The sequence below is a fragment of the Streptomyces sp. NPDC053673 genome (assembly GCF_055585225.1).
The window spans coordinates 1-229,224 of sequence record NZ_JBVJKN010000006.1; the positions used below are offsets into that span (position 1 = coordinate 1).

The 229,224-nt window shown below is 70.8% G+C and carries 189 protein-coding genes, 5 pseudogenes and 2 riboswitches; of the genes and pseudogenes, 102 read left to right on the forward strand and 92 right to left on the reverse strand.

The features are described from left to right. Positions 1 to 91: 91 nt before the first annotated feature. The 5 genes from ACZ6ZQ_RS11255 to ACZ6ZQ_RS11275 form a co-directional block, all read right to left on the reverse strand. Entirely contained in the window at positions 92 to 583 is a 492-nt protein-coding gene (locus ACZ6ZQ_RS11255) for a VOC family protein (protein WP_469768283.1), read from the reverse strand. 71 nt (positions 584 to 654) lie between these two features. Then, entirely contained in the window at positions 655 to 1,089 is a 435-nt protein-coding gene (locus tag ACZ6ZQ_RS11260) for a VOC family protein (protein WP_469768284.1), read from the reverse strand. 32 nt (positions 1,090 to 1,121) lie between these two features. Beyond that, on the reverse strand, positions 1,122 to 1,640 hold the full coding sequence (locus ACZ6ZQ_RS11265) for a pyridoxamine 5'-phosphate oxidase family protein (protein WP_469768285.1): 519 nt from the start codon (positions 1,638 to 1,640) through the stop codon (positions 1,122 to 1,124). Between the two features lie 82 nt (positions 1,641 to 1,722). After that, positions 1,723 to 1,869 carry a hypothetical protein gene (locus tag ACZ6ZQ_RS11270; RefSeq protein WP_469768286.1) on the reverse strand — a complete coding sequence of 49 codons (147 nt, stop codon included), beginning with the start codon at positions 1,867 to 1,869 and terminating at the stop codon, positions 1,723 to 1,725. Continuing rightward, the gene (locus tag ACZ6ZQ_RS11275) at positions 1,866 to 2,339 is read right to left on the reverse strand and encodes a hypothetical protein (protein ID WP_469768287.1); all 474 of its coding nucleotides are present in this window, start codon (positions 2,337 to 2,339) and stop codon (positions 1,866 to 1,868) included. Before ACZ6ZQ_RS11275 ends, ACZ6ZQ_RS11270 begins: the two co-directional genes overlap by 4 nt. Positions 2,340 to 2,575: 236 nt before the next feature. On the opposite strand from ACZ6ZQ_RS11275, the gene ACZ6ZQ_RS11280 reads away from it, so the two are divergent. Beyond that, complete coding sequence (locus tag ACZ6ZQ_RS11280; RefSeq protein WP_469768288.1) at positions 2,576 to 5,593, forward strand: bifunctional [glutamine synthetase] adenylyltransferase/[glutamine synthetase]-adenylyl-L-tyrosine phosphorylase; 3,018 nt, start codon at positions 2,576 to 2,578, stop codon at positions 5,591 to 5,593. 8 nt (positions 5,594 to 5,601) lie between these two features. After that, a pseudogene (locus ACZ6ZQ_RS11285) lies at positions 5,602 to 6,021 on the forward strand (amidohydrolase family protein); the annotation flags it as partial. Positions 6,022 to 6,080: 59 nt separating this feature from the next. Here the strand turns inward: ACZ6ZQ_RS11285 and ACZ6ZQ_RS11290 are convergent. The 3 genes from ACZ6ZQ_RS11290 to ACZ6ZQ_RS11300 form a co-directional block, all read right to left on the reverse strand. Next, on the reverse strand, positions 6,081 to 7,010 hold the full coding sequence (locus tag ACZ6ZQ_RS11290) for a phosphatase PAP2 family protein (protein ID WP_469768289.1): 930 nt from the start codon (positions 7,008 to 7,010) through the stop codon (positions 6,081 to 6,083). A gap of 165 nt (positions 7,011 to 7,175) precedes the next feature. After that, positions 7,176 to 8,204: a LacI family DNA-binding transcriptional regulator gene (locus ACZ6ZQ_RS11295; RefSeq protein ID WP_469768290.1), complete on the reverse strand. Its 1,029-nt coding sequence runs from the start codon at positions 8,202 to 8,204 to the stop codon at positions 7,176 to 7,178. Between the two features lie 25 nt (positions 8,205 to 8,229). Next, positions 8,230 to 9,849, reverse strand: a complete 1,620-nt coding sequence (locus ACZ6ZQ_RS11300) for a glycoside hydrolase family 13 protein (protein WP_469768291.1) — start codon at positions 9,847 to 9,849, stop codon at positions 8,230 to 8,232. Positions 9,850 to 10,160: 311 nt separating this feature from the next. Here ACZ6ZQ_RS11300 and ACZ6ZQ_RS11305 point away from each other — a divergent pair, with 311 nt between their 5' ends. The 7 genes and pseudogenes from ACZ6ZQ_RS11305 to pulA all read left to right on the forward strand — a co-directional run bounded on the left by ACZ6ZQ_RS11305 (position 10,161) and on the right by pulA (position 23,407). Then, positions 10,161 to 11,432 carry an extracellular solute-binding protein gene (locus ACZ6ZQ_RS11305; RefSeq protein ID WP_469768292.1) on the forward strand — a complete coding sequence of 424 codons (1,272 nt, stop codon included), beginning with the start codon at positions 10,161 to 10,163 and terminating at the stop codon, positions 11,430 to 11,432. Positions 11,433 to 11,448: 16 nt separating this feature from the next. Then, positions 11,449 to 12,462 (forward strand): carbohydrate ABC transporter permease, encoded by a 1,014-nt coding sequence (locus tag ACZ6ZQ_RS11310; protein WP_469768293.1) that lies wholly within the window; start codon positions 11,449 to 11,451, stop codon positions 12,460 to 12,462. After that, positions 12,459 to 13,319, forward strand: coding sequence for a sugar ABC transporter permease (locus ACZ6ZQ_RS11315; protein WP_469768294.1), 861 nt, complete (start codon positions 12,459 to 12,461; stop codon positions 13,317 to 13,319). Before ACZ6ZQ_RS11310 ends, ACZ6ZQ_RS11315 begins: the two co-directional genes overlap by 4 nt. Positions 13,320 to 13,385: 66 nt before the next feature. After that, on the forward strand, positions 13,386 to 15,080 hold the full coding sequence (locus tag ACZ6ZQ_RS11320; protein ID WP_469768295.1) for a glycoside hydrolase family 13 protein: 1,695 nt from the start codon (positions 13,386 to 13,388) through the stop codon (positions 15,078 to 15,080). 155 nt (positions 15,081 to 15,235) lie between these two features. After that, entirely contained in the window at positions 15,236 to 16,273 is a 1,038-nt protein-coding gene (locus ACZ6ZQ_RS11325; RefSeq protein ID WP_469768517.1) for a LacI family DNA-binding transcriptional regulator, read from the forward strand. A gap of 281 nt (positions 16,274 to 16,554) precedes the next feature. Then, positions 16,555 to 17,943 (forward strand): annotated as a pseudogene (locus ACZ6ZQ_RS11330) (alpha-amylase); the annotation flags it as partial. A gap of 208 nt (positions 17,944 to 18,151) precedes the next feature. Beyond that, positions 18,152 to 23,407 (forward strand): pullulanase-type alpha-1,6-glucosidase, encoded by a 5,256-nt coding sequence (gene pulA, locus ACZ6ZQ_RS11335; protein WP_469768518.1) that lies wholly within the window; start codon positions 18,152 to 18,154, stop codon positions 23,405 to 23,407. A gap of 46 nt (positions 23,408 to 23,453) precedes the next feature. On the opposite strand, the gene ACZ6ZQ_RS11340 is transcribed toward pulA, so the two are convergent. Further along, complete coding sequence (locus ACZ6ZQ_RS11340) at positions 23,454 to 24,209, reverse strand: TetR/AcrR family transcriptional regulator (RefSeq protein ID WP_469768296.1); 756 nt, start codon at positions 24,207 to 24,209, stop codon at positions 23,454 to 23,456. On the opposite strand from ACZ6ZQ_RS11340, the gene ACZ6ZQ_RS11345 reads away from it, so the two are divergent. Beyond that, positions 24,159 to 24,575: a hypothetical protein gene (locus ACZ6ZQ_RS11345; protein WP_469768519.1), complete on the forward strand. Its 417-nt coding sequence runs from the start codon at positions 24,159 to 24,161 to the stop codon at positions 24,573 to 24,575. The genes ACZ6ZQ_RS11340 and ACZ6ZQ_RS11345 overlap by 51 nt on opposite strands. Before the next feature lie 29 nt (positions 24,576 to 24,604). Here ACZ6ZQ_RS11345 and ACZ6ZQ_RS11350 read toward each other — a convergent pair whose 3' ends face one another. From ACZ6ZQ_RS11350 to ACZ6ZQ_RS11375, 6 genes are all read right to left on the reverse strand, one after another. Continuing rightward, entirely contained in the window at positions 24,605 to 25,645 is a 1,041-nt protein-coding gene (locus ACZ6ZQ_RS11350) for a PDR/VanB family oxidoreductase (protein WP_469768297.1), read from the reverse strand. A gap of 1 nt (position 25,646) precedes the next feature. Next, complete coding sequence (locus tag ACZ6ZQ_RS11355; protein ID WP_469768298.1) at positions 25,647 to 26,531, reverse strand: metal-dependent hydrolase; 885 nt, start codon at positions 26,529 to 26,531, stop codon at positions 25,647 to 25,649. A 164-nt stretch (positions 26,532 to 26,695) separates the two neighbouring features. Continuing rightward, complete coding sequence (locus ACZ6ZQ_RS11360) at positions 26,696 to 28,666, reverse strand: hypothetical protein (protein ID WP_469768520.1); 1,971 nt, start codon at positions 28,664 to 28,666, stop codon at positions 26,696 to 26,698. Positions 28,667 to 28,743: 77 nt separating this feature from the next. Further along, the gene (locus tag ACZ6ZQ_RS11365) at positions 28,744 to 29,544 is read right to left on the reverse strand and encodes a tyrosine-protein phosphatase (protein ID WP_469768299.1); all 801 of its coding nucleotides are present in this window, start codon (positions 29,542 to 29,544) and stop codon (positions 28,744 to 28,746) included. Positions 29,545 to 29,709: 165 nt separating this feature from the next. Then, complete coding sequence (locus ACZ6ZQ_RS11370) at positions 29,710 to 30,900, reverse strand: low temperature requirement protein A (protein WP_469768300.1); 1,191 nt, start codon at positions 30,898 to 30,900, stop codon at positions 29,710 to 29,712. 133 nt (positions 30,901 to 31,033) lie between these two features. Beyond that, positions 31,034 to 34,141 (reverse strand): alpha-N-acetylglucosaminidase, encoded by a 3,108-nt coding sequence (locus tag ACZ6ZQ_RS11375; RefSeq protein ID WP_469768301.1) that lies wholly within the window; start codon positions 34,139 to 34,141, stop codon positions 31,034 to 31,036. A gap of 107 nt (positions 34,142 to 34,248) precedes the next feature. On the opposite strand from ACZ6ZQ_RS11375, the gene ACZ6ZQ_RS11380 reads away from it, so the two are divergent. Further along, positions 34,249 to 34,722: a hypothetical protein gene (locus tag ACZ6ZQ_RS11380; protein ID WP_469768302.1), complete on the forward strand. Its 474-nt coding sequence runs from the start codon at positions 34,249 to 34,251 to the stop codon at positions 34,720 to 34,722. A gap of 86 nt (positions 34,723 to 34,808) precedes the next feature. On the opposite strand, the gene ACZ6ZQ_RS11385 is transcribed toward ACZ6ZQ_RS11380, so the two are convergent. Beyond that, entirely contained in the window at positions 34,809 to 36,359 is a 1,551-nt protein-coding gene (locus ACZ6ZQ_RS11385; protein WP_469768303.1) for a DUF1996 domain-containing protein, read from the reverse strand. A gap of 238 nt (positions 36,360 to 36,597) precedes the next feature. Then, positions 36,598 to 37,590 carry an NAD-dependent epimerase/dehydratase family protein gene (locus ACZ6ZQ_RS11390; protein ID WP_469768304.1) on the reverse strand — a complete coding sequence of 331 codons (993 nt, stop codon included), beginning with the start codon at positions 37,588 to 37,590 and terminating at the stop codon, positions 36,598 to 36,600. A 190-nt stretch (positions 37,591 to 37,780) separates the two neighbouring features. Between ACZ6ZQ_RS11390 and ACZ6ZQ_RS11395 the strand changes: the two genes are divergently transcribed. Both ACZ6ZQ_RS11395 and ACZ6ZQ_RS11400 read left to right on the forward strand, forming a co-directional pair. Continuing rightward, the gene (locus tag ACZ6ZQ_RS11395; RefSeq protein WP_469768305.1) at positions 37,781 to 38,482 is read left to right on the forward strand and encodes a hypothetical protein; all 702 of its coding nucleotides are present in this window, start codon (positions 37,781 to 37,783) and stop codon (positions 38,480 to 38,482) included. 48 nt (positions 38,483 to 38,530) lie between these two features. Continuing rightward, complete coding sequence (locus ACZ6ZQ_RS11400) at positions 38,531 to 39,946, forward strand: PepSY-associated TM helix domain-containing protein (RefSeq protein ID WP_469768306.1); 1,416 nt, start codon at positions 38,531 to 38,533, stop codon at positions 39,944 to 39,946. Between the two features lie 47 nt (positions 39,947 to 39,993). On the opposite strand, the gene ACZ6ZQ_RS11405 is transcribed toward ACZ6ZQ_RS11400, so the two are convergent. The 5 genes from ACZ6ZQ_RS11405 to ACZ6ZQ_RS11425 all read right to left on the reverse strand — a co-directional run bounded on the left by ACZ6ZQ_RS11405 (position 39,994) and on the right by ACZ6ZQ_RS11425 (position 45,638). Beyond that, a complete protein-coding gene (locus ACZ6ZQ_RS11405; RefSeq protein ID WP_469768307.1) occupies positions 39,994 to 40,608 on the reverse strand; it encodes a winged helix-turn-helix domain-containing protein in 615 nt (204 codons plus the stop codon). 329 nt (positions 40,609 to 40,937) lie between these two features. Then, positions 40,938 to 41,852 carry a DUF6891 domain-containing protein gene (locus tag ACZ6ZQ_RS11410; protein ID WP_469768308.1) on the reverse strand — a complete coding sequence of 305 codons (915 nt, stop codon included), beginning with the start codon at positions 41,850 to 41,852 and terminating at the stop codon, positions 40,938 to 40,940. 85 nt (positions 41,853 to 41,937) lie between these two features. Continuing rightward, a complete protein-coding gene (glnII, locus tag ACZ6ZQ_RS11415; protein WP_469768309.1) occupies positions 41,938 to 42,969 on the reverse strand; it encodes a glutamine synthetase in 1,032 nt (343 codons plus the stop codon). Positions 42,970 to 43,062: 93 nt separating this feature from the next. Continuing rightward, positions 43,063 to 44,226, reverse strand: coding sequence for an ARPP-2 domain-containing protein (locus ACZ6ZQ_RS11420; protein ID WP_469768310.1), 1,164 nt, complete (start codon positions 44,224 to 44,226; stop codon positions 43,063 to 43,065). Beyond that, entirely contained in the window at positions 44,223 to 45,638 is a 1,416-nt protein-coding gene (locus tag ACZ6ZQ_RS11425) for a hypothetical protein (RefSeq protein WP_469768311.1), read from the reverse strand. The genes ACZ6ZQ_RS11420 and ACZ6ZQ_RS11425 overlap by 4 nt, the downstream gene beginning before the upstream one ends. Before the next feature lie 262 nt (positions 45,639 to 45,900). Between ACZ6ZQ_RS11425 and ACZ6ZQ_RS11430 the strand changes: the two genes are divergently transcribed. Then, a complete protein-coding gene (locus ACZ6ZQ_RS11430; protein WP_469768312.1) occupies positions 45,901 to 46,821 on the forward strand; it encodes a Gfo/Idh/MocA family protein in 921 nt (306 codons plus the stop codon). Positions 46,822 to 46,895: 74 nt separating this feature from the next. Here ACZ6ZQ_RS11430 and ACZ6ZQ_RS11435 read toward each other — a convergent pair whose 3' ends face one another. Together ACZ6ZQ_RS11435 and ACZ6ZQ_RS11440 are read right to left on the reverse strand one after the other, a co-directional pair. Beyond that, positions 46,896 to 47,480, reverse strand: coding sequence for an RlpA-like double-psi beta-barrel domain-containing protein (locus ACZ6ZQ_RS11435; RefSeq protein WP_469768521.1), 585 nt, complete (start codon positions 47,478 to 47,480; stop codon positions 46,896 to 46,898). A gap of 591 nt (positions 47,481 to 48,071) precedes the next feature. Further along, positions 48,072 to 48,431 carry an arsenate reductase family protein gene (locus ACZ6ZQ_RS11440; protein ID WP_469768313.1) on the reverse strand — a complete coding sequence of 120 codons (360 nt, stop codon included), beginning with the start codon at positions 48,429 to 48,431 and terminating at the stop codon, positions 48,072 to 48,074. Positions 48,432 to 48,560: 129 nt separating this feature from the next. Between ACZ6ZQ_RS11440 and ACZ6ZQ_RS11445 the strand changes: the two genes are divergently transcribed. Beyond that, positions 48,561 to 48,884, forward strand: a complete 324-nt coding sequence (locus tag ACZ6ZQ_RS11445) for a hypothetical protein (protein ID WP_469768314.1) — start codon at positions 48,561 to 48,563, stop codon at positions 48,882 to 48,884. 143 nt (positions 48,885 to 49,027) lie between these two features. Here ACZ6ZQ_RS11445 and ACZ6ZQ_RS11450 read toward each other — a convergent pair whose 3' ends face one another. Both ACZ6ZQ_RS11450 and ACZ6ZQ_RS11455 read right to left on the reverse strand, forming a co-directional pair. Then, the gene (locus ACZ6ZQ_RS11450) at positions 49,028 to 50,404 is read right to left on the reverse strand and encodes a DUF1254 domain-containing protein (protein WP_469768315.1); all 1,377 of its coding nucleotides are present in this window, start codon (positions 50,402 to 50,404) and stop codon (positions 49,028 to 49,030) included. 165 nt (positions 50,405 to 50,569) lie between these two features. Further along, positions 50,570 to 52,120 (reverse strand): glycosyltransferase 87 family protein, encoded by a 1,551-nt coding sequence (locus ACZ6ZQ_RS11455; RefSeq protein WP_469768316.1) that lies wholly within the window; start codon positions 52,118 to 52,120, stop codon positions 50,570 to 50,572. A gap of 246 nt (positions 52,121 to 52,366) precedes the next feature. On the opposite strand from ACZ6ZQ_RS11455, the gene ACZ6ZQ_RS11460 reads away from it, so the two are divergent. The 4 genes from ACZ6ZQ_RS11460 (at position 52,367) to ACZ6ZQ_RS11475 (ending at position 57,529) form a co-directional block, all read left to right on the forward strand. After that, on the forward strand, positions 52,367 to 53,533 hold the full coding sequence (locus ACZ6ZQ_RS11460; RefSeq protein ID WP_469768317.1) for a S1 family peptidase: 1,167 nt from the start codon (positions 52,367 to 52,369) through the stop codon (positions 53,531 to 53,533). A gap of 316 nt (positions 53,534 to 53,849) precedes the next feature. Further along, positions 53,850 to 54,719, forward strand: a complete 870-nt coding sequence (locus ACZ6ZQ_RS11465) for a HalD/BesD family halogenase (RefSeq protein ID WP_469768318.1) — start codon at positions 53,850 to 53,852, stop codon at positions 54,717 to 54,719. A 135-nt stretch (positions 54,720 to 54,854) separates the two neighbouring features. Beyond that, positions 54,855 to 55,700 (forward strand): class I SAM-dependent methyltransferase, encoded by an 846-nt coding sequence (locus tag ACZ6ZQ_RS11470; RefSeq protein ID WP_469768319.1) that lies wholly within the window; start codon positions 54,855 to 54,857, stop codon positions 55,698 to 55,700. Further along, on the forward strand, positions 55,697 to 57,529 hold the full coding sequence (locus tag ACZ6ZQ_RS11475) for a choline/carnitine O-acyltransferase (protein WP_469768320.1): 1,833 nt from the start codon (positions 55,697 to 55,699) through the stop codon (positions 57,527 to 57,529). The genes ACZ6ZQ_RS11470 and ACZ6ZQ_RS11475 overlap by 4 nt, the downstream gene beginning before the upstream one ends. A gap of 215 nt (positions 57,530 to 57,744) precedes the next feature. Here the strand turns inward: ACZ6ZQ_RS11475 and ACZ6ZQ_RS11480 are convergent. Together ACZ6ZQ_RS11480 and glnA are read right to left on the reverse strand one after the other, a co-directional pair. After that, a pseudogene (locus ACZ6ZQ_RS11480) lies at positions 57,745 to 58,086 on the reverse strand (response regulator transcription factor); the annotation flags it as partial. 139 nt (positions 58,087 to 58,225) lie between these two features. Next, positions 58,226 to 59,635: a type I glutamate--ammonia ligase gene (gene glnA, locus ACZ6ZQ_RS11485; RefSeq protein WP_469768321.1), complete on the reverse strand. Its 1,410-nt coding sequence runs from the start codon at positions 59,633 to 59,635 to the stop codon at positions 58,226 to 58,228. 221 nt (positions 59,636 to 59,856) lie between these two features. Between glnA and ACZ6ZQ_RS11490 the strand changes: the two genes are divergently transcribed. Next, the gene (locus ACZ6ZQ_RS11490) at positions 59,857 to 60,324 is read left to right on the forward strand and encodes an RDD family protein (RefSeq protein WP_469768322.1); all 468 of its coding nucleotides are present in this window, start codon (positions 59,857 to 59,859) and stop codon (positions 60,322 to 60,324) included. A gap of 238 nt (positions 60,325 to 60,562) precedes the next feature. Here ACZ6ZQ_RS11490 and ACZ6ZQ_RS11495 read toward each other — a convergent pair whose 3' ends face one another. The 4 genes from ACZ6ZQ_RS11495 to lipB all read right to left on the reverse strand — a co-directional run bounded on the left by ACZ6ZQ_RS11495 (position 60,563) and on the right by lipB (position 63,605). Continuing rightward, complete coding sequence (locus ACZ6ZQ_RS11495; RefSeq protein WP_469768323.1) at positions 60,563 to 61,264, reverse strand: DUF4191 domain-containing protein; 702 nt, start codon at positions 61,262 to 61,264, stop codon at positions 60,563 to 60,565. 18 nt (positions 61,265 to 61,282) lie between these two features. Continuing rightward, positions 61,283 to 61,486, reverse strand: coding sequence for an SCO2195 family GlnR-regulated protein (locus ACZ6ZQ_RS11500; protein WP_453662873.1), 204 nt, complete (start codon positions 61,484 to 61,486; stop codon positions 61,283 to 61,285). A 231-nt stretch (positions 61,487 to 61,717) separates the two neighbouring features. Next, positions 61,718 to 62,683, reverse strand: coding sequence for a lipoyl synthase (gene lipA, locus ACZ6ZQ_RS11505; RefSeq protein ID WP_469768324.1), 966 nt, complete (start codon positions 62,681 to 62,683; stop codon positions 61,718 to 61,720). A gap of 103 nt (positions 62,684 to 62,786) precedes the next feature. Then, positions 62,787 to 63,605 carry a lipoyl(octanoyl) transferase LipB gene (gene lipB / locus ACZ6ZQ_RS11510; RefSeq protein ID WP_469768325.1) on the reverse strand — a complete coding sequence of 273 codons (819 nt, stop codon included), beginning with the start codon at positions 63,603 to 63,605 and terminating at the stop codon, positions 62,787 to 62,789. 279 nt (positions 63,606 to 63,884) lie between these two features. On the opposite strand from lipB, the gene ACZ6ZQ_RS11515 reads away from it, so the two are divergent. Next, a complete protein-coding gene (locus ACZ6ZQ_RS11515) occupies positions 63,885 to 65,333 on the forward strand; it encodes a regulator (protein ID WP_469768326.1) in 1,449 nt (482 codons plus the stop codon). 188 nt (positions 65,334 to 65,521) lie between these two features. On the opposite strand, the gene ACZ6ZQ_RS11520 is transcribed toward ACZ6ZQ_RS11515, so the two are convergent. The 3 genes from ACZ6ZQ_RS11520 to ACZ6ZQ_RS11530 all read right to left on the reverse strand — a co-directional run bounded on the left by ACZ6ZQ_RS11520 (position 65,522) and on the right by ACZ6ZQ_RS11530 (position 68,509). Continuing rightward, positions 65,522 to 65,731 (reverse strand): hypothetical protein, encoded by a 210-nt coding sequence (locus ACZ6ZQ_RS11520; protein WP_469768327.1) that lies wholly within the window; start codon positions 65,729 to 65,731, stop codon positions 65,522 to 65,524. Between the two features lie 293 nt (positions 65,732 to 66,024). Further along, on the reverse strand, positions 66,025 to 67,341 hold the full coding sequence (locus ACZ6ZQ_RS11525; RefSeq protein WP_469768328.1) for an NAD(P)/FAD-dependent oxidoreductase: 1,317 nt from the start codon (positions 67,339 to 67,341) through the stop codon (positions 66,025 to 66,027). 265 nt (positions 67,342 to 67,606) lie between these two features. Continuing rightward, entirely contained in the window at positions 67,607 to 68,509 is a 903-nt protein-coding gene (locus ACZ6ZQ_RS11530) for a TIGR01777 family oxidoreductase (protein WP_469768329.1), read from the reverse strand. 26 nt (positions 68,510 to 68,535) lie between these two features. On the opposite strand from ACZ6ZQ_RS11530, the gene ACZ6ZQ_RS11535 reads away from it, so the two are divergent. Continuing rightward, on the forward strand, positions 68,536 to 69,045 hold the full coding sequence (locus tag ACZ6ZQ_RS11535; protein WP_469768330.1) for a GNAT family N-acetyltransferase: 510 nt from the start codon (positions 68,536 to 68,538) through the stop codon (positions 69,043 to 69,045). On the opposite strand, the gene ACZ6ZQ_RS11540 is transcribed toward ACZ6ZQ_RS11535, so the two are convergent. Continuing rightward, entirely contained in the window at positions 69,035 to 69,691 is a 657-nt protein-coding gene (locus tag ACZ6ZQ_RS11540) for a TetR family transcriptional regulator (protein ID WP_469768331.1), read from the reverse strand. The genes ACZ6ZQ_RS11535 and ACZ6ZQ_RS11540 overlap by 11 nt on opposite strands. 112 nt (positions 69,692 to 69,803) lie before the next feature. Here ACZ6ZQ_RS11540 and ACZ6ZQ_RS11545 point away from each other — a divergent pair, with 112 nt between their 5' ends. Further along, positions 69,804 to 70,574, forward strand: coding sequence for an SDR family NAD(P)-dependent oxidoreductase (locus tag ACZ6ZQ_RS11545; RefSeq protein ID WP_469768332.1), 771 nt, complete (start codon positions 69,804 to 69,806; stop codon positions 70,572 to 70,574). 48 nt (positions 70,575 to 70,622) lie between these two features. Here ACZ6ZQ_RS11545 and ACZ6ZQ_RS11550 read toward each other — a convergent pair whose 3' ends face one another. Then, positions 70,623 to 71,141, reverse strand: a complete 519-nt coding sequence (locus ACZ6ZQ_RS11550) for a DUF4240 domain-containing protein (RefSeq protein ID WP_469768522.1) — start codon at positions 71,139 to 71,141, stop codon at positions 70,623 to 70,625. Positions 71,142 to 71,251: 110 nt separating this feature from the next. On the opposite strand from ACZ6ZQ_RS11550, the gene ACZ6ZQ_RS11555 reads away from it, so the two are divergent. Further along, entirely contained in the window at positions 71,252 to 72,172 is a 921-nt protein-coding gene (locus ACZ6ZQ_RS11555; protein WP_469768333.1) for an SDR family oxidoreductase, read from the forward strand. Here ACZ6ZQ_RS11555 and ACZ6ZQ_RS11560 read toward each other — a convergent pair. From ACZ6ZQ_RS11560 to ACZ6ZQ_RS11585, 6 genes are all read right to left on the reverse strand, one after another. After that, positions 72,163 to 73,131, reverse strand: a complete 969-nt coding sequence (locus ACZ6ZQ_RS11560; protein ID WP_469768334.1) for a helix-turn-helix transcriptional regulator — start codon at positions 73,129 to 73,131, stop codon at positions 72,163 to 72,165. The two genes, ACZ6ZQ_RS11555 and ACZ6ZQ_RS11560, sit on opposite strands and share 10 nt — an antisense overlap. 253 nt (positions 73,132 to 73,384) lie before the next feature. Continuing rightward, positions 73,385 to 76,081, reverse strand: a complete 2,697-nt coding sequence (gene aceE / locus ACZ6ZQ_RS11565; protein WP_469768335.1) for a pyruvate dehydrogenase (acetyl-transferring), homodimeric type — start codon at positions 76,079 to 76,081, stop codon at positions 73,385 to 73,387. Positions 76,082 to 76,461: 380 nt separating this feature from the next. Beyond that, the gene (locus ACZ6ZQ_RS11570; protein ID WP_385412902.1) at positions 76,462 to 77,085 is read right to left on the reverse strand and encodes a GntR family transcriptional regulator; all 624 of its coding nucleotides are present in this window, start codon (positions 77,083 to 77,085) and stop codon (positions 76,462 to 76,464) included. A gap of 109 nt (positions 77,086 to 77,194) precedes the next feature. Continuing rightward, on the reverse strand, positions 77,195 to 78,952 hold the full coding sequence (sucB, locus tag ACZ6ZQ_RS11575; RefSeq protein WP_469768336.1) for a 2-oxoglutarate dehydrogenase, E2 component, dihydrolipoamide succinyltransferase: 1,758 nt from the start codon (positions 78,950 to 78,952) through the stop codon (positions 77,195 to 77,197). 88 nt (positions 78,953 to 79,040) lie between these two features. Beyond that, positions 79,041 to 80,429, reverse strand: coding sequence for a dihydrolipoyl dehydrogenase (gene lpdA / locus ACZ6ZQ_RS11580; RefSeq protein WP_469768337.1), 1,389 nt, complete (start codon positions 80,427 to 80,429; stop codon positions 79,041 to 79,043). Positions 80,430 to 80,742: 313 nt separating this feature from the next. After that, positions 80,743 to 82,287 carry a leucyl aminopeptidase gene (locus ACZ6ZQ_RS11585; RefSeq protein WP_469768338.1) on the reverse strand — a complete coding sequence of 515 codons (1,545 nt, stop codon included), beginning with the start codon at positions 82,285 to 82,287 and terminating at the stop codon, positions 80,743 to 80,745. 303 nt (positions 82,288 to 82,590) lie between these two features. Between ACZ6ZQ_RS11585 and ACZ6ZQ_RS11590 the strand changes: the two genes are divergently transcribed. The 4 genes from ACZ6ZQ_RS11590 (at position 82,591) to ACZ6ZQ_RS11605 (ending at position 88,773) form a co-directional block, all read left to right on the forward strand. Continuing rightward, positions 82,591 to 84,681 carry a hypothetical protein gene (locus tag ACZ6ZQ_RS11590; protein WP_469768339.1) on the forward strand — a complete coding sequence of 697 codons (2,091 nt, stop codon included), beginning with the start codon at positions 82,591 to 82,593 and terminating at the stop codon, positions 84,679 to 84,681. A 132-nt stretch (positions 84,682 to 84,813) separates the two neighbouring features. Beyond that, on the forward strand, positions 84,814 to 86,340 hold the full coding sequence (gene pelF / locus ACZ6ZQ_RS11595; protein WP_469768340.1) for a GT4 family glycosyltransferase PelF: 1,527 nt from the start codon (positions 84,814 to 84,816) through the stop codon (positions 86,338 to 86,340). Continuing rightward, entirely contained in the window at positions 86,337 to 87,779 is a 1,443-nt protein-coding gene (locus tag ACZ6ZQ_RS11600; RefSeq protein WP_469768341.1) for a hypothetical protein, read from the forward strand. The genes pelF and ACZ6ZQ_RS11600 overlap by 4 nt, the downstream gene beginning before the upstream one ends. 214 nt (positions 87,780 to 87,993) lie before the next feature. Next, a complete protein-coding gene (locus ACZ6ZQ_RS11605; RefSeq protein ID WP_469768342.1) occupies positions 87,994 to 88,773 on the forward strand; it encodes an endo alpha-1,4 polygalactosaminidase in 780 nt (259 codons plus the stop codon). 104 nt (positions 88,774 to 88,877) lie between these two features. Here ACZ6ZQ_RS11605 and ACZ6ZQ_RS11610 read toward each other — a convergent pair whose 3' ends face one another. Then, entirely contained in the window at positions 88,878 to 89,666 is a 789-nt protein-coding gene (locus ACZ6ZQ_RS11610; RefSeq protein WP_469768343.1) for an adenosylcobinamide-GDP ribazoletransferase, read from the reverse strand. A 68-nt stretch (positions 89,667 to 89,734) separates the two neighbouring features. Here ACZ6ZQ_RS11610 and ACZ6ZQ_RS11615 point away from each other — a divergent pair, with 68 nt between their 5' ends. After that, positions 89,735 to 90,502 carry a hypothetical protein gene (locus tag ACZ6ZQ_RS11615; protein ID WP_469768344.1) on the forward strand — a complete coding sequence of 256 codons (768 nt, stop codon included), beginning with the start codon at positions 89,735 to 89,737 and terminating at the stop codon, positions 90,500 to 90,502. On the opposite strand, the gene ACZ6ZQ_RS11620 is transcribed toward ACZ6ZQ_RS11615, so the two are convergent. From ACZ6ZQ_RS11620 to ACZ6ZQ_RS11635, 4 genes and pseudogenes are all read right to left on the reverse strand, one after another. Beyond that, complete coding sequence (locus ACZ6ZQ_RS11620; RefSeq protein ID WP_469768345.1) at positions 90,442 to 91,182, reverse strand: hypothetical protein; 741 nt, start codon at positions 91,180 to 91,182, stop codon at positions 90,442 to 90,444. The two genes, ACZ6ZQ_RS11615 and ACZ6ZQ_RS11620, sit on opposite strands and share 61 nt — an antisense overlap. After that, positions 91,137 to 91,796, reverse strand: a pseudogene (locus ACZ6ZQ_RS11625) (phosphatidylglycerol lysyltransferase domain-containing protein); the annotation flags it as partial. The gene ACZ6ZQ_RS11620 and the pseudogene ACZ6ZQ_RS11625, both read right to left, overlap by 46 nt. A 159-nt stretch (positions 91,797 to 91,955) precedes the next feature. After that, on the reverse strand, positions 91,956 to 93,014 hold the full coding sequence (gene cobT, locus ACZ6ZQ_RS11630) for a nicotinate-nucleotide--dimethylbenzimidazole phosphoribosyltransferase (protein WP_469768523.1): 1,059 nt from the start codon (positions 93,012 to 93,014) through the stop codon (positions 91,956 to 91,958). 320 nt (positions 93,015 to 93,334) lie between these two features. Then, positions 93,335 to 94,534 (reverse strand): bifunctional adenosylcobinamide kinase/adenosylcobinamide-phosphate guanylyltransferase, encoded by a 1,200-nt coding sequence (locus ACZ6ZQ_RS11635; protein ID WP_469768346.1) that lies wholly within the window; start codon positions 94,532 to 94,534, stop codon positions 93,335 to 93,337. A gap of 140 nt (positions 94,535 to 94,674) precedes the next feature. Here ACZ6ZQ_RS11635 and ACZ6ZQ_RS11640 point away from each other — a divergent pair, with 140 nt between their 5' ends. Next, a complete protein-coding gene (locus tag ACZ6ZQ_RS11640; protein WP_469768347.1) occupies positions 94,675 to 94,881 on the forward strand; it encodes a hypothetical protein in 207 nt (68 codons plus the stop codon). A 188-nt stretch (positions 94,882 to 95,069) separates the two neighbouring features. Here ACZ6ZQ_RS11640 and ACZ6ZQ_RS11645 read toward each other — a convergent pair whose 3' ends face one another. From ACZ6ZQ_RS11645 to ACZ6ZQ_RS11655, 3 genes are all read right to left on the reverse strand, one after another. Next, positions 95,070 to 96,158, reverse strand: a complete 1,089-nt coding sequence (locus tag ACZ6ZQ_RS11645; RefSeq protein WP_469768348.1) for a S1C family serine protease — start codon at positions 96,156 to 96,158, stop codon at positions 95,070 to 95,072. Positions 96,159 to 96,322: 164 nt separating this feature from the next. Then, positions 96,323 to 97,114: a class I SAM-dependent methyltransferase gene (locus ACZ6ZQ_RS11650; protein ID WP_469768349.1), complete on the reverse strand. Its 792-nt coding sequence runs from the start codon at positions 97,112 to 97,114 to the stop codon at positions 96,323 to 96,325. A gap of 50 nt (positions 97,115 to 97,164) precedes the next feature. Beyond that, the gene (locus ACZ6ZQ_RS11655; RefSeq protein WP_469768350.1) at positions 97,165 to 97,761 is read right to left on the reverse strand and encodes a DUF3043 domain-containing protein; all 597 of its coding nucleotides are present in this window, start codon (positions 97,759 to 97,761) and stop codon (positions 97,165 to 97,167) included. A 346-nt stretch (positions 97,762 to 98,107) separates the two neighbouring features. Between ACZ6ZQ_RS11655 and ACZ6ZQ_RS11660 the strand changes: the two genes are divergently transcribed. The 5 genes and pseudogenes from ACZ6ZQ_RS11660 (at position 98,108) to ACZ6ZQ_RS11680 (ending at position 104,679) form a co-directional block, all read left to right on the forward strand. Next, positions 98,108 to 98,884, forward strand: a complete 777-nt coding sequence (locus tag ACZ6ZQ_RS11660) for a PspA/IM30 family protein (RefSeq protein ID WP_453666088.1) — start codon at positions 98,108 to 98,110, stop codon at positions 98,882 to 98,884. Between the two features lie 12 nt (positions 98,885 to 98,896). After that, positions 98,897 to 99,175, forward strand: coding sequence for a PspA-associated protein PspAA (pspAA, locus tag ACZ6ZQ_RS11665; protein WP_469768351.1), 279 nt, complete (start codon positions 98,897 to 98,899; stop codon positions 99,173 to 99,175). A 261-nt stretch (positions 99,176 to 99,436) separates the two neighbouring features. Beyond that, positions 99,437 to 100,681: a sensor histidine kinase gene (locus ACZ6ZQ_RS11670; RefSeq protein ID WP_469768352.1), complete on the forward strand. Its 1,245-nt coding sequence runs from the start codon at positions 99,437 to 99,439 to the stop codon at positions 100,679 to 100,681. Next, positions 100,678 to 101,364 (forward strand): response regulator, encoded by a 687-nt coding sequence (locus ACZ6ZQ_RS11675; RefSeq protein ID WP_469768353.1) that lies wholly within the window; start codon positions 100,678 to 100,680, stop codon positions 101,362 to 101,364. The genes ACZ6ZQ_RS11670 and ACZ6ZQ_RS11675 overlap by 4 nt, the downstream gene beginning before the upstream one ends. A 148-nt stretch (positions 101,365 to 101,512) precedes the next feature. After that, positions 101,513 to 104,679 (forward strand): annotated as a pseudogene (locus ACZ6ZQ_RS11680) (efflux RND transporter permease subunit). Positions 104,680 to 104,811: 132 nt separating this feature from the next. Here ACZ6ZQ_RS11680 and nadA read toward each other — a convergent pair. Beyond that, a complete protein-coding gene (gene nadA / locus ACZ6ZQ_RS11685; protein WP_469768354.1) occupies positions 104,812 to 105,990 on the reverse strand; it encodes a quinolinate synthase NadA in 1,179 nt (392 codons plus the stop codon). A 313-nt stretch (positions 105,991 to 106,303) separates the two neighbouring features. On the opposite strand from nadA, the gene erpA reads away from it, so the two are divergent. Continuing rightward, positions 106,304 to 106,660 carry an iron-sulfur cluster insertion protein ErpA gene (gene erpA / locus ACZ6ZQ_RS11690; RefSeq protein WP_016639588.1) on the forward strand — a complete coding sequence of 119 codons (357 nt, stop codon included), beginning with the start codon at positions 106,304 to 106,306 and terminating at the stop codon, positions 106,658 to 106,660. Positions 106,661 to 106,728: 68 nt separating this feature from the next. Here erpA and ACZ6ZQ_RS11695 read toward each other — a convergent pair whose 3' ends face one another. Both ACZ6ZQ_RS11695 and ACZ6ZQ_RS11700 read right to left on the reverse strand, forming a co-directional pair. Next, positions 106,729 to 108,252, reverse strand: coding sequence for a hypothetical protein (locus ACZ6ZQ_RS11695; protein WP_469768355.1), 1,524 nt, complete (start codon positions 108,250 to 108,252; stop codon positions 106,729 to 106,731). A 78-nt stretch (positions 108,253 to 108,330) separates the two neighbouring features. Next, positions 108,331 to 108,537, reverse strand: coding sequence for a hypothetical protein (locus ACZ6ZQ_RS11700; protein ID WP_469768356.1), 207 nt, complete (start codon positions 108,535 to 108,537; stop codon positions 108,331 to 108,333). Between the two features lie 133 nt (positions 108,538 to 108,670). On the opposite strand from ACZ6ZQ_RS11700, the gene ACZ6ZQ_RS11705 reads away from it, so the two are divergent. Beyond that, the gene (locus ACZ6ZQ_RS11705; protein ID WP_469768357.1) at positions 108,671 to 109,645 is read left to right on the forward strand and encodes a carbohydrate kinase family protein; all 975 of its coding nucleotides are present in this window, start codon (positions 108,671 to 108,673) and stop codon (positions 109,643 to 109,645) included. Between the two features lie 115 nt (positions 109,646 to 109,760). Here ACZ6ZQ_RS11705 and ACZ6ZQ_RS11710 read toward each other — a convergent pair whose 3' ends face one another. Further along, the gene (locus ACZ6ZQ_RS11710; protein WP_469768358.1) at positions 109,761 to 111,125 is read right to left on the reverse strand and encodes an aminotransferase class V-fold PLP-dependent enzyme; all 1,365 of its coding nucleotides are present in this window, start codon (positions 111,123 to 111,125) and stop codon (positions 109,761 to 109,763) included. Between the two features lie 361 nt (positions 111,126 to 111,486). Here ACZ6ZQ_RS11710 and ctaC point away from each other — a divergent pair, with 361 nt between their 5' ends. The 4 genes from ctaC to ACZ6ZQ_RS11730 all read left to right on the forward strand — a co-directional run bounded on the left by ctaC (position 111,487) and on the right by ACZ6ZQ_RS11730 (position 115,951). After that, positions 111,487 to 112,458: an aa3-type cytochrome oxidase subunit II gene (gene ctaC / locus ACZ6ZQ_RS11715; RefSeq protein WP_469768359.1), complete on the forward strand. Its 972-nt coding sequence runs from the start codon at positions 111,487 to 111,489 to the stop codon at positions 112,456 to 112,458. Then, positions 112,455 to 114,185, forward strand: a complete 1,731-nt coding sequence (gene ctaD, locus ACZ6ZQ_RS11720; protein ID WP_469768360.1) for an aa3-type cytochrome oxidase subunit I — start codon at positions 112,455 to 112,457, stop codon at positions 114,183 to 114,185. Before ctaC ends, ctaD begins: the two co-directional genes overlap by 4 nt. Next, complete coding sequence (locus ACZ6ZQ_RS11725) at positions 114,182 to 114,580, forward strand: cytochrome c oxidase subunit 4 (protein ID WP_469768361.1); 399 nt, start codon at positions 114,182 to 114,184, stop codon at positions 114,578 to 114,580. The genes ctaD and ACZ6ZQ_RS11725 overlap by 4 nt, the downstream gene beginning before the upstream one ends. 120 nt (positions 114,581 to 114,700) lie before the next feature. After that, entirely contained in the window at positions 114,701 to 115,951 is a 1,251-nt protein-coding gene (locus ACZ6ZQ_RS11730; RefSeq protein WP_469768362.1) for a L,D-transpeptidase, read from the forward strand. Between the two features lie 22 nt (positions 115,952 to 115,973). On the opposite strand, the gene ACZ6ZQ_RS11735 is transcribed toward ACZ6ZQ_RS11730, so the two are convergent. Next, a complete protein-coding gene (locus ACZ6ZQ_RS11735) occupies positions 115,974 to 116,372 on the reverse strand; it encodes a response regulator transcription factor (protein WP_469768363.1) in 399 nt (132 codons plus the stop codon). A gap of 191 nt (positions 116,373 to 116,563) precedes the next feature. Between ACZ6ZQ_RS11735 and ctaE the strand changes: the two genes are divergently transcribed. From ctaE to ACZ6ZQ_RS11765, 6 genes are all read left to right on the forward strand, one after another. Next, a complete protein-coding gene (gene ctaE, locus ACZ6ZQ_RS11740; RefSeq protein WP_469768364.1) occupies positions 116,564 to 117,184 on the forward strand; it encodes an aa3-type cytochrome oxidase subunit III in 621 nt (206 codons plus the stop codon). A gap of 67 nt (positions 117,185 to 117,251) precedes the next feature. Continuing rightward, positions 117,252 to 118,061 (forward strand): cytochrome bc1 complex diheme cytochrome c subunit, encoded by an 810-nt coding sequence (qcrC, locus tag ACZ6ZQ_RS11745; RefSeq protein WP_469768365.1) that lies wholly within the window; start codon positions 117,252 to 117,254, stop codon positions 118,059 to 118,061. Continuing rightward, positions 118,058 to 119,110: a cytochrome bc1 complex Rieske iron-sulfur subunit gene (qcrA, locus tag ACZ6ZQ_RS11750; RefSeq protein ID WP_469768366.1), complete on the forward strand. Its 1,053-nt coding sequence runs from the start codon at positions 118,058 to 118,060 to the stop codon at positions 119,108 to 119,110. The genes qcrC and qcrA overlap by 4 nt, the downstream gene beginning before the upstream one ends. Next, positions 119,107 to 120,732: a cytochrome bc1 complex cytochrome b subunit gene (qcrB, locus tag ACZ6ZQ_RS11755; RefSeq protein ID WP_469768367.1), complete on the forward strand. Its 1,626-nt coding sequence runs from the start codon at positions 119,107 to 119,109 to the stop codon at positions 120,730 to 120,732. The genes qcrA and qcrB overlap by 4 nt, the downstream gene beginning before the upstream one ends. 362 nt (positions 120,733 to 121,094) lie before the next feature. Continuing rightward, positions 121,095 to 122,159, forward strand: coding sequence for an anthranilate phosphoribosyltransferase (gene trpD, locus ACZ6ZQ_RS11760; protein WP_469768368.1), 1,065 nt, complete (start codon positions 121,095 to 121,097; stop codon positions 122,157 to 122,159). A 223-nt stretch (positions 122,160 to 122,382) separates the two neighbouring features. Then, positions 122,383 to 122,500: riboswitch (SAM riboswitch) on the forward strand. 203 nt (positions 122,501 to 122,703) lie between these two features. Next, entirely contained in the window at positions 122,704 to 124,110 is a 1,407-nt protein-coding gene (locus tag ACZ6ZQ_RS11765) for an aminotransferase class V-fold PLP-dependent enzyme (RefSeq protein ID WP_469768369.1), read from the forward strand. 204 nt (positions 124,111 to 124,314) lie between these two features. Here ACZ6ZQ_RS11765 and ACZ6ZQ_RS11770 read toward each other — a convergent pair whose 3' ends face one another. Together ACZ6ZQ_RS11770 and ACZ6ZQ_RS11775 are read right to left on the reverse strand one after the other, a co-directional pair. After that, a complete protein-coding gene (locus ACZ6ZQ_RS11770; RefSeq protein ID WP_453667143.1) occupies positions 124,315 to 124,596 on the reverse strand; it encodes an Lrp/AsnC family transcriptional regulator in 282 nt (93 codons plus the stop codon). After that, positions 124,593 to 125,318 carry a rhomboid family intramembrane serine protease gene (locus tag ACZ6ZQ_RS11775; protein ID WP_469768370.1) on the reverse strand — a complete coding sequence of 242 codons (726 nt, stop codon included), beginning with the start codon at positions 125,316 to 125,318 and terminating at the stop codon, positions 124,593 to 124,595. Before ACZ6ZQ_RS11775 ends, ACZ6ZQ_RS11770 begins: the two co-directional genes overlap by 4 nt. A 114-nt stretch (positions 125,319 to 125,432) precedes the next feature. Between ACZ6ZQ_RS11775 and ACZ6ZQ_RS11780 the strand changes: the two genes are divergently transcribed. The 5 genes from ACZ6ZQ_RS11780 to ACZ6ZQ_RS11800 all read left to right on the forward strand — a co-directional run bounded on the left by ACZ6ZQ_RS11780 (position 125,433) and on the right by ACZ6ZQ_RS11800 (position 131,195). Next, complete coding sequence (locus ACZ6ZQ_RS11780; RefSeq protein WP_469768371.1) at positions 125,433 to 125,675, forward strand: hypothetical protein; 243 nt, start codon at positions 125,433 to 125,435, stop codon at positions 125,673 to 125,675. 44 nt (positions 125,676 to 125,719) lie between these two features. Then, entirely contained in the window at positions 125,720 to 127,078 is a 1,359-nt protein-coding gene (locus ACZ6ZQ_RS11785) for an NYN domain-containing protein (RefSeq protein WP_469768372.1), read from the forward strand. A gap of 321 nt (positions 127,079 to 127,399) precedes the next feature. Beyond that, positions 127,400 to 128,428, forward strand: coding sequence for a C40 family peptidase (locus tag ACZ6ZQ_RS11790; protein WP_453667136.1), 1,029 nt, complete (start codon positions 127,400 to 127,402; stop codon positions 128,426 to 128,428). A gap of 201 nt (positions 128,429 to 128,629) precedes the next feature. Then, positions 128,630 to 129,664, forward strand: a complete 1,035-nt coding sequence (locus ACZ6ZQ_RS11795; protein ID WP_469768373.1) for a C40 family peptidase — start codon at positions 128,630 to 128,632, stop codon at positions 129,662 to 129,664. 313 nt (positions 129,665 to 129,977) lie between these two features. Next, positions 129,978 to 131,195: a hypothetical protein gene (locus ACZ6ZQ_RS11800; protein ID WP_469768374.1), complete on the forward strand. Its 1,218-nt coding sequence runs from the start codon at positions 129,978 to 129,980 to the stop codon at positions 131,193 to 131,195. Between the two features lie 288 nt (positions 131,196 to 131,483). On the opposite strand, the gene ACZ6ZQ_RS11805 is transcribed toward ACZ6ZQ_RS11800, so the two are convergent. Further along, complete coding sequence (locus tag ACZ6ZQ_RS11805; RefSeq protein WP_469768375.1) at positions 131,484 to 132,020, reverse strand: PadR family transcriptional regulator; 537 nt, start codon at positions 132,018 to 132,020, stop codon at positions 131,484 to 131,486. A gap of 105 nt (positions 132,021 to 132,125) precedes the next feature. Here ACZ6ZQ_RS11805 and ACZ6ZQ_RS11810 point away from each other — a divergent pair, with 105 nt between their 5' ends. Further along, positions 132,126 to 133,454, forward strand: a complete 1,329-nt coding sequence (locus ACZ6ZQ_RS11810; protein ID WP_469768376.1) for an MATE family efflux transporter — start codon at positions 132,126 to 132,128, stop codon at positions 133,452 to 133,454. Here ACZ6ZQ_RS11810 and ACZ6ZQ_RS11815 read toward each other — a convergent pair. Then, on the reverse strand, positions 133,418 to 134,644 hold the full coding sequence (locus ACZ6ZQ_RS11815) for a glycosyltransferase 87 family protein (RefSeq protein WP_469768377.1): 1,227 nt from the start codon (positions 134,642 to 134,644) through the stop codon (positions 133,418 to 133,420). The genes ACZ6ZQ_RS11810 and ACZ6ZQ_RS11815 overlap by 37 nt on opposite strands. A gap of 101 nt (positions 134,645 to 134,745) precedes the next feature. Between ACZ6ZQ_RS11815 and ACZ6ZQ_RS11820 the strand changes: the two genes are divergently transcribed. Together ACZ6ZQ_RS11820 and ACZ6ZQ_RS11825 are read left to right on the forward strand one after the other, a co-directional pair. After that, positions 134,746 to 135,888 (forward strand): glycosyltransferase family 4 protein, encoded by a 1,143-nt coding sequence (locus ACZ6ZQ_RS11820; protein WP_469768378.1) that lies wholly within the window; start codon positions 134,746 to 134,748, stop codon positions 135,886 to 135,888. Positions 135,889 to 136,269: 381 nt separating this feature from the next. Then, on the forward strand, positions 136,270 to 137,886 hold the full coding sequence (locus ACZ6ZQ_RS11825; protein WP_469768379.1) for a GMC oxidoreductase: 1,617 nt from the start codon (positions 136,270 to 136,272) through the stop codon (positions 137,884 to 137,886). Here ACZ6ZQ_RS11825 and ACZ6ZQ_RS11830 read toward each other — a convergent pair. Then, positions 137,883 to 139,679 carry an AMP-dependent synthetase/ligase gene (locus ACZ6ZQ_RS11830; RefSeq protein WP_469768380.1) on the reverse strand — a complete coding sequence of 599 codons (1,797 nt, stop codon included), beginning with the start codon at positions 139,677 to 139,679 and terminating at the stop codon, positions 137,883 to 137,885. The two genes, ACZ6ZQ_RS11825 and ACZ6ZQ_RS11830, sit on opposite strands and share 4 nt — an antisense overlap. A 238-nt stretch (positions 139,680 to 139,917) precedes the next feature. Between ACZ6ZQ_RS11830 and ACZ6ZQ_RS11835 the strand changes: the two genes are divergently transcribed. The 6 genes from ACZ6ZQ_RS11835 (at position 139,918) to ACZ6ZQ_RS11860 (ending at position 145,225) form a co-directional block, all read left to right on the forward strand. Continuing rightward, positions 139,918 to 140,679 (forward strand): metallophosphoesterase family protein, encoded by a 762-nt coding sequence (locus tag ACZ6ZQ_RS11835; RefSeq protein ID WP_469768381.1) that lies wholly within the window; start codon positions 139,918 to 139,920, stop codon positions 140,677 to 140,679. A gap of 65 nt (positions 140,680 to 140,744) precedes the next feature. Further along, positions 140,745 to 141,194: an SRPBCC family protein gene (locus ACZ6ZQ_RS11840; RefSeq protein ID WP_453665121.1), complete on the forward strand. Its 450-nt coding sequence runs from the start codon at positions 140,745 to 140,747 to the stop codon at positions 141,192 to 141,194. 11 nt (positions 141,195 to 141,205) lie between these two features. Continuing rightward, a complete protein-coding gene (locus ACZ6ZQ_RS11845; RefSeq protein ID WP_469768382.1) occupies positions 141,206 to 142,504 on the forward strand; it encodes an ArsA family ATPase in 1,299 nt (432 codons plus the stop codon). 59 nt (positions 142,505 to 142,563) lie between these two features. Continuing rightward, a complete protein-coding gene (locus tag ACZ6ZQ_RS11850; RefSeq protein WP_469768383.1) occupies positions 142,564 to 143,004 on the forward strand; it encodes a DUF5304 domain-containing protein in 441 nt (146 codons plus the stop codon). 61 nt (positions 143,005 to 143,065) lie between these two features. Beyond that, positions 143,066 to 144,007 (forward strand): ROK family glucokinase, encoded by a 942-nt coding sequence (locus tag ACZ6ZQ_RS11855; RefSeq protein WP_453665116.1) that lies wholly within the window; start codon positions 143,066 to 143,068, stop codon positions 144,005 to 144,007. Positions 144,008 to 144,433: 426 nt separating this feature from the next. Then, complete coding sequence (locus ACZ6ZQ_RS11860) at positions 144,434 to 145,225, forward strand: endonuclease/exonuclease/phosphatase family protein (RefSeq protein WP_469768384.1); 792 nt, start codon at positions 144,434 to 144,436, stop codon at positions 145,223 to 145,225. A 53-nt stretch (positions 145,226 to 145,278) separates the two neighbouring features. Here the strand turns inward: ACZ6ZQ_RS11860 and ACZ6ZQ_RS11865 are convergent, their stop codons facing one another. Then, entirely contained in the window at positions 145,279 to 145,881 is a 603-nt protein-coding gene (locus ACZ6ZQ_RS11865; protein WP_469768385.1) for a hypothetical protein, read from the reverse strand. Further along, the gene (locus ACZ6ZQ_RS11870; protein WP_469768386.1) at positions 145,874 to 146,653 is read right to left on the reverse strand and encodes an alpha/beta hydrolase; all 780 of its coding nucleotides are present in this window, start codon (positions 146,651 to 146,653) and stop codon (positions 145,874 to 145,876) included. The genes ACZ6ZQ_RS11865 and ACZ6ZQ_RS11870 overlap by 8 nt, the downstream gene beginning before the upstream one ends. Positions 146,654 to 146,946: 293 nt before the next feature. On the opposite strand from ACZ6ZQ_RS11870, the gene ACZ6ZQ_RS11875 reads away from it, so the two are divergent. From ACZ6ZQ_RS11875 to ACZ6ZQ_RS11890, 4 genes are all read left to right on the forward strand, one after another. Then, entirely contained in the window at positions 146,947 to 147,708 is a 762-nt protein-coding gene (locus tag ACZ6ZQ_RS11875; protein WP_469768524.1) for a lysophospholipid acyltransferase family protein, read from the forward strand. Positions 147,709 to 147,744: 36 nt separating this feature from the next. Then, positions 147,745 to 148,965, forward strand: coding sequence for a MacS family sensor histidine kinase (gene macS, locus ACZ6ZQ_RS11880; RefSeq protein WP_469768387.1), 1,221 nt, complete (start codon positions 147,745 to 147,747; stop codon positions 148,963 to 148,965). Next, positions 148,962 to 149,645, forward strand: a complete 684-nt coding sequence (locus tag ACZ6ZQ_RS11885) for a response regulator (protein ID WP_469768388.1) — start codon at positions 148,962 to 148,964, stop codon at positions 149,643 to 149,645. The genes macS and ACZ6ZQ_RS11885 overlap by 4 nt, the downstream gene beginning before the upstream one ends. A gap of 136 nt (positions 149,646 to 149,781) precedes the next feature. Further along, positions 149,782 to 150,810: a 6-phosphofructokinase gene (locus tag ACZ6ZQ_RS11890; protein WP_469768389.1), complete on the forward strand. Its 1,029-nt coding sequence runs from the start codon at positions 149,782 to 149,784 to the stop codon at positions 150,808 to 150,810. A 170-nt stretch (positions 150,811 to 150,980) separates the two neighbouring features. Here ACZ6ZQ_RS11890 and ACZ6ZQ_RS11895 read toward each other — a convergent pair whose 3' ends face one another. From ACZ6ZQ_RS11895 to ACZ6ZQ_RS11905, 3 genes are all read right to left on the reverse strand, one after another. Further along, a complete protein-coding gene (locus ACZ6ZQ_RS11895; RefSeq protein WP_469768390.1) occupies positions 150,981 to 152,918 on the reverse strand; it encodes an anthranilate synthase family protein in 1,938 nt (645 codons plus the stop codon). A 93-nt stretch (positions 152,919 to 153,011) separates the two neighbouring features. After that, a complete protein-coding gene (locus tag ACZ6ZQ_RS11900; protein WP_078513512.1) occupies positions 153,012 to 153,068 on the reverse strand; it encodes a trp operon leader peptide in 57 nt (18 codons plus the stop codon). 95 nt (positions 153,069 to 153,163) lie between these two features. Further along, complete coding sequence (locus ACZ6ZQ_RS11905; RefSeq protein WP_469768391.1) at positions 153,164 to 156,022, reverse strand: N-acetylmuramoyl-L-alanine amidase; 2,859 nt, start codon at positions 156,020 to 156,022, stop codon at positions 153,164 to 153,166. A gap of 174 nt (positions 156,023 to 156,196) precedes the next feature. Here ACZ6ZQ_RS11905 and ACZ6ZQ_RS11910 point away from each other — a divergent pair, with 174 nt between their 5' ends. Next, positions 156,197 to 157,549 (forward strand): class II 3-deoxy-7-phosphoheptulonate synthase, encoded by a 1,353-nt coding sequence (locus tag ACZ6ZQ_RS11910; RefSeq protein ID WP_469768392.1) that lies wholly within the window; start codon positions 156,197 to 156,199, stop codon positions 157,547 to 157,549. 149 nt (positions 157,550 to 157,698) lie between these two features. After that, the gene (locus ACZ6ZQ_RS11915; protein WP_469768393.1) at positions 157,699 to 157,953 is read left to right on the forward strand and encodes a (2Fe-2S)-binding protein; all 255 of its coding nucleotides are present in this window, start codon (positions 157,699 to 157,701) and stop codon (positions 157,951 to 157,953) included. Positions 157,954 to 157,993: 40 nt separating this feature from the next. Here the strand turns inward: ACZ6ZQ_RS11915 and bfr are convergent, their stop codons facing one another. Next, positions 157,994 to 158,473 (reverse strand): bacterioferritin, encoded by a 480-nt coding sequence (gene bfr / locus ACZ6ZQ_RS11920; RefSeq protein WP_469768394.1) that lies wholly within the window; start codon positions 158,471 to 158,473, stop codon positions 157,994 to 157,996. A gap of 155 nt (positions 158,474 to 158,628) precedes the next feature. Between bfr and ACZ6ZQ_RS11925 the strand changes: the two genes are divergently transcribed. After that, positions 158,629 to 159,261, forward strand: coding sequence for a sulfite oxidase-like oxidoreductase (locus tag ACZ6ZQ_RS11925; protein WP_469768395.1), 633 nt, complete (start codon positions 158,629 to 158,631; stop codon positions 159,259 to 159,261). A gap of 44 nt (positions 159,262 to 159,305) precedes the next feature. Here ACZ6ZQ_RS11925 and ACZ6ZQ_RS11930 read toward each other — a convergent pair whose 3' ends face one another. From ACZ6ZQ_RS11930 to thiO, 6 genes are all read right to left on the reverse strand, one after another. Continuing rightward, complete coding sequence (locus tag ACZ6ZQ_RS11930; RefSeq protein WP_469768396.1) at positions 159,306 to 159,848, reverse strand: DUF4396 domain-containing protein; 543 nt, start codon at positions 159,846 to 159,848, stop codon at positions 159,306 to 159,308. An 80-nt stretch (positions 159,849 to 159,928) separates the two neighbouring features. Beyond that, positions 159,929 to 160,792: a deoxyribonuclease IV gene (locus tag ACZ6ZQ_RS11935; protein WP_469768397.1), complete on the reverse strand. Its 864-nt coding sequence runs from the start codon at positions 160,790 to 160,792 to the stop codon at positions 159,929 to 159,931. Positions 160,793 to 160,797: 5 nt separating this feature from the next. Beyond that, complete coding sequence (gene pknB, locus ACZ6ZQ_RS11940) at positions 160,798 to 162,723, reverse strand: Stk1 family PASTA domain-containing Ser/Thr kinase (protein WP_469768398.1); 1,926 nt, start codon at positions 162,721 to 162,723, stop codon at positions 160,798 to 160,800. Between the two features lie 90 nt (positions 162,724 to 162,813). Continuing rightward, positions 162,814 to 163,608, reverse strand: coding sequence for a thiazole synthase (locus tag ACZ6ZQ_RS11945; RefSeq protein ID WP_469768399.1), 795 nt, complete (start codon positions 163,606 to 163,608; stop codon positions 162,814 to 162,816). A 6-nt stretch (positions 163,609 to 163,614) separates the two neighbouring features. After that, a complete protein-coding gene (gene thiS, locus ACZ6ZQ_RS11950) occupies positions 163,615 to 163,824 on the reverse strand; it encodes a sulfur carrier protein ThiS (protein ID WP_469768525.1) in 210 nt (69 codons plus the stop codon). Positions 163,825 to 163,826: 2 nt separating this feature from the next. Next, a complete protein-coding gene (gene thiO, locus ACZ6ZQ_RS11955) occupies positions 163,827 to 164,990 on the reverse strand; it encodes a glycine oxidase ThiO (RefSeq protein ID WP_469768400.1) in 1,164 nt (387 codons plus the stop codon). Then, a riboswitch (TPP riboswitch) is annotated at positions 164,988 to 165,101 on the reverse strand. Its footprint overlaps the gene before it by 3 nt. A 52-nt stretch (positions 165,102 to 165,153) precedes the next feature. Between thiO and ACZ6ZQ_RS11960 the strand changes: the two genes are divergently transcribed. The 6 genes from ACZ6ZQ_RS11960 (at position 165,154) to ACZ6ZQ_RS11985 (ending at position 169,877) form a co-directional block, all read left to right on the forward strand. After that, positions 165,154 to 165,495 (forward strand): avidin-fold protein, encoded by a 342-nt coding sequence (locus ACZ6ZQ_RS11960; protein ID WP_469768401.1) that lies wholly within the window; start codon positions 165,154 to 165,156, stop codon positions 165,493 to 165,495. Positions 165,496 to 165,574: 79 nt separating this feature from the next. After that, positions 165,575 to 166,762, forward strand: coding sequence for an NAD(P)/FAD-dependent oxidoreductase (locus ACZ6ZQ_RS11965; RefSeq protein WP_469768526.1), 1,188 nt, complete (start codon positions 165,575 to 165,577; stop codon positions 166,760 to 166,762). A gap of 43 nt (positions 166,763 to 166,805) precedes the next feature. After that, positions 166,806 to 167,171: an Rv2175c family DNA-binding protein gene (locus ACZ6ZQ_RS11970; RefSeq protein WP_453665815.1), complete on the forward strand. Its 366-nt coding sequence runs from the start codon at positions 166,806 to 166,808 to the stop codon at positions 167,169 to 167,171. 106 nt (positions 167,172 to 167,277) lie between these two features. Beyond that, on the forward strand, positions 167,278 to 167,928 hold the full coding sequence (thiE, locus tag ACZ6ZQ_RS11975; protein ID WP_469768402.1) for a thiamine phosphate synthase: 651 nt from the start codon (positions 167,278 to 167,280) through the stop codon (positions 167,926 to 167,928). A 76-nt stretch (positions 167,929 to 168,004) separates the two neighbouring features. Next, entirely contained in the window at positions 168,005 to 168,922 is a 918-nt protein-coding gene (gene metF / locus ACZ6ZQ_RS11980; protein WP_469768403.1) for a methylenetetrahydrofolate reductase [NAD(P)H], read from the forward strand. A 52-nt stretch (positions 168,923 to 168,974) separates the two neighbouring features. Further along, the gene (locus ACZ6ZQ_RS11985; RefSeq protein ID WP_469768404.1) at positions 168,975 to 169,877 is read left to right on the forward strand and encodes a hypothetical protein; all 903 of its coding nucleotides are present in this window, start codon (positions 168,975 to 168,977) and stop codon (positions 169,875 to 169,877) included. Positions 169,878 to 170,080: 203 nt separating this feature from the next. Here the strand turns inward: ACZ6ZQ_RS11985 and ACZ6ZQ_RS11990 are convergent, their stop codons facing one another. From ACZ6ZQ_RS11990 to ACZ6ZQ_RS12020, 7 genes are all read right to left on the reverse strand, one after another. Further along, positions 170,081 to 171,595, reverse strand: a complete 1,515-nt coding sequence (locus tag ACZ6ZQ_RS11990) for a phytoene desaturase family protein (RefSeq protein ID WP_469768405.1) — start codon at positions 171,593 to 171,595, stop codon at positions 170,081 to 170,083. A gap of 30 nt (positions 171,596 to 171,625) precedes the next feature. Next, positions 171,626 to 172,243 carry a DUF4126 domain-containing protein gene (locus ACZ6ZQ_RS11995; RefSeq protein WP_469768406.1) on the reverse strand — a complete coding sequence of 206 codons (618 nt, stop codon included), beginning with the start codon at positions 172,241 to 172,243 and terminating at the stop codon, positions 171,626 to 171,628. Between the two features lie 366 nt (positions 172,244 to 172,609). After that, positions 172,610 to 173,218: a TetR/AcrR family transcriptional regulator gene (locus ACZ6ZQ_RS12000; RefSeq protein WP_469768407.1), complete on the reverse strand. Its 609-nt coding sequence runs from the start codon at positions 173,216 to 173,218 to the stop codon at positions 172,610 to 172,612. Positions 173,219 to 173,247: 29 nt separating this feature from the next. Continuing rightward, positions 173,248 to 175,335 (reverse strand): YhgE/Pip family protein, encoded by a 2,088-nt coding sequence (locus ACZ6ZQ_RS12005; RefSeq protein ID WP_469768408.1) that lies wholly within the window; start codon positions 175,333 to 175,335, stop codon positions 173,248 to 173,250. Beyond that, a complete protein-coding gene (locus ACZ6ZQ_RS12010) occupies positions 175,307 to 176,296 on the reverse strand; it encodes an ATP-binding cassette domain-containing protein (RefSeq protein WP_469768409.1) in 990 nt (329 codons plus the stop codon). Before ACZ6ZQ_RS12010 ends, ACZ6ZQ_RS12005 begins: the two co-directional genes overlap by 29 nt. A 76-nt stretch (positions 176,297 to 176,372) precedes the next feature. After that, positions 176,373 to 177,320 (reverse strand): MASE1 domain-containing protein, encoded by a 948-nt coding sequence (locus ACZ6ZQ_RS12015; RefSeq protein ID WP_469768410.1) that lies wholly within the window; start codon positions 177,318 to 177,320, stop codon positions 176,373 to 176,375. A gap of 54 nt (positions 177,321 to 177,374) precedes the next feature. Beyond that, a complete protein-coding gene (locus ACZ6ZQ_RS12020; RefSeq protein ID WP_469768527.1) occupies positions 177,375 to 178,241 on the reverse strand; it encodes a PP2C family protein-serine/threonine phosphatase in 867 nt (288 codons plus the stop codon). A gap of 164 nt (positions 178,242 to 178,405) precedes the next feature. Between ACZ6ZQ_RS12020 and ACZ6ZQ_RS12025 the strand changes: the two genes are divergently transcribed. From ACZ6ZQ_RS12025 to ACZ6ZQ_RS12035, 3 genes are all read left to right on the forward strand, one after another. Continuing rightward, complete coding sequence (locus tag ACZ6ZQ_RS12025; protein ID WP_469768411.1) at positions 178,406 to 178,945, forward strand: SAV_6107 family HEPN domain-containing protein; 540 nt, start codon at positions 178,406 to 178,408, stop codon at positions 178,943 to 178,945. 93 nt (positions 178,946 to 179,038) lie between these two features. Further along, positions 179,039 to 179,797 carry a methyltransferase gene (locus ACZ6ZQ_RS12030; RefSeq protein WP_469768412.1) on the forward strand — a complete coding sequence of 253 codons (759 nt, stop codon included), beginning with the start codon at positions 179,039 to 179,041 and terminating at the stop codon, positions 179,795 to 179,797. 279 nt (positions 179,798 to 180,076) lie between these two features. After that, on the forward strand, positions 180,077 to 180,469 hold the full coding sequence (locus ACZ6ZQ_RS12035; RefSeq protein ID WP_453666904.1) for a DUF3040 domain-containing protein: 393 nt from the start codon (positions 180,077 to 180,079) through the stop codon (positions 180,467 to 180,469). A 396-nt stretch (positions 180,470 to 180,865) separates the two neighbouring features. Here the strand turns inward: ACZ6ZQ_RS12035 and ACZ6ZQ_RS12040 are convergent, their stop codons facing one another. From ACZ6ZQ_RS12040 to ACZ6ZQ_RS12055, 4 genes are all read right to left on the reverse strand, one after another. Continuing rightward, on the reverse strand, positions 180,866 to 183,283 hold the full coding sequence (locus ACZ6ZQ_RS12040; RefSeq protein WP_469768413.1) for a transglutaminase TgpA family protein: 2,418 nt from the start codon (positions 183,281 to 183,283) through the stop codon (positions 180,866 to 180,868). Continuing rightward, complete coding sequence (locus ACZ6ZQ_RS12045; RefSeq protein ID WP_469768414.1) at positions 183,280 to 184,632, reverse strand: DUF58 domain-containing protein; 1,353 nt, start codon at positions 184,630 to 184,632, stop codon at positions 183,280 to 183,282. Before ACZ6ZQ_RS12045 ends, ACZ6ZQ_RS12040 begins: the two co-directional genes overlap by 4 nt. Beyond that, a complete protein-coding gene (locus ACZ6ZQ_RS12050; protein ID WP_469768528.1) occupies positions 184,632 to 185,687 on the reverse strand; it encodes an AAA family ATPase in 1,056 nt (351 codons plus the stop codon). The genes ACZ6ZQ_RS12045 and ACZ6ZQ_RS12050 overlap by 1 nt, the downstream gene beginning before the upstream one ends. A gap of 202 nt (positions 185,688 to 185,889) precedes the next feature. Continuing rightward, positions 185,890 to 186,432 (reverse strand): beta-class carbonic anhydrase, encoded by a 543-nt coding sequence (locus tag ACZ6ZQ_RS12055; protein WP_469768415.1) that lies wholly within the window; start codon positions 186,430 to 186,432, stop codon positions 185,890 to 185,892. A 307-nt stretch (positions 186,433 to 186,739) separates the two neighbouring features. Between ACZ6ZQ_RS12055 and rsmH the strand changes: the two genes are divergently transcribed. From rsmH to ACZ6ZQ_RS12135, 16 genes are all read left to right on the forward strand, one after another. Then, on the forward strand, positions 186,740 to 187,723 hold the full coding sequence (gene rsmH / locus ACZ6ZQ_RS12060) for a 16S rRNA (cytosine(1402)-N(4))-methyltransferase RsmH (RefSeq protein ID WP_469768416.1): 984 nt from the start codon (positions 186,740 to 186,742) through the stop codon (positions 187,721 to 187,723). Between the two features lie 28 nt (positions 187,724 to 187,751). Next, positions 187,752 to 188,249: a cell division protein FtsL gene (gene ftsL / locus ACZ6ZQ_RS12065; protein ID WP_469768417.1), complete on the forward strand. Its 498-nt coding sequence runs from the start codon at positions 187,752 to 187,754 to the stop codon at positions 188,247 to 188,249. 4 nt (positions 188,250 to 188,253) lie between these two features. Further along, complete coding sequence (locus tag ACZ6ZQ_RS12070) at positions 188,254 to 190,203, forward strand: peptidoglycan D,D-transpeptidase FtsI family protein (RefSeq protein WP_469768418.1); 1,950 nt, start codon at positions 188,254 to 188,256, stop codon at positions 190,201 to 190,203. A gap of 17 nt (positions 190,204 to 190,220) precedes the next feature. Next, positions 190,221 to 191,873: a UDP-N-acetylmuramoyl-L-alanyl-D-glutamate--2,6-diaminopimelate ligase gene (locus tag ACZ6ZQ_RS12075; protein WP_469768419.1), complete on the forward strand. Its 1,653-nt coding sequence runs from the start codon at positions 190,221 to 190,223 to the stop codon at positions 191,871 to 191,873. Continuing rightward, a complete protein-coding gene (locus tag ACZ6ZQ_RS12080; RefSeq protein ID WP_469768420.1) occupies positions 191,873 to 193,312 on the forward strand; it encodes a UDP-N-acetylmuramoyl-tripeptide--D-alanyl-D-alanine ligase in 1,440 nt (479 codons plus the stop codon). The genes ACZ6ZQ_RS12075 and ACZ6ZQ_RS12080 overlap by 1 nt, the downstream gene beginning before the upstream one ends. Further along, positions 193,309 to 194,379 carry a phospho-N-acetylmuramoyl-pentapeptide-transferase gene (gene mraY / locus ACZ6ZQ_RS12085; RefSeq protein ID WP_469768421.1) on the forward strand — a complete coding sequence of 357 codons (1,071 nt, stop codon included), beginning with the start codon at positions 193,309 to 193,311 and terminating at the stop codon, positions 194,377 to 194,379. Before ACZ6ZQ_RS12080 ends, mraY begins: the two co-directional genes overlap by 4 nt. Then, positions 194,376 to 195,803 carry a UDP-N-acetylmuramoyl-L-alanine--D-glutamate ligase gene (murD, locus tag ACZ6ZQ_RS12090; RefSeq protein WP_469768422.1) on the forward strand — a complete coding sequence of 476 codons (1,428 nt, stop codon included), beginning with the start codon at positions 194,376 to 194,378 and terminating at the stop codon, positions 195,801 to 195,803. The genes mraY and murD overlap by 4 nt, the downstream gene beginning before the upstream one ends. A gap of 599 nt (positions 195,804 to 196,402) precedes the next feature. Next, complete coding sequence (gene ftsW / locus ACZ6ZQ_RS12095) at positions 196,403 to 197,749, forward strand: putative lipid II flippase FtsW (protein ID WP_469768529.1); 1,347 nt, start codon at positions 196,403 to 196,405, stop codon at positions 197,747 to 197,749. Between the two features lie 6 nt (positions 197,750 to 197,755). After that, positions 197,756 to 198,850 (forward strand): undecaprenyldiphospho-muramoylpentapeptide beta-N-acetylglucosaminyltransferase, encoded by a 1,095-nt coding sequence (gene murG, locus ACZ6ZQ_RS12100; RefSeq protein ID WP_469768423.1) that lies wholly within the window; start codon positions 197,756 to 197,758, stop codon positions 198,848 to 198,850. Positions 198,851 to 198,865: 15 nt separating this feature from the next. Continuing rightward, positions 198,866 to 199,663, forward strand: coding sequence for a cell division protein FtsQ/DivIB (locus ACZ6ZQ_RS12105; RefSeq protein ID WP_469768424.1), 798 nt, complete (start codon positions 198,866 to 198,868; stop codon positions 199,661 to 199,663). 279 nt (positions 199,664 to 199,942) lie between these two features. After that, positions 199,943 to 201,145, forward strand: coding sequence for a cell division protein FtsZ (ftsZ, locus tag ACZ6ZQ_RS12110; protein WP_469768425.1), 1,203 nt, complete (start codon positions 199,943 to 199,945; stop codon positions 201,143 to 201,145). A 17-nt stretch (positions 201,146 to 201,162) separates the two neighbouring features. Beyond that, complete coding sequence (gene pgeF, locus ACZ6ZQ_RS12115; RefSeq protein WP_469768426.1) at positions 201,163 to 201,888, forward strand: peptidoglycan editing factor PgeF; 726 nt, start codon at positions 201,163 to 201,165, stop codon at positions 201,886 to 201,888. After that, positions 201,885 to 202,604 (forward strand): YggS family pyridoxal phosphate-dependent enzyme, encoded by a 720-nt coding sequence (locus tag ACZ6ZQ_RS12120; protein ID WP_469768427.1) that lies wholly within the window; start codon positions 201,885 to 201,887, stop codon positions 202,602 to 202,604. Before pgeF ends, ACZ6ZQ_RS12120 begins: the two co-directional genes overlap by 4 nt. A 134-nt stretch (positions 202,605 to 202,738) precedes the next feature. Continuing rightward, entirely contained in the window at positions 202,739 to 203,362 is a 624-nt protein-coding gene (locus ACZ6ZQ_RS12125) for a cell division protein SepF (RefSeq protein ID WP_469768428.1), read from the forward strand. A 66-nt stretch (positions 203,363 to 203,428) separates the two neighbouring features. Further along, positions 203,429 to 203,725: a YggT family protein gene (locus ACZ6ZQ_RS12130; RefSeq protein WP_469768429.1), complete on the forward strand. Its 297-nt coding sequence runs from the start codon at positions 203,429 to 203,431 to the stop codon at positions 203,723 to 203,725. 49 nt (positions 203,726 to 203,774) lie between these two features. Beyond that, on the forward strand, positions 203,775 to 204,863 hold the full coding sequence (locus tag ACZ6ZQ_RS12135; RefSeq protein WP_469768430.1) for a DivIVA domain-containing protein: 1,089 nt from the start codon (positions 203,775 to 203,777) through the stop codon (positions 204,861 to 204,863). Between the two features lie 701 nt (positions 204,864 to 205,564). Here the strand turns inward: ACZ6ZQ_RS12135 and ileS are convergent. Further along, positions 205,565 to 208,735, reverse strand: a complete 3,171-nt coding sequence (ileS, locus tag ACZ6ZQ_RS12140) for an isoleucine--tRNA ligase (protein ID WP_469768431.1) — start codon at positions 208,733 to 208,735, stop codon at positions 205,565 to 205,567. A 544-nt stretch (positions 208,736 to 209,279) separates the two neighbouring features. Here ileS and ACZ6ZQ_RS12145 point away from each other — a divergent pair. The 6 genes from ACZ6ZQ_RS12145 (at position 209,280) to ACZ6ZQ_RS12170 (ending at position 215,519) form a co-directional block, all read left to right on the forward strand. Then, entirely contained in the window at positions 209,280 to 210,269 is a 990-nt protein-coding gene (locus tag ACZ6ZQ_RS12145) for a TraR/DksA family transcriptional regulator (protein ID WP_469768432.1), read from the forward strand. Between the two features lie 216 nt (positions 210,270 to 210,485). Beyond that, complete coding sequence (gene lspA, locus ACZ6ZQ_RS12150; RefSeq protein ID WP_469768433.1) at positions 210,486 to 211,049, forward strand: signal peptidase II; 564 nt, start codon at positions 210,486 to 210,488, stop codon at positions 211,047 to 211,049. A 43-nt stretch (positions 211,050 to 211,092) separates the two neighbouring features. Next, positions 211,093 to 212,034, forward strand: coding sequence for an RluA family pseudouridine synthase (locus ACZ6ZQ_RS12155; RefSeq protein ID WP_453665646.1), 942 nt, complete (start codon positions 211,093 to 211,095; stop codon positions 212,032 to 212,034). Continuing rightward, on the forward strand, positions 212,031 to 212,501 hold the full coding sequence (locus tag ACZ6ZQ_RS12160) for a GNAT family N-acetyltransferase (protein WP_469768434.1): 471 nt from the start codon (positions 212,031 to 212,033) through the stop codon (positions 212,499 to 212,501). The genes ACZ6ZQ_RS12155 and ACZ6ZQ_RS12160 overlap by 4 nt, the downstream gene beginning before the upstream one ends. Before the next feature lie 528 nt (positions 212,502 to 213,029). Next, positions 213,030 to 214,616 carry a Na+/H+ antiporter gene (locus tag ACZ6ZQ_RS12165; protein ID WP_469768435.1) on the forward strand — a complete coding sequence of 529 codons (1,587 nt, stop codon included), beginning with the start codon at positions 213,030 to 213,032 and terminating at the stop codon, positions 214,614 to 214,616. Positions 214,617 to 214,772: 156 nt separating this feature from the next. Next, positions 214,773 to 215,519 carry an SDR family NAD(P)-dependent oxidoreductase gene (locus ACZ6ZQ_RS12170; RefSeq protein ID WP_469768436.1) on the forward strand — a complete coding sequence of 249 codons (747 nt, stop codon included), beginning with the start codon at positions 214,773 to 214,775 and terminating at the stop codon, positions 215,517 to 215,519. 81 nt (positions 215,520 to 215,600) lie between these two features. Here ACZ6ZQ_RS12170 and ACZ6ZQ_RS12175 read toward each other — a convergent pair whose 3' ends face one another. Next, positions 215,601 to 216,791, reverse strand: a complete 1,191-nt coding sequence (locus ACZ6ZQ_RS12175) for a mechanosensitive ion channel family protein (RefSeq protein ID WP_469768437.1) — start codon at positions 216,789 to 216,791, stop codon at positions 215,601 to 215,603. Positions 216,792 to 216,814: 23 nt separating this feature from the next. Between ACZ6ZQ_RS12175 and ACZ6ZQ_RS12180 the strand changes: the two genes are divergently transcribed. Next, the gene (locus tag ACZ6ZQ_RS12180) at positions 216,815 to 217,384 is read left to right on the forward strand and encodes a dienelactone hydrolase family protein (protein WP_469768438.1); all 570 of its coding nucleotides are present in this window, start codon (positions 216,815 to 216,817) and stop codon (positions 217,382 to 217,384) included. Positions 217,385 to 217,561: 177 nt separating this feature from the next. Here ACZ6ZQ_RS12180 and ACZ6ZQ_RS12185 read toward each other — a convergent pair whose 3' ends face one another. From ACZ6ZQ_RS12185 to ACZ6ZQ_RS12205, 5 genes are all read right to left on the reverse strand, one after another. Beyond that, positions 217,562 to 218,560 carry a zinc metalloprotease gene (locus ACZ6ZQ_RS12185; protein ID WP_469768439.1) on the reverse strand — a complete coding sequence of 333 codons (999 nt, stop codon included), beginning with the start codon at positions 218,558 to 218,560 and terminating at the stop codon, positions 217,562 to 217,564. A gap of 284 nt (positions 218,561 to 218,844) precedes the next feature. Then, complete coding sequence (locus tag ACZ6ZQ_RS12190; protein ID WP_469768440.1) at positions 218,845 to 220,488, reverse strand: alkaline phosphatase D family protein; 1,644 nt, start codon at positions 220,486 to 220,488, stop codon at positions 218,845 to 218,847. Positions 220,489 to 220,575: 87 nt separating this feature from the next. Continuing rightward, positions 220,576 to 221,388, reverse strand: coding sequence for a DsbA family protein (locus tag ACZ6ZQ_RS12195; RefSeq protein ID WP_469768441.1), 813 nt, complete (start codon positions 221,386 to 221,388; stop codon positions 220,576 to 220,578). 75 nt (positions 221,389 to 221,463) lie between these two features. Continuing rightward, on the reverse strand, positions 221,464 to 222,147 hold the full coding sequence (locus ACZ6ZQ_RS12200; RefSeq protein WP_469768530.1) for a hypothetical protein: 684 nt from the start codon (positions 222,145 to 222,147) through the stop codon (positions 221,464 to 221,466). 204 nt (positions 222,148 to 222,351) lie between these two features. After that, positions 222,352 to 223,710 carry a DUF2252 domain-containing protein gene (locus ACZ6ZQ_RS12205; protein ID WP_469768442.1) on the reverse strand — a complete coding sequence of 453 codons (1,359 nt, stop codon included), beginning with the start codon at positions 223,708 to 223,710 and terminating at the stop codon, positions 222,352 to 222,354. A 159-nt stretch (positions 223,711 to 223,869) separates the two neighbouring features. Between ACZ6ZQ_RS12205 and dnaE the strand changes: the two genes are divergently transcribed. Beyond that, on the forward strand, positions 223,870 to 227,409 hold the full coding sequence (gene dnaE, locus ACZ6ZQ_RS12210) for a DNA polymerase III subunit alpha (protein WP_469768443.1): 3,540 nt from the start codon (positions 223,870 to 223,872) through the stop codon (positions 227,407 to 227,409). 116 nt (positions 227,410 to 227,525) lie between these two features. On the opposite strand, the gene ACZ6ZQ_RS12215 is transcribed toward dnaE, so the two are convergent. Further along, positions 227,526 to 227,696, reverse strand: coding sequence for a hypothetical protein (locus ACZ6ZQ_RS12215; protein ID WP_469768444.1), 171 nt, complete (start codon positions 227,694 to 227,696; stop codon positions 227,526 to 227,528). A 225-nt stretch (positions 227,697 to 227,921) separates the two neighbouring features. Here ACZ6ZQ_RS12215 and ACZ6ZQ_RS12220 point away from each other — a divergent pair, with 225 nt between their 5' ends. Then, entirely contained in the window at positions 227,922 to 229,190 is a 1,269-nt protein-coding gene (locus ACZ6ZQ_RS12220; protein ID WP_469768445.1) for an NYN domain-containing protein, read from the forward strand. Positions 229,191 to 229,224 lie beyond the last annotated feature (34 nt).

Genomic DNA, 229,224 nt, shown 5'->3' on the forward strand with positions numbered 1-229,224 from the left:
AACGCAGCGTGGGGGCACCTCCCGTGCCCGAAGGGCTACGGGGGAGGGCGTGCCGGGCGTCGCGCGCCAGGCGGGATTTGTCAGACACGGCCTAGTCCGCTTCGTCGCCGGCCGTGGCTCCGCCGGCCGCGCCGTCGGCGTCCGCGCGCTCGCGTACCTGCTCGGCCAGGAGCGCGTGGAGGGGCTGGGACGCGCGCCGGGTCCATTCCTGGATGGCCCAGCCGTTGCCGTCGGGGTCGGAGAAGTACATGAACGTGCCACCGTCGCCCGGCGCGACCACCTCGGGTTCGGTGACGTCCAGCCCACGGGCGACGAGTTCGGCATGGGCCGCCTTGATGTCGGCCACGACCAGCTGGAGGCCCTGGTACGAGCCGGGTTCGAGCGTCCTGCCGCCCGGCACGGGTACGCCCTCACCGATGACGACGGAACAGCCCGAGCCGGGCGGGGTCAGCTGCACGATGCGGAACCGCTCGTCGATACGGGTGTCGTGATCGACGTGGAAGCCGGCCTTGTCGCGGTAGAACTCCTTGGCCCGGTCCACGTCGGAGACGGGGACGAGGATCACTTCGAGCGTGAACTCCATGGAGGGACCTCCTGTGTCAGCTGCCGGACTGTCACCGGTCGGCTCGGACCGTCACCCGTCGGCTCGGACCGTCACCGGCTGGCGAGTGGTGTCGGTGCCTCCTGGACCACCCAGCCGTTGCCATCAGGGTCCTGGAAGAACAGGAAGGAATTCCAGGTTTCCTTGCCCTTGCCGTCCTCCCAGCCCGACGGCCCGACGTGCCGCACCGGACCGACCACCACGCCACGGCTCACCAGCTCCGACCTGGCCGCGTCGATGTCGGTGACGCACAGTTGCAGGCCCTGGAGGGAGCCCGGAGTCATCCGCGGCTGGCCGGGGGAGTCGGGCAGGCCGGCCTCGACGACGATGGAGCAGCGCGAGCCGGGCGGGGTGAGCTGGACGAAGCGGCTCCCCTCGAAGGGCGACATGTCGAGGTCGGCGTTGAAGCCGCACTGGTCCACGTAGAAGCGCTTGGCCCGGTCCACGTCGGTGACCGGAATGACGATCACTTCGAGGGTCCAATCCATGGAACGGTCTCCGTTCGGCCGTCCGGGCGCCCTCAGCCGGTGAAGCGCCAGCGGGTCTGGCTGTAGGTCTCGCCCCTGCCGAAGCCGAAGGCGGTACGGGGTGTCACGCCGAAGACCAGGGAGCGGCCTCCGCCCTCGTGCCAGAAGGCCTTGTCCCGGACCTCGAAGTGCCACTCCGGACCGTACTTCGACTCCCAGGCCTCGGCCAGCCGTGCGAGCCGCGGCTCGTCGGACACCACGGCCGCCTCGCCCTCGACGACCAGGTCACGGCCCTCGCTGTCGGTGTTGGTGCCGGTGGTGAGGACGACGTGGGGGTTGGCGGCGAGATTGCGCGCCTTGCGCTCCTGTTCGCCGGTGGTGAAGTGGAGCGTGTCGTCCAGCCAGACCGCCATCAGCGGGGTGACGTGCGGGCGGCCGTCCGGGCGCACGGTCGAGAGCCAGAAGATCTCCGACTCGTTCAGCTGGGCGACCGCGTCCGGCCACGGTGCCGCGGTGGCGTCGGGGGAGCTGTAGCGCGCGTCGAGCTCCGTCTGTGGTTCCTGGGCCGGCATGGCGGGGTCCTTTCGTGGTCGGGTTCCTTCGGCCGCGGCGGGCCTCCTGTCTCACATGTATGACCGTGCGCGGCCGCCGGACTCATCGGGCCGGTGCCCCGGGGCGTGCCTGCGTCCAGGCCAGCACCGACCTCGCGGTGGCGGCGAAGACCGTGTGCCGGCCGGTGGAGTCGTCGGCGACGACCGGGTCGCCGTGGATCCGGCCGTCGGGGAGGCGTACCGACGTCACACCGCTGTCGACACCGCCGCCGCGCAGCAGCCGCGGCCCGGTCCATGCCTGGCGCCCGCCGCGCGGTGCCAGACAGCCAGCCGGCCGTCGAGCACGGAGAACGCCCATGCCGAGCCGTCCGCGCCCTCCTGCGCCCAGGACGTCGAGTCGCCGCGCGTGTAGCGGACTGTCTGCGCCCAGCCGTGCGCGGCGGGCCGTGCGGCCACCTTGCGGTCGCCGCACCCCGCCGGGGCGCCGCAGTGATCGGTGCTGTCCGTCCAGGCGTACGTCTTGAGGGTGCGCAGCTTGGCCTCGGCGCTTGCCGGGTCGAGGGTGTGCGGCAGGCCGCTGGTGAAGTACCCGAGGGCCGCTTCGCGGCGGGCGCTCGCTGATCCAGCCCGAATCCACCGGACAGGCCCTGGGCGACGAAGGCATGGCGACGGTGCTTCCCGATGGGGCGAAACGTGCTTGGCGTCATAGAAGACCGACATTCCGGGAATACGGGCTGTCTCGCCCGGACGAAGACCATGGCGAACATCGCGGCGCGGCACATCACGGGGAAGCGCGGCACAGCACGGCGCGGCACAGCACAGCTCGGCGCTGCGCGGCAAGGCACCGCCCGGAACAGCACGGCACCACCCTCATGACCAGAGTCCTGCGAGCGCCCCCTCCCCGCACCTGCGACTAGGCTCGGACCGGGATCGGGACCTTGATCGGAGGCGGCGGGATGACATCGGTGCCGGGGCGCAGGAGCAGTACCTTCACCCGTCTGCTGCGGCACGGCTTCACCCACCCGGCCGTCGCCGAGCGGTTCCTCGGCCTGCCCGAGATGGCGCCCGTACGAGCGGACTCCGTCCTCCTCGACGCGCTGGGCGCGACCGCCGACCCCGATCTGGCGCTGCGCGGACTCGTACGCCTGGTCGAGGCGCAGGAGCCCGAGGAGCGACGGGTGCTCCTCGACACCCTGATCTCCGCGAAGCCGCTGCGTGACCGGCTGCTCGGCGTGCTCGGCGCGTCCGAGGCCCTCGGTGACCATCTGGCGCGGCACCCGCGCGACTGGCATGCGCTCGTGATGTACGAGGCGGTGGATCTGCACCCCGGTGTGGAGGAGTTCGAGCGCGGGCTCGCCGATGCCACCGAACCGGTGTCGCTGCGCGTCGCGTACCGCCGCTGTCTGCTGTCGATAGCGGCCCGTGACGTGTGCGGCACCACGGATGTCGCCCAGACCGCGGCCGAGCTCGCCGACCTGGCGACGGCAACGCTCCGGGCAGCGCTCGCCATCGCCCGTACCGCCGCGCCCGAGGACGCCGCCATGTGCCGGCTCGCGGTGATCGCCATGGGCAAGTGCGGCGGCCACGAGCTGAACTACGTCTCCGACGTCGATGTCATCTTCGTCGGGGAGCCGGTCGAAGGGGCCGACGAGCCGAAGGCCCTGAAGGCCGCGACCCGGCTCGCGTCGCACCTCATGCGGATCTGCTCGGAGACGACCGTCGAGGGCGCGATCTGGCCGGTCGACGCCAATCTGCGTCCCGAAGGGCGCAACGGCCCGCTGGTGCGCACGCTCTCCAGCCACCTCGCGTACTACCAGCGGTGGGCGAAGACCTGGGAGTTCCAGGCGCTGCTCAAGGCACGGCCGGTGGCGGGCGACCCCGAGCTGGGTGCCGAGTACATCGAGGCCGTCTCGCCGCTCGTATGGCAGGCCGCGGAGCGCGAGAACTTCGTCCCGGACGTGCAGAAGATGCGCCGCCGGGTCGTCGACAACATCCCCGTGGCCCATATCGACCGCGAGCTGAAGCTCGGCCCGGGCGGGCTGCGGGACGTCGAGTTCGCCGTACAGCTCCTGCAGTTGGTGCACGGCCGCAGCGACGCGACGCTGCGCAGTGGCACCACCCTCGCCGCACTGAACGCGCTCGCGGCGGGAGGGTACGTGGGACGCTCGGACGCGGCGCAGCTCGACGCGGCGTACCGCTTCCTGCGCGCGATGGAACACCGCATCCAGCTGTTCCGGCTGCGCCGCACCCACCTCGTGCCCGAGGGCGAGGAGGACCAGCGCCGTCTCGGCCGGTCGCTGGGGCTGCGCGCCGATCCGGTCGTCGAACTCAACAAGGAGTGGCGGCGGCACGGGGCGGTCGTGCGACGGCTGCACGAGAAGCTGTTCTACCGGCCGCTGCTGGACGCGGTCGCGCAGCTCGCGCCCGGCGAGACCCGGCTCAGCGCGAAGGCGGCCGTGCAGCGGCTGGAAGCGCTCGGTTACGCCGACCCGGCCGCGGCGCTGCGCCATCTGGAGGCCCTGTCGTCCGGGATGACCCGCAAGGCGGCGATCCAGCGGACACTGCTGCCGGTGCTGCTCGGCTGGTTCGCGGACTCCGCCGACCCGGACGCCGGGCTGCTCGGCTTCCGCAAGGTGTCCGACGCGCTCGGCAAGACCCCCTGGTACCTGCGGCTTCTGCGGGACGAGGGCGCCGCCGCGGAGAACCTGGCGCGCGTGCTGTCAGCCGGCCGCCTCGCCCCCGATCTGCTGCTGCGCGCCCCGGAGGCGGTGGCGCTCCTCGGCGACCCGGAGGGACTGAAGCCGCGCGGCCGGGAGCATCTGGAACAGGAGGTGCTGGCCGCGGTCGGCCGCGCGGACGGCGCGGAGGCGGCGGTCGCCGCGGCCCGCGGGGTGCGGCGGCGCGAGCTGTTCCGTACCGCGGCGGCCGATCTGATCAGCTCGTACGGCACCGAGGACAGCCCCGCCGAGCAGGACCCGGGCGCGCTCGTCGACCGCGTGGGTAACGCCGTCACCGACCTCAACGCGGCGACGATCGCGGGTGCCCTGCGGGCCGTCGTACGCGAGAAGTGGGGGGACACCCTCCCCACCCGCTTCGCCGTCATCGGCGTGGGCCGCTTCGGCGGCCACGAGCTGGCCTACGGCTCCGACGCGGACGTCCTGTTCGTCCACGAGCCGCGCGACGGCGTCGACGAGCAGGAGGCCGCCCAGGCCGCGAACACGGTCGTCTCGGAGATCCGGCGACTGCTCCAGGTCCCCACCGCCGACCCGCCGTTGCTGATCGACGCGGACCTGCGCCCGGAGGGCAAGAGCGGACCCCTGGTGCGTACGCTCGCCTCGTACGCCGCGTACTACCGCCGCTGGTCGCTCGTCTGGGAGAGCCAGGCGCTGCTCCGCGCCGAACCGATGGCGGGCGACGCCGACCTGGGCGCGCGCTTCATCGAGCTGATCGACCCGCTGCGCTATCCGGCGGAGGGCCTCGGCGAGGACGCGGTCCGCGAGATCCGCCGCCTCAAGGCCCGGATGGAAACGGAACGCCTTCCGCGCGGCGCCGATCCGACCCTCCACACCAAGCTGGGCCGGGGCGGCCTCAGCGACGTCGAATGGACCGTCCAGCTCCTCCAGATGCGCCACGGCTGGGCGGAGCCCGGCCTGCGGACGACCCGCACGCGCGAGGCCCTCGCCGCCGCCCACGCCGCGGGCCTGCTGTCCACGGAGGACGCCCAGATCCTCGACGACGCCTGGGTCCTCGCCACCCGCGTCCGCAACGGCGTGATGCTGGTCCGCGGCCGCCCCGGGGACACGTTCCCCTCGGACGGCCGCGAACTGGGCGCGGTGGGGCGGTACTTGGGGTACGGCCCGGGGCCCACGCGGCGGCAGCCGCACATGGGATACAGCGGCGAGATGGTCGACGACTACCGGCGGGCGACGAGGCGGGCGCGGGCGGTGGTGGAGGAGCTGTTCTACGGGGCTTGAAGTTCTATCCCCCGCACACCGCGTACACGCGCGCCGACCACAGTGACGAATGGTCGAAGCGGCTCGGTGACGAGCGGGCGGGGCGCGCGTGGCGCTGCCGTGATCTGCGGAATGCGGGGCGTGGCCGGCGCTCGGTTCGGACAGGCCGATCGCGCATTACGACGCGCGGCAGGTGCTGGCGATGGGGCGCGCCGCACGGTGCGGCGTCGCTCGGGCGCGGGCTGACCGGGCTGATGGCCTTGGAGGGGTGTACGTCCCACGCGGCGGTGGCGGCGGGGGAGTCTGGGGTGGCGGGGCGGGTTGCCGGCCTCCGCGCCGACCTCACGGCGTTCGGGGTCGATCCCGTGGAGGCGCCGGTGGACGAGGTGGGGGAGGCGGCGGTCGTGCTCACGATGGCGGGTGGGCACGTGACGCATCGACTCGGCTGAGGGGCGGGGGCTGCTACTCACGGTGAGGGCGGCCCCCTTGTCGCTGCCCCCGCGTCGGCTCAGCGCCGTACGGCGTTCAGTTCCGGCGCCGCCAGGACGTTGTCGTGCTTGTCGGTGTCGGGGTAGGGGTAGGGGTCGGCGTTGGTGTCGGTGCCGGTCGCCTGGGCCCACCGGGGCAGGCGGTGCGGGAGAGCTCCGTACCAGGCGTACGACAGCCCGTATCCGAAGCCGAGGCACAGCAGGCCGCCCACCGCGTCCAGCCAGAAGTGGTTGGCCGTCGCTACGATCACTATCAGCGTCAGCGTGGGGTACAGCAGGCCCAGGATCTTCCCCCACGGCGCCGACGCCAGGGCGAAGATGGTCAGCCCGCACCACAGCGACCAGCCGATGTGCATCGAAGGCATCGCCGCGTACTGGTTGGACATGTTCTTCAGGTTGCCCGAGGCCATCGAGCCCCAGGTGTGGTGCACCAGCACCGTGTCGATGAAGTTCTGGCCGTTCATCAGACGGGGCGGCGCCAGCGGGTACAGGTAGTAGCCGACGAGCGCGACGCCGGTGGTCGCGAAGAGCACGAGGCGGGCCGGGGCGTAGCGGCCCGGGTGACGGCGGTAGAGCCACACCAGCACGCCTATGGTCACGATGAAGTGCAGGGTGGCGTAGTAGTAGTTCATCGTCACGATCAGCCAGGTCACCGAATTCACGGCGTGGTTGACCGTCTGCTCGACGGCGATGCCGAGCGCCTTCTCGGCGTCCCAGATCCAGTCGGCGTTCCGCAGGGCCTGAGCCTTCTGCTCCGGAACCGCGTTACGGATGAGGGAGTATATCCAGTAACTGACCGCAATGAGCAGGATCTCGAACCAGATACGCGGCCGCCGCACCGACCGCATCCTCTGCAGTCGGCCTTCCCCGGGGGCCGGGACGTCCTCGGTCACCATGGGTGACGGGGCCGCAGTCCGGTCTTCCACAGATTTCACGGTCGCTTCACCCATGGGAGCAGAGTCTGCCAGATAGGTACGGCTCGTCCGATCATCCCCCAGTCGGGTTCTGGCCGTGCTCGGTACGTCCTGGGGACTAGGGACCAGGGACTGGGGACTGATCAGGGACTGATCCGGAAGACAGGCCCTGGGCGTCTGTCTTCCGGACGCGGGCCGGCCCTAGGAGCCGTGCACAGGACCCGCGGCGGTCGAACCGCGGACGACCAGCTCCGGCATGAAGACGAACTCGCTGTGCGGGGCGGGCGTACCGCCGATCTCCTCCAGCAGCGTGCGTACCGCCGCCTGTCCCATCGCCGGTACCGGCTTGCGGACCGTCGTCAGCGGCGGGTCGGTGAACGCGATGAGCGGGGAGTCGTCGAAGCCGACGACCGAGATGTCGGCGGGTACGTCCAGCCCGCGTTGCCGTGCCGCGCGGATCGCGCCGAGCGCCATCATGTCGCTCGCGCAGACCACCGCCGTGCAGCCGCGGTCCATCAGCGCGGACGCCGCGGCCTGCCCGCCCTCCAGGGTGTAGAGGGAGTGCTGGATCAGCTGGGACTCGATCTCCTGTTGGCTCAGGCCGAGCTGGTCACGGACCGCCTTGACGAAGCCCTCGATCTTCCGCAGGACGGGGACGAACCGCCGGGGTCCGAGGGCCAGTCCGATACGGGTGTGGCCGAGGGAGACGAGATGGGTCACGGCCAGCTGCATGGCCGCCCGGTCGTCGGGCGAGATGAACGGTGCCTGCACGTCCGGCGAGAAACCGTCGACGAGTACGAACGGCACGCCCTGGGCGCGCAGCTTCTCGTAGCGCTGCATGTCGGCGCTCGTGTCGGCGTGCAGTCCGGAGACGAAGATGATTCCCGAGACCCCACGGTCCACGAGCATCTCGGTGAGCTCGTCCTCCGTGGAGCCCCCGGGGGTCTGGGTGGCGAGCACGGGGGTGTAGCCCTGGCGGGTCAGCGCCTGTCCGATGACCTGGGCCAGGGCTGGGAATATCGGATTCTCCAGTTCGGGCGTGATGAGCCCGACGAGCCCCGCGCTGCGGCGGCGCAGTCGTACGGGACGCTCGTAGCCGAGGACGTCGAGTGCGGCGAGCACCGATTCGCGGGTGGTCGCGGCAACGCCTGGCTTGCCGTTGAGCACCCGGCTGACCGTCGCCTCGCTGACCCCCGCCTGGGCTGCGATGTCGGCAAGCCGTGCGGTCATGGGATTGGACTGTACCGGTCGCATGTCAGATTGCCCACCAGATGCTGGAGTCGGCGGGAAGGCGGACCGTCCCGCCGTTGAACTCGGGTGGCGCGGACGACAGCAGCAGACTTCCCGGTACGGGGATCTCCACCTCCGTGCCGCGCGTGTTCGTCGTGCAGAGGAAGCCGTCACGGGCCAGGGCGAGGACACCCTCAGGGGCATCCAGCCAGGTCAGGTCCGAGCCGGCGCCGAGGCCGGGATGCTCGCGGCGGACCGAGAGCGCCGCGCGGTAGAGCTCCAGGGTCGAGCCCTGTACGCCGGTCTGTGCCTCCACGCTCAGCTCGGCCCACGTCGGTGGCTGCGGAAGCCAGCTGCCGCCGGAGCCGAAGCCGTACGAGGATCCGTTCCTGGTCCAGGGAATCGGTACCCGGCACCCGTCGCGGAAGCCGTCCTGGCCGTCCGCGCGGAAGAATGAGGGGTCTTGGCGTACTTCATCCGGAAGGTCCGTTACATCCGGAAGGCCCAGTTCCTCGCCCTGGTAGACGTACGCCGACCCGGGCAGCGCCAGCATCAGCAGGGCCGCCGCACGGGCCCGCCGCAGCCCCGAGGGGCCGTCGCCGTAGCGGGTGGGGTGCCGTACGACGTCGTGGTTGGAGAGCACCCAGGTGGTGGGCGCGCCCACCGAGGCCGTCGCGGCCAGTGAGGCGTCGATGACCTGCCGCATCCTGGCCGGATCCCAGGGGCAGCGCAGGAACTGGAAGTTGAAGGCCTGGTGCAGCTCGTCGGGGCGTACGTACAGCGCGAGCCGCTCCGGGGTGGGGGCCCAGGCCTCGGCGACCCCGATGCGCTCACCGTCGTACCCGTCGAGAAGCCGGCGCCAGGAGCGGTGGATCTCGTGGACGCCGTCCTGGTCGAAGAACGGCAGCACCTGCGCGCCGATCATCTTCGCCTGCTCGCGGGCGCCGATGTCGGGCAGCCCGTCGGCCTTGACCATGCCGTGGGCCACGTCGATACGGAAACCGTCGACGCCGAGGTCGAGCCAGAAGCGCAGGACCGCGTCGAACTCCTCGCGCACGGCGGGGTGCTCCCAGTTGAGGTCGGGCTGCTCCGGCGCGAAGAGGTGCAGATACCAGTCCCCGTCGCTGCCGTCCGGATGCGTGGTCCGGGTCCACGCCGGGCCGCCGAAGACCGATTCCCAGTCGTTCGGCGGCAGTTCCCCGCCCGCCCCCCGGCCGGGGCGGAAGTGGTAGTACGCCCGCTCAAGGCCGCCGGCGAGCGCCTCGCGGAACCAGGCGTGCTGGTCGGAGGTGTGGTTCGGGACGATGTCGACGATCACCCTCAGGCCCAGGCGGTGGGCCTCGCGGACGAGATCGTCGGCGTCGTCGAGCGCGCCGAAGAGGGGATCGACGGCCCGGTAGTCCGAGACGTCGTATCCGCCGTCGGCCTGCGGGGACGCATAGAAGGGGGTCAGCCAGACCGCGTCCACGCCGAGCCCCGCGAGATGGGGGAGCCGGTCGCGAATGCCACGCAGATCGCCGATGCCGTCGCCGTCGCTGTCGGCGAAGGAGCGGACGTACACCTGGTAGATGACGGCGTCCCGCCACCAGTCCGGCGTCCGCCCGGCGAGCTGCGGCGGGGTGGTCGTGCTGAGCTCCTGCGTCATGGGCGCTCCCCTTCGGATGCTGTCTCAGGATGTTCCGGACGTACCGGATCTACCGGATCAACGGCGACCTATCTCGAAGGTAACAGCGCTGCAATCTCTTGCGGAAGCAGTTGCGCACACTGTGAGAAGCGGCGGAGTGGGCGAAGGCCCCGCTGACAAGGTTCGTAACGGCCACCGTGAGGACACGCGGATGTAACGATCGCGGCTGCTTGCGGAAATCTCTCGCAAGGTCTTTCGGTCTTCTTTCAACCTTGTTACGTTCCTCGACGAATCGGCGCCGTGATGGAGCGGCCCAGGTTGAAGGAGTTCACATGCGACGTGGCATAGCGGCCACCGCTCTGGTCGCGAGCCTGGCGCTCACGGCGACCGCGTGCGGCGGCGACGACGCCGAGAGCGGCAAGAGCAGCTCGGGCAAGCTGTCCGGCACGGTTACCTGGTGGGACACGTCGACCGTCGGCAGCGAGGACAAGGTCTTCAAGAAGGTCGCCGAGGGCTTCACCAAGCTGCACCCGGACGTCAAGATCAAGTATGTGAACGTGCCGTTCGGTGAGGCGCAGAACAAGTTCAAGAACGCGGCCCAGTCCGGTTCCGGCGCCCCCGACGTGATCCGCTCCGAGGTCGCCTGGACCCCCGAGTTCGCCGACCTCGGCTACCTCGCCCCGCTGGACGGCACCGCGGCCCTCAAGGACGAGAAGGACTTCCTGCCGCAGGCCGCCGCCTCCACGAAGTACAAGGACAAGACCTACGCGGTGCCGCAGGTCATCGACTCCATGGGCATCTTCTACAACAAGAAGATCTTCCAGCAGGCCGGCGTCGAGGTGCCCGGCACCATCGCCGAGCTGAAGTCCATCTCCAAGAAGATCAAGGACAAGACCGGCAAGACCGGTCTGTACCTGCGCGGCGACGACGCGTACTGGTTCCTGTCCTTCCTCTACGGCGAGGGCGGCGACCTCGTCGACGCCGAGAAGAAGCAGGTCACGGTCGACAACCCGGCCGGTGTCAAGGCCATGAAGGTCGTCAAGGACCTCGTCGACTCCGGCGCCGCCAAGACCGACGCCACCGACGGCTGGAACAACATGCAGACCGCCTTCAAGGAAGGCAAGGTCGCCATGATGATCAACGGCCCGTGGGCCGTCTCCGACACCTACGCCGGCAAGGAGTTCAAGGACAAGGCGAACCTCGGCATCACGCCCGTTCCCGCCGGCTCCGCCGGTCAGGGCGCCCCGCAGGGCGGCCACAACCTCGCCGTCTACGCCGGCTCCAAGAACCTCGAAGCGTCCTACGCCTTCGTCGAGTACATGAGCTCCGTCGAGTCCCAGACCACGGTCGCCAAGGAGCTCAGCCTGCTCCCGACCCGCGCCTCCGTCTACAGCAAGCCGTCCGTCAGCGGCAACGAGATCGTCGGCTTCTTCAAGCCGGTCGTCGACAAGGCCGTCGAGCGCCCCTGGATCCCCGAGACCGGCAGCCTCTTCGCCCCGCTGGTGACCGAGTACACCAAGGTCCTCACCGGCCAGACCACCCCGGAGAAGGGGAGCAAGGCGGCAGGCGACGCCTACCGCAAGCTCCTCAAGGACTGGAAGTAAGGGAAGAGACCGACTGATGGCTGTCCACACCAGCGGCCAGTCGGTGGCGAAGGCCGCGGAGCCCAACAGGGCCCGCGGCCATCGCCGCGACACCGCCGGCGCACCGGGTCCGCTCCGCCGCGCCCTCTCCACCCACTGGTACGCCTGGACCATGGTCGCCCCCGTGGTGATCGTGATCGGGGTGATCATCGGCTATCCGCTCGTCCGCGGCATCTATCTGTCGCTGACGAACGCCAACGAGCGGAACGTCGAGCGGTCGATCGGGGTCAACCACCTCCCGGCGACCTACGAATTCATCGGACTCGACAACTACGCCGACGCGCTCACCGGCAGCCAGTTCCTCGACACCCTCGGGTGGACGCTGGTGTGGACGGTCTCCTGCGTGGCCGTCACCTTCGGCCTGGGCCTCGCCCTCGCCAACATCCTCAACCGCAGGATCGCCGGCCGGTCGTTCTACCGGATGATGCTGATCCTGCCGTGGGCCGTGCCCGGCTTCGTCTCCGTCTTCGCCTGGCGCTTCCTCTACAACGAGGACAACGGTCTGCTCAACAAGATCCTCGCGGGTGGCGGCATCGACGCCGTGCCGTGGCTCAACGACCCCACCTGGGCGAAGTTCTCGGTGATCGCCGTCAACGTCTGGCTCGGCGTGCCGTTCATGATGGTCGCCCTGCTCGGCGGTCTGCAGTCCATCCCCGGCGAGCTGTACGAGGCGGCCGAGATGGACGGAGCGAACGCCTGGCAGCGGTTCCGCCACATCACCGTGCCCGGTCTGCGGTCGGTGTCCACGACGGTCATCCTGCTGAGCACCATCTGGACCTTCAACATGTTCCCGGTGATCTTCCTGCTCACCCGGGGCGGTCCCGGTGAGGCGACCCAGATCCTGGTGACCCAGGCCTACAAGTTCTCGTTCGAGATCAGCCCGCGCGACTTCGCGCAGTCCTCCACCTGGGGCGTGCTGATCCTCGTCCTCCTGATGGCCTTCGCCGCTGTCTACCAGCGCGTCCTCCGCAAGCAGGGAGAAACCTGGTGACCACGACCAACGTCCCGGCCAACGCTCCGGCGCGCGGCCGCCGTTCGCCGATCGCCTCGGTCGCGCTGCATCTGACGCTCTTCGTCGCGTCCGTGATCGCCGTCTTCCCGGTGCTGTGGGTCTTCCTGACCTCCATCAAGCCCGCGGAGTACGCGATCACCACCGACTTCTTCAAAGAGACGACGTTCGAGAACTACACCAAGCTGATCGAGGACACCGAGTTCCTCACCTGGTTCGGCAACTCGCTGCTCGTCGCGGGCCTCACCACGGTCATCGGTGTGTTCGTCGCGGCGACCACCGGCTACGCAGTCAGCCGGTTCCGCTTCCCCGGCAAGCGCGGACTCATGTGGACCCTGCTCATCACCCAGATGTTCCCGGTCGCGGTCCTGATCGTGCCGATCTACAACATCATGGCGGGCATGGGCCTGCTCAACGAGCCGGCCGGTCTGGTCATCACGTACCTCACCATCGCCGTGCCGTTCTGCGCCTGGATGATGAAGGGCTTCTTCGACACCATTCCGCGGGAGATCGACGAGTCCGGGCAGGTCGACGGGCTCACCCCGTTCGGCACCTTCTGGCGGCTGATCCTGCCGCTCGCCAAGCCCGGCATCGCGGTCACCGCGTTCTACTCCTTCATCACCGCCTGGGGCGAGGTCGCCTACGCCTCCGCCTTCATGGTCGGCGACGAGAACCTGACCCTCGCCGGCGGACTGCAGAAGTTCGTCAACCAGTACGGCGCCCAGTGGGGGCCGATGACCGCGGCCTCGGTGCTCATCGCCATCCCCGCCGCGATCGTCTTCCTCTTCGCCCAGCGCCATCTGGTGACCGGCGTGTCGGCAGGCGCGGTCAAGGGCTGAGACCCGCCACGGGCCGCGCCCGACCGTACGTACGCTCCCCCCATCCACCACCATCGCAGGGATGAAATGACCCAGCACCTCGCTGCCCCCGCCACCACCACGACGACGACCGGCACCCGTGCCGAGCCAGCGCCATGGTGGCGGGACGCGGTGATCTACCAGGTCTATCCGCGCAGCTTCGCCGACGGCAACGGTGACGGCATGGGCGATCTCGCCGGGATACGCAGCCGGCTCCCGTACCTCAAGGAGCTCGGTGTCGACGCGGTCTGGCTCAGCCCTTTCTACGCCTCCCCACAGGCCGACGCGGGCTACGACGTCGCCGACTACCGGGCCATCGACCCGATGTTCGGCACCCTCCACGACGCCGACGCGCTGATCCGCAGCGCCCACGGGCTGGGGCTGCGCATCATCGTCGACCTCGTCCCCAACCACTGCTCCGACCAGCACGACTGGTTCCGCCAGGCGCTGCGCGAGGGCCCCGGCTCCCGGCTGCGCGAGCGGTTCCACTTCCGGCCCGGCAAGGGCGAGCACGGCGAGCTGCCGCCGAACGACTGGGAGTCGATCTTCGGCGGCCCGGCGTGGACCCGGACCACGAACCCGGACGGCAGCGACGGCGAGTGGTACCTGCACCTGTTCGCGCCGGAGCAGCCCGACTTCAACTGGGAGCACCCGGCCGTCCAGGACGAGTTCCGCTCGATCCTGCGCTTCTGGCTGGACCTGGGCGCCGACGGCTTCCGCGTCGATGTCGCCCACGGACTCGTCAAGGCGCCCGGCCTGCCCGACATCGGCTCCGGCGACCAGCTCAAGCTGCTGGGGAACGATGTCATGCCGTTCTTCGACCAGGACGGCGTCCACGAGATCTACCGCTCCTGGCGGCGGATCCTCGACGAGTACGAAGGTGAGCGCATCCTCGTCGCCGAGGCCTGGACACCGACGGTCGAGCGCACCGCGATGTACGTGCGACCCGACGAGATGCACCAGGCCTTCAACTTCCAGTACCTGACGACCAACTGGGACGCGAAGGAACTGCGCGAGGTCATCGACGGCTCGCTCGCCGCGATGCGCCCGGTCGGCGCCCCCACCACCTGGGTGCTGTCCAACCACGACGTCACCCGGCACGCCACCCGCTTCGGCAACCCGCCGGGACTCGGCACCCAGCTGCGCGAGCAGGGCGACCGCGAGCTCGGTCTGCGCCGGGCGCGTGCCGCGACGCTGCTGATGCTGGCGCTGCCGGGCTCGGCGTACGTCTACCAGGGCGAGGAGCTCGGCCTGCCGGACGTCACCGATCTTCCGGACGAGGTGCGTCAGGATCCGTCGTTCTTCCGCGCGGAGGGTCAGGACGGTTTCCGTGACGGCTGCCGGGTGCCGATCCCGTGGACGCGTTCCGGGTCCTCGTACGGGTTCGGTTCCGGCGGCAGCTGGCTTCCGCAGCCGCCGGCGTGGGCCGAGCTGAGCGTGGAGGCGCAGACCGGGGTGGCGGGCTCGACCCTGGAGCTGTACCGGGCGGCGCTGGCCGCCCGCCGAGAACACCCGGGGCTGGGCGCGGGTGAAGCGGTGACCTGGCTGGACGCTCCTGACGGCGTCCTCGCCCTGTCCCGCGACGGGTTCGTCTGCACCACCAACACCACGGGCGCGCCGGTACGCCTCCCCGCGCCCGGCACGCTCCTGCTGGCCAGTGATCCGGTGGCGACTGCGGCTGCCGCCGCGGGCGACGGCACCGTCGTCCTGCCCGCGGACACCACGGCGTGGTGGACGGTGTGACGATCCCCCGGCCGAGGGCCTCGCTTTCGGATCAGGCCGGATCAGGGAGCGGGGTCTGGCGCCGTGGATCGCAAGGCGGAGGAGGGAGTCATGGCGGAGCCATGCCGACTGACGACAACGCGGCGAGGCGCGGCGCCAGGGCACGCGAGCCCGGCATGATCCGGACGCGGGGCCCTAAGGGTGGTCGCACCAGTGGTGCGGCCACCCCTCGGCTCGCCGACATCGCGGCCCAGTCGGGAGTCAGCGAGGCCACGGTCAGCCGTGTCCTCAACGGCAAGCCGGGCGTCTCCGCGGCGACCCGCACACGGGTGCTCGCCGCGCTCGACATCCTCGGCTACGAGCGTCCCGTACGGCTGCGCCGCCGCAGCGCCGGGCTGATCGGGCTGGTGGTGCCGGAGCTGACCAACCCGATCTTCCCCGCCTTCGCCCAGGTCATCGAGCAGGTCCTGGCCGGACACGGCTACACGCCGGTGCTGTGCTGCCAGCAGCCCGGCGGAGCGACCGAGGACGAACTCGTCGAGCAGCTGGAGGAGAGCGGCGTCGACGGCATCGTCTTCCTCTCCGGGCTGCACGCGGACACGGCTGCGGACCAGGGCCGCTACGCCGAACTGGCCGCGCGCCGGGTCCCGTTCGTGCTCGTCAACGGCTACAACGAGCTCGTCGACGCCCCCTTCGTCTCGCCCGACGACCACATGGCGGCGGCCATGGCCGTACGCCATCTCGCCGAGCTCGGGCACGAGCGGATCGGGCTCGCGGTCGGGCCCGTCCGGTACGTACCGTCGCGGCGCAAGACGGAGGGCTTCCTGGAGGCGGCGGGGCCGGGCGCGGAGCGGTACGTCCGCCACACCCTCTTCAGCGTCGAGGGCGGACACGCGGCGGCGGCCGACCTCATCGACGCGGGCTGCACCGGCATCGTCTGCGGCAGCGACATGATGGCGCTCGGTGTCATCAGGGCCGCCCGGGAGCGCGGCCTCGACGTGCCGGGCGGACTGTCCGTGGTGGGGTACGACGACTCGCCGCTGATCCCGTTCACGGATCCGCCGCTGACCACCGTGCGGCAGCCCGTCCAGGCCATGGCGTCGGCGGCGGTCGGTGCGCTGCTGGAGGAGATCCGGGGCAATCCCGTGCCGAGCACGGAGTACGTCTTCCAGCCCGAGCTGGTGGTACGGGGTTCCACGGCGCGGGCGCGCTGATCCCCCAGGGCCTGCGGGGCTGCGGGGCTGCGGGGCTGCGGGTCCGCAGACCTGCAGCCCCGCGGTGTCTTCGGCACCTGCGGTGCGGGCCGCGGCAGCCTGCAATTTCTTGCACAGGCATGTCCTTCGTGTGTCGTTCATGTGTCCAGACGGTTGACCTTGCAACCGTCTGGCCCTACGGTCACCTGCGCAGAGGGCCTTGCAGTTTTGCAGCAAGAACATTCAATCCCCACTCCGGCCCTCGCTCGGTTTCCCTCCCTCCCTGAGCCGCAGGAGGATTCATGGCCAGCAGATCTCTGGCCGCCGCACTCGCCCTCGCGGCGGGAGCAGCGGCCGCGGTGATCGCGCCGGGCGGGGCCGCGTACGCGGCCCCGCCCGGCACCAAGGACGTCACCGCCGTCCTCTTCGAATGGCGCTTCGACTCGGTCGCCCAGGCATGCACCAACACCCTGGGCCCGGCCGGATACGGGTACGTCCAGGTCTCGCCGCCCCAGGAGCACGTACAGGGCGGGCAGTGGTGGACCTCCTACCAGCCCGTCAGCTACAAGATCGCGGGGCGGCTGGGCGACCGCACCGCCTTCACGAACATGGTCAACGCCTGCCACGCGGCAGGCGTCAAGGTCGTCGCCGACACCGTCATCAACCACATGGCCGCGGGCTCCGGGACGGGCACCGGCGGCTCGCCGTACACGAAGTACGACTACCCCGGCCTGTACGCGTCCTGGGACATGGACGACTGCACCGCGCACATCACCAACTACCAGGACCGCGTGAACGTCCAGTACTGCGAGCTGGTCGGGCTCGCGGACCTCGACACCGGCGAGGAGTACGTCCGCACCAGGATCGCGGGCTATATGAACGACCTCCTGTCGCTGGGCGTCGACGGCTTCCGGATCGACGCCGCCAAGCACATGCCCGCCGCCGACCTCGCCGCGATCAAGGCGAAGCTCAGCAACCCGGGTGTGTACTGGAAGCAGGAGGCCATCTACGGAGCCGGTGAGGCCGTCCAGCCGACGGAGTACCTCGGGAACGGTGACGTCCAGGAGTTCCGCTACGCCCGTGACCTCAAGCGGGTCTTCAACAACGAGAACCTCGCCTATCTGAAGAACTACGGCGAGGGCTGGGGTTACATGGCGAGCGGCCAGTCCGCCGTCTTCGTCGACAACCACGACACCGAGCGCGGCGGCGACACCCTCAACTACAAGGACGGCGCCAACTACACCCTGGCGAACGTCTTCATGCTCGCCTGGCCGTACGGCTCCCCGGACGTCCACTCCGGCTACGAATGGTCCGACAAGGACGCGGGCCCGCCGAACGGCGGCACGGTGAACGCCTGTTACAGCGACGGCTGGAAGTGCCAGCACGCGTGGCGCGAGATCTCCTCGATGGTTGCCTTCCGCAACCAGGCCCGTGGCCAGTCGGTCACCAACTGGTGGGACAACGGCGCGGACGCGATCGCCTTCGGGCGCGGCGCCCAGGCCTACGTGGCCATCAACCACGAGTCGTCCTCGCTGACGCGTACGTTCCAGACCTCGCTCCCGGCCGGTACCTACTGCGACGTGCAGTCGGGTATGGGCGTGACGGTCAACAGCGCGGGCCAGTTCACGCGGACGCTCGGCCCGAACACGGCGGTCGCACTGCACGCGGGCGCGAGGAACTGCGGCGGCGGGTAGAGCTGATGCTGCGCCGGACGGGGTCCATAGGAGCCCGTCGGGGGCACCCCAGGCGACGCTCTGGGGGAGATCGAGGACGGACACACCGGCTGCGCGACGTGGAGCGGCACGCTTCCCCGCAACCACCCACCCATCCGCACCAGAAGAGGAGACCTTTGTGATACGCCCGCCCGCGCAGCGCCGGCGCAGAGCGGTCGCGGCCACCCTGGCCGCGGCCGTCTGCGCCGCGTTCGCGCCCGCCGTACCGGTCGCGGCCGCCGCGAAACCCCCCGCACCTCCGTCCGACGCGAAGCTCGCGGCGGAGCCCGCACGACACGATCTGACCCGGGAGCAGTTCTACTTCGTGCTGCCGGACCGGTTCGCGAACGGTGACAGCGCCAACGACCGCGGCGGACTCACCGGTTCGCGGCTGGAGACCGGGTACGACCCCACCGACAAGGGCTTCTACCAGGGCGGGGATCTCAAGGGGCTCACCCAGCGCCTCGACTACATCAAGGGGCTCGGCACGACGGCCATCTGGCTCGCCCCGATCTTCAAGAACCGGCCCGTGCAGGGGAGCGGCAAGGACGCGTCGGCCGGCTACCACGGCTACTGGATCACCGACTTCACGCAGGTCGACCCCCACTTCGGCACCAACGCCGACCTCACGAGGCTGATCGACAAGGCCCACGCCAAGGGCATGAAGGTCTTCTTCGACGTCATCACCAACCACACCGCGGACACCGTCGACTACGCCGAGAAGGCCTACGGCTACCGCCCCAAGGGCGCCTACCCGTACCTCGACAAGGACGGCCGTCCCTTCGACGACCGGGACGACCGCGCCGGGATCGAGAAGATCGACGCGGACTCCTTCCCGTACACCCCGGTCAACGGCGCGGGCAGCGTCACCAAGGCCCCGGCCTGGCTCAACGACCCCACGATGTACCACAACCGGGGCGACTCCACCTGGGCCGGAGAGAGCGCCGAGTACGGCGACTTCGTCGGCCTCGACGACCTGTGGACCGAGCGTCCCGAGGTCGTCGACGGTATGAAGAAGATCTACGAGAAGTGGGTCCGCGACTTCCGTATCGACGGCTTCCGCATCGACACCGTCAAGCACGTCGACCTGGACTTCTGGACCCAGTGGGCCACGGCCCTCGACGCGTACGCCGCCGGGCGGGGCCGCGACGACTTCTTCATGTTCGGTGAGGTCTTCTCCGCCGACACAGCCGTCACCTCGCCGTACGTGACCCGGGGCCGGCTCGACGCCACCCTCGACTTCCCCTTCCAGGACGCGGCCCGCGCCTATGCCTCGCAGGGGGCCGACGCCGGCCGCCTCGCCCGGGTCTTCGCCGACGACTACCGGTACACCACCGACAAGGCCAACGCCTACGAGCAGGTGACCTTCCTCGGCAACCACGACATGGGCCGCATCGGGACGTTCCTCAAGCAGGACAACCCGGACGCGAGCGATGCCGAGCTGCTGAAGCGGGCCCGGCTCGCCAATGAGCTGATGTTCCTCAGCCGCGGCAATCCGGTCGTCTACTACGGCGACGAGCAGGGCTTCACCGGCGCGGGCGGCGACAAGGACGCCCGCCAGACCCTCTTCGCCTCGAAGACCCCCGACTACCTGGACGACGACCAGCTCGGCACGGACCGTACGCACGCCGACGACGCGTACGACACCACGCACCCGGTCTACCGGTCGATCGCCGCGCTCTCGAAGCTCACCCGCGAGCACCCGGCGCTGCGCGACGGCATCCAGCAGGAGCGGTACGCCAAGGATTCCGTGTACGCCTTCTCCCGTACGGACGCGAAGACGAAGCGCGAGTACGTCGTCGCCGTCAACAACGCGGCCGCCGAGAAGACCGTGACGCTGCCGGTGGACGCGGCGGACTTCCGTGTCCTGTACGGCGGTTCCGGCTCGGTCCGCGCCACCGACGGCAGGATCACCGTCACCGTACCGGCGCTGTCGTCGCTGGTGCTGCGCGCTCAGCAGCCCCTCGCCGCCCCCTCCGCCAAGCCGTCCCTCACCCTGAAGGCCCCGGCCGCCGGCGCCACCGGCACGGTCGAGATCTCCGCGGACGCCGACGGTGGGCAGCTCAACCGGGTCGTCTTCGCCGCCCAGGTGGGCAACGGCGCATGGCGCACCCTCGGCACCGCCGACCACGCCCCCTACAAGGTCACCCAGCACATCACGGCTCCGGCCGGGACTGCCCTGCGCTACAAGGCCGTCGTGGTCGACAGCCTCGGCCGGACGGCGAGCGCGCAGGCGGAGACCACCGCGGGCCAGGCCCCGCCGCCCGAGAAGCCGACGGCGGTGGAGCGTACGTACGCCGTCGTCCACTACAAGCGGCCGGGCGGCGACTACGACGGCTGGCAGCTGAGGACGGGCGGCGTAACGGCCGCGTTCACCGGCCGGGACGCCCACGGCGCGTTCGCCTGGGTCAAGGTCCCCGAGGGCGCCTCGACGATCCCGTACACCGTCGAGAAGGACGGCACCACCGACGGCCCGCAGCGAAGCATCACCCTCGCCCGCACCGGCGAGGTCTGGATCACGCAGGGCCAGGACGGCCAGTCCGACACCGCGCCCGACGGCACGTACCCGCCGCAGGACACCACCAAGGCCGTGCTGCACTACCAGCGCGCCGACGGCGACTACGACGGCTGGGGACTGCACACCTGGACCGGCGCCGCCCAGCCCACCGACTGGTCCAAGCCCCTCATGCCCGTCCGCACGGACGCGTACGGGGCGACCTTCGAGGTCCCGCTCGCCGAAGGGGCCACCTCGCTCAGCTACATCGTCCACAAGGGCGACCAGAAGGATCTGCCCACCGACCAGTCGCTGTCCTTCGGCACTCACGGGCGTGAGGTGTGGCTGCTCGCGGGGCAGCCGAAGTACCTCCTTCCGCAGACCGGTGGCACGCCTTCGCTCGACCTCGCCAAGGCGGAGGCGCAGTTCATCGACCGGAACACCGTCGTCTGGAAGGTGAAGGCGACCGACGCCACCAGCCAGCAGCTCGTGTACGCGCCCGGCGGCGGCATCCAGGTCGTCGACGGCGCGCTGAACGATGAGGGTCAGTGGCTGCGGCTCACCCCGTCCGCGCTGACCGACGCCCAGAAGGCCAAGTACCCGCACCTCAAGGACTTCCCGGCCTTCACCGTCGACCCGCGCGACCGGGACCGCGTCCGCGCCGCCCTGCGCGGCCAGCTCGTCGCCACCCAGCGGGCCGCCAACGGGGCCCTGCTCGCCGCCACCGGTGTGCAGATCCCGGGTGCCCTCGACGATCTGTACGCACGGAAGGCGACGGGTGCGGCTCTCGGCCCCGTGTTCCGCAAGGGCCGTCCGTCGCTCTCCGTCTGGGCGCCGACCGCACAGAAGGTCTCCCTCGAACTCGACGGGAAGACCGTCCCGATGCGCCGCGACGACACCTCCGGCGTCTGGTCGGTCACCGGACCGTCGAGCTGGCGCGGAAAGCCGTACCGGTACGCCGTGACCGTCTGGGCGCCCAGCGTCCAGAAGCTTGTCACCAACAAGGTCACCGACCCGTACGCGACCGCACTCACCACCGACTCGGCCCGCAGCCTCGTCGTCGACCTGGCCGACCCGGAGCTCGCCCCCAAGGGCTGGGCCGGACTGAGGAAGCCGGCCGCCGTACCGCTTCGCGACGCCCAGATCCAGGAGCTGCACATCCGCGACTTCTCGGCCCGCGGCTATCTGGGCTTCACCGACCGCCGATCGGCCGGCATGAAGCACCTGAAGTCGCTCGCCGACAGTGGCACGTCGTACGTCCACCTGCTGCCCGCCTTCGACATCGGCACCATCCCGGAGAGGAAGTCCGACCAGGCCGTGCCCGCCTGCGACCTCACGGCGTACGCGCCGGACTCCGAGGAACAGCAGGCCTGCGTCACCAAGGCCGCCTCGAAGGACGCGTTCAACTGGGGCTACGACCCGCTGCACTACACCGTCCCGGAGGGCTCTTACGCCTCCGACCCGGAGGGCACGCGCCGCACGGTCGAGTTCCGGCAGATGGTGCAGGGCCTGAGCGACGCGGGACTGCGCACCGTCATGGACGTCGTCTACAACCACACCGTCGCGAGCGGGCAGGACAGCAAGTCCGTCCTGGACCGGATCGTGCCCGGCTACTACCAGCGGCTCCTCGCCGACGGCACCGTGGCCACCTCCACCTGCTGCGCCAACACCGCACCCGAGAACGCCATGATGGGCAAGCTCGTCGTGGACTCGGTCGTCACCTGGGCCAAGGAGTACAAGGTCGACGGCTTCCGCTTCGACCTCATGGGCCACCACCCGAAGGCGAACATCCTCGCCGTCCGCAAGGCCCTCGACGCGCTGACCGTCGAGAAGGACGGCGTCGACGGGAAGAAGATCATCCTGTACGGGGAGGGCTGGAACTTCGGCGAGATCGCCGACGACGCCCGCTTCGTCCAGGCCACCCAGAAGAACATGGCCGGGACCGGGATCGCGACCTTCTCCGACCGGGCGCGGGACGCCGTCCGTGGCGGCGGCCCCTTCGACGAGGACCCTGGCATCCAGGGCTTCGCCTCCGGCCTCTACACCGACCCCAACTCCTCCAAGTCCAACGGCACCCCCGCCGAGCAGAAGGCCCGGCTGCTCCACTACCAGGACCTGATCAAGGTCGGGCTGTCCGGCAACCTCGCGTCGTACAGCTTCACCGACACCCGTGGCGTCGAGGTCAAGGGCTCCGAGGTGGACTACAACGGCTCACCGGCCGGCTACGCCGCCGCGCCCGGTGACGCCCTCGCCTATGCGGACGCCCACGACAACGAGACCCTCTACGACGCGCTCGCCTTCAAGCTGCCGGCGTCCGTTCCGGCCGCCGACCGGGCCCGTATGCAGGTGCTCGCGATGGCGACGGCCGCGCTCTCGCAAGGGCCCGCGCTGTCGCAGGCCGGCTCGGACCTGCTCCGGTCGAAGTCCCTGGACCGCAACTCGTACGACAGCGGCGACTGGTTCAACGCCCTCCACTGGGACTGCCGCGACGGCAACGGCTTCGGCCGCGGCCTGCCCCCGGCCGCCGACAACAAGGCGAAGTGGCCCTACGCCAAGCCGCTGCTCACCGCGCCCACGCTCAAGCCGGGCTGCGCGGAGATCAACGGGGCGTCCGCCGCGTACCGGGAGCTGCTGAAGATCCGTACGACGGAGAAGGCGTTCGGTCTCGGCTCGGCGGATCAGGTGCAGTCCGCGCTGTCGTTCCCGCTCTCCGGCACCGACGAGACCCCGGGTGTGATCACCATGAAGCTGGGCGATCTGGTGGTGGTCTTCAACGCCACGCCCGAGCGGCGGACCCAGCGGATCGGCGCGCTCGCCGGAACACCGTTCGCGCTGCACGCGGTGCAGGCGGGGGGTTCCGACGAGGTCGTGAAGTCCGCGTCGTACGAGCAGGGTTCGGGAACCTTCACCGTCCCCGCGCGCACCGTCGCGGTCTTCGACCGCGGCTGACCGGCACGGTGGACAAAGGGGCAGCGCGTCCGGGCCTTCGCCGGGCTCAGGCGCGCTGCTCCGGCACTCGTACCGGCTGCGGCATGAGCGCCACCATCCGGCCCACGAGGTCGCCGAAAACGCCGTCGGCCGGCTCGGCCGGTTCGGCCGCGAAGATGCGCAGCAGCACGTCCGCCATCTCGGCGTCGTACGCCGCCGGCACCGCCACCAGCGCCGCGAAGTCATGGACCAGCTGGAGCTCCAGCTCGTGGCGCGGAATCTCCCGGCCGTCCAGCCAGATGAGCGCGGTCGACTCGGCGAGCGACACCCACGACCGTACGACCAGCCGCAGCCGCGCCGGGGGGTCCGTGATCCCGAGGTGCGCCATGATCTGGTCGTAGGCCGCCTGCCGGACCTCGTCGATCATGGCGTTGGTCGTGGTGGCTGTGCCTAGTGAGCAGGCTCCGCCTGCGGGCACGGCGGGGCCGCCTCGCATCAGCGCAGAGAACCCCGGGCCGTGCTCGTCGACGAAGTCGAAGAACCGGCCCATGACACGCAGCAGCCGCCCGCCGAGCGGTCCTTCGTGCTTCTCCACGAACCGGGCGGCCAACTCGTCGGCGGCCCGGCGCAGCGCGGCCTCGTACAGACTCTGCTTACCGGGGAAGTAGTGGTAGACCAGCGGGCGCGAGATCCCCGCGGCGGCCGCGATCTCGTCGATCGACACCTCGTCGGGGGAGCGGTGGCTGAACAGTTCCAGCGCCACCCCGATCAGCTGCTGTCTGCGCTCCTCGACGCCCATCCTGCGGCGAACCCCGGTCGTCATGCGAACAGCGTAACCGGCGGCCGTCGGACGGCGTCCGCCGCTCGGCGGGTACGCTCCCGGGATATGACCGCTTCTGACCAGGAAACCCCGGCACCGGCACCGGCGCCCGAGGGCATGACTCCCCGCCAGGCCCGGATCCTCCGGATCACCGCCGCGTCCGTTCTGCTCGTGGCGCTGGCGGCGGTCCTGGCGGTGCGGCTGGCCAGCCGCACATCCGTCCTCGTGGTCGGGGTGTACGGACTGGCCATGATCCTGTGCGGAGTTGTCATCGAGCTGAGCCGCCACGGCCGCACCCGGCTGGGCACCTGGCTGCTGGGCGCGGGCCTGGTGGCGGCGCTGGCGGCGGACTGGCTGCTGCTGCCCTGAGCCGCCCGGACAGGGCCTGGTGCCACGCCCTAGAGGTCCAGGACGAGCCGGTCACCGTGGCAGCGTGAGACGCAGATCAGCATCGAGTCGTCCCGCTCGGCCTCCGTGAGGAGCTCGTCACGGTGGTCGATCTCACCCTCCAGCACCCGCTGTTGGCAGGTGCCGCAGAAGCCCTGCTGACAGGAGTACGAGACGTTCGGCAGCTCGTCGCGCACGGCGGCCAGGACCGACCGGTCCGCCGGGACGGTGAGCATACGGCCGGAGCGGCGCAGTTCGACCTCGAAGGCGCCGCCGGGCGCGGCCGCCGCCGCCGTGAACCGTTCCAGATGAAGCTCCCGGCCCTCGGGCAGGGCCGCGGCGACCGCGTCCATCAGCCCCTCGGGGCCGCAGCAGTAGACCACCGTCCCCGCGGACAGGCCGGCCAGGAACCCGAGGTCCGGGCGGCCGAACGTGACCTGCGCGCCGAGCTTCTCGGCCTCGTCGAGGTAGGGCATGGTGGCCCGGTCCCGCCCGCAGTACAGCAGCCGGGACCCGGCGGCTCCCGCCGCGTGCACCGACCGGACCATCGGCAGGACGGGCGTGATGCCGATGCCGCCCGCGACGAACACGTACGACTCCGCCTCGACCAGCCGGAAACGGTTGCGCGGGCCGCGGATCTCGATCTCCGTGCCCTCGTGGAGCTGTTCGCGGACTTCGCGCGAGCCGCCACGGCCTTCCTCGATGACACGCGTGGCGATCGTGTACGTGTCGCGGTCGGCCGGGTCGCCGCAGAGCGAGTACTGCCGCACGAGACCCGACGGCAGGACGACGTCGATATGTGCGCCGGGCTGCCAGGACGGCAGCCCCTGGCCCTCCAGGCGGAGCTGGACGACGCCTTCGGCGGGGGAGGTGCGTTCGGTGACCAGAACACGGTGCGACGAGGAGCGGCGCGTGCGACCGCCCTGGCCCGATACCGGCTCCTCCAGGGCGGGCATCGGCCACAGTGGCGAGGCTTCGATGCGGCGGCGCACGGCCCGCTTGGCGAGCAGCGCGGCACCGGCGACGAGGAGGACGGTACGGAGGCGGGGCATGTCAGCAGCCTCCGTTCGCGCCGGGGGAGTTGGCGAGATAGGCGACGGCCTGCGCCGTACTGCCCTCCTGGCTCGGGTGGTACGCGCGGCTCAGATAGCGCGGGATCGAGCGCAGCATCGATGGAGTGGAGGGGAGAACGCCCCGGTTCCCGGCCCGGTAGAAGTCCCGGAAGCTCGCCCTGCCGTCGAGCAGTGTGGGGTCGTTCTCCATGAAGAAGCGGATGCCGCGCTGCCAGAGGAAGACCAGCGCGGAGAAGGCCGTCGCCCAGGTCCGTACCCGGCGCCGGTAGCTGCCGTCGACATGCATGAAGAGGTCGAAGGCGACCGAGCGGTGCTCGACCTCCTCCGCGCCGTGCCAGCGCAGCAGATCCAGCATCATCGGGTCGGCGCCGCGCCGGTCCAGCTCATCGGCGTTGAGCACCCAGTCACCGAGGAACGCCGTGTAGTGCTCGATCGCGGCGATCAGTGCGACGCGCTCCTTGAGCCACCATTCGCGCGCCTTGCCGGGCGGCAATGTCCGGTCGCCCAGCAGCTTCTCGAAGAACCAGTCGACCTGCGCGGTGTACGGGGTGGGGTCGAGCCCCAGTTCCTTCAGACGGGGCAGCACGTCGTCATGGGCCTGGGAGTGCACCGCCTCCTGGCCGATGAAGCCGATGACGTCCTCGCGCAGCCGGTCGTCGTGGATGTGCGGCAGCACCTGCTTGTACACGTGCACGAACCAGCGCTCACCGGCCGGGAGCAGGAGGTGCAGCACGTTGATGGTGTGGGTGGCGAACGGATCGCCGGGGACCCAGTGGAGCGGGGTCTCCTCCCACGCGAAGGAGACCTTGCGGGCTTTGAGCGCGATGTGTTCCGACGCCACCTTCGCCGGCTGCGTATTAGACATGGCGTCAATGTACTGACGGGTACGCCGTCGGAACAGAGTCGTGCGGCGAGGATTTGGCGCACGCCGGACGCACGCCCTACCCGCACGCCGGACGCACGCCGTACCCCGCACGCCGGAAGCACGCCGCACGCCGGAGCCGAACGTGCGCCGGAGCCGGGGACGGCTCAGCGCAACGCGCCGAGCGTCGTCCCGTCCGCGAGACGGCCGTTCAGCTGTGCCCGTGCGCCGCGCTTCGCCCGTACGGCGAGCAGGTTGCCCTGCGCACTGCCCGGCACTCCGCCGGACGTGGCGAGCGAGGTGAACTGATCACTGCCCCCCGCCAGCACGTACCACTGCCCCGCGCGCGACTTCCACAGCACACCCGCCAGTACCCGGGGATCGCGCGGACCGCAGGCGGGGGAGCCCTCGGAGCGGGCCACGATCGCGCCCGGCGACTCGGCCGGTGGCCGGGACGACGGCGTCTGGAACTGGGCGAGCACCCGGCTGCCGGTGCCGCGCCAGGTCTCCGCGCGGGTGCACAGCCAGGCCGCGGTTCCGTTCTCCTCCGGCAGGATCTGGCGCGCGTACTCCCACGAGTTGACCGAGCGCACACCGTGCGAGCGCATCACCGGCAGCAGACAGGCCGTACGTGCCCACGCCGCCCGAGCCGCCTCATCCGACACATCCACCGGCGCCGACGGCGGACCCCATGTCAGCCGGGCCGGAACCAACTCGCCCAGATCGGTGACGAGCCGCTGCGCGCTGTCGTCCGTCAGCTCCAGCGCGTCCCAGGAACGGCAGTCCCGCGCCTGGGCGGCGCTCGGCAGCGGATCGGTCACCCCCTGCGCGTCACGCCGCAACGGCCGGGGCGCCCCCGCCGGGTCGAGCAGATCCCGCACCGCGGCCCGGCGCACCCAGGGAGCCGTCAGATAGCGGACGTTGCCGTGGTCGCGGCCGACGATCAGCGCCCCGGAGGTGGCCGAGTCCGCGCCGTCGGCCCGGGCGAAGTCGAGCGCCGCGCCGGCCGTCGAGCCGTCGCCCGGCTCGGCGTACCGGACGACCCGCAGCCCGTCGTGGAAGAGCACCACACGCGACCCGTCCACCACACCCGCGAACAGCAGCTGAGGGGCGTCCATCGGGGGTCCCGGAGGGGTGCTGGGCGTCGCCGACGTCCGGACCCGGCTGCCGGGCCTCGCCCAGACCGCGAGCGCCCTGCGCAGCAGTTCCCGGTCACCCGTGAGCGTCCCGCGCGCGGGCCACACGGAGAAGTCCGTACGGGTCGAGCTCTGCCAGGCGTCGGGCGCGACACGGCGCAGCCGGCCGGGGTCGAGCGCGGCCTCGGCCGCCGGGTTGCGGGCGTACGGCGGGGCCGCCGCGCCGTCCGGTCCCCAGCCCTCACCCGGCAGTCCGAGCAGCGTGCCGCACACGAGCACCGCCGCGGCCGCCGCGATTCCCGCCTTGGCGTGCTGGCGCCGGCGCATCAGGTCGGTGGGGCGGGCCTGCAGCGAACACGGGTCGAACTCGGGTGAGTCCAGCAGAGCCGCGGTGCTCTTCCCCCCGGGTGCCCTTCCTCCGGGAGTCCTTCCTCCCGGCGCGTCGACGCCGTCCGCCTCCACGAGCGCGGCGTGCGGGTCCACGACCCCGGCGTCGCTCAGGACGCGCCGCACCTCCCCGTCCGGCAGCCGTTCCAGGCCACGCAGTACGTAGGCGGCCCGGGCCGGCCCGGAGAGCGCGGACAGCCGCTGGTCCAGGGCGAGTTCATCGGCCCCGCCGGAGCGCGGGAAGAGTCGCAGCCCCCACACCTGCGGCAGCAGCGGGGGTAACTGGGAACGCTTCGGCCAGGCCCGGCGCTTGAGCGGAAGCCCGGCCTCCAGGGCCTGCCGCAGCACCCGCCCGCGGACGTAGGAATACCCGGGCCCGGAGGCACCCCGGAGTGCCGGCGCCGGCGCCCGCACCACGCTCTGGGCCCGGCCGCGCGGCAGTGAGCGCTGGACCAGGGAGTGTGCGGTCAGCACCCGCCGGTTGCGGCCGAGCGACGGCGGCAGGACGAGATACGAGATCCGCACCAGACGCGGATAGTGCTCGACGAGCGCGGCCTCGGCCTGCTCGACGCCGACGGAGGAGGGGGCGAGTTCCTGGGTGCTCACGTTCAGCAGAACGAGCGAATCCTCCGATAGTCACCAGCAGTGACGAAGGCCTGTCCGCCGGCCCGGCCCGATCCGCCGGACAGGCCCTACCGCTGCATGACCAGGCGTTCGCGGATCCGTTCCACCGCCTCGTCCGGCACGTCGAGCCCTTCCCGTACGTAGTTCTCCATCGAGCCATGGAGCCTTGCCACCTCGTCGAGCGCCGCTCCCAGATACTCCGGCGTCACCCCGACGATCGCCAGCGCGATCTCCGGGTCGCCGCCCTGCGCGATGAACCCCTCGACGAGCGGCGCGAACGCCTGACGCACCGCCGCGTTCACCGACAGGTACTCCGCCGCGATCGTCGCCCGGTCCGCGCCGAGCAGGCTCAGCACGATCGTCGTGGCCCAGCCGGTGCGGTCCTTGCCCGCCGTGCAGTGGAACAGCACGGTCCGCGCGTCCGGTCCGGCCAGCTCCTCCAGGAACGCGCCGTACCCCCGCCGCGCGGACTCCGTGGACACGAACGCCCGGTACGTGTCGGCGAACAGCGCCTGCGCCCGGCCCCCGCCCAGCTCGCGCTCGGCGGCGACCGGATCGCTGAGCACATCCCTCAACCGGGCCGCCGCGGGCAGCGCACCCGAGGTGAGGAAGTCCGCCAGCACATCGGCGACCACCAACCGGGCACCCGGCGGAAGATGGTCGGGGCGCGCCCGGCGCTCCCGTTCCGTCCGGAAGTCGACCACCGTCCGGATCTCCAGCCCCGCCACCGCGGGATCGGCCACCGGGTCGAGCCGGTCGAGCTGCCCCGAGCGCAGCAGCAGCCCGGGCCGTACGACCCGTCCCCCGGACAGCGGGGTGGAGCCGAGGTCGCGGAGGTTGGCGACGCTGGTGGCGGGAATCGAGGTCATGACGGCGGCTCCAGCGGGCGTTTTCAACCGTTTCAGCGGGAAACGGTAGTCGACGGAACGCGCACCTCCGCCCGGCCGACCGCCCCTTTCACCGATCAGCAGGAAGCCGCTTCACCGACCGGCAGGAAGCCGCTTCACCGATCGGCAGGAAACCGCCTCGTCCGCTCACGCCGTGCCCTGGACGCCCCCGGCCTCCGGAACGCCCCGGGCCCTCCGGCCGTACGGAACGGCCATCGCGGTCACCGCCGCGGCCAGCAGAGCGAGCGCGAGCAGCGCAGGGATCATGACGACCACCGTGCCCGCGGCGAGACAGCCCACTCCTCCCACGATCAGGACCGGCGACCGCTGCCCGTCGGCGCGCAGCAGGACCGCTGCCGCTGCCAGGAGGAACACTCCGACCCCTCCGGTCAGTGCCCACGCCGCCGCCCCGTGCAGCGGCTCGGACAGCGCGTAGTGCTTGCTGTCGGCGACCTGGTGGAGCGCGGTCTTCATACCGAGCGCGGTGAGCACGATGCCCGCCACGAGCGGCAGATGGAGGAAGGTGTACGTGTCGCGGGCGAAGCGCGTGCGCTCATCGCCTTCCAGACCGGTCAGCCGGTGTTCGGCGGTCTCGCCGAGCCGGCGGAAGTACACCCGCCACAGGCCGGCGGCGACGAACAGACCCGCGACGGTCGCGGCCAGGACCGGAGCGGAGACGGGGTAGCCGGACACCCCGACACCGATCGCGACGATCGACTCGCCCAGCGCGATGATGACGATCAGACCGTGCCGCTCCGCGAAGTGCGCCGGCGAGGTCACCCGCCACCCGGAGGAGCCGGTGACGTAGATCCCGCCGTAGTCGATCAACACGGCACCGAGCCAGACCAGTGCCTGCGTGACACCGCTGAAGGCACTGCCGACCAGCAGGAGGACGAACGGCGGTACCACCGACAGCAGGGCGGTCCGTCGCAGCGTGGCGTGCAGCGCCTCGTCACCCGGACTGGACATCCAGTACGAGACGAGGTGCCCGATCCGGACCGCGCCGTAGCAGAGGACGAAGAGCAGCGGCGCGTACAGCCCGCCGGGCGCGTCGGCGTAGACCTCGGGCACGGTGAGTGAGACGACCAGCACCACCGCCATCACCGCGACCAGCACGGCGAACATCGCTCCCGAGTCGGCGCGTACGACATTGCCCAGCCAGGCGAAGCAACACCAGCACCACCACAGCAGCGCGAGCACCACCATGGCACCGACCAGCCGCGTGGGCGTGGGGTTCGCCGCCATCAGGGCGGTGACCTGTGTGATCGCGTAGACGAACACCAAGTCGAAGAACAGCTCGGCGGGCGTCACCCGGTGACCGTCCTCAGTGGCGATCATCCGGGTACGCTCTCGGCCAGTCGGCACGTACTCCCCCTCCGGAGCCGGCGTTCGGTCGCCCGATTCCGCGCGGAACGATACCGACGCGGAACCGCTTGCCGCAGCCTTCCGTTCGACGACGCCGTTCGAAGGGTCAGGCCGACGGCCACCCCGACAGGCCGCTGAACTCGACCGTGCCCCGCGCCCCGGTGCCGCCGTGCGCCGCCGTCATGAACAGCCCCGCGTCCTGCGCCGCCGCCACGCCCGGCACCGGGACCGTGGCGACCAGGCGCCAGGTGCTGCCGTCGTCCGTGGAGAACGCGCCGGTGAACCGGCCACCTTCGCGGCTCAGTCGCAGCAGCACCGGGGCCCGCACCCCCGGGACGCCCCGGTAGGTGTCGAGCGTGCCGTCGCCGGTCGAGTCGTACGAGAGCACCACACCGTTCGCCGGGGTGACCGCGAGATTGACGAAGCCCGCGGAGCCGGCCGTCGCCAGGCTGTTGCGTACGACGATGCCCGCCCGGGCCCAGGGACCCGTCGCAGGCTGGATGTCCACCCGGAGCGTCGGACTTCCCCCGTCCCGCAGCGCGCCCTGCCGGTAGAGCGCGCCGAACTGCTCGGTCGTCTGCCACAGGTCGCCGCCGCTGCCGTTGATCGCGAAGCGCCCGTCCAGCTGCCCGAACACGGCGCTGTTGCTCGAATGCGTACGCCACCCGGCAGCGAGCGGCCCGGCGATGTGCAGGTTCCCCCGCTGGACGGCGGTGACCGGCTCCTCGCCCTGCGGGCCGTAGGTGGTGCGCAGTTCGTACGGGAGCGGCTCCAGCGGGGAGGTGAGCGGCCTCGGCGCTGCCTGGACCGTCCAGGCCGCCGTCGCCGAACCTGCCGCCGGGACCGGCGGCAGGGACCGGGCGGGCTGCTCGCCGAGGCCGGTGAGGCCGAGCTCCACGGGGCCCGTGGCGCGCAGCCCGTTCACGTTGCGGAACACCGCGGTGACCTCTGCGGTTCCGCCCGGCGCCAGCACCGCGGGCCTGGCGGTGAGGGTGACGGTGCCCTGGTAGGGGGCCCGGGACAGCACCTCGTACACCCGGCGCGCCGTGCGGTACGGATCGTGGAGCGGCCGCAGCGGAAAGCCGCTGCGTTCCCGCGTCCACGGCTCCTCGACGGCGTACCAGTCGAACGTCCTCGGCGGCCTGCCCTGCGCCAGTGCGTCCTCGTGCTCCTCCAGGAACGCCCGCCACTGCGGCAGATGGAAGTCCCCGATCAGGCCCTGCCAGTCGCGGTTGGCGTAGTTGGCGAGCCGGCCGCTGTCGGCGGTGACCCGGTCCGCCCAGGTGGTGACGAGGACCCGCGCGGTGCGCTCCAGCTCCTCGCGCTCGGCGTCCGACGAGGCCATGCGCTTCGCGTCGTCCAGCCAGGGCCCGAGCAGGAAGGCACGGTGCGACCCGCTCATCTCGTCACTGAGCCGCATCAGCTTCAGCCACAGCCGGGACAGGGTGCGCAGCGTCTCCAGGTCTCCGCGGGCGTAGGCGGCCTCGACATGCGGCAGCAACTGCCAGGAGCGGTTGGCGAGCGCCTGACGGGCGAGGTCGGTGAGGTCGTAGCGGTACGCGTCGGACCCGCGCAGCCGCTCCCGTACGCCCAGCAGCGCCGCGAAGGCCTGGTCGAGCACGCCGGCGTTGTAGGCGGGCGTGTGGGTGGCGTAGTACGTGCCGGAAGCCGCGGTCAGCGACGGCCGGGCGGCGAAGATCGAGTCGTGCGGGCGGCCGTCGCGGCTGCTGATCCGGTACACGGAGTCCCGCAGCGCGGCGAACGCGGCGCGGGCGTCCTCGTCCCGGCCGCCGTAGCGCAGATCGGCGTACGCAGCGAACCACTCCTCGCGGTCGATCGCCTCCTCGCGCCACGCCAGCTCGGAGAAGAGCTCGAGCGCCAACGGGTCGCGCTCGGCGGCCTCGGGCATGTAGGCGGTGCCGACGAGGGCGGAGCCCGGTTTGTCGCGCCACGCCGTGAACCGCTCCGTCCAGATATGGGTCTTGGCGCCGAGCGTGGTCCGTCCGCCGAAGTTCGGGATCGTGCCGAACGCGTACGGCGCGCCTCCCCAGTCCTTCTCGCGGTCCTTGACGGAATCCAGATCGGAGAGCCCGTCGACGACGAGCAGATGCCTTTTGTCGAGGGCGTCGAGCAGTTCGCGGCGCGGATTGGCCTGCCAGCCGAGGATCATCCAGGTCGCGCCGGGGCGGGCGGTCTGCAGGGCACGCTCCACGGCGCGGGCGGCGTCGGGTACGGGCACGTCGCCCGCCGAGCCGCCCTCGTGCAGCAGATCCATCTTGAAGTGCCGGACCTCACCGAAGAGATCCCGCTGATGGCGGTAGAACGCGGCGGCGACCCGCTCGAAGGCCTCGGTGCGCGGATCGAGCCAGTCGGGGCGCCGCAGGCCGGACCAGTTGCCCTGCGGGACGGTGCGTGCGCCGGGATTGCGGTCGGCGAATCCGTCGGGGACGGTGCCGAAGTAGCCGGGCATGACGGGGGACATGCCGAGCCCACGCAGCCGTACGGCGATCCGCCGGCCCAGCGCGGCGCGCTTCGCGATCAGCTCGGGGCTCATCGGGCCGCCGTACGCGCTCATGTTCTGCAGCAGCCACCACGGCTGGTGGGAAGGGGCGGGCAGCCAGGTGCGCGCTTCGGTGCCGGAATAGCCGAAGTCCTGCAGGAGCCGGTGGTAGACGGCCTCCTGGCCGGCCGTGACGAGGACCTCGTTGCAGCCGTGCAGCGCGAGGACGTCGATCAGCCGCTCCCAGCGCGGCCAGTCGGCGTACGGGGCGGTGTAGCCGTCATGGGTGTCGTTGAAGGCGAACCGGTGCGGGACGGTGGCTTCGCGTTCGAGGACGCGATCCGGCGCGGGCAGCCGCTCCGGGAGGTCCAGTTGGGTACCGGACCAGGAGATATGGGCTCCGCACACATACTTCAGGTACCAGTGGACGCCGGTGAGCAGCACGGCCGGGCCGGTGCCCGCGACTTCGATACGCCCTGTGGTGCCGGAGACCCGGAAACGCTCGGAGCCCGTCTCGCCGTGCACGGGCGTGAGCCGGAACTGTTGCGCGTGCGCGGGGAGGAGCCTGCGGAGCGCGGCCCGGGCCGCGGCCGTCCCCGCGGCCGCCCCCGCGTTCGGGCCGACGGAGGCCCCCGATGCGGGGGACGCGAAGGCCGCACCCATCCCGATCGCCCCGGCCGTGCCCAGCAGCGAACGTCTCGACAGTCCGGTCATCGGCGCTCCTCCGTGTTGCTCGTGAGACAACAGGTGCGTGTGCGTCGCGCGGCACGTTACTCGGAGTTCGGCAGCGCGCCAGGGCGCCGAGCGGGCACGATGGCCGGATGAGTACGGAACGAGCCCGATTCACCCCTACGGCACAGATAGCCCTGGCCGCGATGGCCCTGACGGCCGTCACGGCCCTCACGGCATGCGGCGGGAACGACGAAAAGGCCCCCGAAGTGCCGAAGACGGCGACGGGGACCCTGGAACAGCTGGCGAAGCAGGCCGAGTGCGAACCGAACATCCAGACGGATGCGAAAGAGCTCCGGCAGGCCAACTGCACGACGAAGGACGGCAAGTATGTGCTCGCCACCTTCGACACCGACCGCGGCCAGCGTGAGTGGATCAACGAGGCCAATGACTACGGCGGCTCGTATCTCGTCGGCAGGAAGTGGGTCGCGGTCGGTGAGCCGAAGGTGGTGACAGCGCTGCGCGGCCGGCTCGGTGGGACCGTGGAGACCGCCTCGTCACATGACCAGCACGCGGGGAGCAGTGGTGGTAGTGGGGGGAACGAGGAGCACTCCGGCCATCACTGAGCAGGCCGCGCAGGTAGGGGGAAGGTGGTGAGCGGTGTCGAACCCCGGGGCTCAGCCTGGAGGCCCGGGGTTCGGCGCCGGCTCGGTCAACGGCACTTGCTGCCGCTGTTGATGCAGTTCACCACCTTGTTCATCAGGTTCTCGTCGAAGACGTTGATGAAGTCGCCGTGGTCGGTGATCGGCTTGTGCAGCTGCTCCGGGAAGGAGTCGACCGCGAAGACGCTGGGGTTGTCACCGCCGAATGCCGGAGGCGGAACGTCGTAGACGATGCGCTGCACCAGCTGCGGAATGGCACGGAAACCGTTCTGGCAGCTGCCGTTCTCATCTGCGAAGGCGACATGGGTGCGGTGATTGGCGCTGTCGGTGTTCTGACCGTCCCAGCAGCTCTGGAACTTGAAGGTCCGTACCACCTGACTGCCCTCGGGGCAGATCGGGTACTTGTCCTTCAGCTGGCGGTCCTCGAATCCGGTGCAGCTCCAGGACGCATTGGCATTGGCGTCACCGTTGACGAAAGCCTTGGCGTCACCGGTGATGATGCGCAGGAAACGGGGCATGGCCGTGACCTTGCTGACCGGACTTCCCACGAAATTCAGCGTGACCTGGGCCGGCTGCTGGATCTCTCCGACGTTCTGGTCCTTGCCGCCGCCGTCGGCCTGGGCGTCGTTCTCGTCCTGCCCGTTCTGCACGCGCAGCACGGGCCAGTAGTAAGTCGACTTGTCGCCCTGATTGCGGCAGCTCGTGTCACCGTTGGCCAGGTCGTCGTCACTCGCGAAAGCGTCGTTCGCCTGGTTGCCGACGTAGTCGTGCATATGGTGCGCGCCATTGCTCACGCCGGGCGCGACAATGACATTGTCCGGATTGAACTTGCCGTTCTCGTTCTTGCCGCAGTCGGTGGTGAAGGTGCCGCGCGAGGCGCCGCGGCGCTGCTGCGGGTTCTGGACGTTCGGCTGGACGGACTGGATGTCGACGAAGTCGGCCTCCTCGGGGCCGTTGCCGGCCTGTCCGCCGTTGTCGTTGCCCTGGTCACCGCCGTCCTGGCCGCCGTCCTGACCCTGATCCTGGTCCTGACCCTGACCCTGATCCTGACCCTGATCCTGGTCCTGACCCTGATCCTGACCCTGGTCCTGGCCTTGGTCCTGGTCCTGGCCGCCGTCCTGGTTGTCGTCGGCTCGCAGCGTGCACGGCGCCATGTTCTCCAGGCCCTGCGGCTTGGCGGCGCCACGCTCGATGAGCGCGATGATCCGCTGAATGATCACCAGCCGCTCATTCCTCAGCGGGGAGAGGATCTGCTGCTGGCCGTAAGCGGGATCGCTCTCGATCCGCTCTTTGTTCTCGGCGAACCTCTGATAGGCCGTGGTGATCTGGGTGTCCAGCGTGGCGAGTTCGCGGTCGACGGAACCGCGTTCCTGCTGGGGTACTTCGGGCAGTTCGTTGCCGACGTCCGGGCAGTCGATGGTGGAAACCGACTGTCCGGCGGCGGCCTGGGTCTGGTTCTCAGGGCTCTGACCGGTCCAGCCCTCACCTGCGGATGCGTAGACGTTGACCGCGATCAGCCCACCCCCGCCCAGAATGAGGGCAGCCGAGGCGGCGATCGCTCGGTTTGCCAGCGTCGAGCGTTTGCGTGATGTGCGTCCCATGGAACTCCAATCCCGGGAGGGGAGAAGCGCGTCGTTCCATACGGACACCAATCATGGCTTGTTCAACGGGAGTTGGAATTCGTAGAAATCTCCATTCGCAAACCGGACGGAGGGCGTAGACCATGTGAGAAGGCGTGATTACCGGTCGAGACAGGCCGGTATCGCGAGGACCCGCCGGTTGTCTCGTCCGGTGCCGTCAGGGCCGGCTTCGCGAAGAACCACCGCCCCGGGCCCCGCGTCACGGGCGGGCGAGCAGCGCGGACTCCTGAGCCGGGGACAGGCCCACCGCACCGCGGTCCGGGCGCTGCGGAGCCTGGCCGCCGAGGGACCGGAGCCAGGACCAGGTGTCGGCCACCGTCTCCTCGACCGGCCGGCAGTGCAGGCCCGCCGCCAGCGCCTTCGACACATCCCCCCCGTGCATCGCGTCGTACAGCTCACCTCGCGGGAGCCAGATCGGCAGATCCGACCATGGCTCGACCCCGGCCGCGGCGATCGTGTCCTCGTCGAGCCAGTGCAGCTCCGCGTCGGAGCCGGTCACGCGTACGCACGCCGCCAGCAGTTCGCCCATGGTCGTGTGCCCGCTCGGGCTCACCAGGTTGTACGGGCCCGAGAGCCCCTTCTCCGACGCGTCGAGGGTCCACTCGGCGAAGTCGCGTACGTCGATGTACTGGAGCGGCAGATCCCGCGGTCCGGGCGCGGGCACCGGGCCGCCGCGGGCCACCCGGCCCAGCCACCACGGCAGTCGGCCCACGTTCTCCCACGGGCCGATGATCAGTCCCGCACGCACCAGCAGCGAACGGTCCTCGCCGAACGCCTCCACCGCGGCCAGTTCGCCGCCCCGCTTGTCGCGGGCATAGTCCGTGGCGTCCGCATCGGCCGCCGCGCCCTCGACCAGGGCTCCGTCCTCGTCGAGACCCGCGGCGGGCGGCCACGCGTAGACCGAGCGGCTGGACACGTAGACGTAACGCCCCGTCCGGTCCGCGAACAGCCGTGCCGCCTCGCGCACGGCGGACGGCGCGGCCGACCAGGTGTCGACCACGACGTCCCACTCGCCCTCCGCGAGTGCCTCCAGGCCACCGGGCGCGACCCGGTCGCCGTGCAGGACCCGCACACCGTGCGGTGCCTCGTGCCGCCCCCGGTGGAACACCGTCACCTGCCAATCGCGCGCGAGCGCGGCCTCCGCGACCGCCCGCCCCACGAACTCCGTGCCGCCCAGAATCAGAAGCCTCATGGTGGTGACCATGCCCCTTCGGGACCTGTGACGAGCGGTTTTCCGCTGCAAGGGAAATCCGGCGGTGCCGCCCAACTGCCGGAATCCGCCTCCGGGATGGCACCATGTTCAAGCCATGACGGATACCCGCTCGCCGATACGCGCCCTCCGAGCCGCACTATTCGCGGCGGTATGCGTGACATTGGCAGCGGTGGGGCATTCATCCGTATCTGGCCATGATCTCCCGGTCACCGCAGTGCTGCTCGCCTTCCCGGTGACCCTGGCCGCGGCCTGGCTCGCGGGCAACCGCCGCCGCGGCGTGCTCACCTTCGGCGCGGGACTGCTGGGCGTGCAGGGCGTCCTGCACCTGATCTTCGCCGGCGCCGAGTCGCACGGCTCGTCCGCCGGTGCTCGCCGGCACACTGCCGGTGCGGCGGCAACTGCCGCGAGCACCACGGCCGCCGACGCCTCGGCAGCTCATGCCATGGGTTCCGACTCCATGGCCGCGGGCGCCATGGGCTCCGGCTCCGACTCCATGGGGGCCGCCTACTCCCTGGGTGCGGACACCATGACCGCGGATGCCATCGCCTCGGCCACCGCGCAACTGGCGCACCTCACCGCCGGCTCCGGCGCCATGCTCGCCGCCCATGTACTCGCCGCCGCCGTCTGCGCGCTGTGGCTCGCGCGCGGAGAGGCCGCCTTCTTCCGGCTGGCCCGGACCGTCGCCACTCTGGCCTTCACACCGCTGCGCCTGCTGCTCGCCGTCGTACGCGTGCCGGAACTCCCGTACCCCGTACGCCCGCGACCCCGCACCCGACGCCTCCACGGCGTCGTCCTCGCGCACAGCGTCTCCCTGCGGGGCCCGCCCGGCCGCCCCTTCACCCGCGCCACGGTCCCTGGAGCACTCGTCTGACACCGGGGGCCGATACCCCATGTCGACTTGCCGATTCCAAGGACCATCATGGCCATTGACGACCCCGTACGGGGAACCGAAAGTCCCGACGCGCCACCCGCGGCCGAGTCCCGCTCCACCTGGAGCGCACTGCGCCCGCTCGTCCTGCGCCTCCACTTCTACGCGGGTGTGCTCGTCGCCCCGCTGCTCCTTCTCGCCGCCGCCACCGGACTGCTGTACGCGCTCGCGCTGCCGGCGGAGAAGGTGCTCTACAGCCACGAGCTGACCACCGACGTCGGCAAGACGAGCGTTTCGCTCGAGACCCAGGTCTCGGCGGCACGCGACGCCCATCCGCAGGGCACGGTCACCGCGGTGTGGCCGTCGCCGGAGGAGGGCGCGACCACCCGGGTCCTCATGCAGAGTCCCGAGGCCGGCGAGGACAAGGACCTCACGGTCTTCGTCGACCCCTACACCGGGAAAGTGCGCGGACAGCTGGAGACCTCCGGTGACGCGCTGCCGATACGCACCTGGCTGTCGGGGCTGCACTCGAACCTGCAGCTCGGCGAGACCGGGCGGATCTACAGCGAGATGGCCGCCAGCTGGATGTGGGTCGTCGCCCTCGGCGGTCTGCTGCTGTGGATCGGACGCAAGCGGTCCGGTCGCAAGGCGCTCCTGCTGCCCGACCGCACCGCCACCGGCCGCCGCAGGACCCTGTCCTGGCACGGCTCCGTCGGCCTGTGGGCCGTCGTCGGTCTCCTCGTCCTTTCCGCCACCGGCCTGACCTGGTCGACGTACGCCGGTGCCAACATCGACAAGATCCAGACCCAGTTGGGCGGGGCCACCCCGTCCGTCGCAGCCGCACTCGACGGACAGGACTCCGGCGGCAGCCACCAGGGCCACGGGGCCGGACACGGCAGCCCCAAGCCTGCCACCGGCCCGGACGTCGGCCTCGACAAGGTCGTCGAGGCGGCCCGGGCCGAAGGTGTCGACGAGCAGATCCAGATCACCCTGCCCGGCGATGGCCAGGGATATGTGGTCAAGGAGCGCGACCGGCAGTTCCCGGTCCACCTCGACTCCGTCGCCGTCGACCCGGCCGGCGGACGGGTCATGGACACCCTGCGCTTCGCGGACTACCCGCTGCTCGCCAAGCTGACCCGCTTCGGTATCGACATCCACATGGGCTACACCTTCGGCCTGGTCAACCAGCTGGCCCTCGCGTCCCTCGCTGTCGCGCTGGTGTTCCTCGTCATCTGGGGCTACCGCATGTGGTGGCTGCGCCGGCCGACCAAGGAACGCAAGCTGAGCGCGGGCCGCCCCATGCCGCGCGGCGCCTGGCACAAGGTGCCGGTGCCCGCCCTGCTCCCGCTCGCCGCGGCGACCGCACTGGTGGGCTGGTTCGTACCGCTGCTCGGCATCAGCCTGCTGGTGTTCCTCGCCGTCGACGTCGCACTGGGCCTGGTGGGCAGGGCACGCGCGAAGGCGTGACGAACCGAGGGGGCCGGCGCGTACGCGTCGGCCCCCTCGCGCTTCCGTCAGGGCGTGTACTTGTAGCCCACGCGTCGCACCGTCTGGATCGTGTGACGGTGCTCGGCGCCCAGCTTGCGGCGCAGCCGCGCCACGTGGACGTCGACCGTCCGGCCGTCGCCCACGTGACCGTAGCCCCACACGGTCGTCACCAGCTGATCGCGGGTGTGCACGCGGTGCGGATGCGCCACGAGATGGGCCAGCAGCTCGAACTCGAGGTACGTGAGATCGAGGGTCCGCCCGTCCACGGCCGCGGTGCGCTGGGCGCTGTCGATCCGCACCGGACCGTGCCCGTTCCCGTCCGTGGCCCTGTCCGGGCTCAGGCCGGGGGCGGCGCCGGGGTCGAGGTCCGGGGCCAGGCCAGGCTCCAGGGCCGGTGCGGCCGCGAGGACCGGCGGCTGCTGGTCGGCCGGTACGAGAACGAGGTAGCCGACCATCGGGGGCCGGCCAGGGAGGACGGGCAGCGTGTGCTGGGGCGCCGGCAGCCAAGTGGCCCCCGGCGGGAGGAAGTCCGCGACATGCACCACCTCGTCCGGGTCGACGGCCCGGAGCCGGTGCCGCTTCTGGACGGTGGTCGTGGTGCTGGTGACGGTCGCAGCCGAGGAGGAACGGGAGTTCGCCATGAGAGGTCAGCTCTTTTCGCGCGGAGTAGTCGTCGAGATCGACAGGACGTACGTACGTCGTGCGCGTCGGCCGAAGGCCTCGGAGAGGCTTTAGAGGGCCGACGCGTTCCTCGCGCGGCAACACACACGGTCGAAGTCGTGGTGCTGACGGGAAGGCCAGAACGGCTCAAGGTCGCTGCGACCTGTCACGTTGCTCTGAAGGCTGGCCATTCCCTTATTCAAGCAGATGAAGTGGGACGGCAGCAGACCCCTCTCACGAGGCGGACGACAGCAGTCCCCTCGCACGAGGCCCCTCTCACGAAGCGGACGAGAGCCGTCCCCCCTCGTCGTCAGCCCACCAGGCGCCTGCGCCAGTCCAGTGGCGTGACCGTCAGGCCCCGGGCGGGATCGCCGTCCCACTCGACCGTCAGCCCCACGTCGGCGAGGGCCGCCACGACCTCGTGCCCGATGGCCGCCGTCGTCTCCGGGGAGCCGTCGAACCCGCCGTACAGCAACGTCAGTCCGTAGCCCGCGGCTGCCGAATCCGTGCACTGCGTATGGAAGTAGACGAATCCCCGGGCGTCGGGCGAGCCCGCGCCGCCGATCTCCGTCTGCCCGCAGTTGCGGCAGCACGTGAAATTCTCCCTGGCCGTGATGGAGCGGGACTCCAGGGCCGCGAAGGCGCGGGTGAGCCGCTCCGGGTCCGTCTCACCCTCCCAGGCGGCCTGCTCCGCCACCCGCTCCAGCCACATCCGGTCGACGAGCTGCCGGGCCTGCTCGGGCGAGACCGGACGCTCGTCCCCCGAGACGAGGTAGTCCTCGGCCGCCTCGGCGAGCTCCGCCCGCGTCGCGTAACCCCCGACGAGCAGACCGCGGACCAGCTTCTCGATCTGCTCGCGATCGTCCTCGTCGAGCTCGGGCGCCGGCTCCGGCGCGGGCCCGAAGTCGAGCAGCGAGAAGTCCAGGCCCGCAGCCCAGCCGTCTTCCTGCCGCGCCCAGCCCAGCATCGCCGCCACGACGGCGTCCGGGTCGTCGAGCCGCACCTGGAAGTGCCGGTCGTGCCTCCCGTCGCGGTGCTCCAGCGTGTAGTCGCCGCGCTTCTTGTGCCACACCTGGATGAAGACGTCCGGCAGGTCCGGTATCCGCTGCACCACGAGGAACTGGTCGTTCCTGCCGCCTATCCGGTGCACCAGCTCGCGGAGCTGCTCCGCCGTCGCCCGTACGTAACGCTGCCGGTTCTCTGTCTCCACGGTGATCGCAAGCATGCGCACCACCATGGCAGAGCCCACTGACAACGAAAGGGGCGCCCGCCGGTTCCGGCGGGCGCCCCCAACAACAGGTGCGGACGGATCAGACCTGGCCGGCCTTCTCCAGCGCGCTGCAGCACGTGTCCACCAGCAGGCGGGTCACCACGTACGGGTCGACGTTCGCGTTCGGACGGCGGTCCTCGATGTAGCCCTTGCCGTCCTTCTCGACCTGCCACGGGATACGGACCGAGGCGCCGCGGTTCGACACGCCGTAGCTGTACTCGTTCCACGGGGCGGTCTCGTGCAGACCCGTCAGACGGTCGTCGATGCCGGCGCCGTAGTTCTTGACGTGGTCCATCGGCTTGGAGCCCTCACCGAGCGACTCGCACGCGGTGATGATCGCGTCGTAGCCCTCGCGCATCGCCTTCGTCGAGAAGTTGGTGTGCGCGCCCGCGCCGTTCCAGTCGCCCTTCACCGGCTTCGGGTCGAGCGTCGCGGAGACGTTGAAGTCCTCGGCGGTGCGGTAGAGCAGCCAGCGGGCCACCCACAGCTGGTCGGAGACCTCCAGCGGCGAGAGCGGGCCGACCTGGAACTCCCACTGGCCGGGCATGACCTCGGCGTTGATGCCGGAGATGCCCAGACCCGCCTTGAGGCAGTTCTCCAGGTGCGCCTCGACGACGTCACGGCCGAAGATCTCGTCCGAGCCGACGCCGCAGTAGTAGCCGCCCTGCGCGGCCGGGAAGCCGCCGACCGGGAAGCCGAGCGGACGGTCGCCCTCGAAGAAGGTGTACTCCTGCTCGATGCCGAAGATCGGCTCCTGGGAGGCGAACTTCTCGGCCACCTCGGCGAGCGCGGCACGCGTGTTGGACTCGTGCGGGGTCATGTCCGTGTTGAGGACCTCGCACAGCACCAGCACGTCGTCGCCGCCGCGGATCGGGTCCGGGCAGGAGAAGACCGGCTTGAGCACCCGGTCGGAGGCGTGGCCCTCGGCCTGGTTGGTGCTGGACCCGTCGAAGCCCCAGATGGGAAGCTCGGCGATGCCTGCGGCGGAGCCCGTGAGAATCTTCGTCTTCGAGCGAAGCTTCGCGGTCGGCTCGGTGCCGTCGATCCAGATGTACTCAGCCTTGAAGGTCACGGGGCCTCATCCTTTGCGGGGGCAGCGGGTATGAGGCGCAGCTTCGCAACACGGGATTTCCCGTCCATTGCCCGATTGTGAACCCCGTGTTACTCAGGTTTCCTTCGTTTGTCGTGATCTCTGTGCGACCACATGGGCGTTGAGCAGCGACTCGAATCCGGCATTCCGGATTCGTCGGACCAGCTCGGCGTAGCTGCTGCTGAGTGCCTCGGCGGTGCGTCCCAGGTGCCAGTCGTGCCCGGCCAGCATGCGCAGCAGATGGCCGCGGCGGATCTGGTTCTCGGACAGCCGGAACGTCTTCAGATAGGCCGTGCGCCCCTTGTGGTCCGTGATCAGCTCACCGATGTGCTGCGCGCTCTGCGCCCGGTGGAAGGGCGGAAGGAAGCGATGGAGGGCGTACGAACCCATCCGGTGGACCCGCTCGAAGGCGTACGGAGTCTCCAGCAGGTCCCGGGCGAACAGACCCGTGTGTGCCTCCTCCCAGGCCCGCTCCTGGGCACGGGCCGCCGCCCGCAGAGCCGCGAGCGTCTCCAGGTGCAGGCCGTCCCCGATCCGCGCGGCGAAGTCCGGCACCGGTCTGCCGTAGAGGGCGTACTGATGGACCAGCTCGCCGTACAGGTCCTCCAGCAGGGACGGATGCAGCGCGCGGTAGTCGTCGGGGTGCGGCACGACGAACGCCGCGGCGAGCGCGTCTGCCGCGTACACCATCACCCCGCACTGCCCCGGATGGATCTCGAAGACCCGAAGCGCCTCCGACAGCCCGTACACCTCCCGGCCCGTGTACGCGTCCTCGGCGCGCGGCGAGAGCCCCTGCCGGACCGCCTGCTGGGACCACTCGTCCCAGACGACGGACGGCCCGCCGAAGTGCAGCGCCAGATATCCCTCCAGGGCGAGATGGAGCGGCAGGAAGCGACATTTTGCAGCTCCGCCGCGGGGCAGCCGGTTCGCGCCCTGCTTCCGCTTGGCCATGCGGTGATGGCGGCGCACGTGAATGCGGTTCGGGGCCCCGCCGCCGAGCTGGGTCCCGTACGCCGCCGACTGCGTGCCGTCACCGGACCAGTCCGCGACGAAGCCGTGCGGGACGTACGAGACGTAGTGGGTACGCGGGCCGACGTCCACGATGCCGAGACCGCCGTACACCTCGTGGCGCAGCCGCAGCCCTTCGAGCGGCTCCTCCCGCACCAGCGGCACGAGCCGGATGGCGCCCCACACCTGCGCCGGACGAGCCGTCAGTCCCGCGAGATCGATCTTCGTCATCGCGTGTCCTCGTGCTCCAGGAAGAGGGCGACCCGGCGGTCCAGATACGCCCGCAGCTCGGCCGGCCCCGTGCGCCCCTCCGCGAACTGCGCGATCTCCACCAGCGCCGGCAGATCCTCCGCGTCGCGGATCCCGGCGGTCGGCACGCTCGGCGCCAGCCGCCGTACGTCGAAGCCGTCCGCGTCGTATACGGGGTTGAGGTGCACGACCCCGGTCCGCCGGTCCGGGTCGAGCCGCGTGCGCCAGACGCGCAGCACCTCGCCCGCGAGCCCCGGCGGCGCGTTGTCCCAGCCGTCCGAGACGATCACCAGGCGCTCGGGCGAGGTCTCCAGCGCGTCGATGATCCGCGTGCCCAGCGGGGTCGGCCCCCAGGGCCGCACGAGCAGCGGATCGGTGCCGCCGGACGTCCACAGCGCGGTGTACGTCTGCGAGAGGGCTTCCAGCAGGAAGTGCCCGGCCAGGGCCACCGCCAGGGGCCGACGGCGCTTCACGCCCGAGCCGGAGGCGGAGTAGCTGTCGTCGAGGACCGCCGCGACCCGCCCCCACGTCCCCGCGTACGGACCGGCCGCGCGCCGCGCCGCCGCCCGGAGCGCTCCGGTCAGCTCCGCGCGGCGCGCCACGCGCTCCTCGAAGGTGAGCGAGAGGACGTACAGCGCGAGCCGGGTCAGCGGCATGGCGGTGAGATCGGCGGCCGGGCCGCCGGAGCGCTGTGTGCGCAGCCGCTCCAGCCGGGTCATCCGGGGTGCGATCCGCTCCAGGAACTGCTCGCGCCGGACGCCGTGCTTGGCGGCGAAGCCCTCGGCGACGGTGAACGGCAGCTCGTACAGCGCGCCCTGCTCGTAATGCGCGCGGCGGTAGGCGTCCAGGTACGGGTGCTCGTAGCGGACGCGCCGCCCTGGCGCGAAGAGGAAGTCCCCCAACTCCGGGTCTGCGAAGGAGTGATGGGCGTGCCGGGCGGCGGCCTTCAGTCCCGGGCGGTACTTCACCGCGTCATGCGCCGGGTCCGGCCGGGCCGCCAGCCAGTCCCGCATGATCGCGCGGGTACGACGGTTGTTGACCTTGGCGGCACGCAGCGCGCGGAAGAGCCGGTACACGCGCTGCGGCGGCAGCACGGCGAGCCGCGCCGCGATCAGCCGGCCCTCGACCCCCTTCTGGTCGTCGTCGGCCTCGCCCGCCGTACGCAGCAGCCACTCGACGATCCGTACGGCGTTGTGATCGTTGATGTCGAGCGCGAGCGTCGCCGCGTAGAGCGGCCGGTAGTTGACGCGCACGTACTCGTGCACGAAGCCCAGCGAGATCCGCTGCTCGTACGCCTCGGACCGGAACTCGCGCTGGCCGGTCGCCGTGATCGCGGCATTGACGAAGAGCAGTACGTCCTCGGCCGCGACGAGATCGGTGTGCGTGTCCGCCATGGCGTTCCCCGAACATCCCCCGTGCGTACGTATGCGAAGGCCGGCCGGGGAATGGGAGCGCGAGCAGCGAAATCATTGCGTCAGAAGCAGGTCTCGGAAGTCGCGCCGGAGTCCCGCGGCCGGCCCGGGCAACGTAACACCCGTCACCGGCCGTTCCGCCACCGGTTTTCACATGGCGCCCCGCCTACGACTGCTCGATCTCCGCCATGAGCAGCCGCAGAGTGAGGGACCGTTTTGTGCGGGCGGGTGCACACTGGCCCGTATGACGAAGCTGCGGATCGGACTACTCGGAACGGGCCCCTGGGCGGAGCGCACCCAGGCCCCGGCTCTCGCCGCGCACCCGGAGACCGTCTTCAGTGGGGTGTGGGGGCGGCGCCCTGAGGCTGCCTCCGCGCTGGCCGCCGCCCATGGCGTCAAGGCGTACGAGGACGTGGACGCCCTCATCGAGGCGAGCGATGCCGTCGCGGTCGCCCTGCCGCCCGACATCCAGGCACCACTGGCGGCCCGCGCTGCCGCGGCCGGACGGCATCTGCTGCTGGACAAGCCGGTGGCGACGACGGTGGCCGGGGCCCAGGAGGTCGTGACGGCGGTGGAGGGCACAGGCGTCGCGTCGATCGTCTTCTGCACACTGCGCTTCGCCGCGGACACGGCGCCGTGGATCGCGGAACAGGCCGCCGCGGGCGGCTGGTTCACCGCCCGGGCGCACTGGCTGGGCTCGCACCTCGCGAACGGCACGACGAGCCCGTACGCGGCCTCGCCCTGGCGGCGGGAGAAGGGCGGGCTGTGGGACGTCGGCCCGCATGCGCTGTCCGTGCTGCTGCCGGTCCTCGGTGGTGTCACCGAGCTGACGGCCCTGCGCGGCCCCGCCGACACCACCCATCTCGCGCTGCGGCACGCCTCCGGGGCGTCGAGCACGGCCACACTCGGCCTGAGCGCGCCACCGGAGGCGGCCGGCGCGAGCATCGACCTCTACGGCGAGCGGGGACGGGTCCTCATGCCCGCGCGGGGCGACGCGATCGGCGCGTTCCGGTCGGCGGTGGACGCGCTGCTGGAGTCGGTACGTACGGGGGATGCGCACGCGTGCGACGTACACCTCGGGCTGCGGATCACGGAGATCCTGGCGGAGGCGGAGGAGCGGTTGGGGGAGTCGGACGAGCGGCCTGCGGAGGAGCGGCTGGTCTGAGCCGACCGTCCGCTCCTCCGCTTCTCACCGGGCGCCTCCGGGGCGGTCGGAGGCGCCCGGCGAGGCTGGTTGCGTCAGCCGACGCGCTCGATGCGTGCCTTGCGGATCAGGAACTTGCCGGGCTCCCGGACCTGCTCGAACGCCGCGTTGTTCAGCAGGGCGCAGCTGCCGGAGGTCGACGTGACCTCGACGGTGGTCGACTTGTTGTTGTCGAGGTTGGTGACCTTCAGCTTGGTGCCGATGGGGAACTGGCCGCTGGAGGCGGCGGGTGCGCCGCCCTCGCCGGACAGCGTCACGGTCGACCCGGCGCAGACGACCTCGCCGGCGGCACCGCCCTGGTCGCCGCCGTTGCCGGCGTCGCCCGCGGGCGGCTGCTCGGCGGGCGGAGCCTGCTCGGCCGGGGGCGCCTGCTCGGCCGGGGGCGCCTGCTCGGCCTGCCCGCCGACGCGCTCGATGCGTGCCTTGCGGATGAGGTTCTTGCCGGGCTCGCGGACCTGCTCGAACGCGGCGTTGTTCAGCAGGGCGCAGCTGCCGGAGGTGGACGTGACCTCGACGGTGGTCGACTTGTTGTTGTCGAGGTTGGTGACCTTCAGCTTGGTGCCGATGGGGAACTGGTTGCTGGAGGCGGCGGGTGCGCCGCCTTCGCCGGACAGCGTCACGGTCGACCCGGCGCAGACGACCTCGCCGGCGGCACCGCCCTGGTCGCCGCCGTTGTCGGCGTCGCCCGCGGGCGGCTGCTCGGCGGGCGGAGCCTGCTCGGCCGGGGGAGCTGCCTGCTCTGCTCCTCCGCCGGAGCCCTCCTCACAGCCCGACGCCTCCTGCTGGACCTTGATCTGCGCGATCACTGCCTCGCGGTTGGCGATCCGAGCGGCCGACTGGGCGTCCGGATTGGCCCGTTGACCGGCGATGAAGTTCTCGTTGTTGCGAATCGCCTGGGCGAGTCCGTCGCAGGCCACCGAGGCCTGGCTTGTCCCGGTCATGACAACCGCAGTGCCACCGACCAGCGCCGCTGCGCCGACGAGCAGAGCGATTTTCTTCTTGCCGCTGAGGGTCTTCTTGCGCGACACGTGAGAGCTCCTGTCCCCGGCCGTGAACGGCGGCCGGATCGGTTCCGTGTGCCGTTACGTACGAGTAGGCCGACGGCTCTGCTCAACTGCCACAGCGGTGACTTCCTTAACTGCGGCTTAAGTTTTCGCAGGTGGGCGGGGAGCTGGGCGTTTACGGCAGCCGATCCGACCGGGGGAGCGGATTCAGCGGCCCAGCGCGTCCCGAACCGCCTCCTCCGTGCGCCCCACCACCGCCGTACCGTCCTCCGCCGTGATGATCGGACGCTGGATCAGCTTCGGGTGCTCCGCGAGCGCCGCGATCCAGCGGTCGCGCGAAGCCTCCTCGCGTGGCCAGTCCTTGACGCCCAGCTCCTTGGCCACCGCCTCCTGGGTCCGCGTGATGTCCCACGGTTCGAGACCGAGCCGCCCGAGCACCTCGCGGATCTCGTCCTGTGACGGCACGTCCTCCAGGTAGCGGCGCACGGTGTACGAGGCGCCTTCCTCGTCGAGCAGATGCAGTGCACTGCGGCACTTCGAGCACGCGGGATTGATCCAGATCTCCATTCCGACACCGTACTCCCCAGGCACCCCTCGAACATCCTGAACACCCGCTGGCCAGCAGCGATTGTCAGTGGTGGGCAGTAAAATCGAACTAGTTCGTGAGGGTCCAACCACCGCGCCAGGAGGTCGCCGATGGCCGTTGCCGCAGTCACGACGAAGACGGGGCCGAAGACGAAGACAACGACGAGGTCAGGGCCGAAGCCGATGCACGGGTCGACGCCGACGAAACTGACGAAGCAGCCACTGCCCGCGGGTCTGCCCCGCGACTGGTACGAAACCCACAACCGCCGGCTCAAGGCCATGCGCCTGGCCATCGCCCTGCTCGACACGGGCATCTACCACCCTGCGAACGCGAGCAATCGCCGGATACGCACCACGGCCGAGTGCATCGGCATCCGCCCGCCGTCCGACACGACGTGCCACATGGTGCGCGAGCTGATCCACTACGCCGACTGAGGCGACGCCTGACGCCTGATGTCCGACGTGCCGCGTCCGGTGCAGGCCAGGTACGGGCAGGTCCGGACAGGTCCGGACAGGTCGGGGCGGCCGGGTAGGTCGGGCAGGTCCGGCCCGGGGGCGCGTCCGCCCGGGGCCGGACCTCAGTGTCCCGGCTGCCGCGGCTCGATCGGCGGCAGCCGGTAACTTCCCTCCAGCACAGAGGCCTTGGGGGTGTACAGGCGCGCCATGAGCCGGAAGTCCCCGGGCGGGGCGGGCAGCCAGTTCGCGGCTTCGGCCGGATCGGCAGGCCGCCCCTCCTGGATGTGCAGAGTCAGCGAGCCGTCGTCGGCGTGGACGAGACCAGGAGTGCGGTCGCCGATCGAGTACCGGCCGAGCGGGTTGGCGACCAGGTAGGAGTCCGGGGTGTCGTACATCGTCACCGACCAGAACGACTCCACGGGCGGCGGCTGTTCGAAGCGCAGCGTGTACGCCTTCGAGCCGTTGAGCTGCTCGCCCTCGGCGTCGGTGAAGACCTGCGCGTTCACGGCCTCGTAGCCGTGGCATCCCCAGAGCGTGGTGCGTGCCGCCACGGCCCGTACGAGGTACGACTCCTCGCGGTCCGCGATCTTCCACTGCGGCGAGTCGTGCGTGCCGACCCCGAAGTGGTCCAGGTTGTAGTCGAAGGAGTGCGGGTCGAGCGCCCACTCCCCGGGCGCCGTGGCGGCGGCGGCCCGGACCGCCTCTCCGACCCGTGTCCTGCCCTCGACGAATCCGTCCCTCAGTGCCGCCAGGAGGCCGGCGTCGGGGGAGACGTACGGCGAAGGCCCCTCCTCCAGCAGCCCGAGCGGCTGGAACCGCTCCTGGTACGCGGCTTCCTCGGCCGAAGGCGGGAAGTCGCCCATCCACACCCGCAGCTTCTCGAAGAAGCCGAGCGTTTCCGGCACCCCCGATTCCGGCGTCGGCAGCCCGGTCGGATGCGCCCTTCCGTCCAGCGCCTCCACCGTCAGCCGGTCCTGCAACGCGGCGACCCTCGGCATGTCGTCGGGCCCGTCGCATGCGAACCGTCCGACGACCGCCACCACGGCGGTCGGCGCGTCGATCACCCCGCGCATCCCTTCGGGCTCCACACCGGCCCAGCCGGGCGGCGCGATGAGCCACCGCCCCTCCTCGGTGCCGGTCGCGCGCGTGCCGACGTACGCGAAGTTGTTGGTCCATGCGTCCACGAACTGCAGGACGTAGTAGGCCCCGCCGGTGTCCGGCACCTGCAGCACCAGCGGTCCGCCGGAGAGGTCGAGCTGCGCGACCGAGTACACGATGTCGTTGTTGACCGACACGAGGCTGTCGTGATGGTCGGCGAGCTTCCGGGCGTGCGCGAAGGTGTTGAGCGGGGTGGGCGGCAGTGCACCGATGCCCTTGCGTGCGAGCGCCCCGGCCATCGTGAGCGCGTACACCAGCGGATAGCCGTACACATACGCCTCGGCGGCGAGTGCACTCGTCACATCGGCATCGGCATCGGCGCCGGCGTCGGCATCGGCCATCGAGCAGCCCCTCCGGACAGGGGCTATGCCCCCTATGAGCGATTGATCCGCATCCGGAGTCTAGATCGCCGCCGGCCGTCCCGCACGCGCCCGTACCGCCGCGCCGCTACTTCTCGCCGTACGGCGGCAGATGTGCGAGCCGCAGGGCAGGAGCGCGCTGGGGCTCTATCTCGCGGCTGCCGAAGCCGTGGTCGGCGTCGGCCCGGTGGCCGTCGTCGCCTCCGCATCCGTGGTTGCGCTCGTGCCCGTGCCGTCGCTCGTATCCGTGCGGTCGCTCGTACCCGTGGTTGCACTCGTATCCGTGTGGGCGCTCGTACCCGCGGTGTCGCCGGCGCCGCTTGTGTCGTGCGTACCCGTCGTGGCCTTCCACAGGCGGCGGCAGGACAGCAGCGTGGCGGCGACCAGCAGGCCGTTGCGTACGGTCATCAGCGTGTTGCCCAGCGCCGTTCCGTACATGACGTCCAGATAGTTGGTGGGAAAGGCGAACGCGGTGACGGCCGCCGTGGCCAGCAGCACCCATGCCACTGGGCGTTGCGTGGTGTGCCGGGAGGTGAGGCAGACCGCGGCCAGGCCGATCAGCCAGACCAGATACTGCGGGCTGATCACCCTGCTGGTGACGGTGAACAGCAGGACGGCGGCGAGTGCGGCGTCGAACGGTGTCGCCGTGGTCCACCGCGACGCCCTGCCCCGCCAGAACATCAGCCAGCCGAAGGCGGCGGCGGTGAGCAGCATGGACAGCTGGGCGACGGTCTCCACATGCGTCCCGCTGAACTCCAGGGCGCCGTAGCGGGACTCGATCCAGATCGGCGAACCCGCCGCCCGCATCAGCGACAGTACGGTGCCGCCCAGCGACTCGATCTGCACGCCTCTGGCGCCCTGTTGCTGCAGGAAGCCGAGGCTGTTTTGGAAGCCGAGGGCGAGTACGGCGAGCAGCGCGGCCGCGGCCGCGGCGGCGGACAGCCAGGCGCTGCGGCTGGTGCGCCCGCGTTCCATGCCCACCAGCGTGAGCAGCGGCCAGACCTTGACGAGGGCTCCGAGGGCGGCGAACACCCCGCCGAGGCGCGGGCGGTGGCGGGCGCTGAGCAGGGCCAGCACGGCGAGGGCGGTGACCTGGATGTCGAACCGGCCGTGCGGCACATTCAGGAGCAGAGGCAGTCCGCCCGTCCACAGCCAGGCCCCGGCGAGTCTGCGTCCACCGCGGGCCAGAGCCAGGACGACGATCGCGTCGGCGGCGACGGTGAGGACGAGGAACGCCTGGAAGTAGCCGAGGAACGGCAGGCCGGCGGGGAACAGGAACACCAGGCCTGCGCCGGGCGGGTACTGCCAGGTGACGTCGTTGACGGGGAAGGAGCCGTCGGCCAGCTGCTGGTACCAGCGCGGGTAGACGAAGTTCACCTCGTCCGAGACATTGCTGACGCCGATGCTGTCCTGGACGAGCAGATACAGCATGCCGAGCCGGGTCAGGGTCCAGACCGCGTACAGGGCCACGATCGATTTCCTCGCGGTCCAGGCGTCGGCCTGGTGGGCCGCCCGGGCGAGGACCCCGGGTGTGCCGCCGGGCCCGCCGGGACTCTTCTCGCCGAACGGTGAGGCGCCGTCCGAGCGGGAGTCTTCCGTGCGGGAGTCTTCCGTGCGGGGGCCGTCCGCGGCCCGGCCGCTCTCGGGGCCGCCCTCCGGGGCGGAGCTGCTGCCGACGAGTTCGGTCTGCTGCGTCATAGCCCGCAAATTTAGACCCTTTTGTACCTATCTCCTGGTAGTGAACCGCTCGCACCCCGCCATGACTTCCTTCGCCGTTCCGTCCACCCGCGGCGTCTCCGCCTTGAGCCGGTAGGTGCGTTCCGGGGACTGTGCGGCGGCCGACGGAGCTCCTACTCTCTGTGAGAGCGCTCTCAGCGCCTGATGTTCCACCCCCATCACTCCCACCACCCCCACAACGCTGGGACAACAGAAGGGTTCATCGACGTGAGACGCAAGAAGACCGACCAGAGAACCGGCTTACGTACAGTCCTCTCCGCCCTCTGCGCCCTCCTCCTGCTCGGCGCCGGGGGCGGAGCCGTGTTCGCCCCCACCGCCGCCGCGGCACCGACCCCCGAAGCCCCGGCTTCGCCCGGACTGATCAGCGCCATGCAGAAGGACCTGGGCCTGACCGAGCGGCAGGCGCGCGAACGCCTCGCCCAGGAGAAGGCGGCCTTCGCCGTCCAGGGCAGGGCGGAACGCGCGGCCGGCCCCGCCTTCGCCGGTACGTGGTTCGACGCGGACAGCGGCAAGCTGACCGTCGCCGTGACCAGCCGTCAGAAGGCCGACGCCGTACGGGCGGCCGGCGCCGACACCCGCATCGTCACCCACACCGCCGCGCAGCTCGACGCGGCCAAGCAGCGCATCGACCGCCAGCACGCGCCCGCCGGTGTGAGCAGCTGGCACGTCGACCCGAAGGCCAACCGGATCGTCGTCCGCGTCGTCGCCGGCCGCGGCGGCGACGCCGAGGTCAAGGCGTTCCTCGACCGTGCCCGGCGCACCGGCCCCGTACAGGTCGAGGCCGTCGGTCAGGCGCCCTCCACCTACGCCGCAGGGGTCGTCGGCGGCGACCCTTACTACACCGGCAACGTCCGCTGCTCCATCGGCTTCTCCGTGTACGGCGGCTTCGTCACGGCCGGGCACTGCGGCGGGCCCGGCAGCTTCGTGCGCGGCTGGGACGGTTCCGACATGGGCTGGTTCCAGGGCTCGTCCTTCCCTGGCAACGACTACGCCTGGGTGAGCACCGGCTACGGCTGGTGGACCGTCCCCGTGGTCCTGGGCTGGGGCCAGACCCCGGACCGGTTGGTGCGCGGTTCGTGGGAGGCCCCGGTCGGTACGTCGATCTGCCGGTCGGGCTCCACGACGCACTGGCACTGCGGCACGGTGCTGGGCAGGAACGAGACTGTCAACTACCAGCAGGGCGCCGTGTACGAGATGGTCAGGACGGACGTCTGCGCCCAAGGTGGCGACTCGGGCGGCTCGTTCATCAGCGGCGACCAGGCCCAGGGCGTGACCTCCGGGGGCTGGGGCAACTGCAGCTCGGGCGGCAACACCTGGTTCCAGCCCGTCAACGAGATCCTGAGCCGCTACGGGCTGACCCTGCACACCGCCTGATCCGGCCTGCTCCTCGACCGGCACCGCCATGACGAAAGCCGCGCCCGCGTACGTCGCGGGCGCGGCCTCGGCTTTTCGGCGCGGTGTGGTGCGGTGCGGTGCGGTACGGTGCGGCGCGCCGCAGGGCGCTCCGAGCCGGTGGGTCCACGGGTGCCGTGCCTCCGCACGGCCGGGCGCGCCGCGGCCGCACAGTGCGACGTGTCACAGACAACTCGGCGAGGCTGTGGGAGCTTCAACTCTGTTGTTCCTCAGTGGAGTTGCCGAAGAGCCGAGAGTGAGGGCCCGGCACGGTCTGTCCGCACGTCGAGAGGATCGAATGAGCACCCTGGAAGCCATGACGCTCGACCAGGTGGTCGACACGGCTCGGTATCCCCTGTCGCAACTCGAGAGCGCCGAGGGCCAGGCGGTGGTTTCCCGTGCCCGGCGCGAACTGCTGACCGACGGCTGTACAGTGCTGCCGGACTTCATCCGTCCGTCGCTCCGCGACGTCCTGCGGCAGGAATGCTCGGCCATCGCGCCCCGGGCGCACTTCGACGTCGAAACCGTCAACGTCTACAACATTGCCGTCGACTCGGTCCTGCCGGCGGACCACCCCGGCCGCAGGACGTTCCAACGGGGCAACGCGTTCGTCGCGCGGGACCGCGTCCCCGCGGACGCCCTCATCAGCCGGCTCTACACCCACGAGGTGTTCCAGCGCTTCATCGCCCGCTGCTTCGGACTGCCGCAGCTGCACGAACTGGCGGACCCGCTCTCCGGGCTGGTACTCAACGTCGTCGCGCCGGGCATGGAGCACCCCTGGCACTTCGACACCAACGAGTTCACGGTGAGCATGCTCACCCAGCAGGCGCAGGCCGGGGGCGACTTCGAGTACTGCCCGAACATCAGGAGCGCGCACGACGAGAGATTCGACGACGTCCGCGACGTACTGGACGGCCGGGGCGAGCGGTTGATCCGGCGCCTGCCCCTGCAACCCGGCGACCTGCAGCTGTTCAAGGGCCGTTATTCGCTGCACCGGGTGAGCCCGGTGCGGGGCGGGATCGCGCGCCACTCCGCGATCTTCGCCTTCAGCGAGCGCCCCGGGGTCATCGGGAGCGTGGCACGGACCCGGCAGCTCTTCGGCCGGGTACTGCCCGAGCACCTGGCGGCCGAGGACCGAGCCGTCCGGGGCGACCGACTGCTGGACTAGGGATGTCCTGTGGATCGGCCGGGCAAGATCTGCAAGACACCCGCCAGCCGCCGGGCCTGAGGCGTTCCCCGCTCTGAGATCCACTCTGCGTTCCGCTCTGAGATCCACTCTGAGATCCACGGAGGAGTAAGCCCTGTGCGTTTCGACGCGACCGGAAAAGTCTCGCTCGACCACATCTACACCCAGCCCGATCCGCGCAGCTACTTCAGAGCACTGCGCCCACTCGGCTACAGCGTTCCGCAGCACGCCAAGCCGTACTTCGCCAAGTTCATCCAGGAGTACCGGGCGTCCCGGTCCGTCGCGGTGCCGAAGGTTCTGGACATCGGCTGTTCGTACGGAATCAACGCCGCCCTGCTGAAGTACGACGCGACCATGGACGAGCTGTATGAGCGCTACGGCGACGAGGACCGCGAGGGGGAGAGCCGCGAAGCCCTGCTGACCCGGGACCGGGAGCTGTCCCGTTCGCGCCGGCCCGCGCAGGACATGCGCTTCGTCGGCCTGGACACCTCCGGCAGCGCGCTGTCCTACGCACTCGAGGCCGGGTTCCTCGACGACGCCGTGCACGCCGACCTGGAGAACAACGAGCCCACATCCCGTCAGCTCGACCAGCTCACCGGGACGGACCTGGTGATCTCGACCGGCTGCCTCGGGTACGTCACGGAGCGGACGCTCACGCACGTCGTGCTGGCCCAGGGCGACCATCGGCCCTGGATGGCACATTTCGTACTGCGGATGTTCCCGTTCGACCCCGTCGAGCGCGCGCTGGCCGGGCTGGGATACCGGACCGTCCGCGTCGACGGTGTGTTCAGACAGCGGCAGTTCGCCTCCCCGGAGGAGCAGGCCCTCGTGCTGGACGGCATGTTGTCCGCCGGGGTGGATGCACGGGGCCTGGAGGCGGAAGGCTGGCTCTACGCACAGCTCTATCTTTCCCGTCCGTACGGCACTTCAGGTCCCAACGATCCGAATCGAGAGCAGAAGTGAACAACAGTCAGGGTGTAGCGGGCGGCACGACGACCTTCGCCCATGAGGAGGGTCTGCCGCGCGTGCCGCTGCCCACGCTGGAGGCGAGCTGCGAGCGGTTCCTCGCCTGGTGCGCGCCGCTGCTCACCCCGGACGAGCGGGCGGCGACCGAGGCGGAGGTGGCCGCCTTCCTCCGGCCCGACGGCCCCGGCCGGGTGCTGCACGCGGCGCTGGAGGAGTACGACGCCACTGCGGGCGTGCACAGCTGGCTCGACACCTTCTGGCCGTACCGCTACCTGGGCCGCCGGGACCGGATCGCGCTCAACGCCAACTTCTTCTTCCTGTTCCAGGACTCCGGCCAGGCGCAGGTCGAGCGGGCGGCCGGGCTCATCGCAGGGGCCCTCAACTACAAGCGGCAGCTCGACCAGGAGCGCATTCCGCCGGTGGTGCAGCGCGGAGTGCCCCAGTCGATGGTGCAGAACAAGTTCCTCTTCTCCACCACCCGGATCCCCGGCGCGCAACAGGACACCGTCCGCGCCCCCTACAGCGAGGAATGGCCGGGCCCGTCCAAGGCACGGCACATCGTGGTGTTCTTCCGCGGCAGCATGTTCCGGCTGGACGTGCTCGGCGCGGACGGCGTCCCGCACAGCCTGGACGACCTCGAGGCGGGCCTGCGCGCCGTGATGAAGGCCGGAGCCGAGCCGGGCGCCGCGGACACCTCGGTGGGCCACCTCACCACCATGGCCCGCGCGGAGTGGGCGGCCGCCCGTGAGTCGCTGCTCGCCTGCCACCCCCGCAACGCGGACGCACTGGAGGATGTTGAGGCCGCGCTGTTCTGCGTCTGTCTGGAGGACTTCGCTCCCTCGGACACCCAGGAGGCCTGCGACGAGCTGCTCTACGGTGACCGCGGCAACCGCTGGTTCGACAAGGCTGTGTCCCTGATCGTGTTCGCCGACGGCCGGGCGGGCATCAACGTGGAGCACTGCGAGCTGGACGGGACCACCATCCTCAGCTTCGTCGACGCCCTGCTCGGCACCCCGGCCGAGGAGCACTCCCGGCAGTCCGGAGCACGCTCCCAGGGCCTGCCGGCGCTGGAGCCGGTCGTGTTCGAGCTGGACGACGCGCTACGGGCCCAGGTGCGCGCCGCCGCCGACGCGTTCGCCGCGTACGGGGAGGCCACGGCGACCACGACCGTGTCCTTCGCGGACTTCGGGAGCAGTACGGCCAAGGCCCTGGGCGTGTCCCCGGACGCGTTCGTCCAGGTCGCCTACCAGCTCGCCCACCAGCGGGCCAAGGGGCTTCTGGGCGCCACGTACGAGTCGATCGCCACCCGTCAGTACCGGAACGGCCGGACCGAGGCGATGCGCGTCGTCACTCCCGAGATGGTGGCCTTCGTGACGGCGATGGAGGACCCGGCGGCCGGCACGGAAGCCCGCCGAGCCGCCTTCCGGGCCGCCGCCGAGGCCCACGTCTCCCGCGCGAAGGCGTCCCAGGCCGGCCAGGTCCCCGAGCAGCACCTGTGGGAACTGGAACTGATCCAGCGCCGCCGCGGCGCGGAGCTCGGCGTACCCGAGCAGCCCGCGCTCTACCGGTCGCCGGGCTGGGTCACGATGCGGGACGACTACCTGAGCACCAGCTCCGCGCCGTCCCACAACATCCAGTACTTCGGCTTCGGATCGACCAGCAGCCGCTGCATCGGGGTGGCCTATGTGCTGCTGCCCGAGCGCTTCAACCTCTATCTGAGCACGCCACTGGCGGTCGCGGACCAGATGCGGACCTTCGCCGACCGGCTCCGGGAGGCGGTGGGTGAGCTCCGGGAGCTGGTGGGGTCCGAGCGGTCCGAGGGCTGAAGAAGTCCCGCTCGGGCCGGGGCCGGTGAGCGATCGGCCGGCGCGCACGGAGCGCCGGCCTTCGCGATGCCGGTCCCGCCGGTCCCGCCGGTCCCGCCGGTCCCGCCGGTCCCGCCGGTCCCGCCGGTCCCGCCGGTCCCGCCGGTCCCGCCGGTCCCGCCGGGACCGGCGGCCAGGGCGAGCAGCTCCGACCGCGCGCCACCGAGGGCGATCGTTCAGCGGGGCGGTGTCACCAGGCCCGTCTCGTAGGCGATGATGACGAGCTGGACCCGGTCGCGGGCGTCGAGCCTGGAGAGCAGTCGCGTCACGTACGTCTTGGCGGTGGCGACGCTGATACAGAGCCGGTCGGCGATCTCGGCGTTGGACAGGCCGCTTCCGACGAGGGTCAGCACCTCGCGTTCCCGGTCGGTGACGCCTTCCACCGTGCGTGGCGCGGCGGCGGGTGCGGGGCGGCCGGCGAACTCCTTGATCAGACGGCGGGTGACGCTCGGAGCGATCAGACCGTCTCCGGTGGCGACGACGCGGACCGCCGCGAGGATGTCGTCCAGCGCCATGTCGTAGTGGCCGTAGCCGTCCCACAGCCCGACCGCGTTCACGCAAAAGGCCGTCGGCCGTGCCTTCCGGTGAAGGAAGAGCACGGCCGACGGCCCACAGACTACCCAGGCGAGCGGAAACCCGCTCTGACCTGCGACGTTCTTAGATGTCGAAGTACAGCTCGAACTCGTGCGGGTGCGGACGCAGCTGGATCGGCGCGATCTCGTTCGTCCGCTTGTAGTCGATCCACGTCTCGATCAGGTCGGCCGTGAAGACGCCGCCCGCCTGCAGGTACTCGTTGTCCGCCTCCAGGGCGTCGAGGACCGCCGGGAGGGAGGTCGGGACCTGCGGGACGCCCGCGTGCTCCTCGGGGGCGAGCTCGTAGAGGTCCTTGTCGATCGGCTCGGCCGGCTCGATCTTGTTCTTGACGCCGTCGAGGCCCGCGAGGAGCAGGGCGGAGAACGCCAGGTACGGGTTCGAGGACGGGTCCGGGGCGCGGAACTCGACGCGCTTGGCCTTCGGGTTGGAGCCCGTGATCGGGATACGCATCGCGGCCGAGCGGTTGCGCTGCGAGTACACCAGGTTGACCGGGGCCTCGAAGCCCGGGACCAGGCGGTGGTACGAGTTCACCGTCGGGTTGGTGAAGGCCAGCAGCGACGGGGCGTGCTTGAGGATGCCGCCGATGTAGTAGCGGGCGGTGTCCGAGAGGCCCGCGTAGCCCTGCTCGTCGTAGAAGAGCGGCGAGCCGCCCTGCCACAGGGACTGGTGGACGTGCATGCCGGAGCCGTTGTCACCGAAGATCGGCTTGGGCATGAAGGTCGCGGTCTTGCCGTTGCGCCAGGCGACGTTCTTCACGATGTACTTGAAGAGCATCAGGTCGTCGGCCGCGGCGAGCAGCGTGTTGAACTTGTAGTTGATCTCGGCCTGGCCGGCGGTGCCGACCTCGTGGTGCTGGCGCTCGACCTGGATGCCGACGTTCTCCAGCTCCAGGGAGATCTCGGCGCGCAGGTCGGCGAAGTGGTCGACCGGCGGGGCCGGGAAGTAGCCGCCCTTGTAGCGGACCTTGTAACCGCGGTTGTCCTCGATCGCGCCCGTGTTCCAGGCGCCGGCCTCGGAGTCGATGTGGTAGAAGCCCTCGTTCGACTTCGTCTCGAAGCGGACGCTGTCGAAGACGTAGAACTCGGCCTCGGGACCGAAGTACGCGGTGTCCGCGATGCCGGTGGAGGCGAGGTAGGCCTCGGCCTTCTTGGCGATGTTCCGCGGGTCACGGCTGTACTGCTCGCCGGTGATCGGGTCGTGGATGAAGAAGTTGATGTTCAGGGTCTTGTCACGGCGGAACGGGTCCAGACGCGCCGTGGACAGGTCCGCGCGCAGCGCCATGTCGGACTCGTGGATCGCCTGGAAGCCGCGGATCGACGAGCCGTCGAAGGCGAGCTCTTCGGACGGGTCGAACGCCGTGGCCGGAATCGTGAAGTGCTGCATGACGCCCGGAAGGTCGCAGAACCGGACGTCGATCATCTTGACGTCGTTGTCCGCGATGTACTTCTTGGCGTCGTCGGCGTTCTGGAACATCCAACTCCTCCTACTCCCGACCCGGGGCAGGGGCGGGGTCGTAGCTCGGTCGTGCGGCCAGTGCGGTGGCACACGCTGGACCCGACCTTAGGCAGGCGGGATTTCTCCAGCATGACTCATTTGTTTCGCAGAAGTTAACCGGGCCGGTGATGAATCATGTCCGCCACCGCCGGTCGGACCCGGGCAGGGGTGATCAAAAGCGCGCACAGTACCGTGGACGGGTGGACAAGAGGCAGGCAATCGGTTCGTGGCTTTCCGGCCCCCGCGCGGCGGCCGAGGACATGGGAGCCGACTTCGGCTACCGGGGCGAGCAGCTCGGACTCCCGCAGGAGGGACCCGGCGCCATCGCCCCTCTCGGGCGGCGTTTCGGCGCTCTCTTCATCGACTGGTCCCTGTGCATGCTGATCGCATACGGGCTGTTCGCGAATGGTGACCAGCAGGCGGCCGGCAACTGGGCGCTCCTGATCTTCCTCGTACTGAGCGTGCTCACCGTCGGCACCGTCGGCAGCACGCCCGGCAAGCGGATCCTCGGTGTCCGCGTCGTCGCCGAGGACGGCGGACGGCTGGGCGTCGCCCGCGTGATCGTGCGCAGCGTGCTGCTCTGCCTGGCGATCCCCGCGCTCATCTGGGACCGCGACGGGCGCGGACTGCACGACCGCCTCTCCCGCGCCGTTCAGGTGCGCATCTAGTGCCGCGACAGGGCAAAGCTTGCAGGGAGGGGCACTAGCGCTCAGGCGAGGGGCCACGGATCCGGCACGAGTGCGGGTCCACGGAATCCGGCACGAGTGGCGAGCCGGATGCGCGGTACGCATGCGCAGTACGAATGCGGTACGCACGCGCAGTACGAATACGGATAGGCAGTACGGATACGCGAAGGGCGCCCCGGTCGACCGGGGCGCCCTTCGCGTATCCGTACTCGTGGAAGTGTCAGCGCATCTTTCCGCCGCGCGGCATCCGCATGCCCTTCGGCATGGGGCCCTTCGGCAGCGGCATGTTGCTCATCAGGTCGCCCATCGCCCGCAGCCGCTCGTTCGCCTGCGTCACCTGCGGGCCGCTGAGCACCCGCGGCAGCTTGAGCATCGTGGTCCGCAGCTTCTTCAGCGGCACCTGGCCCTCGTCGTTGCCGACGATGAGGTCGTGCACCGGCACGTCCACCACGATGCGGGCCATCTTCTTCTTCTCGGCCGCCAGCAGGCTCTTCAACCGGTTCGGGTTGCCCTCGGCCACCAGGACGATGCCGGCCTTGCCGACGGCCCGGTGAACGACGTCCTGGCTGCGGTTCATCGCGACCGCGGGGGTCGTGGTCCAGCCTCGGCCCACGTTCTGGAGCACCGCGGCAGCCGCACCCGGCTGTCCTTCCATCTGCCCGAAGGCAGCTCGCTCGGCGCGGCGTCCGAAGACGATCGCCATCGCGAGGAAGGCCAGCAGGAAGCCCAGAATGCCCAGGTAGATCTCGTGATCGATCACGAAACCGATCGCGAGGAAGGCACCGAAGGTGACGATTCCCACACCCGCGACGACGAGACCGACCTTCGAGTCGGCCCGCCGGGTCATCTTGTAGGTAAGGGCGATCTGCTTCAGTCGCCCGGGGTTCGCGGCAGAGCTCTCTGCCTGTTCCTTCCTCGCCATGCCTGAAGTTTACGTGCCTCAGGACGAGCGAGTCGCAACGGCCTCCAGCACATGCTGCGCCTCGACCCGGTCCTTGGCGCGTCGGCGGTCCTCGAGGACCGCGGCCCAGGCGTTGCGCCGGGCGGTGCGCTGGCCGCCGCGCAGGAGCACGGACTCCAGGGCGCGGAGGGCGTCGGTGACGGACGGGATGGCGTTGGCGCGTACGGAAGTCGCGGCCTGCATGGCGGGGGTCTCCCTCGGGGGCGTGGTGACGAGTGGGAGGGTGCGTGCGGTGCGTGAAGCCAGTGTCACTGATTGGTGTTACCAGGGCGTGACTGGCCGGTCAAACACCGATGAAACGTTTACGCGGATGGCCCGGACGCTGACGCGGCCCGTACGCGCCCCCGACCTGCGGGGAGCGTACGGGCCGCGCCGAATCGGCCATTACTGACCAGTAAGTTCTTGTGCGGGAATTCACACGGCCTGCGCAGCCGCGACTTCCTCCCGCTTCTGCATCGCCTGCTGGAAGAGCCGCCCCGCCCGGTACGACGAACGGACCAGCGGCCCCGACATCACACCGGAGAAGCCGATCTCCTCGGCCTCCTCCTGCAGCTCCACGAACTCCTGCGGCTTCACCCAGCGCTCGACGGGGTGGTGCCGGACCGACGGGCGCAGATACTGCGTGATCGTGATCAGCTCGCACCCCGCCTCGTGCAGATGCTGCAGTGCCTCGCTGACCTCCTCGCGGGTCTCACCCATGCCGAGGATCAGGTTCGACTTGGTCACCAGGCCGGCCGCGCGGGCCTCCGTGATCACCTTCAGCGAGCGCTCGTAACGGAAGCCGGGGCGGATGCGCTTGAAGATCCGCGGCACGGTCTCCACGTTGTGCGCGAGCACCTCGGGGCGCGACGAGAAGACCTCGGCCAGCTGGTCCGGCTCCGCGTTGAAGTCGGGGATCAGCAGCTCGACCTTGGTGCGGCCGGCCGCGCGCTCCGCCGTCTGCGCGTGGATCTGGCGCACGGTCTCCGCGTACAGCCAGGCGCCGCCGTCCTCCAGGTCGTCGCGGGCGACGCCGGTGATCGTGGCGTAGTTCAGGTCCATCGTGACGACCGACTCGCCCACGCGGCGGGGCTCGTCACGGTCGAGCGCCTGCGGCTTGCCCGTGTCGATCTGGCAGAAGTCGCAGCGCCGGGTGCACTGGTCACCGCCGATGAGGAAGGTCGCCTCGCGGTCCTCCCAGCACTCGAAGATGTTCGGACAGCCGGCCTCCTGGCAGACCGTGTGCAGACCCTCGCTCTTCACGAGCTTCTGCAGCTGGTTGTACTCGGGGCCCATTTTCGCCCGGGTCTTGATCCACTCGGGCTTGCGCTCGATGGGGGTCTGGCTGTTCCGGACCTCCAGACGCAGCATCTTGCGTCCGTCGGGTGCGACAGCGGACACGACCGGCTCCCTACCACTTCGATTCTTCGGCGGACCCCAGGGTACGCCCGTTGATTGTGATGCCTTCACCCGTGGCCAACCTCTGGCCAGAGGGAGGCATTCCTCAGGCCGTCGGCACCGGGGCCGGCTCGGGCTCGGGCTCGATCTCCCGCGGCTTCAGGTCCGCGTTCTCCAGTACCGCACGCAGATGCCTCTCGATCACCGGCAGGACTTCCGCGATCGTCACGTCCCGGCCCAGCTCGTTCGCGAGCGACGCCACGCCCGCGTCGCGGATGCCGCACGGCACGATCCGGTCGAACCAGGTGTTGTCCGGGTTCACGTTCAGCGCGAAGCCGTGCATCGTCACGCCCTTCGCGACCCGGATGCCGATGGCGGCGAGCTTGCGGTCCTCGCGGCGCTGGCCGGCGTTGGACGGGGCGTACTCAGGGCCGTTCAGGCGCGCGTCGAACTCCTCGTCGTGCAGTCGTGGGTCGAAGTCCAGCGACAGCCCTCCGACGGCGGGGCGCTGCTCCACCGGGTCACCCAGGACCCAGACGCCGCTGCGGCCCTCGACCCGCGTGGTCTCCACGCCGAACTCCGCGCATGTGCGGATCAGGGCTTCCTCCAGCCGCCGGACGTGGGCGACGACGTCCACCGGGCGGGGCAGCTGCATGATCGGGTAGCCGACGAGCTGGCCCGGGCCGTGCCAGGTGATCTTGCCGCCGCGGTCGACGTCGACGACCGGGGTGCCGTCCAGGGGGCGCTCGCTGTCCTCCGTGCGCCGCCCCGCCGTGTAGACGGGCAGGTGCTCCAGCAGCAGGCAGGTGTCCGTGATCTCGCCGGCGAACCGAGCCGCGTGCACACGGCGCTGCTCGTCCCAGGCCGCCTGGTACTCGACCGCGTCGCCGCCGAAGCCCAGATGGACAAATCGCAGCTCGCTCACCGTTGTGCCTCCCTAAAGCTTTCACGGTGCACTCATCGCGCCCCCGGTCACTCTACGACCCGGGCCGCGCGGCGCCCCGGGCCGGACCCGTCAGCGCCGCCCTCAATCCTCACACGATCGGATGAATGCGCGGCGAAGGTGGCGGTTGGGCCGGTACGGGCCGCTAAATTCGCGCCGTTCCTCCCAGAGCTTCTCCCCCAGAGCCGCGCCTGAGGGGACCCCCAGGAGGTACCCCCATGGGCTGCACCCGGGCCCGGAAGGCAGGAGACCGCACAGCTGATGACGGAACGACCCCCGCAGCGCATCCCCAACCGCCAGCTCGCCGCACTCATCGCAGAAGCCGGATTCTCCAACGCAGGGCTTGCCCGCCGGGTGGACCAGCTGGGCCTGGAGCACGGCCTCGACCTGCGGTACGACAAGACCTCGGTGACCCGGTGGCTGCGCGGGCAGCAGCCGCGCGGCACGACCCCAGCCCTGATCGCCGAGGTCTTCACCCGGCGGTTGGGCCGGCGGCTGTCCGCGCAGGACCTGGGGCTCGACGCGTGTGCACCGGTCTACGCCGGGCTGGAGTTCGCGGCCACGCCCGAGGAAGCCGTGGACATCGTCAGCGGGCTGTGGCGCAAGGACTCCGGCAGCCACGCCGAACTGCGGAAGATCGCGTTCACCCCGGCCGGGCTCGTCGTACCGAGCCGGGACTGGCTGATCGGCCGGGCCGACGAGCGGGTGGGCCGCGGGGAGCCCGCGCACAACGGCACACCGGCCCGGGTGCCCGCGCAGGGCCGCCCCTCCGTGCCGCGACAGCGCGGGACCGACCGCAGCCCGGGCCAGAAGGTCACCTCCGGCGACATCGCGGCCCTGCGCTCGGTGGGCGAGCTGTTCCGGAGCCTCGACCACGCGTACGGCGGCGGGCACGCCCGGCAGGCCCTCGTCCGCTACCTGGAGCACGAGGCCGAGCCGATGCTGCGCGGCGCGTACGGGGAGACCACCGGGCGGCGGCTGTTCGCGGCCGCCGCCGACCTGACCCGGCTGGCGGGCTGGACCTCGTACGACATCGCCGCCCACGGCCTCGCCCAGCGGTACTTCGTCCAGGCGCTGCGCCTGGCCCAGGCCGCGGGCGACCGTGCGTACGGGTCGTACGTGCTGGTCACGATGGCCCGGCAGGCGGTCTATCTGGGGCACGGACGGGAGGCCGTCCAGCTGACCCGGGTCGCCCAGCAGGGCGTCGGCTCCTCCGCCCCGCCCGTCGTCCAGGCTCTGCTCCACGCGGTCGAGGCACGCGGCCACGGAGTGCTCGGCGAGATCCGGGCCTGCACGGCCTCGCTCGCACGGGCCGAGCGGGCGCTGGAGACGGCACGGCCCGGTGACGACGTTCCGCACTGGGCGCGCTTCTTCGACGAGGCGCAGCTGGCCGACGAGTTCGCGCACTGCCACCGCGATCTGCAGCAGTACCGGGCGGCCGTGCAGCACGCGGAGCGCTCGCTCCAGCTGCGCGCCCCCGCGTTCGCCCGCAGCCGGCTCTTCTGCCGGGTGGTCCTGGCGACGGCCCGGCTCGGGCTGGGGGAGCTGGACCAGGCCTGCGCGCTGGGGGCGGAGGCGGCGCAGCAGGCGTCGGAGATCCGGTCGGCTCGTGCGATCGAGTATGTGCGGGACTTCGAGCGGCGGTTGGAGCCGTACCGTGACGCGGCCGCGGTACGTACGTACCGGGACCGCGTCACGGCGATCGGCTGACGGGCCGCTCCGCGGGGGCGGGTTCGGTGAGCGCGACGCTCCACGCCGGGTGGGTCGGGTGTCCGTCCTCAAGCGCCGGACGGGCTTGGTGAGTGGCCGGGACCGTTGAGTGAGCCGGTGCGTCCGTCCTCAAACGCCGGACGGGCTTGGCGGGTGGTCGGACGGGCCTGGTGGGTGGCCGGGCGTATCTACGCGCGGGTGCCCCGGACCTGGACCCCGGCCGGGGAGAGCGGGTTGGTCGGGGACGACAACTGGATGCGGACGTTGCGGGCGGTGGTGCCCGGTGGCAGGGGGATCGTCGTCGGGCGGCCCGCCCGGGCCGGGACGTGGATCGCCGTGACGGCCGCCGTGTCCGTGACCGAGCCGCCGGAGAACGCGCCGTCCGTGTTGCCGTCCACCGCGCGGGACGCCTGGGTGTCCCAGGCTGCCGACTGCTAGTGCCCCTCCCGGCAAGCTTTGCCCTGTCGCGCCGCCCGGCACGCAGCCATGCTGCGTTGGCCAAAAGCCCTGGTAGCTCCGCTACAAGGACTTCCAGCCGCCTTGCGATGCTTCCCCTCGGCCCTGCGGGCCTGGGGAGACCCCATGCACCGGACGACGCTCCTCGACGGGCAAACATTGCCGGTCGCGGCACTAGGTGGCCGGACGGCCCTTCGCCTGGTTCTCCCGGGCGACCGTCACCTTCGCCTGGGGCTTACGCGGCTGCTGTGCTGAGGGGTGCGGTGTCGAACTCCGGCTGGATACCGAAGTCGCGCAGGATCGCGTGCGCGGCTCTGCGGCCCGAGAACAGGGCGCCTTGGACGGTGCTCGTGTCGCGGTGGTCGCCGCAGACGTAGAGCCCGCAGAGCAACCGCACCGGGCGGCGCGGATCGTGCGGCGGCGGCATGGCGGGAACCGCCTTCGGGTCGTGATGGAGGCCGAGCAGTTCCCAGTCTCCGGTGGACGTGCCGTAGAGCGTGGCGAGATGCCTGCGTACACGGCGGTCGAGATCGGCGGACGGGCGGCCGAGGACGGTGGAGGTGATCAGGGCGCGGCCGTCCGGGGCGCGGGACGGGTCGACCTCGCTCATCACCGCGGTGTGCGCGACCGGGCCGCAGCGCTCGGCGTCCAGCAGCAGCGCAGGCTCGGTCAACGGTGCGGCGGGGGCGGTGTGATGAAGGACCGTCACGGGGTGGAAAGCCGGAACGTGGAGGCCGGGGAGGAGCGTGGCGGCAGCGCGGGCGCCGGTGGCGAGGAGGAGGGAGCGGCAGGTGACCGTGCCGTGCTCCTCGGTGGTGACGGAGCTGATCGAGGCGTCCGTGACGCGCACACCGGTGTGGACGGTACCGGGCGGAAGAGTGTCCGCGAGCAGCTCGGGAAGGGTGGCGGCGCCGCCCGCCGGGACGCAGAGCCTGCCCCGGGCGAAGCCGCGCAGGACGAGGTCGGAGCAGCGGCTGGAGGTGCTGAGCTCCGGGTCGCCGAGGAGGGCGGAAAGGAGCGGGCGGAGGAAGGCGTTGACGGTACGAGGGGGCAGTCCGCGCGTGAACAGGGCGTCCAGTGTGGGCTGTTCACGGCGGGCCAGCAGACGGCGGGGCGGGGTGGCGGCGAGCCGGCCGAGCGCGGCGGCGAGGCGGGCCTGGTCGAAGGCCCCGCCCAGGGGCGTGCGGGGGGCGCTCGCGAGGGCGCGTGCAGCGGTGAGTGCGCCTCTTGCGCTCCGTGTGCTGCGCGCCTCGCCGGCGCGGTGGTGGCGGCCGTCGCTGTGCACGAGTACACCGGGTGAGAATTGGCGCAAGGGCAGCTGGGACAGGGCGGGGGTACGGCGGAGGTCCGGGTACGCCGTGTTGAGCAACTGCCCGATCCGGTCCAGCCGGAACCCGTCGACGAGTTCCGTGGCCATCCGGCCGCCGACCCTGGGGGCGGCCTCCAGCACGGTGACCGTGACTCCCGCTCGGGTCAGCCGATGAGCCGCCGCAAGCCCGGCGACCCCGGCTCCGACGATGACGACGTCCGCGTGGCGTGCGCTGCTGAGCACGTGCCCCTCCCCGAGGTCGGCGCGGCTGGTGTGGGGTCCTCATGCCCCCAACCGGCCACCGGAATGCCGAAGTTCGGATCGAGCGTAGAAACCTCGCCACGCCGTGCCACTCGCGCGCGGCGGGGCGCCCTGTGGCACGGGGTCGCACGCGGCGCGCTCACGCCCTGTCCGACGGATCTTGCTGGGCTCGCGACGCCCGGCGACCGCCGGACAGGCCCTGGCCCCGGGGGGAGGGGGAGAGAACCCCGGGGCACGCGGCCCGGGCTCAGTCGAGGGCCGCTCGGATCGCCGCGTCGATCGAGGGGTGGGCGAAGGTGAAGCCCGAGTCGAGGAGCTTCTTGGGGAGGACGCGCTGGCTGCCGAGGACGTCCCCGGCGAATTCGCCGAGGGCGATGCGGAGGGCGAAGGGCGGGACCGTGAAGAGGGTCGGGCGGTGGAGGACGCGACCCATGGCCGCCGTGACCTCGCGGTTGGTGAGGGGGGCCGGGGCCGTGAGGTCGACCGGGCCGGAGAGGGTTTCCGTGTCGACGATGTGGCGGAGCGCCGCGATCTCGTCGTGCAGGGAGATGAAGCTCCAGAACTGGCGGCCGTTGCCGAGCCGGCCGCCCAGACCCGCCCGGAAGATGGGGAAGAGCCGGCCCCACGCGCCGCCCTCGCGAGCCACCACCAGGCCGGTACGGGCGAAGGCCACACGGATGCCGGCCTCCTCGGCCGGGGCCGCCGCGGCCTCCCACTCCTCGCACACGGAGGGGAGGAAGCCCGCGCCGGGCGGGGCGCTCTCGTCGACCGCGCGGTCACCGGTGTCGCCGTAGTACCCGATCGCCGACCCGCACACCAGCACCCGCGGCGGCTGCTCCAGCGAGGCCACCGCCTCGGCGATCGCGGCCGTGCCGAGGACCCGGCTGTCCCGGATCTCCTTCTTGTACGCCTCCGTCCACCGCTGGTCGCCGACCCCCGCCCCCGCCAGATGGACGACCGCCTCGCAGCCGATGAGCCCCGCCGCGTCCACGTACTGCCGCGCGGGATCCCACTCCACCTCGTCCGCCTCGCGTGCCGCCCGCCGTACGAGCCGGACCACGTCGTGCCCGCCCTCAGCCCGCAGGGAACGTACGAGTGCTGAACCGATGAGCCCGCTCGAGCCGGTGACCGCAATGCGCATGCCGTCCATCCTGCCCGCATGGCACAGTGATCGTCATGTCAGAGACCCGCGCGCCGCACGTGATACGCCCCGCACGCAGCTCCGACGATGCGGCGCTGGGCGACCTCGACAGGGCCACCTGGTCCACCCTGCACTCCGTACAGCCGCGTCCGCTGTCGCCGTACGACCCGTTCTTCGACGACACCCGTCCGCCACACGGCCATCTCGTCGCCGAGGCCCAGGACGGCAGGATCGCGGGATACATCCGCCTCGGCGCCCCCACCTCGCTCGCCTGCAACGCGCATGTGCGGCAGATCCAGGGCCTCGCGGTGGCCGGCTGGGCACGCGGACAGGGCGTGGGGCGGGCGCTGCTGCGCGGCGCGGCGGCCGAGGCGCGGCGCCAGGGCGCGGCCCGGATCACCCTGCGGGTGCTCGGCCACAACACACCCGCCCGCCGGCTGTACGAATCCGAGGGTTACGCCGTCGAAGGCGTCCTGCCCGGCGAGTTCTTCCTGGCCGGCCGGTACGTCGACGACGTACTGATGGGGCGTTCGCTCACCCCGTGATCCCCGGGCCGGCCAACGGCCGCATCCCGCCCATCAGTTCACGCAGACAGCGCACCGCCAGCTCCGCCGGCGAATCCGCGCCGCTGACCGGAGCGTCGGTCTCCGCCCACGCTTCCAGCGCCACCCGGATCGCGTCCGTGGCTGCCGCCGCCGCGAGCCGTAGCTCCAGCGGGTCGGCCGCCGGCCCGGCCAGCGCGGCCAGCACCGGCAGCAACCGCTCCTCGGACTCCTGGTTCACCCGGTACCAGACGGCCCGGAGCGCCGGGTCCTGGGCGGCCGCGCGCAGCAGCCCGCGGGTCCAGCGCAACCCCTCCGCCGCCCCGTCGTCCGGCACGGACAGTGCCTCGGCGATGGACCGCTCCAGCGCCTCGGGCACCGCTGTACCGGGCTCGGCGGCCGCCAGCAGCGCGCGCCAGCGCTCCGCCCCGCCCGCGAGCAGCGGGGCGACGGCGTCCTGCTTGTTGCGGAAGTACCGGTAGAAGGTGCGCAGTGCGACCCCGGCGCTGCGCGCGATCTCCTCGGCCGTGGTGTCGTCGGGGCCCCGCTCGGCGAAGAGCTCGGCGGCGGCGCGCGCGATGTCGAGCTGGGTCGCGGCCTTGCGGCGCTCGGTCAGCGACAGCCGCGGGGACGGTGGATGGGTGCTCACCGGAGGAAGCGTACGCCCGGCACCGTTCGTGTGACATGAATTGTCGACATGGCAAAACGTGCCATCAAGGCGTACCGTGTGGCGGACTGCCGAGGAGTGAAGAGAGAGACCCATGAACCGCTACGAAGGTCGCCGCGTGCTCATCACCGGCGCCGGATCCGGCATCGGCCGGGCCACCGTGCACCGGATCCTCGCCGAGGGCGGCCGTGTCGTGGGCGTCGACGTCAGCGAAGAGGGCCTGAAGGCGACCTTCGCCGGGGCCGTTGCCGACGGCACCGCCGCCCGCCTCACCACCGCACTGCTCGACATCTCCGACGAGGCCGCCGTGAAGGCGGGCGTCGCCGTGGCCGTCGAGACCCTCGGCGGTCTCGACGTGCTCGTCAACGCGGCCGGAATCCTTCGCTCGGAGCACACCCACAGGACCTCGCTCGACCTCTTCAACAAGATCATCACGGTGAACCTCACCGGCACCTTCCTGATGATCCGTGAGTCCCTGCCGGCCCTGCTGGCGGGCGACGCGCCGGTCGTCGTCAACTTCTCCTCGACGTCGGCGAGCTTCGCGCACCCGTACATGTCTGCGTACGCGGCCAGCAAGGGAGGCATCCAGTCGATGACCCACGCCATCGCGAGCGAATACAGCAAGCAGGGCCTGCGTGCCGTGTCCGTCGCGCCCGGCTCGATCTCCTCCGACATGACCAGCGGCACCGGCCCCGGCCTGCCCGAGGACGCCGACATGTCGCTCTTCATGAAACTCGCCCCTGCCATCGGAGCGGGATTCGCGAGCCCGGACACCGTGGCCGGCGTCGTCGCGATGCTCGGTTCGCAGGACGGCGCCTTCATCACCGGCACCGAGATCCGTATCGACGGCGGTACGCACTTCTGACGTACGCGCACCATACGTACGCGCGCACATGCGTACGCGCACGTACCGTCAGATCCCGAAGCGGTCCCAGAGCGCGGGGAACCGTTCCGCCAGTGCGCGGTCGTCGTCGAAGTCGAACGGCGTGCCCTCCGGCTCCGCCGCCTGCCCGGGGATCCCCAGATCGGGTGCGACCGCACCGGTGAGCTGCTCGTACGCCTCGTCCGCCGCGTACCCCAGCTCCTCCCCGTCCCCGTCGATCTCCTCGTCGAAGTCGTCCAGGAGATCGGCGAGGGCGTCCGGGTCGTGCACCGCGGTCTCGAAGACCTCCCGCCCCTGGCCGATCAGCCAGCAGCGGAAGTAGTCGAACGCGTCGTCGCTCGCGCCACCGAGCAGCACGGCGGCCGCGCCCCACAGATCCCAGCGGTACGCGCGGTTGTAGCGCGCCTCGAAATGCCGGGCGAAGTCCAGGACGGAGTCGGGATCGAGTTGCAGCAGCCGCTCGACGAGCAGCTCGGCATGGTCCTCGGGGTCGCCCTCGGCGGCCACCCGGGTGCTGTCGATGATCTCCCAGAACTCCGTCTCGTCCATCACGGGACAAGCATCGGGGTTTGCGGAGAGTGGCGCACGTGGAGCCGCCGAAATGCTGCCTTTCGGAAATGTGGACAGAGGATGTCGGATTTTCCTGCAAGCGTTGCACCATGACGACCGACACAGCACTGCAGGGGAAGATCGCGCTGGTCGCGGGCGCGACACGGGGCGCGGGCCGCGCCATCGCCGTACAGCTGGGCGCGGCGGGCGCGACGGTCTATGTGACCGGCCGTACGACGAGGGAACACACCAGCGAGGTCGGGAGGGCGACGGAGACGATCGAGCAGACGGCGGAACTCGTCACCGAGGCGGGCGGCGAGGGCATCGCCGTCCCCACCGACCATCTCGACGTGGACCAGGTCCGTGCCCTGGTCGCGCGCATCGACCGGGACCACGGCCGCCTGGACATCCTCGTCAACGACATCTGGGGCGGCGAGCACCTCATCGTCTGGAACACGAAGATGTGGGACACGGATCTGCAGGGCGGACTGCGGATGCTGGAGCTCGGCGTCCGCAGCCACATCATCACCAGCAGCTGCGCCCTGCCGCTCCTGGTCCGCAACCCCGGCGGGCTGGTCGTCGAGGTCACCGACGGCACGGCCGAGTCGAACCGGCGCTTCCGCGAGAACTTCTACTACGACCTCACCAAGTACGCCCCGATCCGGATGGCCTTCGCGCTCGGCGAGGACCTCAAGAGCGTCGGCGGCACGGCCGTCTGTGTCACCCCCGGCTTCCTCCGCTCCGAGCAGATGCTGGAGATCTTCGGCGTACGCGAGGAGAACTGGCGGGACGCCATCGCCAAGCAGCCGCACTTCGCGATCGCCGAATCGCCCCTCTACATCGGCCGGGCGGTGGCCGCCCTCGCCGGTGACCCCGACCGGGCCAGGTGGAACGGCCGGTCACTCTCCAGCGGACAGCTCGCGAAGGAGTACGGATTCACGGACGCGGACGGCAGCCGGCCCGACGCCTGGCGGTACTTCGAGGAGGTCGTCTACGGCGGCAAGGATGCGCCGGTGGACGACTACCGCTGAGCTTCCGGGTACAGCGCGTGCATACGGGCCGCGGCCTCCGCGAACCGCCTGCGGAGGCCGGCCGGCTCCAGCACCTCCAACTCCGGGCCGAGGCCGAGGAGCTGACCGAAGGCCACCTCCTCCGACTCGACCGGAAGGGTGAGGGTGACCCAGCCCTGCTCGTCCGGCGGCCCGGCGGCCTCCAGCGCCTCGCTGGTGGCGGCGCGGTCCGTGATGTACGGGAGCCGCCGGGCGCCGTCGGGTGAGAGCCGGACGACGATCCCGGAGCGCAGGATCGAGCGGGCGAACTGCGCGGCGCGCTCCTCCCAGAAGGCGGGCAGATCGAAGGACTCGTCCCGTTCGAAACGGTTCTCGGAGAGGGCGACGGCGGTGAACCGGTCGATCCGGTAGACCCGGAACGCCGTACCGTCGGCCCGGGCGCACAGGTACCAGACCCCGGCCTTCAGGACGAGGCCGTACGGCTCCAGCTGCCGCTCGGCGTCCCGGTAGCGTGCGTCGACGAACCGGTCGTCCCACACCGCCTCCGCGATGGTCGGCAGCAACGCGGGGGTCTCCGGCTCCTGGTACCAGCCGGGCGCGTCCAGATGGAAGCGCTGCGCGGCCGACCGTGACGCGTCACTCAGTGACGGCAGCAGTGCGGCGGACACTTTCAGCCGGGCCGCGGATGCCGCGTCCTCGAGTCCCATCTCCCGCAACGCCCCCGGCAGCCCGGACAGGAACAGCGCCTCCGCCTCGCTCCGGGCCAGCCCGGTCAGCCGCGTCCGGTACCCCCCGATCAGCCGGTAGCCCCCGGCCCGCCCGCGGTCCGCGTACACCGGAACCCCTGCCTCCGACAGCGCGAGTGCGTCCCGGGTGATGGTCCGCTCGGAGACTTCGAGCTCTTCGGCGAGTTCGGCGGCGGTCATGGAGGGCCGCGACTGAAGGAGGAGAACCATCTTGATGAGGCGGGCAGCGCGCATGGGGTCATTGTCGCGGGGCCGGCGCCGCGTGCCCCGGTCCGCCCGGCGGGCGGGCTCCGAGGCGCGCCGCCCACGTCCGGCGGCCGGGGGCGCCCCGCACGCCCGTAGGGCGTAGGGGAGATCGAGGCGCGGGTCCGGGGCAGCGCCCCCCCCACGCGGCGGAGCCGCACATCGACACAGCGGGAAGGCCCGCCGCAGGCGCGAAGCCCCCGCCGCCCGGAGGCGACGGGGGCTTCACAGCACCGCACAGGCCCTACAGGCCGTACCGCTCCCGCGCGTCCTTGACCGCCGAGGCCGGGACCTCGCCACGCCGCGCGAGCTGGGCCAGCGCGGCGACCACGATCGACTGCGCGTCGACGCCGAAGTGACGGCGGGCCGCGTCACGGGTGTCCGAGAGGCCGAAGCCGTCCGCGCCGAGCGAGGACCAGTCCTGCTCCACCCACTGGGCGATCTGGTCCGGGACCTGGCGCATGTAGTCGCTCACCGCGAGCACGGGGCCCTCGGCGCCCTCAAGGGCCTGGCGTACGTACGGGACACGGGACTCGCCGCGCAGCAGCGCCGCGTCCGCCTCCAGCGCGTCGCGCCGCAGCTCGGTCCACGAGGTCGCGGACCAGACGTCGGCCGTGACGTTCCAGTCGGCGGCGAGAAGCTTCTGCGCCTCCAGCGCCCAGTGGATCGCCGTACCCGAGGCGAGCAGCTGGATGCGCGGGTCGTCCGCGGCGCCCTCGCCCGTGTTGAAGCGGTACAGACCGCGGACGATGCCCTCGTCGACGCCTTCCGGCTTCGCGGGCTGCGGCATCGGCTCGTTGTAGACGGTCAGGTAGTAGAAGACGTCCGAGTCCTCGCCCGGGCGGGCTTCGCCGTACATCCTCCGCAGACCGTCCTTGACGATCGCCGCGACCTCGTACGCGAACGCCGGGTCGTACGTCAGCGCCGCCGGGTTCGTCGCCGCGATCACCGGCGAGTGGCCGTCCGCGTGCTGCAGACCCTCACCCGTCAGCGTCGTACGGCCGGCCGTGGCGCCGACCAGGAAGCCCTTGCCGAGCTGGTCGCCGAGCTGCCACATCTGGTCGGCGGTCCGCTGCCAGCCGAACATCGAGTAGAAGATGTAGAAGGGGATCATCGTCTCGCCGTGCGTCGAGTACGCGGTGGCGGCGGCGATGAAGTCGGCCATCGAACCGGCCTCGGTGATGCCCTCGTTGAGGATCTGGCCGTCCTTGGCCTCGCGGTAGTACATCAGCTGGTCGCGGTCGACCGGCTCGTACGTCTGCCCCTTCGGCGAGTAGATGCCGAGCGACGGGAACAGCGACTCCATACCGAAGGTACGGGCCTCGTCGGGGACGATCGGGACCCAGCGCCTGCCGGTCTCCTTGTCCCGGATCAGGTCCTTGATCAGCCGGACGAAGGCCATGGTGGTCGCCACGGACTGGTTGCCGGATCCCTTGTCGAAGGCGGCGAAGGCCTTCTCGGCGGGCGCGGGCAGCGCGCCGACCGGGTGGACGCGGCGGGCCGGGGCCGGGCCGCCGAGAGCCGCGCGGCGCTCCTGGAGGTAGCGGACCTCGGGGGAGTCGGCACCCGGGTGGCCGTACGGCACCTGGCCGTCGGCGAACGCCGAGTCGGCGATGGGCAGCCCGAGCAGGTCGCGCATGTCCTTGAACTCGTCCACCGTCAGCTTCTTCATCTGGTGGTTGGCGTTCTTGGACGCGAAGCCCTCGCCGAGCGTGTAGCCCTTGACCGTCTGGGCCAGGATCACGGTCGGCGCGCCCTTGTGCTCGACGGCGGCCTTGTACGCGGCGTACACCTTGCGCGGCTCGTGGCCACCGCGGGAGAGGTGGAAGCACTCCAGGATCTTGTCGTCGGACAGCAGCTTCGCCATCTCGACGAGCGCCGGGTCCGCGCCGAAGAAGTCCTGGCGAATGTAGGCCGCGTCGCGGGTCTGGTACGTCTGGACCTGCGCGTCCGGGACCTCACGCAGGCGGCGGACGAGCGCGCCGGTGGTGTCGAGCTGGAAGAGCTCGTCCCAGGCGTTGCCCCACAGCGTCTTCACGACGTTCCAGCCGGCGCCGCGGAACTGGGCCTCCAGCTCCTGCACGATCTTGAAGTTGGCGCGGACCGGGCCGTCGAGGCGCTGCAGGTTGCAGTTGATGACGAAGGTCAGGTTGTCCAGGCCCTCACGGCTCGCGAGCGCGAGTGCCGCGGTGGACTCGGGCTCGTCCATCTCGCCGTCGCCGAGGAACGCCCAGACGTGGGACGCGGAGACGTCCTTGATGCCGCGGTTCGTCAGATAGCGGTTGAACCGCGCCTGATAGATGGCGGAGAGCGGGCCGAGGCCCATCGAGACCGTCGGGAACTCCCACAGCCAGGGCAGCCGGCGCGGATGCGGGTACGACGGGAGGCCGTCGCCGCCGGACTCCTGTCGGAACTTGTCCAGGTGGGCCTCGGTGAGGCGGCCGTCGAGGAAGGCGCGGGCGTAGATGCCGGGCGATGCGTGGCCCTGGATGTAGAGCTGGTCGCCGGAGCCGTCGGCCTCCTTCCCGCGGAAGAAGTGGTTGAAGCCGGTCTCGTAGAGCCAGGCCGCGGAGGCGAAGGTGGCGATGTGGCCACCGACGCCGTACTTGGAGCCGCGGGTGACCATCGCGGCGGCGTTCCACCGGTTCCAGGCGGTGATCCGGCGCTCCATCTCCTCGTCACCGGCGGCCTGGGTGGGCTCGGCGGCGGTGGGGATGGTGTTGACGTAGTCCGTCTCCAGCAGCTTGGGCAGGTCGAGCCCGGCGACACCCTCGGCGTGCTGGAGGGTGCGGCGCATCAGGTACGCGGCGCGGTGCGGGCCGGCAGCCTTGGTGACGGCGTCAAGAGAGGCCGCCCATTCGGCGGTCTCCTCGGTGTCACGGTCCGGGAGCTGGTCGAGCTCGCTCGGAAGCGGAAGCTTGCTGCCTACGGGGTCGGTCATGATCGCCGCCTTCCGGAGAGGAGGGGGGTGGAGAAAGGGGGCCTTGTCTGGCAGGACGGGGCCGTGGACTGGTGAGTCCGTCGTCGACTGTAAGCCGACGATCGATGATCGATCAAAGCGTGAAGGGAAAAACTTCTTCAGATCGAGAAAGTCGGCACAGGGTGCCGCGAATCCGGGCACGCGGTGCCGGATCTTTTGTGGCGGGGCTCCGCCCCACGGCCCCGGGACCGGGGGTGCGGGGTGGCCTCCGGCGGGGGTGGGGTGACGGTGTGCCCGGTGCCGCGCCCGCGGCAGAGGGCGACCCCGTCAACCACGCACCCCCGCCGGAGGCACCCCGCGCCCGTGGCGGGGGCAACCCAAACGTGCCCTGAGCCGGAGGGTCAGGCGCGGGGCGCGCAGCCCAGGACGTGGGCCTTGACCAGCGCGCCGATCTGCGGGTCCCGGCGGCGGAAGGCCGCCACCAGCTCCTCGTGCTCCTCCGCGTACGACTTCTGCTTCGTCCCCAGCCACCGGATCGACAGCGCCGTGAAGACCTCGATCCCGAGGCCCTCCCACGTGTGCAGCAGCACCCCGTTGCCCGCCGCCTTCACCAGCTCCCGGTGAAAGGCCACCGTGTGCCGCACCTGCGCCGTGCCGTCCGCCGCCCGGTCCGCCTCGTAGAGCGCCGCCACATGCGGCTCCAGCGCCGAGCAGTCCGCCGCCAGCCGCTCCGCGGCCAGCTCCGCCGCGATCTGCTCCAGGCCGGCCCGTACCGGATAGCTCTCCTCCAGGTCGGCCGCCGTCAGATTCCGTACCCGTACGCCCTTGTTGGGCGCCGACTCGATGAGCCGCAGGGACTCCAGCTCGCGCAGCGCCTCCCGTACGGGCGTCTGGCTCACCGCCAGCTCCGTCGCGATGCGGCGCTCGACGATCCGCTCGCCCGGCTTCCAGCGGCCGCTGACGATGCCCTCCACGATGTGCTCGCGGATCTGATCGCGCAGCGAGTGGACGACGGGCATGGTCATGGACCGCTCCTTCAAGAAGAGAAGACCCCTAGACAATACGGCGGCGCCCCTACCTGGGAGTACTCCCGGGCAGGGGCGCCGCTCGTGAGGCTGGTTACAGCCGAGTGGCTCAGAGGCCGAGCTCGACCTCGAACTCGCCGGCCTCCAGGATCGCCTTGACCGCCGTCAGGTAGCGCGCGGCGTCGGCGCCGTCCACCAGACGGTGGTCGTAGGACAGCGTCAGGTACGTCATGTCGCGGACGCCGATGACCGTGCCCTCGGCGGTCTCGATGACGGCCGGACGCTTGACCGTCGCGCCGATGCCCAGGATCCCGACCTGGTTCGGCGGCACGATGATCGTGTCGAACAGCGCACCGCGCGAACCGGTGTTGCTGATCGTGAAGGTCGCACCGGCCAGCTCGTCCGGCGTGATCTTGTTGCCGCGGACCTTGGCCGCCAGGTCGGCGGTGGCCTTGGCGATACCGGCCAGGTTGAGGTCGCCCGCACCCTTGATGACCGGGGTCATCAGGCCCTTCTCGGAGTCGACGGCGATGCCGATGTTCTCCGAGTCGAAGTAGGTGATGGTGCCCTCGTCCTCGTTGATCCGGGCGTTGATGACCGGGTGGGCCTTCAGCGCCTGGGCCGCCGCCTTGACGAAGAAGGGCATCGGGGACAGCTTGACGCCCTCACGGGCGGCGAACGCGTCCTTGGCCTGGCCGCGCAGCTTCATCAGCTTGGTGATGTCGACCTCGACGACCGAGGACAGCTGGGCCTGGCCGTGCAGCGCCTTCATCATGTTGTCGCCGATGACCTTGCGCATGCGGGTCATCTTGACCGTCTGGCCACGCAGCGGGGAGACCTCGAGAGCCGGAGCCTTCTTCGCGGCGGGGGCAGCCGCGGCCGGAGCCGGTGCGGCAGCGGCCTTCGCGGCCTCGGCGGCGGCGATGACGTCCTGCTTGCGGATACGGCCACCGACACCGGTGCCCTTGACCGTGGACAGGTCCACACCGCTCTCGGCGGCGAGCTTACGGACCAGCGGAGTGACGTACGCACCCTCGTCCACCGGGGCGGCGGGGGCAGGCGCCGGGGCCGCCGGGGCAACGGGCGCGGCCGGAGCCGGAGCAGCCGGGGCCACCGGAGCCGGAGCGGCAGCGGCGGGAGCGGCCTGCACCGGAGCGGGCGCCGGAGCCGGGGCGGCCGGGGCCACCGGAGCGGGCGCCGGAGCCGGGGCGGCAGCCGGGGCCGGCGCGGCGGGGGCGGCCGGAGCAGCCGGAGCGGCACCCGGGGCACCGATCACGGCGAGCTTCGCGCCGACCTCGGCGGTCTCGTCCTCGCCGACCACGATCTCCAGCAGCACACCGGCGGTGGGCGCGGGGATCTCGGTGTCGACCTTGTCCGTGGAGACCTCCAGCAGCGGCTCGTCGGCCTCGACGGACTCGCCGACCTCCTTCAGCCAGCGGGTGACGGTGCCCTCGGTGACCGACTCGCCCAGCGCGGGGAGCACGACGTCGGTGCCGGTGGCGCCAACCGCCGGGGCGGCGGGCGCGGCGGGCGCCGCCGGAGCCGCGGGGGCTTCGGCGACAGGGGCGGCCGGGGCCGGGGCCGGAGCCTCGGCGGCCGCGGGGGCCGGGGCGGCAGCGGGCGCGCCCGTGCCGTCGTCGATGATGGCCAGCTCGGCGCCGACCTCGACGGTCTCGTCCTCAGCGACCTTGATGGCGGCCAGGACGCCGGCCGCCGGGGCGGGGATCTCGGTGTCGACCTTGTCGGTCGACACCTCGAGCAGCGGCTCGTCGGCCTCGACGCGCTCGCCCTCGGCCTTCAGCCAGCGGGTGACGGTGCCCTCGGTGACGCTCTCTCCGAGCGCCGGAAGGGTTACGGAAACCGGCATGGTTTCGGTTGCTCCTTACGAATGTGCGGTAGTGGTCGTCGCGCCCGTTACTGCGCTCTCTGGGGGCGGCCCCCCAGACCCCCAGAACTCAGTCGTGGGAGTGGAGCGGCTTGCCGGCCAGGGCCAGGTGGGCCTCGCCGAGCGCCTCGTTCTGCGTCGGGTGCGCGTGGATGAGCTGCGCGACCTCGGCCGGCAGGGCCTCCCAGTTGTAGATCAGCTGAGCCTCACCGACCTGCTCGCCCATACGGTCACCGACCATGTGGACGCCGACCACGGCACCGTCCTTGACCTGGACGAGCTTGATCTCGCCCGCGGTCTTCAGGATCTTGCTCTTGCCGTTGCCCGCGAGGTTGTACTTCAGAGCGACGACCTTGTCCGCGCCGTAGATCTCCTTGGCCTTGGCCTCGGAGAGACCCACGGAGGCGACCTCGGGGTGGCAGTACGTCACCTTCGGCACGCCGTCGTAGTCGATCGGGACCGTCTTCAGACCGGCCAGGCGCTCCGCCACCAGGATGCCCTCGGCGAAGCCGACGTGCGCGAGCTGGAGGGTCGGGACGAGGTCACCGACGGCCGAGATGGTCGGCACGTTGGTCTGCATGTACTCGTCGACGAGGACATAGCCGCGGTCCATGGCGACCCCGGCCTCCTCGTAGCCCAGGCCCTGCGAGACCGGGCCGCGGCCGACGGCGACCAGCAGTACCTCGGCCTCGAAGGTCTTGCCGTCGGCGAGGGTGACCCGGACACCGTCCTGCGTGTACTCGGCCTTCTCGAAGAAGGTGCCGAGGTTGAACTTGATGCCGCGCTTGCGGAAGGCGCGCTCGAGAAGCTTGGAGCTGTTCTCGTCCTCGACCGGGACGAGGTGCTTCAGGGCCTCGACGATGGTGATGTCGGTGCCGAAGGACTTCCACGCGGAAGCGAACTCGACGCCGATGACGCCGCCGCCCAGCACGATCGCGGACTTCGGCACCCGGTCCAGGACCAGCGCGTGGTCGGAGGAGATGATGCGGTTGCCGTCGATGGTCAGACCCGGCAGCGACTTCGGCACGGAGCCGGTGGCGAGGAGGACGTGCCGGCCCTGGACGCGTCGGCCGTTGACGTCGACGGAGGTCGGGGAGGACAGCCGGCCCTCACCCTCGATGTACGTGACCTTGCGGGAGGCGATCAGACCCTGCAGGCCCTTGTACAGCCCGGAGATCACCTCGTCCTTGTACTTGTGGACAGCCGGGACGTCGATGCCCTCGAAGCTGGCCTTGACACCGAACTGCTCGCTCTCGCGGGCCTGGTCGGCGATCTCGCCGGCGTGCAGCAGGGCCTTCGTGGGAATGCAGCCACGGTGCAGGCAGGTGCCGCCGACCTTGTCCTTCTCGATCAGGGCGACGTCCAGGCCCAGCTGCGCTCCGCGCAGTGCCGCGGCGTAACCGCCGCTACCACCGCCGAGGATCACTAGGTCGAAAACGGTGCTGGCGTCGTTCGCCACGTCACGTCCTCCATGCATGTGCGCCGGGCGCCGGTCGTCCAGACCCACGCGGCGGCTGGTGTTCGGCCGCTTATCGTCGGCCCTCTGGTGGGGGCCCTGTCCTGCCGAGAACCCATCTTCGCACTTGTTGACGGAAGGCGGGACGCGGGGCCGGGGTCCGAGACGGCGGTTCTGCCGTCCTTGCGGTTACTCGTCCGTATGAACCTACGGATTTCGTTGAAGGCGTACGGCCCCGGGGGTATTCCCGAGGCCGTACCCCGGCGCGAGCACCGGCTCCCACCGGAGCGGCTGACGCCGCGCCCCCTGTGTCACATCAGCCCAGGTCGCCCGCGGCGGTGCGCTCGGCGAGCTTCACCAGGGTGCGCACCGCGGAGCCGGTGCCGCCCTTGGGGGTGTAGCCGAACGGGGCGCCCTCGTGGAAGGCCGGGCCCGCGATGTCCAGGTGGGCCCAGGTGATGCCCTCGCCGACGAACTCCTTCAGGAACAGACCGGCGACCAGGCCGCCGCCCATCCGCTCGCCCATGTTCGCGATGTCGGCGGTCGGGGAGTCCATGCCCTTGCGCAGGTCGGCCGGGAGCGGCATCGGCCAGGAGTCCTCGCCGACCTCCTCGGCGATCTCGTGGACCGACGTACGGAAGGCGTCGTCGTTCGACATGACACCGAACCTGCGGTGGCCCAGCGCCAGCACCATCGCGCCGGTCAGGGTCGCCACGTCCACGATCGCGTCGGGGTTCTCCTCGGACGCCTTGGCGATCGCGTCGGCCAGCACGAGACGGCCCTCGGCGTCGGTGTTGAGCACCTCCACCGTCTTGCCGCTGTACATGCGCAGGACGTCGCCGGGGCGGGTGGCGGTGCCGGACGGCATGTTCTCGGCGAGCGCCAGCCAGCCGGTGACATTGACGTGCAGGCCGAGGCGGGCGGCCGTGACGACGGCGGCGAACACCGCGGCGGCGCCGGCCATGTCGCACTTCATCGTCTCGTTGTGACCGGCCGGCTTGAGCGAGATGCCGCCCGAGTCGTAGGTGATGCCCTTGCCGACCAGGGCCAGGGTCTTCTCCGCCTTGGGGTGCGTGTAGGCGAGGCGGACCAGACGGGGGCCGTTGGCCGCGCCCTGGCCGACGCCGAGGATGCCGCCATAGCCGCCCTTGACGAGCGCCTTCTCGTCGAGCACCTGCACCTTGATGCCGTGCTCCTTGCCGGCGGCGGTGGCGACGGCGGCGAACGACTCGGGGAAGAGGTCGTTCGGCGGGGTGTTGACCAGGTCGCGGGCGCGGTTGATCTCCTCGGTCAGCGCGATCGCGCGGTCGGCCGCGGCCTTGAACGCCTTGTCGCGCGGCTTGGCGCCCAGCAGGGCGATCTCGGCGAGCGGCTGCTTCTTGCCGTTCTTTCCGCCCTTGGCGTCCTTGCCGTTGCCGTCCTGGTAGGCGGTGAAGGCGTACGCGCCGAGCAGCGCGCCCTCCGCGATCGCCTCGGCGGCGGCCGGGCCGTCGGACGCCTCGATCGGCAGCGCGAACGCGGCCTTCTTCGTACCGGCCAGCGCACGGGCGGCGGAACCGGCGGCGCGCCGCAGCGACTCGGCGGTGTACGCCTCGTCCTTCTCCGGGACGGCACCGAGACCGACCGCGAGCACGACCGGGACCTTGAGTCCGGACGGCGCGGGCAGCTTGGTCACCTCGCCCTCGGCACCCGAGGCGCCAAGGGTCTCGAGGACGGTGGCGAGCTTCCCGCCGAACGCCTTGTCCACGGCCTCGGCGCCGGCGGCGACGACCGGGCCCTTGGCGCCCTTGGCGACGCCCACGACGACCGCGTCGGCGCGCAGCGTCGTAGCGCCGGCAGTGCTGAGAGTGAGAGCAGTCACGGTGGTGAATTCTCGCTTCCGTTTAGTCCTGTGGCCGAAAAGGTGGGCTCGGCCGTGCCCGGCGCATCGTAAATCGGGCGAGTCGGAGCGCCGGCACCGAGCCTACGCGCGCTGCCGACGTTCGCTCATGGCGGCGGCCGTTCACCCATACGTGGTGTCTCCGTCGCGTTTCCCGCGAGGAGAGTGAGCCCTACGTCACACTCGGGCCGAATGCGCAAGGGAGCAACTTGCTGCTTTGCATGATTTCCACAGGTCCTCCCCGGAATCACCGCAGGCGAGGGTCGTCGAGGGTGGGGGGAAACCATGGTGCCCGGATTCAGTACGAGCGGACCGACGCGCGCGCTCAGCCCAAGGAGACGGGGCAGGATCGGCACGGCAGCGGTCGCGCTCACCACATCGCTGCTCGCGGCGGTGCTTCCCGCGTCGTCCGCCGCGGCCGCCGATCCGGTGCCGCGGATCGATCTGAAGGTCCTGGTCGTCGACGACGGCGGCGAGGCGGTGGCGGCGGTCACCTCCGAGCTGCGCAGCACCGGAGTCCCGTACAGCGTCGTCGACCTGGACGACCCGGGGCGGCCGCAGATCAGCGCGGCGTTCCTGAGCGACACGGTGAGCGGCCGGCCGCGCGCCAAGTACCAGGGAGTGGTCCTCCCGAACGAGGCCCCGTTCGGGACGGACTCCGCGGGCGCGGCGGAGCAGGCCGCGCTCGTCGCGTACGAGACGACGTTCGGCATTCGCCAGGTGGACGCGTACACCTGGGCGCACCCGGGCGTCGGACTGGACTACACCAGCGAAGGCGGCTGGTCGGGCACCCTCGACGGGACGGCCGCCGCGGTCACCGCCGCTGGCAGGTCCGGCCCGTTCGGCTATCTCGACGGTGCGCTCGCCTTCGAGGACAACGCGCCGGACGTCGGCGAGAGCTACGGCTACCTGGCGCGTCCGCGCGAGGGCTTCACCAGCTACGTCGACGCCCCCGTGCCCGGAGGCGAGGGCCGGGCCAGTCTGCTCGGCGAGTACGCGCACGACGGCCGCCGCGAGCTCGTCGTGACCTTCGCGTACAACCAGCACCAGCGGCAGTTCCGGCTGCTGGCGCGCGGCATCGTCGAATGGCTCACCCAGGGCGTCCACCTCGGCCAGAGCCGCAACTACTTCTCGGTCCACGTCGACGACGTCTTCGCGCCCGACGCCCGCTGGGACACCGAGCGCAACTGCACACCGGGTGACATCGACTGCGCGGGCCCCGAGGGCGAGCAGACCCCGGACATTCGGATGACCGCCGCCGACGCCCAGTACGCCGCCCAGTGGCAGCAGTCCAGGGGCTTCACGCTCGACATGGTCTACAACGCGGGCGCCGGCGAGGAGTGGAAGGCGGAGCACGGCGGCACGGACGCGCTCACCGCGCAGCTGCTGGCCGACCGTGCCAGGTACCGCTGGATCAACCACACCTACACCCACCCGTTCCTCGGCTGCGTCCAGGACGTCTCCGTCGTCCCCTGGCAGTGCGCCACGGACACCGCGGGCAACACGCAGTGGATGAGCCGCGCCGAGATCGCCGCGCAGATCCGCGACAACCACAACTGGGCCGTGAACAAGGGCATCTCCGTCGACCGCACCGAGCTGGTCACCGGTGAGCACTCGGGTCTCAAGACCCTTCCGCAGCAGCCCGTGGACAACCCCGACCTGGCCCCCGCGTTCGCCGACAACGGCGTCAGGTGGGTCGCGAGCGACAACTCGCGCGAGCCGCAGCAACGCGCCGTGGGCAGCGCGGTCACCGTGCCCCGCCACCCGATGAACGTGTACTACAACGCGGGCACCGCGGCCGAGATGGCCGACGAGTACAACTGGATCTACACGTCCCGGGCGGACGGCGGCAGCGGCGTCTGCGAGACCAACCCGGCCTCCACCTGCCTGGACCAGCCGCTGGACACCACCACCGGCTACGCGGAACACATCGTCCCGCAGGAGACCAGGATCGCCCTCGGCCATGTGATCGCGAACGACCCGCGCCCGCACTACGTCCATCAGTCCAACCTGGCCGAGGAGCGCATCCTCTACCCGGTGCTCGACAGCATCCTCGGCGACTACCACTCGCTGTTCGCGGACAGCGCCCCGCTCGTCAACCCGCGCCAGCGCGACGCCGGTACGGAGCTGAGCCGCCGTGCCGCCTGGCAGAAGGCTCTCGACGACGGCAAGGTCACCGCGTACCGCATCGGCACCACCGTCACCGTCCAGGCCCCGTCCGGCACCGTCGTCCCCGTCACCGCACCCGAGGGCACTCGTAAGCAGCTTCTGCTCGGCACGGCCGTCTTCGGTACTCCGTACGCGGGGCAGCGCTCGGCCTGGACCGGGCCGGAGCTGCTCCAGTCCGCCGTCACCCTGAGGCTGCCCGGCGCCTGACCGCGCGCCCGTGTTCACGCGTGGGCCACGCACCCCGGCCGGCCGCGGCCGACCGGGGTGCGTCGCCCGCGCGGACACCCGGGCACCGACCACATGCACGCGCACCACGCACGTCCAGGGGGACGCAGCACCATGAGCCAGGGACGTCATGTCGCCATGCTCACCGAAGGCACGTATCCGCACGTCCACGGCGGCGTCAGCACCTGGTGCGACCAGCTCGTCCGGGGAATGCCCGAGGTCGGGTTCACCGTCACCGCCCTCACCGGCAGCGGCCGGGAGCCCGTCACCTGGGAGCTGCCGTCCAACGTCCGCGGACACACCGTCGTACCGCTGTGGGGGCCACGGCCCGGCCGCGCCCGCGCCCCGCGCGGAGCCGTCCGCCGCCGCTTCCTCGACACGTACGAGCGCTTCCTGCTGTCGATACTCGACACGGACGCCCACGACGACTTCGGCACCGGGCTGGACGCGCTCGCCGTGGAGGCCCGCGCGGGCCGGCTCTGCGCCGCCCTGCGCACCGAGGCCGCCATCCGCACCCTGATGCGGCTGTGGACCCTGCCGCATCTGCCGACCGCCGCGGCCCGCCCCACCGTCCACGACGCCCTGACGGCCACCGATCTGCTGGAGCACGCGCTGCGACCGCTCGCCGTGCGCATCCCCGAGGACAGCGTCGCCCACGCCGTCAGCAGCGGTCTCGCCACACTTCCCGCGCTCGCCGCCCAGCGCCTGGACGGAGTGCCCTTCCTCCTCACCGAACACGGCATCTATCTGCGCGAGCGCTATCTCGGCTACCGCAGCGAGGCGCAGCGCTGGCCGGTCAAGGCGCTGATGCTCGGCTTCTACCGCGAACTCAACACCCTCGGATACGGGCGCGCCGATCTGATCACCCCGTGCAACCAGTACAACCGCCGCTGGGAGGAGCGCGGCGGTGCCCCCGCCCACAAGATCCGCACGGTCTACAACGGCGTCGATCCACACGCCTTCCCGCACGCCGGAGCCGAACCGTCCGTGCCCACCCTCAGCTGGGCGGGCCGGATCGACCCGATCAAGGACCTGGAGACGCTGATCCGGGCATACGCCCTGGCCCGCGCCGAACTGCCCGATCTGCGGCTGCGGTTGTTCGGCGCGGCACCGGCGGGCGGGGAGTGGTACGCCACCCGGCTGGAGAAGCTCGCCGCCGATCTGGGCGTCGCCGACGGGATCGGCTGGGAGGGCCGGGTCAGCGATGTCGCCCGGGCCTATGCCGCCGGGCATGTAGTGGTGCTCTCCAGCATCAGCGAGGGCTTCCCGTTCTCGATCATCGAGGCGATGTCCTGCGGCCGGACCACCGTCTCCACCGATGTGGGCGGGGTCCGCGAGGCCGTCGGCGACACCGGACTCGTGGTGCCGCCCCGCGAGCCGGAGGCACTGGCCGCGGCGGCCCTGGAGCTGCTGCGGGACGGGGAGCGCCGGGCGGAGCTGGGCCGCCGCGCCCGGCAGCGGGTCATCGACCGGTTCACCCTGAGGCGTTCCGTGGACGCCTTCCGGCAGATCTACCGGGAGCTGGCCGGAATGCCGGGCGCGGTGTACGAGCCGCCGCTCGCCGAGGCCGTCGACGACTGGACCGTTGAGCTGAGGGATCCCTGGTACCGGGAGCTCGCGGCGGACGGGAGCGCCTGGTGAGCGGCTCGATGTGGCTGAGGAAGCCCGGGGCCGGCGTTCATGACCCGCTGCCGTCCGTACCGGGGCAGCAGCGCCGCCCCGACCGGGCAGCCGCTGACCCGATCGGCGAACTCGCCGAGCGGCTGGAGGACTTCGTAGCGGCGGCCGTCCACCCCGACGAGATAGCGGCGCTGCTGGAGTCCGACGGACTGACGGACGAGCAGATACGTCTGCGCTACGGCCGCGAGGGCTCGTTCGCGCTCGCCGAGGAGCTGTACGTGCGCGTCGAGCGCCGCTTCCCGGAACCGGCCGGGTCACCCGTCGGCCCGGCGGGTTCGGGACTCCTCGCCTGTCTGCTGCGCGGCCTGATCTTCACGCTGCCCGGGCTGGGATACGTCCTGGGCGCCCCGCTCCTCGCGGGCGGGCGCGCGGCGTACGGGCTGCCCGCCGGGGTGCTGCCCCTGCTGGCGGGTGCGCTGGCGGGCTGGACCTGGAACCAGGCCCTCGCCCATCGGGCCTACTCCTGGCTGGGCCTCGGCGACCGCGCCGCGGCAGCCCGGGCGCTGCTCCTGGGCGCACCTGCGGGCGCGCTGCTCGGCGCGGCCGCGGCGCTGGCCGCCGCGGGCCCCGGCGACGGCCCCGCGATCGTCTTCGCGGTGGGCCAGTCGCTCCACCTCTCGGCGGCGACGGTGCTGCTGGTGCTGTCCCGCGACCGTGCGCTGCTACTGGCGCTCGTGCCCCTGGCGGGCGGAGCGCTGCTCGCCGCCCTGCACCCGATGCCCACCTGGGCGCACATCGCCCTGCCGCTGGCCTCGGCCACCGCCGCGGTGACCCTGGCCGCGGCGGCGGTGGCGGAGGTGCTCCGGCCGGCGCCGTCCCGTGCGGTCCGGGTCCGGGGCGTGGGCGGGGCCGGGGCAGGCGGGGCGCCCCGGCTCGGCGCTTCGCTGCCGTATGCCCTCTTCGGGCTCGCGACCGGCGTTCTGGTCCTCCATGTCGTCCTGGACAGTCCGCCGTTCGCCGTCGCGCTGACGCTCAGCATGGGGCCCGCCGAATGGCTGCTGCACCGGTTCCGGGCCGACAGCCTCGCGGGGTTGCGGGCCTGCAGGTCGCCGCGCGGCTTCCGGGCGGCCGTCGCGGGGAGCCTGGCACGGTGCCTCGCCGGCTATCTGGGCGCTGTGCTGACGTTCGCGGCGGTCGCCGTGCTCATGTGGCCGGGTGGCGGCCGGGGACCCGGCGGCACCGCGCTCACCGGTGTGCTGCTGCTCGGCGTCGTGGTGTGGACCGGGCTGCTGCTGCAGGCGTTCGGCGCGGCGCTCGGCGCGGCCGTGGTGTGCTGCGTGGCCGCTCTCGCCGCGGCCCTGGTCCCGGGCGTGGAGCTGCTCCTCGCGTCGGCGGCCGCGGCCGCCGTGCTGGCCGTACTGGTCTGTGTTCTGCTGGGCAGGGCCACCGCCCACCGCTGAGGAGTTCGCGCGCATGAGCCTGTCGGAGCGCCCTCTGCGAGCGCCGGCTGCACGGGCCCGGGCCACCGCCGAGCCCGACGCGTGGCGGCCCGGGCGACGCCCCCGATCCGGCGTACGCGGAACCCGCCGATCTCCCGGTCACGTCCTCACCTGCAGGGGACACCTGTTGCAGCCTCGACGTCCCGTCCCCGCGTCACACCCTGGAGCCCGGCACATGAGACGCCTCCTACTGCTTCTGAGCCTGGTGCTGCTCGCTGGCTGCACCGCCGCCCCGGACGATCCGGCCCCGCCGCGCACCCTCTGGCAGCCGAAGCCCGGCATCGAGTGGCAGTGGCAGCTCAGCGGCCGTGTCGACCCGTCCGTCGAGGTCCCCGTGTACGACATCGACGGCTTCGACCACCCCGGGTCCGCGGTCACCGATCTCCACCGGCGCGGCCGCAAGGTCATCTGCTATCTCTCCACCGGCGCCTGGGAGGACTTCCGTCCGGACGCGGAGGACTTTCCCAAGGCCCTGCTCGGCAAGGGCAACGGCTGGGAGGGCGAGCGCTGGCTCGACATCCGCCGCACGGACGTCCTGGAGCCCCTGATGGCCAAACGCATCGACATGTGCAGGGAGAAAGGCTTCGACGCGGTCGAGCCGGACAACATGGACGGCTACCGCAACGACACGGGCTTCCCCCTCACCGCCGCCGACCAGCTCCGCTACAACCGGCTGGTCGCCCGGCTGGTCCACGACCGGGGCATGGCCGTCGGCCTGAAGAACGATCTGGACCAGATTCCCGAGCTCGTACGGGACTTCGACTTCGCGGTCAACGAACAGTGCGCCCAGTACGGCGAATGCGCGCGGCTGACCCCGTTCGTCCAAGCGGGCAAGGCGGTGTTCCACGTCGAGTACGAGCTGCCGACAGACCGCTTCTGCCCCGAGGCGCGGCGGCTGGGGCTGAGCTCGATGCTGAAGAAGTACGAGCTGGGGGTGTGGCGCGAGGCCTGCTAGGGAGTGTCCTCGAAGCAGCGTCGTGCGCCCGAAGAGCGTCGTCCGCCCGAAGGACAGACGGGACTTCGAGGACACGCCCGAGGGCTTGCTGATCCGGTCGGCCGTCAGCCCAACGTGAGGGCGACCAACGCCACCGTCCCCGCAGTCTCCGCGACCGCCCCGAACACATCGCCCGTCACGCCGCCGAAGCGCCGTACGCAGTGCCGCAGCAGCAGTTGGGCGGCGGCCGACGCTGCCACCACGGCGAGGGCGTACCGGAGCATCCCGTACGGGCCGAAGAGCGCCCCCGCTCCCGCGGCGGCCGCGGTGACGAGGGCGGTCACTGCCCACGCACGGCCTACGGGGACGGTGGAGGCGACCGCCGCGCCGAGGCCTTCCGGGCGGGCCGCGGGGACGCCCGCGCGGGAGGCGACGGTGAGGGCGAGACGGGCCACGACGCCCGCGCACGCCGCCGCCACCGCGCCGTACGCCCAGCCGTCCGCGTACAGCTCGTAGAGCGCCGCGACCTGTGCCAGCAGCACGAAGACCAGCGTGATCACACCGAACGGCCCGATGTCCGACTGCTTCATGATCCGCAGCGCGTCCTCGGCGGGCTTGCCGCTGCCCAGGCCGTCGGCGGTGTCGGCGAGGCCGTCGAGGTGGAGTCCCCGGGTGAGGACGGCGGGTACGGCCGCGGAGCCGGTCGCGGCGAGCAGCGGGCCCGCGCCCAGCAGGAGCAGCAGTCCGCCGACGGCCGCCGCGCACAGGCCGACGACGAGTCCGGCGAGCGGGGCGCAGAGCATTCCCGCTCGCGCCGCGTCACGGTCCCATCGGGTGACGCGCACCGGCAGCACAGTGAGGGTGCCGAAGGCGAACCGTATTCCGGCGGGGCCGTCTGTCTTCAAGGAGCTCACCGCGCGCAGGGTAGTCGGTGCGCTCCGACGGTAAATTGCGCATGACGGACAAAACAGGAGCGGGTGGCATGGGTCACTGGTTTTACCGCAACATCGTGGAGCCGGGAAAGCTCCCGCTGCTGCTCGCGCTGGCCTCCTTCGTCCTGACCTTCCTGATCACCCGGACGGTCACCCGGCTGATCAGGGCCGGGAAGGGGCCGTTCCGGAACGTCCGCTCCGGCGGTCTCCACATCCACCATGTGGTGCCCGGGATCGTCCTCACCGTGACCGGCGGCTTCGGGGCGGTCGCCAGCAGCGAGCAGACCGGGGCCGGCACCATCACCTTCGCGGTGATCTTCGGCATCGGTGCCGGACTCGTCCTGGACGAGTTCGCGCTGATCCTCCATCTCGACGACGTCTACTGGACCGAGGCGGGCCGCAAGAGCGTCGAGGTCGTGGTGCTCACCGCGGCCCTGCTGCTGCTCACCCTCGGCGGATTCGCGCCGCTCGGCGTCAACGACATCACCGAGGAGGAGCGCGACGACCGCCGGGTCTTCCTGCTCACCCTCGCCATCAACTTCGGCTTCGTCCTGATCGCCCTCCTCAAGGGCAAGCTGCGGATGGCGATCATCGGCATGCTGGTTCCGTTCGTCGCGCTCATCGGCGCGGTCCGGCTGGCCAGACCCGCCTCGCCCTGGGCCAGACACCTCTACCGGCGCCGCCCGCGTTCCCGGGCGCGGGCGTTCCTGCGCGCCTTCCACCGGGACAGACGCTGGAGCGGGCCACGCCGCAAGCTTCAGGACCTGATCGGCGGCGCACCGGACCGGCTGCCGGCGCGGGACGCCGACCAACGGTGAAACCCGGCGGAGACCGCGCACACCACCAGCACGCCGCAGATGGCCGCCAGATGCTCCTTGCCCGCGAGATTGTTCTTGACCAGCACCTCGACGACCATCGCGACGATCACCAGGCTCATCGTGATCCAGGCCCGGTAGCGGTAGCAGACATAGATCGCGAGACCCACCACCGCCGCCGACGGGCCGGTGTCCACGACCTGGGCGTCGGTGGCCGCCAGGCCCAGCGGATGATCCGGGCCGACCGCGATGGCGACCCGCGCGAACATCGTCCCGGCCAGCGTCGCCGCGTACGCGATCGCCAGGGTCCGCCACCGGCCCAGGCAGATCTCGGCGATGCCGAACACCAGCAGGATCTGCACCAGTGCGCCCCACACCGGCAGATCGAGCGCGGGTACGAAAAGGGAGAGCGGGGTACGGAGCAGCGCGAGCGACAGGGGGTCCTCGGCCCGCAGCGAGCCGATGTTCTGCACCGGCTGGAAGCCCCAGGACTGGTTCTGCACGAGCTGGCACAGCGCGGTGAGGCAGACCGCGGCGAGCGTCATCGGGACCGCCCGCCACGTGTTCGTCATGAGCGCCGCCCGCACGGTCGTGTACAGGGGCCCCCACTCCCGCCGCGCGAAGGCGCGCGGCGCGCTCACCGCGTTCCCCGCTTGCTCTCCAGATGCTTGCGGTGGAGCCATGTGGGCGGGCCCGGGGCTTCCGGCAAGCCCTCGGCGCGGCCGACGGCGATGCCGATGCGCAGGAGATCGGCGCCCTTTTCGAAGAGCATGAAACGCGGCTCCCAGATGGGTCGGTACTTGGCGTCGGCGCGGTACAGCGACTCGATCTGCCACCAGCGGGAGAAGAAGCTGAGGAGCGAGCGCCACAGCCTCGGCACGGGTCCCGCGCCGAACCCCGAGCCACGTTCGAAGACCGGCCTGAACATCGCGAAGTTCAGTGGGGCCTGAGTGATCCCGATCTCGTGCGCGCGCTGCGGCAGCTGGATGGCCATGAACGCCGGGAGGCCGTTCCCGGCGTCCCGGTCCCGGTCCCGGTCCCGGTCCCGGTGCACGAGATCGAGGGAGAGCCCCTTCGGACCGCATGGATCGAAGCTCGGCAACGCCTGCAACTTGCCCCGCGCGTCCGTGCGTTCGAGCATCACGCAGCGCCCGTCGGCCGGGTCGCCGAGGCGGCCCGGCGCCATGGAGAATCCACGCCCGGTGGCGCCGTCGCGCCGGTCGGCCTCCTCGCTCGCGCCGATCACGGCGGGGATCCGGCCGTGCTGGCGGGCCTCGGCCGGCCAGGGTGCGATCGAAGTCCCGCGCTGCGGCGCGACCGTACGGTCGCGCGGGTGGAGTCCTCGACTGACAAGGCGCACAAACGGACCTCTCTTATGAAACGCGATCATATGGGGCATCGCGTGACATGGAGGGTGCGTGCGGCCGGTCGTCCGAGCCGGCCGCGCGCGGCTGTGTCAGTCCGATTCGCCCTCGTTCTCGGTACGCAAAGGCAGTTCTGCGGCGAGCGCGGCCGATGCCTGCACGAGGGGGAGAGCGAGCAATGCCCCGGTTCCTTCCCCGACAGTGACGCCGTGGTCGAGGAGAGGGTTGAGCGCCATCCGGTCGAGTGCCTTCGTCTGCGCCGGCTCGCCGCTCACCTGGCCCGCGAGCCACCAGTCGGGAGCACGGAACGCGGCCCGCTGCGCCACCAGCGCACACGCCGCCGATACGACACCGTCCAGGATCACCGGCATCCGGCGCACCGCGGACTGCAGCAGAAAGCCCGTGGTCGCGGCCAGATCCGCGCCGCCCACGGTCGTCAGCAGCGCCAGCTGGTCGCCCAGCACGGGCCGGGCGCGGCGCAGCGCGTCACGGATCGCCGCGCACTTGCGCATCCACGCCAGGTCGTCGATGCCGGCGCCGCCGCGGCCCGTCACCACCGAGGCGTCCGTCCCGCACAGCGCGGCGATCAGCGCGGCCGCGGGAGTCGTACCGCCGACACTCAGGTCGCCCAGCACCACCAGGTCGGTGCCGGAGTCGGCCTCCTGGTCCGCGACCGCCATCCCGAGGCGTACCGCCTGCTCGGCCTCCTCGGTGGTGAGCGCGTCCTCCACGTCGATACGTCCGCTGCCGCGGCGCACCCGGTGGCGTACGACGTCCTCCGGCAGCAGCGCCGGATCGCAGTCCAGCCCCGCGTCGACGATCCGCACCGGCACGTCCATCCGCCGGGCCAGCACCGCGACCGGGCTCGCACCCTCCAGCACGGCCCGCACCAGCTCGTGCGCGGTCCCCGCGGGCCGTCCCGACACGCCCAGCTCCGCGACCCCGTGATCACCCGCGAACAGCACCACCCGCGGCTGCTCGACAGCCCTCACCGGCACGGCTCCCTGCGCGGCCGACAGCCACTCACCCAGCTCGTCCAGCCGCCCCAGCGCCCCGGGCGGTACAGCCAGCCGCTCCCGGCGTTCCTCGGCATCGCGCCGCATGCCGTTGTCGGGGCGCTCGATCAGGTCGGAGAAGTCGTCGAGATTCAGCGAGCTCATTCGCCGAACAGTACCGGCCGTTGGTGCCCTTGCCCCCGCCAGGTCGCCCGTCGGGGACCGTCTGTCGCGACCGCCTGCCGGGCGACTGCGCGCGAGGGCCCGCGGGCCTCGGGCGAGCCCTGGGCGGTGGGCGAGCCCGGTCGTCCACCACGCGCCCGCGGCCGTCGCGCTGCAGTTGCCGGGCGCGCCCTCTCTTCGGTCGGCACGACCTTCGGTCGGCGGACCTTCGGCCGGTGAGCGAGCACGTTGCGGTGGCTTTGCCGCGGCCGACCGCGGCGGGGCGGGGGCCGGAAGTGCGCAGCACCCCCACATCACCTCAGCGGTAGCGCCTGTCCCGCCACCACCAGCAGTACGTGCTCGCACTCCGCCGCGAACGCTGCGTTCAGCCGCCCCAGTTCGTCACGGAAGCGGCGGCCGGACGGGGTCGCCGGGACGACACCCGCGCCGACCTCGTTCGTGACGGCGACGACCGTGCGCTGCGTGGCGCGCAGGGCCGTGACGAGAGCGGACGTGCGGGCGTGCAGGGCGTCGCGGCCACCGGCCGCCCACCGCTCGTCGTCCCACGCGCCGACCTGGTCCATCGCGTCGGTCAGCCACAGCGCCAGACAGTCGACGAGCAGCGGCGGGCCGTTCTCGGCGAGCAGCGGAACGAGGTCGCACGTCTCGACCGTGCGCCACGTGCCCGGCCGGCGTTCGCGGTGGTCCTCGACCCGGGCCGCCCACTCCGGGTCGTCCCCGCGCGTGCCGCCCGTCGCCACGTACAGCACCTCCGGGAACGTCTCCAGCCGCCGCTCCGCCTCCAGCGACTTCCCCGACCGCGCACCGCCGGTCACCAGCGTGCGCCGCGGCACGTCAGGTACCGCGTGGTATTCGCCGACGTACAGCGTCGTGCCGTCCGGCACCGCCCGTGCCCCGGCCGCCGCCAGCCGCCGGTCCAGCTCGGCGCCCGGCGGCACATCGTGGTCGATGTGGACGGCGACGACATCCGTCGTGGCGCCGACCGCCCCCGCCGCCCGCAGCTTCGCCAGCCCGTCGGGCCGCCCGACGACATCGGCGACCACCATGTCGTACGGCAGCGGATCGCCGTCGATCGTCCCTGCCACCGCCCCGCCCGGCGGCAGGTACAGCAGCCGCTTGCCCTCCGGCGACGTCACCTCGTACCCCGTACCCGGCGAGTCCATCGCCACCGCACGCACCCGGTGCCCGCTGATCAGTGTCAGCTCCTGCCCGTCCGGCACCCGCCCGGCCGTCGGCAGTCCTGCGGGCAGTTCCAGCGCCGGCCCGGCGTGCGGGTGAGTCAGCAGCACCTGCCGTACGCCGACGAGCGAGTGCCCGGCACGGGCGGCGGCCAGCGCTGCCCCGGGTGTCAGGTCGAGCAACAGCGCGCTGTCGACGAGCAGGGCGGTCGCGGCGCGCGTCCGGGCGCCGCGGGAGGCGGCGCAGACGGCGCAGGGACAGTCGGGGCGGGGGAGGCCGGTGGGGGCCCCGGTACCGAGGAGAGTCAGTTCCACGGTCACGATCCTCCCGCGTCGCCGCCGGCGGTGCGCGCCCGGCTACGCTGCGGGCAGCAAAGCGATCAGCAAAGCGATCAGCAAAGCGATCAGCCAACCGATCAGCTAAACGATCAGCCGGCAGGACCTGGGAGGCGCACATGGCGTGGACGTGGCGGTTCGAGAAGTCCGACGGGACGGAAGTCCAGCCGTCCGTACAGCCGGAGGAATTCAGCACGCAGGGAGACGCGGAGTCCTGGATCGGCGAGGTCTGGCGGGACCTCGTGGAGGGCGGCGCGGACCAGGTGTTCCTGTTCGAGGACGGGAGCAAGATCTACGGGCCGATGAGTCTGCACGCCGAGAGCTGAGCCTCCGCGCGCTCTGCGCGAGGACTGCGCCCGCGGACCGGGCTGAGCTGAGCCGGGCCGGTCCGCGGGCGCAGTCCTGTCCGCTGCTGCGTCGGCGGCGGGGGCTCGTCCGCCGTACCGCCCGAGGGGCGCCGGACACCGTCCCGTCGCGCCCGCCCGTCCTCTCTGCCCGTCGCGCCCGTCCGTCCTCAGATCTCTCCGAGCGTGACCTCGGCAGTCGCCCGCTTCCCCGCGCGCTCGTACGTCACCGTCACCTCGTCGCCCGGCTTCCTCGGCGCCAGCGCCTCCGCCAGAGAGGTGATCGTCGTGATCTCGTCATCGTCGATCCTGACGATGATGTCGCCCGATCTGATACCCGCCCGGTCCGCGGCGCCGCCCTTCGTCACCTCGACCACAGCGACACCCGACGGCCGGTAGTCGTTGGTGAGGACGGTCCGGCCCGTGATGTCGAGCGCGGACCGCCCCGAGTCGGTGACCCTGCCGTGCTTGATGATCTGGTCGGCGACCGTGCGCACCAGCGACACCGGGATGGCGAAGCCGATCCCCGGCGCCGCACCGCCCCCCAGGGCCGGGTCGGCCGCGGCCAGCGTCGGGATCCCGATCACCTCGCTGTCCAGATTGACCAGCGCGCCCCCGCTGTTGCCGGAGTTGATCGCGGCGGAGGTCTGCACCATGTTGCCGATCGTGGCGCCGGTGCCGTCGCCCTGCTCGCTCTCGCTCACCGTACGGCCGACTCCGGAGACGATGCCCTGGGTGACGCTGCTGGAGAGGCCGAGCGGGGAACCCATCGCCAGCACGATATGGCCCACCTCGACCGCGGCCGAGTCGCCGAACTTCGCAGGCACCAGCCCCGGCGGGCGGCTGCCCAGTTTGATCACGGCCAGGTCCTGCTCCGGATACGTGCCGACCAGTCCGGCGGCGACGGCCTGATTGCCGGTGGCGACGGTGACCTTGAAGTCCTTCTCGCCGCCGACCACATGGGCGTTGGTGACGATGTGCCCCTTGGCGTCGTAGACGATCCCGGAGGCCAGGCCGTCGCCGGACTCGATCTGGACGACGGACGGCAGCACGTTCTTGATCACGGTCCGGTAGGCGGACTCGAGGTCCCTCTCGGCGCCGGGGGGCCTGACGGCCGGGGCCGCGGCCTGTGTCGTGGCCTCGGGCTCCACGGGCGGGCGGCCACCGGAACAACCGCCGGCCGCAGCGACCGCACAGATCACCGCCAGCCAGGCCACGACGAGCGGGCCCGCGCGAGTGCGGCAAAGGGATCCGTCCATGGTCGGAGTGTCCCTTTCGGGACAGTCTCGCGGCCTGTTATGAACCCCCGATCAGGGTGAGGCGTCATGGCGCCGACAACGACGGAGGCCCTTACGGCCGACCCGAACGGGTGAAGATCGCGCCGAACGAGCACGGGCCCCCGCCGCCCCGGACCTGCCAAGCCCTAGGAGGTGTCTTGCGGATCGCGCCGGGCTGATCCAGAAGACAGCCCTTGGCCCCGCACCCCGCACAAGTGCAGCAGCGCCGCCACCGACCGGTACGGATCCGTCCGCCCCGCCCGGTCCTCCGCCGCCAGCAGCCGCTCCAGCTCCTCGGCCGGCGGCAGCTCCGCCTCGTTCGCGACACCGTCCGTGAAGACCCGTACGCCGTACCACGCGTGCAGCGGCGCCGCGATCCCCGCGAGGGTCGCCGTGAGCGCCGCGAGGCGGTCGGCGCGGACCGGGAGCCCGAGCCGGTTGGTGTACGCGTCCGTGTCGAAGGCGGTCAGTGACGTCTGCCAGTCACCGGCGAGACCGGGCCGCATGGCCAGCGCGTCCGCGTTCCGTACGAGCAGGGACAGCAGGCCGCCGGGCGCCAGCATCCGCGCCAGGCCCGCGAGCATCGCGTCGCGCTCCTCGACGTACATCAGCACGCCGTGGCACAACACCACATCGAACGCACCGGGCAGGAAGTGCACCCCGGTGTCCCGGCCGTCGCCCTCGATCATCCGGAAGCGCTCGCGGATGCCCTCGGGCTCGGTCGCCAGCGTCTCGCGGGCCACCTTCAGCATCTCGGCGTCGGACTCCAGACCGGTCACCGAGTGCCCGGCCCGTGCCAGGCGCAGCGCCTGGGTCCCCTGTCCCATGCCGACGTCGAGGATCCGCAGTCGCTGCCCGACCGGGAAACGTCCGGCTATCTGCTCGTCGAGCTGACGCGCGACAAGCTCCTGTCGGACGGTGTTGCGCAGCCCGCCCAAGCCCTTCAGCCAGGCCGCCGCGCCGCCACCGAAACCGGAGACGTCCGCGCTCAGGGCCGCTCTCCGCGCTTGACCTGGGGCTTGGGCAGCCGCAGCCGACGCATCTGGAGCGTGCGCATCAGGCCGTAGGCCACGGCGCCGCGCTTCGGCTCGTCCGGGAACCGCTCGTTCAGCTGCTTCTTCAGGCGCAGCCAGATGCCGATCGAGTCAATGACGATCATCACGATGACACCGAGCCACAGCAGCAGAGCGATGTTCTGCAGCTTGGGCACGCGGATCATGGTGAGCACCAGGATCACCACGGCGAGCGGCAGGAAGAACTCCGCGACGCAGAAGCGCGAGTCGACGAAGTCGCGCACGAAACGGCGCACCGGACCCTTGTCACGGGCCGGGAGATAGCGCTCGTCGCCGCCGGCCAGCGCCTCGCGCTGCTTGGTCAGGTCGGCTCGGCGTGCCTCGCGCTGGCGGCGCATGGCCTCCTTGCGGTCGGCCGGAGCCGTCTGCGCACGGCGGCGCTGGGTCTGGGCCTCACTCCGCTTCGGGGTCGGGCGGCCCTTGGGGGCCTCGGGATCGCGGGGCTGCTTGGTAAGGTCCGCCGTCACCTTGCCGGTGGGGGCCTTCTCTGCGTTGGAACGGCTACGGAACACAAAAGCCAAGGGTACGGGGTGCCGCGCAGAGACCCCAGCCCCCGGGGGAACGATCCGGCAACGGCGAGCGTCTGTACGGGGCAGAAGCAGGCAGAGCAGCTGAAGTACAGGCACGGGACAGACGCAGAACAGACGCAGAAGCGGCGCAGACCGGGACAGCCGACGATTTCTCCTGAAGGTCACCTACTCCTTGCGCCGGATCCGAGCCGTGGACAGGTCGTTCTTGGGGATGAGCGCATCCGCGCCCGAACAGTGCGGTAATGGATGCAGGGCCCGTACTGTGGGTTCTGGAGTAGCTGGAGCCACGTCCGTCAGAAGGGGGCGCGCGAAGCCCATGAGCGGTGTCATGAAGCGTATGGGGATGATCTTCCGCGCGAAGGCAAACAAGGCCCTTGACCGGGCCGAGGATCCGCGCGAGACCCTCGATTACTCGTATCAGAAGCAGCTGGAGCTGCTGCAGAAGGTGCGCCGTGGCGTCGCCGATGTGGCGACCTCCCGCAAGCGGCTGGAGCTGCAGCTGAACCAGCTCCAGGGTCAGTCCTCGAAGCTGGAGGACCAGGGCCGCAAGGCGCTGGCGCTCGGCCGTGAGGACCTGGCGCGCGAGGCGCTGTCCCGCCGCGCCGCGCTCCAGCAACAGGTCACCGACCTGGAGACGCAGCACCAGACGCTGCAGGGCGAGGAGGAGAAGCTCACGCTCGCCGCCCAGCGGCTGCAGGCCAAGGTCGACGCCTTCCGTACGAAGAAGGAGACCATCAAGGCCACGTACACGGCGGCGCAGGCGCAGACCCGGATCGGTGAGGCCTTCTCGGGCATCTCCGAGGAGATGGGCGACGTCGGCCTGGCGATCCAGCGCGCCGAGGACAAGACGGCGCAGCTCCAGGCCCGCGCCGGCGCGATCGACGAACTGCTCGCCTCCGGTGCCCTGGACGACCCGACCGGGATGGCGAAGGACGACATCGCGGCGGAGCTGGACCGGATCTCCGGCGGCACGGACGTCGAGCTCGAGCTGCAGCGCATGAAGGCCGAGCTGGCGGGCGGCAGCACCCCGCAGCAGGCCATCGAGGGCGGCAACGGCTCGGCGCAGGACCAGGCTCAGACCCAGCACAAGTTCGACAAGCAGTAGGGACGGCGCGTCATGATCGTACGGATCATGGGGGAGGGCCAGTGGACCGTGGCGGACAGCCATTTCGTCGAGCTGAACAAGCTGGACGACGAGCTGCTCGCCGAGATGGAGTCGGGTGACAAGGAAGGCTTCCGCCGTACCCTCTGCGCCCTGCTCGACGCGGTCCGCCGCTTCGGCGCACCGCTCGCGGACGACGCCCTGGAGCCGTCCGAGCTGATCCTGCCCTCCCCGGACGCGTCGCTCGACGAGGTCCGGGCGATGCTCAGCGACGACGGCCTCATCCCGGGCTGACGCCCGGACCCCGGCACCCGGTCCCACGGCCCGCGCCCGGACACCCTCCGGCCGCGGGCCGTCGCAGGCCCGGCACCGGGCGCGCACATCAAGCCCGTAAGCCCGGCCGAGAATCCTTCACGCCGTAGGGCGTAGGGCGAGTTCGAGGCCGGACACTCCGGCTCACCCGGCGGTACCGGGCACACATCGAGCCGGCCCCAAGGGCATACCGGCGGTGCGGGGGCGGAGCCTCCGGTCGTGAACCCCGTACCGTTGCTTGTCGTGACCGCACCTCTGACCGGCAGCACCAGGCTCGCTCGGACCCGTGACTGGCTGCGCGCGCATCCGCTCGCGCTGGACGCCGCCCTCGCGTCCGGCGTACTCGTCTGCATGGTCATCGCGTCGTTCGCCGATCCGCACGGGCCGCACGGGCCGACCTTCGGCACCCGTACCCCCGAGCCGCGCAGTGTGCTGCTGATGCTGGTCGCGGCGGGCGCCCTGGTGTTCCGGCGGAGCCGGCCGATGGCCGTGCTGGCCGTCACCGGGGCGGTGTCCGTCGTGGAGCTCGTGACGGGTGATCCGCCCGCCCCCGTCGTGATGTCGTCCGTGATCGCCCTCTACACGGTCGCGTCCCGCACCGACCGCCCCACCACCTGGCGGCTCGGCCTGCTGATGATGACCGTGCTGACCGGGTCCGCGATGCTCTTCGGCTCGGCTCCCTGGTACAGCCAGGAGAACCTCGGCGTGTTCGCCTGGACCGGAATGGCGGCCGCCGCGGGTGATGCCGTGCGCAGCCGGCGCGCGTTCATCGACGCCATGCGGGAGCGCGCCGAACGGGCCGAGCGGACCCGGGACGAGGAGGCCCGCCGCCGGGTCGCCGAGGAGCGGCTGCGGATCGCCCGCGACCTCCACGACGTGGTCGCCCATCACATCGCGCTCGTCAATGTGCAGGCCGGAGTCGCCGCCCACGTCATGGACAAGCGCCCCGACCAGGCCAAGGAGGCGCTCGCCCACGTACGCGAGGCGAGCCGCTCGGCGCTGAACGAGCTGCGCGCCACCGTCGGTCTGCTGCGGCAGTCCGGTGACCCGGAGGCGCCCACCGAGCCGGCCCCCGGCCTCGCCGTGGTCGACGAGCTGCTGAACACCTTCCGCAATGCCGGGCTGCCGGTCGAGCTGGCCCGCACCGATCACGGCACCGAGCTTCCCGCCGCCGTCGACCTCGCGGCGTACCGGATCATCCAGGAGGCGCTGACCAATGTGCAGAAGCACGCGGGCGACGAGGCCAAGGCCGAGGTGAGCGTCGTACGCGTGGGCAGGCGGGTGGAGGTCACGGTGCTGGACAACGGAGTGCCGGACACCCCCGGAAGCGCGGACAGCGGCAACGGCGACGGCGGCCACGGGCTCATCGGCATGCGCGAACGGGTCACGGCGCTCGGCGGCACCCTCACTGCGGGCCCCCGCTACGGAGGCGGCTTCCGTGTGCAGGCGATACTGCCGGTCAACGCCCACGCGGAGGGGGAGGCATGACGATCAGGGTGCTGCTCGCCGATGACCAGGCACTGCTGCGCAGCGCGTTCAAGGTGCTGGTGAACTCCGAGCCCGACATGGAGGTCGTGGGGGAGGCGGCCGACGGGGCGGAGGCCGTGGAGCTGGCCCGCTCGGCACAGGCGGACGTCGTCCTCATGGACATCCGCATGCCCGGTACGGACGGACTCGCCGCCACCCGGATGATCAGCGCCGACCCCGGGCTCGCCGCCGTGCGGGTCGTGATGCTCACGACCTTCGAGGTGGACGAGTACGTCGTGCAGTCGCTGCGCGCCGGGGCGTCCGGGTTCCTCGGCAAGGGGGCGGAACCGGACGAACTGCTCAACGCCATTCGTATCGCCGCAGCCGGTGAGGCGCTGCTCTCGCCCGTCGCGACCAAGGGTCTCATCGCCAAGTTCCTCGCCCAGGGCGGCAGTTCGGAGAGCGGCCAGGAGTCGGAGGCGTACTCGGAACGGCTCGCCGCCCTCACCGTCCGCGAGCGCGAGGTGCTCGTACTCGTCGCCGGCGGTCACTCCAATGATGAGATCGCGGAGCGGCTGGAGGTCAGCCCGCTCACCGTCAAGACCCATGTGAACCGGGCGATGGCGAAACTCGGAGCCCGGGACCGTGCTCAATTGGTGGTTATTGCATACGAATCGGGCCTGGTACGTCCAAGGGTGGAGTAAGTCTCCACCCCGGCGTACTCCAGGCGCGGTATGCGGGGGATAAGGATCTGGACCTGGGGCCTAGGGATCCACCCTCTCGAATGGCCGATCGTATAGAGGGGCATCTGACCCTGCCCTCCTCCTGCGTAAGCCACAGAAGAGAGACCCCATGTCCTGGCTGTCCAGATTCAGCCTCGCGCAAAGGGCCCTGATAGGGCTGATGTCGATCGTCGCGATCGTCTTCGGAGCGATCGCCATCCCGCAGCTCAAGCAGCAGCTGCTGCCCTCCATCGAACTGCCGATGGTGTCGGTGCTGGCCCCTTATCAGGGCGCGTCCCCCGATGTGGTCGAGAAGCAGGTCGTCGAACCGCTCGAGAACACCATCAAGGCCGTCGACGGCATCAAGGGCGTCACGTCCACGGCGAGCGAGGGCAACGCCGTGATCATGGCCACGTTCGACTACGGGGACGAGGGCACCAAGCAGCTCGTCGCCGACGTCCAGCAGGCCGTGAACCGCGCCCGCGTCCAGCTCCCCGACGACGTCGACCCGCAGGTGGTCGCCGGCTCCACCGACGACATCCCGACCGTCGTCCTCGCCGTCAGCTCCGACAAGGACCAGCAGGCCCTCGCCGACCAGCTGGAGCGGACCGTCGTCCCGGCCCTCGAGGACATCGAGGGCGTCGGCCAGGTCACCGTCGACGGCGTCCAGGACCTCCAGGTCTCCGTCACCCCGGACGACAAGAAGCTCGCCGCGGCCGGGCTGAACACCATGGCCCTGTCCGAGGCGCTCAAGGCGGGCGGCGCGACGATCCCCGCGGGCTCCTTCTCCGAGGCGGGCAACAGCCGCACCGTCCAGGTCGGCGGCGGCTTCACCTCGCTGAAGCAGATCGAGGACCTGCGGATCGCGCCCCAGCAGCAGGCGGGCCGGCCGGAGGGCGATGGCGGCAAGCCCGTCCGCCTCGGCGACGTCGCCACCGTGAAGCAGGAGGAGTCGCAGCGCGTCTCCATCACCCGCACGAACGGCAGGCCCAGCCTCGCCGTCATGGCCACGATGGACAAGGACGGCAGTGCCGTCGCCATCTCCGACGCGGTCAAGGAGAAGCTGCCCGAGCTCCGCAAGGACCTCGGCTCCGGCGCCGCGCTGTCCGTCGTCTCCGACCAGGGCCCGGCCGTCTCCAAGTCGATCTCCGGCCTGACGACGGAGGGCGCGCTCGGGCTGCTCTTCGCCGTCATCGTCATCCTGGTCTTCCTGGCCTCGATCCGCTCGACGCTCGTCACCGCGGTCTCCATCCCGCTGTCCGTCGTGCTCGCGCTGATCGTGCTGTGGACCCGCGACCTGTCGCTCAACATGCTGACGCTGGGCGCGCTCACCATCGCCGTCGGCCGCGTCGTCGACGACTCGATCGTGGTCCTGGAGAACATCAAGCGTCACCTCGGCTACGGCGAGGAGCGCCAGGCCGCGATCCTCAACGCCGTACGCGAAGTGGCGGGCGCCGTCACCTCCTCGACGCTGACCACGGTCGCCGTCTTCCTGCCGATCGGCCTCGTCGGCGGCATGGTCGGTGAGCTGTTCGGCTCGTTCTCGCTGACGATCACCGCGGCGCTGCTGGCCTCGCTCCTGGTCTCCCTCACGGTCGTCCCCGTCCTGTCGTACTGGTTCCTGCGTGCCCCCAAGGCCGTACGGGGCATCGACCCGGACGAGGCGCGCCGCAAGGCGGAGGAGAAGGAAGCGCACAGCCGGCTGCAGCGGATGTACGTCCCGGTGCTGCGCTTCGCGACCCGCCGCCGTATCACCAGCATCGTGCTCACGTGTTCGTCGTGCTCTTCGGCACCTTCGGCATGGCCCCGCTCCTGAAGACGAACTTCTTCGACCAGGGCGAGCAGGAGGTCATGTCCGTCAAGCAGGAGCTGAAGCCGGGCACCAGCCTGGAAGCGGCCGACGCCTCCGCGAAGAAGATCGAGAAGGTCCTCGACGGGATCGAGGAGATCAAGGACTACCAGGTCACCGTCGGCTCCTCCGGCTTCATGGCGGCCTTCGGCGGCGGCACCGGCGCCAACCAGGCCTCGTACCAGCTGACCCTCAAGGACTCGGCGTCGTACGAGAAGGCGCGCGACCGCATCGACGAGGAGCTGGGCAAGCTCGACGGCATCGGCGACACGACGATTGCGGCGGGCGACGGCTTCGGCAACCAGGACCTCAGCGTCGTGGTGAAGGCCGCCGACGCGGACACCCTGCGTACGGCGTCCGAGCAGGTACGGGACGAGGTCGCGAAGCTCGACGACGTCACCGACGTACAGAGCGACCTGTCCCAGTCCGTGCCGCGGATCTCCGTCAAGGGCAACGCGAAGGCGGCGGAGGCGGGCTTCAACGACACCACGCTCGGCCTCGCCGTCGCCCAGGCGGTGCGCGGTACACCTGCGGCCAAGGCGATCCTCGGCGACTCCGAGCGCGATGTCGTCATCACCTCGGCCAAGCCGGCGAAGACGATGGCCGAGCTGAAGAAGCTGCCTCTGGGACCGGTGAAGCTCGGCGACATCGCCGAGGTGAAGCTGGTGCCCGGTCCGGTCACGATGACCCGGATCGACGGCGCGCGCGCCGCGACGATCTCGGCGAAGCCGACCAGTGACAACACCGGCGCGGTGAGCTCCGCGCTGCAGTCGAAGATCAATGCGCTGGACCTGCCCGAGGGCGCGACGGCGTCGATCGGCGGCGTCGGGCAGGATCAGGAGGAGGCCTTCGGCTCGCTGGGCCTGGCGATGCTCGCGGCGATCGCGATCGTCTTCATGCTGCTCGTCGCCACGTTCAAGTCCCTGGTCCAGCCGCTCATCCTGCTCGTCTCCATTCCCTTCGCCGCGACGGGCGCGATCGGCCTGCTGGTGGCCACCGGCACGCCGATGGGTGTCCCCGCGATGATCGGCATGCTGATGCTGATCGGCATCGTGGTCACCAACGCGATCGTGCTGATCGACCTCATCAACCAGTACCGGGCCCAGGGCCTGGGCGTGGTCGAGGCGGTCATCGAGGGCGGCCGCCACCGTCTGCGCCCGATCCTGATGACGGCTCTGGCGACGATCTTCGCGCTGCTGCCGATGGCGGCGGGCGTCACCGGCGAGGGCGGCTTCATCGGCCAGCCGCTGGCGATCGTGGTGATCGGCGGTCTGTTCAGCTCGACCCTGCTCACGCTTCTGCTGGTCCCGACGCTCTACGCGATGATCGAACTCCGCAAGGAGCGTCGCGCGAAGAAGAAGGCGGCGAAGCGGGCGAAGAAGACGGGTGCCACCCCGCCGGCCCCCGCGCCGTCGGACGACCCCGACCCCCAGCCGGTCAACGCGTAACCGCCTCCGGCGCGCCGCCCGGTACCGGGATCACCGGTACCGGGCGGCTGCCGCCCAGGTCGCCGGTACGGCTGTGCCCCGTACTCCCGGCAGGGGGTACGGGGCACAGGGGGTCCCGGGGGCAGTGCCCTGTTACGGAAGCGCCAGCATCCGCTCGAGCGCCAGCTTCGCGAAGCTCTCCGTCTCGCGGTCGACCTGGATCTGGTTGACCAGGTTGCCCTCCGCCAGAGACTCCAGCGCCCACACCAGGTGCGGCAGGTCGATGCGGTTCATCGTGGAGCAGAAGCAGACCGTCTTGTCGAGGAAGACGATCTCCTTGCCCTCGTCCGCGAAACGATTCGCCAGACGGCGCACCAGGTTCAGCTCGGTGCCGATCGCCCACTTCGAGCCGGCCGGGGCCGCCTCCAGCGCCTTGATGATGTACTCCGTCGAGCCCACGTGGTCCGCCGCGGCGACGACCTCGTGCTTGCACTCGGGGTGGACCAGCACGTTCACGCCCGGGATGCGCTCGCGGACGTCGTTCACGGAGTCCAGCGAGAAGCGGCCGTGCACGGAGCAGTGGCCCCGCCACAGGATCATCTTGGCGGCGCGCAGCTCCTCCGCCGTCAGCCCGCCGTTCGGCTTGTGCGGGTTGTAGACGACGCAGTCGTCCAGCGACATCCCCATGTCGCGGACCGCGGTGTTCCGTCCGAGGTGCTGGTCCGGCAGGAAGAGGACCTTCTCGCCCTGCTCGAAGGCCCAGTCCAGGGCTCGCTTCGCGTTCGACGACGTACAGATCGTGCCGCCGTGCTTGCCGGTGAAGGCCTTGATGTCGGCGGAGGAGTTCATGTACGAGACCGGGACGGTCACGTCCGCGACGCCGGCGTCGGTGAGGACGTCCCAGCACTCCGCGACCTGCTCCGCCGTCGCCATGTCGGCCATCGAGCAGCCGGCCGCGAGGTCGGGGAGGACGACCTTCTGGTCGTCGGAGGTGAGGATGTCCGCCGACTCGGCCATGAAGTGCACACCGCAGAAGACGATGTACTCGGCCTCCGGGCGGGCCGCCGCGTCCTTGGCGAGCTTGAAGGAGTCGCCGGTGACGTCCGCGAACTGGATGACCTCGTCGCGCTGGTAGTGGTGGCCGAGCACGAAGACCTTGTTCCCGAGCTTCTCCTTCGCCGCGCGGGCGCGCTCCACCAGGTCCGGATCGGACGGGGAGGGGAGATCTCCGGGACACTCGACGCCGCGCTCGCTCTTCGGGTCGGCCTCGCGGCCGAGCAGCAGCAGGGCGAGCGGCGTCGGCTGGACATCCAGGGGTTGGGCGGTGGTCACGTCACGCACCCTTTCTGTTTCTCTAGCGATTCAGCGCGGCGATAGCCGCCCCAGTGGAGCCGGGGCTCGTACCGGGAAGCCTTTTCGTCTGTTTGACGCTATCTATCATAACTGGTTCACGTCAGTTTGACGATGGCCATTGTGTCGATGTGACGCAATTCCCGGACACCCGGCCGTCCACAGGCCGGTGCCCTCACGGGAGCGCATGTGCGAGCATGAAAGGGAAAGACTAGGGCTCGCCCGGAATGAATCCCGGGCCCCGCCGGTTGCAACCGTCGGCAAGCAGTCTCCGTACAACCCGGGAGAGAAGCAGATGTCCGTATCGGACGAGACCACCACCGTGAGCGACGGCATCCTCCTGTCCGACGCCGCCGCGGCCAAGGTCAAGGCCCTGCTGGACCAGGAAGGCCGGGACGACCTGGCGCTGCGCGTCGCCGTTCAGCCCGGCGGCTGCTCCGGCCTGCGCTACCAGCTCTTCTTCGACGAGCGCTCGCTCGACGGCGATGTCGTCAAGGAGTTCGACGGCGTCAAGGTCGTCACCGACCGTATGAGCGCTCCGTACCTGGGCGGCGCCTCGATCGACTTCGTGGACACGATCGAGAAGCAGGGCTTCACGATCGACAATCCGAACGCGACGGGTTCGTGCGCCTGCGGCGACTCCTTCAGCTAAGCCGCTGACAACGCCGGAGGGCGGCGGCCCGGTCCCGGGCCGCCGCCCTCCGGCGTGTCTGCGGTCGCTCACTTGCGGGGCACGGCGTCCCCGCTCTCGACATCGATGACGGTGCGGTCACCCAGCGGCTTGTCCAGGGTCACCTTCTCCGTCAGCTCCTTGGCGATCATGATGCAGACACGCTCCGGGTCGGGCCTCGATTCGATGATCTTCACCTTCACCTGCGTGCTGCTCTCCTCCGCCGCTGCCGAGTAGTCGCTGCACACTCCGCCCCAGAAACGCAGGGTGAGCGTCCGCCCGTCCTTCGACACGGCGTACGACTCGACGCCTCGTACGGTCGTCTCCGGGAGTTTCGTCGGGTCCGGCGACGGCGGCTGCGTACCGGTCGGCTCAGGCGCGGGAGTCGCAGGAGGCACGGGCTTCAGATACTCCGGCGCCACCGCGGGGTGCGTGATCGTGAACGGACGGGCACCGCCCTTCGGCTCCACGTCGAACAGCCAGGACGGCACCAGCGCGGACCGGCCGTCCACCGAGTGCACCGCGAGCCCGAAGACCGCCTTCGTGATCGTCATCTGCTGGGGTCCGCCGGAAGCGCCCTTGGGCTCGCACGGCGCGGCCGGCTTCTCCTGGCCCTCCAGCGGCGCCGGCGTCGCACAGCCGCCGATGTCGACCCGGGCATTGCCCCGACCGGCCTCGTTCAGCCGCTTCAGCGTCTCCTCCGCGCCGATGACCGGATACTCCGCGCCCTTCAGCGGCTTCTTCAGCTGCCCGCTGCCGCCGACGACCAGACCGTCGCCGCCCACCTGGATGCCGGTCGACCAGCCGTACGTCGGCAGTCCGCCGACCAGCGGATCGGCGTTCACCACGCGGATCGCGCCCATCGTCTGGCTCGCGTCCAGCGAGGCGTCGCTCTGGCCCACGGCCGCCAGCACCGGAGCGGCGGCCTTCTTCGCGGCCTCCTCGCTCACCGTCTGCGTGCCGCCGATCGCCGGCAGCGCGTCCGGGACCGGGCCGTCCGGGACCTGCCCACCCGACGGGCAGGGCTTCCCCTTGAGACAGTTGTCACCCTTGGGCAGGCCGAACTGGGTGAACGTCCACGTCCCCGGCGCCTGCCGGTTCACCTGGAGCAGCGGCCCGCCGCCGTCCTTCTCCGCGCCGATCTTCCAAACGGTCCCGACCAGCCGCGGTGTGCCAGGCACTCCCAGCGCCCCGGCCAGCCGGGTCACCTCCGCCGCGCCGACCGTCCCGTCCGCCCGGTACACCGGAGCCGCCTCGGGACCGTCCGGCAGCTCGCCCGTGACCCGGTACACCACACCGTTCGGATCGGGCTCGCCCGGCGCGATGCCCGTGGGCGGCCCGCTCTCCGTATAGCCGTCGAGCGCCAGCACCGGAGGATTGCGGTCGGCGCCCGGCACGTCGCGGCCGCCGTCGGACGCCGTCATGGCGAAGTACGCACCACCGCCCCCGGCGATCAGCACCGCCGCGGCCACCGAGGCGACAACCAGCGGCGACCGCCGCCTGCGCGGGGTGCCGGTGCCGTCGGGGCCGTCGGGGCCGTCGGCACTCTTCCGGGGCCGCTCTGTACTGCTCACCGCATCGCTCCTTCGGGACCCGTAACGGGGGACACCCCTGGGACGGAGCGGGCGAGCGTGCGGTTCCCGCCTGCGGCGTCAGTCGCCGTACACGGACATCGCTCCGACCAGGCGGGCGGAGGCGGGGGGAACCACCACGCCATGGATCAGCGACGGTGGCACGGGGGCGGAAGCGGCGACCGGCGGTACGGCCCAGTGGGGCGCCATCCGTGCGCTGTCCCCGCGCAGCTCGGCCAGGCTGATTTCGGTTTCCCGCAGCTCGCGCGGGGCGATGTGCTTCGGCATACGGGCACCGTACGCATCGTTGCGTGACGGAAAAAAGACCTACTATCGGGTAGTTTCCGACTACGAGGCGGCTCCCGGGAACCGGTAGCGTTAACTGTCAACGCTCGCCGCCTCCCTCCAGGAGCACCTCGCCGTGCGAATCGCAGTCACCGGCTCCATCGCCACCGACCACCTCATGACCTTCCCCGGCCGCTTCGCCGACCAGCTGGTCGCGGACCAGCTGCACACGGTCTCCCTCTCCTTCCTGGTCGACAACCTCGACGTGCGCAGAGGAGGGGTCGGCGCCAACATCTGCTTCGGTATGGGCCAGCTCGGCACCCGCCCCATCCTGGTCGGGGCGGCCGGCTCCGACTTCGACGAGTACCGCGCCTGGCTGGACCGGCACGGGGTCGACACGTCGTCGGTACGGATCTCCGAGGTACTGCACACCGCGCGCTTCGTCTGCACGACCGACGCGGACCACAACCAGATCGGCTCCTTCTACACGGGCGCCATGAGCGAGGCCCGGCAGATCGAGCTGAAGGCGGTCGCGGACCGGGTCGGCGGTCTCGACCTGGTGCTGATCGGCGCCGACGACCCCGAGGCGATGCTGCGGCACACCGAGGAGTGCCGGTCCCGGGGCATCCCGTTCGCCGCGGACTTCTCGCAGCAGATCGCCCGGATGAACGGGGACGAGATCCGGATACTGCTGGACGGGGCGACCTACCTCTTCTCCAACGAGTACGAGAAGGGCCTCATCGAGTCCAAGACCGGCTGGACCGACGAGGAGATCCTCGGTCGCGTCGGCCACCGGGTCACCACGCTCGGCTCCCGCGGGGTGCGTATCGAGAGGAAGGGCGAGTCCGTCATCGAGGTCGGCTGCCCGGAGGAGGACTCCAAGGTCGACCCGACGGGCGTCGGCGACGCGTTCCGCGCGGGCTTCCTGTCGGGTCTGTCGTGGGGCGTCGGCCTGGAGTGCGCGGCGCAGGTCGGCTGCATGCTCGCGACGCTGGTCATCGAAACCCTGGGCACCCAGGAGTACACGCTGCGCCGCGCCCACTTCATGGACCGCTTCACCAAGGCCTACGGCCACGACGCGGCGGCGGAGGTCCGGGCGCACCTGTCGTAGGGACCGGCCCGGGTGTCCGTCCCCATGCGCCGGGGCTCTGGTGGAGTCCTCGGCGCATGGGGCGCGGGGTCCGGGGCGGGGCTCCGGCGGGATCCCGGGCGGGCGGCGCCCCGGTTCAGGACCGCCTCCGCACCACGTACGCGGTGCCCCGCACCGCCGGGTGCTCACCCTCGTAGTCCTGGCCCCGCATCTCGCACCACGCGGGGATGTCGAGGCGCGCGGCCTCGTCGTCGGAGACGACCGTGACCGTGCCGCCCACCGGGACGTCGCCGATGACCTTGGCCAGCTCGATGACGGGGATGGGGCACCGCTTGCCCAGGGCGTCCACGACGAGGGAGGCCTGCCCGGTGGAGGCCGCGGGCGGGACCGGAGCGTCGAGGCGGCGGCGGACGTCGGCGACGACTCCCGGCAGGACCTCCAGGAAGCGGTCCACCTCCTCGTCCGTCGTGCCGGTCGGCAGGGACACCCGCACGTTGCCCTCGCTGAGGACCCCCATCGCCCGCAGGACATGGCTCGGAGTCAGCGTCGAGCTCGTGCACGACGAACCCGACGAAACGGAAAACCCGGCCCGGTCCAGATCGTGCAGCACGGTCTCTCCGTCGACATAGAGACAGGAGAACGTGACGAGATGGGGGAGCCGGCGCACCGGATCGCCGACCACCTCGACGTCCGGCACCAGCTCCGGGACCCGGGCGCGGATCCGGTCCACCAGCACCGTCAGCCGCCGCGCCTCCTCCGCCGCCGTGTCCCGCACCGCTCGCAGGGACGCCGCGGCCGCCACGATCGCCGGGATGTTCTCGAAGCCGGGCGCGCGGCCCGACTCCCGTTCGTCCGCGGGGTCTTGGGGGGCGAACCGGACGCCCTTGCGGACCGCGAGGAGTCCGACGCCCGCCGGGCCGCCCCATTTGTGGGCGCTCGCGGTCAGCAGGGACCAGCCCGCGGCGACCGGTCCCCACCCCAGCGACTGCGCCGCGTCGACGAGCAGCGGCACCCCGGCCGTCCGGCACGCCTCGGCCACTTCGGCGACCGGCTGCTCGGTGCCCACCTCGTGGTTCGCGGACTGCAGACAGGCCAGCGCGGTGTCCTCGCGCAGAGCCTGAGCGAACTCGCCCGGCGACACCGCGCCCGCGCGGTCCACCGGCACCTCGGTGACCGGCAGGCCCTCCGCCGCGTGCAGCACCGCGGAGTGCTCGACCGCCGACACGACCAGGTGACGCCCGACACGGCGGCGCCCCGCCAGTGCGCCCGAGATGCCCGTATGAATGGCGCGTGTCCCCGATGAGGTGAAAACGAGCTCGTCGGGACGGCACCCGACGGCATCCGCCGCCGCCTCCCGAGCCGCGTCCAGCAGCATCCGTGCCCGCCGCCCCTCGCGGTACAGGCGGGCGGGGTCCGCCCACCCCTCGTCGAGGGCGGCCTGGAGGGCCTGCCGGGCGACCGGGTGCAGCGGAGCCGAGGAGGCGGCGTCGAAGTAGGGCACGTTTCCACGTTAGGCCCTGTCCGGTGGATCTTGCCGGGCCCGTGACTGGATCTTGGTGGGTCCGCGACCCGATCCGCCGGACACGGTCCTGACGCCGCGCTCCGGAGAGGGTGTCAGAAGGCCGCCACAGCAGCCCAGTCGGGGCTCGTGGCCAGCTGCGAGACCGCCTGCGGAACCGTGCGGTCCACCCCTTCGGGTCGTCGGACGGCGCGTTGGGCACCCTCCATGCGCGACCCCAAATTGCGTCCAGTAGGGTTTGGTCCGCATAAACATCCAAACCCCTGCCCGCGTCAGGGCCGGCGACCGACCAGCGAGACGGCCGCAGCCGGCCGCGCGGGCGAGACTCTCGGGAAGGCGCTACGTGAGTCCCAACGGCTCCGACCGCTCGTCGCGGCGCCCGATGCGGCGGAAGCTGCCGCAGGTGCTGACTGCGGGCCTGATCCTGGCGACAGCCACTGGTTGCTCGTACAACTGGGAAGACTTCCCCCGCCTCGGAATGCCCACGCCGGTCACGGAGGAAGCTCCGCGGATCCTCTCCCTCTGGCAGGGCTCCTGGGCGGCCGCGCTCGCCGTGGGCGTGCTCGTGTGGGGTCTGATCCTGTGGAGCGTCATCTTCCACAGGCGCAGCCGCACCAAGATCGAGGTTCCTCCGCAGACCCGGTACAACATGCCCATCGAGGCGCTGTACACCGTGGTCCCGCTCATCATCGTTTCGGTGCTCTTCTACTTCACCGCGCGTGATGAGTCGAAGCTCCTCGCCCTCTCCAAGGAGCCGGCCCACACCGTCAACGTGGTCGGCTACCAGTGGAGCTGGGGCTTCAACTACCTGGAGGACGTGGACGGGAACCCGGCCACCGGCGATGCCGCGGCCCAGAAGAACCTGAACGCGATTCCGGACAAGTACACCAACGACTTCCCCAAGGGAGCCGAGGGCGTCTACGACGCCGGCATCCCCGGAACCCGGAACCCGCAGACCGGCAACCCCGGCCCCACGCTGTGGCTGCCCAAGGGGGAGAAGGTCCGTTTCATCCTGACCTCCCGTGACGTCATCCACTCCTTCTGGGTGGTCCCCTTCCTGTTCAAGCAGGACGTCATCCCGGGTCACACCAACGTCTTCGAGGTGACGCCGAACCAGGAGGGCACGTTCCTGGGCAAGTGCGCCGAGCTCTGCGGTGTCGACCACTCCCGGATGCTCTTCAACGTCAAGGTCGTCTCCCCGGAGCGCTACCAGCAGCACCTGAAGGAGCTGGCCGAGAAGGGGCAGACCGGCTTCATCCCGTCGGGAATTGAGCAGTCGGGCCCGGCCCGGAATGCGGAGACGAACAAACTGTGAGCATCCTCAACGAACCCCAGGGTGCTGCGACGGCCGACGACTCGTACGAGAACGAGCTCCCCGTCCGGCGCCGGCAGCCCGGCAATGTGGTGGTGAAGTGGCTGACCACCACCGACCACAAGACCATCGGTACGCTCTACCTGGCGACCTCGTTCGTCTTCTTCTGCATCGGCGGCCTCCTGGCGCTCTTCATGCGCGCCGAGCTGGCCCGTCCGGGTACGCAGATCATGTCGAACGAGCAGTTCAACCAGGCGTTCACGATGCACGGCACGATCATGCTGCTGATGTTCGCGACGCCGCTGTTCGCCGGATTCGCCAACTGGATCATGCCGCTGCAGATCGGCGCGCCCGATGTGGCGTTCCCGCGGCTGAACATGTTCGCGTACTGGCTGTACCTCTTCGGCTCGATCATCGCGGTGGCCGGCTTCGTCACCCCGAACGGTGCGGCCGACTTCGGCTGGTTCGCCTACTCCCCGCTGTCGGACGCGGTCCGCTCGCCGGGGGTCGGCGCCGACATGTGGATCATGGGCCTGGCCTTCTCCGGCTTCGGCACGATCCTCGGCTCGGTCAACTTCATCACCACGATCATCTGCATGCGCGCGCCGGGCATGACGATGTTCCGGATGCCGATCTTCTGCTGGAACGTGCTGCTGACCGGTGTGCTGGTCCTGCTCGCCTTCCCGGTGCTGGCCGCGGCCCTGTTCGCCCTGGAGGCGGATCGTAAGTTCGGCGCCCATATCTTCGACGCCTCCAACGGCGGCGCATTGCTGTGGCAACACCTCTTCTGGTTCTTCGGCCATCCAGAGGTGTACATCATCGCGCTGCCGTTCTTCGGAATCGTCTCGGAGATCATTCCGGTCTTCAGCCGCAAGCCGATGTTCGGTTACATCGGTCTGGTGGCCGCGACCATCGCGATCGCCGGTCTGTCCGTGACCGTGTGGGCCCACCACATGTACGTCACCGGCGGAGTGCTACTGCCGTTCTTCTCCTTCATGACCTTCCTTATCGCGGTACCGACCGGTGTGAAGTTCTTCAACTGGATCGGCACCATGTGGAAGGGCTCGTTGTCCTTCGAGACTCCGATGCTCTGGACCATCGGCTTCCTGATCACCTTCACCTTCGGTGGTCTGACCGGTGTCATCCTGGCCTCGCCCCCGATGGACTTCCACGTCTCCGACTCGTACTTCGTCGTCGCGCACTTCCACTACGTCGTCTTCGGCACCGTGGTGTTCGCGATGTTCGCCGGATTCCACTACTGGTGGCCGAAGTTCACGGGCAAGATGCTGGACGAGCGCCTCGGCAAGATGACGTTCTGGACGCTGTTCATCGGCTTCCACGGCACGTTCCTGGTCCAGCACTGGCTGGGTGCCGAGGGCATGCCGCGCCGATACGCGGACTATCTGGCCGCCGATGGCTTCACGGCACTGAACTCGATCTCGACCATCTCGTCGTTCGTGCTCGGTCTGTCGATCCTGCCGTTCTTCTACAACGTCTGGAAGACCGCCAAGTACGGCAAGAAGATCGAGGTCGACGACCCGTGGGGCTACGGCCGTTCGCTCGAATGGGCGACGTCCTGCCCGCCGCCGCGGCATAACTTCCTCACCCTGCCGCGGATCCGCTCCGAATCCCCGGCGTTCGATCTGCACCACCCGGAGATCGCGGCTCTCGACCAGCTCGAGCAGGCCGGTCACGGTGCCATCGCCGCTGACAAGGAGGCCGGCAAGTGAAGATCCAAGGCAGGATGTTCATCTGGCTGAGCATCTTCATCCTCGCCATGGCCATCCTCTACGGCGTGTGGTCGAAGGAGCCGGCCGGTACGACGGCGCTCTTCCTGGCCTTCGGCCTGAGCATCATGATCGGCTACTACCTGGCCTTCACGGCCCGGCGAGTGGACGCCATGGCCCAGGACGACAAGGAGGCCGATGTCGCGGACGAGGCCGGCGAGGTGGGCTTCTTCTCCCCGCACAGCTGGCAGCCGCTCTCGCTCGCCGTCGGCGGTGCGCTCGCCTTCCTGGCCATCGCCATGGGCTGGTGGATCCTGTACTTCTCGGCTCCGCTGATCATGGTCGGCCTGTTCGGCTGGGTCTTCGAGTACTACCGCGGCGAGAACCAGAACCAGTAGCGAATCCGCTGCTCCGCACTGCGCAGGGGCCCGGACACTCACCCGAACGGGTGGTGTCCGGGCCCCTCGTTTGCAGTCGTCCCGCGCGCCGTTACCGGGCATTGTTCATAGCGTGTGCTCATGAACGACACGCCGCGCAAGCGCACCATAGCGAGCTGCACCGTGCTGGCCCTGGCCTTCGGGGCAGGGATGACCGCGTGCGGCGGCCAGGACAGCCACCCGTTGTCGGCGAGGCCGTACGACGCGACGCGTCAGGTCGCCTTCAACACCGTCGCGGGAAGCACCAAGGTGAACCCCGACAAGCCCCTGGAAGTGACCGCCAAGGGCAAGGACGGCCGTATCACGGACGTCACCGCGGTCGACGCGGCCGGCCGCTACCTGGCGGGCGAACTCACCGCGGACGGCGCCAGATGGCGCTCCACGGCCCCTCTCTCGGCCGGTACGCGCTACACGGTCAAGGTCGCCACGGAGAACGGCGGCGGCGAGCCCGGATCCCGCACCATCACCTTCGACACGGCCCCCGCCAAGCGCATCCTGAAGGTCGAACTCGGCCCGAAGCCGGGCACGTACGGGGTAGGACAGCCCATCACCGCAGAGCTCAGCGCGCCCGTGGCCGACAGGGCGGGCAGGGCCGCCGTCGAGCGCAAGCTGAAGGTCGAGTCCTCGCCCGCGGTGGACGGAGCCTGGCACTGGGTGGACGACCGGAAGCTGCACTACCGACCGATGGAGTACTGGCCGTCGGGCGCCACCGTCCAGGTGCACAGCAGTCTGGAGGGCGTCAAGATCGGCGAGATGTACGGCGGCGCCGTGAAACCGCTCAAGCTGACCATCGGTGACCGGCTCGAGGCCATCACCGACGCGAGTACGCACCAGATGACGGTCAAGCGGAACGGAGAAGTGATCAATACCATTCCGGTGACCACCGGCAAACCGGGCTTCTCCACCCGGAACGGGGTCAAGGTGGTGCTCGGCAAGGAGTACTTCGTCCGGATGCGCGGCACCAGCATCGGCATCCCCGTCGACAGCGCCGAGTCCTACGACCTGCCCGTGTACTACGCGACGCGCGTCACCTGGAGTGGTGAGTACGTCCACGCCGCGCCCTGGTCCGTCGGCTCCCAGGGGTACGCGAACGTCAGCCACGGCTGCACCGGCATGTCCACCGGTAACGCCGCGTGGTTCTACAACACCGTCCGCGAGGGCGACATCGTCAAGGTCGTCAACAGCCTTGGCGGCATGATGGATCCGTTCGGGAACGGCTTCGGTGACTGGAACCTGGACTGGGACGAATGGCGCACGGGCAGCGCTCTGCTGGGAGGCGTCCGGGAGGGCAGCGGCCCGGCCGACGAGGCACGCCTGCGGCCCCAGATCTGACTTCGGTACGGGGCGGGCCGGTTCAGGCCGCCGCCCGCCCCCTGCGCAGCAGTCCGGCCAGTGCGTCCGCGAACTCCACCGGCTCGACCGGGAGCGTCACCGCGGCGTCCGCGCGGCTCCAGGTGGCCAGCCAGGCGTCCTGCGGGCGCCCCATGAGCACCAGCACCGGCGGACACCGGAAGATCTCGTCCTTGATCTGCCGGCAGACGCCCATACCGCCCGCGGGCACGGCCTCGCCGTCCAGGACACAGACGTCGACACCGCCCTTGCCCAGCTCCTTGAGAACCGCGGGCAGTGTCGCGCACTCGATGAACTCGACCGGGGGAACATCGGCGGCCGGGCGGCGGCCCGTGGCGAGCCGCACCTGTTCGCGGGTGCTGGAGTTGTCGCTGTACACCAGCACCGTGGCGGTCGACTGCATTGTTCCTCCGGTTCGTCAGGGAGAACTGCGGGCTGCACCGATGCGCGGGATGCTACCCCTCCCGGCGCCTCGTCAGCACCGCTAATGACAGCCTTTCGATGGGCCGTTCGGTCCTGGACGCGAACCCGGGAGAGAGATGGACACACCGAACGGCACCCCCCGGAGTGAGGGCTGGATAAGCGACCGACATAATGTCGGTCGTGGCGACAGCAACGACAGTAGAAACCGGGCACGCGCACCCGTCGGTCAATCGGCCGAACCTCACCAGCGTCGGAACCATCATCTGGCTGAGTTCCGAGCTGATGTTCTTCGCGGCCCTCTTCGCGATGTACTTCACCCTGCGATCGGTGATGGGTGCCGAGTACTGGTCCCAGCAGGCACAACACCTGAACTTCCCGTTCTCGGCGACCAACACCACGATCCTGGTGCTCTCCTCCCTCACCTGCCAGCTCGGCGTCTTCGCCGCCGAGCGCGGTGACGTGAAGAAGCTCCGCACCTGGTTCGTGATCACGTTCGTGATGGGTGCGATCTTCATCGGCGGCCAGGTCTTCGAGTACACCGAGCTGGTCAAGGACGCGGGCCTCTCGCTCTCGTCCGACCCGTACGGCTCGGTGTTCTACCTGACCACCGGCTTCCACGGTCTGCATGTGACGGGCGGTCTCATCGCCTTCCTGCTGGTTCTCGGCAGGACGTACGCGGCCCGGAGATTCACCCACGAGCAGGCAACCGCCGCCATCGTCGTGTCCTACTACTGGCACTTCGTCGATGTCGTCTGGATCGGCCTCTTCGCCACGATCTACATGATCAAGTAGCACCGGGCTCGTACCCGCACACATTCCAGAAGCATCGACGCAGAAGATCCTGACACCGGGGTAATCCGTGAAAAAGCTCTCCGCACGACGACGCCATCCGCTGGCGGCGCTCGTCGTCCTACTCCTCGCGCTGGCGGCCACTGGGGGGCTGTACGCCGCGTTCGCACCCGCGGACAAGGCGCAGGCCGATGAAACCGCCCAGTCCCTCGCCATCGAGGAGGGCAAGAAGCTCTACACCGTCGGCTGCGCCAGCTGCCACGGAACCGGCGGTCAGGGCACGTCCGACGGCCCTTCCCTGGTCGGCGTCGGTTCCGCCGCCGTGGACTTCCAGGTCGGCACCGGCCGTATGCCCGCACAGCAGCCGGGCGCCCAGGTGCCGAAGAAGCCTGTCATCTACTCGCAGGCCGAGATCGACCAGCTCGCGGCGTACGTCGCCTCCCTCGGTGCCGGTCCGGTCACGCCGACCGAGAAGCAGTACAGCCCGGAAGGCGCCGACATCGCCAAGGGCGGCGACCTGTTCCGCACCAACTGCGCCCAGTGCCACAACTTCACGGGTGAGGGCGGTGCCCTGACGCACGGCAAGTACGCCCCGAGCCTCGAAGGCGTGACCCCGAAGCACATCTACGAGGCCATGCAGACCGGCCCGCAGAACATGCCCTCCTTCCCGGACGGAACGATGCCGGAGAAGGAGAAGCGGGACATCATCGCCTACATCCAGACCGTGAACAGCGGCGAGTCGGAGTCTCCCGGTGGCCTGAGCCTCGGTGGCCTCGGCCCCGTCAGCGAGGGTCTGTTCGCATGGGTCTTCGGTCTGGGTGCGCTGATCGCAGTTGCCATCTGGGTCGCGGCCCACACCGCTAAGGCCAAGAAGTCATGAGTAGCCAAGACATTCCAGAAGAGACCCTGCCGTCCGAGCAGGACCACGCGCGTGGCGAGGTAGCGGCGAAGGAAGATCCGTTCGCCGACCCGGGTATTCCCGCCCACAAGCCGCGCATCCAGGACATCGACGAGCGGGCCGCCAAGCGGTCCGAGCGTACGGTCGCCCTCTTGTTCACGCTGTCGATGCTGGCCACGATCGCCTTCATCGCCTCGTACGTGATCTTCCCGGCCGACGAGATCGTCTACATCTGGCCGTTCGGTCATGTGAGCGCGCTGAACTTCGCCCTGGGGATGACCCTCGGTGTCGCGCTGTTCTGCATCGGCGCGGGCGCGGTCCACTGGGCCCGCACCCTGATGTCCGACCAGGAGATCGCCGACGACCGTCACCCGATCGAGGCCGAGCCCGAGGTCCGGGCCAAGGTGCACGCCGACTTCGCGGCCGGTACCGAGGAGTCCGGCTTCGCCCGGCGCAAGCTCCTGCGCAACACGATGTTCGGAGCGCTGGCCATGGTGCCGCTCTCCGGTGTGGTGCTGCTGCGCGACCTGGGCCCGCTGCCCGAGGACAAGCTCCGCCACACCCTGTGGGCCAAGGGCAAGCAGCTCATCAACATGAACACGAATCAGCCGCTGCGTCCCGAGGACGTCGCTGTCGGTTCGCTGACCTTCGCCATGCCCGAGGGCCTGTCGGAGGAGGACCACAGCTTCCAGACCGAGATCGCCAAGGCCGCCCTGATGATCGTCCGGATCCAGCCGGAGGACATCAAGGACAAGCGCGAGCTCGAGTGGTCCCACGACGGCATCGTGGCGTACTCGAAGATCTGCACCCACGTGGGCTGCCCGATCTCCCTGTACGAGCAGCAGACGCACCACGTCCTCTGCCCGTGCCACCAGTCCACCTTCGACCTCTCCGACGGCGCCCGCGTCATCTTCGGCCCGGCCGGTCACGCCCTCCCGCAGCTGCGGATCGGCGTGAATGACGAAGGCTTCCTCGAGGCGCTCGGCGACTTCGACGAGCCCGTCGGTCCTGCCTACTGGGAGCGCGGATGAGCACTTCAGCTGAATCAAATAGGAAGGCACCCGCGGGCGAGCGGGTCGCCGACTGGGCCGACGGCCGTCTCGGGATCTACTCCCTGGCCAAGACCAACATGCGCAAGATCTTCCCGGACCACTGGTCCTTCATGCTGGGTGAGGTCGCGCTCTACAGCTTCATCGTCATCATCCTCACGGGTGTGTACCTGACGCTGTTCTTCCACCCGTCGATGAACGAGGTGGAGTACCACGGCAGCTACGTCCCGATGCAGGGCCGGCTGATGTCGGAGGCGTTCGCCTCGACCCTGGACATCAGCTTCGACGTCCGCGGTGGTCTGCTCATCCGGCAGATCCACCACTGGGGCGCGCTGATCTTCCTCGCGGCCATGATGGTCCACATGATGCGCGTCTTCTTCACGGGCGCGTTCCGCAAGCCGCGTGAGATCAACTGGCTGTTCGGCTTCCTGCTGCTCGTCCTCGGCATGTTCACCGGCTTCACCGGCTACTCGCTCCCGGACGACCTGCTCTCGGGCACCGGTGTCCGCTTCATGGAGGGCGCGATCCTGTCCGTCCCGGTCGTCGGCACCTACCTGTCGATGTTCCTGTTCGGCGGCGAGTTCCCCGGCGGCGACTTCGTGGCCCGGTTCTACTCGGTCCACATCCTGCTGCTGCCCGGCATCATGATGGGCCTGCTGGTGGCCCACCTGATCCTGGTCTTCTACCACAAGCACACGCAGTTCGCGGGCCCCGGCCGGACCAACAAGAACGTCGTCGGCATGCCGCTGCTGCCGATCTACATGGCCAAGGCCGGAGGCTTCTTCTTCCTGGTCTTCGGCATCATCACGGTCGTCTCGGCGATCGCCCAGATCAACCCGATCTGGGCCATCGGCCCGTACCGCCCGGACCAGGTGTCCACGGGTGCACAGCCCGACTGGTACATGGGCTTCTCCGAGGGTCTGATCCGTGTCATGCCCGGCTGGGAGATCAACCTCTGGGGCCACACGCTGGTCCTGGGCGTCTTCATCCCGCTGATCATCTTCCCGTTGGTCCTGGTGGCGATCGCGGTGTACCCGTTCGTCGAGTCCTGGGTCACGGGTGACAAGCGTGAGCACCACATCCTGGACCGCCCGCGCAACGCGCCGACCCGTACCGCCTTCGGCGTGGCCTGGCTGACCTGGTACTTCGTGCTGCTCGTCGGTGGTGGAAACGACATCTGGGCGACCCACTTCAACCTGTCGATCAACTCGATCACCTGGTTCGTCCGGATCGCGTTCTTCGTCGGGCCGGTCATCGCCTTCATCATCACCAAGCGGATCTGCCTGGGTCTGCAGCGGCGCGACAAGGACAAGGTGCTGCACGGACGCGAGTCCGGCATCATCAAGCGACTGCCGCACGGTGAGTTCGTCGAGGTCCACGAGCCGCTGACGCAGGAGGCCCTGCACACGCTCACGGCGCACGAGCAGTACGAGCCGCTCGAGATCGGCCCGACGGTCGACGAGAACGGTGTCGAGCGCAAGGTGCCGCTCACGCAGAAGCTCCGGGCGAGGCTCAGCAAGGGCTACTACGGCGAGGGGAACCAGATTCCCAAGCCGACCGTCGAGGAGTTCAAGGAGATCACGAGCGGCCACGGCCACCACTGATCCCACCCACTGATCGCAGCGATCGCCACGGCTGGGGGTACCTCCCAGCGCAGCTAGGCCGTGTTTGAGAACTAGCGCCGTCCGCCCGTAGGGCGGGGCTCGCGGCGTCTGGTGCGTGCAATCGCAAGGCGGAGGATCATCCTCGTACTGGACGTACTTGGATGACTCCGACAACGCAGCGTGGGGGCACCTCCCGTGCCCGAAGGGCTACGGGGGAGTGCGTGCCAGGCGTCGCGAGCCAGGCGGGAGTTCTAAAACGGCCTAGGGGGAGAGCCCCGTCCACTCGATGGACGGGGCTCTTTGCCGTCCCCTGCGCTCGATAGGGTGGTGGCATTCCTATACGTACGGACCCAGGAGCGACCATGAGCGCTGTGACCCCCGCAGGAGGCACTACCGCGGCGGGCCTTTCCTGGCCCGAGGTACTGGACTCCCTGCTGTACGGCCGCGACCAGAGCGCGGAAGCCACCGCGTGGGCCATGGACCGGATTCTGCGGGGCGAGGCCACCGATGCGCAGATCGCCGGGTTCGCCGTCGCGCTGCGGGCCAAGGGCGAGACGGTCGAGGAGATCTCCGGTCTCGTACGAACGATGTACGCCCATGCCCGGGTGATCGACGTCCCCGGGGCGACCGTCGACATCGTGGGCACCGGCGGCGACGGCGCGAAGACCGTCAACATCTCGACGATGTCCGCGATCGTCGTGGCCGGCACCGGCGCGAAGGTCGTCAAGCACGGCAACCGTGCCGCGTCCAGTGCCAGCGGCGCCTCGGACGTCCTGGAGAAGCTCGGCGTCAATCTGGAGCTGACGCCGGAGCGGGTGGCCGCGGTCGCGGAGGAAGCGGGGATCACCTTCTGCTTCGCCGTGAAGTTCCACCCAGCGCTGCGGCATGTGGCCGCGGCGCGCAAGGAGCTCGGAATCCGTACGACGTTCAACTTCCTGGGGCCGCTCACCAACCCCGCCCGGGTGAAGGCCCAGGCCACGGGCGTCGCCGATGCCCGAATGGCGCCGATCATGGCCGGAGTGCTCGCCGAGCGGGGATCCAGCGCGCTGGTCTTCCGCGGTGATGACGGCCTGGACGAGCTCACCACGACCGCGACGTCCCGGGTGTGGGTCGTCCGGGACGGCGCGGTGCGCGAGGAGGCCTTCGACCCCCGGGACGTGGGCATCGAACTGGTCCCGGTCGAAGCGCTGCGCGGCGCGGACGCCTCGTACAACGCGGATGTCGCCCGCCGGCTCCTCGCCGGTGAGTCCGGCCCGGTGCGGGACGCGGTCCTGCTGAACTCGGCGGCGGCGCTGGCCGCGCTGGAGCCGGGCGGGGGCACTCTGGTGGAGCAACTCCGGGCCGGGATCGCGAAGGCCGCGGAGTCCATCGACTCCGGGGCGGCGAAGCAGGCGCTGGACCGCTGGGTGGCGGTGAGCAACGCGTAACGCCCGGCGATGGGCATGCTGGTGCGGGGTCTGTGCGGGCACAGGCCCCGCACCTTTGCGTGCGGACGTCGTGCGGACGTGGTGCGGACGTATGCGGACGTCATGGGGAGCTGCGGGGCCGTGGAGAGCTGCCGGGAAGTCGCGGTGAACCCGCGGGCGGGTGACGTCCCGGTATCCGGACACGAGTTGCGCGAGGGCGATCAGCTGGCATAGCTTCGCGACAGGTCATGAGTGACAGCGACTACGGCCCCGGCCCGCTGTCCGGCAACCCTCCGTCCGTGGCGGGGTGCCCCGGGTGAAGACCAGGCCGTGGGCAGCGAGGTCCGCGGCAAGCGCGGACCCCTTGCAACCCCTGGGGTCCTGGTCCTCAAGGGAGCAGTCTCGTGAGCAAGCGAATGCGATAGGGCGCGAAGCCCCTCACTTCAATTCCCTCCGTACGGTGACCGCCGTGCGTCGAGGCAACCCCCGTATGCAGAGCGCCGGTTGGGCGGCTGCCGCACGGGTTCTTGAAGCCGATTCGCCTTTCCTGCCGGGAGATACCGCCATGTCCGCATGCCCGAACACCGCCACTGCCACTGTCACCGCCACCCCCGCTGCCGTCGCCACCGACGCCGACCCCTGCTGTGCCGCCCCGCTGCCGGTACTCGGCCGGGACGTCACCGTGCCGCTCGTGACCGGCGGCGAGGTCACGTATGCCGCCCTCGACTACGCGGCGAGCGCGCCCGCGCTGCAGCGGGTGTGGGACGACGTGGCCGCGTACGCCCCGTACTACGGCAGCGTGCACCGCGGCGCCGGGTATCTCTCGCAGCTCTCCACGGACCTGTTCGAGAACAGCCGCGTGGCGGTGCACGAGTTCCTCGACTGCCGGGACGGAGACCAGGTCGTCTTCACCCGCTCGACCACCGACTCGCTCAACCTGCTGGCCGCCGCACTCCCCGCCGACTGCCAGGTGTTCGTCTTCGAGACCGAGCACCACGCCTCGCTGCTGCCGTGGCAGGACGCCCGCGTGACGTACCTCGACGCGCCGCGCACGCCGGGCGAGGCGGTGCGGACCCTGGAGCTGGCCCTCGCCGACCGCAACCCCCATGGCCCCGCGCTGGTCTGCGTGACCGGCGCGTCCAATGTCACCGGGGAGCTCTGGCCGGTACGCGAACTCACGGCCGCCGCCCACGCCCACGGCGCGCGCATCGTGCTGGACGCCGCGCAGCTCGCGCCGCACCACCCCGTCTCGGTGAAGGACCTGGACGTCGACTGGGTCGCCTTCTCCGGGCACAAGCTGTACGCCCCGTTCGGCTCGGGTGTGCTCGCCGGGCGCGCGGACTGGCTGCAGAAGGCGGAGCCGTACCTGGCCGGTGGCGGTGCCTCGAAGAAGGTCGCGCGACGCAACGACGGTGGCGTGGACGTGGACTGGCACACCACCGCCGCCCGCCACGAGGCCGGTTCGCCGAACGTCATCGGCGTCTACTCGATCGCGTCCGCGTGCAAGGCGCTGACGGAAGCCGGTTTCGACGCGCTCGTCGCGCGTGAGCGGCATCTGATCGCGAAGGTCCGCGAGGGCCTGGCGGAGGTGCCGGAGGTCACGATCCTCTCGCTGTTCGGCGACGACGCACCGCGCGTCGGTGTCATCTCCTTCGTCGTGGAGGGCTGGAACAGCTCCCACTTCGCCGCCGCGCTGTCCGCCGAGTACGGCATCGGCGTACGGGACGGACTCTTCTGCGCCCACCCGCTGGTGCGCACCCTGCTCGGCAGCGACCCGCAGGACCCGGGCGAGTGCGGTGCGCCGGAGGCCGAGCCGGGCGCGAGCTCGCTGAACGCGATCCGGGTCAGCTTCGGCGCCGGTACGCCGGACGAGCACGTCGAGCGCTTCGTACAGGCCGTGAAGGATCTCGTGCGCGACGGTGCGAAGTGGAACTACCGCACCGAGGACGGCAGGTGCGTGCCCGCGGTCTGAGGCGCCGGGTGAGTCCCGTCCCCGGCAGGACCGTGTTCATGAAGCGCTCGGCCGCGTCGGCGAGGAATTCGCCGGCGCGGCCGAGCGCTTCACGCGCACCGTGCCGGCTGCCGACGGGATGTCCGTCCGGAGCGTCCGTGCTCGGACTCCCCCGGAGCTGTGCCCGGAGGTGTCCCCGGACGGGGCCTGGTGTGCGGACAGGGCCTACGCGTCGAGGCCGATCGCGAACGCCGCCTCCAGGTCGTGCTGCGAGTACGTACGGAACGCGACGTGCGTGTCCGTCGCCTCCACGCCCGGGATCTTGCTGATGTGGCCCGGGATGACGTCCGCCAGGTCCTCGTGCTTGCTGACCCGGACCATCGCGATCAGGTCGTACGTACCGGTGACCGAGAAGACCTCGCTGACGTTCTCCACCGCGTTGATCGCCTCGGCGATCTCGGGGATGCGGTCCACGCTGGTCTTGATGAGCACGATCGCAGTGATCACGGCTGTCTTTCTCCCTCGGTGGCCGCTGCTGGGGCTTTCACTCTAGCCGTCTGCCGGAAACGGCCCCATGCGTAGAGAAAGCCGATCCCGAACCCCACCAGATGCGCCAGATACGCCACCCCCGGCCCCGACGACGAGCGCTGCGCCTCCGCCAGCCACTGCAGGGCGAACCAGAAGATCAGGACGGCCCAGGCGGGGAAGCGCAGCGGCAGGAAGAAGAGGAAGGGGAAGAGGCTCGTCACCCGCGTCCTGGGGAAGAGGCGCAGGAAAGCGCCGAGCACCCCGGAGATCGCCCCGGACGCCCCTACCAGCGTCTGGCCCGAGTCCGCGTTGGCCGCGGCGTACGCGAGGAGTGCGAGATAGCCGCAGCCGAGGTAGAAGAGCGTGAACTGGACGCGGCCCATGCGCTCCTCCGCCATCGCGCCGAAGACATAGAGGAAGAGCATGTTGCCCAGCAGATGCAGCCAGCTGCCGTGCACGAAGAGCGCGGTCAGCGGGGTGAGGAGCGCCCGCGGGGAGCTGCGCATCAGTTCGTCCGGGATGACGCCCCAGCGTTCGAAGTAGGCGGCCTGGGCGCCGAGCAGCGTGTCCCCGGTGCCGTATGACGGGTTGAGTCCGGAAACCGGACCGATGACGAACAGCAGACAGCACAGACCGATCACTCCGTAGGTCACCACGGGGCCGGTCACCGCGACCCGTACCGCTGTCCGCCGATCGATCATGACCAGAGCATGGCGTACCGGGACCGATGGGGGCAGACTGCCTCGCCGTGTCACCGCGTACCCGTGAGGTCGTAGGGTTACGGGCAGTACGCACGATCAGAAGAGGACGGCACGATGACGACGGTACCCATGCCGACGGCCCTGACCCGGTGGCGCTGCACCCTGTGCGGCAATCTCACCCGCTTCGACGTGACGCGTTCGTCCAAGGTCGTCGAGTACGTCCATCTGGACCTCGCGGGCGAGCCCAAGGTGGAGGAGCGGGAGGTGGTCAGTGAGACCATCGAGTCGGTCCGCTGCCGCTGGTGCAACGCCGTGGACCAGATCGAACTGGTGGACAGGCCGGGCACCGACTCCTGACAGGAGGCGCCCGGGCCCGTAGGGAGACAGTGGGGTGACGGATTGTGGAGCAGCCTGACAGCGGCGCCGGACCGGCCGGTGCCGGCGACGCCGCCGAGGCGCTCGACCGCCCGCTGCCGGAAGGTGTGCGGCGACGGGTCGTCGCGCTGGTCTCGGATGCCTTCGGCGGGCTGACCGTCACCGAACTCCCCGCCCAGTTGCGGCAGTACGCCCGGTTCACCCCCACCCGCCGCGCCAAGTTCGCGGGCAACGCCATGGCCGCCGCCCTGGAGGGCGACCCGCTGTTCCGCCAGCGCATCGGCGAGCGGCTGCGCGAGGCTCAGCCGGAGCTGACCGGTGCGCTGGAGTCGGGATCGCTGCCTGCGGCCGCCGACCCCGTCGATGTGGCCGCGGCCGCCTACGTACTGCGCCCGGTCGGCTGGGTGAAGCTGGTGGCCGCCGCGGGCGAGGAGGCCCAGCGCGCGGACGCCGAGCGTGCCGACGAGGAGGGCCGGCGCGAGCTGGAGCGGCTGCGCGAGGAGCTCGACCGGCTCAGGGCGCAGGCCAGGTCCGAGAGCGAGCGGCTGCGCGCCGAGCTGGAGGCCGCCCGCAAGGAAGCCGAATCGCTTCATCGCAAGCTGCGCAGCGCCCAGAGCGATGTGAAGCGCGGCGAGGCGGCCCTGCGCCGCAGCACCGCCGAGCTCGAGACGGCGAAGAACGAGGCGCACGCCCAGGTGTCCGCGGCCGAGAGCGAGACGCGTCGGCTCAAGGCCCGGCTCGGCGAGGCGGAGTCGGCCGTCGAGGCGAGCCGCAGAGCCGCCCGCGAGGGCCGCTCGATCGAGGACATGCGTGTGCGGCTGCTGCTGGACACCGTGCTGGAAGCGGCCTCGGGGCTGCGCCGCGAACTGGCCCTGCCGCCCGCGTCCCTCCATCCCGCGGACACCGTCGACGCGGTGGAGCCCGGCCGTATGACGCCCAAGGACATCGCGGCCCGTGCGCTCTCCGAGACCGATCCCGCACTGCTCGACCAGCTGCTCGCGCTGCCTCAGGTGCATCTCGTGGTGGACGGCTACAACGTCACCAAGACCGGCTATCCGACGATGCCGCTGGAGAAGCAGCGGCTGCGGCTGCTCGGCGGTCTCGCGATGCTCGCGGCCCAGACGGGCGCCGAGATCACCTGTGTCTTCGACGGTGCGGAGCTGGCCGCTCCGGTGCTGCTGGCGCCGCCGCGCGGTGTCCGGGTGCTGTTCTCCAAGCCGGGCGTGACCGCGGACGAGCTCATCCGTCAGCTCGTGCGGGCCGAGCCGCCCGGCCGGCCCGTGGTCGTCGTCTCCGCCGACCGCGAGGTCGCCGACGGAGTGGCGAAGGCGGGGGCCAGGCCCGTCGCGTCCGTATTGCTACTGAAGCGGCTTTCGCGCGTCTAGTAACGCTCGTAACTAACAGGCCTGATGCCTGATTTCGCGGAACGTACCGTCAAGTCGTCACTACTACGCGTGTGGTGTCTGTAAAGAATGTGCTCCGTGGGCCAGATTTTTCTCATGAGGATTTGAACTGATCACAAGAAGGTCACTAGGGTCAGGCCTCGAACCTTCGCGCGGTTGATCGTCCACCCGGGACGACAGCGAAGGAACCGCCGATTTCGTGCAGTTCAGCCCAATTTCGCGGGGGAGCTGACTCTGCGCGGAGCCGGGGATTCAACCCCCCACTGCCCGGTAGGCGGCTCGAGGAAGAAGGAGCTCGCCTTCGTGGCGTCCCACCGTCGTCCCAAGCAGCCGAGCCGCACCCGTGTGACCGTGCTCACCGCGACCGCCGCCGCGGCAGTCGCCCTGACCTCCCAGGCCGCGCAGGCCGCCCCGGCAAAGCCGAGCAAGGACGAGGTCAAGGCGAAGGTCGACGCGCTCTACCACGAGGCGGAGAAGGCCACCGAGGAGTACAACGGGGCCAAGGAGCAGCAGACCAAGCTCCAGAAGGAAATCGACGCGATCCAGGACAAGGTCGCCCGCGGTCAGGACGAGCTCAACACCCTGCGCGACAGCCTGGGTTCGGTGGCCAGCGCCCAGTACCGCTCCGGCGGCGTCGACCCGGCCATCCAGCTCTTCCTCTCCTCCGACCCGGACACCTACCTCGACAAGGCGTCCGCGATCGACCAGATCGGCGCCAAGCAGACCGCCGCGCTGGAGAACATCCAGTCGAAGCAGCGCACCCTCGCCCAGGAGCGCGCCGAGGCCGCCCGCAAGCTCGGCGACCTCGAGGACGTCCGCAAGACGCTGGGCGAGAAGAAGAAGAAGTACCAGGGCAAGCTCGCCGACGCGCAGAAGCTCCTCAACACCCTGACCGCCGCCGAGCGGGCGAAGATGCAGGAGGAGGAGCAGCGCGCCAGCCGCGACGCGGGCGACCGCGTGGACCTCGGCAACGAGGTCCCGGCGTCCCAGCGCGGCGCCGCCGCACTCAACGCCGCCGCCTCCCAGCTCGGCAAGCCCTACATGTCCGGTGCCGAGGGCCCCAACTCGTACGACTGCTCCGGGCTTACGCAGTGGTCGTACCGCCAGGCGGGCATCAGCATCTCGCGGACCACCTACACCCAGCAGAACGACGGCGTGAAGATAGGCCGCAGCCAGCTCAAGCCGGGCGACCTCGTCTTCTTCAACAGCCTTTCGCACGTCGGTCTGTACGCGGGAAACAACCAGATCCTGCACGCCCCGAAGCCGGGTGCCGTCGTCCGCTACGAGTCGATGGACTACATGGGCACCTTCCAGTTCGGCGTCCGGATCTGATCGCCGCCCCGCAGTTGACGCCCAATCGGGCGAATCGCGGGACCCTCCGCTGACAGCACGCCCCGCCGGTGACCTGTGATCTCCGGCGGGGCGTCACTGTGTGTACCCTTTGCGGCCTTTGGCTGCTCCGTGTCCACACCGTTACTGTCTGCCGCGCAGCAGCTGACCAAGCTGTGTCCAGCGGAAGGGAGTACGGCTCCTGTGGCGTCCCATCGCCGATCCTCAGCGTCCGGTTTCAATCGAGGCGCCCGGGTCACCCTCCTCTCGGCCGCGGTGGCGACCGCCGCTGCCGCGCTCGGCACCGCACCGGCCGGCGCCGACCCGGTCCAGACCCCCGAGGCCACCCGGGCCAACGTCGACCGGCTGTTCGAGCAGGCCGAGAAGGCCACGGAACAGCACAACAAGGCCGACGAGCGCGCCGACGAACTGCGCGACCAGGTGACGGCGGCGCAGGACCGGGCAGCACGCGGCCAGGAGCAGATCAACCGGATGCGGAGCACGCTCGGTTCGGTGGCCGGCGCCCAGTACCGCTCCGGCGGCATGGACCCCGCCCTCGCCCTGCTGCTCTCCGAGGACCCGGACACGTATCTCGACAAGGCCACGCTCCTCGACCGGCTCAGCTCCCGCCAGACCAGCGCCCTGCGCGATCTCCAGCGGGCCCAGCGCGAGCTCGGCCAGGAGCGGTCCGAAGCCACCCTGAAGCTGGCCGAGCTGGAGCGCACGCGGTCCGCCGTCGCCCGCCACAAGCGCACCGTCGAGGCGAAGCTCGCCGAGGCGCGGCGGCTGCTGAACTCCCTTCCACTGTCGGAGCGCGCGGCGTACGAACGCGCCTCCCGTTCCGGCCGCGGCGACGGACTGCCGGACCTGTCGGGCGGCCTCGGGCCGTCCTCCTCGCGGGCGGCCGCAGCCCTGGCGGCGGCCCGGAGCGCGGTCGGCAGGCCGTATGTGTGGGGCGCCAACGGGCCGCACAGCTTCGACTGCTCCGGGCTCACCCAGTGGTCCTACGCCCAGGCGGGCGTGGGGCTGCCGCGCACCTCCCAGGCGCAGCGTCACGCCGGACAGCAGGTGCCACTGTCGGAGGCCAGGCCCGGCGACCTCGTGACGTACCGCTCCGACGCCAGCCATATCGGGATGTACGTCGGCAACGGCCAGGTCGTGCACGCGCCCTATCCCGGGGCGAGCGTGCGCTACGACCCCGTGCGGATGATGCCGATCGCCTCGGTGACCCGCCCCTGACCAGCTGATCGCCCACCGGTCTCCCTTTCGACGGCGGCGCGCCCCTGCGGCTCGTGGCTCTTCGGCTCGCCTCCGGGGCGCCTCAGCCGCTGTCGACGGTCGATCGTGCTCAGTCCCTCGTGCCTCGGGACCTCCGCGCGGTCTCCCTTTCGACGGCGGCGCGCCCCTGCGGCTCGTGGCTCTTCGGCTCGCCTCCGGGGCGCCTCAGCCGCTGTCGACAGTCGATCGTGCTCAGTCCCTCGTGCCTCGGGACCTCCGCGCGGTCTCCCTTTCGACGGCGGCGCGCCCCTGCGGCTCGCATACGATCGGCAGGGTGGCTGGTCAGGGATGCTTCGGACGCAGGGCGGGACGGCGGGTGGCAGCGCTCGTCGCCGCCGGGCTGCTCGCCCTCGCGGGCGGCTGCGCCGGGCCCACGCCGACGGACACCACGACCCGTGACATCCAACGCACGCTCGACGCCCGGGCCGCGGCCGTGCTCGGGCACGACGAGGCCGGGTATCTCGCGGCCCTCGACCCCTCCGCCCGGCAGCTGCGGGAGACCGGGCGCAAGGAGCTCGCGAACCTCACGGACGTACCGCTGCGTTCCTGGGAGTACCGGCTCACCGGCGTGCGGCGCTCCGGCGGCCGTGCCATCGCCGAGGCACAGCTGCGCTACCGCTTCGACGGGTACGACAGCGCGCCCGTGACCACCGACCGCACCCTGGAGCTGGCCGAGCGTGACGGCCGCTGGTACGTCACCGCCGACCGCCCGGACCACGGCGGCGGCCAGCAGCTGTGGCAGCAGGGCGACGTCGAGGTCGTACGCGGCGCACACAGCCTGGTGCTCGGCGTCGGCCAGGACCGGGCGCGGCTCCGGCGGATCGCGGCGGAGGCGGACCGGGCCGTGCCCGCGGTCTCGGCCGCCTGGCCCGAGGCGTGGGCGGGGCGCGTGGTCGTCCTGGTGCCGTCCTCGCTGGACGCGATGGCGCGACTGCTGGGCGCGCCCGCGGCGGGGTACCGGGGGATCGCGGCGGTCACCACGGCCGAGACCGGCGGGAGCGGGGTGGGGCCGGCGGACCGGGTGGTCGTCAACCCCGAGGCGTACGCTCTGCTCGGCGAGTTCGGTCGGCGGATCGTCCTCACCCACGAGACCGCCCATGTCGCGACCCGGGCGCACACCTCCGCCAAGACCCCGATGTGGCTCTCCGAGGGATTCGCCGACTGGGCCGCCTACCGCGGCACCGACCGCACCGCCGGCCAGGCCGCGCCCGAACTGCAGCGCGCGGTCCGCCGCGGCGATCTCCCCGACCGTCTGCCCGCCGACGCCGGCTTCCGCTTCGGCGGCGACGCGGCGGCGCTCGGCCGCGCGTACGAGGGTGCCTGGCTGGCGTGCGAACTGATCGCCGAGCGCTGGGGCGAGGACCGGCTGACGGCGTTCTACCGGGCGGTGGGCGACGACGGGCCGGCGAAGGGCCTCCACGAGGTACTGGGTACGGACGTGGAGGTGTTCACGGCGGACTGGCGGGAGTACGTGCGGGCGCGCTTGGGGTGAGGCGGGGCGCGTGCCGTCCCGCACGGCGGGGCGAGTGTCGTCCCGTACGGCGCCGGGGCGGCTCGTGCCTCCGGCCTGAGTCTCCCCCTACGCCCCGCGGCGTGGGGGACCCCGGGACGGGCTCTAGGTCCTGTCCGGGCGATCTTCGAGGAACTGGCCGCGGCGTCAGATGCGGTGCATCGCAAGGCGGAGGATCGCCCTCGTACTGGGCGTACTTGGGTGACTCCGACAACGCAGCGAGGTGCCGTAGCTGTCGTCGGGGGCCCGACAAGATCGCCCGGACAGGGCCTAACCGTGGCCCGGAGGGTCCAGCTCGGCGATCGCCTCCGCCAGCCAGCGCTTCTCCTCCGTTCCCGTCGCACGGGCGATCCGCAGCATCCCCCGGCGGAAGAGGTCGTCCGCCTCCTCCGCCCGTACCGGCTTGCCGTCCCGGTAGAAGAAGCTGGCCGGCGTCTCCAGGAACGCCAGGCGACGGCGGAGCACGGCCGCCTGCTCGCGGCGGTCGGGCAGCTGCCCCAGAAACGCGAGCAGCGTGAAGAAGCGCTGCCCGTCGGTGATTTCGGCGTCCTTGGGGTGGCGCAGCCGCTCCAGCAGCGCGGCACGGCCGGTGTCGGTGAGGGACAGGATGCGGCGCGGCGCGGCGCTCGTGCCCGCCTCGGTGCGCTCCGCCAGCTTTCCGGCTTTCACGAGGCGGGTGAGCGCGGGGTAGAGCGCGCCGTCGCTGACCGGGCGGACATGGCCGCTCAGCCCTCTGATCCGTTCCTTCAACTCGTAGCCGTGCAGGGGCTGTTCACTGAGGAACCCCAGGATCGTCAGCTCCAGCAACGTCCGCTCCCCATCGGTTGTCGTGTCCGGCTACTCATGATACCTCTAATCGTGGTACCTCTAATCGTGGTACCTCGAAACGATGTACCACGATTAGGGGGGCTCATGGGGCATCGGAAACGGATCGTCGCGCTCGCCGGTCCCGTCTACTTCGAACTGCTCGCCGGTGTCGCGGCCGGGATCATCAACATGGTCTGGGTGGCCCGCCTCGGCGGCGCGGCCGTCGCCGCCGTCGCCGTGGCCACCAACGTCGAGAACCTGCTCCTCGGCGTGATCCTGATGGCCGGCTCCGGGACCACCGTGCTGGTCGCCCGGGCCCGCGGCGCCGAGGACCCGGGAGCCGTACGGGCTGCCGTACGCGGCGGCTCGGCGCTGTGCGCGCTCATCGTGCCGCCCGTCGCGGTCGGCGGGTACGTCCTGCGCGAGCCGCTCGCCCGGTTGGTGCTCGGCGGCGACGGCCCGCCCGCCGCTCTCGCTGCCGGGTATTTCGCGATCTCGCTCCCCGGCATGGCCGTCTTCTTCGCGACGAACCTCCTCGACGGCATCCTCAAGGGTGCGGGCGACACGAGCACCCCCATGCGCCTGGCCTTCCTCGCCAACGGTCTGATCCTCCTCCTCGACCCGCTGCTCATCGACCGGTACGGGGTGGGCGGCGCCGCCCTCGCCACCATCGCCGGCCGCTCGGCGGCCCTTGCCGCCGGGCTCGTCGCCCTGCGCCGCAACCCGGTGCTGCGCGCCGCCCGGGCCGCCCCTCCCGCCGGGTCCGCCGGGCCAGTCTTCGTAGGTGTGCGCCGAACCGCCCGCACCGGACTGCCCATGTCCGCCGACTTCGTCGTCCGCATGGCCGGCGCCCTCGCGCTCGTCGCCGTCGTCGCCCGGCTCGGGGTCACCGCCGTGGCGGCGTACGGCATCGCCACGAAGGCCATGTACGTGGCCACGATGGCGTTCTACGCCGTGCGCCAGGCCGCCTCCATCCACACCGCGCATCTGCTCGGTGCCGGGCGCGACGAGCGGCGAGCGGTCGGACGCCAGGCGCTGCTGGTCTCCGGGACGCTCGGCGCGGGCGCCGCGCTGTTGCTGCTGGGGCTCGCGCCGTGGGTGATGCGGGCCTTCGGCGCGGGCCCGGCGGTGGCCGGAGCCGGGGCGACGTACCTGCGCTGCCTGGGCCCGTATCTCATCCTGCTCGCCTGCTTCATCGCACTCGGCGGGGTCTTCGAGGGCGGCGGCGGCAGCGCCCTGGTCGCGCGGATCACCATCGTCGGATCACTGGTCCAACTGCCGCTCGCGTACGGGCTGTCGGCGCTCGGCCTGCCGGGCGTGTGCACTGCCATGGCCCTGGCCATGGCAGTGCAGTGCGCGGCGATCGCCCGGCTGTTCCGGCGGACCGCGCCCGCCCGTCAGGACCCGACAGTCTTCTTGTCGCGCACGGGCTGAGTGGGAAGTGCGTGCTGTCCCCGGCGCCGCTGCCCGGTGACCGTACTCGTCCACAGCCGTCGGCAGGCCAGCAGCGCCGCCGTCACGAGCAGCCCGTTGCGCACCGCCAGCAGCGCGACGCCGAGCGGATCGCTCGCCACCACTTCCGCGAACCAGATGGGGAACTCCAGGAACGTGACCCCGGTGGCCGCGAGCACCAGACAGGCGGGCGGCGCCATCCGGCTCGACCGGAACACGAGACAGACCGCGGCCAGACCCACCAGCCAGACCATGTACTGGGGGCTGATCACCCGGCTCGTGGTGGTGAACAGCAACACCGCGGTGAACGCCGCGTCGGCCGGGGTGCTCGCCGCGAACTCCCCGGCCCGCAGCCGCCACACCACCATCCAGCCGAAGGCCAGGAGCGTCAGCCCGAGCGCCACCGCGCTCACCAGCGGGACGTACGGGCCGAGGAACTCGACGGAGCCGTAGTTGAGCAGCACCTGTCCGTTCCAGCCGACGTGCCTGGCCACATGGAAGACCAGTGCCCCCAGCGACTCGATCTCGGTGCCCCGGTCGCGCTGGAAGCCGAGGAAGGCCAGCGCCCCCGGCATCGTGACCGTGAAGGCCAACAGCAGTCCGGTCCCCGTGACCGCCGCGGCGGTCCAGGACCGGCCCCGGCGCATCCCGGCCAGCAGGAGCACCGGCCACACCTTGAGCAGCGCGCCGAACCCGGCCAGTGCGCCCGCGAGCCCGGGCCGCCGTGCGGCCGTGAGGAGGGCGGCGACCGCGACCGCAGTCACCATCAGGTCGTAGCGCGCGTACACGGTCGGGCCGAGCAGCGGCACTCCCGCGACCCAGACCCAGATCCCTTTCAGGGACCTGCCGGGCCGCCGCCCCGCGTACAGCAGCAGCCCGGACACCACCGCGTCGCAGACCAGCGCCAGGACGAAGAAGGCGGAGACATAGCCGAGGAAGGGCAGCAGAGCGGGCGAGAGGATCGCGAGGGCGGCGGCAGGCGGGTACTGCCAGGTGACATCGTCCATCGGGTACGTGCCGGTCCTCAGCACCTCGTACCAGCCCTGGTAGATCACCGTGACATCGCTGGTCACATCGGGGCCGGTGACGTACAGGACCTTCAGGACCCAGAGCAGCAGGACGGTCCTGGTCAGGACCCACACCGCGACGGGCAGCACGGCTGCGCCCTTCATGACCACCTCATGCCGTTTCGTACCGCGCCAAGCGGCCATGATGCCCGGAACGACCGTATGCCCGCGAAGAGGCGTGGCCGCCGTTGGTACTGTCGGCGGCGATGGACAAGACCCTGATCGTGACCAACGACTTCCCGCCCCGGCCCGGCGGCATCCAGGCGTTCCTCCACAACATGGCGCTGCGCCTGGACCCCGAGCAGCTCGTCGTCTACGCCTCCACCTGGAAGCGCAGCCGCGAAGGCATCGAGGCCACCGCCGACTTCGACGCCGAGCAGCCCTTCACGGTCGTCCGGGACCGTACGACGATGCTGCTGCCCACCCCGCGGGTCACGCGGCGCGCGGTGGGGCTGTTGCGGGAGCACGGCTGTACGTCGGTGTGGTTCGGGGCCGCGGCGCCGCTCGGGCTGATGGCGCCCGCGCTGCGCAAGGCGGGCGCGCGGCGGCTCGTCGCCACGACGCACGGCCACGAGGCGGGCTGGGCACAGCTGCCCGTGTCCCGGCAGTTGCTGCGCCGGATCGGCGAGGGCACGGACACGATCACCTATCTCGGCGAGTACACGCGCTCGCGGATCGCCGCGGCACTGACGCCAGAGGCGGCGGGGCGGATGGTGCAACTGCCGCCGGGCGTCGACGAGAAGACCTTCCACCCGGGCTCGGGCGGAGACGCGGTCCGCGAGCGGCTCGGGCTCGCGGACCGCCCGGTGGTCGTCTGTGTCTCCCGGCTCGTGCCGCGCAAGGGCCAGGACACGCTGATCCTCGCCATGCCCGCGATCCTGGCGAAGGTGCCGGACGCGGTGCTGCTGATCGTCGGCGGCGGGCCGTACGAGAAGGAACTGCGGGGGCTCGCGCACTCGACCGGCGTGGCCGCGTCCGTGCGCTTCACGGGCGCCGTGCCCTGGGAGGAACTGCCCGCGCACTACGGCGCGGGTGACGTCTTCGCCATGCCGTGCCGTACGCGGCGGGCCGGCCTGGACGTCGAGGGCCTCGGCATCGTCTACCTGGAGGCCTCGGCGACCGGCCTCCCGGTCGTCGCGGGCGACTCCGGCGGCGCGCCGGACGCCGTCCTCGACGGCGAGACGGGCTGGGTGGTGCGGGGCGGTGTTCCCGAGGAGTCGGCGGACCGCATCGTGACTCTGCTGCAGGATCCGGAGCTGCGGCGGCGTATGGGGGAGCGGGGCCGCGACTGGGTCGAGGAGCGGTGGCGCTGGGACCTCCTGGCGGACCGGCTGCGGACCCTGCTGTAGGGCACCTGCGGCGAGCGACGGGCTCAACGGAAGCCTGTCCGGCGTTCCCGGCCGGACACCCTGCCGGGTACGCATCAAGCCTGTCCGGCATCTTGAGGCCGGGCACCCGGGCACCCGGGCGCGCCGGGCGGTGTGCGGCACCGGCCAAAGCCGTCCGGCATCTTGAGGCCGGGCACCCGGGCGCGCCGGGCGGTGTGCGGCACCGCCAAGCCCGTCCGGGATTCGAGGGCGGGACACCCTGCCGGGTACGCGTCAAGCGTGACCGGCGTTCGAGGACGGACACCCCCGCCGCGCCTGGCGGAAACGGCACTCTTGCACGCCGCCAAAGAATCACGCGCGGAGCGCATAGGCGGAACGCAAAAGTCCGCACATGCTGCGCACATGACACCAAATCTGACGCGCCGTCACCTCCTGGGTCTCGGCGCCCTCCAGGCCGCCGCAGCACTCGGGCTGGCGCGAATCTCCGTCGCCGCCCAGCCCGCCGCAGGCGCACAGGACCACACCCCCGCTCTCGTCATCGGCTCCGGCTACGGCGCCGCCGTCACCGCCCTCCGGCTCGGCGAGGCCGGCATCCCCACCCTCGTCCTCGAAATGGGCCGCCTCTGGGACACCCCCGGCCCCGACGGAAAGCTCTTCTGCGCCACCGGTACCCCCGACCACCGCTCCATGTGGTTCCGCACGCGCACCGAGGCCCCGCTCGCCCAGTTCCTCTGGCTCGATGTCGTCAACAAGAACATCACCCCCTACCCCGGCGTACTCGACCGCGTCCGCTACGACCACATGTCCGTGTACGTCGGACGCGGCGTCGGCGGCGGGTCACTGGTCAACGGCGGCATGGCCGTCACCCCGCAGCGCGCGTACTTCTCCGAGACGCTGCCGACCGTCGACGCCACCGCCATGTACGACACGTACTTCCCGCGCGCCCGCCAGATGCTGGGCGTCAACACCGTCAACCCTGCCTGGTTCGAGTCGACCGAGTGGTACCGCTTCACCCGGATCTCCCGCAAGCACGCCGCCAACGCCGGCCTGAAGACCACCTTCGTACCCAACGTCTACGACTTCGGGTACATGGAGCGCGAAGCAGCGGGCCAGGTCACCAGGTCCGCCCTCGCCGGCGAAGTCATCTACGGCAACAACCACGGCAAGCGCAGCCTCGACAAGACCTACCTCGCCGCCGCGCTCGGCACCGGCAACGTCACCGTCGAGACCCTCCACCGGGCCCGTGCCGTCCGCAGGCAACCGGACGGCACCTACGTCGTCACCGCCGATCGCATCGACGTGACGGGCAAGGTCGTCGCCACCCGCGACATCGGCTGCACGCGTCTGTTCCTCGGCGCCGGCAGTCTCGGCACCACCGAACTCCTCCTGCGCGCCCGGGAGTCCGGCGCACTGCCCGACCTCAGCCCCCACGTCGGCACCGGCTGGGGCACCAACGGCAACGTCATGACCGCCCGCGCCAACCACATGTGGGACACCGTCGGGGCCAACCAGGCGACCATGCCCGTCATGGGCATCGACGACTGGTCCAACGCCACCAATCCGGTCTTCGCCGAAATCGCCCCGCTCCCGATGGGTTTCGAGCACTGGATCAGCCTCTATCTGGCGATCACCAGGAATCCGGAGCGCGGCACGTTCAGGTACGACGCGGCCACCGACTCCGCGAAGCTCAACTGGACCCAGGCGCAGAGCCAGGTCTCCGTCGACGCGGCGAAGAAACTCTTCGACCGCATCAATCTGAGGAACGCCACGATCTACCGGTACGACCTGTTCGGCGGCAACAGGACCTTCGCCGACGACTTCACGTACCACCCGCTCGGCGGCTGCGTGCTCGGCCGGGCCACCGACGACTACGGCCGGGTGCGAGGGGCCCCCGGCGTGTACGTCACCGATGGAGCCCTCATCCCGGGCTCCATCGGCGTCAATCCGTTCGTCACGATCACCGCGCTCGCCGAACGCAACATCGAGCGCGTCCTCGCCGAGGACTACGCAGGGGCCTAGGCCCGGTAGATCCCCTCGATCTCGTCGGCGAAGTCCTTCGCCACCACGTTGCGCTTCAGCTTCAGCGACGGCGTGATGTGGCCGGCTTCCTCCGTGAACTGGGAGTCAAGGATTCTGAACTTCCGCACCGATTCCGCCTTGGAGACCGCGGCATTGCCGCTGTCCACCGCCCGCTGGATCTCCGCCAGCAGATCCGCGTCCTCGCGCAGCGAGGCAGCCGTCGAACCGGCCGGCTTTCCGTTGTCGGCGACCCAGCGGGCCAGGAACTCCTCGTCGATCGTGACCAGCGCGCCCACGAACGGCCGCCCGTCACCCACGACCATGCACTCCGCGACCAGCGCGTGAGCCCGGATACGGTCCTCGATGACCGCCGGAGCGACGTTCTTGCCGCCCGCCGTCACCAGGATCTCCTTCTTCCGGCCCGTGATCGCGAGGTAGCCGTCCTCGTCCAGCGTGCCGATGTCACCGGTGTGGAACCAGCCGTCGGCCAGCGCCTCCGCGGTCGCCGCCTCGTTGTTCCAGTACCCCGTGAAGACGTGCTCGCCGTGCACCAGCACCTCGCCGTCGTCGGCGATCCGCAGCACCGAGCCCGGCAGCGGCTGTCCGACCGTACCGATCTTCTGCCGGTCCCACGGGTTGAAGGCCGTGGCCGCACACGTCTCCGTCAGGCCGTACCCCTCGAGCACCGTGAAGCCGATGCCGCGGTAGAAGTGGCCGAGCCGCTCGCCCAGCGGCGCACCGCCGGAGATGGCGGCCTCACCGCGGCCGCCCAGCACCGCCCGGAGCTTGCTGTAGACGAGCCTGTCGAAGACCTTGTGCTTGAGCCTCAGTCCCAGCGACGGGCCCTGCGGGGTGTCGAGCGAGCGGCTGTACGCGATCGCCGTGTCCGCGGCCTTGTCGAAGATCTTGCCCTTGCCGTCCGCCTGGGCCTTCGCCCGCGCGGAGTTGTAGACCTTCTCGAACACGCGCGGCACGCCGAGGATCATCGTCGGCCGGAAGGAGGCGAGCTCATCGGTGAGGTTCTTGATGTCCGATACGCAGCCGAGCTTGATCGGCGCCATCGCCGGGGCGAGCGCGACCATACGGCCGAAGACGTGGGCGGCAGGGAGGAAGAGCAGGACGGAACTCTGGCCCGTGCGGAAGAGCGGCTTGAGGCGCTCGACCAGATTGCCGCACTCCGAGAAGAAGGCACGATGGGTGAGCACACAGCCCTTGGGGCGGCCGGTCGTGCCCGAGGTGTAGACGATCGTCGCCGGATCGTCGGCCTTGGCGACCGCGCTGCGCTCGTCGACCGTCTCGTCGGAGATCTCCACGCCGGCGGCGGTCAGTTCCTCGACCGCGCCCCGCTCGATCTGCCACACATGCTGGAGTGCCGGCAGCGAATCCCGTACGGCCCCGAGCGCGGCGGCGTGCGCATCGCTCTCGACGATCGCCGCGACCGCACCGGAGTCACCGATGATCCACTGCACCTGCTCCGGCGAGCTGGTCTCGTAGACCGGCACGGTCACACCGCCGGCGCTCCAGATCGCGAAGTCGAGCTGCACCCACTCGTAGCGGGTGCGGGACATCAGGGCGACCCGGTCACCGGGCTGGATCCCGGCGGCGATCAGACCCTTCGCGGCGGCTCGCACCTCGGCCAGGAACTGGGTCGCGGTGACATCCGTCCAGGCACCGGCGACCTTTCTGCCCATGACGGCGGTATCCGGATGCTGCGTGGCATTGCGGCGGATGAGATCCGTCAGATTGCCGTCCGTGGGGACCTCGTACAGGGCCGGAAGGCTGAACTCGCGCAAGACTGCTGCTCCTCATCGGGCGCCGGCGCCACGGCTCTGTGTGAACGCACCGGGGACTGCCCGGACGTTACCCATCAGTACTTGGTTCCGGATAGGGGGTCCCGGTCAGATGTTCCCTGCGTCACACCTGTGTGCCGCACCTCCGCGAACACTATTCCACCCGCCGGAGGACCAGGAAGTTACCGCAGGTCCGACCGCCTCTACCCAGTACCCCGCCGACGACCCTAGGGTGATCGACATGCGAGTTCATGTGGTCAGTGACGTGCACGGGAACACATCGGATCTGGCCAAGGCGGGCGACGGGGCCGACGCCCTGATCTGCCTCGGCGACCTGGTGCTCTTCCTGGACTACGCCGACCACTCCCGCGGCATCTTCCCCGACCTCTTCGGCGTGGAGAACGCGGACCTGATCGTCGAGCTGCGCACCGCCCGCCGCTTCGACGAGGCCCGCGAGCTCGGCCGCAGACTCTGGGCGGGGCTGGACCGGGACGCCGCCATCCTCGCCGCCGTACGCAAGCAGTACGCCGAGATGTTCGCCGCGTTCCCGACCCCGACGTACGCCACCTACGGCAATGTCGACATACCGACTCTCTGGCCGGAGTACGCGCGGCCGGGCACCACGGTCCTCGACGGCGAGCGCATCGAGCTGGACGGTCGCGTCTTCGGCTTCGTGGGCGGCGGACTGCGCACCCCGATGCGGACGCCGTACGAGATCTCCGAGGAGGAGTACGCCGCGAAGGTCGAGGCCCTCGGCGAGGTCGACGTCCTCTGCTCGCACATCCCGCCCGACGTTCCCGAGCTGACGTACGACACCGTTCCCCGGCGCTTCGAACGCGGCAGCCGGGCCCTGCTCGACGCGATCCGCAGGACGAGGCCCCGGTACGCCCTCTTCGGGCACGTCCACCAGCCGCTGGCCCGGCGCATGCGCATCGGCGCGACGGAGTGCGTGAACGTCGGGCACTTCGCGTCCACGGGCAGGCCGTGGGCCCTGGAATGGTGAGCCGTCCGGTCACGGTAGATTGCACACCGCAACCCCCGTACGGATAGCACTGGAGGAGCCCGGCGATGGCGGAACACACCAGCTCGAGCATCACCATCGACGCCGCACCGGCCGATGTGATGGGGGTGATCTCCGACTTCGCGCGCTACCCGGAGTGGACGGGCGAGGTGAAGGAGACCGAGGTCCTGGAGAAGGACGACCAGGGCCGCGCCGTGCAGGTCCGGCTGGTGCTCGACGCCGGCGCGATCAAGGACGACCACACCCTCGCGTACACCTGGACCGGTGAGAACCAGGTCTCCTGGACCCTGGTCAAGTCGCAGATGCTGCGTGCCCTGGACGGCTCGTACACGCTGGCCCCGGCCGGTGGCGGCGAGCGTACCGAGGTCACCTACCAGCTGACCGTCGACGTAAAGATCCCCATGCTCGGGATGATCAAGCGCAAGGCGGAGAAGGTCATCATCGACCGCGCCCTCGCCGGCCTGAAGAAGCGCGTCGAGTCCGGCCCGAAGGCCTGACGACCGCCCTCATGCGCACCGTTCTCGTCACCGGGCCCGGCGGCTCGGGCCGCACCACCGTCGCCGCGGCGACCGCGCTCGCGGCGGCACGGCGCGGTGGACGGACCCTGCTGCTCTCGGCCGAGGCCGACGCCGTGCTCGGAGTCCCGGTGGGGACCGCTCCGAGCCGGCTCACCGACGGGCTGTGGGCCGCGCGGATCGACTCCGGTGCGCATTTCCGCAGCGAGCTGCTCACCTTCCAGGAGCGCAGCTCCGCGGCCCTCGATCTGCTGGGCGCGCACAAGCTGGAGGACGCGGAGCTCACCGAACTCCCCGGCAGCGAGCAGTTCGCCCACCTTCGCGCGCTGCGGGACGCGGCGGCCGGCGACTGGGACGTACTGGTCGTCGACATGCCCCCGGTCCGCGACACCGTCGCCCTGCTGGCCCTGCCCGAACAGCTCCGCCGCTATCTGCGCCGGCTGCTGCCTGCCGAGCGGCAGGCGGCGCGCGCGCTCCGCCCCGTGCTCGCGCAGCTCGCCGGCGTCCCGATGCCCGCGCAGTGGCTGTACGAGACCGCCGCGCGCTGGGACACGGAGCTGGCGGCGGTACAGGAACTGATCGAGGGGCAGAGCACTAGTGTCCGGCTGGTCGCGGAGCCGGGACCCGCCGCCGAGGACACCCTGCGCACCGCCCGGACCGGCCTCGCCCTGTACGGGACGGTCGTCGACACTCTCGTGGCGAACCGGATCCTGCCGGGGGAAACGCCCGACCCCTGGCTCGCGGCGCTCCGCGCACAGCAGAGCAAGTGCCTGGCGGGCTGGTACGAGGAGTGGGCGCCCGCCGCCTCGCTCCGCGAGGTCCCCCACCTGGGCCGGGACCCGCGCGGCCTCGACGACCTGGCCGCGCTGGACGCGGTGCCGGCCACAGGACCGGACACGGAGCCGGGTGCCACCGTTTCCGAGTCGGCCGGCCACGGTGGCGGGCTCTGCCCGGGCGACGGCTTCGCGGCCGGAAACACGGGGCGCGGCGCCGGGCAGGGCCGTGTCTGCCTCCCGGGCACGGAAGAGCCCGGTGAGAAGGGACCTCGGGAGGACGGACCCGGGGAGGACGGCGAGCTCCACTGGGTGCTGCCGCTGCCGGGAGCCGTCAAGGAGGAGCTCGATCTGCTCCGCCGCGGTGATGAACTCTTCATCACGGTCGGCCCGTTCCGCCGGATCTTCCTCCTGCCCTCCGTCCTGCGCCGCTGCACGGTCTCCGGTGCGGGCCTCAGGGAAGGCCACCTGAGGGTCCGGTTCGCGCCGGACCCCGACCTGTGGCCGCGCAGACGCTGAAGGGTCCGCGGTCGTTCGGGTACCGTCAACAGTACGAAGCCCTTTCCTAGGAGTACGCCATGAGCGATGCCACCGAGCGTCCCACCACCGACGCCGATGCCGACGCCTGGGCCACGGCGTGCGACGAAGACCTGAAGGCGGAGCAGGCCCGCCGCCGCGAGCAGTACGGCCACCCCACCGGTACCGCGGGTGAAGAGCTGCGCAAGCTCATCGACGCGGTCGCCGACAAGGTGTCCTCGATGCAGAACCCGCTGTTCGGCATGGCCACACAGGGTGCCGTACAGCAGCTGATCAGCCAGGCCAAGTCGGCCGTCGAGCCGGTCATCGAGCGCAATCCGCAGGTCTTCGACCATCTCGCGGCCGCGGGGAACGAGCTGCTGGCCGCGTACCGCTCGGCCGTCGAGGGCCACGAGCGGCGCTGGACGCGTGACGAGACGACCGACCAGAACCACCGGCGGGACGAAGGGCCGGGTCCGAGCGAGAAGATCGACCTGGACTGAGGCCCCGACTCCCTCCGGTACGGTTGGCCTTAGCGGGGCTCGACCGAAAACTGAGGGACACATGGGACTCACCATCGGCGTCGACATCGGCGGCACCAAGATCGCGGCCGGCGTGGTCGACGAAGCGGGCACCATTCTCGAGACGCACACGGTGCCCACTCCGCCGACCGCCGAAGGCATCGTGGATGCGATCTGCTCGGCCGTCACCGCAGCCGGTAAGGGGCACGACATCGAGGCGGTCGGCATCGGCGCCGCCGGCTATGTCGACGAGAAGCGCTCCACCGTCCTCTTCGCGCCGAACATCGACTGGCGCCACGAGCCGCTCAAGGACAAGATCGAGCAGCGCGTCGGCCTTCCCGTGGTCGTGGAGAACGACGCGAACGCAGCGGCGTGGGGGGAGTACCGCTTCGGCGCGGGCCAGGGCCACGAAGACGTCATCTGCATCACGCTCGGCACCGGCCTCGGCGGCGGGATCATCATCGGCAACAAGCTGCGGCGTGGACGCTTCGGTGTGGCCGCCGAGTTCGGTCACATCCGGGTGGTTCCCGACGGTCTGCTGTGCGGCTGCGGCAGCCAGGGCTGCTGGGAGCAGTACGCGTCGGGGCGCGCCCTCGTCCGGTACGCCCGCCAGCGCGCCCTCGCGACCCCGGAGAACGCGGAGATCCTGCTCGGCCTCGGCGACGGCACGCCCGACGGCATCGAGGGCAAGCATGTCAGCGCGGCCGCCCGGCAGGGCGACAAGGTGGCCGTCGACTCCTTCCGCGAGCTGGCCCGCTGGGCCGGTGCCGGTCTGGCCGACCTCGCGTCGCTCTTCGACCCGTCGGCGTTCATCGTCGGAGGCGGCGTCTCGGACGAGGGCGAGCTGGTTCTCGACCCGATCCGGAAGTCGTTCCGCCGCTGGCTGATCGGCGCGCAGTGGCGACCGCACGCCCAGGTCCTCGCGGCCCAGCTCGGCAACAAGGCCGGCCTGGTCGGCGCGGCGGACCTGGCCCGCCAGGGCTGACGCCCTCCCCATCCCTTTCGCGTGCCCGCCGCGCCCCTTCCCGGGGCCCGGCGGGCACGCGCGTTCCGGGCCCTTTCCCCTCCCCGCCCCTTCCCGAACTGGGGCTCCGCCCCAGACCCCGATGCGGGGGCTCTGCCCCCGCACCCCTGCGCCTCAATCTCCCCCCACGCCCTGGCGGGCGTGGGGGGACCCCCAGCGGGGCTCAAAATGAGCCCGTCTGGGGGTCCCCCAGACGAAGCTCTGGGGGAGATTGAGGACACGGCCGAAGGCCGTACGGGGGTCTGGGGGCTTGCCCGCAGTTTTCGGGAAGGGGCGGGGAGGGGAAAGGGCCCGCCGCAGGCGCCCCACGGCCACGCCGCAACCGGGGCGCGGCGCGCCCGGCCGGTGGGCGGGGCCGCGGGCCCGGGGCCCGTTATCTTGTGGCGCATGGCGACGTCCGTGACGAACCCGCTGCCCAACTCCCTTACCGCACCCGACGGTTCACCCATCGTGCGCGTCCTCAGCTACAACATCCGCTCGATGCGTGACGACGAGGACGCGCTCGCGAGAGTGATCCGCGCTTGCCGGCCCGACCTCGTCTTCGTACAGGAGGCGCCGCGCTTCTTCAGATGGCGCAAGCACGCGGCGCGCCTCGCCGCCAAGAGCGAGCTGGTGATGCTGAGCGGCGGGGCCACCGCCTCGGGGCCGCTGCTGCTGTGCTCGCTGCGGGCGACCGTGGAGCGTACCGAGGATGTGCTGCTGCCGTTGACGCCCGGACTGCACCGGCGGGGCTTCGCGACCGCGGTCGTCCGCATCGGCGGCGCCCGGATCGGCCTGCTCAGCTGCCATCTGAGCCTTCAGAGCGACGAGCGCTACGCCCAGGCGGGGATGCTGCTCGACCGGCTCGCGGAGATGGACGTGCCGTACGCCGTCGCCGCGGGCGACATCAACGACCGCCCGGACGGCCGCAGCTTCCGACGGCTCGCGGCGGGGCTCCAGGACTGCTGGGCGGTCAGCCCATGGGGCGCCGAGTACACCTCGACCCCCGACGACCCGCACCAGCGGATCGACGCGATCTTCGCGACCAAGGGGGTCGAGGTCCTCGGCTGCGGCGTACCGCTCGGGCTCCCGGGCATCAGTGAGGCCGACCTGAAGGCGGCCACGGACCATCTTCCGGTCCTGGCCGCGCTCAGGTTCCCCACGGCCGCCGCCCGGGCCGCGGGCGCCGGAGCGCCCTGACGCCGGGCGCCCCCGGCGGAGTGCGAAGGCGGCGGTGAGGGCGACGGGGGCCGTCAGACGACCGCGCCGCGGCCCGGATCGTCGTCGTCCTCGTCGTCCCCGTGGGACATCCGGGCCACCAGCGTGAAGAAGCCGCCCAGGAAGCCACCGACGCCGAGCGTGGTGAGCCACCACGTCATGTCCCACTGGAGGAGCACGGCGAGCAGCAGCAGTACCGGGCCGCCGATCACCGCGAGCCAGGCGAACTTCGCGGTCGTGTCGGCCTCCGGCAGCGGCGGGGGCTCCGGGGGTACGAAATGTCCCTCGTCGGTCTCGTCGAGGTCGTCGTCGCCCGCCTCGGCGACCTCGTAGTCGCGCGGGCCCCCGCCTCGGCCGATGCCAGGCGCGAACACGATCGAACTGCCCAGCGGCTTGTCCGGCGCTGGGCCCGCTTCCTCGTCGTCCTCGTCGTCCTCGGCGTCCCTGTTTTCGGGGTCGCCGTTCCTGACCGACTTCCCCAGGCCCGCGAGGTCCTCCACCGACTTGAACGGCTTCGCCCCCGGCGGGTCCGCAGGCTCGTCCCCGTACCCCGCGACGATCGCCGCCCAGGCGGCTTCCTCGTCGATGGGCTGCGGCTCCTGGTCCCGGTCCCGGTCCGCGTCGTGCTGCTCAGCCACCGGTGGTGCTTCCCTTCTTCCCGACACTCGGAGCGAGCCGGCCGATGAATGCGTGGCTCTCCTCGAAAATCCGCTCCGCGTCGTGGTCCAACGTTGCCACGTGGTAGCTCTGTTCCAGCAGGATCTCCTGGACGTCCCTCGACGAGACCCGGCTGAGGATCCGGGCCGAGTCGGCGGGCGGGACCACGTGGTCCTGCGGGCTGTGCAGCAGCAGGAGCGGCTGGGTCACCTGCGGCAGCTCGCCGTCGACGAGCCGGAAGAAGTTCCGCAGGGAGTTCGCGGCGTGCAGCGGCACCCGGTCGTAGCCGACCTCCACGGCGCCTTCCTTGGCGATGTCGTTGGTGACCCCCTTCGTCGTACGGACGAAGTGACGGGCCACCGGGAGGGCGTGCGCCGCGAGACCGTGCACCTTGATCCCCGGGTTGACCAGGACGATGCCCTGCACCGCGTCGCCGTGCTTGGCCGCGAGCCGCAGCGTGAGCGCGCCACCCATGGAGAGCCCGAAGACGAAGACCTGGCTGCACCGCTCCTTCAGCGCTCGCAGCTCCCGGTCCACCTCCGCGTACCAGTCCTGCCAGCCGGTCAGTGCCATGTCCTGCCAGCGGGTGCCGTGGCCGGGCAGCAGCGGAAGCGACACGGTCAGACCGCGCTCCGCCAGATACTCCGCCCAGGGGCGCAGCGACTGGGGGCAACCGGTGAATCCGTGACAGACAAGGACGCCGACCTCACCACCGTCGTGGCGGTACGGCTCGGCTCCGGGAAGGACCGGCACCGGGGTCTCCTGTTCGTGAGGAAGAGATTCGTGAGTAAGGGAGGAAGGAAGCGTAGGGAAGCGGCAGGAAGCTGAGGAGAGCGGAAGGAAGGGGGAGAACGGGGAACGGAAGGTCGACGTCGGTCATCGGAAGAGGCTCGATCCGAAGGTGCCTTCACCGTACGCGACCGGACCGACACCGACCAGGGCCGACGGCCACCCAGCAGGGACCCGGGGGAGAGAGTGCAGGCCCCGCACGGGTTAAGGTCTTTTCCACGGACACCAGGAAGGCACTCGAGTTGATCTACGGCGCAATGAAGTTCTCCATCGGAGGGTCACTGAAGCTCGCCTTCAGGCCGTGGGTGGAGGGCCTCGAGAACATTCCCGCCGAGGGGCCGGCGATCCTCGCGAGCAACCACCTGTCCTTCTCGGACTCCTTCTTCCTGCCCGCGGTCCTGGACCGCAAGGTCACCTTCATCGCCAAGGCCGAGTACTTCACCTCGCCCGGTGTGAAGGGCAAGCTCACGGCCGCCTTCTTCAAGGGCGTCGGTCAGCTGCCGGTGGACCGCTCCGGTGCCCGTGGCGCGGGCGAGGCGGCCATCAGGAGCGGTATCGAGGTCATCGAGCGCGGTGAGCTCTTCGGCATCTACCCGGAGGGCACCCGCTCGCCCGACGGCCGGCTCTACCGCGGCAAGCCGGGCGGCCTCGCCCGCGTGGCGCTCGCGACGGGCGCCCCCGTCATCCCGGTCGCGATGATCGACACCGAGAAGATCCAGCCGCCCGGCAAGGTCATCCCCAAGCTGATGCGCCCGGGGATCCGGATCGGCAAGCCTCTCGACTTCAGCCGCTACCACGGCATGGAGCACGACCGCTTCATCCTGCGCTCGGTGACCGACGAGGTCATGTACGAGATCATGAAGCTCTCCGGGCAGGAGTACGTCGACATCTACGCGACCGCGGCCAAGCGTCAGATCGCGGACGCGGAGAAGGCGGCCAAGGAGGCCGCGAAGGAAGCCGCCAGGGAAGCGGAGAAGGCCGACAAGGCCCCGAGGGCAGAACGGGACGGCGCTCAGTAGCGTCGTCCGTCCGGGGCGGGACAGGGTGGGGGGAACATGGCCAGGCGCGAGCGTGTCGTGCGCATGTCGGTCGAGCTGCCACTGTGGCGTGCGCTGACCGCGTACCGCGTTCTGACGATGATCTACGCGGTACTGCTCTTCGTCTTCGCGCGCGACAAGTTCGAGCAGCCCTGGGTGGCCATCGGCTTCCTCGCCGTGATGGTCGTCTGGACCCTCGCGACGATCCCCAGGGTGGCGAACGCGGCGGCCTGCACGAAGAGCTTCCTCGTCGCCGACCTCACCATCGCCCTCACCGGCATCCTGCTCACCCCGTTCGCCGACGACCAGGCGCAGCTGGTGGACGGCCCGACCCTGCCGACGATCTGGACCGCGGGATCGGTCCTCGCGTTCGCCATCAAGGGCGGCTGGCGCTGGGCGGGCTTCGCGTCGTCCCTGGTCGCCGTCGCCAACATCATCGAACGTGGCGAGCCCAGCCGGGACACCTTCCACAACGTCCTGCTGGTGTGGGTCGCCTCCATCGCGATCGGCTACGTCGTCGAGGTCGCCCGCGCCTCCGAGCGCACCCTCGCCCGTGCCCTGGAGATCGAGGCGGCCACCCGCGAGCGGGAGCGGCTGGCCCGCGACATCCACGACAGCGTGCTTCAGGTGCTGGCGATGGTGCAGCGGCGCGGCACCGCGATCGGTGGTGAGGCGGCGGAGCTGGGCCGTATGGCGGGCGAGCAGGAGGTGGCCCTGCGCACTCTGGTCGCCGGGGGCCTGCTGCCCGCATCGCGGGTCTCCGAGGACGAGACGCAGGGCGCGGTCGTGCGGATCGTGGACGAACCCGACGGCGACGAGGCAGCGGCGGACGACGAGGGTCCGCGCGATCTGCGGAGACTGCTGGCGCCGCACGCCGGATGCAGGGTCACCCTGTCCGAGCCGGGCGCCCCGGTGCTGCTGGAGGCGACCGTCGCGAAGGAGCTCGCGGCCGCTGTCAGTGCCGCCCTGGACAATGTCCGCAGACATGCCGGTGACAGAGCTCAGGCATGGATCCTGGTCGAGGACTGGCCGGACGAGGTGATCGTGACGGTCCGGGACGACGGGCCGGGCATCCCGGAGGGGCGGCTCGCCCAGGCCGAGGGGGAGGGGCGGCTCGGCGTCGCCCTCTCGATCCGCGGCCGGCTGCGGGACATCGGGGGCACGGCCGAGCTGATCTCGGTGCCGGGGCAGGGTACGGAAGTCGAGTTGAAGGTCCCACGGGGGAAGGCAGGACGATGACGGAGACGACGGAGCAGCAGCCGGTCCGGGTCATGGTGGTCGACGACCACCCGATGTGGCGGGACGCGGTCGCGCGCGACCTGGCCGCGTCCGGCTGTGACGTGGTGGCGACCGCGGGGGACGGCCCGCAGGCGGTGCGCCGCGCGAAGGCCGTTGGACCCGACGTCCTCGTACTCGACCTGAATCTGCCCGGGATGCCCGGCGTCCAGGTCTGCAAGGAGCTCGTCGGGGCGAACCCGGCCCTGCGGGTCCTGGTGCTCTCCGCGAGCGGCGAGCACGCCGACGTCCTGGAGGCGGTGAAGTCGGGAGCGACCGGCTATCTGCTGAAGTCGGCCAGTACGGAGGAGCTGATCGACGCCGTGCGGCGGACCGCCGTGGGCGACGCGGTCTTCACGCCCGGCCTGGCCGGTCTGGTCCTCGGGGAGTACCGGCGGCTGGCCACCGACCCCGCGCCGTCCGCCGGGCCCGACGAGCCGAAGGCGCCGCAGCTCACCGAGCGGGAGACCGAGGTGCTGCGGCTGGTCGCCAAGGGGCTCTCGTACAAGCAGATCGCCGAGCGGCTCGTCATCTCCCACCGCACCGTGCAGAACCACGTGCAGAACACACTGGGCAAGCTCCAGCTCCACAACCGCGTGGAGCTCGTGCGGTACGCGATAGAACGCGGCCTCGACGACGCCTGACACTCGTAGGAGTGAATCTCCGGGCATCAACAGGCGCCCGCCGCACCGGAATTCACCTTTCGTACCGTCCCGGAGTGACCTGGGTCACTACTAGCGTGGCTCCCATATGTCACCACCGACGGCGAAGGGACCTTCCATGCGGGTCGGAGTACTGACCGGGGGCGGCGACTGCCCCGGCCTCAACGCGGTCATCCGCGGCATCGTCCGCAAGGGCGTGCAGGAGTACGGATACGAGTTCATCGGCTACCGGGACGGTTGGCGCGGCCCGCTCGAGGGCGACACCATGCGCCTGGACATCCCCGCCGTGCGCGGCATCCTGCCGCGAGGCGGCACCATCCTCGGCTCCTCGCGGACCAATCCCCTCAAGCACGATGACGGCATCCGCCGGATCAAGGAGAACCTCGCCAAGCACGAGGTCGAGGCGCTCATCGCGATCGGCGGCGAGGACACGCTCGGGGTCGCGGCCCGGCTCTCCGGCGAGTACGGCATCAACTGCGTAGGTGTGCCGAAGACCATCGACAACGATCTGTCCGCCACGGACTACACCTTCGGCTTCGACACCGCCGTGGGCATCGCGACGGAGGCCATCGACCGTCTGCACACCACCGCCGAGTCGCACATGCGGGTCCTGGTCGTGGAGGTGATGGGCCGTCACGCGGGCTGGATCGCGCTGCACTCGGGGCTGGCCGGCGGGGCGAACGTCATCCTCATCCCGGAGCAGCGCTTCGACGTGGACCAGGTGTGCGCCTGGGTCACGTCCCGCTTCCGTGCCTCGTACGCGCCGATCGTCGTGGTCGCGGAGGGCGCGATGCCCAAGGACGGCGACATGGTCCTCAAGGACGGGACGCTCGACTCGTTCGGGCACGTACGGCTCTCGGGCGTCGGGGAATGGCTGGCCAAGGAGATCGAGAAGCGCACCGGCAAGGAGGCCAGGACGACGGTCCTCGGCCATGTCCAGCGCGGCGGCACGCCCAGCGCCTTCGACCGCTGGCTGGCCACCCGCTTCGGCCTCCACGCGATCGACGCGGTACGCGACGGCGACTACGGGAAGATGGTCGCCCTGCGCGGCACGGACATCGTCCGCGTACCGATCGCCGAGGCGACGTCCAAACTGAAGACCGTGAACCCGGCGCTGTACGAGGAGATCGGCGTCTTCTTCGGGTGACGCCGGGGCTTCCCCACCCGCTCCTCATCCCCCCTGCGCCTGCAGGGCGCAGGGGGGAACCCAGAGACTCACGACGAGCCGGTTGTGAGTACCCCCGGACGAAGCTCTGGGGGGAGACCGAGGAGCCGGCCGAAGACCGTGCCGTACGGGTTCCTGGGGCGAGGCCCCGGCTACGCCGACGGTTCCCGCACCACGGCCGTGAGCAGCGACCGGACGATCTCCGGCCCACGCAGCGTCAGCACCGACTCCGGGTGGAACTGGATGCCGGCGAAACCCGGCCCACGCAGTGCGTGGACCTCGCCCGACTCCGTACGGCTCACGTCGATCCCGGTCGCGGCCAGCTTCCCGGCCGCCACGTCGTCGCACACCGCCGTGAAGCTGTTGTAGAAGCCCACCGTCTCCTCCCGGCCGAACAGGTCGATCCGCACCTGGGCGCCCTGGAAGGGGGTCTGCTTGCGGGCGATGTCCAGGCCCAGCTCCGCCGCGATCAGCTCATGACCCAGGCACACCCCGAGCAGGCCGCCCCGGTGACCGCGCACCAGCTCGGCGGTGAGCGAGCGCAGGAACCGCATCTTCGGGTCGGCCGTGTCCGAGGGATCGCCCGGCCCAGGGCCGAGGACCACGGGGCCTTCGTGGGCGAGCGCCGCTTCCCGTACGCCGGGCTCGTCGTAGCGGCGCACCGTCACCTCCAGGCCCGCACCCCGCAGCAGATGGGCCAGCATCGCGGTGAACGTGTCCTCGCCGTCGACGACCAGGGCGTGCCCGCCCGCCGTCTCGGGGAGGGACTGCATCTTCAGCCAGAACGGCGCCAGGTCGGCCCGCCGGGCGTCCAGCGCCGCCCGCACCCGCGGGTCGTCGGCCAGCCGCGGCCGTACCGTCCGGTCCCGTACCGGCCCGGCGACGACCCCCAGCGCGGCCAGTACCCCCGCCGCCTTGGCATGCGTCTCCGCCACCTCGGACAGCGGGTCCGAATGGCGGACGAGCGTCGCACCGACGGGCACGCGCAGGGCGCCCGTGGCCGAGATGTCCGCGGTGCGGATCAGGATCGGGGAGTCGAGGGTCTGCGCGCCGCCCGCGTCCCTGGCGATGAGCGCCAGGGCGCCCGCGTAGTAGCCGCGCCCGCCGGTTTCGTACCGTTCGATCACCCGGCACGCGTTCTGTACGGGTGATCCGGTGACCGTCGCCGCGAACATGGTCTCCTTGAGCACCTCACGCACATCGAGCGAGGACCGCCCGCGCAACTCGTACTCGGTGTGCGCGAGATGGGCCATCTCCTTCAGCCGGGGCCCGATCACCACGCCGCCCATGTCGCCGACCGTGCACATCATCTTCAGCTCCTCGTCGACGACCATGGAGAGCTCGTCGGTCTCCTTGCGGTCGGCGAGGAAATCCAGCAGATCCTCAGGCGTCGGCCCGGCGGCGGGATAGCGGTACGTACCGCTGATCGGGTTCATCACGACGGTTCTGCCCGACATCCGGACGTGCACCTCCGGGCTTGCCCCGACCAGCGTGCGCCCGCCCGTCTCCCGCCCCCTCCCTCGCGAGTGAGGCGCTTTTGGCCCTTCCTCGTCCCCGATGTGGACGACGAACGTCCAGTACGCGCCCCGTTCGCCCGCGAGCAGCCGCCGGAAGAGGGCGAGGGCGTCGGCGCGGCCGAAACCGGGAATCTCGCCGGTGAAGGTCCGCCGGATGACGAAGTTCGCGCCCTCGCCGCTCCCGATCTCGTCCTCGACGACCCGCCGGACGGTCTCCGCGTACTCCTCGTCGCCGATGTCGAAAGCGCCGCCCTCGACGCGGACCTCGTGCGCGGGAAGGTGGTCGAGCGCCTCCGCCAGCGGAAGCTCGTACGACTCGTCGGCGACCAGGACGGACAGGGGCGTGCCGTCGTCCCTTACGTCGAAGCCGCGCTCCCTGAGCTGCCGGAACGGCACGAGCGCGAGTGAGGGGAGGTCGCCGGCCGGGATGTCCGCGAGCCGTTCGGCCTCGTGGACCCGGCCGATGAGCACTTCGACGGTGTCGTGGTCATGGCCCGGGGTGCGCCTGCGCAGCAGGGCGAAGGACGGGCAGCCGGCGGCGCCGGTGTCCAGCAGTCTGCTGATGATGTGCATCCGTGGAGTTCCTTCCGTGGCGGAGAGGAACGGCCTGTGGACATGAGAAAGGCCGCCCCTCGGGCGGCCTTCGCGATCTGTGCGCGCGATGAGTCAGTGGGCCGCCGGATGAGCGGTCCACCACCAGTTCTGGGTCGTCTGCGCGAACATGTCGCCGACCCTAGCGCATCCGCCCGCGTCACCGCGGCGCGTTCCACGAGGGAGCGTCCATGGTGGCGCGGGCGGGGCGCCGTGCGAGGAGCGGGTCAGATCAGCAGGTTGAACATGTTCCAGCCGGTGCCGATCTTGGTGCGGGCGGCGAAGGGCGCCGCCGTGTTGCCGGTGCCCTTGTAGAACCACAGCGCTCCGGACGTGTCCCGGGCGACCATGTCGGCCTTGCCGTCGCGGTCGAGATCCCCGGTGCCGGTGAGGCTGTTGTAGATCTGCCAGCCGGTGCCGATCCTGGTGCGGGCGGCGAAGGGCGCCGCCGCATTGCCGGTGCCCTTGTACAGCCACAGGGTGCCGGAGGAGTCCCGGGCGACCATGTCGCCGAGGCCGTCACCGCCCAGGTCCGAGGTGGGGGCCAGGGTGTTGTACAGGTTCCACCCGCTGCCGATCTTCTTCCGTGGCTCGAACGGCACCGCAGGATTGCCCGTGCCCACGTAGAGCCAGAGGACCCCGGCGGAGTCACGGCCGACGAGGTCGGACCTGCCGTCCCCGGTGACGTCCGAGACGCCGGCGATGCGGCTGTAGGTCTGCCAGCCGGATCCGACCTTCAGACGGGCCTTGAACGGCTGGCTCGGGTTGCCGCTCGCCGCGTAGTACCAGAGCGTGCCGTTCGGTTCGCGGGCCACCATGTCGCCCTTGGCGTCGGCGCGCAGGGTGTCCAGCGGGGTCACCACGTTGTACGCCTGCCAGCCGCCGCCGATGCGGTACCGGGGGAAGAACGGCGCCGAGGCACTGCCCGTGCCCTGGTACTGCCACAGCACGCCGGAGGAGTCACGGCCGAGGAGATTGAACCGGTCGGTACCCGCGTCGGGGGCCGCGCCGTCGACCTCCTGCACGTCCTCGGCCCGCACCCATGCGATCCGGTGGTTGAAGCGGATCGGGTAGAACTGCGTGGTGCCCTTGACCAGGGTGCGCGAGCCGGGGCCCGTGCCGTCGACGGTGCCGCCGTAGTAGTAGTCGCCGGTGGCGTATCCGCCGGCCCGCGTGTACTTCTGTCCGGCGAGGACGCTGTACTTCGTCAGCGACGCCGAGCCCTCGGCCTGGACCGGAACGTCGGTCCCGGCGTAGGCCGCGTCCTCGGGGTAGGCGCGTCCGTAGACCTTGACCGAGCTCAGCCCGGCCTTCGGGGTCAGCAGCTTCTGCGGGTCCTGCGCCGTCGCGCCGACAGCGACCGTGTACCGGCCGCCAGGGTTCTGGAACCACGCCTTCCTGCCGCCGTACCAGATCGCGGTCCAGTCGGTGCGGACATCGGCGACGACCCACTCGCCTCCGGCGACGATCTTGTTCGCCCAGTTCGGGCCCTCGGTCCAGGTCTGGGTGCCGAGGTAGGGGTCGCTGATCGTGGCGGAGGCGGTCGAGGGCTCGGTGTAGAGGTAGCCGAAGTTCGCCGGCTGCGCCTGGACGGCGCTGCCCCCGTACGTCAGCTTCGGCTGGTTCTCCGAGGTGAACGGCGGTACGTAGCGGACCAGTTGGCCCACCCTGACCGGACCGCCCGCGCCACCGGCGCCGGTGGGGGCACCCATCAGCGACATGTAGTGGTTCCAGTCCCAGAACGGGCCCGGGTCCCAGTGCTGGGCGCTGACCTTCGCGTCCAGCACACCCGGGACCTCGTCGTGGCCGATGATGTGCTCACGGTCCAGCGGGATCCCGTACTTCTGCGCGAGGTACTTGACCAGGGCCGCCGAGGACTCGTACTGCGGCTCGGTGTACCAGCTGCCCGCCTTGATCGCGTAGCCCTCGTGCTCCACGCCGATCGAGTGCATGTTGACGGTCTTGTTGCCGGCGTGCCAGGCCTCGTTCTTGTTCTCCACCATCTGGGTGACCAGACCGTCGGAGGCACGGATCATGTAGTGGGCACTGGCGTACGCCGCGGAGTTCTGGAAGACCGCGAGCGATCCCTCGTAGCTGCCCTCCGTGTCGTGGATGGCGATGTAGCGGATGTCGTAGCCGCCCTCGGGGCGGCCCGCGACGTTGTAGTTGCCGTAGTCGTCGGGGGCACTGTTCTGCTTGTACGCGGCGGGAACGAAGTTGCAGTTCAGACCGGACGGGCAGTCCGGGGCCGGCACCGCGGACGTGGCCGCGAAGGTCGCAGCCAGGGGTACTTCCGCCGGCTTGGTGGGCTCCACCGACGGGTCGGCCGGGAGGGAGACGGACTGCCCCTCCGTGGTCACCCGCTGCTCGCCCGTCCTGATCGACTCGAAGACGCGCTCCGCGAACAGCCGCGCGCCCTTCTTGTCCGGCGACTGGCTGAAGCGGGCGACCGCCGGATACCACTGGCCGGGGTCGTCGGACAGGTCACCCGTGGCCTCGCGCTGGTACGCGGCGAGCAGGGCGGCACCGGCGCGGATGCCGGCCCCGCTGTCGCTCTTCAGGGACTCCGCGGACTCGTCGATCAGCCTGGCGGCCTCGTCGAGCGTGTGCAGGCGGGGGTCGTCGGTGTCGACGGCCTCCTTCGGCGTGGTCCGCAGCGCCTTCTCGGCGTCGAAGTGCCTCTCGACGGCCGGGTCGCCGCTGCGGTTCATGTGCTCGAGCCGGTGCTCGTCCGCGTCCCCGTCGCGGTCCGCGTGGTCCTTCTCGAGATCGTCCGGGTTCACCTGCGTCAGGCCCATGACGTTGTAGGCGCCGGTCGTGCTCGGCAGCCCGTCGTGGCTCTCCCAGCGCGTCTGCCGGTACGAGACCGCCATCAGCACGCTCTGCGGAACGCCGAACTCCTGTGCGGCGTCCTTGAACTGGGACTGGAGTTCGGCGCTCGGGGCCACCCCCTTGCCGTCCGGTGAGCCCGCGAAGTCGGGTGATGCCATGGCGATGGTGCCCACGGCGGCGGTGGCGACCACAGCTGTGGCGACACCGTAGATGATCAGTTTCTTCTTGCGGTCACTGCGGTGCCTCTGCCTCAACGCCCCACCCCTGGGAATGTTCAGTTCTGGACTAAAGCGGGGCGAGGGTAGCAGCCTCAGGAGAACTGAACCCACCGTCGCGACATACCGGGCGCTGTCTCATTCATGCGGGGCGTTGTCTCATCCAGTGGGCGACGGCGGGGAGCGCTCGGTCGACCCCGTAATGTGGGGTTCGTGACCGTGAACGCTAAGACCACCGCAAGCGGTGGCAACACCTGGCGAAACCTGCCCGCGGCGCAGCAGCCCGAGTACCCCGATGCCGAGGCTCTGCGCGATGTGATCGCGGACCTCGAGTCGTATCCGCCGCTCGTCTTCGCGGGCGAGTGCGACCAGCTGCGCGCCCGGATGGGAGCCGTCGCCAAGGGCGAGGCGTTCCTCCTCCAGGGCGGCGACTGCGCCGAGGCCTTCGACGCCGTGTCCGCCGACCACATCCGTAACAAGCTCAAGACCCTGCTCCAGATGGGCGCGGTGCTCACGTACGCCGCCTCCGTGCCGGTCGTGAAGGTCGGCCGGATCGCCGGCCAGTACTCGAAGCCGCGCTCCAAGCCGACCGAGACCCGCGACGGCGTGACGCTCCCGACCTACCGTGGCGACTCCGTCAACGGCTTCGACTTCACCGAAGAGGCCCGGATCCCGGACCCGGAGCGGCTGAAGCGGATGTACAACGCGTCCTCCTCGACGCTCAACCTGGTGCGCGCCTTCACCACCGGTGGCTACGCCGACCTGCGCCAGGTGCACGCCTGGAACCAGGACTTCGTGAAGTCGTCCCCCTCCGGGCAGCGCTACGAGCAGCTCGCGCGCGAGATCGACAACGCGCTGAACTTCATGAAGGCCTGTGGCACCGACCCGGCCGAGTTCCGCACCGTCGAGTTCTTCTCCTCGCACGAGGCCCTGCTGCTGGACTACGAGTCGGCGTTGACCCGCGTCGACTCGCGTACGGGCGACCTGTACGACGTCTCGGGCCACATGGTCTGGATCGGTGAGCGCACCCGCCAGCTGGACGGCGCGCACATCGAGTTCGCGTCGAAGATCCGCAACCCGATCGGTGTGAAGCTCGGCCCGACGACCACGGTCGACGAGGCGCTGCAGTACATCGACAAGCTGGACCCGGAGCGCGAGCCCGGCCGGCTGACCTTCATCGTCCGCATGGGCGCCGACAAGGTCCGGGACAAGCTCCCGGAGCTGGTCGAGAAGGTCACGGCGTCCGGTGCCACGGTCGCCTGGGTGACCGACCCGATGCACGGCAACACGTTCGAGGCGGCCTCCGGCCACAAGACGCGCCGTTTCGACGACGTGCTCGACGAGGTCAAGGGCTTCTTCGAGGTCCACAAGGCGCTGGGCACCCACCCGGGCGGCATCCACGTCGAGCTCACCGGTGACGATGTCACCGAGTGCGTGGGCGGTGGCGACGAGATCTTCGTCGACGATCTGCACCAGCGCTACGAGACGGCCTGTGACCCCCGGCTGAACCGCAGCCAGTCGCTCGACCTGGCGTTCCTCGTGGCGGAGATGTACCGCGACCAGTGATCGCTCAGCTGTGACGGTGGGGCGCGGATCCATGTGATCCGCGCCCCACCGTCGTCTCCGGGGCTTTTACGAGCCGGGAGCGCCGGGTAAGGTTAGGTTAGCCTCACCGATCAATCGGGACGGGCGCTACTTATCGATCCCGCCGGGAGGTGAACCGCGTGTACGTCTGCTCGTGCTTCGGCATCACGGAGAAGCAGGTCAAGGAACACGCGGAGGCGGGTGCCTGCACCCCCCGCCAGATAGCGTCGGTCTCCAAGGCCGGAACCGACTGCGGGTCGTGTGTACGTCGCATTCAGGGCATTCTCGGCCGTGGCGCGTGCCCGCGTCGCGAGCTGCTCGACCAGGGCGTGAAAGCGCTCGCGGTGGACGCCGAACAGGACCCCGCGCTCAGCGAGGCCGCTTAGGGCCTGTCTTCCGGACGGGCAAAGCTTGCCGGGAGGGGCACTAGCTCTCCGGCTGCTCGATCAGCTGGGCGATGTAGAGCGCCTCGCCGAGCTTCTCGACCAGCTCCAGCTGGGTGTCGAGGTAGTCGATGTGGTGTTCCTCGTCCGCCAGGATCGACTCGAAGATGTTCGCGGACGTGATGTCGCCCTTGTTCCGCATGACCTCGATGCCGCGCCTCAGACGGTCGATGGCCTCGACCTCGACCTGCCGGTCCGCCTGGAACATCTCGGTGACCGTCTGCCCGATCCGGACGTGGAAGAGCCGCTGGTAGTTCGGCAGGCCCTCCAGGAAGAGGATCCGGTCGGTCAGGACCTCCGCATGCTTCATCTCGTCGAACGACTCGGCCCGGGTGTACTTGGCGAGCTTCGTCCAGCCGAGGTTCTCCTGCATCTTCGCGTGCAGGAAGTACTGGTTGATCGCGGTCAATTCGGCGGTCAGCTGCTCATTGAGGAACTCGATGACCTCGGGGTCGCCCTGCATCGCAGAGGCTCCTTCCGCGCGTATGACTGGCCAGGATGCGCGCATCCTCGCACCGTGATCGGGGAGCGTCCAGTAAGTGCCTCCTTAGTAGGAGTTGCCCGAATCGGCGCAGACCTGGTCATGACCACCCCTCGCGGTCTGTCACCATTGAAGGCATGGGTCAGCCGGAGAGCCGGGAATACCGCGAGTCAGAGCAGTCCGAGCTTCCTCCGGGGCAGCGGTTGCAGCGTGGCTGGCCTGTCACCCACTACGGGCCCGTCCCCAAGTTCAAGCCGGACCGCTGGGAGTTCCGGGTCTTCGGTGCCACGGCGGACGGCGACAAGCACTGCTGGAACCACGAAGAGTTCTCGGCGCTCCCGTTCTCGACGGTCGTGGCCGATCTGCACTGCGTCACGAAGTTCAGCATGGTGGGGGCCGAATGGGGTGGGGTGCCCGCCCGGACGATCGTCGAACTGGCCCCGCCGGCGCCGAGCGTCACCCATGTCATGGTCTGGGCCGAGTACGGCTTCAGCGCCAATCTGCGGCTCTCCGACTTCCTCTCCGAGCGCACGATTTTCGCCACCCACATGGACGGTGAGCTGCTCACTGCCGAGCACGGCTTTCCGCTGCGGCTGGTGGTGCCGCATCTGTACGCCTGGAAGGGCCCGAAGTGGGTGCGGGGCGTGGAGTACATGACCACCGACCGCCGGGGCTTCTGGGAGGAGCGGGGCTACCACAACATCGGCGACCCCTGGCGGGAGCAGCGCTACTCCTACCAGGAGGAGCCGGGGGACGGCCCCGAGCTGTAGGTCCTGTCCGGCGGGACAGGACCTGGCGCCCGGGGCCGCCGCGGTCAGTGGTGGTACTGGTGGACCACCGCGTGGCCCTTGCCGCGGCCGATCATCCACTTGTTGACCGGGGTGGTGACCAGGAACGCGACGAGGAAGGCCAGGGCGAGCGCCCCCCAGAACAGCCCGTCGGACAGGTGTGCGTCCATTGCGCCCGGCACGACCAGCAGCACGCCGTTGTCGACGAGCTCCATCACGGCGATGGAGAGGGTGTCGGCAGCCAGGGCGACCCCGACGGCGGCCTTCAGGCTCAGCCCGGCGCGTACGACCGCCGAGAGGGTCAGCGAGTAGCCGAAGAAGAAGGCCAGCACGATGGCGAGGGCCATCGTGGGTGCGTTGCCCCAGCCCAGCGCGGTTCCGATGATCATGCCGAGGATCTCGCCGATGGCGCAGCCGGTGAGGCAGTGAAGGGTGGCCCTGGCGGCCATGGACCAGCTCGCCCCGCCGTGGTGTCCCTCGTGACCCTCATGCGCGCCGTGCTGCTCGGTGTCCCCGGTGTGCCCGGTGTGCTCGGCGTTGTGGTGAGCGGCGTGTGTGTCGTGCTGCATGAGACAACCCCCATAGTCGGGTAGCGGTTCCTGCCGACAGCAAGAACCGTATACCCCCTAGGGGTATTCCTCAAGCGATCTCAGTCGTCGCGGAGCTTCTTCAGCAGCGCCACATCGGCCGCGTACGTCTCCTTCCCGTGCCGGCCACCAGGGGTCTCGATGATCAGTGGTACGCCATCGGCCGCGGGGTGGCGCATCAGCTCGCGGAATGGCTCTTCACCGATGTGACCTGCGCCGATGTTCTCGTGGCGGTCCTTGCGCGCGCCCACGACATCCTTGGAGTCATTGGCGTGGATGAGCTTCAGCCGACCCTCGCCGACCGTGTCCACCAGCAGATCCAGCATCCGCCGCGTCCCGTCGGGAGCGGCCAGATCGTGCCCGGCCGCGAAGACGTGGCAGGTGTCCAGACAGACGCCCAGCTTGGGATGGGCGTCCAGGGCCTCGAAGTACGGGCCGAAGTCCCAGGTCCTGGAGCACAGCGAGAAGCCCTGACCGGCGGTGGACTCCAGCAGCAGGAACGGGTCGTCGTCGTGCGTCAGCTCGTCGAGCAGCGGCAGCATGCGCGTACGTACCTGGGCGAGCGCCTCCTCGCGCGGCCGGCCCCCGGTGGCCGAGCCGGTGTGGACGACCACGCCCAGAGCACCGATCTCCCGGCCCCGCCGCAGCGAGTGGCGCAGCGACTCCACGGACCGCTCGACGGTCGCCTCGGTGTGCGAGCCGAAGTTGATCAGGTACGGGGCGTGGACGTACACCGGTATGTCCTCGGCGGCGCACTCCGCACGGAACAGTTCGTCCTGCGCCGGGTTCCCGGCCGGTGTCGCCCAGCCGCGCGGATTGGCGACGAAGACCTGCACGGTCTCCGCGCCGATCTCGCGGGCGTACGTCAGGCCGGTCCTGGCGAGGCCGCCGGCCACCGGAACATGGGCGCCGACAGGGTTGCGCATCGGATCTAGAGCCCCTTGGTCTTGATGGTGATCGTGCTGCCCTCGGGGGCCTGCTCGCCGCCCTCGACCGACTGGCTCTCGACGGTGTCACCGAGGAACGGGAAGCCCCGCTCGACCTCGACCTCGAAGCCCGCCTGCTCCAGCTCGCTCTTCGCGGCGTCGGCCTTGTCGCCGACGACGTCGGGGACCTCGATCATCCGGGGGCCCTTGGAGAGCGTGAGGATGATGGTGTCGCCCTCGGCGGCCTGCTTGCCCTCGGCGGGGGACTGCGTGGCGACCGAACCGGCGTCCTCGGGGGAGTGGACCCGCTCCGCGGCCACCTCGACCTTCAGCCCGGCGTCCTCGAGCGTGCTCGTGGCGCTCTCGACGGACTCGCCGGTGACATCCGGGACGTCGATCGGTGCACCCTTGCTGACGACGAGCGCGACGGCCGAATCCGGCCGGCGGCCGGTGCCGGCCTCCGGGTCGGAGCTGATGACCGTGCCCTGCGCGAACTCCTCGCTGAACGCCTCGGTGATCACGCCTTCGGCGAGACCGACCTTGCGCAGCGCGCTCCTGACCTCGGCGAGTGTCTTCCCCTGGACCTCGGGGACCTTGACGATCTCCGGACCGCGCGAGATCACGAGCGTCACCGAGCCGTTGTCGCGGATGCGCTTGCCCGGGTCGGGGTCGATGTCCATGACGCTGCCGCGCTTGTAGACGTCGCTGAAGCCCTTCTTCGTCTGCTCGACGTCGAGGCCCGCGTCGGCGAGCCGCTTCTTCGCCGCAGCCTCGGTCTGACCGAGGACGGGCGGTACACGGGTGAACTGTCCCGAATTGATGTACCAGACACCGGTGCCCACGCCGAGGATCAGCAGTGCCGCGACGACGGCGGCGATCACACCACGCCGGGGGGCCGCCGGGAGGCGAGGACCGCGCCGGGGCCGGGGAGGTCCGGGCGGCGGCATCTCCAGCCGGCTGGTGCGATGGACGGCCTCCTCCTCGGTGGGCAGGGGCCGGATGATCACGCTCGTACGGTCGTCGGCTCCGGCGGTTCCGCCGGCGTCCACGGTCCGTGCCTGCGGCGGTACGGCGTCGAGCTGGTCGTCGCCGAGCGCGGCACGGGCCGCGCGGGTCTGCGCGAGCAGCGCCACGGCGTCGTACGGGCGTGCCTCGGGGTTGCGGGCCGTGGCGCTCGCCACGAGCTCGTCCAGCTCCGGGGCCAGCCCGGGGGCGGCGGCGGACGGGGCCGGCACGTCCTCGTTGAGGTGCTGGAAGAGGACCTGGGCGGGGGTGTCGCCCGAATGGGGCTTGCCGCCGGTCAGCATCTCGTACAGCACGACACCGCAGGCGTACACGTCGGCGCGGGTGTCGGCGGTGCCGGACTCGATCTGCTCCGGTGCGAGGTAGGACACGGTGCCCAGCACGGACCCCGAGGTGTTCGTCTCCGACCCGACGGCCCTGACCAGGCCGAAGTCGGCGACCTTCACCCGGCCGTCATCACCTATCAGCACGTTCTCCGGCTTGACGTCCCGGTGCACGAAGCCGCCCCGGTGCGCCGCCCCGAGCGCGGCCAGCACCGGTTCCATGATGTCCAGCGCCGCCCGCGGCTGGAGCGCACCCCGCTCGCGCAGTACGTCACGCAGGGTGCACCCGGCGACGTACTCCATCGCGAGATAGACGTACGCGCCCTGCGCACCCTGGTCGAACACCCCCACCACGTTCGGGTGGGACAGCCGCGCCACGGACTTCGCCTCCCGGATGAAGCGCTCCACGAACGTGGCGTCCGTCGCGAGCGCCGGGTGCATCACCTTGAGGGCGAGCACCCGGTCGAGCCGGGTGTCCACGGCCCGGTAGACCGTGGCCATCCCGCCGACGGCGATGCGCGCGTCGACGCGGTAGCGGCCGTCGAGCAGCTGCCCGACGAGGGGGTCCTGAAGGGTCGTATCCACGTCGCTGAGTCTACGAGCCGAGCGCACCCGCTCCGACCCCTCGGGTCGCGCCCGGCCCCTTCCTGCAGCACACCTGTGACCGTGGGGCGATCAGAACGCCGGGCGCTCCGGGTCCAGCGCTGCACGGCCCTCCACCGGGGACGAGGCCTCCGCGAAGTGGCGGCGGGGGATGCGGCCCGCGAGGCGGGCCAGCCGCCCCGCCTCGACCGCGTGGCGCATGGCATCGGCCATGAGGACGGGCTCCTGCGCACGGGTGACGGCTGAGGCGAGCATCACCGCCGCGCAGCCCAGCTCCATCGCCAGGGCCGCGTCCGACGCGGTGCCCGCGCCCGCATCCATGATCACCGGTACCCGTGCCTGCTCGGTGATCAGCTGGAAGTTGTGCGGGTTGCGGATGCCGAGACCGGAGCCGATCGGTGAGCCGAGCGGCATGATCGCGGCGCAGCCGACGTCCTCCAGCTTCCGTGCGAGGACCGGGTCGTCGTTCGTGTACGGCAGCACGGTGAAGCCGTCGTCGACGAGCACCTCCGCCGCGTCCAGCAGCTCGATCGGGTCGGGCAGCAGCGTGCGCTCGTCCGCGACCACCTCCAGCTTGATCCAGCCGGTCCCGAGGGCCTCGCGCGCGAGCCGCGCGGTCAGCACGGCCTCGCCCGCGGTGAAGCAGCCCGCCGTGTTCGGCAGGACCTGGATACCGAGCCGGTCGAGCACGGACAGCACGGATCCCTGCACGGTCGGATCGAGACGCCGCATCGCCACGGTCGTCAGCTCCGTACCGCTCGCGATCAGTGAGCGTTCCAGTACGTCGAGGCTGGGCGCCCCGCCCGTTCCCATGATCAGACGGGACGAGAACTCCACCCCGCCCAGCACAAAACGGTCATCGGCCATGACTGATCAGCCTCCCTGGACCGCGGTGAGGACCTCGACCCGGTCGCCGTCGCCCAGCAGCGTCCCGGACCACTCGCCGCGCGGGACGACCGTCTCGTTCACGGCGGCGGCGACCCCGGACGGGGCGGCGGTGAGCGTGGCGACCAGTGCGTCGAGCGTCGTGCCGGCCGCGACGTCGCGCGGCTCTCCGTTCACGGACACGGTGTTCACGGACATGGTCATGCGGACGACTCCTGACGAACGGGAGAGAAGCGGCGTGGGGTGAAGGGGCGTGCCTCCTCCGGGAGTTCACCCGTGACCAGGACGTGCGCCATGGCATCGCCGGTCACCGGGGTGAGGAGGACACCGTTGCGATAGTGCCCGGTGGCCAGCAGCAGACCGGGCAGCTCCGTCCGGCCGAGCAGCGGCGCGTTGTCCGGCGAACCGGGCCGCAGTCCCGCGCGGGTCTCCGTGAGCGGCAGCTCGGTGATGCCCGGGACCAGCTCATGGGCATCGCGCAGCAGCTCGTACACACCGCCGGCCGTGACCGTCGTGTCCCAGCCCAGCTCCTCGCTCGTCGCGCCCACGACCAGCTCGCCGTTCTCGCGCGGCACGAGATAGACATGGCTGCCGCGCACCACGGCCCGTACCGTGCGCGACAGGAAGGGGGCGTACGCGCCCGGCACCGTCAGTCGCAGCACCTGCCCCTTCACCGGCCGTACCGGAGGCAGAATCTCCGCCGGTAGGCCGTCCAGCCTGCCGCTCAGACTGCCCGCGGCCAGCACGACCTGGTCGGCGGCGACTTCCCCGCCCTCGTCGAGGACCGCTCCGGCGGCCCGGTCCCGTACCACCGACAGCCGCTTCGCCCAGCGCCGGTGGAAGACCACCCCGGCCCGCTCGCACGCCACGACCAGCGCCTTGGCGAGGCGTCGCGGATCGATCTGGTGGTCGCCGTCCACCCGCAGGCCGCCGCGCACACCCGGTGCCAGCATCGGCTCCAGCCGCCGGCACTCGCGCCCGGTCAGCCACTCAGACTCCAGGCCGGACCTGCGCTGCAGCGCGTGCAGTTCGCGCAGATGGGCGCGGTCGTCCGCGTCGAGGGCGACGGCGAGCGTCCCGCAGGAGCGGTATCCGGTGTCCTGTCTGCTCGCCTCCTCCAGTTCGGCGACGAAGTCCGGATAGCGCCGCGCGGAGGCGAGATTGAGACCGAGCAGGGTCTCCTCGCCGTAGTGGAGCTCGGTGACGGCGGCCAGCATGCCCGCCGCGACCTGCGCGGCCCCGCCGCCGGGCTCGGGGTCGGCGAGTGCGGTGCGCAGCCCCCGCTGCGCCGCCCGCCAGGCCGTGACCAGGCCGATGATTCCGCCCCCGATGACGAGCACATCCGCAGAATTCCGTGAACGCATGGGCGTCCAGACCCTCCCTTCGCCGGCATGACCCGGATCAGGTTCGTACGGTCGGAGGCCGCCTCAGCCTCCCTCTCAGCCCGGTGCGTCCGGGCTCCCGCGAGTAGCAGTACGGTGGCCAGCCTAACCTCCGTCCCCAACTCGCAGTAAGGGAGCCCGCGCTGTGCCCCGCTCGCTCGACGGACTTGTTCTCTCCCCGGTCGCCGACCAGGCCCCGGGTCAGGTCGGTACGCGGACCCGGTTCACGTACCACGAGGAGGACGGCCGGATCTGGGCCGATTACGCGGGCGGTGACGTGGTCCGCGGCCATCTCGTCGGCACCCGCGAAGGCGACCGGCTGGACTTCCGCTACGTACAGCTGAAGCAGGACGGAATGACATCTTCCGGGCACTGTGTCTCCACGGTCACCGAGCTGCCCGACGGGCGGGTGCGGCTGGACGAGACCTGGGAGTGGGAGTCCCAGGAGGGCAGCGGCACGAGCGTGGTGGAGCAGCTCCCTTCCTGACGGACCGTCAGATGGTTAGGGTGGCCGGGTGAGCGAGCAGACAACGCAGAGCCGCCGGGTCGTCATCGTCGGGGCCGGCATGGCCGGCGTGCAGACCGCCGTGGCCCTGCGCGAACAAGGTTTCACCGGCGCCGTCACCCTGATCGGCGCCGAGCCGCACCAGCCGTACGACCGGCCCCCGCTGTCCAAGTCCGTGCTGCTCGGGAAGGCGGAGGGCTCCGCCCTCGACGTCGACTTCGAAGCGCTCTCGATCGACCTCCAGCTGGGCCGCGAGGTCAGCGGTCTGCGCCCCGGGGCACATGAGCTGGACACCCCGGCCGGGCCCGTCCCGTACGACGTCCTCGTCATCGCCACCGGTGCCGAGCCGATCACCCTGCCCGGCACCGAAGGCGTCCCCGGCGTCCATCTGCTGCGCACCCTGGACGACGCGGAACGGCTGCGTCCGGTGCTGGAGCGGCAGCACGACATCGTGGTCGTCGGCGCCGGCTGGATCGGCGCCGAGTTCGCCACCGCCGCCCGCGAGGCGGGCTGCGCCGTCACCGTCGTCGAAGCCGCCGACCGCCCGCTGCCGGGCGCCCTGCCCGCCGAGGTCGCCGCGCCGATGGCCGACTGGTACGCGCAGAGCGGCGCGGAACTGCTCACGGACGCGCGCGTCGCGGCCGTCGAGCCGGGAATCGTCGTTCTCGCGGACGGCCGCAGGCTGCCGGCGGACGCCGTCGTCGTCGGCATCGGCGCACGGCCCGCCACCGGCTGGCTCGCGGGCTCCGGCATCGCTCTCGGCGCGGACGGCTCGATCACCGCGGACGAGCGGCTGCGCACCTCCCTGCCCGACGTGTACGCCGTCGGGGACTGCGCCTCCTTCCCGTCCGGGCGCTACGGCGAGCGGCTGCTCGTCCACCACTGGGACAACGCCCTCCAGGGGCCGCGTACGGTCGCCGCCAACGTCATGGGCAACGTCATCGGCAGCGACACGGGCGAGCTGCCGCAGACCTATGACCCGGTGCCGTACTTCTGGTCCGAGCAGTTCGGCCGCTTCGTGCAGTACGCGGGGCACCACGCGGGCGCCGGGACACTCGTATGGCGGGGCGACCCGGCCGAAGCCTCGTGGTCGGTCCTGTGGCTGAGGGAAGGGGTCCTGGTCGCCGTGCTCGCGGTGGGCAGGCCCCGTGATCTGGCCCAGGGACGCAGGCTCATCGAGGCCGGAGCCCGGCTCGACCCGGAGCGCGCCGCCGACCCTTCCGTCCCTCTGAAGGCGGCGGCTCGCTGAGGCTCGGCTACCGACTGTCAGTCCGGGATGGCACGCTTGTCCCGTGACCGAGATTGACGCAAAGATCGATGCCCTCGTCCCCGCCTGGCTCCACCTGCCGGACATCGCGGAAAAGCTGGATGTCGAGGTGACGCGTGTGCGGCAGCTGGTCAAGGAGGGCCAGCTGATCGCCGTGCGCCGAGGGGAGAACCGGACACTTCAGGTTCCGGCCGCCTTCATCAAGGGCGACAAGGTGGTCAAGGGCCTCTCCGGGACCCTGACCCTCCTGAGGGACGACGGCTTCACCGACGAAGAGATGCTGGAGTGGCTCTTCACGCCCGACCCGACCCTGCCGGGCACTCCCGCTGAGGCACTCAGCGAGAATCGCGGCACGGAGGTGAAGCGCCGGGCCCAGGCGCTCGCTGTCTGACGCCGTTCTGAAGACACCACTGGACGCGGTGTACGGACCGTCGGCGGGCACTCTTCCGCCGCCCGGTCCGCACACCGCCCAACCAGCCCAAACGGGGGAGCACCTCATGTCCACGGTCCGCGCACTGCTGTCCGACGCCCGGCTCTATCTGTGCACGGACGCACGGAGGCGCCAGGGCGATCTCCCGGAGTTCCTGGACGCCGTCCTGTCCTCCGGAGTGGACATCGTGCAGCTGCGCGACAAGGGCATGGAGGCCGGCGAGGAGCTGGAGCACCTCGCCGTCTTCGCCGACGCCTGCCGCCGCCACGGAAAGCTCCTCGCGGTGAACGACCGAGCCGATGTCGCCCACGCCATCGGCTCCGACGTGCTGCATCTGGGCCAGGGCGACCTGCCCGTGCCGGCCGCCCGGGCGATCCTCGGCGACGAGGTGCTCATCGGCCGCTCCACGCACGCCCGCGAGGAGGTCGACGCGGCGGCTGCCGAGCCCGGCGTCGACTACTTCTGCACCGGGCCGTGCTGGCCCACCCCCACCAAGCCGGGCCGTCACGCCCCGGGCCTGGATCTCGTGCGGTACACCGCCTCGCTGCGCCAGGACCGCCCCTGGTTCGCGATCGGCGGGATCGACGCGGGCAATCTCGACGAGGTGCTGGACGCGGGCGCGCGCCGCGTCGTGGTCGTACGGGCGATCACGGAGGCCGACGACCCGGGCGCGGCCGCGGCCGGTCTCACGAAGCGGATACGGGCCTACGGCCAGTAGGCCGATTCATGAGCGATCGGTGTCCGATGGGTGGACTCCGGTTGGGCGACCGGGGTGCCCTGGTTAACCTGCGAGTATGGCCCTCGGCACAGCTTCCACCAGGACGGATCGCGCACGCACCGTGCGCGAGCTGCTCGCCACCGACAAAACGTCGTACTCGTTCGAGTTCTGGGCGCCCAAGACGGAGAAGGGCGAACGGAACCTCTGGAACGCGCTGCGCCGGGTCGAGGCGGTGCAGCCGAACTTCGTCTCGGTGACGTACGGGGCCGGCGGCTCCACCCGTGCCGGTACGGTCAAGGCCACCCAGCAGATCGCCGCCGACACCACTCTGACGCCGGTCGCGCATCTCACCGCGGTCAACCACTCCGTCGCCGAGCTGCGCAACATGATCGGCCAGTACGCCGACGCCGGGATCAGGAACATCCTCGCGGTCCGCGGCGACCCGCCCGGCGACCCGATGGGCGAGTGGGTCAAGCACCCGGATGGCGTCCGGTACGCCGCCGACCTGGTCCGGCTGATCAAGGAGTCGGGCGACTTCTGCGTCGGCGTCGCGGCCTTCCCCGAGATGCACCCGCGCTCGACCGACTGGGATACGGATATCCAGCACTTCGTGGACAAATGCCGGGCCGGTGCCGATTATGCGATCACTCAGATGTTCTTCCATGCGGAGGACTATCTACGGCTCCGTGACCGGGTCGCCGAAGCCGACTGCGAAACCCCGATCATCCCCGAGATCATGCCCGTCACCAGCGTGAAGCAGATCGAAAGGTTCGCGCAGCTCAGCAACGCGTCGTTCCCGACCGACCTCGAACAACGGATCCGCGCCGTCAAGGACGATCCCGCCGCTGTACGCTCCATTGGGATCGAGTTCGCAACGGAGTTCTGCGCGCGTCTGCTCTCCGAGGGTGTCCCGGGGCTGCACTTCATTACGCTCAACAACTCCACCGCAACGCTCGAAATCTACGAGAATCTCGGACTGCACCAGCAGTCGTGACCGGCCGTACCCCGCCGCAACCCCTGGCGGAGGCCGCAGGAGAGGGGCGGGCATGGGCTGGACGGTGCTCTACATCGCGTTCGGCATTGTCGCGCTGTGGCTGCTCGGTGAAGTGCTGCTGCAGTACAAGGCGCGGCTGCGCTGGCGGCTTGTGGCGTTCGCCGGATTCCTGGGTGTGGTCATCGGCGTCCTGATGCCGAACGTGATCGTGATCGGGATCGGCGCATGCGCCTTCGCGATCGGCCAGACGTACGTCACGCTGTCCTTCCGGCGTGGCTTCTCCACCGGCTGGGCGCTCGGCGGCAGCCCGGGGTCCAGCCGCCGCCGCAAGTCCGGCGACGGCGGCGCCATGCGCGAGCCCACGCTCGAGGTGACCGACCTCGCCTATGAGCCGGCAGACTTCGCGGACCCGGCCGGCCGGCCCGGCCCCGACGGAGCCGAGCCCATGGCCGCGGAGACGACGGCCGTCTACGAGCCCCAGCCCCTGCCGGAGGACACCGGGCAGTACGGCATCTACACCGATTCGGCGTACGCCGCGAGCCAGGGACAGGGCCAGAACGAGACCTTCTACGGGAGTGGCGGCTACTCCTCGGGCTACCCGGACAGCCACTCCCAGAGCAGCTACGAACAACCGGTCGGCGCCCACGACGCCTACGCCGGGCCCTACGACTACGGCACCGGGCAGCAGCAGTACGCCGCGTACTCCGATCCGTACATCGGCGCCCAGGGCTACGGCTCGTACGACAGCTACGGCGGCCAGCAGCAGTACGCCGACCCGTACGCCGCCCAGCAGGGCTACAGCGAGACGCCCCCGGGCGGTGTCTGGGTGCCCCAGCAGCGCGACGGCGAGCAGATGCCCCCGGTCCCGCCGATGCCACCGGAGCAGCCCTCGCCGTACGGATACGGCCACCCGGGCTACGAGACCGACTACAACGGCCAGCCGTACCGCTACTGACCTCTCCCGCGGGACCCTGCCCCGGGCATCAACCCGTGTGCCGTTCCCCGGGATTCCCGCCCGCGGGCCCTTCGCACCGGCACGCAGGGACTCCAACACTCAGGGATCCCCGGCGCGCAGGGACCCCGGCACGCAGGGACTCCAGCACACAGGCACCCCGGCGCGCAGGGGTCCGGCACACCCGTACACAGGGACGCCTGCCGTCACTGCGAGCCGCGGAAGCCCTCGCCCTCGGTGATCAGCCCCGCGACCAGCGCCCCCGACATGCCCGCGTGGGCCAGCCCGCCACCCGGGTGGGACCAGCCGCCCGCGAAGTACAGCCCGGGCACGGGCGAGGTGTTGGCCGCGGGCAGCAGCTCCCCGCGCGCACCCGCCAACGCCGGGCCGGGCACCTGGTAGGCGCCCGTCTCGCGGAAGGTGTCCGCGGGAGTGCGCACCTCTCGCCAGAGCAGCCGCTCCCGCAGCCCCGGAACAGCGGCCTCCGCGGCTTCCACCATCCGGTCCGCGAACGCCTCCACGTCCGTGTCCCACGCTCCCCACAGGTTCTCCGACGACCAGGCACCACCGGCCGGGACGGTCGCGGTCACCGTGACCGCCTCGTGCCCGTCGTCGGGGAGCAGTCGCTCGTCGCCGGGCCGCAGCACCACCACCGTCGGCCGCTCGCACAGCCGTTGTCCCGCGCCGAGCGACTCCAGCTCGTCGGCCCGGTCGGCCGAATGCACCACCGTCCGATGGGCCGCGTCCGCCTCCCGGGCGCCGCGCAGCGCCAGACAGACGGTGACCCGTCCGGTCCGTATCGCCGTCTGGTGGCGCGGCCAGTCGTCCTGCTGCTCCCACTCCAGGATCTGGTCCCGGTACAGCGCGGGCACCGGCGCGCCCGTGACCACCTGGTCGGCCTCGAAGGCCCGGCCGTCCGCCAGCTCGACGCCGACCGCCCGGCCGTCCTTGATCCGTACGCCCGTCACCTCGGCGCCGAAGACGAACTCGACCTTCCGCTCGCGGCACCGCTCGTGGACGGCGTCCGCCAGCGCCCGCATCCCGCCCCGGACGTACCAGCTTCCGAACGTCTGCTCCATGTACGGCAGGACGGCGGCGGAGGCGGGCACGGTGGCCGGATCGAAGCCGTACGCCAGGGCGTGGCTCTCCAGCAGCGCCGCCAGCCGTGTGTCGCGCAGCTCCCGCCTGCCCACTTCGGCGAGCGTGCGCGCCGGGCGCCGCAGCAGCCCGCCCTTCAGCGCCGGGTAGGGGTCCCGGGTGAAGGGCGACGGGTCCGCGGGCAGCGGCTCCTCCAGCAGCGGCCGGCGCGAACGGTCCCAGGCATCCCGGGCGCGGCCCAGGAACTCGCCCCACGACTCACCCGCACCCGCCCCGAGTGCCGCGTCCAGCGCCGAGACGATCCCCGCCCGCGAGGCATTCGGCAGCGCCACGTCCGTACCGTCCGCGAAGACATGGCGGCTCGCCGGGTCGACCTGGACCAGCTCGACGCAGGCCTCCAGCGGCTCCTTGCCGGTCTTGACGAACAAGTCCCGCCAGACGGCGGGCAGATGCAGCAGCCCCGGACCGGTGTCGAAGGCGAAGCCGTCGCGCTCGAACCGGCCCACCGAGCCGCCGTAGGTCTCCGCGCGCTCGTACACCGTCACCCGGTGGCCTGCCACTGCCAGCCGGGCAGCCGCCGCCATGGCGCCCATCCCGGCGCCGATCACCGCAATCCGTGCCATGTCAGGGACTTTATCGGCCGCCACTGACAGTCACGGTGGCGGTGGCCCCGGCAGACCCGCAGCCACGCGTCTCTCCTCGCGGCGCTGCGCCCTGCGGCGCAGGAAGCGGCGGATCCGCGAGGCGAGGAAGACCAGTGTGATGATGCCCAGCACCAGCAGCATGGCGGCGATGATCGCCGCCGGCAGCGGATGGAAGATCGCGAACGTGATGATCCCGGCGACGCCGAGATCCTCGGCCGTGCTCATGGCGATGTTGCTGAACGGCTCGGGGGAGGTGTTGACCGCCATCCTGGTGCCCGCCTTCACCAGATGGCTCATCAGGGCCGTGGAGCCGCCCACCGCACCCGCCGCGAGCTCAGGAAGCGACCCGCTCTCGCCGGCCAGCAGCGCCGCCACGACCGCACCCGCCACCGGCCGGATCACCGTGTGGACGGAGTCCCAGGCCGAGTCGACGTACGGGATCTTGTCCGCCACCGCCTCGCACAGGAACAGCACCCCGGCGGCGATCAGGACATCGGCGCGCTGCAGCGACGCGGGCACCTCGTCGGTGAGCCCGGCCGCGCCGAAGACGCCCAGCAGCAGGACCACCGCGTAGGCGTTGATCCCGCTGGCCCAGCCGCTCGTGAAGACGAGGGGGAGTACGGACACGGACGCGATCGTAACCAGCCCGCCCGCCGCACGGGTGGGGATCAGTACGGGCGTCTGAGTATCCGTACCTAGTCCGCGAGATGAGTAGGTACGCGGATGGGCTCCCACCTGCGCGGACGGAAGAGTGGACACCACGGAAGGGGCGCGGCGCCGGTACCGCCGGCACGGGGCGGCGGAACGGCGCGGCGCACCTGACCGAACGGGGGTTGCCCGGACCGACAGCACCACAGGGCAACGGGGAATCGGGGGATTCGGGGGAACGGGGGATTCGGGGGAACGGGGGAAACGCCGGTCCGGTGAAGCTCGGGGGGATCGAGCTTCACCGGACCGGCTCTCTTTTTGCGTGTGTGCGTGTGTGCGCAGGCCCTAGCGGCCGCTCACCCGTCCGTGCAGCAGCCGCGACAGCGCCGCGTGGACGTCGTCGATCGAGCGCTCCCGCTGGAACGCCTGCCAGTCCAGCGCCGCGACCAGCACCATGCCGACGAGCGCGGCCGCCGTGAGGGGAATGTCGATCTCCTCGCTCAGCTCGCCCCGTTCGACGCCCTCCCTCAGGACCGTTTCGACCACGGCGACCGCCTGCTGACGGACCACCATCAGCGTGGACTGCCAGGCCCGGTTGGTGCGCCAGAGCTCGGCGACGTACAGCTGGGTGAAGGCCGGGTAGCGGTCGATGAAGCCGAGACCGGCCTTGATCATCGCGTCCAGTGCCTCGACCTTGGTGCCGCCGCGCTCCTCCGTCTCGTCGGCGGCCGCCTGGAGCGAGGCGGTGAGAAGCCCGACGCCGTACCGCAGCAGCTCCTCGAAGAGTTCGGTCTTGCTCTTGAAGTTGTAGTAGACCGTGCCCTTCGCGACTCCGGCGCGCTCGGCGATCTCGTCCACCGTCGTCGCGGAGAAACCCTGTTCGGCGATGAGGGTGACGGCCGCTTCGTAGAGCTTGGCCCGCGTCGCCTGTCTCCGGGTGCTGCTGCTGTTCATGGCGTCGATTCTCACAGGTTCGGCAGCTCTCACAGGCTCAGCTCGGGATGAAGACGGTCGAACGTCCACACCTGCTTGCGCCGCGCCGATACGGCGGTCAGCGCGAGAGCTCCGAGGGTGAAGGCGACCAGTACGGCCGTAGCCTGCCAGACCGGGCCGACTCCGCCGCCCGTGATCAGCCGGCGCAGCGACTCGACGACGTACGTCATCGGCAGGAAGGGGTGGATGGCGTTGAAGAACGCCGGGCTGGTCTGCACGGGATAGGTACCGCCCGCCGAGGTCAGCTGGAGCATCAGCACCGCCAGGACGAGAATCCGGCCCGCCGCCCCGAAGCGGGCGTTGAACCACTGGATGATCGCGGCGAAGCAGCACACCACCAGCGCCAGGAAGCCGACGGTCCCGGTGGCGCGAGCCATGTGCAGGCCGAGGCCCCAGTGCAGCACCGACATCAGGGCGGCGACCTGGAGCAGACCGATCGCTGCCACCGGCAGCCAGCCGGCCAGGGCGATCCGCCAGGCGGATGCTCCGGCGGCGAGGGCGCGCCGGTTGAGCGGCTGGATCAGCATGTACGCCACCATCGCGCCCACCCAGAGGGAGAGCGGGATGAAGTACGGGGCGAAGCCGGTGCCGTAGTTGTCCGCCTTGTGCAGCGACTGGGAGGCAAGCTGCACCGGATCGGCCATCACGTCCGTACGGCGGTCGCGGTCCTTCTTGTCGTAGTCGGGGATCTTGCCGACGCCGTCGTTGAGACCGCCGGCCAGCTCGCCGGAGCCGTCGACGAGCTTGAACATGCCGCCGTCCAGGTCGTTGGCGCCGTTCTTGAGCCGGCCGACTCCGGAGTCGAGGTCGGTGGAGCCCGTCTGGGCGCTGGCCAGCCCGGTGTGGATCTGGCCCGCGCCCTTGGCGATCTTGTGGGCGCCTGTGTTGAGCGCGTTGATCTTGGCGACGGCGGACTCGACGTCCTCGTCCAGGGACGGGGAGCGGTCCGCCAGGGCCTTCGCCTGCTTCTGGAGGTTCGTCAGATGGGTGTCGAGCTGCTTCAGACTGCTGTCGTTGTCCTTGATGAGCGCGTTGACGTCGTCGGCGATCGCGGCGGCGTTCGCCGAGGCGGTCTTGGCGCGCTCCAGGGCGGGACAGGCGGTCGCGTCGGGGATGAGGGCGTCCTCGCAGCGTGCCTTGTGGATCGCTGCCAGGTCGTCGGCGGCCTTGTGGGCGGTGGCCGCCGCGGCCGGCGCGGTCTTCACCAGTAGGCTCAGGTTGTTCCGGGCCGCCCGGGAGGTGTCCTCGACGAGGCGCGCCGTATCGCCGACCATCTTGCCGTTGTCCTTGAGGTACGGACGGACGTCCGCGGCGATCCCGTTGACCTTGTCGGCCAGCAGCTGGGTCTTGCCGGCGAGTGTCGCCGTGCCCGTCTCCAGTTCGCCGGCGGCCTTGTTGAGCCGGGTGATGCCGCCCGCGAGCTTTCCGCTGCCGTTCTTCGCGTTCTCCAGGCCGTTGGCGAGGTCCTTCGAGCCCTTCTTGGCCTTGCCGATCCCGCCCTTCAGCTCGTCGGCGCCCTTTGCGGCCTTCTCGGTCGCGTCATGGATGTCCGAGAACGAGATGAAGATCTTGTCGAGGAAGGAGCGGGAGGCGTTCTTCGAAGCCGACTTGCGCACCTCGGAGAAGACCGACCGGGAGATCTGCCCGACGATGTAGTTGTTCGCGTCGTTCGTCCGCACCTCCAGCGCGCCGGTCTCCGGGGCGTCGCCCGAGGCGGAGGCGATGCGCTTGCTGAAGTCGGCGGGCATGGTGAGCGAGAGGTAGTACGTGCCGTCCTCGACGCCCTTGCGGGCTTCCCCGGCGCTCACCTCGTGCCACTCGAAGACCTCGCTCTCGCGCAGGCCGTCGGTGATGTCGTCACCGGCGGTGATCTTCTTGCCGGCCGCGGTGGCGCCCTTGTCGTCGTTGACGAGTGCGACGGGAATCCGGTCGAGACGGCTGTACGGGTCCCAGAAGGACCACAGGTACAGGGCGCCGTAGAGCAGCGGCAGCAGCAGGATCGCGACGAGTGCGGCGCGCGGCAGCTTGCCCCTGCCGAAGCGCTTCAGCTCAAGCGCGGCCAGTTTCGGCGAGCGCATCGGCCGCCCCCTCCTCGGTGTCGTCTTCGTGCGTGGTGGCCGCGGGCGTGCCGGTCGACGGTTCCGCGTCCCCTGCGGGCTCCGTGTCCCCTGCGGGCTCCGTGTCCCCTGCGGGCTCTGCGGGATTCTCGGGTTTCGCGAGCTTCTCGGCCGCGGGCTTCTCCGGCTCTGCGGGCTTCGCGGGCTTCGCGGGCTCTTCGGCCTCGGGTGCCGCGGGCTTCACGGTGGACCCGGGCTTCGCGGAAGTGCCGGATGCCTCGGCCGCGTTCGTACCCGTACGGATCACGACCGCGTCCCGCGGGGCCTCGCTGCACACGGCCAGCACCGTCGTGCCGTTCGCCGCGATGCCGCGGAGGAGCTCCCAGGCCTCCGTCCGGTCGGAGTCGGAGAGCTTCAGATCGGTGTCGTCGAGGGCCAGCAGCCGGGGCCGGCCGATCAGCGCGAGGGCCACGGAGAGGCGGAGCGCCTCCAGCCGTTCCAGATCCCGTACGGCCGTGCGTCCCGCCTTCGGCAGGGCGTCCAGGTCGAGGCCCGCGGTGTCCAGCGCCGCCTCGATACGGCTCCACGCGGCCGCGGACCGCTCCGCCCGTGGCCTGAGCAGCGCGCGGACCGAGCCGTCGAACCGCCGCTGCAGCAGCGCACGCTCATGCAGATGCTCGTCGACGGTCAACGCCGGGTCGAGCTCGCTGACGCCCGGCACCGGGCCGAGCGCGGCGACACGGCGTACGGCCGCCATCTTGCGCGGCAGCCGCAGCCCGCCGACCTCCGCGTGGCCCTCGGCGGGCTTCATCCGGCCGGTGAGCGCGAGCAGCAGGCAGGTGCGGCCCGAGCCGGACGGGCCCTCGATCGCGATGAGCGAGCCGGGCCCGGCCTGGACGCTCACCCCCTGAAAGGCCCAGCCTCGTGGGCCCCTGAGTCCGAAGTTCTCGGCGCCGACCGCCGCCCCGTGCGGGCTGTCCACGCAGCCTCCCCTTTTTGAACTGACTGGTCAGTGCAAAAGTACCCGGGACCCGTGACCGAAGCAAAATCCGGGCCCGTCAGCGCTGGTCCGGCTCGATGCCCGCCACTATCTCGGCAAGCCGCGCGCACACGCGTTTGATCTCCTCGTGGGTCTCGTTCCGCTCGGTGATCACGGCCGCGAGGAGCAGTGCCGTCAGTGCCGTGGCGCCGTTGAAGGCCTGCAGCGTGACCATGTTGGCGAACAGGTCCTGACCCGCGAACGGGCCCACCTCACGGGCCGCGGCGAGGATCGTGAGCGTCGACACCGCCAGCGCGCACGGCGCCGCCCCGGCCAGCTGGAACCGGAACGCGGCCCAGATCAGGACCGGGAAGACCAGGAAGAGCAGGGACGAGCTGGCAGTTCTGGTCGCCAGGAGAGTGGCGACGAGCGTGCACAGCGTCAGCGCCGCCGCCTCGGCCCAGCGGCCAAGAGGGACATCCCGGGGCCATCGAGCCCTGCGGAGCATGAGCAGGAACGGGGTGACCACCAGGACACCCATGGCGTCCCCCGTCCACCACACCGACCACGCGGGCCAGAAGCCGGACGGCTCCAGAGCCCCGGCGAGCAGGAGCACACCGGTGCCCACGGTCGCACTGATCAGCATTCCGCCCAGTGCGCCGATGAAGATCAGCGCCATTACGTCCCGCAGCCGGTCCAGTTGCTCGTGGAAGCCCGCACGGCGCAGCAGCAGGTATGCGCACACCGGCGCCAGGGTGTTCCCGGCGACGATGCCCAGTACGGCCGGCACCGTCGGGCCGATCGACACATTGACCAGGAAGGCGCCGAGCGCGATGCCCGGCCAGCACCGCAGCCCGAAGAACAGCAGGCCGGCCAGAGCCACGCCCGTAGGCGGCCAGAGCGGCGTGACCTGGCCGCGCACCAGCTGCTGGAGAAGCCCCAGCCGTGCGGAGCCGTAGTAGGCGGCGGCCACAGCGAGGATCCGCAGCGCCGCGGAGCCGTAACCCCGGATCTCCTCGTTGCGCACTCCAGCAGTCTGCGCCGCCGATGGGCCCGCGGCGACTCAGGTGGCGCACAGCGGTTACCAGGGATCGTCCGCACCGGTCGCGGCGCGCTCCTGCGGATGGGGAGGACCGTCGTACCGGGCGACCAGGACGGCGGCATCGTCGCTCTGTCCGGTCAGTTCGGCCACCTTGATGACGGAGGAAGCCAGCCCGTCGGGATCGTCGTCGCCGATCCGGGCGTTCACCAGCCGGGCCACCTCCGCCAGACCCTCCTCCATCGGGTACGACGGCCCTTCCACGACTCCGTCGGTCAGCAGGACGAGCACCCCGGCCTCCTTCAGCCGCCGCCGGGTCACCGGGTACTTCTCGTCCGGCACGATGCCGAGGGGCGGGCCGCCGTTGTCGAGTGCGATGCCCGCACGGCCGTTGACCGTGGCCCACACCATCGGGACATGGCCGGCGCGGGCGATCGCGAGCCGGCCGCTGACCGGGTCGAAGCGCAGGAAGCAGCAGGTCGCGAAGAGGCCGAAACCCATCGAGAGCAACAGGTCGTTGGCGCGGCTCAGCACCTCTCCCGGATCGCTCGTGGCCCCGGCGAGGGCCCGCAGGCTGGTGCGGACCTGCCCCATGAACGCGACGGCCTCCACGTCATGGCCCTGCACATCGCCGATGGCGACCGCGATCGAGCCGTCCGCCATCACGAACGCGTCGTACCAGTCCCCGCCCACGTCCAGCCCGTCCCGCGAGGGCGCGTAACGGCCCGCGATGCGCAGCAGGGGCAGCTGCGGGAGCTCGGGCGGGAGCATATGGCGCTGCAGGGCCATGGCCAGCTCGACCCGCGCCCGCTGGACCTTGATCCGTTCCAGGGCCTGATCCACGAGACGCCCGAGTGTGACCAGCAAGGCCTGCGCACTGTCGGGCGAGTCACTGCGATCTCCGCGCATGACCGCTCCGAAGGTTCGCGCGTACTCCACGAATCACCTTAGCCCGCACCCGACCGCACCATCTCCACAGGGAGAAAGACCAGGTCAGAACCGATTGTCAGTGGTGGCATCCACGATGGACACATACGGCCACGGTGCCGTCACACGACGACAGGAGGTTCGTCATGGCCAGCTCCTACGCCGCTGCCGCACGCCGGCTCCGCACAGGCGGCCCTGCCCCCTCACTGACCGGTCCCGCGAGCGATGTCCACCCCGTGCTGCGGCGCTCCTCGGCGCCGCCCGCAGCACTCGACCTGCTCGACCAGGCGCGGGCGGGCCTCGACGAGGCCGCCACCCTGGACACGCCCAACGAGCGCTACGCCACCGCCCATCTCGCCGCGCTGCGCACCGCCGCGGCCGTGCTCGCCGCCCGTGGCCGGCCCGAGACCGGCCCGCGTCGCCGGACGCGGATTCGGTCCGCCTGGGAAGTGCTCCCCGAGATAGCCCCGGAGCTCACCGAGTGGAGTGCGCTGTTCGCCTCCGGCGCCCGGCGCAGGGCGCGCGCGGAGGCGGGCATCCAGGGTGCGGCCAGCGCCCGTGACGCCGACGATCTGCTGCGCGACGTGGCCATGTTCGTGCGCCTGGTCGAGCGGCTGTTGGTGCTTCAGCCGGTGCTGCCGCAGCCCCGGCCCGACCAGCCGGGGAAGGGAGAAGCCGCAGGATGACGGGGACGCCCCGTTGAGGCAATAGGGTGGAGCGAGCCTGCATCGTTCACGCCCCGTCAGCCGGGGCGGCACCGCGCCGAGGAGTCAACTGCCGTGTCGGACCAGCTGCGCCCCCGCGCCTCCCTTCGTACCGCCGTGGTCTGGGAGGTCCTCACGGACGCCCTGGACCGCCGGGTCAAGGCGACCGGGAGGGACGCCCTGGACGTGCTCGACACCGGCGGCGGGTCCGGCAACTTCGCGGTGCCCGCCGCCCGGCTCGGCCACCGTGTCACCGTCGTCGACCCCAGCCCCAACGCGCTGTTCGCGCTGGAGCGACGCGCCGCCGAGGCCGGGGTCGCCGACCGCGTGCGCGGCGTTCAGGGTGATGTCCACGGGCTGTTCGACGTGGTCGAGCGAGAGGGCTTCGACACGGTCCTGTGCCACGGCGTGCTGGAGTACGTCGACGACCCCGCCGAAGGCGTGCGGAACACGGTGGAGGCGCTGCGTCCCGGCGGATCACTCAGCCTGCTCGCGGCCGGACTCGGCGGTGCCGTCCTCGCCAGGGCCCTGGCCGGGCACTTCACCGAAGCCCGCCACGCGCTCAGCGACCCGGCGGGGCGCTGGGGCCAGGGCGACCCGGTGCCGCGCCGGTTCACCGCCGAGCAGCTCACCGAGCTGGTCGCCGGGGCGGGCCTGGAGGTCGGTTCCGTACACGGCGTCAGGGTCTTCGCCGACTTGGTTCCTGGCGTCCTCGTGGACACCGAGCCGGGTGCCCTGGACGCCTTGCTCAAGCTGGAGGAGGTGGCCGCCGAGCTGCCCGCGTTCCACTCGGTCGCGACCCAGCTCCACGTTCTGGGCGAGAAGCAAGGCTGACCTGTTGCCGCCCCGTCGCTGCCAGCCGCTGATCAGGGGCGCAGCTGCAGATGGAGTACGCCACAGGCCACCCGATCGGGACGTTCGCCCCGTATGATCGGGGGACACCATCCGGCATGACGGACAGGCGGTTGGGGAATCAAGGCCTCAGCAGTCGATCCGGCATGGCGGCCCCGAAGGCAATCGGGCATTGGGCGGGTTTCATGGGGGCGATTCCCTGCCTATCCTGAAAGGGCCGCGTACCGGTCGCCCCCAGCGACCGACGACTAGGAGGACTCCGTGCCGCTCTCGGAGCACGAGCAGCGAATGCTCGAGCAGATGGAGCGAGCGCTGTACGCCGAAGATCCCAAGTTCGCGACAGCGCTTGAGGGAAGCGGGCTGCGTACGTACACCCGGCGACGGGTCTACCAGGCGGTCGTCGGCTTCCTGGTGGGTATCGCGCTCCTCATGGCCGGAATGGTCACCGTGCAGATCTGGCTCAGCGTGGTGGGTTTCCTCGTCATGCTCGGCTGTGCGGTCCTCGCGGTCACCGGCTGGCGCAAAGCGCCCAAGCCGGGTGAGCAAGGCGGCCCCGGGGCCCAGGCCACAGGCCGACAGCCCAGGCAGCGCCGGTCGATGATGGACCGGATCGAGCAGCGGTGGCAGCGCCGCCGCGACGAGCAGGGCCACTGAGCCCATCTGATCTTCGCCGTAGGGGCGCGGCTGCGAGCTGGTACGAGCGCACGCGCAAACGGGTGAGGGACAACCGCACGTCAGCGGTTGTCCCTCACCCGTTTGGCGTACATGGGGTGTGTCCACGCGCCCGTCGGCGGAACGTCTGAGGCACCGGAGCACACGGCCTCCTCGAAGCTCCGTCCCTACGCGGGCCGGCACCTGCCTCGCCCCGGCCTTCCGCTTCCGGTCTCGCCGCGCGGCCTCCGGTCCCGGCCGGCCGGGCGGGCATCCCGCAGCGTGTCCCACAGTGTGCCACGGTCCGAGCACAGCCGCCCCGGTGCCCGCGCCGCAAAGGGCAGCGCGGCTGCCCGAGCCGGGCGGGGTCGCCCCCGCCCGGCCGGAAGCCGCCCCTCGTCAGCCGCGCTGCCGGGACGGCCTGCGCAGCTGTGCCGTCCAACGGTCCACAAGGCGGCGCCGGGCAGCCGTCCAGCGGTCCGTGAGCGCGTTCCACCGCTCCGAGAACGCCCACGCCAACCGGACCGTCGAGCGCGGCAGGAACAGGGCACGCAGCCGTGTCCCCCGGCTTGCCGAGGCGGTCAGCCCCGTACGGACCCGTCCCACTTCGTCGGCCAGACCCGCGCCGGGCCGGGGGTTCGGCGCGTACAGCACCTGCTCCACCGCGTGGGCCACTCGGTGCACCGAGTCGGCGGGCGCGCCCTCCAGGCGGCCGAGCCGCACGATGCGCGCGGCGGCCTTGCGCGGCGTCTGCGACTCGTCCGGCAGGATGCCGTGGTCCCAGGCCGTGTCGGCGATCTCCTCCCAGGCCGCCAGGGTCCGGGCGGCGGCGTCCTCGGGTGTACGCCCGTCGGAGCCGAGCCGGCGGGTCCGTACCCGCAGCCGCCACAGCAGCGGCAGCAGCGGTATGAGCACCACGCCGGCCCCCGCACCGATCCACAGGAGGATCGTCTGCAGCGACACTCCCTCCTCGGTGGGCGGCAGCACGTCCTGCGGCGCCGCGGCCCCGCACTCCCCGAGCCGGCGGTCCTGCGGCGAGCAGCTGTCCGACTGCGACGGGACGGCGGGCAGCGCCACGGAAGCGCTCGGCTCCGGCTCCGCCGGACTCGTCGGACCGCCCGACGGGGTGCCGGGACGGGTGTAGTCGGGGACACTGCCCCGGGTCGGCGTCGGCTCGAACCTCGTCCACCCCACACCCTCGAAGTACAGCTCGGGCCAGGCGTGGGCGTCGCGGTTGCTGACCGACATCGCCCCGCCCGCACTGGGCGTACCGGGGGTGAAGCCCACGGCGACCCGCGCCGGGATCCCCAAGGTCCGCGCCATCGCGGCCATGGAGAACGAGAAGTGGATGCAGAAACCTTCTTTGTTCTTCAGGAAGCGGGAGATCGCCTGGACGCCACCGCCCGAGTCCACCTCGGTGTCGTAGGTGAAGCCGCCGTCCACGGCGAAGTAGTCCTGGAGTTTGACGGCCCGCTCGTAGTCGTTCGTCGCGCCCTTCGTCACCTGGCGCGCCGTGGCCGGCACGTCGGCCGGGAGCGAGTCGGGCACCTTCGCGTACTCACGCAGCACCGACGCGGGGGCCTTGGGCGCCCGGGCGAGCTGCTCCGCCGTCGGTTTCACCTGGAGGCTGTTGACCGAGTACTGCAGTCCGCCGGTCGTCTGCTGGTGGTCGCCGACGATGGTCCGCCTGGCGGGGTCGAAACGCCAGTTCCCGCCGACTTCCACCTTGGTCGCCGGATACGGCATCGGCAGCCAGCCCTGCTTGTACGACTCCGCGGCGGACACGTTCGTCCTGATCTCGGTCGTGCTGACGCTCTGGCCCAGACCGTCCGGCCGGGGGAGCCGGTCGGGGATGTCGGTGACCTTGCGCACCGAGAACTTCCACGCGCCGCCGTCGAACTGATCCAGCGCCATGATCCGCAGATACATGTCGCCCGTGGAGCCCGCGTTGGTCTTGTACTTCAGCCACTCGCGGGCCTCGGGCTGGTTGAGGCTGTCCTGCAGCGTCACCACCGGGTTCACCGCATTGATCGTGCCGCCGCCCGGGCCTTCTCCCGTACCGGCGCCGGTGTTGCCCAGCAGCCCGCTGCCCAGAGCGGGCAACGCCGCCGGGACGACGAGCGCGACGCCCAGCGCGACCACGCCGATCCGCCGGCCGGTACGCACCGGCGCCTGCGCCGGCCTGTCGCCCGTGTCGAACCCGGCCGCACCGCGCGGCGGAGCGCCGCCGAACACCCGGCCCCACTGGGAGAGCCGGTCCCGGCCCTCGGCCAGCAGAAGCAGCAGATAGCCCGAAGCCGCCAGCAGGAACGTCAGCCAGCTCGCGCCGCCGCCGGACAGCCCGGCGGCCACCGAGTACAGCGCGAGCAGTGGCAGACCGGCCGGGGCGGCGCTGCGGTAGGTCACCGCGAGCGCGTCCACCGCCAGCGCGATCACCAGCACCCCGCCGACCAGCATCAGCCGGATGCCTTCGGTGGCCGGCGCCGGGATCGCGTACTGACCCACGTCACCGGCGCCCGCGGACAGCAGGTCGGCGAAGCGGGTGAAGACGTCGGGTCCCGGGATCAGTCCGATGAAGGCCTGCTCCCTGGCGAAGACCAGGGTGAGCAAGAGCAGCACGAGGACCGCCTGGGCCGCCACGGTCAGCGGCCGCGCCAGCGGCACCCGCCGGGCCAGCGCGCCGGCCCCACTGACCATTGCCACCAGGAACGCGGCCTGCAGCATCCACGTAAACGGATCGACCAGCGGCAGCAGTGCGCACGCCGCCATCAGCGTGGCGGCGAAGGCGCACAGGGCGAGCCTTCCGCGACCGCTCATGACCATCCCCCAGAAAGACCTGTCGTACCGGCCGCGGCGGTGTCGGTGCGCTCGCGGGCGGCCTGCCGCCACAGATCGGGCAGCGCCCCGCCGGGCGGGACGGCGACCGCCGTCCACCCGGCCTCGCGCAGCCTCCGCAGCCGTTCCCCGACGGCGTCGTCCACCGCGCCGCCCGTCACCCAGGGGCCGCTGTCCAGGACGAAGGCGACCGCGGCACCACTGCGCTGCCGCATCCGGGCCGCGACCGCGGCCTGCTCCTCGTCCAGATCGCCGACGAAGGCGACCAGCAGCCCCTCGTTCCCGCCGCGCAGCACGTCGTACGCGCGCGAAAGCCCCGCTCCGTCCGAGTGGTCCACCACCGCGAGAGCGTCCAGCATCAGCCCGGCCGACTCGGCGGACTCCTGCGTGGCCCCGGCGAAACCGTCGGCCCCCTCGCCGGGCACCGACGTCCCCGTGTCCGTCAGCAGCCGGACCGAGAAACCCCGCTCCAGCATGTGCACCAGCACCGAGGCCGCGCCCGAGACCGCCCACTCGAAGGCCGAGTCGGGGCCCGCGCCCTGGTAGGCGACCCGTCGGGTGTCCAGCAGCACCGTGCACCTGGCTCGCTGCGGCTGTTCCTCGCGCCGGACCATCAGCTCGCCGTAGCGCGCGGTGGAGCGCCAGTGCACCCGGCGCAGATCGTCCCCGTGCCGGTACGTACGCGGAATCACGTCGTCCTCACCGGCCAGGGCCAGTGACCGCTGGCGGCCGTCGCCGTACCCGGCGGCCTCGCCCGACAGCCGCACCGGTGGCAGCGGCTCGGTCCGCGGGATGACGGTCAGCGTGTCGTAGGCGCTGAAGGAGCGGGTCAGCTCGCACATCCCGAACGGGTCCGTGAGCCGCAGCTGCAGCGGTCCGAGCGGATAGCGCCCGCGCAGATCCGAGCGGACCCGGTACGACACCTCGCGGCGGCCGCCCGCCTCCACCCGGTCCAGCACGAACCGGGGCCGCGGCCCCAGCACGTACGGCACGTGGTCCTGCAGCATCAGCAGACCCGTGGGCATCCGCGAGACGTTGTCCATCCGCAGATGCACCCGCGCCTCGGACCCGGCCGGTACCCGGGACGGGAACAGCCGGCGGCTGCCCGCCACCCGGTAGCGCGTGCGGTACAGCACGGCCACACAGATCAGGGGCAGCACGGCAAGCAGCATCCCGACCCGGAGCAGATCGCCCTGCCCCAGCACATAGGCGCACACAGCCGCGGCCACACCGGCCGCCAGGAAGGAACGGCCGCGTGTGGTCAGCCCGCCGAGAGCCGCCCGCAGACCGCCTTTCTCCTCATCGCCGGCGGCAGGGCTCCCGGCCGCCATCAGAGCCGCCGGACGCCGGGCCGCTGCTGGCCGTAGAGCGCGCCGCCGCCGGGAACCTGCCGGCCCGCGTCGCCGTATCCGGTGTCCGAGCCCGAGGTGGGTACCGGCGTGCGCTGCAGGATCTCCTGCACGACCTGCTCGGCGGTGCGGCGGTTCAGCTGCGCCTGAGCGGTGGGCAGCAGCCGGTGCGCCAGCACCGGCACCGCGAGCGACTGCACATCGTCCGGCAGGGCGTAGTCCCGGCCGCTGAGGGCGGCCGAGGCCTTCGCGGCGCGCAGCAGATGCAGCGTGGCGCGCGGCGACGCCCCCAGTCTCAGATCGGGGTGGTTGCGCGTGGCGGCGACCAGTTCCACCGCATACCGGCGCACGGAGTCGGCGACATGGACCGTGCGCACCGCGTCGATCAGCTTCACCATGTCGTGGGCGTGCGCCACCGGCTGCAGATCGTCGAGCGGCGACACCTCACCGTGCACATCGAGCATCTGGAACTCGGCCTCCGGGGTCGGATACCCCATCGACACCCGGGCCATGAAGCGGTCGCGCTGCGCCTCTGGCAGCGGGTACGTGCCCTCCATCTCCACCGGGTTCTGCGTGGCCACCACCATGAAGGGATGGGGCAGTTCGTACGTCTGCCCGTCGATGGTGACCTGCCGCTCCTCCATCGACTCCAGCAGCGCCGACTGGGTCTTGGGCGACGCGCGGTTGATCTCGTCGCCGATCACTATCTGCGCGAAGATCGCGCCCGGCTTGAACTCGAAGTCCCGCCGTTGCTGGTCGTAGATCGACACACCCGTGATGTCCGACGGCAGCAGGTCCGGCGTGAACTGAATACGCCGTACCGAGCAGTCGATGGAGCGTGCCAGCGCCTTGGCCAGCATCGTCTTGCCCACGCCCGGAACATCCTCGATGAGCAGATGTCCCTCGGCCAGCAACACTGTCAGCGAAAGCCGTACGACCTCAGGCTTGCCCTCGATCACACTCTCCACCGACCTGCGGACACGCTCCGCTGTGGTGGTCAGATCTGTGAGGCTCGCTCGATCGTCATAGGTCGTCACCCGGCCCTCCTCGGCCCGTTCCATGGGCCGATGCGCTGCTTACGGCACGGCCCACCCCAAAACACGGACACCCCCTCCGGTCGGTTCCGTAGAGGTGTCACACCCGCATTCTTGTTGCCGTTACCGCTTCGTGTCACTCGCCTGTGGATAACTGGGCGCGATATGTCAGGGGTTGCTGTCTTTGGTTGCTGTCCTTCGCGGCTCACACAGCAGGGTCGATCTCCCGCAGCAATCCGCTCGTGACGTCGAAGACGAAGCCGCGGACATCGTCGGTGTGCGGCAGGAACGGCGAGGTACGCACCCGCTGCATCGACTGCCGTACATCCTGGTCGACGTCGCGGAACGCCTCCACCGCCCAGGCCGGCCGCTGCCCCACCTCGTCCTCCAGCTCGTGCCGGAAGTCCTCGGTCAGACTCTCCAGACCGCAGTTCGTGTGGTGGATGAGTATCACGCTGCGGGTCCCGAGCGCGCGCTGGCTGATCGTGAGCGAGCGGATCACATCGTCGGTGACGACACCGCCGGCGTTGCGGATGGTGTGGCAGTCGCCCAGCTCCAGGCCGAGCGCCGCGTGCAGATCGAGCCGGGCGTCCATGCACGCCACCACGGCGACCTGCAGCACGGGTCGCGCGTCCATCCCGGGGTCGTCGAAGCCCGCGGCGTAGCGCGTGTTCGCGTCGACGAGCCGGTCGGTGACCGTGCCGCGCGCGAGGGCGGCGTCTGCGGGGAGGTTTGCGGAGGTCGACATGTCTATGACGGTAGTGGCCACGGCCGCCCGTGGCCCGCTGTGAGAGCGGACAAAGGCGTCAATGACGCCTGTTGTGAGGTAACCCACAGGCGTGAGCGGGCCGGGCCCATATGGGTGAGCTGTCCCGATTGCGGCCACGCTGCCGGACGGCCCGTGCGACGCGCCAGCCGGTTGATTGACCGGCCCGGTCAGTGGACTAAAGTGACGCGCAGTTCACGGACACTTCCTGCACATTTCCACGATTTCCCCGCGCGTGCGGCAAAACGTACGGCCCGGCCTCCGCCCGCGCCGGACCTGAGAGGGCGCATTGAGCCAGCGACACGTCCCGGTGATGCTCCAGCGGTGCCTGGACCTGTTGGCGCCCGCCCTGGAGCGGCAGCCCGGTGCGGTCCCCCCTGCCGAAGGCCGGGAGCCGGTCGTCGTCGACTGCACCCTCGGCCTCGGCGGACACAGCGAGGCCCTGCTCACCCGCTTCCCGGACGTACGGCTCGTCGCGCTCGACCGGGACAAGGAAGCGCTGCGGCTGTCCGGCGAGCGGCTCGCCCCGTTCGGCGACCGCGCCACCCTCGTGCACGCCGTCTACGACGAGCTGCCGGACGTCCTCGACCGGCTCGGCATCACCGGCGTCCAGGGCGTCCTCTTCGACCTCGGCGTGTCCTCCATGCAGCTCGACGAGGCCGACCGCGGCTTCGCCTACGCCCAGGACGCACCGCTCGACATGCGCATGGACCAGACGACCGGGGTCAGCGCCGCCGAGGTCCTCAACACCTACCCGCCGGGCGAGCTGGTGCGGATCCTGCGCGCGTACGGCGAGGAGAAGCAGGCCAAGCGGATCGTCGCGGCCATCGTGCGGGAGCGGGAGAAGGCGCCCTTCACCACCAGTGCCCGGCTCGTCGAGCTGATCCGCGACGCCCTGCCGCAGGCCGCCAAGCGCACCGGCGGCAACCCCGCCAAACGCACCTTCCAGGCCCTGCGCATCGAGGTGAACGGCGAGCTGACGGTCCTGGAACGGGCCATCCCGGCTGCCGTCAAATCCCTCGGCGTCGGCGGCCGGATCGCCGTCCTCTCGTACCACTCGCTGGAGGACCGGCTGGTCAAGCAGGTCTTCGCGGCGGGAGCGGCCAGCACCGCGCCACCCGGCCTGCCCGTCGTCCCCGAGCGCTACCAGCCCCGGCTGAAGCTCCTCACCCGCGGCGCCGAACTGCCCACGGAGGAGGAGGTCGCCGAGAACCGCCGGGCGGCGCCCGCACGGCTGCGCGGCGCGGAGCGCATCCGCGAGGACGAGCGGTGACAGCAGCCGCGGCGAGGGAGGACGAGCGGTGAGGAAGGGCGCCGGACAGCTCAAGGGGCGGGCCGCGCGGCTCGCACGGCTCATGCCGTCCGGGCCCAGCACCGCGGCCCGGACCCCCTTCGTCCTGCTGGTCGTCGTACTGCTCGGCGGCGGCCTGATCACCCTGCTGCTGCTCAACACCTCCCTCAACGAGGGCTCGTTCAAGCTGAGCGAGCTCAAGAAGAAGACCACCGAACTCACCGACGAGGAGCAGGCGCTCCAGCGGGACGTGGACGGCCGCTCCGCCCCCGACGCGCTGGAACGGCGGGCCCGCGAGCTCGGCATGGTGCCCGGCGGCAGCCCCGCCTTCCTCGGCCCGGACGGCACGGTCCGCGGGAAGCCGAAGAAGGCCCAGGCCGACCCGTCCGCCGTACGGGTCCCCGCCAAGCCGGCTGCCGAGCCCCCTGCCGAGCCGACTGCCGTGCCCCCCGCCGAGCTCCCCGCGTCCGGTACGCCGAAGCCGCCCCCCACGACCCCCGGCAGGTGACGCAGTGCCCCTCAAGGAACCACCGCGCCGCCGTGTGCCGGGCCCCGCGCGTCCCGGCGGCACCGCGAACCGCAGCCGCCCCGCTCAGCGCCGGCCCCGCCCGACCGCCGGGCCCCGCCACATCCGGCTCGGCAGCCCCCGCCCCCGGCTGCGGCTGGTCAGCCTCGCCTTCACCCTCGTCCTGCTGGTGTTCGTCGTCCGGCTGCTCCAGGTGCAGGCCGTCGACGCGGGCACGTACGCGGCCCAGGCGGAGAAGAACCGGTACATGAACCACAAGCTGGCGGCCGAGCGCGGCGAGATCACCGACCGTTCCGGGATCGCCCTCGCCACCAGTGTCGACGCGTACGACATCACGGCCGACCCGCAGATGTTCACGCCCGAGGAGAGCAAGGCCCCGGACGCGCCGGAGCAGGCCGCCGCGCTGCTGGCACCGATCCTCGGCCAGGACGCCGCCGAGCTCGCGAACAGACTGAAGGCCCCCAAGTCCCGCTACACCGTCCTGGCCCGCCGCCAGACGCCGCAGGTCTGGAACCAGATCAAGGACCTCAAGAGCGCCTTCGCCAGGAAGGCCAGAGCGGACAAGGCCAAGGGCGGTCCCGGCGCCGACGTCCTCGCGGGCGTCTTCCGGGAGGCCAGCAGCAAACGCGTCTACCCCAACGGCGATCTCGCCGCCGGGATACTCGGTTACGTCAACGCCGACGGCCGCGGTGCCGGCGGCCTGGAGTCCATGTTCGACAAGGATCTCGCCGGCGAGGACGGAAAGATCTCGTACGCCCAGTCCGGCGGCCGGCGGGTGCCCACCGCCGGAACCCGCGAGACCCCCGCCGTCCCCGGCTCCGACATCGAGCTCACCATCGACCGTGACATCCAGTGGGCCGCCCAGCGGGCGATCGACGAGCAGGTGACGAAGTCCAAGGCGGACCGCGGCTACGTGATAGTGCAGAACACCAGGACGGGAGAGGTCCTGGCGATGGCCAACGCCCCGGGCTTCAACCCCAACGACCTCTCCCAGGCCAACGCCGCGGCCATGGGCAACGCCGCTCTCCAGGACGTGTACGAGCCCGGCTCCACCAGCAAGGTCATGTCCATGGCCGCCGTGCTGGAGGAGCAGGCCGCCACGCCCGGCACCCATGTCACCGTCCCCAACCGGCTCCACCGCGGAGACCGGCTCTTCAAGGACGACATCGACCACCCCACCTGGTACCTGACGCTCAACGGCGTGCTCGCCAAGTCCAGCAACATCGGCACGATCCTCGCGACCGGTCAGCTCGGCGACACCCAGCCGGAGGCCAACAGGGTCCTCTACTCCTACCTGCGGAAGTTCGGCATCGGCAGCCCGACCGGGCTCGGCTACCCCGGCGAGACCCCCGGCATCCTCGCCAAGCCCCAGGACTGGTCCACCTCGCAGCAGTACACGATCCCGTTCGGCCAGGGACTGTCGTTGAACGCGATGCAGGCCGCCTCGGTGTACTCGACCATCGCCAACGGCGGCGTACGCATCGAACCCACCCTGGTCCGCGGCACCAGGGGCCCCGGCGGGCGCTTCGATCCGGCCCCCGCACCCAAGAAGACCCGTGTGGTCAGCGAGAAGACCGCGAAGACCCTCGCCACCATGCTCGAGTCGGTGGTCGGCGACGAGGAGGGCACCGGCACCAGGGCCCGGATCCCTGGCTACCGCGTCGCGGGCAAGACCGGCACGGCGAACAGGGTCGACCCGAAGCTCGGCCGCTACAAGGGCTACACCGCCTCCTTCGCGGGCTTCGCACCGGCCGACGATCCGCAGATCACCGTGTACTGCGCCATCCAGAACCCGACCAAGGGCAGCTACTTCGGCGGCCAGATCTGCGGACCCATCTACAAGAAGGTCATGGAGTTCGCCCTCAAGACCCTGCAGGTCGCTCCGACCGGCAACGCCCCCGCCCGGCTTCCGGTCACCTTCGAACCCGGTCCGTGACCCGGGAGGAACAGCCAGTGAGAACGATCACGCCCGATTCCGGGAACCACGGTCCTGAACGGACCTCATTTAGCACCGGTCCCGGTACGCCCGGTACGCTCACCGCCGTGCCACATGCTGATCAGTACCGAACCGCCCCGCCCCGTCCGGCCGAGGTCCGCCCGATCGACCTCGCAGAGCTGGCCGACCGGCTCGGGGTCGAGCCCCCGGGCTCAGGCGCGGTCACCGGCATCACCCACGACTCGCGGGCGGTACGCCCGGGAGACGTGTACGCCGCACTGCCCGGCGCCCGGCTGCACGGCGCCGACTACGTCGCCCAGGCCAAGGACCTCGGCGCGGCCGCGATCCTCACCGACCCGACGGGCGCCGACCGCGCCGCCGCGACCGGACTGCCGGTCCTGGTCACCGGGAACCCGCGCGGCAGGATGGGCGAGCTCGCCGCCGCCATCTACGGACGGCCCGGCGAGGACCTGCTGCAGATCGGCATCACCGGCACCTCGGGCAAGACCACCACGGCGTATCTCGTCGAGGGCGGGCTGCGCGGAGCGGGCCACCGCACCGGCCTGATCGGCACCGTCGAGATGCGCGTCGACGAGGAGCGCATCAAGTCGGAACGGACGACCCCCGAAGCCACCGATCTGCAGGCGCTCTTCGCGGTGATGCGCGAGCGGGGCGTCGAATCGGTCGCCATGGAGGTCTCCAGCCACGCCCTGGTGCTCGGCCGGGTCGACGGCTGCGTCTTCGACGTCGCCGTCTTCAACAACCTCACGCCGGAGCACATGGAGTTCCACTCCGACATGGAGGACTACTTCGGCGCCAAGGCCCAGCTCTTCACGCCGGCCCGCGCGCGGCAGGGCGTCGTCAACCTCGACGACGAGTACGGCCGCAGGCTGGCGACGGAGTCGGCCATTCCGGTCGTCACGTTCTCCGCCGAGGGGCACCCCGACGCCGACTGGCGTGCCGAGGGTGTCGAAGTCGGCTCGCTCGGCTCCACGTTCACCGCCGTCGGGCCCCAGGGCGAGCGGGTACGCGCCGCGGCGCCGCTGCCCGGCCCGTTCAACGTCGCCAACACCCTGGCCGCGATCGTCACCCTGGCGGTCGCCGGGATCGATCCGCAGACCGCGGCCGACGGCGTCGCCGCCGTTCCCGGCGTGCCGGGCCGCCTGGAGCGCGTCGACGCCGGCCAGCCGTATCTCGCGGTGGTCGACTACGCGCACAAGACGGACGCTGTGGAATCGGTCCTGCGCTCCCTTCGCAAGGTCACCGAGGGAAAGGTGCACATCGTGCTGGGCTGCGGCGGGGACCGCGACCGGACCAAGCGCGGCCCGATGGGCGCCGCCGCGGCCCGCCTCGCGGACACCGCCGTACTGACCTCCGACAACCCCCGTTCCGAGGACCCCCTCGCGATCCTCGCCACGATGCTCGCGGGCGCCGCCGAGGTGCCGGTCCACGAGCGCGGCGACGTCCTGGTCTTCGAGGACCGGGCCGCCGCCATCGCCGCGGCCGTCGCACGCGCCGAGGCGGGCGACACCGTGCTGGTCGCGGGCAAGGGCCATGAGCAGGGCCAGGACGTCGCCGGAGTGGTCCGTCCCTTCGACGACCGTCAGGTCCTGCGCGAAGCGATCGAGCACCGTCACAAGACGTCACAAGAACAGGCAGGGATGAAGTAGTGATCGCCCTCTCCCTCGCCGAGATCGCCGAAATCGTCGGCGGGCAGTCGTACGACATACCGGATCCGTCCGTGCAGGTCACGGGACCCGTTGTCCGGGACTCCCGTGAGGTCGGGCCCGGCAGCCTCTTCGCAGCCTTCGTGGGCGAGCGCGTCGACGGCCACGACTACGCCGCGGACGTGATCGCGGCGGGCGCGGCCGCCGTGCTGGCGTCGCGTCCGGTCGGCGTCCCCGCGATCGTCGTCGACGATGTCCAGCGCGCGCTGGGTGCCCTCGCGCGCGCCGTCGTGGAGCGGCTCGGCGCGACGCTCGTGGCCCTCACCGGCTCCGCGGGCAAGACCAGCACCAAGGACCTCATCGCGCAGGTGCTGCGGCGCAAGGCGCCGACCGTCTGGACGCCCGGCTCCCTCAACAACGAGATCGGCCTGCCGCTGACCGCGCTGAGCGCCACCGAGGAGACCAGGTTCCTGGTCCTGGAGATGGGCGCCCGCGGCATCGGCCACATCCGCTACCTCGCCGGCCTCACCCCGCCGAGGATCGGCCTCGTGCTCAACGTCGGCACCGCCCACATCGGCGAGTTCGGCGGCCGCGAGCAGATCGCCGAGGCCAAGGGCGAGCTCGTCGAGGCGCTCCCCTCTGCCGAAGAGGACGGTGTGGCCGTCCTCAACGCCGACGACCCTCTCGTACGCGCGATGGCCTCCCGCACGAAGGCACGCGTCGTCCTGTTCGGTGAGTCGGACGAAGCGGACGTTCGCGCCGAGAATGTCCGGCTCATGCCGAGCGGACAGCCTGCATTCCGGCTTCGCACACCCTCCGGGTGCAGCGACGTGACCTTGCGGCTGTACGGTGAGCATCACGTGTCGAACGCGCTCGCCGCGGCCGCCGTCGCCCATGAGCTGGGCATGTCCGTCGACGAGATCGCCCTCGCGCTCTCGGAGGCCGGCTCCCTCTCCCGCTGGCGTATGGAGGTCACTGAGCGTCCGGACGGCGTGACGGTCGTCAACGACGCCTACAACGCGAACCCCGAGTCCATGCGAGCCGCCCTGCGTGCGCTCGCGGCCATGGGCGCGGCCGCCCAGGCCAACGGGGGACGTACGTGGGCGGTGCTCGGTCCGATGGCCGAGCTCGGGGGCGAGTCGCTGGCCGAGCACGACGCGGTCGGACGGCTTGCCGTCCGGCTCAACGTCAGCAAGCTCGTCGCAGTCGGGGGCAGGGAAGCGTCCTGGTTGCAACTGGGCGCATATAACGAGGGTTCGTGGGGTGAGGAGTCGGTGCACGTGTCCGACGCGCAGGCGGCGGTCGACCTGTTGCGCAGAGAGCTGCGCCCGGGAGATGTCGTACTGGTGAAGGCTTCCAGGTCGGCCGGGCTCGAGCGGATCGCCCAGGCGCTGCTGGAGAACTCCACCGAGTCGTCAGAGGGGCAGGTCACCGGCCGATGAGGCAGATCCTCTTCGCGGGAGCCATCGGGCTCTTCCTGACTCTCATCGGCACCCCTCTGCTGATCAAGCTGCTGGCCCGCAAGGGATACGGGCAGTTCATCCGTGACGACGGCCCGCGCAGCCACGGCAGCAAGAAGGGCACGCCCACCATGGGCGGCATCGCCTTCATCCTGGCCACGCTGATCGCGTACGCGGTCACCAAGGTGATCACGGGAGAGGACCCGTCCTTCTCGGGCGTGCTGGTGCTCTTCCTGATGGCGGGCATGGGCCTGGTCGGCTTCCTCGACGACTACATCAAGATCGTCAAGCAGCGGTCGCTGGGTCTGCGGGCCAAGGCGAAGATGGCCGGCCAGCTGATCGTCGGTATCGCGTTCGCCGTCCTTGCGCTGCAGTTCGCCGACCTCCGCGGTCAGACCCCGGCCTCCACCAGGCTGTCGTTCGTCACCGACTTCGGCTGGTCCATCGGGCCCGTGCTGTTCGTGGTCTGGGCGCTGTTCATGATCCTCGCGATGTCGAACGGCGTGAACCTCACCGACGGTCTGGACGGTCTGGCCACCGGCGCCTCCGTGATGGTCTTCGGCGCGTACACCTTCATCGGGCTCTGGCAGTTCCAGGAGTCCTGCGCCAACGCGATGACGCTGACCAACCCCAACGCCTGCTTCGAAGTGCGCGACCCGCTCGACCTGGCGATCGTCGCCTCCGCGCTGATGGGCGCCTGCTTCGGCTTCCTGTGGTGGAACACCTCACCGGCCAAGATCTTCATGGGTGACACCGGCTCGCTCGCCCTGGGCGGCGCGCTCGCCGGCCTCGCGATCTGCTCCCGTACGGAGCTGCTCCTCGCGCTCCTCGGCGGTCTGTTCGTCCTGATCACCATGTCCGTGATCATCCAGGTCGGCTCCTTCCGGCTCACCGGGAAGCGTGTGTTCCGGATGGCTCCGCTGCAGCACCACTTCGAGCTCAAGGGGTGGTCGGAAGTCCTTGTGGTGGTCCGTTTCTGGATCATTCAGGGCATGTGCGTCATCGTGGGTCTGGGACTCTTCTACGCGGGCTGGGCGGCCGACAAGTGAGTACGCAGGACTGGCAGGGCAAGCGCGTCACCGTCGCCGGGCTGGGCGTGAGCGGCATTCCCGCCGCCCGCGTCCTGCACGGTCTCGGCGCGGTCGTCACGGTCGTCAACGACGGCGACGACGAGCGCGCGCGTGCGCAGGCCGCGGAGCTGGAGGCGGAGGGAATCACCGTCCGCCTCGGTGACGGGTCGACCCTGCCGGAGGGCACCGAGCTGGTCGTCACGGCGCCCGGCTGGAAGCCCGACAAGCCGCTCTTCGCGGCCGCCGCCCAGGCCGGGGTCGAGATCTGGGGCGACGTCGAACTCGCCTGGCGGCTGCGGGGCCTGGACGGCAGGGAAGCGGCGCCCTGGCTCGCGGTCACCGGCACCAACGGCAAGACCACGACCGTGCGGATGCTCGCGTCGATCCTTGAGGCGGCCGGTCTGAAGACCGCCGCCGTCGGCAACATCGGCGTCTCGCTGCTGGACGCGGTGCTGGGTGACACGGAGTACGACGTCCTCGCCGTCGAGCTCTCCAGCTACCAGCTGCACTGGGCGCCCTCGCTGCGCGCCCACTCCGCCGCCGTGCTCAACCTGGCGCCGGACCACCTCGACTGGCACGGCTCCATGGAGGCGTACGCCGCCGACAAGGGTCGTATCTACGAAGGCAACACGGTCGCCTGCGTCTACAACGTGGCGGACCCCGCCACCGAGGACCTCGTGCGCGAGGCGGACGTCGAGGAGGGCTGCCGGGCGATCGGCTTCACGCTGGGGACCCCCGGTCCCTCGCAGCTCGGCGTCGTGGACGGGATCCTGGTGGACCGCGCGTTCGTCGAGAACCGGCAGAAGCAGGCCCAGGAGCTCGCCGAAGTCACGGACATCAACCCACCCGCTCCGCACAACATCGCGAACGCGCTCGCCGCGGCGGCGCTCGCGCGTGCTTTCGGCGTCGCACCGGCCGCCGTACGGGACGGTCTGCGGGCCTTCCGGCCCGACGCGCACCGCATCGAGTTCGTCGACGAGGTCGACGGCGTCTCGTACGTCGACGACTCCAAGGCCACCAACACCCATGCCACGGAAGCCTCTTTGGCCGCGTACGACCCGATCGTCTGGATCGCGGGCGGACTCGCCAAGGGCGCGACGTTCGACGAGCTCGTCGAGAAGTCGGCGAAGCGACTGCGCGCGGTGGTCCTCATCGGCGCGGACCGGGCGCTGATCCGGGAAGCCCTCGCGCGACACGCGCCCGATGTCCCGGTGGTCGACCTCGACCGGACCGACACTGGGGCGATGTCGGCGGCGGTCCGCGAAGCGGCACGGCTGGCGCTGCCGGGGGACACCGTACTGCTGGCCCCGGCGTGCGCCTCGATGGACATGTTCGCCAACTACAACAAGCGAGGCGAGGCCTTCGCGGACGCGGTCCGCGCCCTCGCCGCCGAGCGCGCCTGACCGGCCCGGGCCCCGCCGCCTCGACCCGGCGGCGTCGGCCACGACTGGAGGGGACAGCGACCATGCCGCCCGACGCGCCTCACCCCCCGGGGTCCGGCACCACCCCGGCACCCCGCACTCCCGAGGCCTGTGCCGCTGACCCCAGGGCTGCCGGTCCCAGGGCTGCTGATCCCGGGGCCGCCGGTCCCACGGCTGCCGACGCCCTCGTGCCCGCGGGGCCGGGTGTCACGGCGGCGCGTGCCGCTGCCGGCAGTGGCGTGGGGCAGCGTGCGTCCGCGAGTCCCGTGTCCGGGAATCCGGGGCCGTCGGGCCCTCCTCCGGCCGACGGCTCCGTGGCCGCCGGTGCTCCCGCATCCGTGCGGCCGCGCGGCACGGGGCGCCTGGGCCCCGCGGCTTCCGGCCGGCCGGCCCCGACGGTGCTCCCCGTCCCCGAGGGGCGGCGTGCGCCGGCTGCGGGCGGCCGTGGTGCGGCCGTAGCCGGGTCCGGGGACGCCGTAGTCCCCGTTCGTCGTCCCACCCCCCTCGCCGCCGCCCGGGAGCTCGTCGCCGGGCTCGCGCGGGGTCTCGTGCCGGAGCCGGCCTTCGCGGGGGTTCCCGGGGTGGCGCTGCGCGGCAGGACCGCAGGGCCCCTGCGGCCGCCCGCCGCGCGCGGAGGCGGCGGCGGTACGGCCGGAGCGCCCCGGCCGCCCCTGGGGAGCGGGATCCGGCGCGTCTACGAGCAGGCGCGACGGGCGTGGGACCGGCCGCTGACCGCGTACTACCTGATCCTCGGCGCCGGGCTGCTGATCACCGTGCTCGGGCTGGTGATGGTGTACTCCGCGTCGATGATCACCGCGCTGGAGCTGTCCCTGCCCGCCTCCTACTTCTTCCGGAAGCAGTTTCTCGCGGCGGTCATCGGCACCGGGCTGCTGCTCATCGCCTCCCGGATGCCGTCCAAGCTCCACCGGGCGTTCGCCTACCCGCTCCTCGTCGGCAGCACCTTCCTGATGGTGCTCGTGCAGATCCCCGGGATAGGGCACTCCGTCAACGGCAACCAGAACTGGATCTCCCTGGGCGGCCCCTTCCAGCTGCAGCCCAGTGAATTCGGCAAGCTCGCCCTCATCCTCTGGGGCGCCGACCTGCTCGCCCGCAAGCAGGACAAACGGTTGCTCACCCAGTGGAAGCACATGCTCGTGCCGCTGGTGCCGGTCGCCTTCATGCTGCTCGGGCTCATCATGCTCGGCGGTGACATGGGCACGGCCATCATCCTGACCGCGATCCTCTTCGGGCTGCTCTGGCTGGCCGGCGCCCCCACCAGGCTCTTCGCCGGGGTGCTCGGCGTCGCCACGGTGATCGGCGCGATCCTGATCAAGACCAGTTCCAACCGGATGTCCCGGTTCCAGTGCATTGCTGCCACAGATCCGGGACCCGACGACAATTGCTGGCAGGCCGTGCACGGCATCTATGCTCTTGCCTCCGGCGGATGGTTCGGTTCCGGCATCGGAGCAAGTGTGGAAAAATGGGGGCAACTCCCAGAACCGCACACCGACTTCATCTTTGCCATCACGGGGGAGGAACTGGGGCTGGCAGGGACGCTGTCGGTACTCGCCCTGTTCGCGGCTCTAGGCTATGCGGGTATCCGCGTGGCCGGACGCACGGAGGACCCCTTCGTGAGGTACGCCGCGGGAGGTGTGACCACCTGGATCACGGCCCAGGCCGTGGTCAACATCGGTGCGGTGCTCGGTCTGCTGCCGATCGCCGGTGTTCCCCTCCCGCTGTTCTCCTACGGGGGGTCGGCCCTGCTGCCGACCATGTTCGCCGTGGGACTGCTGATCGCGTTCGCGCGAGAGGATCCCGCCGCGAAGGCGGCCCTGGCCATGCGGCAGCCCGGATTCGGTAAAAGGGCCGGGGTGAGATGGAAGACGATGAGGCGGCGCGTCAAGAAGCGTCCGTCCGGAGAGCGGTGAATTTCGGTGCATGTCGTACTCGCCGGTGGGGGGACCGCCGGCCACATCGAGCCCGCGCTCGCCCTCGCGGACGCCCTGCGCAGGCAGGATCCGACCGTGGGCATCACGGCCCTCGGCACGGAGCGTGGGCTCGAGACCAGGCTCGTGCCCGAGCGGGGCTACGAGCTGGCGCTCATCCCCGCCGTACCGCTGCCGCGCAAGCCCACACCTGAGCTGATCACCGTCCCCGGGCGGCTGCGCGGCACGATCAAGGCCGCCGAGCAGATCCTGGAGCGCACGAAGGCGGACGCCGTCGTGGGCTTCGGCGGCTATGTCGCGCTGCCCGGCTATCTCGCCGCCAAGCGCCTCGGCGTGCCGATCATCATCCACGAGGCCAATGCCCGCCCCGGCCTGGCCAACAAGATCGGCTCGCGGTACGCCGCGGCCGTCGCGGTCTCGACGCCCGACAGCAAGTTGCGCGGCGCCCGCTACATCGGCATCCCGCTGCGCCGCTCCATCGCCACCCTCGACCGGGCCCGGGTCAGGCCGGAGGCGCGCGCCGCGTTCGGTCTCGACCCCAATCTGCCGACGCTGCTGGTCTCCGGCGGCTCCCAGGGTGCCCGCCGCCTCAACGAGGTCGTCCAGCAGGTCGCCCCGCTGCTGCAGCGCTCCGGCATCCAGATCCTGCACGCGGTCGGCCCGAAGAACGAACTGCCGCGTGTGGACAACATGCCCGGAATGCCGCCCTACATCCCGGTACCGTACGTGGACCGGATGGATCTCGCGTACGCCGCGGCCGACATGATGCTCTGCCGCGCGGGCGCCATGACCGTCGCCGAACTCTCCGCCGTCGGGCTGCCCGCCGCGTACGTACCGCTGCCGATCGGCAACGGCGAACAGCGGCTCAACGCCCAGCCGGTGGTGAAGGCCGGTGGCGGACTGCTGGTCGACGACGCCGAGCTGACCCCCGAGTGGGTTCAGGGACAGGTGCTCCCCGTGCTCGCCGACCCGCACCGGCTGTACGAGATGTCCCGCGCCGCCGCCGAGTTCGGGCGCCGGGACGCAGACGATCTGCTTGTCGGAATGGTGTACGAGGCGATTGCCGCACGCCGGCAGGCGTAGGGAAAGGCAGGGAGCATGGCCGGACCGACGACCGCCGACCGCGGCACCCGGAAGCCGAAGGGCCCGTCGTCGGCCGGCCAGGCTCGCGGAGGTTCCGCACCCCGCCGCAGGCTGCCCGCCCGTCGGTTCCTGCTGTTCGTCCTTGCCGCCCTGGTGCTCACCGCGGGCGGAGTCTGGCTGCTCTACGGCTCCTCGTGGCTCCGCGTCGAGCGGGTCAGAGTGTCCGGTACGCAGGTTCTGACGCCCCGTGAGGTCGAGGAGGCGGCTGCCGCGCCGATCGGGGCGCCGCTGATTTCCGTCGATACGGACCGGATCGAGAGCCGACTGCGCGACGAACTGCCCCGTATCGACTCGGTCGACGTGGCCCGTTCATGGCCGCACGGAATCGTTCTGAACGTGACGGAACGAAAGCCGGTGCTCCTCGTTGAAAAGGGCTCAAACTTCATCGAAGTGGACGCGAAAGGTGTCCGTTTTGCTACGGTGGACAAAGCACCCAAAGGTGTTCCCCTGGTGAAATTGACGACGAATCAGTCGCCGAGTCTGCGCCGCTTCGGCGAGCAGCGGCTGCTGGTGGAGGCGGTTCGCGTCGTCTCGGAACTCCCCGCGCGGGCCGCGAAGGAGCTCCAGGGCGTCGAGGTCCGGTCGTACGACGCCATCACGCTGAAGTTGACCGGCGACCGCACCGTGATGTGGGGCAGCAGCGAGGACGGCGAGGCGAAGGCGCGAACGCTCACTGCCGTGATGAAAGCCGCTCCCCGTGCGGGGTACTTCGATGTGAGTGCCCCCACCGCCCCTGCCATGTCGGCGAGTTGACGCACAAATGCGCAGGCCAGAGCCCTGGTTGGTCAGCGCAACGGCTGATCACATAGGGTGAAAAGAAAAACGGGAGGTTCGGCGTGTTCGTTGAACGCGCGCCACTTGTCGACTTAGTGTCTCGTTCGAGAGAGTCCAGGAATCAGAGACACTGGTAACCCTAAACTTCAACGTTAGGGTTTGGGTCGGCGTTTCGGACCGTCCCATCGGCATCCGTCGTCGCGGCGCGGCCACCACCGCGAAGCGACGACACGTAACTCGAGGCGAGAGGCCTTCGACGTGGCAGCACCGCAGAACTACCTCGCAGTCATCAAGGTCATCGGTGTCGGCGGCGGTGGTGTCAATGCCATCAACCGAATGATCGAGGTCGGTCTCAAGGGCGTCGAGTTCATCGCGATCAACACTGACGCGCAAGCCCTGTTGATGAGCGACGCCGACGTCAAGCTCGACGTCGGCCGCGAACTCACCCGCGGCCTCGGGGCCGGAGCCAACCCGGCAGTCGGTCGCAAGGCGGCAGAGGACCACCGAGAGGAGATCGAGGAGGTCCTCAAGGGGGCCGACATGGTCTTCGTCACCGCCGGCGAAGGTGGCGGCACCGGCACCGGCGGCGCGCCCGTCGTCGCCAACATCGCGCGCTCGCTCGGCGCGCTGACCATCGGCGTGGTCACCCGGCCCTTCACCTTCGAGGGCCGCCGCCGCGCCAACCAGGCGGAGGACGGCATCGCCGAGCTCCGCGAAGAGGTCGACACCCTCATCGTCATCCCGAACGACCGGCTGCTCTCCATCTCGGACCGCCAGGTCAGCGTGCTCGACGCGTTCAAGTCCGCGGACCAGGTGCTGCTCTCCGGTGTCCAGGGCATCACCGACCTCATCACCACCCCGGGCCTCATCAACCTCGACTTCGCCGACGTGAAGTCCGTGATGTCCGAGGCCGGCTCGGCGCTCATGGGTATCGGCTCGGCCCGCGGCGACGACCGCGCGGTGGCCGCGGCGGAGATGGCCATCTCCTCGCCGCTGCTGGAGGCGTCCATCGACGGCGCCCGCGGCGTCCTGCTCTCCATCTCCGGCGGCTCGGACCTCGGTCTCTTCGAGATCAACGAGGCCGCCCAGCTGGTCAGCGAGGCCGCCCACCCCGAGGCCAACATCATCTTCGGCGCCGTCATCGACGACGCGCTGGGCGACGAGGTACGGGTCACGGTCATCGCGGCCGGCTTCGACGGGGGCCAGCCCCCGGCCCGCCGGGACACCGTGATCGGCTCCGCGTCCGCAAAGCGCGAGGAGCCCGCCTCCCCGGCCCGCCCCGAGCCGCGCTCCATCGGCGGCCTCGGCACGGTGCCGCCGCGTGAGGAGCCCGCCGCGGCCGAGCCGGCCCCGGTGGCGAACGAGCCCTCGCTGTCGCAGAGCACGTCCGCGCAGGTACCGCCGGCCCGGCCGTACGACAGCCAGGCCGAAGAGCTGGATGTTCCGGACTTCCTGAAGTGATACGGGAGCATGACAGCGTGAGCGGCGCGCACTTCGCCTTCACCGACAGGTGGGGCGGAGTGAGCGCCGCTCCGTACGAGGAGCTCAACCTCGGCGGCGCGGTCGGTGACGACCCCGCCGCCGTCGTCGCGAACCGGGAGCTGGCCGCCAAGTCCCTCGGGCTCGACCCGGGCCTCGTCGTCTGGATGAACCAGGTGCACGGGCGCGATGTCGCCGTTGTCGACGGACCCTGGGGGGAAACTCCGGTCCCGGCGGTGGACGCGGTGGTGACCGCCCGGCGCGGACTGCCGCTCGCGGTGCTCACCGCGGACTGCACCCCGGTACTGCTGGCCGATCCGGTCGCGGGAGTGGTGGGCGCGGCCCACGCCGGACGCCCCGGAATGGTCGCCGGAGTCGTACCGGCCGCGGTCGAGGCCATGATCGCGCTCGGTGCCGAACCGGCCCGCATCACCGCCCGCACGGGACCGGCCGTCTGCGGACGCTGCTACGAAGTCCCGGAGGCGATGCGTGCCGAGGTCGCCGCGGTGGAACCGGCGGCCTGGGCCGAGACCAGCTGGGGCACCCCGGCCGTCGACGTCACCGCCGGAGTGCACGCCCAGCTCGAAGCGCTCGGCGTACGGGACCTGAAGGCATCCCCGCACTGCACACTGGAATCGGCGGACCACTACTCGTACCGGCGCGACCGCACCACGGGGCGGCTCGCAGGATATGTCTGGATCCGGGCAGAAGAGAACGCAGCATGACCGACCGCAAGACCGAACTCGCCGAGAATCTCGCGCGCGTGGAGGAACGTATCGCCGCCGCCTGCGCCGCGGCCGGGCGCAAGCGCGGGGAAGTGACCCTGATCGTGGTCACCAAGACCTACCCCGCGAGCGACGTACGGCTCCTGCACGAGCTCGGTGTGCGCCATGTCGCCGAGAACAAGGACCAGGAGGCGGCTCCGAAGGCCGCTGCCTGCTCCGACCTCGATCTCAACTGGCACTTCGTCGGTCAGCTCCAGACGAACAAAGTCCGTTCTGTTGCGAGTTATGCCGATGTCGTGCAGTCGGTCGACCGGCTCAGGCTCGTCCGCGCACTGTCCGCGGCTGCGGTGCGCGCCGGGCGCGAGTTGGGGTGCCTGATCCAGGTCGCGCTTGACGCCGAGTCGGGGCAGCAGGGCGCCAGGGGCGGCATCGCGCCCGACGGCATCGAGGAGTTGGCCGCCGCGGTGGGCGACTCGCCGGGGCTGCGACTTGACGGACTGATGACCGTCGCGCCACTCGCGGGGCCGTACGCGGGGCGCCAACAGGCGGCGTTCGAGCGGCTGATGGAATTCTCATCCCGCCTGCGCGCGGACCGTCCTGCTGCGAACATGGTGTCAGCAGGGATGAGTGCGGACCTCGAAGAGGCTGTAGCGGCCGGAGCGACACATGTGCGCGTCGGTACGGCGGTACTCGGAGTCCGACCCCGGCTCGGGTAACGTCGCGAAGCAAGTCGGACCACAGCAGAAAATATGGTCATTTCCGTCGAAAGACGGACAGACCGAGTGGATCGCGGGCACTTGGTGACGTAGCCGAACGAAGCCGATCCACCACAGAGCGGAGGACTCAGAGAATGGCCGGCGCGATGCGCAAGATGGCGGTCTACCTCGGCCTCGTGGAGGACGATGGGTACGACGGCCGGGGATTCGACCCCGACGACGACTTCGAACCCGAGATGGAGCCGGAGCCCGAGCGGGACCGCCGGCGGCACCAGCCCTCGCATCAGGTGGAACGGGAAGAGCCGGCGCGTGTGGTCCAGCCGCCCGCGCCGCGTGAGCCGGTCGTCCATTCCGCTTCGCTGCCCGCGGAATCCGGACGTCCGGCACGAATCGCCCCCGTGGCATCCATCACACCTGAGCGACCGAACCTGGAGAAGAACGCACCAGTGATCATGCCCAAGGTCGTGTCCGAGCGGGAGCCCTACCGCATCACCACACTGCACCCGCGGACCTATAACGAGGCCCGTACCATCGGGGAACACTTCCGTGAGGGCACCCCGGTGATCATGAATCTCACGGAGATGGACGATACCGACGCGAAGCGACTTGTCGACTTTGCCGCGGGACTCGTCTTCGGTCTGCATGGCAGCATTGAGCGGGTGACGCAGAAGGTGTTCCTGTTGTCGCCTGCTAACGTCGATGTCACGGCGGAGGACAAGGCCCGCATCGCAGAGGGCGGGTTCTTCAACCAGAGCTGAGAAAACGACCGAGGAACGACCCGGCCGCGAGGCCGGAACGAGAGCCAGGGGAGAGGGACACGCGGGATGGGTGTCGCACTGGATGTGATCTACATCGCGCTGACGTGTTTCCTTGTCGTGCTCATTTTCCGGCTGGTCATGGACTATGTCTTCCAGTTCGCCCGCTCGTGGCAACCTGGCAAGGCGATGGTGGTCGTCCTGGAGGCCACCTACACTGTCACCGATCCACCGCTCAAGCTTCTGCGGCGGGTCATCCCGCCGTTGCGTCTCGGGGGCGTGGCACTCGACCTGTCCTTCTTCGTTCTGATGATCATCGTCTACATCCTGATCTCCATCGTGAACAACTTTGCGAGCCAGGTGTGAACGATACGGTCTTGCCGACTGCCGACGACTACGTAGAGGTGAAGAAGAGATGCCGCTGACCCCCGAGGACGTGCGGAACAAGCAGTTCACGACCGTCCGCCTCCGAGAAGGCTATGACGAGGACGAAGTCGATGCCTTCCTCGACGAGGTCGAAGCCGAACTGACGCGCCTGCTCCGCGAGAACGAGGACCTGCGTGCCAAGCTGGCCGCTGCGACCCGTGCCGCCGCGCAGAACCAGCAGCAGCAGGGCATGCGCAAGCCGCCGGAGCCGCAGGACGGCCGTGGTCCCGGGGCGCCGGTGCCCGCCGCCATATCCGGACCGCCGGTCCAGCAGCAGCCCCCGCAGATGGGTCCGCCCCAGCTGCCCGGTGGTGCTCCGCAGCTGCCCGCCGGCCCCGGTGGTCATGGTCCGCAGGGCCCGATGCAGGGCGGCCCCATGCAGGGCGGCCCCATGCAGGGCGGTCCGATGCAGGGCGGTCCCATGGGTGGCCCGATGGGCGGCCCCATGGGCGGTCCGATGGGCGGCCCCGGTCAGGGCCCGGGCGGCGACAGCGCCGCGCGTGTGCTCTCGCTGGCCCAGCAGACGGCCGACCAGGCCATCGCCGAGGCCCGTTCCGAGGCCAACAAGATCGTCGGTGAGGCGCGTTCGCGCGCCGAGGGCCTGGAGCGCGACGCCCGCGCCAAGGCGGACGCGCTGGAGCGGGACGCGCAGGAGAAGCACCGCGTCGCGATGGGCTCGCTGGAGTCGGCCCGCGCCACGCTGGAGCGCAAGGTCGAGGACCTGCGCGGCTTCGAGCGCGAGTACCGCACGCGGCTGAAGTCGTACCTGGAGAGCCAGCTGCGTCAGCTGGAGACCCAGGCGGACGACTCCCTGGCTCCGCCGCGGACCCCGGCGGCCCCGTCGCTGCCGCCGTCCCCCTCGATGGCTCCGGCCGGCGCGGGTGCCCCGACCTTCGGCGGCAACCAGACGATGGGCGGCAACCCGCAGATGGGTGGCGCTCCGTCGTACGGCGGCCAGCAGCAGATGTCGCCGGCGATGACCCAGCCGATGGCACCGGTGCGGCCGCAGAGTCCGCAGCCGATGCAGCAGGCGCCGTCGCCGATGCGCGGTTTCCTCATCGACGAGGACGACAACTGACGGCGGGCTGTCGCGCGATGGGCGCGTAGCCGTCGGCAGGCTCAGGGCCGGGCCCGGGACACATGTCCCGGGCCCGGCCCTGTTGTGCGTGCGCCTCCGTGTGCGTGCGCCTGCGGCCGGGGCGCGTTTCCCGGTGTGCCCGGTGCTGTGGGCGCGGCCGGTGCTCCGTCCCGAGCACCGGACGGGCCGGGGGTGCGGGGTTCCCCGGCACAAGCAGGGCCCCGGCCGACGACATGGTCGGCCGGGGCCCTGGGGGCGAAGCCAGGCCCTGTCCGGGCGATCTTGTCCGGCCCGCGGCGCCGGCTGCGGCACCTCGCTGCGTTGTCGGAGTCGCCCGAGTACGCCCAGTACGAGGGCGATCTCCCCCAGCTACCGCTGGGAGGTGCCCCCTCCGCCTTGCGATGTGTCCCCTCGGCCCTCCGGGCCTGGGGAGACCCCATGCATCCGACGCCGCGGCCTGTTCCTCGAAGATCGCCCGGACAGGACCTAGTGCCGCGACAGGGCAAAGCTTGCCGGGAGGGGCACTAGGCCGTGTTTGAGAACTCCCGCCTGGCCCGCGACGCCTGGCACGCACACTCGCTGCGTTGTCGGAGTCATCCAAGTACGTCCAGTACGAGGATGATCCTCCGCCTTGCGATTGCACGCACCAGACGCCGCGCGCCCCGCCCTACGGGCGGACGGCGCTAGTTCTCAAACACGGCCTAGGCCTTTCGGAGCCGGAAGGTCAGGGACAGTCCCTCGTCCGTGAAGGCAGAGCCGTAGGTGGCGTCGGCCTCACCCGCCGCGAAGTCGGTCGCCAGGACCTCGTCCGCGATCAGCGAGGAGTGGTCCGTCAGCGCCGACGTGACCTCCGCGTCCGTGGAGGACCAGCGGAGCGCGATACGGTCCGCCACGTCCAGTCCGCTGTTCTTGCGGGCCTCCTGGATGAGGCGGATCGCGTCACGGGCGAGGCCCGCGCGGCGCAGCTCCGGAGTGATCTCCAGGTCGAGGGCGACCGTCGCGCCCTGGTCGGAGGCGACCGACCAGCCCTCGCGAGGGGTCTCCGTGATGATGACCTCCTCCGGGGAGAGGGTCACCTCCTCACCGTTCACCGAGATCGTGGCCTCCCCGGACCGCAGCGCCAGCGACAGCGCCGCCGCGTCCGCCGCCGCGACCGCCTTGGCCACGTCCTGGACGCCCTTGCCGAAGCGCTTGCCCAGGGCCCGGAAGTTCGCCTTGGCCGTCGTGTCGACCAGCGAGCCGCCGACATCGGACAGCGAGGCGAGGGAGGAGACATTCAGCTCCTCCGTGATCTGGGCGTGCAGCTCGGGGGAGAGCGCCTCGAAGCCGGAGGCCGCCACCAGCGCACGGGACAGCGGCTGGCGGGTCTTCACACCCGACTCCGCACGCGTCGCACGGCCCAGCTCCACCAGCCGCCGGACCAGCGCCATCTGCTGCGACAGCGTCGGGTCGATCGCCGACAGGTCCGCCTCGGGCCAGCTGGACAGGTGGACGGACTCGGGTGCGTCCGGCGTCACCGGCACCACCAGGTCCTGCCAGACCCGCTCCGTGATGAACGGGGTCAGCGGCGCCAGCAGCCGGGTGACCGTCTCCACGACCTCGTGCAGCGTGCGCAGGGCCGCCTTGTCGCCCTGCCAGAAGCGGCGCCGCGAGCGGCGCACGTACCAGTTCGACAGATCGTCCACGAACGACGACATCAGCTTTCCGGCGCGCTGGGTGTCGTACGACTCCATGGCCTGCGTGACCTGGTCCACCAGCGCGTGCAGCTCGCTCAGCAGCCAGCGGTCGAGCAGCGGCCGCTCCGCCGGCGCCGGGTCGGCGGCCGAGGGCGCCCAGCCCGACGTGCGCGCGTACAGCGCCTGGAACGCCACCGTGTTCCAGTAGGTCAGCAGCGTCTTGCGCACGACCTCCTGGATCGTGCCGTGGCCGACGCGGCGCGCCGCCCACGGTGAGCCGCCGGCCGCCATGAACCAGCGCACCGCGTCCGCGCCGTGCTGATCCATCAGCGGGATCGGCTGCAGGATGTTGCCCAGGTGCTTGGACATCTTGCGGCCGTCCTCGGCGAGGATGTGGCCCAGGCAGACCACGTTCTCGTACGAGGACTTGTCGAAGACCAGCGTGCCGACCGCCATCAGCGTGTAGAACCAGCCGCGGGTCTGGTCGATCGCCTCGGAGATGAACTGCGCAGGGTAGCGGCTCTCGAACAGTTCCTTGTTCTTGTACGGGTAGCCGTACTGCGCGAACGGCATCGAGCCCGAGTCGTACCAGGCGTCGATCACCTCCGGCACGCGCGTCGCCGTACCCGGGCACTCCGGGCAGGCGAAGGTGACGTCGTCGATGAACGGGCGGTGCGGATCCAGGGCGGACTGGTCCTCGCCGGTCAGCTCGCTCAGCTCGGCGCGCGAGCCGACGCACGTCAGGTGGTTCTCCTCGCAGCGCCAGATCGGCAGCGGCGTGCCCCAGTACCGGTTGCGCGAGAGCGCCCAGTCGATGTTGTTGTTCAGCCAGTCGCCGTACCGTCCGTGCTTGACCGACTCCGGGAACCAGTTCGTCCCCTCGTTCTCCTCGAGGAGCCGGTCCTTGATCGCGGTCGTACGGATGTACCAGGACGGCTGCGCGTAGTAGAGCAGTGCCGTGTGGCAGCGCCAGCAGTGCGGGTAGCTGTGCTCGTACGGGATGTGCTTGAAGAGCAGCCCGCGGTCGTCCAGGTCCTTGGTGAGGGCCTCGTCCGCCTTCTTGAAGAAGACACCGCCGACCAGCGGCACGTCCTCCTCGAAGGTGCCGTCGGGACGGACCGGGTTCACGACCGGCAGTCCGTACGCACGGCAGACCTTGAGGTCGTCCTCACCGAAGGCGGGGGACTGGTGGACCAGACCCGTACCGTCCTCGGTCGTGACGTAGTCGGCGTTGACGACGAAGTGGGCCGGCTGGTCGAAGGGCACGAGCTGGAAGGGACGGTCGTACGTCCAGCGCTCCATCTCGGCGCCCGTGAACGTCTGCCCGGTGGTCTCCCAGCCTCCCCCTGGGCCCTGCGGCCCGGGAGGTGCCCCCACGCCGAGAGCCTTCTCCAGCAGCGGCTGGGCGACGACGAGCTTTTCCTCGCCGTTCGTCGCCACGACGTACGTGACCTCGGGGTGCGCCGCCACCGCGGTGTTCGAGACCAGCGTCCAGGGGGTCGTCGTCCAGACGAGAAGCGCGGCCTCGCCCGCGAGGGGGCCGGAGGTCAGCGGGAAACGGACGAAGACGGACGGGTCGACGACCGTCTCGTAGCCCTGCGCCAGCTCGTGGTCGGAGAGCCCCGTGCCGCAGCGGGGGCACCAGGGGGCGACCCGGTGGTCCTGGACCAGCAGGCCCTTCTTGAAGATCTCCTTCAGCGACCACCAGACCGATTCGATGTAGTCGGGGTCCATCGTGCGGTACGCGTCGTCGAGGTCGACCCAGTAGCCCATCCGGGTCGTCAGCTCGGCGAAGGCGTCGGTGTGGCGGGTCACGGACTCACGGCACTTGGCGTTGAATTCCGCGATGCCGTACGCCTCGATGTCCTTCTTGCCGTTGAAGCCGAGCTCCTTCTCGACGGCGAGCTCGACCGGCAGGCCGTGGCAGTCCCAGCCGGCCTTGCGGGCCACGTGGTAGCCCCGCATGGTGCGGAAACGCGGGAAGACGTCCTTGAAGACACGAGCCTCGATGTGGTGGGCACCGGGCATGCCGTTCGCGGTGGGCGGACCCTCGTAGAAGACCCACTCGGGGCGGCCCTCGGACTGATCGAGGCTCTTCGCGAAGACCTTGCTCTCGCGCCAGAAATCGAGCACGGCGTGCTCCAGCGCGGGCAGGTCGACCTGGGCGGGTACCTGGCGGTACTGCGGCGGCGTCATGTACGAGCTCCTCCAACGGACTGTTTCTCTTCCGTCGGAGGGACGAGAGCCATGTGCTGCGCTCCCGCGGTACCACCCTCCTTGGCCCCGGACACGTATGTCCCGGGCCCCCTCATTGGGGTCGCGATGCCGGTTCTACTCGCCTCAGGTCGGCCCTGGGATTTCTTCCGGCGGCTCCGGGGTGATCGTTCACATCGCGCTCGCCCCCGGGCTCGCACCGTCCCCGGGTCGCTCATGGCTGCGTACGACGCTACTCGTCCCCATCCACGCCTTTCGCTCAGCCCAGTGTACGGGCCCCGGCGCGGCGGGGCCGACCGCATTTCCGGGGTGACCCGAATGGCCATACGGGGCCCGGCGGGCTCGGGCGCCGCCCGTGTGGCGGATTACGCGGCGGGGAGCTGGGCACAACGGATGCAGGCTCGCGTTGGGTGAGGCGCGGGGCGGGCCGGACAGGCGGCGTGCCCCGTTGCCGCGCGGCTGGTGTCGATTTATCGTCCCAGCACGATTCGCGAGCAAGATCACAATATGTGAAGGGGCCGCGGCCATGGTGGCGAAGAAGACCGCCGTGAAGAAGACGGCGTCAGCGAGGTCCACCGCCGCTGCGGGGGCGGCGGCCAAGGACGCGAACGGCAAGAAGAGCGCCGTCGCGAAGACCACGAGGAGGGTGACCAAGGCCGACGCATCCGTCACGGACGTGCGCGACGGGAGCGAGGTGAAGACCGCCGCGCCCGCCAGGAAGGCCACGGAGAAGACCACGGGCGGAAGCACGGCCTCGGCCACGACCGCAGTCGCGAAGAAGACCACGGCCGCCAAGGCCACGGAGGCGAAGAAGAGCACCACGGCCAGGAAGACCGCTGCCGCGAAGAAGACCGCAGCCGCGAGGAGGACCGCAGCCGGGAAGGAGGCGGCGGGGCGCTCGACGGCGTCCTCCACAGCGACGGCCGCGAAGGCACCGGGCAGGAAGGCGGCTGCGAAGGCAGGCGCCAGGAAGGCCGCCACGGCGGCCAAGGAGGCGGCCGAGGCCGCGGAGCAGACGGGAGCCAGGACGGTGGCAGCCAAGAAGAGCGCGGGCCGGACCAGTACGGCCACGAGGGACGCCGCGTCGGCGGTGCCCCCGGCCCGTGGCACCGCCGCACCGGGAGAGCTCGCGGTACGGCCGGGCGAGGACCCCTGGACCCCGGAAGAGGTCGCCGAGGCGCGCGCCGAGCTGGAGAGCGAGATGGCCCGTCTGCAGGCCGAGATCAGCCACTCCGAGGAGTCGCTGACCGGGCTGATGCGGGACTCCGGGGACGGCGCGGGCGACGACCAGGCCGACACCGGCACCAAGAACATCACGCGCGAGCACGAGATGGCGCTCGCCGCCAACGCCCGAGAGATGCTCGAACAGACCGAGCGGGCGCTGCACCGCCTGGACACCTGGACGTACGGCCTCTGCGAGATCTGCGGAAAGCCGATCGGAAAGGCGCGGATGCAGGCGTTCCCGCGGGCGACCCTGTGCGTGGAGGACAAGCAGAAGCAGGAGCGGCGCGGCTGAATCCGCACACGGGTCCGTCGACGGGGCCGCACCCTGGTCCGCGCGCCACTGCGTGCCCCGGGCCGGAGCCCCCGGGCCGGAGCCCCGGCCCGAGGTCCGTACGGCGCCATTCCGTGGTTCCTACACGGATCGGACTCGGTGCCGTACTCGCATCGGAGTCCGCATGTGTGTGCCGTACCCTCGTGATCAGTCAGGCACCTAGTTTGAGGGACTCACGTGGCAGAGGCGGAGCGCATCATCGGTACGCCGGATGTTGACGACGACGAGGCTGCGGCTTCTGCCGAGCAGCCCAAGGGCAGGCGCCGCATCTTCGCGCTGTTCGCGGTGGCCGTCATGGCCTATCTGCTGGACCTCGGCAGCAAGATGATCGTGGTGGCGAAGCTGGAGCACCATGAGCCGATCAAGGTCGTCGGCGATCTGCTGAAGTTCGACGCGATCCGTAACCCCGGAGCCGCCTTCGGTTTCGGCGAGGCCTTCACCATCATCTTCACGATCATCGCGACGGCCGTGATCGTGGTGATCGCGCGGCTCGCCCGCAAGCTCTACAGCCTGCCGTGGGCCATCGCGCTCGGCCTGCTGCTCGGCGGCGCGCTCGGCAATCTCACCGACCGGATCTTCCGTTCGCCCGGCGTCTTCGAGGGTGCGGTGGTCGACTTCATCGCGCCCGCGCACTTCGCCGTCTTCAACCTGGCCGACTCGGCGATCGTGTGCGGCGGCTTCCTCATCGTGATCCTGTCCTTCAGGGGCCTGGACCCCGACGGGACCGTCCACAAGGACTGACCGCCGGGACCGGACTCGCGGCCGGACAAGGCATACTCGACGGGTGAGTACCCTTCCCGACATCCGCACCCTGCCCGTACCCGACGGCCTGGAGGGCGAGCGCGTCGACGCCGCCATCTCCCGCATGTTCGGGTTTTCCCGCACCAAGGCGGCCGAGCTCGCTGCCGCGGGCAAGGTCCAGGTCGACGGCTCGGTGGTGGGAAAGTCCGAGCGGGTCAGCGGGGGCTCCTGGCTCGAGGTCGAGATGCCGCAGGCGCCGGCGCCGGTGCAGATCGTGGCCGAGCCGGTCGAAGGCATGGAGATCGTGCACGACGACGACGACATCGTCGTGATCGTGAAGCCCGTCGGCGTGGCCGCCCACCCGAGCCCCGGCTGGACCGGCACGACCGTGATCGGCGGGCTCGCGGCGGCCGGGTACCGGATCTCGACGTCGGGCGCCGCCGAGCGCCAGGGCATCGTGCACCGGCTGGACGTCGGCACCTCCGGGCTGATGGTGGTCGCCAAGTCGGAGCGGGCGTACACCCTGCTGAAGCAGCAGTTCCGGGACCGTACGGTCGACAAGCGCTACCACGCGCTGGTGCAGGGCCACCCGGACCCGCTGAGCGGCACGATCGACGCGCCCATCGGCCGCCACCCCCAGCACGACTACAAGTGGGCCGTGACCGCCGAGGGCAAGGCGTCCGTCACCCACTACGACCTGATGGAGGCGTTCCGGGCGGCCTCGCTGCTGGACATCAAGCTGGAGACGGGCCGTACGCACCAGATCCGGGTGCACATGGCCGCCCACCGCCACCCGTGCGTGGGCGATCTGACCTACGGCGCCGACCCGACGATGGCCCGGCGGCTCGGTCTGACCCGGCAGTGGCTGCACGCGGTGCGGCTCGGTTTCGAGCACCCGTCGGACGGCCGGTGGGTCGAGTTCGAGAGCCAGTACCCCGACGACCTTCAGGCGGCGCTCGACAGGATCGCGGCGGAGAGCGCGTGAGCGGCTTCGTCGTACGGGAAGCGGTGGGCCCGGCGGACCTGGAGGCGTGCTTCGCGGTGCGCAAGGAGGTCTTCGTCGTCGAGCAGCGGGTGCCCCAGGAGATCGAGTACGACGCGTACGACGCGGCGGATGCGGACACGATCCACGTCCTCGCGGTCGGGCCCGACGGTCCGCTGGGCACGGGCCGGCTGCTGCACGGCCCGGCCGCGGCGGGCAAGACCGGCGGCGACGCGTCGGTCGGCTCCCTCGGCCGGCTCGCGGTGACCAAGGCCGCCCGCGGCCTCGGTGTCGGCGTGGCCCTGGTCCGCGCGATCGAGGACGCGGCGCGGGGGCGTGGGCTCGCCGCGGTGGATCTGCATGCGCAGACGCATGCGCTGGGCTTCTACGAGCGGCTCGGGTACGAGGCGTACGGCCCGGAATTCCCGGACGCGGGCATTCCGCACCGGGCGATGCGGCGCGCGCTCTAGTGCCCCTCCCGGCAAGCTTTGCCCTGTCGCGCAAACATTGCCGGTCGCGGCACTAGCCTGCGCTTTCCCGGGCTCCGCCCCGCAGTCTCATGCCCGTCCGGCGCTGGAGGGCCCGCCCTGCCCTTGAGGACACGGCCGAAGGCCGCACGGGGTCCGGTGGGCTTGCCCCCGGTTCGGGAAGGGGCGGAGGCCGGTCACCACGCCGCCGGCCCGCCCCCACCCCGTCCACGCCCCCAGCGAGGGAACATCACGCGGGCCGCTGCCCGTACGGGCACCCCGTGGCGTGATCACCGTCGTGGCGCGCGCCGCGACTGGACGGCGATGCGGCCCGGCGCGCCCGTCTCGCGCCCCGGCAGACGCATCCGCCTCAGCGGCAGCGGAAGGTCTCTGACACCAGAGACATCCGATGCCCGTTCGGAATCCTGCATTCGACCGCTGAAACCAGAAGGGGATTGGGCTGGTCAGCGGGGAATGCGTGGCAGGCTTGCAGGGCTGATCGTCGGTGATTCGACCCTCTGAAGGTGCGCCGTGGACCAATTGGCCCTGCTGTTCGTGCTGTTGCTGGGGGCCGTGGTCACGGTACCGCTCGGGGAGCGGCTGGGGCTGCCGGCGCCGGTGCTCATGACGATCGCCGGTGTGGTGCTCGCGCTGTTGCCGTTCGTGCCGGATGTCGGCGTACCGCCTGAGTACATTCTTCCCCTGCTGCTGCCGCCCCTGCTGTACGCCGCCGTGCAGCGCACCTCCTGGCGGCAGTTCGCCGCGAACATCCGGCCCATCCTGCTGCTCGCGGTCGCCCTGGTGTTCGTCACCACGGTGACGGTGGCGGCCGTGGCGAACGCCGTCGTGCCCGGGCTGCCGCTCGCCGCGGCGGTCGCCCTCGGCGCGCTCGTCGCCCCGCCCGACCCCGTCGCCGCGACGGCCGTCGCCGGATCGCTCGGGCTGCCCCGCAGGCTGGTGTCGATCCTGGAGGGCGAAGGACTTTTCAACGACGTCACCGCGATCGTGCTCTACCACGTGGCGATCGCGGCGGTCGTCAGCGGGACGTTCTCCTGGCCCCGGGCGGCGGGGGAGCTGGTGCTCTCCGCGGTGGTCGCCCTGGTGGTGGGCCTGGTGCTCGGCTGGCTCTCCAACCGGCTCATGGGGCTGCTCGGCGACTCGACCCTGCAGATCGGGCTCACCCTGCTCGTGCCGTACGTGAGCTATGTGCTCGCGGAGGAGCTGCTGGGGTCCGGTGTGCTCGCCGTCCTGACCACCGCGCTCTATCTCGCCGAGAACGCCGTCGACGCGGACGACGTGATGGGGCGGCTCGCGGGGAACACGTTCTGGCACATCGTGGACACCCTTGTGACCGGCGTCGCCTTCGGTCTCATCGGTCTCGAACTCCAGCATGTCTTCGGCACGGCCGCAGGGCGGTGGGCCGAGATGACGGCATGGGGCGCGGCGGTCGTCGGCGTCGTCGTGGTCGTACGGTTCCTGTATCTGATGCCCGCCACCTGGCTCGCGAAGCGGCTCCACAAACTCAGGGACTACGACGAGGAGATCCCGGTCGGCTGGCGCGAGACCGTGGTCATGTGGTGGTCGGGCATGCGGGGCGTGGCTTCGGTCGCCCTCGCCCTGGCCATTCCGCTCAGAACCGGCGACGGGGCGCCCTTCCCCGCGCGCGACGAGATCATCTTCATCGCCTTCGCGGTGATCACGACCACCCTGGTCGCCCAGGGGCTCACCCTCCCATGGCTGGTCAAGCGGCTCGGCGTACGGGCCGACACGGACGCCGAGCAGGCGCTGGAGCGGCAGCTCGCCGTGCGCGCGGCCAAAGCGGCGAAGCACCGGCTGAAGGAGATCGAGGAGGTCGAGGAGCTCCCGGAGGACATCGCCGAGCGGCTGCACCGCGCGGCGTACGACATTGGGGCGCGGATCAGCCCCGACTTCGTCGACGAGGAGCGCCGTGAGTGGTTCGCGCAGCGGGTGGACCGGTTGCGCACGATCCAGCGCATCCAGCGCGAGATGATGTCGGCCGCCCGCCACGAGGTCCTCGCCGCCCGCAGCGAGCCGGGCGCCGACCCGGAGGTGGTGGACCGCGTTCTGCACCACCTGGATGTCCGCAGCCTCCGCTGACGCCGCGTCCCGTACGACACCGGCCGGCCGGCACGTCCCGTACGACACCGGCCGGCGCCGCGCGGCACGCGCTCGCCGGCCGGCGTCGTACGAACGCGGCCGACGGTGTGCCGATCGAAGCCCGGCGCAGCGCGGTGCCGGTCGTAGGATCAAGGTATGGCGCGCACCGTGGTGATCAGTGGCGGAGGTACCGGGATCGGGTTCGCGGCGGCGGAGGCGTTCGCCGCGGACGGGGAGCAGGTGGTGCTGCTCGGACGGCGCGAGGAGGTGCTCGCGCGGGCGGCCGCGCGGATCCCCGGTGCCCGCTACTGCGCCGCCGATCTCAGCGAGCCCCAAGGCGCCAGGCGCGCCGCGGAGTTCGCCGAGCGTGAGTACGGCACGGTCGACGTCCTGGTGCACAGCGCGGGCGGCAACGGAACGTTGGAGGAGCGGCCCGAGTTCGAGGACCCGCTGAAGGCGATCGCCCACGACTGGACCGTGAACTTCCGGCTCAACGTCCTCACGGCCGCACTGCTCACCGAGGCCCTCAAGGACCATTTGGCGACGCCCGGCGGCCGTGTCCTGTTCCTCAGCTCGATCGCCGCCTACCGCGGCTCCGGCTCGGGCGCCTACGCGGCTTCCAAGGCCGCGCTGCACCCGTACGCGTACGACCTCGCGCGCCAACTGGGGCCGCGCGGCATCACCGTGAACCTGGTGGCACCCGGGTTCGTCGAGGAGACCGGGTTCTTCGGGGGCGAACTCCCCGAGGAGCGCCGCGAGAGACTCATCGCGGAGACCTCCACCGGCCGCGCAGGACACCCCGGCGACGTCGCCCAGACCCTGCGCTGGCTCGCCTCACCGGCCGCCGGTCACATCACCGCCCAGGTCATCCAGGTCAACGGCGGCGCGGAGCGCGGTCACTAGTGCCCCTCCCGGCGAGCTTTGCCCTGTCGCGCCGCCCGGCACGCACCCTCGCTGCGTTGGCCGAAAGCCCTGGTAGCTCCGCTACAAGGACTTCCGGCCGCCTTGCGAAGGCACGCACTGGACGACGCTCTCTGACGGGCAAACATTGCCGGTCGCGGCACTAGCCGTCCCCTCCCGGCCCTGGCCACGGCCGTTCCGGGACGGACCCTCCTCCGGTTCCGGGCGCTCGCCGGGCGGCGCCGGCGCCTGCGAGGTTGCAATGCGGGGCAGCGCGTGCGGCTGGTGGTCGCAGAGCCAGGCGATCAACTGCTCCCGCACCGCGCACCGCACCGTCCAGAGGTCGTCCGCGTCCTTCGCGGTGACCACAGCCCGTACCACCATCGTGCTCGCCGTGGTGTCCGTGACCGCGAGCGACCAGTCGCGGCCGTCCCACGCCGGGCACTCGCGCAGGACGTCGTGGAGCCGCTCGCGCATTTCGGGCACGGGCGCGGAGTGGTCCAGATGGAAGAAGACCGTGCCGGTCATCTGGGCCCCGCCGCGCGACCAGTTCTCGAACGGCTTGCCGGTGAAGTACGAGACCGGCATCGTGATCCGCCGCTCGTCCCAGGTGCGTACGGCGAGGAAGGTGAGCGTGATCTCCTCGACCGTCCCCCACTCGCCGTCCACGACGACCGTGTCGCCGATCCGCACCATGTCGCCGAACGCGATCTGCAGCCCGGCGAAGAGATTGCCGAGTGTCGACTGGGCAGCGATACCGGCGACGATGCCGAGGACACCGGCCGAAGCGAGCATGGACGCGCCGACCGTCCGCATCGCGGGGAAGGTCAGCAGCATCGCCGCGACCGCCACCACCCCCACCACCGCGGTCACGACCCGCTGGATCAGCGTGACCTGCGTACGGACCCGGCGCACCCGGGCCGGATCGCGGGTCGAGGCGGCATAGCGGCTGTAGGAGGACTGGACGACGGCCGTCGCGATCCGCACCACCAGCCAGGCCGATGTGCCGATGAGCACCAGCGTCAGCATTCGCCCGATGCCCGCCGCGTGCTCCTCGACGACCCCGATCCCCGTCTGCGGGAACGTCCCTCTGAGCAGCGCCGTACCGAGCACCGCCTGGAGCGGAACGCGGCAGCGGCGGAGCAGGCCCCACAAGGGGGTCTCGGTGTGCCGGGCGTCGGCCCGGCGGAGCAGCAGATCGACCAGCCATCCCACCACAAGAGTGAGCACGACCGAGCCGCCGACAACGATCAACGGGCGCAGCACGTTCTCCATGTCCTGGAACGTAACCTGGCCGCATGGAGATCATGCTTTTTCACTCGACGTTCGGTCTGCGCCCCGCGGTACGGGACGCTGCCGAGCGGCTGCGGGCCGCCGGGCACGAGGTGTGGACGCCCGACCTCTTCGACGGCCGGACGTTCGAGACGCTCGAAGAGGCGAGGGCCTACAAGAACGAAATCGGCCTGGACGAGGTCCTGAAGCGGGCGATCGTGGCAGCCGCGCCCCACTCCGAGCGTGGACTCGTCTACGCGGGCTTCTCGCTGGGTGCGGCCGTCGCGCAGAACCTGGCGCTCGGCGACGAGAAGGCGCGCGGGCTGCTCCTGCTGCACGGCACGTCGGACATCGCGCCGGACACGAAAGTCGACGAGCTGCCCGTGCAGCTGCATGTCGCCGACCCCGACCCGATGGAGCCGCACGACTGGCTGACCGCCTGGTACCTGCAGATGGGCAAGGCGGGGGCGGACGTCGAGGTCCACCGCTACCCGGGTGCCGGGCACCTGTACACGGATGCGGACCTGCCCGACTACGACGAGGACGCCGCCGAGCAGACGTGGCGGGTGGCGCTCGCCTTCCTGGAGACGCTTTAGGCCCTACGAGCGCCTACGACTGACCGCTTCGAGCGTCACTTCGCGGTGGAGCACGGTGTCGCGAGCCCGCCAGACCGTGCCCATGCCTCCGCTGCCGGGCGGCTCGATCAGCTCGAACCGCCCGGTCGATCACGTCCCCCCGGCGCATGCGTGGCGCCGGGTTGGAGGAGACCGGTGTCAGCCCGCTCGGTAGGCGGTCCAGCTGTCCTTCATCCGCTGCACCTGGCCCGCGGTGAACTGGTACATGCAGGCGTCGTAGGTGTAGTCCATGAAGTTGTGGATCGGGTCGACGCCGGTCTTGTTGACGCAGGTGTCGCGACCGGTCGGGCAGGCGTATGCGGCGCTCTTCTCGGCCGGGGTGTCGGCGACGTAGTCGCCGTTGCCGTTACAGCCGCCCTGGAAGGTGTGGTAGAGCCCCATCCAGTGGCCGACCTCATGGGTGGCGGTGTCGCCCTCGTCGTAGTTGGTGGCCGAGCCGCCGGGCAGTGAGGTGTCGAGCAGCACCACACCGTCCATGGAAGGGCTGGAGTTGTAGGACGACGGGAAGGTCGCCCAGCCGAGCAGACCGCCGCCGAGGTTGGCGGTGTAGATGTTCAGCGCGCCGGCGCCGCCCTGGCGGAGGGTGGACTTCATGGTCTTCTCGGCGGTGGAACCGGAGCTCAGGTTGTACCAGGACGCGTTGTCCGTGTAGTCGGTGCCGGCCAGCGAGAACTGGAAGGTGGAATCGGTGTTGCCGGTGCCCTGGCCGCCGAAGGCCGCGTTCAGGACCGCCATCTGGTTGCTGATGTCGGTGGCGCTGAGCTTGCCGGTCGTGCCGTCGTGGACGACGTGGAAGTAGACCGGGATGGTGGTCGACGCGGCGACGGACAGGCCACGGGCGTTCGTCCTCGCCGCCTCGAGTCTCTTCTTCAGGTCCGCGTCCATGGCCTTGGCCTTGGCCTCGGTGACCTCGTTGGGCTCATTGGCGTGGCCGGAACCGGACGGCCGGGACTCGCGGGCGGCGGCGCTCGCGCCGTCCTCCGCGCAGTCCTCGGCGGCGGACGAGGCGGCGGGGGTCTTGGCGGCGGCGATCCCGGTGGGGGCGGAGAGCGGGGCGATGGCCAGGGTTCCGGCCATGATTGCCGTACCGATTGCGCGGTTACGCAAACGTGGGGATATACGGACAAAGGCACGCATTGTGTCTCCTTGCGGGGGGTTGTGAAGGGGCCTTCTTGGCCACCGCGGGGAGATTACGGGTGCATGCCAGATCTAGTTGAGGATTGATCAAGCCCAATCAATCTTTGAGCAATTGAGGGCATCAGGGAGAAAACCTTCAGGCCTGTCCGGGGTTTGAGATCTGCGTGTAACGAATGGGCATAGAGAAACGGGTGGTGTGTCCGCATTGGTACTGCGGAGCACACCACCCGTCGTGGCGATGTGATGAGGTGTTAACAGATCGCGGAGTGGCTGAATTTCGCCCCTCAGTGCACCGGCTGGTTCACGCGCTCGACCTTCTGCGTTCCGTTGAGCGTCCGGTACGAGCGCGTCCAGGTGGCCGTCGCGTCCTGTCGCGTCTTGTCGGAGAGGACGTAGTAGTCCATCTGTGAGCGCTCGGCGGTCACGTCGAGCACGCCGTACCCGTGGCTGTCCATGTCGAGCCACTTCACATGGCGGTTGGCGGCCTTGAGGGCGGTGGACGCCACCAGCGAGAGCGTGCCCGGGGCGACATGCAGGGTGTCGTCGAGGTTGTCGGAGGTCACCGACGTCACCACGAACTCGGTCGCGGCCGACCGCGACAGCGGGTACGTCGCCGCCGTCACCGGTACGTCATTGGCCCAGGCCATGTGGATGTCGCCGGTGAGGAAGACCGTGTTCTTGATCCCGCGGTCGGTCAGATGCTTCAGCAGCTCCTTGCGGTCGTCCGTGTACCCGTCCCACTGGTCCACGTTGATCGCGAGCCCCTCCTTGGGCAGACCGAGCAGCTCGGCGATCGGCCCCAGCAGATGGGCCGGCAGGGAGCCGAAGGCGACCGGCGAGATCATGACCGACGTACCGACCAGCTTCCAGGCCGCGTCCGAGGACGCCAGGCCCGACTTCAGCCAGTCGAGCTGGGCGCGGCCGGTGATCGTGCGCTCCGGGTCGTCGACCTTGCCGCTGCCCACCGACGCCTGCTGCGAACGGAACGAGCGCAGGTCCAGCAGGTGCAGATCGGCCAGCTTGCCGAAGCGCAGCCGGCGGTAGACCGTGCCCTCCGTCGAGGCGCGTACGGGCATCCACTCGAAGTACGCCTGCCGAGCCGCCGCGGCGCGCGCCGCGAAGTCGCCCTCGGTGCCCGGCGTGTGGTTCTCGGCGCCGCCGGACCAGCTGTCGTTGGCTATCTCGTGGTCGTCCCAGATCGCGATGACCGGGTGCGCGGCGTGCAGCGCCTGGAGGTCGGCGTCCGTCTTGTAATTGCCGTGCCGGGTCCGGTAGTCGGCGAGGCTGACGATCTCGTGCCTGGGCTCGTGCCGCCGTACGACGTACTTGTCCTCCGGGTAGCCCCCGCTCTCGTACTCGTAGATGTAGTCGCCGAGATGCAGGATCGCGTCCAGGTCGGCGCGGGCCGCCAGATGCCGGTACGCCGAGAAGTAGCCCGACTCCCAGTTGGCGCAGGAGACCACTCCGAAGCGCACTCCGGGCGCGGCGGCGTCGGCGGCCGGGGTGGTCCGCGTACGGCCGACGGGCGAGACCGCCGAGCCGGCGGTGAACCGGAAGTAGTGAACGGTCGCCTGGCGAAGCCCCCTTACATCCACCTTGACGGTGTGGTCGGAGGCGGCGGTCGCGGTCGTCCGTCCGCGGGCGACGACGTTCGAGAAGCCCTTGTCCTCCGCGACCTCCCAGCTCACCTCCGTGTCAGGGCCCTTGCCCGAGCCGGGCAGGGCGTCCGGCGCCGGGGTGACCCGGGTCCACAGCAGTACGCCGTCGGGGAGCGGGTCACCGGAGGCGATCCCATGAAGAAAGGCCGGGCCCTGCTCGACGGCAGAGGCGGCGGTGGCGCCCGCGAGAACGGGTGCGGCAACAGCCGTGGCGGCAGCGGCCTTGACGACCGTGCGGCGGCTCGGAGATGAAGGGAGTCTGTTGGTCACGGCCGATCAGATTACTGATCAGTAAGCCGAACGGGCAGGCGAATTCAGGAAAATTCGCCTGCCCGTTCGCTAAATGCCGTGAGTCGGCTACCCCTTGAGCGCCTTGTCGATCGCGGCGTTGAACTGCTCGGCCGTCATGGGCGTGTTCTGGCTGCCCTCGGCGTTGATCTTCTTGCCGTCCATCTTGAGCGTCGGCGTGCCCTCGACACCGCTCTTCTGGAAGGTGTCGGACATCTTCAGCGCCCAGGCGTCGTACGTGCCGTCCTTGACGGCCTTCTCGAAGGCCGCGTTGTTCTTCAGCGCGGCCACCGAGTCGGCGATCTCGAGCAGGTAGTCGTCCTTGGCGAACTTGTCCTCGCTCTCCTGCGGGTGGAACTTCGCGGAGTAGAGAGCCGCCTTGTACTCCATGAAGGCCTCGGGGCTGACGTCGAGCGCCGCGCCCAGCGCGGAGAGCGCGTTCTTCGACCCCTCGCCGTTGGTGGCGTTGTCGATGAAGGTCGCGCCGATGTACTTGATCTTGTACTTGCCGGCGTCGACGTCCTTCTTGACCGTCTCGCCGACCGCCTGCTCGAAGGTCGCGCAGATCGGGCAGCGCGAGTCCTCGTACAGCTCCAGGGTCTTCTTCGCGGCGGGCTTGCCGATGACGACCGTCGTGCCGTTCTCACCCTCGGTGTTCTTGGGCTTGACGACCTTCGCGTCCTTGGCGGCCTCCCAGGCCGTGGGCTTGTTGGCCTGCATGACGGCGTAGCCGACGCCGCCCGCCACGGCCAGTACGCCGACGATCGAGGCGACGACGACGAGCTGCCGCCTGATCTTGTCCTTCTTGGCCTGGCGCTCGCGCTCGGCGCGCAGCCGCTCGCGGGCGGCCGCCTTGTTGGCCTGGCTGTTGCGTGCACTCATGATCGTGTTCTCCGTGGGGATGCGTGGGAAGTGGTTCGGCCGGGGAGCGCCGGGCTCGGCTCGGATCGAGACGTGTCAGCTCGGCGCGGGAGCCGTGAGCGGCGGCCCCCTGCGTCCCACGGAGTGCACAAAGTGCAGGGTGCGGGCGAAGCGCGGTCGGCCTGCGATGCGCTCCGCATGGCGGGCGGTCCCGCGGCCCCCGTACACCACGGCGACGGCGATCAGCAGCGGACGGAAGGCGAACCCCGCCACCGCGCGCAGCAGACCCGCCAGCGCGGACTCACCGCGCCGCAGCCAGGCCGCGGTGAGCAGCCCGACCGACACGTGCGCCGCGAGCAGCAGCCAGGGCACGGCCGGGTCGGGGGAGTTGATCAGCGTGGCCATCCGGCCCTCGGCCGGGGCCACACCGGGCAGCGGGGCGCCGACGCTGCCGCCGCACAGCACATCCACCCCGACCGCGCGCAGCGAACCGGCGACCGGTCCGCCCGCCGCGCCGTAACAGACGTGCTGGCCGGTGGTGAAGACGGTGTCCGCGGCGAGCTCCAGCGGGACCAGCACGGCCGCGATCGGCCCGTACCCCCGCTCGCGTCCCGCCAGCGCGTACGTGAGCAGGAACACTCCGGCGGCGACGGCGACGACCGTCGTCAGCGGCAGCGGCACCTGGGACAGCAGCACGTGGGAGGCCACGGACAGCGTCACGACGAGTGCCGTGAAGATCGCTGCCCGCAGCCCCCTGAGCCGCGTGTCGCTTATGTACAAAGGGGCCTGCCTGCCGGGTGTCTTCTGCTGCTGGGGGCCGGGGCCGTTCCCCGGGAAGTGCTGCATCGCTGAAGGAGTGTGCCATGCGCTGCGGTAAGCCGCTGCTAAGGATCCGGTCGTGCGGGCCGGCCACCCGGACCGGCCCCCGAACGAGCACCGGACACGCCCCCCGGACCAGGTCCCGGACACGACCCCGGACCGGCCTTACCGCAGGCCGGGGATCTTCCCGTTGCGGAACAGGTCCACGAAGATCTGGTGGTCGGCCCGCGCCCGGGCGCCGTAGCTGTGCGCGAAGTCCACCAGCAGGTCGCCGAAGCCGTCCTCGTCCGCCGCGATCGCCGCGTCGATGGCGCGCTCCGTGGAGAACGGCACGAGCGAGTGACCGCTCTCGTCGTCCGCCGCCGAGTGCATCGTGGCCGTCGCCCGGCCGAGGTCGGCGACCACGGCCGCGATCTCCACCGGGTCGTCGATGTCCGACCAGTCCAGGTCCACCGCGTACGGCGAGACCTCCGCCACCAGCTGACCGACCCGGCGTCCTCCCTCTTCGATCTCCGTCCAGCCCAGCCACGGGTCGGCGTGGTCCTGGAGCGCACGCTGCGAGATCACCGTGCGGTGGCCCTCGTGCTGGAAGTAGCCCCGGACCCGCTCGTCGGTGACGTGCCGGGACACCGCCGGGGTCTGGGCCTGCTTCATGTAGATCACGACATCGTTCTCGAGGGCGTCGCTGTTGCCCTCCAGCAGGATGTTGTACGACGGCAGACCGGCCGATCCGATACCGATGCCGCGCCTCCCGACCACGTCCTTCACCCGGTACGAGTCGGGGCGCGCGAGGCTCGACTCGGGCAGCGTCTCCAGATAGCCGTCGAACGCCGCCAGCACCTTGTACCGCGTCGCCGCGTCCAGCTCGATCGAGCCGCCGCCCTCCGCGAAGCGCCGCTCGTACTCACGGATCTCCGTCATCGAGTCCAGCAGCTCGAAGCGGGTCAGCGACCGGGCGCTGCGCAGCGCGTCCAGGAGCGGGCCCTGGGCGGTGTCCAGCGTGAAGGGTGGCACGTCGTCGTGCTTGGCGCCGGCCGCCAGGGAGTGGATGCGCTCGCGGTAGGCGGCGGCGTAGATCCGGACCAGCTCGGTGATCTGCTCGTCGCTGAGCGCCTTGGTGTAGCCGATCAGCGCCAGCGAGGCGGAGAGCCGCTTGACGTCCCAGGTGAAGGGGCCTACGTACGCCTCGTCGAAGTCGTTGACGTTGAAGATCAGCCGGCCGTTCGCGTCCATGTACGTGCCGAAGTTCTCGGCGTGGAGGTCGCCGTGGATCCAGACGCGGCTGGTGCGCTCGTCCAGATACGGGCCGCGGTGCCCGTTCCCGCCGGCTGCGTGTTCCCGCTCCAGGTCGGCGTAGAAGAGGCTCGCCGTGCCCCGGTAGAAGGCGAAGGCGGAGGCCGCCATCTTGCGGAACTTCACCCGGAACGCGGCCGGGTCGGCGGCCAGGAGCTCGCCGAAGGCGGTGTCGAAGACGGAGAGGATCTCCTCGCCTCGCTCGCCGGCCGAGGGCTGGTGGACCGACATCGCTGGGTGCCTCCTGGTACATGACAAATGGGACGGGTGTTCCGTCCCGCTCAACGCACGAAGGTAGTGCGGAGTGCCCGGCACTTGTCAGTCCGGAGGCATAGACTTCCACGCTGTCCACCCAGACTGTCATCGCTCGTTCTCCGGAGGCCTTCCGTCGTGACCAAGCCGCCCTTTACGCACCTCCACGTCCACACCCAGTACTCGCTGCTGGACGGTGCCGCGCGGCTCAAGGACATGTTCAGCGCCTGCAACGAGATGGGCATGACGCACATCGCCATGAGCGACCATGGCAACCTTCACGGCGCCTATGACTTCTTCCATTCGGCGAAGAAGGCCGGCATCACCCCGATCATCGGTATCGAGGCCTACGTCGCCCCCGAGTCCCGGCGGAACAAGCGGAAGATCCAGTGGGGCCAGCCCCACCAGAAGCGGGACGACGTCTCGGGTTCCGGTGGTTACACCCACAAGACGATCTGGGCGGCGAACAGGACCGGACTGCACAACCTCTTCCGGCTGTCGTCGGACGCGTACGCCGAGGGCTGGCTGCAGAAGTGGCCGCGGATGGACAAGGAGACCATCGCCCAGTGGTCCGAGGGGCTCATCGCCTCCACCGGCTGCCCCTCGGGCGAGCTCCAGACCCGGCTGCGCCTCGGCCAGTTCGACGAGGCCCTGAAGTCCGCCTCCGAGTACCAGGACATCTTCGGCAAGGACCGTTACTTCCTGGAGCTGATGGACCACGGCATCGAGATCGAGCGCCGCGTCCGCGACGGGCTGCTCGAGATCGGCAAGAAGCTCGGCATCCCGCCGCTGGTCACCAATGACTCGCACTACACATACGCGCACGAGGCGGGTGCCCACGACGCGCTGCTCTGCATCCAGACCGGCAAGAACCTGTCGGACCCGGACCGCTTCAAGTTCGACGGCACCGGCTACTACCTGAAGTCGACCGACGAGATGTACGCGATCGACTCCTCCGACGCCTGGCAGGAAGGCTGCCGGAACACGCTGCTGGTCGCCGAGCAGATCGACACCACCGGGATGTTCGAAGCCCGGAACCTCATGCCGAAGTTCGACATCCCCGAGGGCTACACCGAGGTCACCTGGTTCCGCGAGGAGACCATGCGGGGCATGCAGCGCCGGTTCCCGGACGGCATCCCCGAGGACCGCCTCAAGCAGGTCGAGTACGAGATGGACACCATCATCTCGATGGGCTTCCCCGGGTACTTCCTCGTCGTCGCCGACTTCATCATGTGGGCCAAGAAGCAGGGCATCGCGGTCGGCCCCGGCCGAGGCTCCGCGGCCGGCTCGATCGTCGCGTACGCCATGGGCATCACCGACCTGGACCCCATCCCGCACGGACTGATCTTCGAGCGTTTCCTCAACCCCGAGCGCATCTCGATGCCCGATGTCGACATCGACTTCGACGAGCGCAGGCGCGTCGAGGTGATCCGGTACGTGACCGAGAAGTACGGCGCCGACAAGGTCGCCATGATCGGCACGTACGGCACCATCAAGGCCAAGAACGCGATCAAGGACTCCGCGCGGGTGCTCGGCTACCCGTACGCGATGGGCGACCGGCTCACCAAGGCGATGCCCGCCGACGTCCTCGGCAAGGGCATCCCGCTCTCCGGCATCCTCGACCCCCAGCACCCGCGCTACAGCGAGGCCGGCGAGATCCGGGGGATGTACGAGAACGAGCCGGACGTGAAGAAGGTCATCGACACCGCACGGGGCGTCGAGGGCCTGGTCCGTCAGATGGGTGTGCACGCCGCCGGCGTGATCATGTCCAGCGAGACCATCACCGAACACGTCCCCGTGTGGGTCAGGCACACCGACGGCGTCACCATCACCCAGTGGGACTACCCGAGCTGTGAGTCGCTCGGCCTGCTGAAGATGGACTTCCTGGGCCTGCGCAACCTCACGATCATGGACGACGCCGTCAAGATGGTGAAGGCCAACAAGGGGATCGACATCGATCTCCTGGCCCTGCCGCTGGACGATCCCAAGACCTTCGAACTGCTCCAGCGCGGCGACACCCTCGGCGTCTTCCAGTTCGACGGCGGCCCCATGCGGTCCCTGCTGCGGCTGATGAAGCCCGACAACTTCGAGGACATCTCCGCCGTCTCGGCCCTGTACCGGCCGGGCCCGATGGGCATGAACTCCCACACGAACTACGCCCTGCGAAAGAACGGCCAGCAGGAGATCACCCCGATCCACCCGGAGCTGGAAAAGCCGCTCGAAGAAGTGCTCGCGGTCACCCACGGCCTGATCGTCTACCAGGAGCAGGTACAGAAGGCCGCGCAGATCATCGCCGGCTACTCGCTGGGTGAGGCCGACATCCTCCGCCGCGTGATGGGCAAGAAGAAGCCCGAGGAGCTGGCCAAGAACTTCACGATCTTCCAGGCGGGCGCGCGGAAGAACGACTACAGCGACGAAGCCATCCAGGCCCTGTGGGACGTGCTGGTCCCCTTCGCCGGCTACGCCTTCAACAAGGCGCACTCCGCCGCGTACGGCCTGGTCTCGTACTGGACCGCGTACCTCAAGGCGAACCACCCCGCCGAGTACATGGCGGGCCTGCTGACCTCGGTCAAGGACGACAAGGACAAGTCCGCCGTCTATCTGAACGAGTGCCGCCGCATGGGCATCAAGGTCCTGCCGCCCAATGTGAACGAGTCGGAGTCGAACTTCGCCGCCCAGGGCGACGACGTGATCCTCTTCGGCCTGACCGCCGTCCGGAACGTCGGACAGAACGTCGTCGAGTCGATCATCAAGTGCCGCAAGGCCAAGGGGAAGTACACGTCCTTCCCCGACTTCCTCGACAAGGTCGAGGCGGTCGTCTGCAACAAGCGGACCATCGAGTCGCTCATCAAGGCCGGCGCCTTCGACGAGATGGGCCATACCCGCAAGGGCCTGGTCGCCCAGCACGAGCCCATGATCGACAACGTGGTGGCGGTCAAGCGCAAGGAGGCCGAGGGCCAGTTCGACCTCTTCGGTGGCATGGGCGACGAGGAGAGCAACGAGCCGGGCTTCGGGCTCGACGTCGAGTTCTCCGACGTCGAGTGGGAGAAGTCCTATCTGCTCGCGCAGGAGCGCGAGATGCTCGGCCTCTATGTCTCGGACCACCCGCTCTTCGGCATCGAGCATGTGCTCAGCGACAAGACGGACGCGGCGATCTCCCAGCTCACGGGCGGGGAGCACGCGGACGGGGCGGTCGTCACCATCGGCGGCATCATCTCGGGCCTGCAGCGGAAGATGACCAAGCAGGGCAACGCGTGGGCGATCGCCACCGTGGAGGACCTGGCCGGTTCCATCGAGTGCATGTTCTTCCCGGCGACGTACCAGCTGGTGTCCACCCAGCTCGTCGAGGACACGGTCGTCTTCGTCAAGGGACGGCTCGACAAGCGGGAGGACGTGCCGCGGCTCGTCGCGATGGAGCTGATGGTCCCCGACCTCTCATCGGCCGGCACCAACGCTCCCGTGGTGATCACCATTCCCACGGTGAAGGTCACCCCGCCCATGGTCAGCCGGCTCGGCGAGATCCTCGGTCACCACAAGGGCAACACAGAGGTGCGGATCAAGCTCCAGGGCGCCCGCAAGACCACCGTGCTCCGCCTCGACCGGCACCGGGTGCAGCCCGATCCCGCGCTTTTCGGCGATCTGAAGGTCCTGCTCGGCCCGTCCTGCCTGGCGGGCTGAGGCCGCGGAGGCGGAACATCGCGTGCACCGCGTGCATCGCGTGCATCGCGTGAGGGGCACGCCCGGCGCCGGGCGTGCCCCTCACGCGTATGTCCTCGGACAGCCCGTCAGTCGGCTCAGTTGTGGCCGAAGCGCTTCTGCCGGCCCTTGTGGGCCACATCGGTCGGAGTGACCTGAGTCGCCCGCTGCTCGGCCTGCGCCTCGATCGACGCGCTCTTCGCCTGCTGCGTGCCGCGCTCGGCACTCGAAGCGGCCGCCTGTTTACGGTTCTGCTTGTTCTTGGCCATGGTGCTGCCTCCGTGTGGGATCTAGGGGCCAGGGCCGCCATCAGACTCACATAACCGTTCAAACAACGCATTTCGGATTATTGCGGTGAGTAACGGACCGCTGTTACGGTGCGGCTTCACGATCCGCCACGCCGATGATCGAGTTCCGGCCGTTAACCTTCCGGCGGTCGGGCAGACTCGAAGGAAACCCGAAGCAACTTCCGTTCCCGAGGTTCCCGAAAGAGGGTGGAACACGTGGACCGCTGCGTCGTCCTGGTGGACGCCGGCTATCTGCTGGGCGCCGCCGCGAGTCTCCTCGCCGGAGAGCCGGCGCGTTCCCGCATCACCGTCGACCACACCGCCCTCATCCAGGCCCTCCGTGAGCGTGCCGAGGCCGACACGGAACGTCCGCTGCTGCGTATCTACTGGTTCGACGGCGCCCCCGACCGTGTCCCCCAGCCGGAACACCGCAGGCTCCGGGTCATGCCCAGGGTCACCGTCCGGCTCGGCGCCCTGACCCGCAGCGACGGCCGCTGGGCCCAGAAGGGCGTCGACGCCGCGATGCACGCCGAACTCACCGAACTGGCCAGAAATCGAGCCTGCTCCGATGTCGTGCTCGTCACCGGCGACGGCGATCTGCTGCCCGGACTGATGTCCGCCAAGGAACACGGCGTCGCCGTCCACCTCTGGGCCGTGCAGGCCGCCGACGGCGACTACAACCAGTCGGAGGACCTCGTCGCCGAGGCCGACGAGCGGCGCGTCCTCGACCGCGCCTGGATCACCCAGGCCGTACGGGCCAAGGAGTTCACCGGCGTCTGCGCCCCGCCGCCCGCGCCCCGCCCCGAGATCGCGGCCATCCTCTCCGCCCCGCTTCCCGAAGCGGCCCTCGCCGCGTCCGCGGAGCGCACGGAGGAAGCCCGTGCCCAGGTGGCGCAGGCACGGAACGGAACGTCCGCCCCGGCCGCCGACGGCGGCACGGAGAACGGGGTGGGCACCCCCGGCGGCCCGCACGGCAAGGGCGTCCCCACCCCCAAGGACCTCGCGGGCCTGCGTGGCCCGGCCGTCGCGGCCGACCGGCAGCCGGCCGGCGCCACCCTGCGCTGGTCCTCCGACAAGGGCTGGATCGAGCGCCCGGGCAACGGCGCGCTCGGCGAGCCCCCGGAGACCGCGTCGCTGCCCACTCTCGCGCAGCTCACCAGCGCCGAGCAGCGCTGGGCCGACCGGGAGGAGGACATCACCACGGTCGGCGGCGACCCCTTCGAGGTCGGACAGGTCTTCGCGCGGCGCTGGATGGAGCGGCTGCCCGACCCGGCGCACGTGCAGAAACTGTCCACCATGTACCCGCGCATCCCGCACCGCATCGACGGCGAACTGCTGCGGTACGCAGCCCGCTTCGGACTGCTCGCCCACAAGGACGACCAGATCGACGAGCACGACCGCTATGCGATCCGGGCCGGATTCTGGCGCGAGATCGACGTCCGTGCCGCCGCGGAACGCGCCCCCGCGGGGGAGTAGGTCCGCGGACCCCGTAGGCTCGTCCCTCGTGAGT

What these genes read in the sequence shown, in the direction of transcription:
- aceE (WP_469768335.1), bottom strand. Translation starts at nt 76,081, where the DNA reads ATGACCGACCCCGTAGGCAGCAAGCTTCCGCTTCCGAGCGAGCTCGAC.
- ACZ6ZQ_RS11370 (WP_469768300.1), bottom strand. Translation starts at nt 30,900, where the DNA reads ATGATCGCCACTGAGGACGGTCACCGGGTGACGCCCGCCGAGCTGTTC.
- ACZ6ZQ_RS11895 (WP_469768390.1), bottom strand. Translation starts at nt 152,918, where the DNA reads ATGCACATCATCAGCAGACTGCTGGACACCGGCGCCGCCGGCTGCCCG.
- ACZ6ZQ_RS12135 (WP_469768430.1), top strand. Translation starts at nt 203,775, where the DNA reads ATGCCGCTGACCCCCGAGGACGTGCGGAACAAGCAGTTCACGACCGTC.
- ACZ6ZQ_RS11930 (WP_469768396.1), bottom strand. Translation starts at nt 159,848, where the DNA reads ATGCAGCACGACACACACGCCGCTCACCACAACGCCGAGCACACCGGG.
- ACZ6ZQ_RS11945 (WP_469768399.1), bottom strand. Translation starts at nt 163,608, where the DNA reads ATGGCCGATGACCGTTTTGTGCTGGGCGGGGTGGAGTTCTCGTCCCGT.
- ACZ6ZQ_RS12005 (WP_469768408.1), bottom strand. Translation starts at nt 175,335, where the DNA reads ATGCGCTCGCCGAAACTGGCCGCGCTTGAGCTGAAGCGCTTCGGCAGG.
- ACZ6ZQ_RS12020 (WP_469768527.1), bottom strand. Translation starts at nt 178,241, where the DNA reads ATGCGCGGAGATCGCAGTGACTCGCCCGACAGTGCGCAGGCCTTGCTG.
- ACZ6ZQ_RS11845 (WP_469768382.1), top strand. Translation starts at nt 141,206, where the DNA reads ATGCGCACCGTTCTCGTCACCGGGCCCGGCGGCTCGGGCCGCACCACC.
- ACZ6ZQ_RS11305 (WP_469768292.1), top strand. Translation starts at nt 10,161, where the DNA reads ATGCGACGTGGCATAGCGGCCACCGCTCTGGTCGCGAGCCTGGCGCTC.
- ACZ6ZQ_RS11380 (WP_469768302.1), top strand. Translation starts at nt 34,249, where the DNA reads ATGAGTACGGAACGAGCCCGATTCACCCCTACGGCACAGATAGCCCTG.
- ACZ6ZQ_RS11765 (WP_469768369.1), top strand. Translation starts at nt 122,704, where the DNA reads ATGTCCGCATGCCCGAACACCGCCACTGCCACTGTCACCGCCACCCCC.
- ACZ6ZQ_RS11855 (WP_453665116.1), top strand. Translation starts at nt 143,066, where the DNA reads ATGGGACTCACCATCGGCGTCGACATCGGCGGCACCAAGATCGCGGCC.
- pspAA (WP_469768351.1), top strand. Translation starts at nt 98,897, where the DNA reads ATGATCGTACGGATCATGGGGGAGGGCCAGTGGACCGTGGCGGACAGC.
- ACZ6ZQ_RS11280 (WP_469768288.1), top strand. Translation starts at nt 2,576, where the DNA reads ATGACATCGGTGCCGGGGCGCAGGAGCAGTACCTTCACCCGTCTGCTG.
- ACZ6ZQ_RS11375 (WP_469768301.1), bottom strand. Translation starts at nt 34,141, where the DNA reads ATGACCGGACTGTCGAGACGTTCGCTGCTGGGCACGGCCGGGGCGATC.
- ACZ6ZQ_RS11495 (WP_469768323.1), bottom strand. Translation starts at nt 61,264, where the DNA reads ATGGCGAGGAAGGAACAGGCAGAGAGCTCTGCCGCGAACCCCGGGCGA.
- ACZ6ZQ_RS12145 (WP_469768432.1), top strand. Translation starts at nt 209,280, where the DNA reads ATGGTGGCGAAGAAGACCGCCGTGAAGAAGACGGCGTCAGCGAGGTCC.
- ACZ6ZQ_RS12040 (WP_469768413.1), bottom strand. Translation starts at nt 183,283, where the DNA reads ATGAGCGGTCGCGGAAGGCTCGCCCTGTGCGCCTTCGCCGCCACGCTG.
- ACZ6ZQ_RS11530 (WP_469768329.1), bottom strand. Translation starts at nt 68,509, where the DNA reads ATGGACGGCATGCGCATTGCGGTCACCGGCTCGAGCGGGCTCATCGGT.
- ACZ6ZQ_RS11965 (WP_469768526.1), top strand. Translation starts at nt 165,575, where the DNA reads ATGGCCGGCGTGCAGACCGCCGTGGCCCTGCGCGAACAAGGTTTCACC.
- ACZ6ZQ_RS12045 (WP_469768414.1), bottom strand. Translation starts at nt 184,632, where the DNA reads ATGGCGGCCGGGAGCCCTGCCGCCGGCGATGAGGAGAAAGGCGGTCTG.
- ACZ6ZQ_RS11310 (WP_469768293.1), top strand. Translation starts at nt 11,449, where the DNA reads ATGGCTGTCCACACCAGCGGCCAGTCGGTGGCGAAGGCCGCGGAGCCC.
- ACZ6ZQ_RS12195 (WP_469768441.1), bottom strand. Translation starts at nt 221,388, where the DNA reads ATGAGTGCACGCAACAGCCAGGCCAACAAGGCGGCCGCCCGCGAGCGG.
- ACZ6ZQ_RS11555 (WP_469768333.1), top strand. Translation starts at nt 71,252, where the DNA reads ATGACGACCGACACAGCACTGCAGGGGAAGATCGCGCTGGTCGCGGGC.
- ACZ6ZQ_RS11300 (WP_469768291.1), bottom strand. Translation starts at nt 9,849, where the DNA reads ATGACGCAGGAGCTCAGCACGACCACCCCGCCGCAGCTCGCCGGGCGG.
- ACZ6ZQ_RS11430 (WP_469768312.1), top strand. Translation starts at nt 45,901, where the DNA reads ATGACGAAGCTGCGGATCGGACTACTCGGAACGGGCCCCTGGGCGGAG.
- ACZ6ZQ_RS11615 (WP_469768344.1), top strand. Translation starts at nt 89,735, where the DNA reads ATGGGTCACTGGTTTTACCGCAACATCGTGGAGCCGGGAAAGCTCCCG.
- ACZ6ZQ_RS11440 (WP_469768313.1), bottom strand. Translation starts at nt 48,431, where the DNA reads ATGGAGATCTGGATCAATCCCGCGTGCTCGAAGTGCCGCAGTGCACTG.
- ACZ6ZQ_RS12025 (WP_469768411.1), top strand. Translation starts at nt 178,406, where the DNA reads ATGGCCAGCTCCTACGCCGCTGCCGCACGCCGGCTCCGCACAGGCGGC.
- ACZ6ZQ_RS11560 (WP_469768334.1), bottom strand. Translation starts at nt 73,131, where the DNA reads ATGCGCGCTGCCCGCCTCATCAAGATGGTTCTCCTCCTTCAGTCGCGG.
- ACZ6ZQ_RS12215 (WP_469768444.1), bottom strand. Translation starts at nt 227,696, where the DNA reads ATGGCCAAGAACAAGCAGAACCGTAAACAGGCGGCCGCTTCGAGTGCC.
- ACZ6ZQ_RS11840 (WP_453665121.1), top strand. Translation starts at nt 140,745, where the DNA reads ATGGCGGAACACACCAGCTCGAGCATCACCATCGACGCCGCACCGGCC.
- thiE (WP_469768402.1), top strand. Translation starts at nt 167,278, where the DNA reads ATGTCCACGGTCCGCGCACTGCTGTCCGACGCCCGGCTCTATCTGTGC.
- thiO (WP_469768400.1), bottom strand. Translation starts at nt 164,990, where the DNA reads ATGCGTTCACGGAATTCTGCGGATGTGCTCGTCATCGGGGGCGGAATC.
- ACZ6ZQ_RS11815 (WP_469768377.1), bottom strand. Translation starts at nt 134,644, where the DNA reads ATGAAGGGCGCAGCCGTGCTGCCCGTCGCGGTGTGGGTCCTGACCAGG.
- ACZ6ZQ_RS11320 (WP_469768295.1), top strand. Translation starts at nt 13,386, where the DNA reads ATGACCCAGCACCTCGCTGCCCCCGCCACCACCACGACGACGACCGGC.
- ACZ6ZQ_RS11500 (WP_453662873.1), bottom strand. Translation starts at nt 61,486, where the DNA reads ATGCAGGCCGCGACTTCCGTACGCGCCAACGCCATCCCGTCCGTCACC.
- ACZ6ZQ_RS11860 (WP_469768384.1), top strand. Translation starts at nt 144,434, where the DNA reads ATGGCGACGTCCGTGACGAACCCGCTGCCCAACTCCCTTACCGCACCC.
- ACZ6ZQ_RS11605 (WP_469768342.1), top strand. Translation starts at nt 87,994, where the DNA reads ATGAGACGCCTCCTACTGCTTCTGAGCCTGGTGCTGCTCGCTGGCTGC.
- ACZ6ZQ_RS11340 (WP_469768296.1), bottom strand. Translation starts at nt 24,209, where the DNA reads ATGACGACCGGGGTTCGCCGCAGGATGGGCGTCGAGGAGCGCAGACAG.
- ACZ6ZQ_RS11385 (WP_469768303.1), bottom strand. Translation starts at nt 36,359, where the DNA reads ATGGGACGCACATCACGCAAACGCTCGACGCTGGCAAACCGAGCGATC.
- ACZ6ZQ_RS11425 (WP_469768311.1), bottom strand. Translation starts at nt 45,638, where the DNA reads ATGGCGGACACGCACACCGATCTCGTCGCGGCCGAGGACGTACTGCTC.
- ACZ6ZQ_RS11645 (WP_469768348.1), bottom strand. Translation starts at nt 96,158, where the DNA reads ATGGACGGATCCCTTTGCCGCACTCGCGCGGGCCCGCTCGTCGTGGCC.
- ACZ6ZQ_RS12130 (WP_469768429.1), top strand. Translation starts at nt 203,429, where the DNA reads ATGGGTGTCGCACTGGATGTGATCTACATCGCGCTGACGTGTTTCCTT.
- ACZ6ZQ_RS11825 (WP_469768379.1), top strand. Translation starts at nt 136,270, where the DNA reads ATGACACCAAATCTGACGCGCCGTCACCTCCTGGGTCTCGGCGCCCTC.
- ACZ6ZQ_RS11570 (WP_385412902.1), bottom strand. Translation starts at nt 77,085, where the DNA reads ATGACCATGCCCGTCGTCCACTCGCTGCGCGATCAGATCCGCGAGCAC.
- ACZ6ZQ_RS11730 (WP_469768362.1), top strand. Translation starts at nt 114,701, where the DNA reads ATGAACGACACGCCGCGCAAGCGCACCATAGCGAGCTGCACCGTGCTG.
- ACZ6ZQ_RS11535 (WP_469768330.1), top strand. Translation starts at nt 68,536, where the DNA reads ATGTCAGAGACCCGCGCGCCGCACGTGATACGCCCCGCACGCAGCTCC.
- ACZ6ZQ_RS12175 (WP_469768437.1), bottom strand. Translation starts at nt 216,791, where the DNA reads ATGGAGAACGTGCTGCGCCCGTTGATCGTTGTCGGCGGCTCGGTCGTG.
- ACZ6ZQ_RS11620 (WP_469768345.1), bottom strand. Translation starts at nt 91,182, where the DNA reads ATGGCTCCACCGCAAGCATCTGGAGAGCAAGCGGGGAACGCGGTGAGC.
- thiS (WP_469768525.1), bottom strand. Translation starts at nt 163,824, where the DNA reads ATGTCCGTGAACACCGTGTCCGTGAACGGAGAGCCGCGCGACGTCGCG.
- qcrA (WP_469768366.1), top strand. Translation starts at nt 118,058, where the DNA reads ATGAGTAGCCAAGACATTCCAGAAGAGACCCTGCCGTCCGAGCAGGAC.
- ACZ6ZQ_RS11350 (WP_469768297.1), bottom strand. Translation starts at nt 25,645, where the DNA reads ATGCCCCGCCTCCGTACCGTCCTCCTCGTCGCCGGTGCCGCGCTGCTC.
- erpA (WP_016639588.1), top strand. Translation starts at nt 106,304, where the DNA reads ATGTCCGTATCGGACGAGACCACCACCGTGAGCGACGGCATCCTCCTG.
- ACZ6ZQ_RS11550 (WP_469768522.1), bottom strand. Translation starts at nt 71,141, where the DNA reads ATGGACGAGACGGAGTTCTGGGAGATCATCGACAGCACCCGGGTGGCC.
- ACZ6ZQ_RS11275 (WP_469768287.1), bottom strand. Translation starts at nt 2,339, where the DNA reads ATGTCGGTCTTCTATGACGCCAAGCACGTTTCGCCCCATCGGGAAGCA.
- ACZ6ZQ_RS12105 (WP_469768424.1), top strand. Translation starts at nt 198,866, where the DNA reads ATGGCCGGACCGACGACCGCCGACCGCGGCACCCGGAAGCCGAAGGGC.
- ileS (WP_469768431.1), bottom strand. Translation starts at nt 208,735, where the DNA reads ATGACGCCGCCGCAGTACCGCCAGGTACCCGCCCAGGTCGACCTGCCC.
- ACZ6ZQ_RS11255 (WP_469768283.1), bottom strand. Translation starts at nt 583, where the DNA reads ATGGAGTTCACGCTCGAAGTGATCCTCGTCCCCGTCTCCGACGTGGAC.
- ACZ6ZQ_RS11935 (WP_469768397.1), bottom strand. Translation starts at nt 160,792, where the DNA reads ATGCGCAACCCTGTCGGCGCCCATGTTCCGGTGGCCGGCGGCCTCGCC.
- trpD (WP_469768368.1), top strand. Translation starts at nt 121,095, where the DNA reads ATGAGCGCTGTGACCCCCGCAGGAGGCACTACCGCGGCGGGCCTTTCC.
- pelF (WP_469768340.1), top strand. Translation starts at nt 84,814, where the DNA reads ATGAGCCAGGGACGTCATGTCGCCATGCTCACCGAAGGCACGTATCCG.
- ACZ6ZQ_RS11405 (WP_469768307.1), bottom strand. Translation starts at nt 40,608, where the DNA reads ATGGCGAACTCCCGTTCCTCCTCGGCTGCGACCGTCACCAGCACCACG.
- ACZ6ZQ_RS11545 (WP_469768332.1), top strand. Translation starts at nt 69,804, where the DNA reads ATGAACCGCTACGAAGGTCGCCGCGTGCTCATCACCGGCGCCGGATCC.
- ACZ6ZQ_RS11390 (WP_469768304.1), bottom strand. Translation starts at nt 37,590, where the DNA reads ATGAGGCTTCTGATTCTGGGCGGCACGGAGTTCGTGGGGCGGGCGGTC.
- ACZ6ZQ_RS11465 (WP_469768318.1), top strand. Translation starts at nt 53,850, where the DNA reads ATGAGCACCCTGGAAGCCATGACGCTCGACCAGGTGGTCGACACGGCT.
- metF (WP_469768403.1), top strand. Translation starts at nt 168,005, where the DNA reads ATGGCCCTCGGCACAGCTTCCACCAGGACGGATCGCGCACGCACCGTG.
- ACZ6ZQ_RS11875 (WP_469768524.1), top strand. Translation starts at nt 146,947, where the DNA reads ATGAAGTTCTCCATCGGAGGGTCACTGAAGCTCGCCTTCAGGCCGTGG.
- ACZ6ZQ_RS11780 (WP_469768371.1), top strand. Translation starts at nt 125,433, where the DNA reads ATGACGACGGTACCCATGCCGACGGCCCTGACCCGGTGGCGCTGCACC.
- ACZ6ZQ_RS11410 (WP_469768308.1), bottom strand. Translation starts at nt 41,852, where the DNA reads ATGCTTGCGATCACCGTGGAGACAGAGAACCGGCAGCGTTACGTACGG.
- ctaE (WP_469768364.1), top strand. Translation starts at nt 116,564, where the DNA reads ATGTCGGTCGTGGCGACAGCAACGACAGTAGAAACCGGGCACGCGCAC.
- ACZ6ZQ_RS11850 (WP_469768383.1), top strand. Translation starts at nt 142,564, where the DNA reads ATGAGCGATGCCACCGAGCGTCCCACCACCGACGCCGATGCCGACGCC.
- ACZ6ZQ_RS11700 (WP_469768356.1), bottom strand. Translation starts at nt 108,537, where the DNA reads ATGCCGAAGCACATCGCCCCGCGCGAGCTGCGGGAAACCGAAATCAGC.
- ACZ6ZQ_RS11835 (WP_469768381.1), top strand. Translation starts at nt 139,918, where the DNA reads ATGCGAGTTCATGTGGTCAGTGACGTGCACGGGAACACATCGGATCTG.
- ACZ6ZQ_RS11990 (WP_469768405.1), bottom strand. Translation starts at nt 171,595, where the DNA reads ATGGCACGGATTGCGGTGATCGGCGCCGGGATGGGCGCCATGGCGGCG.
- ACZ6ZQ_RS11890 (WP_469768389.1), top strand. Translation starts at nt 149,782, where the DNA reads ATGCGGGTCGGAGTACTGACCGGGGGCGGCGACTGCCCCGGCCTCAAC.
- ACZ6ZQ_RS12185 (WP_469768439.1), bottom strand. Translation starts at nt 218,560, where the DNA reads ATGCGTGCCTTTGTCCGTATATCCCCACGTTTGCGTAACCGCGCAATC.
- ACZ6ZQ_RS12205 (WP_469768442.1), bottom strand. Translation starts at nt 223,710, where the DNA reads ATGTCGGTCCACCAGCCCTCGGCCGGCGAGCGAGGCGAGGAGATCCTC.
- ACZ6ZQ_RS11265 (WP_469768285.1), bottom strand. Translation starts at nt 1,640, where the DNA reads ATGCCGGCCCAGGAACCACAGACGGAGCTCGACGCGCGCTACAGCTCC.
- ACZ6ZQ_RS12055 (WP_469768415.1), bottom strand. Translation starts at nt 186,432, where the DNA reads ATGTCGACCTCCGCAAACCTCCCCGCAGACGCCGCCCTCGCGCGCGGC.
- ACZ6ZQ_RS11925 (WP_469768395.1), top strand. Translation starts at nt 158,629, where the DNA reads ATGGGTCAGCCGGAGAGCCGGGAATACCGCGAGTCAGAGCAGTCCGAG.
- ACZ6ZQ_RS11455 (WP_469768316.1), bottom strand. Translation starts at nt 52,120, where the DNA reads ATGACGCAGCAGACCGAACTCGTCGGCAGCAGCTCCGCCCCGGAGGGC.
- bfr (WP_469768394.1), bottom strand. Translation starts at nt 158,473, where the DNA reads ATGCAGGGCGACCCCGAGGTCATCGAGTTCCTCAATGAGCAGCTGACC.
- ACZ6ZQ_RS11400 (WP_469768306.1), top strand. Translation starts at nt 38,531, where the DNA reads ATGGCCATTGACGACCCCGTACGGGGAACCGAAAGTCCCGACGCGCCA.
- ACZ6ZQ_RS11885 (WP_469768388.1), top strand. Translation starts at nt 148,962, where the DNA reads ATGACGGAGACGACGGAGCAGCAGCCGGTCCGGGTCATGGTGGTCGAC.
- ACZ6ZQ_RS12125 (WP_469768428.1), top strand. Translation starts at nt 202,739, where the DNA reads ATGGCCGGCGCGATGCGCAAGATGGCGGTCTACCTCGGCCTCGTGGAG.
- qcrB (WP_469768367.1), top strand. Translation starts at nt 119,107, where the DNA reads ATGAGCACTTCAGCTGAATCAAATAGGAAGGCACCCGCGGGCGAGCGG.
- ACZ6ZQ_RS12120 (WP_469768427.1), top strand. Translation starts at nt 201,885, where the DNA reads ATGACCGACCGCAAGACCGAACTCGCCGAGAATCTCGCGCGCGTGGAG.
- ACZ6ZQ_RS11735 (WP_469768363.1), bottom strand. Translation starts at nt 116,372, where the DNA reads ATGCAGTCGACCGCCACGGTGCTGGTGTACAGCGACAACTCCAGCACC.
- ACZ6ZQ_RS12170 (WP_469768436.1), top strand. Translation starts at nt 214,773, where the DNA reads ATGGCGCGCACCGTGGTGATCAGTGGCGGAGGTACCGGGATCGGGTTC.
- ACZ6ZQ_RS11295 (WP_469768290.1), bottom strand. Translation starts at nt 8,204, where the DNA reads ATGACCGCACGGCTTGCCGACATCGCAGCCCAGGCGGGGGTCAGCGAG.
- ACZ6ZQ_RS11675 (WP_469768353.1), top strand. Translation starts at nt 100,678, where the DNA reads ATGACGATCAGGGTGCTGCTCGCCGATGACCAGGCACTGCTGCGCAGC.
- macS (WP_469768387.1), top strand. Translation starts at nt 147,745, where the DNA reads ATGGCCAGGCGCGAGCGTGTCGTGCGCATGTCGGTCGAGCTGCCACTG.
- ACZ6ZQ_RS11325 (WP_469768517.1), top strand. Translation starts at nt 15,236, where the DNA reads ATGATCCGGACGCGGGGCCCTAAGGGTGGTCGCACCAGTGGTGCGGCC.
- ACZ6ZQ_RS11985 (WP_469768404.1), top strand. Translation starts at nt 168,975, where the DNA reads ATGGGCTGGACGGTGCTCTACATCGCGTTCGGCATTGTCGCGCTGTGG.
- ACZ6ZQ_RS11590 (WP_469768339.1), top strand. Translation starts at nt 82,591, where the DNA reads ATGGTGCCCGGATTCAGTACGAGCGGACCGACGCGCGCGCTCAGCCCA.
- ACZ6ZQ_RS11660 (WP_453666088.1), top strand. Translation starts at nt 98,108, where the DNA reads ATGAAGCGTATGGGGATGATCTTCCGCGCGAAGGCAAACAAGGCCCTT.
- mraY (WP_469768421.1), top strand. Translation starts at nt 193,309, where the DNA reads ATGAGGCAGATCCTCTTCGCGGGAGCCATCGGGCTCTTCCTGACTCTC.
- sucB (WP_469768336.1), bottom strand. Translation starts at nt 78,952, where the DNA reads ATGCCGGTTTCCGTAACCCTTCCGGCGCTCGGAGAGAGCGTCACCGAG.
- ACZ6ZQ_RS11450 (WP_469768315.1), bottom strand. Translation starts at nt 50,404, where the DNA reads ATGGCCGATGCCGACGCCGGCGCCGATGCCGATGCCGATGTGACGAGT.
- ACZ6ZQ_RS11290 (WP_469768289.1), bottom strand. Translation starts at nt 7,010, where the DNA reads ATGGGTGAAGCGACCGTGAAATCTGTGGAAGACCGGACTGCGGCCCCG.
- ACZ6ZQ_RS11365 (WP_469768299.1), bottom strand. Translation starts at nt 29,544, where the DNA reads ATGACCTCGATTCCCGCCACCAGCGTCGCCAACCTCCGCGACCTCGGC.
- ACZ6ZQ_RS11515 (WP_469768326.1), top strand. Translation starts at nt 63,885, where the DNA reads ATGACGGAACGACCCCCGCAGCGCATCCCCAACCGCCAGCTCGCCGCA.
- ACZ6ZQ_RS11420 (WP_469768310.1), bottom strand. Translation starts at nt 44,226, where the DNA reads ATGACGAAGATCGATCTCGCGGGACTGACGGCTCGTCCGGCGCAGGTG.
- ACZ6ZQ_RS11775 (WP_469768370.1), bottom strand. Translation starts at nt 125,318, where the DNA reads ATGATCGATCGGCGGACAGCGGTACGGGTCGCGGTGACCGGCCCCGTG.
- ACZ6ZQ_RS12180 (WP_469768438.1), top strand. Translation starts at nt 216,815, where the DNA reads ATGGAGATCATGCTTTTTCACTCGACGTTCGGTCTGCGCCCCGCGGTA.
- ACZ6ZQ_RS11640 (WP_469768347.1), top strand. Translation starts at nt 94,675, where the DNA reads ATGGCGTGGACGTGGCGGTTCGAGAAGTCCGACGGGACGGAAGTCCAG.
- ACZ6ZQ_RS11445 (WP_469768314.1), top strand. Translation starts at nt 48,561, where the DNA reads ATGGCCGTTGCCGCAGTCACGACGAAGACGGGGCCGAAGACGAAGACA.
- ACZ6ZQ_RS12000 (WP_469768407.1), bottom strand. Translation starts at nt 173,218, where the DNA reads ATGAACAGCAGCAGCACCCGGAGACAGGCGACGCGGGCCAAGCTCTAC.
- ACZ6ZQ_RS11810 (WP_469768376.1), top strand. Translation starts at nt 132,126, where the DNA reads ATGGGGCATCGGAAACGGATCGTCGCGCTCGCCGGTCCCGTCTACTTC.
- glnA (WP_469768321.1), bottom strand. Translation starts at nt 59,635, where the DNA reads ATGTTCCAGAACGCCGACGACGCCAAGAAGTACATCGCGGACAACGAC.
- ACZ6ZQ_RS11355 (WP_469768298.1), bottom strand. Translation starts at nt 26,531, where the DNA reads ATGTCTAATACGCAGCCGGCGAAGGTGGCGTCGGAACACATCGCGCTC.
- ACZ6ZQ_RS11820 (WP_469768378.1), top strand. Translation starts at nt 134,746, where the DNA reads ATGGACAAGACCCTGATCGTGACCAACGACTTCCCGCCCCGGCCCGGC.
- ACZ6ZQ_RS11260 (WP_469768284.1), bottom strand. Translation starts at nt 1,089, where the DNA reads ATGGATTGGACCCTCGAAGTGATCGTCATTCCGGTCACCGACGTGGAC.